Source organism: Thiothrix litoralis (assembly GCF_017901135.1).
GTDB lineage: Bacteria > Pseudomonadota > Gammaproteobacteria > Thiotrichales > Thiotrichaceae > Thiothrix > Thiothrix litoralis.
In genome coordinates this window covers 3962891-4192713 of sequence record NZ_CP072801.1, presented here as the reverse complement: position 1 = coordinate 4192713, position 229823 = coordinate 3962891, and the positions used below count along the sequence as shown (strand labels likewise).

The following is a 229823-nucleotide window of genomic DNA, read 5'->3' as shown; positions in this document are numbered from 1 at the left end:
GAATGAGGCGGTGAGCCATGATGCTTTGATGGCATCCCACTTTGAAGCGACAGAGTGCCGAATCCGTCAACAAGACTCGAAGATTATCCTGTGCATTCAAGACACCACCGAATTGGACTTCAATGGACAGGAAACCGAGGGCTTGGGGCGGTTATCCTACGATAAGCAACGCGGGATGTACCTGCATCCGACCTTGTGTATCACCCCGGAACGCCTGCCGTTGGGCATCACCGATACGTGGATGTGGTCACGGGGCTTGAGCAAAGCCGCCGACCAAGCGAACCCCAGCATCAAAGAAAGCCGTCGCTGGATCGAAGGGTATGAACGGGTAGCCGAACTGGCGGCACGCTGCCCCGGACACCGGCTCATCTATACGGGCGACCGTGAAAGCGACTTTTACGACTTGCTCAAACGGGCACAAGCCTTGGATTACCCGGCTGACCTGCTGATACGGGCGCAACATAACCGTGCCTTAGGAGATGACCTCAAACTGTGGGATGCCATTGAGCAACAACAGGCGTTGACCCGCATCACCTTTACCAAACCGCGCAAGCAGGGTGAAAAAGCCCGCAAAGTGGTACAGGAAATCAAGGTGTTACGTTATACCCTGCGTCCCAAGAGCAAGCACCCGATGCTATTGACCTTGGTTCAAGCCAAAGAAATCAACCCACCCGCCGGAAAATCGCCCCTCATTTGGCGTTTAGTCACCAACCGTTGTGTAGAGACCGCCGATGCCGCTTGTGAACTCATCGACTGGTATCGGGCGCGTTGGGAAATCGAAATGTTTTTTGATGTCCTGAAAGTTGGCTGTCGCGTCGAAAAACTGCAACTGGACACTAAAGAGCGCATCGAAAAAGCCCTCGCGCTCTACATCATGGTGGCCTGGCGGATTATGTTTCTGATGCGGTTGGGGCGTACCTGCCCAGAACTTCCGGCTGAGCTGGTGTTTGACCCGCTGGAATGGAAAGTATCCTTCCGGCTCGGCAAAAAAGCACTGCCCGATGGCATACCTACCCTCAATCAAGTGATCCGCAATCTGGCAGAACTGGGGGGCTTTCTGGGCAGAAAATGCGATGGCGAACCGGGAGCTAAAAGTATCTGGTTGGGCTACTCAAGGGTGCTGGACTGTATTTATGGGATTCAGATGGCTAGTGAATTGGGGGAAGGACTGATTTGTGTATAAAGAGATGGGTTTATTCCTATTCAAACGACGTTGGGGGTATCAAGCATTTGCAAGCTACTCTTCATAGGGGTATCCTCGCTAGGGTTGCTCGATTTTCATCGCAATACTACATGTTGTGGCTTTCACAGGAATTCCCAAAGAGCCAACATTATGCTGCAATTGCCTTTATCAAGGAGTAGTCATTATCGAATTATTAGCTGAATATCCGTATTTTTTAGCACTGTTAATCTTTTTTGCCAGAGTTGCTGATGTCTCGCTTGCAACATTTCGAACAATTCTAATATTTCGTAGTCGAAAATTTCTAGCTTCGTTTATTGGTTTTTTTGAAATTACTATTTGGTTGCTTGCAGCAGCTCAGGTTTTTGCAAATCTTGATCAATGGTATCTTGCATTAGCCTACGCCTGCGGTTTTTCCGTGGGTAATTATGTTGGTATCATAATTGAAAGCCACTTTGCCATTGGTGATGAACTTGTCCGCTGCATATCATTCAATAATGATGTTTTGGCAGAAAATTTACGTGAAAAAGGATACAAGGTGATTTCATTCGATGGCGACATGGGAAAGCCCTATCCAATTGAACTACTGTTTATTACTGAAAAAAGGCGCAAAGTACCTTCGCTTATTCAGTCAATTAAAGCATTTGACCAAACAGCAATTTATTCCATATCAGATGTGAAAAGTGTTTATGATGGCACTGACATTTTACCTAGACGTAATTTATTACATAGTACATTAATGCTGTTGAGAAAGCGTTGACCATGATGAACTTCTAGTTTAGACCCACGTGATCATTAGTTCTATACGTTTGGTAAAATGGTTTAAACTGTAACAGTTGCGGATACTTCTGGAAAAAATGACAAATCATCAGGTGATTTCATTGAACCAAATAAACCCTAAAAAATTACCAAAATTCGCGTAATGCCCCTGCCTTTAGGCATGGGGATATAAGCGTCTTATGCTAAAAACAAAATACGTGCCGCACTAGATAGCTTAAGCCTGTATAATATTGCACATGGAAACAAATGGTAACATCGCTTTCGACTGTAAGTACCACGTTGTATGGTGTACTAAGTATCGCCGCAGGGTACTGTCATCAGAAATTGAGGTGGCTCTCAAGCAAATAGTGAGTGACGTTTGTGAAGAACGCAACGCCACCATCCTTGAGATGGAAGGGGGCGGCGATCACTTCCATCTCTTGGTTGCGGTTGACCCTCAATACGGGATTCACCGATTGGTGAAACAGATCAAGGGCAGAAGCTCTTTCGTTCTACGGGGTAATTTTCCAGAACTGAAAACACGTCTACCGACGTTATGGACAAACAGCTACTTTGTAGCCACTGTTGGTGGCGCACCGTTAGCTACTATCAAACAATACATTGAACAACAGAAGGGAAAATAGTTGGAAGCCGAAGCCACCATCCTGAAAACACTCAAAGTCCGCGTCAAGGACAAGCACGCTGCTGTCCTAAAGCAGTGGGCATTCGAGTGTAACCAAGTTTGGAATGAAGCTAATGCAACCACCGCAGACTACAGCTATGTTCCTGTTCCGGGTGTTGGTTGGATTCGTAACCACTTCACGGCATTCGATCTGCAAAAGGTCATGAAGGGTTTCAATGGCGAACGGGGCTTCACATTGCACTCGCAAACCATTCAAGAAGTCATTGCCACCCACGCTAAAGCCCGCAAGCAATTCAAGACGGACAAGCTACGCTGGCGTGTGTCTGGCGGTAGCCGTCGTTCACTGGGCTGGATTCCTTTCAAATCAGGTGCTGCTGTGTGGAAGGACGGACAAGTCCGTTACAACAAACATTTTTTCAAAGTGTGGGACAGTTACGGCTTGTCACAATACGCTTTCAGGTCTGGCTCTTTCACCGAGGATTCCCGTGGACGCTGGTACTTCAATGTCGTGGTGCAAGTTCCCGTTGTTGAAGTCGCAGGGCGCGGTGAAGTCGGGATTGATCTTGGTCTGAAAGACACTGCCACTTGTAGCAACGGTTTAAAACTGGAATCAAAGCCGTTCTACCGCAACGCTGAAAAGCAACTGGCAGTAGCTCAACGCGCTAACAAAAAGAAGCGCGTCAAGGCTATTCACGCTAAGGTTAAAAACCGCAGGGCTGACCACCTGCACAAGTTCACCACCAAGCTGGTGCGTGAAAATTCATTAATCGTTGTCGGCAACGTCAGCAGCAAGGCACTCGTCAAAACCAATATGGCTAAGTCTGTATTGGATGCCGGGTGGTCAATGCTGAAAACACAACTTGATGCAAAATCGAAAGCGATGCAAGGCGTGTTTCTCGAAGTCAACGAAGCGTACAGTACCCAAGCCTGTTCGTGTTGCGGAAGCATTTCCGTCAACAGTCCGAAAGGTAGAGCAGGACTTGGAATAAGAGAATGGACATGCCCCGACTGTGGGGAGCTGCACGACAGAGATGTCAATGCAGCCCGGAACATTCTCACGGCAGGACATTGCCGTCTCGCAGGAGGAATCCCCCGGCTTTAGCCGTGGGGAGGATGTCAATTAATAGCAAATGGACTGCGGTTACCCCCCTTAACAGAGAAAAGCATTTTCTGATCACAGAACTTGATTTCGACGAAGACGAAGAGGTGATTCACTGCCTAATAGAGGCGATCATCTCTAAACGCTCAGAGCCAATCGAATGGCAAGAACTAAAAAATGACGAGAAATGGCTTCAAGGTTGGAAGTGAGTGTTAGATGCAGCAAAACCAGCCGTTGCACCTATCGCCCCTTACTCTCTCTGGGGAGCACCCTCATGCGCCATGCTCCCCATTATCAGATAACACAGGCTACTCTGCCTATTCGCTCTTGGAGGCAATCGTCGCCAACAACTTATGCCAAGACTCCACAAAGGCTGCCGCCCCATCCTGTTGCAGCTTGTCGGCTAACGCGTGGTAGTCGACCCCAGCCTGTGCAAACGCCGCGAGGATGCTGTTTGCATCGCCCCCATCCGGGGATAACGGCATTCCACCTGCCCCATGCTCGCGGTAAGCCAGCAAGGTTTTCTCCGGTATGGTGTTAATGGTGTCAGGGGCAATCAGGCTATCAATATAGAAAGAAGCAGGCAGCACCGGGTCTTTGGTTCCAGTACTCGCCCACAACAGGCGCTGGGGTTGGACACCCGCTTGCTGGACGGCGGTAAAACGTTTGCTGCCCAGAAATTCCCGGTAAACCTGATAAGTACGCTTACCAATCGCCACCCCCAGTTGGTTGTTCAAGGTGTCAGGCACTTTACCCGCAACGGCCTTGTCCCAACGGCTGATAAAAACAGACGCCACCGAGCGCACATCCGGGTTCAAACCAGCCGCCATACGCCGCTCAACCCCGCGTAACCACGCCTCCGCCGCCGCCAGATACTGTTCCATCGAAAACAGCAGGGTCACATTGACCGGAACCCCGGCAAACGTAGCTTCTTCAATCGCGGGTAAACCTTCCTTGGTTCCCGGAATCTTGATGAACAGGTTGGCACGATCGGCCTCTGCATACAGGCGTTGTGCTTCTGCCAAAGTGCTGGCAGTGTCGTAAGCCAGCAGCGGTGAAACCTCTAGTGATACCCAACCATCCAGCCCTTTGCTACGTTCATGCTCCGGCTTGAACAGATCAGCCGCTCGACGCAAATCTTCCATCGCCAATTCAAAAAACAACGCCTCGCCAGATTTGCCAGCCGCCAGCTTGTGCTGAATGGCTGCATCGTAAGCGCCGCTGTCAATCGCTTGGTCAAAAATGCTGGGGTTGGACGTCAGGCCAGTGACGTTGTACTCATCAATGTAACCTTGCAGCGTGCCGTCATCCAACAAAGTGCGGGTGATATTGTCCAGCCACAGGCTGACGCCTGCCTGCTGCAAGCGGGAAGTCGGTGTATTGGGTGGTGTATTCATGGGGGGTTCTCCAGTTGTTTACCTGTCATCTTACAGGCAAGTCTATTGGTCTTAATACCCTGCCGTTGCAATTTCAAGCTAAAATATTGATAAAAGCAAGGATTACATCAATAACAACTTTTTTTCCAAGGGAAGAACACTAAACTCAAAGTAAGGATTTTTAGTGTATTAAATAACACTTACCTACCAAGGAGTAACTATATGAAAAAGTTGATTGTTTCCGTCGTATTTTCCACCCTGTGTTTCGCGTCATGGAATGCTAGCGCAGAAGATAAACCGATTGACCCAGCCGCCGGGAAAACCCTGTATGAAACCTATTGCTTTATGTGCCACGACCGGGGGCTTGGTCATGCTCCTCGCCCCGGTGAAAAGGGTGATTGGGCAAAGTTGTTACCGCTGGGTGAAGATACGCTCTACACATCCATCATTGATGGCCCCAATCACATGTATTCAAAAGGCATTAGCCCCATCTGGTCAGAGTGGCAACTCAAAAGCATGATCCGTTACCTGACCAGTACAGTGACCGATGCATCAACCCAAGCGCAGATTGGCTCTGCCAGTGAGGCGGATAAAGCACAGCATCTGCGCTTGATGCATGGGCGCAAGCTGTATGAACAGGCTTGTTTCAAGTGCCACGATTATGGCGACTTGGGCGCTCCCCAACTGGGCAACGCTGAAGCGTGGGCAACACGCAAAGACAAGGGCATCGACGCCTTGGTGAAAACCGTGATTGATGGCAAAGGCCACATGTATGCGCACGGCGGCAGCAACAGCCTTTCCACGGAAGAATTCAAAATGATGACCGAGTACATGTTGAGTACGTTGGAAGAAGGTTGGGTTTCACCGCAACAAAACGGTAAATGATAGGCTAGTGGGTTGACGATAACCAAACACCAGCCCACCCTGCGGGCGATTGGATAAGGTAATATTCCCCCCCAGCCGTTTGGCTATTTCCTGACTGATCGCCAGCCCCAGCCCATTCCCCGGCTCGGTGCTGACACCCACCCGGTAGAATGGCTCGAAAACCTGTTGCAGCTCGGCTTCGGGGATGCCACAGCCGCTATCTTCCACTAGCAACACTGCCTGCCCGTTTTCCACAAACAGGCTAACATCCACCTGACCGCCTGCGGGGGTGTAGCGGATCGCGTTTTCCAGCGCATTACGCACCAAGATACTGAGATTGCTTGCCACATCCAACAACGTGGCTGGCTCGTTGCGCAGCATTCCCAGATCAAGGGATTTGGCTTCCGCCAGCGGGTATGACTCGCCGATAGCTGCCTGCACGATTTGCTGAAAATCGACGGGTTGTAACGCAGCCTGATTTTCCCCCTGTACACGGGCGAGGTCGAGCAAATGCGTGACCAGAGTACGCATCCGTTCCAGCCCTTCCTGCACCGGGGCAAGCCGCTCGCGAGACTCTGCCAGCGTGGTCGCATTGGCAAGGTTTTCGGTCAGCAGGGAAATGGCTGTTACCGGAGTACGTAACTCATGCGCGGCATCGGCGACAAAACGCTGTTGCTGGGCAATCGCTTGGCGCAGCCGTGCCAGCAGGCGATTGAGGGAATTGATAAAAGGCTGCAATTCCTGCGGAACGCGCTTGTCCGGCAAGGCATCCAACCGGTTTTCGTCGCGCCGGTCAACCACGCTAGCGAGAGCACGCACCGGCATGAAACTGCGATTAACCGCAAAACTAACCACCGCCATCAGGATGGGAGCCAATAGCAAGATGGGCAGAAAAGTGCGTAAACTGCTATCCCAAGCTACTTCGTCGCGCACTTCCGTTTGCTGGCTGACCGCAAAATGTCCGCCGTAAACCAACACTCGCCAGCCTGTTCCCTGCACCTCCAGGGTGTGCAAACCATCCCCCAGATCGGTGGCAAGGGGCAAGCTGTTTACAGACTTTTCCCCCAAACGTTGCAATACGAGGGTATCTTCCGGGTCAAAATCAGCGGGTAAATTCCTATCACCAGACTGGGTAGCAACCAGCGCCCCCACTTGTTGCAATAAGGAATCCTGCCATTCGCGGGCTTCATTAAAAGCTATCCAACCGGATATGCCCCCCGCCAGCAGGGAAAATACCAGCACCGCCGACAATATCCAGCGGTTCAGATTTTGCTGGAGCGAACGGTTCAGTTTCCTTTGACGACCATCCATCCCACACCCCGTACATTCTTGATGGCATCACTGCCCAGCTTTTTACGCAGGGAGTGGATGATGAATTCGACCGCATTGCTTTCCACTTCCTCATTCCAGCCGTAGATACGGTCTTCCAGTTCAGCGCGGGAAAGGATCGTGCCGGGGCGTACCAGTAACGCTTGCAACAAAGCGAATTCGCGGGCGGACAGCGTGGTGCTGGTTTCCCCCCGCGTGACCGTATGGGTTAGCGGATCGAGTTCGAGGATACCATTGCCGAGAAGCGGATGACCCGAGCCTTGATGACGCCGGGAGACGGCACGAATACGCGCCAGCAATTCATTGATGGCAAAAGGCTTAACGAGGTAATCATCCGCCCCCAAATCCAGCCCTTGTACCCGGTCTTCCAACGAATCGCGGGCGGTAATGATAATGACGGGCAAGATTTGCTGGCTTTGCCGCAAGTGCTGGAGGACTGCCACGCCATCCTTACGCGGCAAGCCGAGATCAAGCAGCAACAAATCGTAGCTGTGTGTTCTGATGGCACTCAGCGCGGATTCACCATCCAGCACCCAATCGAGCGCGTAAGCCGCATCTTTCAGGGCTTGCTGAATGGCTGTGCCGATCAGCCGGTCATCTTCCGCCAGCAACAGTCGCATGGTTCCTGTCCTATATCAATCCAGTTCGGAGATGGCTTTGCCAGACTTTTCCACCCACGTTTCGCGGTAAATCGCCGCAATCAGGATGACGGCAAAAAACAGCGATGCCCCCACTGTACCCAGATCAAGGCCGCCTTTCTCATGCGTTTTAGTCAACCAGTCGCCAAAAGTTGCCCCAAACGGACGGGTCAATACAAACGCCAGCCAGAACAGCAAAGTCCCGGAGACTTTGGTATAGAAGTGCAGCAAAGCAATCGCCACCAGCACACCCGTAATCAACGCAGCGCTGGTAGCAAAACCCAACGCCATATTATCGGCCAAGAAATCACCTGCCGCTGTCCCCAGCGTATTGGCAATCAAGAACGCCAGCCAGTAAAACACTTCCGATGGTGTGCTGGTAATAACTTCCACATTGATGGATTTTTCCCGCACGTACCACGCCAACAACACGATCAGTAACAGCGTGACCAGCAAAGCAGAACCTGCTGCATAACCCAGTCCCAAGGTGCGGTCGATGTAATCGGAAATCGCCGTCCCGGCAATGGCAGTTGCGGTAAAGGTCAGCCAGTACGTCACTGGCTCATAGCGTTTGATCGCCAGTTTGATGCCCAGAAAAACCAGAAACAGCCCCATGAACATCAGGATGGTGGTTCCATACCCGAAGTTGTAGGTCATGGAAACCATGTCTGCCCCGGTTTCACCCAGCGTAGTCGAAGCAATCTTGATCACCCAGTACAGCAGGATAATGTGCGGTACACGGTTAACCAGCGCCCCCATTGCGCTGGACTTAACACCAGTATCTATCGTCGTTGTATTCGTATTCATCCTTACACAGCTCCTTCAACAGCTTTCGGCGCATCCACACGGCTCAGGGTCAGGTAAGAAACCAACCCCACGATAGCCACCAGAAACACCGCGCTGGTTCCCATTGTTCCCAAACCCAGACCACCGTTGCCCACATTCTGCGACAGCAAGTCACCGATCGAAGCCCCCAACGGGCGGGTAATGATATAAGCCAGCCAGAAAGCCAGAATCCCATTGAGTTTAAAGGCATAAAAGCCGATGGTAATCACCGCAATCACCGCACCAAACGCCAACGCAGAAATGGCGTAACCCAGCCCCACGGATTCCGCCAGCAAGTCGCCCGCCGCCGTACCCAATGCGAAAGTAAACAGGATTGCTGCCCAGTAAAACAACTCACGTTTAGCGGTGTAGATACTGTGGATGGAAAGCGAACCTTCACTTTTATGCCACAGCCAGAATGTCACCGCCAGCACCGCACTGAAAGCAGCGGTAGAAACCGTTAACGGCACACCAAGGTTATCCGTCAGGTTATCGGTAATCAGTGTACCCACAATGCTCACCATGACCACCGTCAGCCAGTACAGCCACGGCGTATAGGTTTTGGTTTTCACCTGCGCAAACAGAAACCCCACCAGCACCACGCTCATCAGCGCAGAGGTAAGGGGCAGCCCCCAGTTCAGGTTAAAAATCAGGAAATCCGCGCCGGTTTCACCGACGGTGGTGGCGAGAATTTTGATGACCCAGAAATACAGGGTGATAATAATCGGCACTTTGATCAGCGCCGAATTGGCCGTTATAGCGTTCATTGGCAGGCTCCTTTTATTGGTTTAACTATCCGGTAATGGATAGACAAGGAGCTTAACCGTCGAAACTTAGCCCTGACTTAGGAGGCGAATGGATTACACGTCACCGGACAAAAAATGTTGGTGACAGCCGCATTCCGCCGGTAAGGTTTCAATCTGGATGGTCGGGTGATGGATGCCAAACTTCTGCCGCAGCGTAGTAGCCAAATCCACCAAAAACGCATCCCCCGGACACCCGGCGGGAATCAACAAATGTGCCGTCAATGCCACTTCTGAAGTCCCCAACGCCCAGATATGCAAGTCATGCACCTGTTCCACCCCCGGCAATGCCGCCAAGTAGGCGTGAACATCCGGCAAACTGACCGTGTGCGGCACGCCATCAAACAACAAGTGCAGTGACTGGCGGAACAAGCCCCATGTTCCCACCACAATCACGACAGCAATCACCAAACTGACCACCGGATCCAACCACCCCCAACCAAACCACAACGCCAATGCGCCCGACACCACCACACCGGCTGAAATCAGCGCATCGGCCGCCATGTGCAGGAAAGCACCCCGGATATTCAGGTCATGCGACTGCCCACGCATGAACAGCAAGGCCGTCAAGGTATTCACCATAACCCCCACGCCCGCTACCCACATAACGGTATAACCATCCGGGACAGCCTGACTGCCTAGCCGCCCAAAGGCTTCCCACATCAACGCCCCCATCGCCATCAGCAAAAACAGCGCATTGGCAAACGCCGCCAGAATGGAAGCCCGTTTCCAGCCATAGGTGTGGCGTGCATTAGCTGACAAGCCGCCCGCCAACAACCCGCCCCACGCCACAATCAGCCCAGCGACGTCACTCAGGTTATGGCCTGCATCAGCCAACAAGGCCAGTGAATTGATTTGCCAGCCAAAAAATGCCTCAATGGCGACGAAGCCCGCATTCAGGGCAATCCCCAGAATAAACATCCGGTTGAATGATGCCGGGGCATGATGGTCGTGATGATGATGTTCCATTCCAGCTTACTCTCCTGCCAATACCAAACGCCCGCTACAAGCATGGCCTTCCACCACCTCCAGCATCGCGCCCACTTCTTGCGCATGGGGCAACGCCAACAACAGCGGCGAACCCACACACGCAACCTTTTCACCCGGCATCCACAACAAACTTAATTGCCCAAACGGGTGATGCAAACCTTCAAACGCCAGCGTTCCCAGCCACAGGGTCGCAGGCGGCTGGCCTGTCTCAGCGACTGTTTGCGGGTAAAGGCGCAATACATAGCGGCCTTCCACGCTTGCCAACGTCCCCGGCTTGACCCACGTATACGCCTGCATTCTTCCCTCATTCAGCTTTGGCAATACGGGCAATTGTTCCGCCGTACTATCGGGGAAAGCGAAACGGTTCAAGGTCTGCACCGTCCAGTCCGGCGCGGCAACCCAGCCTGGTAATGCCTGTTGCAAGGCTTGCGGGCTACCCCGCCATTGCAGCAGGAAAGGCTCCTCATGTTCGCCCACCACATCTGTCCGGTAAGCAGGCAATGTCGCCCAGCCCCCCACTTCCCAAGGCTGCGGCAATAACAAGGGCGGCGGGGTACGCCGGGCATATTGCACCGTGGCATTCCCCCAGCCCTGATCGAGATGCAAACCACCGACCAATACCAGCGCCATCCCGCTAACGACAAGCATCCGCACCGCCAAACGCCTTTCCACCCGATCCTGCCGGAAAAACTGTGCAAACGCAGCCAGCACCCCGATGCCGAACAACCAGCCCGCCATGACATCGGAAGGCCAATGCGCCCCCAGATAAAGCCGCGAAAAGGCCACCAATACCGCCAGCACTGCCAACAGCGGTAAGAGCAATGCACGCATCCACGCCCCGCCACCTCGGTAGACAAACCAGCCCAACAACCCCGACAGGGTAAAACTCACCGTGGCATGACCACTGGGGAAAGAAAACGCCGCCACCCCGGTATACAAATCAGCCACCGGGCGGGTAGTCTGCACCAGCCATTTCATCCCATCCACAAACACAATCGACGCCGTAAAGGTCAAGGCAACCCCCGCCAATAACCACCAGCGCCGTTCCCACGCCAGCACCAGCAGCATGGCCAGCAACACCGCCACCACCACGGCAGCATCCCCCAGCATAGTAACTGCCAGCATCAACGGGTCTGTCCATTGGGTGCGCAAGGCTTGCACCGACTGGCTGAAGGCATGATCAAGCTGGAACATCATCCCCTGACTGGAAAGGGTTTCCAGCAACCAAGCTATCCCCACCACGCCCATGACTACCAGCAAGTTCAACAGCACCAGCAAACGGAAATCGGCATGATGCGGCAGCACCATGCGCTGCACGGCTCCCTTACCCCACCCTTCATACGTTTCGCCCCAGCGTGAAAAAGCCATCTGCCAACGCGGCAAACAGCGCAGCCCGGCGACAAGACCGTATTGCCCTACCCAGATTAATACTACCGTTAGCACCAGCAGCACGCCGAACATGAGCGCCAAGCGCTGGCTTATCGCCCCGAGACGCGCCATGACCCAACCGGCGGACATACCCGGCAACAAATGCGTCGCCGCCCAGGCAAAGGCTGACAATACATTCAACGTGGTAAAACGTACCGGGTTCATCCCCATCATCCCGGCAATGCCCGGCACAACCGCCTTCACGCCGGGAATAAAACGCCCGATCACCACGCTTTTGCCGCCATGCACCGTGAAGTATTCCTGCCCGGAAGCCAGCAAGCTGGTATAGCGGGAAAACGGCCACATTGCGTACAGGCGTTCGCGATAGGTATGCCCGATCCAGTAAGAAATCGCATCGCCCAGCGCCGCCCCCAGCGCGACCACCCAAAAAATCGGCCAGAACGGCAGCTTCCCCAGCCCGATCAAGCCACCGATCCCCACCAATACGGTGGTGCTCGGCACAAACAGGCCAATCACCAGCACCGCTTCCGCCACTGACACGGCAAAGGCCAACCACACCGCCAACACCGGGTTCTGGGCGACAATATCCAGCAAATGTTGGAAAAAGGCTTGCATGAAGATTCCTTTTAGCGACCCAGCGCCAGCACCACGACACCCGCCGCAACCATCCCGATACCCAGCCATTCATGCAATGACGGGCGTTCCCCAAGGAACGCAAACGCAAACACCGCCACCAGCACCAGACTGAACTTGTCGACCGGGGCAACCTTGGAGGCATCACCGATTTGCAGCGCCCGGAAATAACACACCCAAGATGCGCCCGTCGCCAAGCCAGACAAACCGAGGAACAGCCACGTTTTCGGGGACAAGGTAAAAGGATCACTCCACTTACCCGTGAACCACACAAAGGCCGCCAGTATGCAGCCAATGATGGCGGTACGGATCAGCGTCGCCAGATCAGAATTCACACCCTGAATGCCAATCTTGGCGAAAATAGCGGTCAGCGCCGCAAACACCGCTGATAGCGCCGCCCAGAAAAACCAGTTACCCGAAGTGTTCATTACTTGTCAGCTTTTTCAGGTGGAACCTCTTGCGGCGACACATCTTCACTCTCGACCACATCAGCATCCACCGGATCGTCCGCCAAACGGGTCACTTTGCCCGTAGCCGCATCCACTTCAAGATCCACTACCGCTTTACCGGAGATGATTTCAATAAACCAGCGCGCTTCCGCCCCTTCGCCGTCACTGTTTTCAAACTCGGCAACAGCAGGCACACCGGGGACTTCTTTCAAGGCAGCATTGATCGCATCCACCATGGAAACACTGACGTTGGTAACGGCCTGCAAATCATCCAGCGCAGCCTGATCATCTACTTCAGCCGCATACGCCGTACCCAACACACTGCTCGCCAACAGTACAACTGCCAGTTTTGTTGAAAATTTCATCGTCTCAATCTCCGTTAAGGTTTCAATATTCCATGCAAGTGTTCTGCACGACCCCAAGCTTACACCACGAAAACTTAGTATTGACTTAGAAATTGAAAAAATCTCTTGCTCAGCGCCTGATGCAGGCAAGCTAAAAGCAGACTATGCTCGCAGCAAGGTGGCAATAGCCTAAGCAGCAACGACCACCCGCCTCACCTTACCAAGGAATCTATCATGCCCCAAAACCAGCTTGAGGAAGTTCTTGAGCGTATCCACCGCCTGCATATCCAGTTGGAGGAGGAGTTCGATCAACTGCTGGCAGAAAAACAGCAACAGTTCCACTACACCCTCGACAAAGGCAGGGTCATTTTCGAGCAGAGTGTCCGCACATTCCAGCAAAGCCACCGTACTGGCATCTGGCGATACCTGCTGGGCGCTAAACTGGCGCATATCCTGACTGCACCCATCATTTACAGTGTCCTATTGCCCTTGATGTTGCTTGACCTTGCGGTGACGGTTTACCAACATGCCTGCTTCCGGGTATATGGCATCGACCGGGTACGACGCGCTGACTACATCATCATCGACCGCCAGCACCTCGGCTACCTCAATGCCATCGAAAAGCTCAACTGCATGTATTGTGGTTATGGCAGCGGTCTGATGGAATACACCCGTGAAATCATTGCCCGCACCGAGCAATACTGGTGCCCGATCAAACACGCCCGCCGTGCCCTGAGCCAGCATGACCGTTCCCGCCATTTCGTCGACTACGGCGATGTGGAAGCCTACCGGCAAGAACTGGCTGCCATCAACCCAAGGTAAACCATGCGCATTTTACTGGTTGAAGACAACCCCATGATTGGGGTTTGACAGCCAAAGACAAAATGGCTGAAGTTTCCGGGAAACACGATGCCATGCAACAGGCTGCTCCTGAAAAACAAGCGAAAGCAGCACCAAAAGCCAAGAGTCATGCAAAAAAGACCAAGCATGTTGCCAAACACAAAGCCGCAGCCAAGCCAGCGACAAAACCAACCGTAAAGTAAAGCTCTCCACTCCGAAAATCACCCTGCCAGCCCAACTGGCGGGAGGATTTTCAAATAATGTCAGCCAAAGATTCTTTCGCAATACATACAAATGTGTTTACCATCACAGATAAAACCTAATAGCTCCGGCATAATAACTTTCATGCGGTACACAGTACCGATTACCACCTGATTGCCAGACTGACGCATAGCGTAGGAGCCACAAAATGTTCAAGTTCATCGTAACACTCACTTTGTCACTGACTGTTTTTGCTGCTGTTGCCAGCTCTGATCAACTGACAGCGGCTCCCACCCAAGTGAAAGGTCTTCAGGTTATCGTTCAAAATGAAGCAGTTGCACCCGGCCTGTGCCGCCTGTATTTTGAAAACGATACCACTAAAGACGTTGCTTGCGACTAAGCAAGCCTGCAAATTTCACACCGGCGCCTACCCCACCATGATACCTTGGAGGGGTAGGCGCAATGCGTTTAGCCCTCTCAAAATTATCTCCAAAAAACCCTGTCAAAAGGTGTTCTCTATCACGGAATTTACCCAATAAAAAAACCATAATAATTCTCAAGCAGCCAGCACAACCAATTACGCACGGCTGCGGGGCATATCAATAGTAAAGGGGTTTTATCATGTTCAAGTTTATTCTTTCTGCCGTTTTATTGATGGCAACAGCCGCCGCCAGCGCCGATAGCGTTCCAGCAAGCGCCACAGCTAACAGCAATACCGTACCGGTCATTATCAAAAATGAACCGATTGACACTAAAATGTGCCGCCTGTATTTTGAAGATGGCACAAAAAAAGAGGTGGCCTGCGATAACACCGCCGAGAAAACCTCCTGATCCGGCTCATGACCATGTGGCGGTCACAACTCATTTTCCAACTACCCACCTAGAGACGCAAAACCTTGCGTCTCTACTCATTTGCACCTGTACCATGACGGGGCTATGCTCTTCATCGAATTGAAACAAGCAGCATAATCGACAACACCACTAGGAGCACATCATGGAAAACCCGGTCATTACGTTGGGGAACGATGAGTTTGTCATCATCAGCAAACATACCCGTAGTCTCGCCATCCACGTCGACAGGGATAGCAGCGCCTTCAAAAACCTGATTTGCAGTTTTTTGGAACACGATCAAGATCTCTACGCGGCCGTTATTGCCCCCGGCGATAACCCGGAATCGCTAGCACGTCGGGTAGTATCCTTTTTGAGTGCTTACATGCGTATCAATGACACCCCAACCATGGAACGCCAAATGCTGCTCTGTATCGAAAGCTGCCTGAGCAAAAGCCGCTACTAAGCGTCACGCCATTCCCCGCTTGCCAAGTCATCTAACGTCCACGACCCTATCCGGTAACGAATCAGCCGCAAGGTAGGGAAACCAATCGCCGCCGTCATGCGCCGTACCTGCCGGTTACGGCCTTCACTGATGGTGATTTCCAGCCAACTATCGGGAATCGCCTGACGCACCCGGATCGGGGGAATACGCGCCCACAAACCGGGGGGTTCAGCCATCAGGCGTACACCCGCAGGACGGGTCATACCATCTTTCAAACGGATGCCCTCGCGTAACGGCTGCAAATCAGCATCCGTCGGCGCACCTTCCACCTGTACCCAGTAGGTTTTGCTCATTTTGTGTTTGGGGTCAGAAATGCGGTGTTGCAAAGCGCCATCATCAGTCAGCAATAGCAAGCCCTCGCTGTCACGATCCAAGCGCCCGGCGGTGTACACACCGGGAACCGAAATGTAGTCAGCCAGCGTTACTCTGCCGTCCTGATCAGTGAACTGGCAGAGAACATCGAACGGTTTATTAAACAAAAGAATGCGGGACATGTATTGCTCTTAGCCTTTGTGATGCAGCGCCTGCACGACTTTCTTGTTGCGGATTTCAAAGCTGATGTTACCATCACCCAAGTCTTTCAGGACAGCTTCATCGCCTTCACGCTGCCACCTGACGCCTTTGGCATTAGCCTCATCCGGCTTGCCAAACAGGTTGATAATCTTTTTGCCATGCGCCTCATACAATGCCGCATAGTCACCGGAGGTTTTCAGTTGCAGCTCCAGACTGCACAACTGGTCTTCCACAAAGACGGCTTTGAAGAAGCTCAGCTTTTCGCCCCACAACTTGCCCACTTCACCCGCGACAGGAACCCCGCTGCATTCTTCCAGCAAATAGGCTTTGCGTTTGTCGCCCAGCCCGGTTTTACCTGGTGTGCATTGCATGGGTTTATCCAGCAAGGCATCCAGTTGTTTGCCCACTTCTGCACGTTTGTCGCCCAGTTTGAGCGTATCCAGCCCGTAGCGGTCGAGCGTGGTATCATCCGGTACAGATAGCATGTCTTGTTCCAGCCGATCACAACCTGCCACGGCGAACAACAGCAACGCAGAAAGACAATAATGGGTTATTTTCACAGTAGCCCTCATAAGCTGTGGTAGAAAAGTTTGTCAATGCTTGCATCACCGATCATGAACGCCTATTCATTAAAATGTTCACTGGAACTTGAATATTAAGAATATGTCATATACATTTGAGAATCATTTTCACATGCAGGTAGCCATCGTATGAGCTCAGCCAACGCACAGCCACTCTCTACATTGGCGGAAAGCCTTTCCGCTCATATTTACGCTGTCAAGACCGATAACGCCACCCGTATCCGCCTGCTGGGCATGGGGATAGGCACCGGCTCCCGCATTGAAATACTGCGCAACCGCAACGGCGATATTGTGCTGGGTAATGGCAATAACCGCATCAGCTTGGGGCGCACCATTACCGCCAATATCATGGTTCACGTGCAGGAGTAAATCATGGCAAAAGAATGCTGTCACGCCAAGGAAAAACGCTGCCCTAAAGGGGCATTACACCGTGAAATCGCCTTATTGGGCAACCCCAATGCCGGTAAGACCACCCTGTTCAACCTACTGACAGGCTCACGCCAGCGTACCGGCAACTGGCCCGGTGTCACCGTCGAGCGCAAGGAAGGCCAGTGCCGCTTGCTCAACGAAGACCTGCACGTGGTTGACTTACCCGGTACGTATTCGCTTGATTTCAGCGATACGTCTGCTGATGAACGGGTCGCCCGCGATTTCGTGCAGCAAAACCCTGACTTTCTCTACATCAATATTGTTGACGCCAGCACGCTGGAACGTGGCCTATACCTGACCTTGCAATTGCGCGAACTCAATGTCCCTATGCTCGTGTTACTGAACATGATGGACGTGGCGGAACGGCGCGGCATGAAGGTGGATGTGCAAGCCCTGAGTGAACGTCTTGGCTGCCCGGTCATCCCCATCTCCTTGCGTCAGGATAAGGACTTGCATCCGGTTCACCACGCGATTTGCCATTACATCCCCAGCACTTCCACCCTGCATTTTGACATTCCTTACCACAGCAGTGTTGAACAAGCCTTGCTGAGCGTACAAACCGACGACATCAGCCGGGCGGATGCGTTATTTGCCCTGCAAACCTGCAAGACCGAACCCACCATTGCAGCCCTGCACCAGCAAATAGAGGCAGAAACGCACGAAGAGTTCGATTTCCTGCTGGCAGATGGCCGTTTTGACCTCGCCACTCGCATTGCGCGTGAGGCCACCCATGAACGCGGCAAGATCAGCCGCACCCTTTCCGACAAACTCGACCGCTGGGTGCTGGGAAGCTGGACAGGTATCCCCATCTTTTTGGTCATGATGTATTTGCTGTTCCTGTTCAGCATTAACCTTGGTGGGGCTTTCATCGACTTCTTTGACATTGCCCTGCAAACCATTGCAGTGGATGGTGTCCGGCACGTGTTGACAGGTTTCGGTACACCGGAATGGTTGATTACGCTGCTGGCGGATGGCTTGGGCGGCGGCCTGCAAGTCGTGGCGACGTTCATTCCCATTATTGCCGCGCTGTACTTATTCCTTACCCTGCTGGAAGAATCTGGCTACATGGCGCGGGCAGCCTTTGTGATGGATCAGTTCATGCGCAGGCTGGGGGTTTCCGGCAAAGCATTCGTGCCCTTGATCGTGGGCTTCGGTTGTAATGTCCCGTCGATCATGGCGACCCGTACCCTCGATAGCCAGCGGGAACGCATTCTTACCGTACTGATGGCACCGTTTATGTCCTGCGGGGCACGGCTGGCTGTGTATGCGCTGTTCGCGGCGGCCTTCTTTCAGGGTGGCGGGCAGAATATCGTATTCCTGCTGTATCTGGTGGGAATTGCCTTCGCCATCCTCACCGGGCTAATCATGCGCAAAACCTTGTTGCAAGGCGGCGCTGACCATTTCGTGATGGAAATGCCGACGTATCAGCTTCCCGGTTTACGCAATATCCTGATCAATACGTGGAATAAATTGCGCGGCTTCATTGTAGGCGCGGGCAAATTGATCGTGGCAGTGGTGATGGTGATCAACGTCGTGAACAGCGTGGGAACCGATGGTAGCTTTGGCAACCAGAATACTGAGAAATCCGTCCTCAGCGCGACCGCAAAATGGGTGACGCCGGTATTCGCACCGATGGGTATTGAGCAGGATAACTGGCCCGCCACGGTTGGTATTGTCAGTGGTTTGCTGGCGAAAGAAGTTGTAGTCGGCACGCTGGATGCGCTGTATAGCCAAATGGGCACTACCCCAGAAGCAGCGGCAGAAGAAACAGCCAAACCCTTCAGTGTCAGGGCAGGCTTGCAGGAAGCAGTGGCCACCATCCCCGCTAATCTTGGCGATGCGCTGGGTCATGTTGGCGACCCGCTGGGTTTCGGTGCCATTGATGAGCAACAGGATGTCAGTAATGCCACCTTCAGTGCCATGAACCAGTATTTTGACGGTAAGATCGGCGCATTTGCCTACCTGTTGTTCATCCTAATGTATTTTCCGTGTGTGGCGGCAACTGGAGCCATGTACCGTGAAGTCGGGGCACGTTGGGCGACGCTTGGCGTGGCATGGAGTACCGGGCTGGGCTATGGAGCCGCGACCCTGTTCTATCAGCTTGCCACTATCGGCCAACACCCGGTGCAATCATTACTCTGGGTTGTGATCATACTCGGCTGTTTTACGGCATCTATTTATGCGTTTTATCTAGCAGGAGGCAATAAGCATGATGTTGGGGGAAATCCGCGACTACCTGCAACAGCGCGGTAGTGCTAGTCTCAACGATGTAGCGACTCATTTCGACATTACCCCGGATACGGCGCAGTTTGCGCTCAATTACTGGCAGCGCAAAGGCAAAATCCGTGAATTAGCAGCGAGTGCTTGTGGCTCTGGCGGGTGTGGCGGAAAAAGTTGTGGCGGCACCAAGGCCGCCACGAACTACGAATGGGTGAAGCGGGATGTGCCGCTTCAGTGGTTCCCACTCAAATCTTAGTCAGCAATCAAGCGAATGTGATCGTTGATTTGATTAACCATTTGGTGAGACTTAATCTGACCATTCTCTAATTTATTAGAGAAGCTAACTGCTTGACGCGCTGTAGCTTCAGCACCCGTCACAGGCGTAGAAGACCAATAAGCATAGACATACTCGCGCCCGTCAGTATCAGCGGCATCGAAAGCAGTGCTGCCCAAATCGTTATAGATATAAGGCGAAGTCGTTTTACTGCTGTCCATTAACCCTAACAATTCAGCCGATGTAGGCAAACGCCACGTGGTTTTGTTGCACAACCCTTTGCCAGCATTCATCGCATTCACCGCCTGAACATAAGCATCTGTATTACATTTGGTCAGTGTTGAACCAGATCCTGAACATGAGCTAGCCGCAATAAGAGCACCAGAACCAGCAGGTGTGCCAGCCGTAGAACCCACATTAACTCCCCAGAAATAACCATAGTCAACATCGCGGAAATCTGAATTTACAGTATCAGCCGCGTTGGTTTTCACTTCCCAATATTTGTTATCTTTGGAGTCCTTCACACAACCGATCGTTTGCACACCATCTGGAACATAAGCTGCGCCAGTCAGATTTAGCTTAGTAAAGGTTCTTGAGGAGGGCGTTGGCGTTGGCGTCGGCGTCGGCGTCGGCGTTGGCGTTGGCGTTGGCGTTGGCGTTGGCGTTGGCGTTGGCGTTGGCGTCGGCGTCGGCGTTGGCGTCGGCGTCGGCGTCGGCGTCGGCGTTGGCTCAACAGGCGTTGTAGTAGTCGGATCAACAGTCGTCGACGAACTACCACCGCCACACGCTGTCAGCAGGGAAGCTGAAAGCGCTACCGCCAAAAAAATTCTGCTTTTATTTTGACCAAATTCTAGTGTATTAAACTGAGTTGTTAACATAGCCATAATTCTGCCCTATAAGATAAATAAGTTGATGAGTTGCCATTCTGACGCAACAATAATATTTATAGCACAGTACAGAAAGAAAGAGGTTTTTTTTGATATGGACGTAGTATTTTTTATGATGAAGGGGGAGGAAGCCCTCCCCCTCAGCAAAAATTACTTACAAATCAGGCGAACATGACCCGCTAAAGTAGGGTCAACTGCTGGAGCCATGCCAAGAAGACTGATCGCATCAACACTACTACCTGCCGGGATGGAAACCCCATAAGCGACCTGACGATCATCAGTGGAATTGAAGTAGAAACCATCTGCGATCTGATCAGGGAAGAATGCTACTGGAGGAGCATAACCCGTAGTGGTTGGCGTGGTTTTCCCTGCGGTAGGGAAGAAAGTCGAGGGAAAACTAAGGAAAATCATTTCCGCATGGCTAGGCAACCTACAAGCCAATGGACCACAAGGCTTGGTAGCTGCTGCATTCACGGCTGCCGCATAGGCATCAGGCGAACAAACTGCCAATGAACCACCACAAGCACCCGCAGTACCAGCCTTGGCGTAAGTCCAGTCTTTATCACGTAAACCAGCATCATCAGTTTTTACTTCCCAGAAGTTACCCAGAAGTTTGTCCTGCACACACGACCATGAAGTAGCGGAATCATCCAACATTGTGCCAGTGCTATCAAACTTACAGAAGCGGGCATCCGCGCACTTTGCAGCAATTGGAGGCGTTGGCGTTGGCGTTGGCGTTGGCGTTGGCGTTGGCGTTGGCGTTGGCGTTGGCGTTGGCGTTGGCGTTGAACTGACTGCACTGGTAGCAGCATTGCAATCACCATCACAGTCACAGGCACTTAACAGGGAAGCACACAAAACCATGGCCAGAACCAGGCCGCTTGTTTTAATTACCGGGATTTCTTTGGGAGCGAAAATGTCTGACATAGCTATTATCCTAATATATTCTAAACAAAGAAATTTCAGCCATAATGATTGAGGCTAAAAAAGGTTATAGCACAGACCAGAAAAATCGACCGCACATTTTCACAACAATACGATGCCGCTGCAATTTTTTACAATTAAAACAGCCAGCTATAAATAGACCAAAAATCAATCTAATACTACTGATTGCCAGTTAATAGACCGTGAAATCCCACTGTATCGGCTGTTTCAAACCCTTTATCTGTTCGCCAAATAAAATAGGCATTAATGGCATGAGCATCAGCAAAGGCTTTCCCCTTTTGCTCACCCAATGCCATAAACAAGGTAGCGTAAGCATCAGCAAGCGTGGCTTCTGGCGACATCACCGAAACAGAGGCCAGATTATGCGTTACCGGCGCACCCGTTACCGGGTTAAACGTATGCGAATAGCGTTTGCCACCCTGCACAAAAAAGTTACGGTAATCGCCAGAAGTTGCCAAACCTGCATCACGCAGGTTCACCCCGTTCTGAATCACATGATCTTCCTCAACCGGCTTTTCTATGGCAATACGCCAAGCATCACCTCGCGGACTGAGACCACGGGTACGGACTTCACCCGCGATTTCCACCATGTATTCGCTAATACCCAGTGACTCCAGATACAAGCCCGCTTGATCGGCAGCAAAACCATCTGCTACCGAAGCCAGTTCTACCTGAAGATCGGCTTGTGACTTACGCACAGCCGGAGGGTCAAGTCTTACCTGAAGCTTCTGATAACCCACCTTGGCTAGAGCTATGTCAATGTCAGCCTTGGCGGGCACTACATCCTTGCCCGCATCATGCGAGGCAAAACCCCATAGCTTAACCAACGGCTCCACCGTCACATCGTAGACGCCACCGCTCTGCCTGCTAACCTGCAAGGTCAGCTCCAACAGCTTCGCCAATGGTGGTGAAATACTAAACCAATCAGTCCCTTGATAACGGTTGAAGCGAGCTACTTCCGAAGTATCATCCCAAGTCGCCAACAATTGATTGGTATCCGCGAAGGTCTTGCTTAGACCTGCCTGAAGTTCGGGGGCGCTGATAGTAGCGGGTGGGTGCGTCAGGGTAACGTGCCAGAGTGCCGTCCCCTGCATCCCTTCCAGACGCATTGCTGATGGCTGTTTTCCACAAGCGGACAACAGCCATACACCAAGACAAAACACCAACCCCAGGGTTAGCGTTTTATGCTGGAGCACTTGAAGCAGATTTGGCTTTATCACCGGAAGGATTTTTATCACCAGAAGGACTGGTAAAGCGGTCATTCAAATGCTGGACAAAGCGGTCAGTAGTGTGACGAATAGTATCCAAACGTCCACGGGTACGCCTGCCCCACCCTGCAGGTGTAGTCTGAAAAATACTGCGCCAGACTTTGGTACTCTTCAGAAAAGCCGCCGACAGATTACCGTAAGGCTCATCTGTGCCCAATGTAGCAGCAATACGTTTGGCAAGACGGTTACGAACCAGATAATGCAAACCCAACGCTAATAATGCCACAACCGTCATCACCGCCCCCGTTGTCCAGATATTACCAGCCAACGACGAGAGCCACGGCGGGTTAAACAAAAAGCCTTCCCAATATTCAAACTCAATACTCATGGTCAGCAAGACAATCGCCAACAAACCAAACGCAAAGGCATCGGTCATCAACACCTGTTTTTTCCAGCGCTGCAACGCTTGGCGCAAACGTGGTACTGCTTGCTGCTCAATCTCATTGGCCTGCGACTCCATCGCGCCCACAATGCGGTAAACCCGCTCCGTATTCACCCCCTCCACCCGTGCCATAATGCGCGTGTAATCAGCATCGCGCTTGGCGACATAACGCGCCCAGACATTTTCATTCGGCACCGGCACTGCCAGCTTGTCATTGAACAGGATGTGGAAACTACCTGCCGACAAGCCCTGCTGCACCAAGGCTTTTTGCCAGGATGACACAATGTCTTCGAGGTTGTCTTCCCGCGCCGAGGTATCAATCTGATTCAGGATAAACAAGAACTTGCTGCTGTCACTACGACGCATTGCCCCTTTCACCAGATGCTCCAGGGTATCCTGCATCGCACCCGGTTCAGGATGGCGTGCATCGAAAAACACCAGCACCAAGTCAGACAACTCAATAATGTGGTCGGTAATCCGCAAGGTTGCCTTGCGCTGCTCATCTGCGTCAAACCCCGGCGAGTCGATCAGGATTTTGCCACGTAATTTCTCACTGGGAGCAATCTTCATCTGGAGATAACTGTCGATTTTTGCCCCTTCCCCCTTGGACACCTGCTCAATGTCTTCGCTGATCTGGTAAAAAGGGAAGCGTGGGTCACCATCCAGCGCCAAACCCGGCAAAGTACGCACTTGACCATCCGGGCTAAAGGTAATCACCGTAAAACGGTCATCGACCGCTTGATTACCCGTGCGTTGCAAGTCCAGATCCAGAAACGTATTGATAAAGCTGGACTTACCCGCCGAGAATGTTCCCAAAACGGAAATCATCGGCCACCATGAAATCTGGGTAGCATAGGACTCATCACCGGCCAACAAGCCAAGCTTTTTAGCAATCGCATCCAGTTCACGGTACTGGTTAACTGCCTCAACCAGAACCGGATTCTCGCGCTTGAGATGTTCCTGCAACCGTTTGAGGCGTTGCTCCATTCGCTTGGCGGGTGTCATAGTTTTATCCTTTAGTCATCATGGCAACGAACTTGTCGCTTTCCTCTTCCACAGAACTGTGGTCATCTTTGGCTGTTGCCGCATTCGGCTGAACAGGCTGCTGTGCCGCTGCTGGTGGGGCAGGAGCAGTCTCAACGGCGGCAGGCTGTTCCGACATAACCGCCGCAACAGGCGCTGCTAGTTGTGGCTGAGCCACACCGCTTTGTGGCCAAGTATAATAATTATAGTAAGGTGTTGCCGTTGCTGCTGGAGGAGGTACGACATAAGGTGAAGTTTTATCACTTCCGAAAGGGCTAAATTTATTGAACATTTTCATCGGGCCGGAAATATTTTTATTCATACTCCACATATCACGTTGCATGTTATAGGTAGAAACCGCCATATTCTGGGTTGATGCATTCATTTGCTGCATATTGCCCGCCATATCCTGAGTGCTGCTGTTCATGCCCACAATATTATGGGTCATCTCGCTTGTCGATTGCACCAAACTGCCCATTTGTCCGGTCATGGTATCCAAGTTATTCGCCATACGCCCCATATTGGTATCGACAGTCCGGTTCATTTCAGAAATGGTCTCTGTCAACGTATGAACGTCCGTCGTCAAGGACTGAACCAGATAGAAGCCATAAGCAGAAAGAATGATGAAAGCCACCATTGCTGGATAAACAATCATCTGCAAGGTACGAGTTACATTAACCTGGCGTTCCTCAAAATCCTGTAACTCGTCTTCGACATCGTGCAAGTCGTGCTCAATGTCGTTAATCCCTGCGGATTTGTCATTCGTTTTCATACATGGCTCCTGATTTTCCAGCGTGCTGTTTATCTCCTCAAACAACCCGACTGGCTACTGTGAATGCGTGACACGCATTATCCAATGCGCTATTCATAACATGATCTCTAACATAACCTTTGGTATTCCAATTTATTCTTTTTTCTTCTGATATAGCAAGGCAGGTCAAGATTTATGAACCCTGAGCCTGCCAGCTATTCACGGCATACGCGCCGCTTTAGTTTTTCAGGGCAGCATCAATTTGCTTTGCCAGCTCAGGGCTCACCATATCCACATATAACTTCATGTTCAATGCTTCAGTGGTGCGGCCTTGTGCGGCAAGCTGCGGGGCAATCTCAGTAAACAGTGTAGCTGCTTGTTGTGAATTACCTTGCTTCCAGTAAACGTTTGCCAGTTCACCTTTGTACTCAAGGGAGTCCGGGGCTTGTTTGAGTACATCAATGTATAGCGCAATGGCGCGATCCAGTTCGTTAGCCCAATAAGCTTCACGCGCCGCACGCAATAAATCAGTCGGTGTAGTAGCTTGTGCTACTGGAGCCGCTGCTTGTTGAGCCGGAGCTTCTACTACCGGAGCCGCTGCTTCTGCCGCAGGAGCTTCTACTACCGGAGCCGCTGCTTGTTGAGCCGGAGCTTCTACTACCGGAGCCGCTGCTTCTGCCGCAGGAGCTGCTTGGGCATGTTCTCCTGCTACCACTTGGGCTGCATCATGACCGGCGGCGACTTCACCATGTTCATCACCCTGCTTGCTGCTTATACCAAAATTCAACAGTATAGCGACAATTGCGAGCAACCAAGCCAGCATAATCGGATGTTTCATTAACCAACGTAAAATATGCATCTGAATCTCCTTAAAAACCCCAGATTTATTAAAAATAATGTTTAGACCGGATACAAGGCACGTCCCAATGCATCCATTTCCAATGCCGCTTTGGAACGCGGCTCCATTTCAAATACCGCCAAGCCTTCACTGAAGGAACGCCGGTAAGTGGTGCGCATATACAGGCGCGGCTCCAACAACTTAATGCCGGGCAGCATCTGCATCGCCTCAGCGGCTTCACCCGTTTCCCTTACGGCACGATGGGTATCCGCCCGGTTGATAATCCCCAGAATCTCAACGGCACGACCACCACGAATCTCCTCAACCGTTCTCAGGAAACGTTGAGTAGACCATATATCTGCCTGACTGGGTGCAACCGGCACCACAATACGATCAGCTTTACGGATAGACGCCTCAACAGCCGCCATATCTGCCAAGCCCATGTCCACCAGAATTTCAGACGTGTTGTCTTCAGCACCCAAATCGGCAACCGAGGTTCGGGGTACAATCGCAGGCAAGAAACCTTCTTCCTGACGAATGTCAAAAGCGTCAGCCGTGGTCGCCTGCGGATCGAGGTCATACACAATCACATGCTTGTTGTGACGGGTAGCTACCCATAGCGCCAGATTAAAGGTTATGGTGCTTTTGCCGGTTCCCCCTTTGAGGTTGCCAATCAGCGTAATCATTCACGACTCACTTCGTCTGGTTATTCAAAAGCCCACCCGTGAGAAAGGGTGGGCTGTATTATTTTACTTCTGCTCAGGTACTTCTGGCTTAGGCGGCTCTGCGGGTTGCACTGGCACAGCAGGTGCTTCTGGCTGAGCAGGAGCCGCCGGAACTTCGGGTGCTGCAGGTACTTCTGGCTTAGGCGGCTCTGCGGGTTGCACTGGCACAGCAGGTGCTTCTGGCTGAGCAGGAGCCGCCGGAACCTCGGATGCTGCATCTTGGGTTGCTGCTGCGTCCGGTACTACCACCTGAAGCCCCTCGGGTGCAGTTGGAGCTTTTGGCGCTTCGGGAGCTTGTGCTTCAGGGGCTACCGGGGCTTCGGGCGCTTCAGCGGATACCGGGGCTTCGGGTGCTGCCGGAGCTTGTACTTCAGCGGATACCGGGGCTTCGGGCGCTGCCGGAGCTTGTACTTCAGCGGATACCGGGGCTTCGGGCGCTGCCGGAGCTTGTGCTTCAGCGGCTACCCGCGGGGCTTCGGGCGCTACCGGAGCTTGTGCTTCAGCGGCTACCGGGGCTTCGGGCGCTGCCGGAGCTTGTGCTTCAGCGGCTACCGGCGGGGCTTCGGGCGCTACCGGAGCTTGTGCTTCAGCGGCTACCGGGGCTTCGGGCGCTGCCGGGGCTTGTGCTTCAGCGGCTACCGGGGCTTCGGGTGCTGCCGGAGCTTGTGCTTCAGCGGCTACCGGTGCTTCTGGTGCTGCCGGGGCTTGTGCTTCAGCGGCTTCTGGTGCTGCCGGAGCTTGTGCTTCAGCGGCTACCGGGGCTTCTGGTGCTGCCGGGGCTTGTGCTTCAGCGGCTTCTGGTGCTGCCGGAGCTTGTACTTCAGCGGCTACCGGGGCTTCGGGTGCTGCCGGAGCTTGTGCTTCAGCGGCTACCGGGGCTGCCGGGGCTTGTGCTTCAGCGGCTACCGGGGCTTCTGGTGCTGCCGGAGCTTGTGCTTCAGCGGCTACCGGGGCTTCGGGTGCTGCCGGGGCTTGTGCTTCAGCGGCTTCTGGTACTACCGGGGCTTCGGGCGCTGCCGGAGCTTGTGCTTCAGCGGCTACCGGGGCTTCGGGCGCTGCCGGAGCTTGTGCTTCAGCGGCTACCGGGGCTTCGGGCGCTGCCGGAGCTTGTGCTTCAGCGGCTACCGGTGGTGCTTCGGGCGCTACCGGAGCTTGTGCTTCAGCGGCTTCTGGTGCTGCCGGGGCTTGTGCTTCAGCGGCTACCGGGGCTTCGGGTGCTGCCGGAGCTTGCGCTTCAGCGGCTACCGGGGCTTCTGGCGCTTTCGCTTCAGCGGCTACCGGGGCTTCGGGGGCTTCGGGTGTCTTCACCTCAACTGTGTCTGCTGATGCATCGGAAACCGTAGGAACCGCCGGATCTGAAGGAGCTTCAGGTGTTTTAATCTCAGCAGTCGGCGCTGCGGCAGCTTCAGATTTAGCAGGCGCTTCAGGTGCTACCGGCGCTTCGGGTGCTTGCGGTGCTGCTGGTGCAACAGGTGCATTCATCGGGGTATCTGCTGCGGCTGCGGCTGATGCTGCTGCACCTTCAACAATAAATGGCCCCGGTGGTGGTGGTGGTAAATCAGCGCCGTCAGCCCAGACGTTGGCGCTAAACAATACCACGGCAGCAGAAGTAGCTACTGTGGCAACCGCTGTCGCCAGTTGCTTTTTGTTAAATATAATCATGCTAGTCTTCCTTCCAGATTAAATGTCTGTCTTAAGTTTTATGCCCCGTCTGCCTGACGGCTTCTTCCTTTCCTGAACTTCACCAGAAACAGGATGCATATCATCTTGTGGTGTTAACGATTCTTGTTGTATCTCCTCAGTGACCTCTTCCACGGCAGGCGTCGCAGGTTTCTTTTCTGCCACCACCTTGGCAACGGAAGCCGCAGCCTGTGCCTTAGCTTGCTTACGTACAGCTTGCTGCTTTTCGACACCACGTGCCTTGCGCTTTTGCAAGTGCTTACGTCCAGCAGCAAACATGCCGATTATCCCACTGACCAAGCTGGTCAATAAGGATACAAAATAAAGTCCGGTATAGACTACTGCATCCTTGGCAACAGTACCAATACCTTTACCTGAATTCACGGACTGCGCAGCACCCGCCGTACCGGAAGGATGTCCACCTTGCCCGGCTGCGCCGCCACCATTTCCACCGGGGGAACCGCCCAGTGAATCACCCGCACTGATACAGCCCAACGGAATAATCAGCAGGGTAAGCAGGGTTGCCACCGCACCACCGAAGATCAGCGATACCGCCATCCCCTGAAAAATGGGGTCAGACAGGATAACCATCGAACCACCAAACAGCGCGAGGGCAGTAATGATGATTGGACGGGTACGCGCCTCACATGAGCGGATAACTGCTTCCAGCACCGTTTCGCCATTGACCACCGCCTCACGGGCGAAGTCTACCAACAAGATGGAGTTACGCACGATAATCCCCGCCAGCGCGATGAAACCAATCATCGACGTGGCGGTGAATTCGGCATCCATCAACCAATGCCCCGGCACAATCCCGATCAAGGTCAGTGGGATCGGTGCCATAATAATCGCTGGCAAGGTAAAGTTTCCAAATTGTGCCACGATCAGCATGTAAATCAATACCAGTGCAGCGGCGAACGCAATCCCCATGTCGCGGAAGGTTTCCCACGTTACTGTCCACTCACCGCCCCATTCAAAGGCAGACTTGCTCTCGACATCTTGCGGTGACTTCAACCAGTAGGCTTCATCCAGTAAGCGCGTACCATCAGGTGTTATGTAACCCTTGCCATCATTGGCATCTGCCAGCAGTTTTTCCACTTGCCCCTGACCGTAAACCGGTGCTGCCAAACGCCCGACCGTTTCAGCAGTGACGTATTCGACTGCACGCAGATCCTTGCGGTAAATTGGCTTGTCCTGCTTATCGAACACAAACGTGCCGAGTTCATGCAGCGGCACAAACTGCCCTATGTGATTGGTCACGGGCAATTGTGACAGTCGGTAAATCTGGGAACGGGCACTCAACGGTACTTGCATCACAATACGGGTTGGATCAATCAAGGCATTTTTCTTGATGTCGCCCAGAATGTAGCCACCCATTGCCATTTCCAACGTGCGGTTAACATCTTCCGCCGTGATGCCGTTACGTTGCGCCTTATCAGAGTCGACGATGAAACGCAGGATTTCATGATCCTCTTCCATCAAGTTATCAACATCATCGAGGTTTTCAGCCTGCGCAAAGAATTTGGTCATATCGGCAGCAACCTGACGGCGGGTATTCGCATCAGGGCCATAGATTTCGGCCACCACGGACTGCAATACCGGCGGGCCTGGTGGCATTTCCACCACTTGCAACTTACCGCCCGAATTTTTCAGCAACGGTTGCAATAAGGCACGCGCCTCGACCGCAATCTGGTGACTGGTACGCTTACGGTCATGCTTATCCGTCAGTTGCACCTGAATATCGGCCTGCCATGCCTCTTGGCGCAAGTAGTAATGGCGCACCAAACCGTTAAAGTTAAACGGCGAGGCAGTCCCTGTGTAGGTTTGCAACGCAGTCACTTCCGGGATTTCTTTCAGCTTGGCTGCCATTGAATGCAGCATGTTAGCCGTCACGGGCAGTGCCGTGCCTTCCGGCATATTCAACACCACGTTGAATTCCGGCTTGTTATCCAGCGGCAGCATTTTTACCCGCACTGATTTGAGCGGATAGAACAGCAGCATGAAAGCGAAGAACACGATAATGATCCCAAACAGGAAGGCGTAGCCTTTTTTCTTGTTCGTCACCAAGGGCACAATCAGGCCACGGAACAGTTTTTCCATCCGCGCTGCTTGCTTGTGTTCCTTTTCTGCTGCCTCATGCAGGCTTTTCAGGGAAGGCTTGAAACGGTTGGTCAACCACGGCGTAAACGCAAACGCGGCAAACAAGGAGATCACCATTGCCACCGACCCCAACACCGGGATAGGTAACATATACGGCCCCATCATGCCGCTGACGAAACCCATTGGCAACAAGGCCGCAATAACTGTACCCGTTGCCAGAATGGTCGGGTTACCCACTTCACGTACCGCATCCACTGCCGTTTCAACGTCGGTGTCTTCGGTCAACAACCAGCGTCGGTAAATATTTTCCACCACCACGATGGCATCATCCACCAGAATACCAATGGAGAAAATCAGGGCGAACAAACTCACCCGGTCAATCGTCATCCCCATCAGCCACGCCGAAAACACCGTCGTGGTAATAACCGCTGGAATAACGATCAATACCACCCCTGCCGCACGCAAGCCGAGGAAGAACCAGACCAGTATCGTCACAATGCCGGTTGCCACGAACAGTTTGAAAATCAACTCATCAACTTTGGCTTTGGCTGTTGCACCGTAGTTACGGGTCACCGCGACGTGGACATTATCGGGAATAATCCGGCCTTTGAGGGTATCCAGTTTCCTCAGCACTTCGCTGGCAACATCCACCCCATTCGTGCCGTGTTTTTTGGCAATCGCTAAGGTAACAGCCGGGGCATTATCAGCTTTCTCTTCCCCTTCAGTGCCCGCAGACCCAGAGTAATAACCCACTGAACGCCCAGCATCACTGGGCTCTTCCGTCACGGTTGCCACATCACGCACGTAAACCGGACGCCCGTCAATCACCGCCACCATCAAGCGTTTGACATCTTCACCAGAACTCAGGAAAGCACCACTGTAGACCCGGAACACCCGCGCATCAGGCTCCACTGACCCGGTATTGCGCTCGGAATTGGCCATGCGGATGGCATTCGCCACCTGCTCCAGCGACACGCCAAACGTCGCCAAACGTTCGGGCAGGATTTCCACCTTCAACTGGTCATGACGACCGTCGACGATAAAACTCTGGCTGGTATTGTTTACTTCACGCAGGCTCTGCAAGACATCCAGCCCCACCAGCCGCAAATTGGCATCATCGACCTGATTTGACCACAGGGTCAGGGTCACCAAGGGAACGTCATCCGCTCCTTTCGGCTTGACCAGCGGCTCTTGCACCCCGATAGGCATACGGTCTTTATTGGAAGCCAGCTTGTCATACAGCTTGACCAGCGATTGTTCCAACTGCTGACCAACAATGAACTGTACTGTCACCATCGACTGTTCGCGGGCGGAATAGGAGTAAACGTGGTCTACCCCGGTCATTTCCGACATGATGCTTTCCAGCGGACGGGAAATGAGGTTTTCCACCTCCTGTGCGGAGGCACCGGGGTAACGCACAAAAATATCCACCATCGGCACGGAAATCTGCGGATCTTCCTGACGAGGCGTTACCCACATCCCCAAAATACCGACCGCAAAAAACGCTAGCAGCAACAGCAATGACAGCGGGGAAGTAATGAAGGCTTTGGCCATGGAACCCGCCATGCCCAAATGATGCTGGTGGGGGCTGGGTGCGTTGTGCGGAGAGTCATTCATCATTACTTACGTTCCTTGCGGGGGAAATCATATTCACATATTTATTCTGCATGAGGCATCCAACCAGAAGAAGCAGTGCTGGGCGGATTATCAATAACACGCTCATCATCACTCAAACCGGAAACCACTTCTACTTTACCATCCTCTTGCTCTGCGCCGAGCCTCACCAAGCGCAATTCCGAGGTATTATTATTAGTCACAACCAGTACGCTAGGCAGGCTACGCCCCCTGAGCAATGCCGTTTCCGGGATGACGACCACCTTGGCATCACCCTGCCTAGATTCGGGCAGATAGACTTCGGCATACATTCCCGGTGCTGCGACTGCATCCACCGGCAGATCAAATTTCACCGTAACCGTATGGCGGCTGGGATCAGCCACCGGGTAAATCTGGGTGATTTTCACCATCGTGGTAGCATCACTGTCAATCTTGGCAGGGACAATCATGCCAACGCTCAAATTACTCACTAACCCTGACGGCACATCGGCCTGCAAGCGCTTGTACTTGACGTAACCGTATTTGATCAAAGGCTGACCGGGCTGGACAGTATCGCCCACCTCCACCATTTTTTCCAGCACGATACCCTCAAAAGGAGCCACCGACTTGGCATCACGCAAAGCCGCATCAATTTCCTGCAATTGCGACATCGCCTGCTGCAAATTGCTCTGCGCCTGCGACACCCCTGTCGCGCTGCTCATCAAGTCGCCATAACGCCCCATATCAGAGTCATAATTGCCCATCATGGAATTCGCGAACGGCTGCACCATGTTCATGTCAAACATCGCGGGCAAGCCAAAACCGGGCATTGCACCAATATCCTTACTACGGGGGGACACCAACTCGCGGGTATATTGCGCCTGAGAATTCCGCACGGAAGCCTGGGCAATGGAAATCTGCGCCAGAATAGCATTACGCTTGGCCATCAACTGCGATTCATCTATCTGAATAATCACATCACCCTGACGAAAACCGGAACCCGCTTCGCCCGCAACAAACTTGACCGCCCCCGGAATCTGGGCGGATAACGTAACTTCCTTATACGGAATAACCGTGCTTCCCAGCACAGAACGTGACAGTGACTGAACAGTTTCCACCCTGACAATCTCAGCGCAATGCACAGCAGGCAGCCAGCCAATACTCCACAGCATTAGCAGCGCCCTCAGTGTATTTTTTCTTATACTCATCGGTGTTCAGTTTTCCTCGAAGCGGCGTGACGCCGAAAGGCGTGGCAGAACTATATCGTTTAAATCCATCAAATTCCAGTCGCTCGCCGTAGAGCATTAGCAAGTCCTTATAAATATACTGTGAAAACTCGCCGGATGTCCCCAAAGCGTTTATGCTTCAGGGAAAGCTCCACCGCCACCAACATTGACCGATCCTTGGGCAAGTCATCCTTGAAGTCCCCACCCCGCGTCGCCATAAACCGAAAACGTGGCTCTCCTTCCACACCCTCCAGCAATACCAGTGAAACTGGCTCCTCTGCCTCCACATGATCCACCAGATTCCACGTCTGGCGTAACAGTTTGCCATTTTCCAGCACGTAACGCACCCGTTGCAAGCCGCTGCGCATCAGCCCGGAAGAACGCAACTGCCACGCCACATCCGGGTTGCCGCCACGGGTAAACGCCAGTAATACCCCGATCTCATCAGGCTGGGTAATACTGTTATTCTCACGCTGCTCGACACCAGTACTCACCGCGCTATTCAGCGTGCTATTCGTCGGGCGTAACCAGGCAAGCTGGTGCATATCCCGTTCCACAAATACCAGCGCCCGTTGCAATTGCTGGAATTCAACCTGCGGCTGTTCCACCTGCCTGCTCGTATCCATCAGCACACCCACTGACTGGTACGCCAAGCTAATCATCAAGGAAAAAATCGCCAAGGAAATCATCAGCTCAACCAGTGTGAAACCGTGTGAGCGTTGCAGCGCATACCTCATAACCCGTTCCTCTGCTTAGGCTGCGGATTCGCCACATAAGCCAACTCAACCGCCAAGATTTGCTTTTCCTGCCCTTCACGGAACACGCTGACTTTCACCTTGCGCAAGTCGACATCAGGCGTCGCCAGGATTTCCTGCCGCCACTGCCAAGGCACATCACCCATCTCCAGCTTGCCTTCCGTCTTGCCAATCGCAGGAAAGCCCTTACTGGTCTGCACCACCGCAAGCTGGTTAAACGCTACCCAACGCGCCAAGGTAGTGTCTTTCATGCGATTATAGCTGGCAATATCACCACTACTGGTTTCCACGCTCACCGTGATCACCAAGCCCAGCAATAGCAAGGCAAACATAATTTCGATCAGGTTGAAGCCTTGCTGCTGCCGCATCATCAACCAGACTCCGCTGCCATATCGACCAAACGGCCTACGTTGTCGAACTTGAGCACACTGTCGCGCTCATCCTTATCTCGCAAATGCCACTCAAACGGCATCATCTCCCCCGTAGGTAAAATGAATACTTGCGGCTGAATATCCTTGTTTTTGGGCAAACTCACCGCCTGCCCTTGCAGGTAAAGCACCGGCTCATACTGCCCGACCCACTCATAGGTCTTCAACAAGCCATCTTTCTCGACAGGTTCCCACTGAAGCCGATCATTCTGGGTAAAAAAGGCATAGCCGGTTTCCCCAAAGCCCAAGGCCAGCGCTTGGGAACGCACGATGCTTTCATCCTGCGCCATCGCCACGCGCTCACGCAAACGCGCCACTTCCTCATTCAGCGGATCGGAAACCGACAGGTTCAACATCGAACCTGCCAGCGAGTACAAGATGCCGATCACCATGATCACGATCATCATTTCCAGCAGGGAAAAACCCCGCAGCGTACCCGGTTTACTGTTCGAGTTGCCAGCTACCGACGTCATCTTCTGTGCCTTCACGTTTATCCGGCCCAATGCTGTAAATGTCGATTTCGCCACCGCGCGTACCCGGATTCAGGTAACGGTAGTCGTTGCCCCACGGGTCTTTCGGCAACGCCTTCATGTATTGACGCCAGCGCGGTGCATTGCCAGGGTTCGTGATCAACGCACTCAACGCCCCGGAAGCCGGGAACGTGCCATTATCAGCGCGGTACATTTCCAGCTTGATTTTCAGGTCGCCCACTTCTTTTTTGGCTTTGAGGTTTTGTGCATCCCCCATCACATTCAGGTTACTGAATACCAACCCCAACAAGATGCCGATAATCACAATCACGATCATCAATTCCGTCAAGGAAAACCCCGCCTGCCCCGGCTGATGCCGTGCCGCTTTACTCATACTCATGCACTTTATCCTCTAAACAAGATTTCATCCCAACGATTCTGGCATACTGTCAGCCATGTTGCACACCAGAGAATCCACTACTTTGCCCGGCAAATATCTTAACACCTGCTTCATCGCCATTATGGGTACGGCATTGCTGCCATTATTACAGTTTTTTCATGATCAATTGTATTATCAACGCCACCTGATCGAAGCCAGTGAAATCTGGCGTCTTTGGACGGGCAGCTTGGTACACACCAACCATTGGCATCTGGCACTTAACCTCGCCGGAACCTGGCTGCTGGTCTTCATCGCCCCCTCAACCGACAGCAAACCCATGCAATTATTGCAGATCGTTTGGCTGGCCACCTGCGTTGGCCTTGGGTTGTGGCTCCTGAGTCCGGGCGTCATCTGGTATGTAGGCTTTTCCAGCATCCTCTACGGCTTATTCATGCTTGCGGGCATCCGTCTATTATTCCAGAAAGACTGGCTGATGGCTGCCCTCATCCTGTTGGGTATTGGGGGCAAAACCCTGTGGGACTGGCAGCAAGGTGGCATTTCCCCGTCTGCCGAACTGATCGACGCCCCGGTTATCTATGCTGCCCACCTGTACGGCATGAGTGGCGGCATTCTGTTGGGCATTGCCTCCCTCTTCCAAAAGCAGCTCAAACCATGAAAGCCGCCGCCGTTTGGCAAGCCTTGCAGCAAACCCTCACGCCCAACTGCGCCTTTTGTGGCTTGCCACGCATCGTGGGCTACCCGCTATGCACCCATTGCCACGAAGATTTGCCGTGGTTGCCGCCAGAACAAAACTTACCCCTACCCGGCGGTTGCCCCGCCAGCGTAAGCGCATTTGCTTACCAGCCCCCGATCAGCAGCTTGTTACTCAGTATCAAGTTTGGTAAAAACCTGCGCGAACTCGCCACCTTGGGTGAATTAACCGCGACAGGTATCCTGCCGCAACTAGCGAAAGTACCCGATGCCATCCTGCCCGTACCCTTGCACAATGCCCGCTTACACAAACGCGGTTTCAATCAGGCACTGGAACTGGCTCGCCCGCTGGCAAAACAACTGGGTATCCCACTGCTGACCCGCACCATTACCCGCAGCAAAGCCACCCTGCCACAAACCGAACTCGATTCCAGCCAACGTCAACACAACTTGCAACAGGCGTTTCAGTTCCACACCGCTGCCCCCTATCGGCACATCGCCATTTTCGATGATGTCATCACCACCGGGGCAACGGCTCGCGAACTGGCTGCCTTATTGCTTGCCAACGGCATCGAACAGGTCGAAATCTGGTCATGCGCCCGTACCATTTTGCGCAGCAAAGCGGAGGCTGACACTACGCCTTCTTTTGCGCATACCGGGTAAGGAAACGGTCAAGCTGGTTAGCAAACGCCTGCCGATCACTCTGATTCAGTGCCGGAGGCCCCCCCGTCACCATGCCGCTGCTACGCATTTCTTCCATCGCATTACGGATGCGCAACCGTTCGCGAATATTTTCCGGGGTGTAAAACTGCCCACGCGGATTCAGCGCATGGCCTTGCTTTTCGATCACCTCGGCTGCCAGCGGAATATCCGCAGTGATCACCAAATCGCCTGCCTCCAGATCCTGCACAATGCGGTTATCCGCCACATCGAATCCGGCAGGTACTTGAATCGTTTTGATGTACAACGATGGTGGAATGCGTAACGGCTGGTTTGCCACCAAAGTAGTACGAATTTGTAGCCGTTCGGCAGCGCGAAACAGGATTTCCTTGATCACATTGGGGCAAGCATCGGCATCAACCCAGATTTGCATAGCAGTTCCTTGGAAAGCAGTATTTCCCATAGTATTGACATCAGTATAACCAACGTCAATACTATCAGCAGAATTTGCCCCTTTTAGCAGGTGTCACCATGTCCACCAGTATCAAAACTGCCATTTCCATCCAGCAAGATTTATTCGACACCATCAATCAACTGGCGCAAGAACTGCACATTTCCCGCAGCAAGTTGTTCGTGATGGCAATGGAAGATTTCATCGAAAAAAACAAAAATCGTAAGTTGTTAGCACAAATCAACGCCGCTCATGGCAATGACACTCCCGATGCTGAAGAGGCACAAGTCCAGCAACAGATGAAGCAAAAACAGCTCAAGAATCTTGAGACTGAAGCATGGTAATCAAACAAGGGGAGATTTACTGGGTCGACCTAGGGGAACCGAGCGGATCAGAACCAGGCTATCGACACCCCCATATTGTGCTGCAAAATGATGTATTTAATGCCAGCATGATCAACACCGTTGTCGTTTGTTCCCTGACATCCAACCTGAAACGCGCACAATCACCCGGCAATGTATTGCTGAATAAGGGCGAAGCCAATCTGTCGAAAGCCAGTGTGGTGAATGTTTCCCAAATCTACACCCTCAACAAACATGACCTGACTGAAAAGATTGGTAAAGTATCAGTCGAGCGGATGCAGGAAGTCATTGCAGGCGTCCAACTCCTGATCGAAAGGAAAATACTGTAAATAATGGATATATCACCGCTGCTCAACCCCCTAAACACCCAGCAACGCGAAGCCGTTTCTGCGCCCCCCGTCCCCATTCTGGTACTGGCGGGTGCGGGCAGTGGCAAGACCCGCGTGCTGGTACACCGCATCGCTTGGCTGATTGAAGTCGAAAATGTTTCACCGCTCAGCATCCTCGCCGTGACCTTCACCAATAAAGCCGCCAACGAAATGCGCGGGCGCATCCAAGACTTGCTGCAAGTACCCAGCGGCGGCATGTGGGTCGGCACGTTCCACGGTCTGTCGCACCGTCTGCTGCGCCTGCACTGGCAGCAAGCAAAACTCCCCCAAACCTTCCAGATACTCGATTCCGAAGACCAGTTGCGCATGGTCAAACGCATCCTCAAGGCGCTGGAACTGGATGAAACCCGCTTCCCGCCGCGTCAGGTTGCCAGCTTCATCAATGCTCGCAAGGATGAAGGTTCACGCCCGCACCATATCGAAGACAAAGGCGATTTCAATCAGCGCCAACTGGTACGCATTTACACGGTCTACGAAGAAAACTGCCAGCGCAATGGCGTGGTCGATTTCGCCGAATTGCTGCTACGCTCGCTGGAACTGCTGCGTGACAACCCGGAATTGCAACTGCATTACCGCAAGCGTTTCCGCCACATTCTGGTCGACGAATTTCAGGATACCAATGCCCTGCAATACGCTTGGCTGCGCCTGTTGGCAGGCGATGAAAACCCGGTATTCGCCGTCGGCGATGACGACCAGTCGATTTACGGCTGGCGTGGTGCGAAGATCGAAAATATCCGCAATTTCACCAAACATTTCCCACGCTGCGAAACCATCCGCCTCGAACAGAATTACCGTTCCACCGCCAATATCCTCAAAGCCGCCAACGCCCTGATCGACAATAACCGTGGGCGCTTGGGCAAAAAACTCTGGACGGACGGCAAGGATGGCGAACGCCTGCACCTGTACGCCGCCTTCAACGAAATCGACGAAGCGCGTTTCATCGCCGGGCGCATCCAAAAATGGCAGGAACAGGGCGGAATGCGTCGCGATATAGCCATTCTGTACCGCTCCAATGCCCAGTCGCGCGTGTTTGAAAGCACCTTCAACGAAAACCGCATTCCCTACCGGGTGTACGGCGGCTTACGCTTCTTCGAGCGGGCTGAAATCAAGGATGCGCTGGCCTATTTACGCCTCACCGCCAACCATCAGGATGACGCGTCGTTTGAACGCATCGTCAACCACCCGCCACGCGGCATCGGCGAACGCACCATCGACATCCTGCGCAGCCACGCCCGTGCCATGAATGTTTCCCTGTGGGAAGCCGCCCAGCAAGTCGCTGATATTGGTGAATTTACCCCGCGTGCCGCCAATAGCGTGTCAGGTTTCGTCCAACTCATCCAGCGCATGGCAAGCGACATCAACAGCCTGCCCCTCAGGGAACAAGTTGAAATCGTCATCGACCTTGCCACGCTAAAACCGCATTTCCTCGCCAAGGAAAAAGGCGAAGCAGGCCAAACACGGGTCGACAACCTCAGCGAACTGATCACCGCCGCGCAAGGCTTCGATTTGAACACCCTCAACCGCCCCCTGAGCGAAGGTCAAGAAGACCCACCAGAAATGGACGAGCTTTCCGCCTTCCTGTCACACGCAGCATTAGAAGCCGGTGAAGGCCAAGGCGAAGCGGGCGAAGATTGCGTGCAAATGATGACCCTGCATTCCGCCAAAGGCTTGGAATTCCCGCTGGTTTTCCTGACTGGACTGGAAGAAGGCTTGTTCCCGCACCTGATGTCCGCCGATGACCCGGCACGGCTGGAAGAAGAGCGCCGCCTCTGCTACGTCGGTATTACCCGCGCCGAAAAAGAACTGGTGATGACTTACGCCGAGCAGCGCCAGTTGCACGGGCGCACGCAATTCAACCCGCCGTCCCGCTTCCTGCGCGAACTGCCGGAGGAACTGGTGGAAGAAGTGCGTCCCAAGGTCAAAACCTACAGCACCGGCTTTAGCGGTGGTGGTCATTACCGCCCCTCAGCGCCCGCCCCCAAACCGGTAACCCGCACCACCCATTTCAACGAAACGGGTTATCGTGTCGGGCAGCGAGTGCGTCACGCCAAGTTTGGGGATGGCGTCATTACCGATTCAGAGGGTGCAGGTGTCCATTCGCGGGTACAGGTAAACTTCAAAAGTGCCGGGGTGAAATGGCTGGTGCTGGGGTATGCCAATCTGGAAAAATGGTAACGCTCACAGGGGATCATTGACATCCTCCCCTCCCTGAAGGAAGGGGATTCCTACTGCATTCCGCTAGATAGCTGACTGACTTCGGCGGGTTCCTGCTTCACAGAGCGGCTTAAGGCCGCATCTCCACAGGCTAACAAGCGGTATCCCCGCTCTTTGATATTGATCGCGCCGACATGATCGGCATGATTTTCATAGTGGCATTTCACGCACACAAACTTGGCTTGCGTCTGGCGGTTATCTGCCGACACATGATGGCATTCTGGGCATTCTTGACTGGTATAATGCGGCGGCACGGCAAACAACATCCCGCCTTTCCATGCCATCTTGTAGTCGAGTTGCCGTCGAAATTCTCCCCAACCTTGATCGAGAATGGCTTTGTTTAAGCCAGACTTCTGGGCAACGTTCTTGCCGGGGTTTTCTGCTGTGCCTGCCGCTGACTTCGACATATTACCGACCTGCAAATCTTCGATGAACACGAGCGCGTGGTTTTGGCTGAGCGTGGTCGTCGCCTTGTGCAGGAAATCGCGGCGGGCATTGGCGATTTGCATGTGAATTTTTTGAACGTTGGCTTGTGCTTTTTTCCAGTTGTTGCTGAACTTTTGTTTGTGCGCCATGCGCCGTTGGTATTTGGCGAGTTTGGCGGCTTTGGTTTTGAAGCTGTTGCGCGGTTCGAGGTACGTACCGTCGGAGAACGTGGCAAAACGGGCTATACCCAGGTCGATGCCGATGGCTGTCGTGGCTTGAGATGCAATTTTTTCCACTTCCCGCTGAGTTTGGATGCTGACAAACCATTGGCTGCCCTTGCTGGAAACCGTGACATTGCGCAGTTCTCCCAGCACATCGCGGCTGTTGCGGTAGCGTATCCAGCCGAGTTTTGGCAGAAAAATTCGGCTATTGCCTGGGTCGAGCTTGATTTGTTTGGGGTCAGGATAACGGAAGCTGTCACCGCTGCCTTTACGCTTGAAGCGGGGGAAATCAGCACGTTTCGCAAAGAAGTTTTGGTAGGCTTTATCGAGGTCTTTGAGGGCGTGTTGCAGGGGGTGAACCGGGGCATCTTTCAGCCACGGCGTTTCTTCCCCATTGCGCCATGCCGTCAGGTGTTTTGCCATTGCCACGTAACCGATGAATTTTTCGCCCGCTCCATGGTTGGCTTGCTGCAACGCTAATGCCTTGTTGTAAACGAAGCGGCATGACCCAGCAAAACGGCGTAGTTGACGCTGTGTTTCACTATTGGGCATGAGTTCGTATTTGAAGGCTTGGAGTCGTTGCATCCTCATATTGTAGTTTACGCCGTGTAGTTTGGTCTATGAGTTAATGACAACGACGCTTTATGGTCGCCCAGTTATTTTGCGGGTAGCTGTGGCGGTGCACCTATTTCTCTCATTCGCCAATACATTGGGCAGCAGCAGACACCACACTAAACACTCCGAACATAGGGCGGCTTCGCCACCCGCGCTATCCTCCCCGACCTGAAGGACGGGGTTTGCCGCGCAACCTGATCAAGGGTGGCGATTTCTGCTGCTGCATTGTCAACAGGCTATTCAGTGCTGCTGCGGCCAATACCCCGCCGCCGCGCGTGCCTTCGACCACGATGCATTCCACCCCCAAATCTTCGTGCTGTTTCCAGAGCATTTGTTTGGCAGCCTCGGCATTCACAAAGCCACGGGCGGAGGCAATCACCAAGGCGGGGGGTGGTGCGCCGTCCTTGAGGATTTCCAGCAAGCGGAACAAGGCCGTGCCCGATTGCCCAATCAGCACGATCCCCCCCGCCATGTAGCGTTTCCAGCAATCAACCCCCGTCATCGCACGGGTCTGTTTACTGCTTTTCGCTTGGGAGATCACCGATGCCTTGCCCAGAAAGCCGAACGGTTCCTGATAAAGCAAGCGTTTGCTCAACGCCTGATTGACCAGTTCCACGTCATACAGCAGGTTATTACGCAGCTTAATCGCCTTGTGAGCCACCGCTAACGCCCGCTCACTGAAGCGGATGGATTCCACCAACGACGGGTCGCCATAAGCCAGTACCATCTGGATAACGACCTGTTGCTGTTCCTCTGTAAAAGCATCCAGCACCAACAGTTCTCGCAGCAACGCATCATTTTGCTGGTGAATGCGCTCCGGGTCACGCAGGTATTCAATCATCAGCCAAGCTCATTTCGCCACCGTTGCCAAGGGGCTGGTGTCAGGAATCAGACCCTGAATATCCCCGTAAGCCACGGTGAAATCAGTCGGCCCCATCGCGTAAGGGGCCACTTCATAAGGGTTGAAATTAAACACTAGGCCATTTCCCAACACGCCGAAGTTGGTGTTTACCTTGAAAATATTATTGGCAAACCAGAAGCCAGCCCCATCCAAACTGGTGGAGGCAGACAAGCCACGCGCCTTACGGAAAGCCTGTTCACCCACTTTATTCAGCTCTGTTTCATAACCTGCCGCTAGCAATTCATTCAGGGTCAGTTGCTTACCACTGTCCAGATCGAGGACAAAATAACGTTGCCCGCTAAAGGGGTGCGCCCCGCCGGTATAGCCGGATTCACTGAAATTCAGGGTAGCCAAGTGGTCGGATGCAAAACTGACCTCAACCTTGCGCTCCATTTCCCACAAGCCCATTGCATCCGGCACTTCGTTGTAAGCACTGGCAAACATGCTGGCAAACTCCTCCGGCGTGGCGGGGGGTTTGCCTTCGGCATCACTGTATTCCAGCACTTGCTCCTGAATAAACTGGTTAATTTTTGCCGCAGCCTGAGGATTCCCCGCCGCCAACACCTTGGGATAGGTCAACTGCAAATTGGCACAACGGATATTTTCCGGGGTTGTCTCCGGCGCACCGGGGCATTGCGGCCCACCGGCACGCTGAAATTCTACCGTTTCCAGTTTCAATGGCCCGCTGATACTGTTTCCACCCAGAATCGGCAGTTCCAGTTTACAGCCTGATACCAGCAGCACACTCGCCGCCAACAGAGTCGCTCTTGCTAACATGAACCTTCCTCACCACAACCAGCGGGAAACCCGCGTTTTGTACTCAAGATACGCGTCACCAAAGGTTTGTTCCAGAATTTTTTCCTCGGGCATGATTTGTTGCAGGGTCAGCACCCACACGAACAGCGGTACTAGCAAAAACGGGCTGAGACTGCCCAGCCAGATACCCCAGCCGAGCAGGATAATCAACATACCCACGTACATCGGGTTACGGGTATAACGGTACGGGCCTTGCGTGACAAGGGCTTGGGTACGTTCGGGGTGGATCGGGTTAAACGTGGTATGCGCCCGAAAAAACAAACCCAACGACCAGAAATCCATCAGCACCGCAGCAGCGATCAGCACCAAGCCCAGCCGGTTCCACGGCGAAGCAATCAGCTCAAGCAGCGGCAACCATTGATCGGCTGCCCACATCATGCCCACAAAGGCCAGCAGGTAAACCGGTGGTGGAATCTTCAATTGCAACGCATTCATGGTGCTAACCTCTCAATATCCCAGCCTTCCCCATTGCGGCGGTATTCAAAACGGTCATGCAAGCGGCTGGAGCGGCCTTGCCAGAACTCGATGCTATCCGGCACGATGCGGTAGCCCCCCCAGAAATCGGGTAAGGGAATTTCACCGGCACTGAATTTACGCTTCATTTCATCCAGCTTGATTTCCAGCAACTTGCGGGAGGTAATGATGGAACTCTGCGCAGAAACCCACGCTCCCAACTGGCTGCCACGCGGACGGCTGGTGAAGTAGCGCAAGGATTCCAGTGTCGGGATTTTTTCCGCACGCCCGGTAATCTCCACCTGACGCTCCAGTTCCTTCCAGAACAGCAACAGGGCAACCTGAGGGTTTTCAGCCATTTGCTGCGCTTTCTGGCTATGGTAATTGGTGAAAAATACAAAGCCGTTGGCATCAAAGGATTTCAGTAATACGGTGCGTAAAGTGGGTTTGCCTGCCGCTGATACGGTGGCAATTTGCATGGCGGTTGGTTCCAGTACTTGACCGTCTATCGCCTGCTTCAGCCACAGACTGAACTGTTGGTAAGGGTCAGGGTCTAGTGTATGACGGCTCAGGCCAGCTTGTGTGTAATCGTTACGTAGTGATGCAATATCCATGTCTCTAACTTCCAATGATTGCCAGTGGTGTGAGTGGATTTTACCTGAAAATAAAAAAGCCAGACCCAAAATAGCGGGTCTGGCCAAAAAGACACAAAGGAAGGGCTAAGACCTTTGCGTCAAAGTGGAGTCCGCGTTGGACTCCAGGGGCTAACAAATAGGGCTTATCTTATACCACATTATTGCAATGAGTAATATTGAGATATAAATTTTTCTTCTTGCGAAGATACGGCGTGTGACACATTAATCATCGAGGCAGACACCGTATCCAGCGGGTTATTCAAAGTCGGGCTATAAGGCATAACAGCACTCATAAACGGGCTTCGGGCAGCGGGTGGAGCTGGCATACCGTAAGCGCTATAAGCACGTTCTTGCCACATACTGTATAAAGCATTGCTCTGGACACTTGCGCAACCGGGTAATATTGTCACTGCCAGTAGCGCCAATAACACACTCATTCTTTTAATTTTCATCGCGTTACTTGGGGATTTGTGTTTTCGATGTGGCTATCATGCCCAAAACATTTTAACTTTCATAGAAACTACAGATGTGCGGATAAAAAATAAAGATAAAGCGTGGGGACTAGCTGCTAGCGCCTTGTTTGTGCTGATCAACGGCCCACTGAATATGCTCTTGCACTAACACACTTACAATTTCTGCCTGCTTTTTCTGTAGCAATGCAAGGGTCTCATCACTGGCAGGCGCATTCCCCAGCGCTACCGCAATATTACGCAACCAGCGTTCGTAACCAATACGGCGGATTGGCGAGCCTTCCAGTTTGCGCATGAAATCGCTTTCACGCCATTGGAACAACTCGCCGAGGCGGGCGCTATCCAGACCGTTACGCACCGCAAAATCAGCTTCCGGTGACGTTTGCGCGAAACGATTCCACGGGCAAATAAGCTGACAATCGTCACACCCATAGATGCGGTTTCCCAACAGCGGGCGCAATTCCAGCGGAATACTGCCCTGATGCTCAATAGTAAGGTAAGAAATGCAGCGCCGCGCATCCAGCGTGTAAGGGGCAAGAATGGCTTGTGTAGGGCATACGTCGATACAGGCACGGCATTGCCCACAGTGATCAGAAACACTGCTGGTTTCTTCTAACGGCAAATCCGTATAAATCTCACCCAGGAAAAACCACGAACCCGCTTCACGGCTGAGAATATTGGTGTGTTTACCCATCCAGCCCAGCCCGGCTTTGACTGCCAGTGGCTTTTCCAGCACTGGCGCACTGTCGGTGAAGACCCGATAACCGAAACTACCGATCTCGGCCTGCAATTGCTGGGCAAATTTTTCCAAGCGCTGGCGTAGCACCTTATGGTAATCACGCCCCAGCGCATAACGGGAGATGTAAGCACGTTCGGGGTGATTCAGCAGCATTTCAGCATCCACGCTATCGGGCGGGAAATAATCCATGCGCACACTGATAACGCTCAACGTACCGGGAACCAACTCGGCGGGGCGGCTGCGTTTGCTGCCGTGATGCGCCATCCACGCCATATCGCCGTGATAGCCTTGCGCCAACCAATCCAGCAAACGTTGCTCAGCAACCGACAGGTCGATATTGCTGATACCGACAGCGTTAAATCCCAACGCCTTGCCTAGCGCCTGAAGTTTGTCAACGATCATACTCCCCAGAACCTCCTGTTTTGCGGTAGCATACCGCAACTCAACCAAGGATGTGACTATGCTACTGATCCCCGCCATTGATTTGAAAGACGGCCAATGTGTGCGCCTGCGCCAAGGCCGCATGGAAGACACCACGGTATTCGCCAGCAACCCCGTCGAGGTGGCGCAACGCTGGGTAGACGCGGGCGCCCGCCGCCTGCATCTGGTCGATTTGAACGGTGCGTTTGAAGGCAAACCTGTAAATGGCGACGTGGTTCGCGCTGTCGCGGCACGTTTCCCGAATGTCCCGGTGCAAATTGGTGGCGGCATCCGCGATGCGGCAACCGTCGCGGCGTATCTGGATGCGGGCGTGCAATATTGCATTATCGGCACGAAAGCGGTGCAAGAGCCACAATTCGTCATCGACCTGTGTAAGCAATTCCCCGGCCACATTATCGTCGGTATTGACGCGAAAAACGGCATGGTAGCCACCGATGGCTGGGCAGCAGTATCAGCCGTGTCAGCCATAGAACTGGCCAAGCAATTCGAGCAAGCAGGCGTAAGCGCGATCGTTTACACCGATATTGCCCGCGATGGCATGATGAAAGGTGTGAATGTGGAAGAAACCGCCAAGCTCGCCGCCAGCATCAAAATTCCGGTGGTCGCTTCGGGTGGTGTTACCAATATGGATGACATCACAGCACTGTGTGCCGTAGAAGATCAGGGTATCATGGGTGCAATTCTGGGACGCTCGATTTACGAGGGTACGATTGATCTGGCGGCAGCCCAAGCCTACGTCGATCAGCAGACTTAAAGACAAAAAATCATTCTAATCAGGAGTTTTGCATGGCGGGTGGAAGCCTTTTAGCCTTACTCGACGACATCACCACCGTACTGGACGATGTTACCCTCATGACCAAGGTAGCGGCGAAAAAAACCGCTGGCGTGCTGGGCGATGACCTCGCCTTAAATGCCGAACAAGTGTCCGGGGTACGCGCCGAGCGCGAATTGCCAGTCGTATGGGCCGTTGCGAAAGGCTCGTTTCTCAACAAGCTGATTCTGGTGCCTGCTGCGCTACTGATCAGTGCGGTGGCTCCGTGGCTGATTACCCCGTTACTGATGATCGGCGGCGCGTATTTGTGTTACGAAGGTTTCGAGAAAATCTTCCACGCGCTCATGCACAGCGGCGCGGCAAAACACGCTGAAGATGCCGAACTTCTCGCCGCTGCCCGCAACCCTGACATCGACATGGTGGCGTTTGAACGGGACAAAATCAAAGGCGCTATCCGCACCGATTTCATACTCTCGGCTGAAATCATCGTGATTGCACTGGGCACGGTGGAAAACGCCCCACTCATCACCCAAGCCCTGACCATTTCCGTCATTGCCATCGTCATCACCGCTGGTGTTTACGGGTTGGTGGCGGGCATCGTCAAGTTGGATGACCTCGGCTATCATTTAATCAAGGAGCGCGTAGCCAGTGGCGTGAACGACTTCCGTCAATCCTTGGGGCGCGGTATTTTGTGGTTCGCCCCGTGGCTAATGAAAACCTTGTCCGTGGTGGGAACAGCCGCCATGTTTCTGGTCGGTGGCGGCATCTTGCTGCACGGTATCCCGCATTCACACGAATTCACCCACGGCGCGGAACTGTTTGTGCAACAAGTTGGCTGGGCAGGCAATGCCTTAAAAGCCATCACCCCCACTTTGCTGAGCGGTGTCTTTGGCATACTCGCCGGGGCAATCTTGCTCACCATCATCGCACCGACCACTGCATTGATCGGCAAGTTCAAACAAACTACCTGATCTTCCCCAACAACGTTTTCAGCCGCCGGGTAGCCACACGCCCGTCGGCGGGCGGCGCATAACAAATCCCCTCATACACCTGCGTAAACTCGCGGATCACCTCTGCCAAAGCAGGCAAATGTTCCGCTGCTTGATGGGCAAACGCCCCCGGTGCATCGCCCGGTTCACGCCTTGCCCCACGCTTTGCCAATGCCTCGCAAAAATGCCGGTAAAGCCGATGTTCGGGCGCTTCCGGTTGCCTACGCTGCGCCATGCCCAAGGCCAGCAACCAGAACAAGCCAATCGCCGCAAACAGGCCACCCGCAAACAAAGCCACCTTTCCCACCGACAAATCCCCCAGCACAGACTTCAACAACGCTGCCTGTTCCTCACGGTCATAGCCCAGCACCCAACGCCGCCAGCCGTATTGCACCGTATCAAGCTGCTGACGTATCCCGTTCAACCACGGAATCTTGCGGGCAGACAATACCGAATCCGCCAGAAAACTGCCTTCCGCCTGTACCGCCACTTCCAACCCCTGTTCGACACGACTAGGTGCAACCGCCGTGGTCGGGTCAACCCGCACCCAGCCGCGCCCCGCCAACCACACTTCCGTCCACGCATGAGCATCGTACTGGTGTACCGCCAGATATTGCCCAGCAGCATTCCATTCCCCACCCTGATAACCCACCACGACCCGCGCTGGAATCCCCGCCGCTCGCATCAGGAAGACAAAGCTCCCGGCATAATGCGCACAAAAGCCACGCTTTGAATCGAACAGGAAAGCATCAACCGTGTCCCGCCCCCCCAACATCGGCGGGTTCAAAGTGTACTCAAATGCCTGATCATGGAAACGTGCCAGCACCTTGTCGATATAAGCCTGTTCACCACCTGCCTCACCCCGCAAACGTTGCGCCAGTTCGCGGCTACGCTTGTCACCTGTTGACGGCAAGCCCAAGGCCAGAGTACGCAAATACTCCGGCAATGCAACATCGCGCTGTGTCGCCGGGTAACTCACCGCTTTCAACAGAAAGGGCGCTTGCAACGCCTCTTGCGCCATCACCCGATAATCCGCGCCACGCAACACATCACCTTCCACCTCCACTGCGGGCGAGAGGGTAAACAGCCACGGCTGCCCTGAGGTTTCATATACCGCTTCATACGCTACCGGATTGCCCTGCACCTGCATACGTTCAGGCTGCCAGCGATAATGACTCATCAAAGCGGTTTTCAATTGGTACACATCGTAATCGCGATCAAACTGCCGCCACTCATGCCCATCGAAATGGTTCAGTACCAAACCCTGCCAATACAACTCATGCTGTGCCGGGCGCTTGCCCTTGAACGTTACCCGAAAAGCCAGCTCATCCGACTTACCCAGCTTCTCAATATCGCCAGGAGCCATGCGATCCGTCATACCAGTCTGCGTCTGCCCACTAGCCAAAGGAATACTCCATAACGGCGCTATACGTGGTGCAAACACAAAAATCACCATCATCAACGGCAAGCATTGCAACAGCATAAAAACCGCCAACCGCAGATTGAAACGCACACTTTGCCCCGTCGAAAACTCAGTTATCGCCTGCTGCACGCCGACCAATGCACCGGTCAGCACCACCATCGACACCATCCCGTACAAGGCCGCCATCAACGATTGCGTATACAAAAAATGCAACGCCACCAGAAAATAGCCAATGAAAATCACCACAATCGCATCGCGGCGCTGCACCACTTCCAGCGACTTGAACGCAAATCCCAGCAGCAACAAGGTCGCCATTGCATCCAACGACGGGAAGCGTAAACCGCTCAATAATAAGCCACCCACGCCCAACCCGATCAGCAGCAACTTCACCACATTTCCCGGTTGCGAGGCAGCGCCAGCTAACACCCGCAAACGCCACCATGCCACCAGCAGCAACACGGGTAATAACCACAGCGGCAGGTCGAACAAAAATGGCAACATCACCACCAATTGCGCTGCCAACAACCAAATCATACCGGTATAGGTAATCTGTTTATTCACTCGCCACCCCAAACAAGGCCAGCGCCTGCAAACAGCGGGCTTTGTGTGCCTCGCCCTTGCCCGGTGCAATCACTTTACCCGGCAGTTTCAAACCGTATTGGCGCTGCTCCTGGTGGAAATCCAGCACCTTGCGGCATAAGTGCGACAAACGCACCTCGATCCCCGGCATGGGCAATTCATCCCAATCCAACCACAAGTCATGGCTGGCGTAATCGACAAAAGTTTTGGTGTACAGCTTGCCGGTCTGGGCAAATTTAGCCCAATGGATACGTTTCGGACCATCGCCGTGCTGATAGTCACGAACCCCACTGAAATCACTGGTTCCACCGGCAATTTCCAGCCCGTCATCAGTGGTTACGCCGTGGGATTGACCTATCGGTTGAAAAGCCTTCTCCACTGGCGCGGGGTAGACCAGCCCTTGCACATCCAGATACACATACGACCACGCCACCGCCAGACCCGTCGGGTAACGGGTGGAAACCTGCAAGCGGGGCGGTTTGAAATAGCCGCGTCCCTCGGTGCTGTGCGACAGTTTCACCCGCAAGGTTTGCGCGGAAATCAGATCGACCTGTACCTGATCTTCCCCTTTCCACGCCAGTTCCAGCGCATATTTCGTCTGCTTAACGGGGCGGCTCAGCTCCACTTCGAGCACGGCTTTTTCCCCGGCGAAACAGGGTTCCACCCCCATCGCGGTCAGCGTCAGACCGGCGAGATTACGCCACGTGTAAAAAATATTGAGCAACAGCAAGGCCAGCAGCCAAAAGCTGATGATGTACACCAGTGAATTCTGGAAATTGATGCCCAGCAAGAACAGCAGGGCAATCACCCCCACCAACCCTAACGCGGTATTGCTGGGAACAATGAATATTTTACGCTGGTTGAGCGTGGTTTCGCGGGCGCTGGGCAAACGCTGCCGTAACCAACCATCGAGTTGCGCCCGCAAGGCATTAGCCACGTCCGCCCCCGACAACATCGACTTTGCCGAGGATTTGCCGCGCCAGTTGTTCGCCCTGTGCCTCCTGCCGCCCGATAATGCGATGCCCAGCAACCGCAACGAAAACCGCCTGCACGTCTTCTGGCAACACATGCCCACGTGCCTGTAATAGTGCCCAGGCTTGCGCACTTTTAACCAGCGCCAGCGCCCCGCGTGGTGACAATCCCAGATGGCACACCTCGGTTTGGCGGGTATAAGCAATCAGGCGTTGCACGTAATCCAGCAGGTTATCAGTCATTTTCACCTGTGGAACCAGTGATTGCAGGGCTTTCAAGCGGCTTTCATTTAATACCTGCTGCATACTCGCCAGCAACATCCGGCCATTGCGGCCTCTCAGCAAGGCACGTTCAGCCTCTGGGTTGGGATAGCCAAGGGAAAGGCGTATCAGGAAACGGTCAAGCTGCGATTCGGGCAAAGGAAAGGTTCCCGACTGGCTTTGCGGGTTCTGGGTGGCGATCACGAAAAAGGGCGCAGGCAACGGGTGCGTCGTGCCATCGACACTCACCTGACGCTCTTCCATCGCCTCCAGCAAGGCGCTTTGCGCTTTGGGTGTAGCGCGGTTGAGTTCATCGGCAAGAAACACCTGACTGAAAACCGGGCCGGGGTGAAAGCGGAAACGGCCTGCTTGCTGCTCAAACACCGAAGCACCAATCAGGTCGGCGGGCAACAAATCGCTGGTGAATTGCACACGTTTATATTCCAACCCACAGACATGGGCAAGCGCGTGTGCCAGCGTGGTTTTACCCATGCCGGGCAAATCTTCGAGCAACAAATGACCATTCGCCAACAAGCAGGTCAGCGCCAGTTGCACTTGCTGCTCCTTACCGTGGATCACCTTGTTTAATTGCGCAAGCGTAGCCTGGATAAGCTGGGGGGCTGCGGTTGTCATCGTTTATCCGTTATTGTTATTGATGGGTTTGGGAGAAACTGTACAGGATGGCGCAAACCTTGCCTATGCCGGGGCGACGGGCTGCAACATGCTCAAACCCGGATAAAATGCTCACGGTAATACTTCAGCTCATCAATCGAGTCATGCACATCGGCCAGCGCCAGATGCTGTGATTCTTTCTTAAAACCTGCCGCCAGCCCCGGCTTCCAGCGGTTTGCCAATTCTTTCAAGGTACTCACATCCAGATTGCGGTAGTGGAAAAACCTCTCCAGTTCTGGCATCTGACGGGCGAGGAAGCGCCGATCCTGACAAATGCTGTTGCCGCACATCGGCGATGCCCCCACTGGCACGTATTGCTTGAGGAAAGCCAGCGTCGCTTGTTCCGCATCCGCTTCTGACAAAGTGCTCGCTTGTACCCGTTTGATCAGGCCGGAACCACCGTGTTGTTTCTGGTTCCAGTCATCCATTTTGGCCAGCGTCGCCTCCGGCTGGTGAATCGCGATCACCGGGCCTTCCGCCAACACGTTCAAGTCTTTGTCGGTGACGACGGTGGCAATTTCGATAATGACATCGTTGAACGTATCCAGCCCGGTCATTTCCAGATCGATCCAGATCAAATTTTCCTGATTCATGCTCATTCGGTTACACTGTAATTACTTTAGGGAATCTGGAATATAACAGACATTATGCAAACCTTTACCTACATTTTCCTCGCCTTCCTGCTGGCTTCGACGCTGGTACAAATTTACCTGTCGTTGCGCCAGAAGCAGCATGTCAGCACCCACCGCAGTGCCGTTCCTGCCCCGTTTGCCGACAAAATCACGCTGGATGAACACCAGAAAGCCGCCGATTACACCCTCGCCAAAGGCGGCGTGGGGCGCATCGACCTGCTGATCGGTCTGGTTGTTTTACTGGCGTGGACACTGGGTGGCGGGCTGGAATGGCTGGATCAGCAATGGCGCAGCTTCGGCTGGGGCGACCTGTATACCGGCACGGCGGTCATCATTAGCCTAATACTCATCGGCAGCCTACTGGACATGCCGCTGTCGCTGTACCGCACCTTTGTGCTGGAAGAACGCTTTGGCTTCAACAAAATGACGCCCGCCACCTTCCTGATGGATTTGCTGAAAGGTGCGGCACTGTCACTGCTGATCGGCATTCCAGTGGTGATGCTGATCCTGTGGCTGATGGAATCGGCGGGCAGCCTGTGGTGGCTGTATGCGTGGGCAGCGCTGACCGCGTTTTCGCTGCTGATGACGTGGGCATACCCCAAATTCATTGCGCCGCTGTTCAACAAATTCAGCCCGTTGGAAGAAGGCGAAGTCGCCGACCGTCTCAATGCGCTGCTAACACGTACCGGCTTCAACAGCAAAGGCGTGTTCATTATGGATGGTTCGCGCCGTTCCGCCCACGGCAATGCTTATTTCACCGGGTTTGGTAAAAACAAGCGCATCGTGTTTTTCGATACCCTACTCAAGCATTTGACCCCGGCACAAGTGGAAGCGGTATTAGCGCATGAGCTGGGGCATTTCAAACGTAAGCACATTGTCAAAGGCATGGCACTGTCCATGATCATGACGTTAACCGGTTTTGCCGTACTGGCATGGTTAATGGGGCAAACATGGTTCTATACTTCCCTGAGCATCAGCCAACCTTCCACCTACATGGCGTTGTTATTGTTTGTGCTGGTCAGCCCTGCCTTCACCTTCTTCATTGGCCCGATCATGGCGTGGTGGTCACGCAAACATGAGTTTGAAGCCGATGAGTTTGCCGCACAACAATCCAGTGGGACGGAACTGATTGCCGCGTTAGTGGGTCTTTATAAGGAGAATGCCAGTACTTTGACACCCGATCCTTGGTACTCAGCGTTCTATGACTCGCATCCGCCAGCCGCGATACGGATTGCGCATTTACAACAACAAACTGATTAAAGAGTAGTGAAATGAAAGCTATGTTGATTCTCTGTACTGGCCTATTGCTGATGCAGACAGCAGTGGCCGAGCCTGACCCGGTAAACGGACAAAAACTGTTTGCCGCTTCGCAGTGCCTGAACTGTCACGGCACCGATGCCTTCACCAAAGCCGACCGCAAGGTCAACGACCTCGCCGCACTGGAAAGCCAAGTGCGTCGTTGTGATGCCAACCTCGACACCAACTGGTTTGACGACGAAATCAAGGATGTCGTCGCTTACCTCAATCAGGCGTATTACAAATTTCAGTAATACGTGGGCAACGTCGTTGTTTTCCGTCACAATAGGACGTTATGACGGAAAACACATCTCAACCACTTTCTTCAGGCGCTGGGCAGGTTATTACCCGCTTTGGTGCTGACTTTCTCATCGAAACTGACCAAGGGGATCTGTTACGCTGCACCGCGCGGCGCAAACTCGATAACCTTGCTTGCGGCGACCGCATCCAGTGGGAGGGTCAAGCCCAAGGCAATGCCGCCGTCACTGCCATGCTCCCCCGCCGCAACGTGCTGGAACGCCCCGATTTCCGGGGAAAATTACGCCCGGTTGCCGCCAATATTGACTTGCTGATCGTCGTCACCAGTTGGCAACCTACCCCGCTGTGGGAAATGCTCGACCGTTACCTGATTGCCGCCAACCGTCTGCGGGCGGATGTATTGCTGGTCATGAACAAGTCTGACCTGCGCAGCACTCATGCCAGCGCCGCAGCAGAAGCCTGTCTGGAAGAATACGCCAGCATTGGTTGTCCGATCCTGCACGTTTCGGCTGATCAGCAACAGGGAGTTGCCGCGATTCTTACCGCGATTCAAGGGCGCACTGCTATTGTGGTTGGGCAATCTGGGGTGGGTAAATCATCCATCGCCGCGCAATTGCTGCCTGACACCGATATTCGTGTCGGTACGATTTCTGATAACGGCGAAGGCCGCCACACCACCACCTCCGCTACCCTGTACCGCTTACCCTTGGGTGGCTCGCTGATTGATTCCCCCGGTGTGCGTGATTTTGGCCTGACCGGCATGGACTTTGCCACGCTGGAAACGGGCTTCCCGGAATTCCGCCCGTTTCTGGGTGAATGCCGCTTCCACAACTGCACCCATAACCACGAGCCGGGTTGTGCGATTAAAACCGCCGTCAAAGCTGGGCAACTTCCCCCCCGCCGCTTTGCGCGTTACCTCAATCTGTTGGCAGATTTGTAACGCCACTAACAGCCCCACACCACCTTACATACCGTAGATCGTAGCGCCTGTCAGGGTTCATCTGTTGTTTAGGCGCAACGGAACTATAATTGCCTTACATTAATCAAAAATAAGGCACACACAGAAACTGGCTGATTACCCACAGACATTGAGATTAAGGTGAGCATCATCACGTTAATTCCTGACGCTTTTTAGTACAGTCAAGCAGGTAATCAAACAGTTTTATTAGGAATCACCCTAAGCCAATTGGAGGCAACACCATGAATGTCCATCAACTACATCTTCCTGACAGCTTTTACAGCGACTTACAGGAATGCACGCCGTGCGAAGCATCCCCTCACCCTGAAGCCATCCGCTACTGGCCCAAAGTCAGGATGCACCGCCGCCGGATGCAGGGAATGCCAGATGAGCGCTTAAGCATCGAAATTTCTAACCCCTGGCCCGATCTTATTCTACGCCACGTCAACATCGCCTTCATCTCGACCGGCTCCCACAGCTATCCCGCCAACGGTATCCCTGCTGTCAAATTTGCACCCACCCACGGTATTGAATTCGGTGACATTGCCTACAGCAACCCGATCGGCGCACAACGTGGTGGGGTAGTCCGTGACATCATCATGCTGGAAACCCAGCCCAGCCGTGACGGTCGTGAAATTTTCGCAGGTGTCTGTTTCACCGCGTGTGACAAAACCGGCAAAGCCAAACACTATGGGTACTTATTGTTCCGCAGCAACTTGCTGATTCCCAAAGAATCTGCGGCTTGAATGCAGCATTCATTTGAACCCTTTACCGTATATATGAGACTCTTGGCGCATTATTGGTAGCATGACCCGTTTTAATGAGCCGACTTTTACTGACACTTATTTATTGCGCGTTATCCTGCATCCCGCCCGTCCTAGCGGAGTTGCCGGAAAACCAGCGCGAACTATTCCAGCAAACGTATAGCAAACTGCAAGCCGGTAACACTGACGGATTTGCCACCCTGCCTGCCAGGATGACGCAATACCCACTCTACCCTTGGCTGGAATACAGCTACCTCAAACAAAACGTTGACACGCTCTCCGATGCACAGATGCTGGATTTTGCCTTGCGCAACCCCAACTCCCTGATGGCAGATGCGCTTTACACCCAACTCAGCAAACGGCTGGCAGACAAGCAAGACTGGCAAAAACTGCTGAACACCATCCCACCCGACCTCGACGACACCAACACCCAATGCTACCGCACCCAAGCACTCATGGCTGTCGGGCAAAAACAAGCTGCACTCGACACCGGTAAGCAAACCTGGATGGGCATCACCAAAGGTATTTCTAATGCCTGCCTGCCCGTCACCGATTTGCTGCGCCGCTATGTAAAACTCTCCACCAGCGATTACTGGGAACGCATCCGCGCCGCACTCGACAAAAACCAGACCACGCTGGCGTCGCAATTGGCGGCTGACTTACCCCCCGAAGCCCGTAGCGCTGTCGATACTTGGATGCAAATACGCAAAAGCCCCGCTGATGCCTTGCCCAACGCCATCCAGCAAACCGATACACCTTATTTGCGGGACGCCATTACTTACGGGCTGGAACGCCTTGCCAAAAAAGAGCCGCAGCAAGCCGAAACCTTGTGGGCAACAGCACGCCAAACACTCAAATTTACCCCGGAAGAAACCGCCAAAGTCGAAAGCGCCTTGGGCATGTACCAAGCCTTACGCCGCGACCCCGCTGCCCTGCCCCGGTTGGCTGCCATTCCCTCTGCACAACGCACGCAGGACGGCAACCTGTGGATGGCACGCGCTGCTGCCCGCACCAGTGACTGGGAAAAACTGCTGGATGCCACCCGCCAGCTCAAATTCGACAATGCTCGCGATGCCGCAGGCTGGCAATACTGGCAAGCACGGGCGCTGGAACAAACCGGCAAAAAACGTGAAGCCACCTCGCTTTACACCCAGATTGCCCCACAAGCGACGTTTTACGGCTTCCTTTCCGCCGACCATTTAGGGCAAAGCTACGACAGTTTGCGACTGAAACCGATCGACCGCAGCCAGCGGGTGGCGGGTTTGCAAAAAATAGCTGCCGTCCAGCGGGCATTTGAATGGTTTGCACTGGGCAACCGCGAACAGGGGCGCAAGGAATGGTTCCGCGTCCTCAAGCAAATGGACAAAGACGGCATCCTGGCGATGGCTGATTTGGCCACCCGTGCCAATGACCCGAACCTCGCGATCTGGACAGTCGCACGTGCCAAGGAATGGGATGAAATCAACCTGCGTTTCCCCTTGGTGCACATCGAACTAGCAATGGAACAGGGGCGCACCCAAGGCATTCAACCTGCGTGGATCATGGGCGTGATGCGCCGCGAGAGTGCCTTTGACGCCGGTGTGGAATCCAGCGCGAAAGCCCTCGGCCTGATGCAACTGATTCCACCCACCGCCCGTGCCGTCGGCAATAAACTGGGGCTGAGCATCAAGGGCCGGGATGATATTTTGCACCCCGCCACCAATGTGCAACTGGGCAGCGCTTACTTACGTGACATGCTGGGGAAATTTTCCGGTAACTACGCCCAAGCCACCGCTGCTTACAATGCGGGGCCGGGGCGTCCGCCGCAATGGGCACCGGACAAACTGATCAACGCTGACCAGTGGGTAGAAAGCATTCCGTTTGATGAAACCCGTGATTACGTACAAGCGGTCATGGCCTATACCACGATTTACGATGACAAACTGAATCCGGGGAAAGGGCGACGCCTGTCCGAACGTTTACAACCGATTGCACCTAATGCGCCTAAAGCAACCACCACACCCTAAGCTCCCCCGCCAGCAGCGCGGCATTGCCATCCTTTCCGTACTGGTCATTGCCGTGTTGATCGTGACGCTGGCCGCAGTCGTTTTTGCCCGCCAAAGCCGTGCCGTGCGCCAGACCGACAATTTCCAGTCACTGGAACGTGCTTGGCAATACGTGTTCATGATGGAACAGTACGCCGGGCTACAACTGCAACTCGACGCCAAGGACAATAAATACGACGCCCTCAGCGACCGCTGGGCTTACACCCTACCCACCCAGACACTCACGGAAGAAAGCGGTGCGATCGTCAAATTCACCGGCAAGCTGGAAGACTTGCAAGGGCGCTTCAACCTCAACAATTTGGTCAGTCAGGACGGCGAACTGCGCGGCAAACTGGATGGCGCTGCCCTCAACCAGTTAAAGCCCTTCGTCACCGATGCCGGGCTGCCCTCCGGTTTTACCGACGCCATTGCCGACTGGCTGGACAGCAATACCCAACCGCAAGGCGTCGACGGTGCGGAGCGTGATTACTACCTGTCAGGCACAATCCCCTACCTTGCCGCCGACATGCCGTTTGCTGACCCCAGCGAAGTCCGCCTGTTACGGCTGGAAATGCAAGACCCCAACCTCAAGGACAAAGCCCTGAGCCAGTTCCTGTCCACCATCACCACACTGCCTTTCCAAAAAACCACCATCAACCCCAATACCGCCAGCAAGGAAGTGCTGAAAGCCCTGCGCCTCAGCGACAACCAAATCGCACTGATTCTGGATAAACGCAAACTCAAACAAGCCTATCGAAGCAAAGCCGAATTCATTCAAGAAATGGCTTTCACCCCCGGTAAAGATGACGTGCTGATGAACAGCTTTGACGTAACCACCCAATATTTCCGCCTGACGGGCGAAGTACAGATCAACCGGGCGCGGGTTTTCGTCAACAGTCTGTTATTGCGTGACCCAAAGGGGGCTGTTCGTGTCATAATGCGCCAATTCGATCGGGTTAATGAACAACCAATAACGACTAACGATGCTAGTAATACGCCTACAAACACCGAATGACCCTGACCCAGCCTGGGCAGTGCTGACCAACAAGCCTGCTGACTGGCAACACGGTTCCTGGGAAAAACTGCTGCCCGCCGCTCGTGGGCAAGATGTGGTATTGCTGATTCCTGGCCGTGAAGTCCTGCTCACCCAAACCAGCGTCAACACGCGCAATCAAAAGCAATTGCAACAAGCCGTGCCGTTTGCGCTGGAAGACAGCATCGCCGACGACCTCGACAATCAACACATCGTCTGGCAAACCCAAGCCAATTCCGCGCTGGTGGATGTTGCCATTATCAGCCGCGCACGCCTGCGCGAATGGGTCAATGCCCTGCAAATTCACCAGTTACGCACTACCAGCATTTTGCCCGACCTGTTCGCCCTGCCGTGGGAAACCGACACCACCCTGTGGCAACAAGGCGAACACATCTGGGTCAGGACAGGTGAACTGTCCGGCTATACCAGTAGCGATGCGGCCTTACCCTTACTGCTCGACAGTCTGGCAGCCGGGAAAACCGACCCCATACCCCTGCGACTGTACAGCGACCAGACAGACAAATGGACAACTGATACCCGTTTCGTGATCACCCCCGAAACTCAGGCGGAACAACTGTTGCCTGCCAGCTTGCAACCCGCCCTCAAGCTCAACCTGCTGAATGGCCTGCAAGACGAAAATCGCGCTCAACTGCACCAGCAATGGCAACGCTGGCGACTCGCCGCCGGATTAGCCGCCGCTTCAGCCTTGCTGACTGTCGGTATTTACGGGGTGGAAAGCTACCACCTGCAACAGCAACTCGACGCGGTGGATGCACAAAACCTGCAACTGTTTGCCGAACTGTTCCCCGGCGTCAGCGACGTTGACCCGCGCGGCCTGAAAAGCCGTCTCGCATCAGAACTCGCACGGGTACGCGGCAAAGGCAGCACGGCGGGCGCAAGCACCAGCCCCTTGCCGCAACTGTCCGCCTTTGCCGCCGCCATGGGGAAAGCAGGCGAGTTGACGGTGGAAGACATCCGCGCCCAAAGCGGCACACTCACCCTCAATCTGCAAGCCAAAAACCAGCAAGCCATCGAAACCTTGCGCGACACGCTGGAAAAAGCCCTCGGCAACCCGGTGGAACTGCAATCCTCACGCACCGCCGACAGTGTCAAAGCAACCCTGACACTGGGAGGCAAATCATGAAAGCATGGTGGCAAAGCCTCGCAGCCTCTGAGCGTCGACTCGTCACTTGGGGCGCAATCCTCATCAGCCTGACCATGCTCTGGCTGTTCATCTGGAAACCCCTGAACAGCCACCACCAGTTATTGCAACAAGACCTGCAAGACGCGCAAGCCGCCCATGAGGAAATGCAACAACGCCGCACCGAGATACTCGCCCTCCGAGGCGCATCCGCAGGCTCACCCAGCGCCGCAAGTGGCAGTTTGCACACCACGGTGATTGCCGCCCTCAAACAATTCCAACTGGATGGCGCTGGCACAACGTCCGAAGAAAAAGACAAAAAAACCGTCACCCTCAAACTGGAAGCCAAGCCCTTCGACACTCTGGCGCAATTTCTGGCGACGATGGAAACCCAACACGCCGCCAATACCACCGCCATGACCCTGAAACCCGCAGGCAAACCCGGCACGGTTGACGCACAAATTACGCTGGAACGTTGACTTCCTCCCCTCCCTAAAGGAAGGGGATTCCTAATTCATCGAGAACAGGACAACGACACCGAAATGCCATCACCGCTAACATTCTCTCCAAAGGCTAACACCGCCAGCCCGGCGGCTAAAATGTTACGTGCTGCATTCACGTCACGGTCGTGGGTTGCGCCACATTCCGGGCATTCCCAAGACCGCACGGCCAGCGGCATGTTTTCTTTCACGAAACCGCAGCCGTTACAGCGTTTGCTGGAAGGAAAGAAACGGTCGATTTCGACATACGTCCTGCCTGCCCAGTGGGCTTTGTATTCAAGCTGGCGGGTGAATTCCCCCCAACTCGCATCGGCAATGTGCTTGGCTAATGTTGGGTGTTTAATCATGTTTTTCACAGCGAGGTTTTCAGCGCAAACGACTTGGTTCTCGTTAATCAGTTTGCGGGACAGCTTGTGCAAGTTGTCCGACCGGCAATCGGAGATCTTCGCGTGAACACGGGCAACGTTGCGTTTAGCTTTCAGCCGATTCTTGCTGCCGAATTTCTTCTTGGCAAGACGGCGTTGATACTTCGCCAGTTTAACCGCGTGTTGGGCGGTATGGCGGGGATTGCCGGACTTGAAGCCGTCGCTAGTGACGAACAAATCCTTGATGCCCACGTCAATGCCAGCCTTTTTGTTGGTGACGGGCAACAGCGTGGATTCAAATTCACACAAGCAGGACACGAAGTAGCGTCCGGCCTGATCTTTGGACACGGTGACAGTGGTCGGGGCAGCAGGAAGTGGCTGGCTCCATCGAATGTTCAGCGGCGCATCGCACTTCGCCAGCTTCAATTCACCGTTGCGGTATGTAAAAGCACGGTAAGTAAATTCTGCCGACTGTCGGTGCTTTTTGGATTTGAAGACAGGGTATTTTGCCCTGCCCTCAAAAAAGTTCTTGAACGCGGTTTGTTGGTTCCGCAAGCATTGTTGCAGCGGAACACTGGAAACGTCGTTCAGAAAAAGCCGTTCAGGCAGCTTCTTGATGGCGGTCAACCGCGCATTAGCACCCAGGTAACTGACCTTTTCCTGAGCCTGATCGTAAGCATCCGTGCGGTAACGCAAAATGCTGTTGTACACGTAACGCACACAACCAAACGTCTGCGCCAGCAACTTTTCTTGTTGCGGGTCTGGGTAAAACCGGAATTGGTAGGCGCGTTTCGTTGGCATGACTCACAGTGTAGTCCATGCCGTGTTCGTTGTGCCTGTTTAACCAAAATAGCGTAAACGAAAAGAGGAGCGAGAACAGGGTCGGCTCCGCCGACGCGCTATCCCTCCCCGACCTGAAGGACGGGGTATCTCGCGCAAGATGGATGAAAACACGCACCCTGATTATTGCAGGCATCAGCAGCTTCCTGCTCGCCTCCCTCACCCAACTGCCTGCCAGTCTGGTATTGTCAAAACTGCCAGCCGATATTCCCGTGCAACTGCAAGGCATCAACGGAACCCTGTGGCAAGGGGGTGCAGCGACCCTCAGCAGCCAAGGCGTGCAAATTCAAAACCTGCAATGGGAGCTGCACCTGAGTGCCTTACTCAAAGGGCAACTCGCCGCAGACTTGCGCGGCACACTGGCACAAGGCGGGCAATTCGATGGCATTTGCAGCATCAACCTCGCTGAAACACTCCACTGCGCCCCGCTGAACCTCAGCAACCTGCCTGCGCAAGCCCTTGCACCCTACTTGCAAAGCCTGATGATTCCGCCGCTAAGTGGCAACTTCCAAGCCAACCTAAGCAGTCTGGAATGGGATCAGCAAACCTTCCCGCAACTCAGCGGACACGGAGAATGGCAGGAAGCAGGCGTGCAAATGCTGCCGCAACGCTACGGCAATTACACCGCCATTATTAACAGTGCTGCCAATGATGCCCAGCAAATCAGCCTTGCATCCGCCCCTGACGCTGCTTTTTCCCTAAATGGCACGATTACCCTGCAAGCTAATGGCCAGTACAAAAGCGAATTAAACCTGAGACCGGGCAGCAGCATCGACGAAGGCACCAAACAATTCCTCGCCAGCTTCATTGTCCCGCCACAGCCGGATGGCACTTTCCAGATACGCGAGCAAGGGAAACTGCCCTAATAAACCCACCCATAAAAAAGGCGGGAGTGTTAGTCCCGCCAGCAATCTACTCAAAAATGTTAATGACTAGCTCATGCTTACAAGGTATAAGCACGCTCGCCGTGAGAAGCTGTATCCAAACCTTGACGTTCGTCTTCTTCCGATACACGCAAACCCATTGTCATATCAATCAGTTTGAACAACACAAAGCTGACCACACCTGACCAGACAACGGTTAAGAGCACACCCTTAGCCTGTGTGAATACCTGACCCATCATCGTGTAGTCATCCACACCAACACCGCCCAACGCGGGGGATACAAAGATACCCGTACCGATAGCGCCAATAATGCCGCCCAAACCGTGGATACCGAACACATCCAAACTATCGTCATAACCGAACATCTTCTTCAGGCCAGTCACGCCCCACAAGCACGCAGCACCGGCAATAGCACCCAAGGCGATAGCGCCCATTGGGCCCACTAGACCAGCCGCCGGTGTGACGGCAACCAAGCCAGCAACCACACCAGACGCCACACCCAACATGGAAGGCTTACCGCGCAACAGTGATTCAGTCAACATCCACGCCATACCACCAGCAGCAGTCGCCAGGATAGTATTAATGAACGCCAGACCAGCACCGCCGTTCGCTTCCAGATTGGAACCTGCGTTGAAGCCGAACCAGCCTACCCACAGCAAGGAAGCGCCAATCATGGTCATCGGCAAGTTGTGTGGCGGCATGGGGTCACGACCGTAACCAACCCGTTTGCCCAACACAATCGCACCAACCAGTGCCGCAATACCCGCGTTGATGTGTACAACCGTACCACCTGCAAAATCCAGATCGCCTGATTCAAACAAATAACCGCCCGTTGCCCACACCATGTGGGTAATCGGCAGGTAAGAGAACGTAAACCAGAGTGCGCCAAACACCATCAGTGCCGAGAACTTTACCCGTTCTGCCAGACCGCCCACGATCAGCGCAACCGTAATGGCAGCAAAGGTCAACTGGAATGATACAAACACCAGTTCCGGGATAACCACGCCATCCGTGAAGGTTGCAGCGGTGCTATCCGCCGTAATCCCCGCGAGGAACAGCTTAGAAAAATCGCCGATCATCCAATTCAGGCTACCGCCATCCCCAAACGCCAAGGAGTAGCCATAAATCGCCCACAACAAAGCAATCATGCAGAAAATCGCCATGACCTGTGTCAGCACCGACAACATGTTTTTGGCGCGAACCAATCCGCCGTAAAACAGTGCCACACCCGGCACAATCATCAAGATAACCAACAAAGTAGACAGCATCATCCATGCTGTATCCCCCTTATCAGGTACCGGAACTGCCGCGACGGCATCATCCGCCATCGCGATACCGGAAAACCCCAATAGAGCCACCAGCATCAATAAACCTAAACGAATATTCATGTAAAACCCCCTTACGTTTACAGTGCATCTACGCCGCTTTCGCCCGTGCGAATGCGGATAACTTGTTCAACTGTCGTGACGAAAATCTTGCCGTCACCAATTTTGCCCGTATTCGCAGATTTGCTGATGGCTTCAATCACCTGATCCACCTGTGACTCTGCCACCGCAGCTTCGAGCTTGATTTTTGGCAGGAAATCCACCACGTATTCTGCACCACGGTACAATTCGGTATGGCCTTTCTGACGCCCAAAACCTTTAACTTCGGTCACTGTAATGCCTTTGATGCCGATCTCTCCGAGAGCATCGCGTACATCATCCAACTTGAATGGCTTGATAATTGCCGTCACCATTTTCATAAAACAAACTCCTTGCTCGTAAGGGACGCCCCCACCCTGACAGCGGGGACTAACAGGACAAATTTAAAAATCGAAAGATTTAGCCCAGGATACAGATACCAAAGGATCAGTCTCTGGCAAACTGGAATCATCCACCGCCAGGGTCACATCCCCAGCTTTACCGAAACCTTTGCTTAAGGAAAGCTGCGCATGGTTGTAATCGGTCAAATCAGCGGCTTCAAAATCAAACCGCCCAACCTTTGCACCATAACCAATGCCATTACTGAATTCACCGCTGTAACCGAGGGCGTAGTACAGATTGCCTTGATCCGTATCCGTACCTTCGGTATCAACACCATAGGAAACTTCTGCTTCAAGCCCTTTCAAACCGGCTTTCGCATACACTTCGGTAACATCCAAAGCCATGTCTTCGCTGGGGTACATATAACGGATAGCGCCAACGTCAAAGTTCAGCTCGCCTTTTAGGTCTTTTTTATAACCGGCGTATACATCTACTTCCGCACCTTTATAAACATCCGGGAAATCCACGTTGGATGCCCAAGTACCCACATACAAGCCATTATCAGCTTCATAATCCAAGCCAGCCTGCACGGCAGGGCCTTCATCGGTCTGTGTTACACCGCGCCAGATATAATCGCTAGTCACACCAATGTTTGCGCTTGCACCCGCTTGAGCTTGTGCACCAGCAAACAATGAACTTAGGATAGCTACGGTCAACAAAGTCTTGTTCATCACATAATCTCCTCGAAAATACATTTCTTGCTTAACGACCAACACCTTGCAAGTGACGTGCCAACCCTATAAAAGCCCACTGAGATCAGATAAATACACACACTGTTGTAAAAAAGCAGCAATTTATCGCGTTTATTCCACGTCATTCCCGCGCAAAAGCACCATAAAAGTGCATTAGCCAACCCTGATGCACCGAATCGAAGACAAACACCCTGCCTTTACAGAATTTGCTACAATCCGGGGCATTCACTCACTTTAAGGAATTCCCTATGCAAAACTTTGGCAACCTCGACGATCTGGCAAAGAAACTATCAGCCCTGCTGCCCGAACCGGTACGGCACATGCAGGAAGATGTGGAAAAGAACATGCGCGGCCTGCTCGAAGGCGGCCTGCAAAAGATGAATCTGGTAACGCGGGAAGAATTCGATATTCAATCGGCGGTACTGTTGCGTACCCGTGAAAAGCTGGAAGCACTGGAAAAGCGGCTTGCTGAACTCGAAGCCCAGCAAACCCAGATGCAAGCTGGCGCGTAAGGCTTACGCTCGCAACATACCCTTGTGGACGATAAAGTCGATAATCGTCTGCAAGCCCAGCTTTTCGCGCAGGTTGGTAAACACAAACGGGCGTTCGCCACGCATCCGCTTGCTATCGCTTTCCATCACCTCCAGTGACGCGCCCACATAAGGTGCAAGGTCGATCTTGTTGATCACCAGCAAGTCAGAACGGGTAATGCCGGGGCCACCTTTGCGGGGAATCTTCTCGCCTTCCGCCACGTCAATTACGTAAATCGTCAAGTCAGCGAGTTCTGGGCTGAAGGTGGCTGACAGATTATCGCCACCGCTTTCGATGAAGATCAGGTCAAGCTTCGGGAAGCGAATTTGCAAATCCTCCACCGCCGCCAGATTCATCGAAGCATCTTCGCGAATCGCGGTATGCGGACAACCACCGGTTTCCACGCCGACAATGCGCTCGACCGGCAAGGCTTCGCTACGCATCAGAAATTGCGCATCTTCCTGCGTGTAAATATCGTTGGTGACGACAGCGATGTCGTAAGTGTCGCGCATGGCTTTGCACAAGGCATCCAGCAGCGCGGTCTTGCCGGAACCGACCGGGCCGCCGACACCGACACGTAAGGGGTTGGACATGGTGTTTCCTTTTTTCACGATCTAAACAAACGGGTGTATTGGGTTTCGTGGCGGCTACTGGCAATCGCCAAGGCAGGCGAGGCCGCGCCAATGTCGTCATCCGCCACTTGCAAGCCTTGCACCACGGCAGCGGGAATCAGTGGCGTCATCTGGTGCAGAATTTTCTGCCCCTGCGTTTGCCCCAACGGAATGATTTTCACCGCTGACAACACTAGATTTTCCAGCCAGCTCCACACGTAGCCGCCTGCCGCATCCTGCAAGGGAATGTGCCAATGCACCGCCGCGAGGGCAAAAGCGGCGGACTGGCTTTGTGCCAACAAGGGTTTCCACGCGGCAGCGTGCGGTATCTCCAGCGCAATCAGCAAATCGGTGAGGGCGCGTCCCCGGTTTTTTTCTTCCAGCAATAATTCGCTGGTTTCACGGCTGGCGTTGAGGATGTCGATCCAGTGCGCCAGCCTTGCGGTATCACGCTGTTCCACCGCCTGATACAGCCGTTGCAACACAGGTATATCGAGTTGAGTGATACTGCCGTGCAACTGGCTTTCCAGCCATTCGCGCAAATCAGCGGGGGATGTCACCCAGCCACATTCCACCGCCCATTCAATCCCCTGCGAATAGGTAAACGAACCTATCGGCAAAGTCGGGCTAACCAGATGCAGCAGCCGCAGCAGCGCCAGATCAGTGCTCATGCCCACCGCCATATGCACCGGCTTCCGGCTCGAATGGCGCTTGTTCCACCACTACATGCAAGCCCAAACCGTGCAACATATCATCCAGCACATGATCGTGCTGGTAGCGGATCATGCCCTGCATGATTTGCACCGGCACATGGCGATTGCCGAGATGGTAGCAAGCGCGTGCCAATAGCCACGGGTCATCGCAATACAGGGTGGAAACCGTTTCAGGCGCGGCTTGAATGCGGATCAGCTCGCCACTTTCGCCTTGCAGGTAATCGCCGTGTTGCAGGCTGGAACCACGCGGCAGGAACAAGCCTGCATCGCTACCATCGTCCAGCGTCACGCGCTGGCGGCTGATGATGCGGCGTTCGTGCGGCAAGGTCAGTGACAGGTAAGGCTGGCGCAGTGGTACGTTGCTTTTATCTAGAATACGTTCAATTTTAAGCATTACTCGACCTAATAGAGGAAATATAACGTTTGCAGATTCACAGAGCAGTTTTCATGCCAACACATAACCCCCCGCCCTTGCATCCAGTCTAGCCTTTATCAGGTAGAAGCGTTCGCTGTGGTTATGCTCGGCAAGATGACACAACTCATGCAAGATCACATAATCAATGCACTCTCTGGGTGCTTTGACCAGATGCGGGTTCAGCGTCAGCCTACCTTGGGGTGAACAACTGCCCCACTGGGTTTGCATGGTAAGGATGCGCAACGGCAGGCGTTCCACGACCCAAAGTGTCTGTTCTAGCATTGCTTCCAGACGCTTGGCAAACACCTCCTTGGCACGCACCTTGTACCAGTCGTTCACGAGTTGTTGCACCTTTACCGCGCTTTTCTGACGTAGCGTAACTTCCAGCTTGCCCCGCAACAGTTTGACCTGTGGCATGACATTAGGGTCTTCCAGCACTTTCAGCAGATATTGTTTGCCTAGGTATACCAGTGGTAAATGAGAATTCGGTAAAGTTACACTATCCTCAGATACTCTAACGCTCAAGGATGCTGCCGATGTTGGATTACACACTTTCTGTTGCAGAATTGGCAACGCTTCGTGATGCCCACCGCAAAGAAAAGAAAAGGCGCCTGGCCGACCGCCTCAAAGCGGTTTACTTGTTAGGGAGTGGTTGGACAGCTCAAAAAGTTTCGGAAGCCCTGTTAGCGGATGAAGATACGATCCGTAACGGGTTTCACCTTTATCAAGCGGGTGGACAAAAGCAACTCCTGTACTGGCAAGTGGGCGGCAGCAAGCCGTACCTGAGCGTAGGCCAACAAGTGACCCTCAAACAGCATGTGACGGAAACACTGCATAGCACTTGCAAAGCGGTCGGTCAGTACATCCAGCAACAGTTTCAAGTGACCCATGCACCCCGCAGTGTATCAGCCTTGCTAGGACGGTTGGGGTTTTCCCACAAGAAACCCAAAGTCGTGCCGGGTAAAGCGGATGCCGCCGCCCAAACGCAATTCATCGCGCATTGGGAAACGCTGAAAGCTAACCTTGGTGAGCAGGATGATGTGTATTTCATGGTGCACCCCCAGCACAACACCCAGGCGGGCTATGGCTGAATACGCAAAGGTCAAGATTTCAACCTGCGCTCCAACACCGGACGGGAATGCCTCAACATCAATGGTGCGTTTTCTTTCAAGACGTTACGTCTTCTCATTCATACCGAAAAAACGATTAATGCCCAAGCTGCCATCCGCTTACTGGAAGACCTCGAAGCCGCACAACCAGCGGGGAAAATCCACATCATTGCGGATAATGCACGCTACTACCAATTCCAAATTGGTGCAAGCCTATCTGGCAACCGAGGGATGCCGTATTCAGATACATTTTTTGCCGCCTTACTCCCCGAACCTCAACCTGATCGAACGCTTGTGGGGATTTTTCAAACGCGAAGTGATCTATGGTACTTACTACGATACCTTCGTGAAATTTAAAAATGCCACCTTGGGTTTCTTTCGGGATATTGGCAAGCATCACCAACAATTAAGCACATTGATGACCGATAATTTTAGGGTCGTCAAAATATGAAAACCGAATTCTCAATTGCCGATGGTATACTTCCTGATCTTGTCAGGGAGGCGCTATTCCTTTATCCTCTCGTACACATAAGTATTTGAGAGGCGCATAGGTATGTTTAGCTGGGATTTTGGTATTCCGATGTTGTTGGTGGTTGGGTTGATTGCTTTCGCTTGGTTTAGCTTCCTGTCGGTCGCTTTTTTCGGTTAAGCATCAAACACCATCCATAAAAAGGCCGCGTAAGCGGCCTTTTTTATGGGGCTTCCACCTTAGGCTGTTTCTGCAACAGCTAGCCGCAGTTTGTTGATGGCAGCATTTTCCAACTGGCGAATACGCTCAGCAGATACGCTGTATTTGTCTGCCAACTCATGCAAGGTGGCTTTCTCTTCCGCCAACCAACGACTGGCAAGAATGTCACGGCTACGTGCATCCAGCCCTTCCATTGCATCCTGAAAACGTTCACGGGTATACGTATCCCACTCTTCCGCTTCTAACCTTTCGGATGGGTCAGCCGACTCAGCCGCCAGATACTGGCTGGGTGAGAAACTGCTAGCATCGTCGTCATCCTGATCCACACCCAGATCAAACGCGACATCGTGGGCGCTCATGCGCTTTTCCATTTCCAGCACTTCAGCCGTGCTAACCCCCAAGTCGCTAGCCATCGACTCGGCTTCTTCGTGATTCAACCAGCCCAGCCGCTTTTTGCTGCTACGCAGGTTGAAGAATAATTTACGTTGCGCCTTGGTGGTCGCCACTTTGACGATCTTCCAGTTGCGCAGGATGAACTCGTGGATTTCCGCACGAATCCAGTGTACAGCGAAAGAAATCAGCCGCACATTCATTTCAGGGTCAAAACGTTTGACAGCTTTCATCAAACCGACGTTACCCTCTTGCACCAGATCACCCAGCGGCAGCCCATAGCCACTGTAACCACGAGCCACCTTCACCACGAAGCGCAGGTTGTGCAGGATCAATTGACGCGCTGCTTCCAGATCACTTGCGTATTTAAGACGGTCAGCCAAGCCACGCTCTTCTTCCGTGTCCAGCACAGGAATGGCATGGATAGCATGGATGTAACTTTCCAGATTCCCGACAGGAACCGGAAGTGTCTGCCCTCTAAGCATCAATGCGTTGGTCATGCGTAGTCTCCTAATATACTTCTATTGCTAATCTTAGCACTCTCAAACTTAGAGTGCTAATACCCCGTATGGTTTTCGCCCTATCCTGACATTACCATTGATTCATGCCACGTTATTTTTAGCACATTATCATCCACAACAGCGAACAAATGGACAAGCTGAACAAATGGACAAGCTGAACAAAATAGCCATGAACAGAGAAGAACAAACACTTATCGCAAAGCAAAGACAAACTTATTGAAACACTGAAACAATCGCTACTGGAACATGACCAGCACATGGAACGTAAAGAACACCTATTGCAACAAAACCAGAACAATACACTGGAACGCGATAACCAGATTGCCCAACGTGACACTGCTCTCCAGCAAAAAGAAGCCGTCATTCAGGAACGTGACCAGATTATCCGCGAACTGGGAAACCGTTCCCGCGAAATCGAACAACTCGCCAACCAGAAAGAAAAGTACATTCTGGAACGTGAAGACCAAATCCACATCCGCAACCGCCGTCTGGAAGAAAAAGACCAACACATCGGCAAACGTGACCGCGAAATCGACAACCGCGACAAGCAACTCGGCAAACGCGACGAAAGCATTCAGGAACTCAGCCAACAGCTAGACGAACTCAACCGCTGGATACGCGACCATCAACAGCGCATCTACACCCAGGAACAAGTCATCAGTGAGCGCAACCGGCAGCTTTCCGACCGTGACCGCCACCTGAAAGAACGCGACCAACACATCCAGAACCGCGATATGCGCCAGCGCGACTTTGACCGCTTATTACAACGCCGTGACGACCTGATCCTCCAGAAAGATCAGCAAATCCACCAGCGTGACAGCCTGGTGCGCCGCAAAGTTGAACAGATCAGCCTGCGCAATGAGCAACTGGCCGAACAAACCCGGCTCCTACACGAAAAAGACAGCCTTGCACAAGAACGCGAACAACTCTTCATCCAGCAAGGCAACCAGACACTCGCCAAAGACCAGCACCTTGCCGTGCGCGATCAAACCATCAACGAACGCGAACGCAACCTGCAACGCCGCGATGAACAAATCACCGCGCAATTCCTGCAACTCCAGGAACGCGACAAAGAAATCCAAAGCCGTGACCAGTCGATCAGCGAGCTGCAAGCCCATATCAATGCCCTTGACCAACGCCTGCAAGCACAACAACAACACATCGACACCCATCACCTACGTGTCACCGAACTGGAAAACCTGTTACTCGACAAGGAAAAGCACCTCAGCGAATACGCCACCCTCATCAGCAACAAAGACACCTTGCTGCTCGAAAAAGACCAACTTATCCAGCAGCAAGAGCAACAACAGCAGGAAATCGCCCAACAACTCGGCGAACGCGACAAAACCCTGCAAGCCAAAGACCAGCATGTTCTGGGGCAAGGTCGCCTACTCAGTGAACGCGAACAACAGCTAGTCGAGCGTGAAACCGACCTGCACGCCCGCGAAACCCAACTGACCGAACGCGAACAGCAACACACCAGCCGCGAAGCCTTGCTTTTGCAACACCTCGCCGCCCTCAGCGAACTTACCGAGAAGCAACAATTACAGGAAGCCGAACGCGAAACCTTCCAACAGACCCTGCAACAGCGCGAAGCACAGTTGGCAGAACGCGAACAGCACTTGGTAGCCAAAGAACGTCAATTCGCCGAACGTGAAACTGCCTTACTGCAACAACACCAGATACTCAGCGCCCTGAATGCCGAACACCAGCAACAGGAAGCCGACCGCATCAAAGCCTTGCAAAAAATGCAGCAACGTGAAACCCATCTGGAAGCACTGGAGCATGAATACGCCACCCGTGAAGCCAGCCTGTTACAGCACCTCGACAACCTCGCGGCGATCACCAGCCAACATCAGCAACGCGAGGCCGAACGCCACGGCTTTGAGCAAAAACTGGAACAACGCGACAAGGTACTTAACCTGAAAGACACCATCATTGCGCAGCTCAACCAACAACTGCTGCACAAGGAAAAAGCCATGCAGCAACGCGATGCACTGCTACAAAAGTTGGGACAGCAGTTACGCATCTACAACGCAACCGCTTAAGCGGGCTAAAAGGCACTTAATCGGCGTGGGCGACCTGCACCGCCTGCATTTCACCCAATACGGCACGGAAATCTTTTTCCCATGCGCTTAACTGTTGCTGCAAGTCCTTATCGGCATCCAGCAACGGCACCAGCTCGGTGGGGTTCAGGATCGAAAACAAGGTATCCTTGCCTTCGGCGTAAACCGCCAGTTTGAACGGGAACAACGGTACTAATTCCGGGTGCGTCTTGCTCAACGCCCGCACCTCGTCGAGACGCCCAAAGAACACAATCCGGTAACTGTCGGTGCTGTAGCCCATATCATGCAAACCACCGTCACATTTCTGGATATGCGCTACCGCAAAGTGATGCTTTTCCAACACTTCCTGCACTTGCTCCAACGCAGCGTCAAAGGCTTGCGAGGAACGAACTGTCAGCAACTTTTCATCGGCATGAACCGGGGCAAGCAGCAACCACGTTGCCAATACCCCCCAGAATCCGGCTGTTATAAACTTCATAGTGTCACCTCATCAATAATCGCCTGATACTTGTCTTCCATATCCTGAAAAGCGGCGGTCAGTTTGGGGTTATCAAACAGAGTCAACATGGCCTGCACGTTACCCGTCAACAGTTGCACTTGGCCATCCTCCCCTTCGATCACGGTAATCGTGCAGGGCAAAACCACCCCCACTTGTGGCTCAATTTGCAGCGCTTCATACAAATCACTGAAATTACAGAAGCGCACGCTGACCTGACGGGTATTGACTGAAAACTCGTCCGTCAGCCCCTCTTCCAGATAACGGTCGGGGAATACCCGGAAGTTATGGGCGTGGATGGTATTACGCAGCGACTCCAGTGTTTCCTCAAACCCATAGGGTGAGTCATAGACCAAGGTCAATTTAGGGTGAGCAGGGTTGTCAGCAGCCCCGGCGGAAGCGGCTGTCATTACCACCCACCAGACCATGCCTAACATTGAGTTTTTTAGCCATTTCATCACAAAAGCCCGTAGTCGATAAATATTAGATTTGACTAATATAGTGATAAGCCTAATGAACTGCAAGTAAAAGTACATTTTTAATCACAACGTTATTGCTTGACATCCTCCCCTCCCTAAAGGAAGGGGATTCCTACTGCATTCAGCTAGATAGTGTCTGACCGGAAACCCTAAAACCCTTTTCCGATCAAGATGCTACGCCCGTTTTCCTTGCCCTAAGATTTCCCGGAAGCAGGCCAGAAAGCTGCAAAAGCGCCCAAAATAGGGCAAAATAGGGCATCCATCCGCCAAACTTCGCAGGAGACACACGATGCGTGAAGTGATCGCCCGCCAACTTCGCCTGGGTCACGCTGACATCGGCAGGCTGACCTTCAACCCACGTTCGCGGGACGACATCCCGCAGGTGTTGCAAGGGCTGCAATACATTTATGTGACAGACGAACTGCGTGAGGCGGTGTTTGCGGTGCTGGAAAAGCGGGTTCCGGCGGAGGTGGACGCCAGCCGTGGACGCCCCGGCATGGATCTGTGGAATGCGCTGGTGCTGGCGACATTGCGGGTGAACCTGAACTGGGACTATGACCGGCTGCTGGAGATGGCGAACCAGCACCGCAGCATCCGTCAGATGCTGGGGCATGGTTTCTGGGATGATGACGATGAGTACAAGCTGCAAACGGTCAAGGACAACGCCGCTCTGGTGGACGAAGCCAGCCTGCAACGCATCAACCAGTTGGTGGTGGAGGCCGGTCACAAGCTGCTAAAAAAAAAGCCGCGCCGCTGAGCGCCCGTTGTGACTCCTTCGTGGTGGAAAGCAACATCCACTACCCGACCGACATCAACCTGTTGTACGACGCGGTGCGTTGTTCGGTGCGCACGGTGGCCGATTGGTGTGAAGGGCACGGCGACAGCCGCTGGCGGCAATGGCAGTACAATCTCCGCCAGGTGAAGAAAGCCTGCCGTCATGCGCAGAAGCTCAAGCACTCCAGCTCCCAAGACCCGGACAAGCAGGCCACCCGGCAACAGGCCATCCGTGACGCCCACCACACCTACCTGGGCCTGTGCGCCGCGCTGTTGTCGAAAGTGGAGGAAACGGTGGCTGACCTGCCCCTCAGCCTGCTGGACAGCCGGTCGGGCAACGACCTCCAGCGCTGGCTGGGGTACGGGTGGCATCAGGTTGACCTGGTGCGGCGGCGGGTGCTGGACGGGGAAACCATCCCCCACGGCGACAAGATCTTCTCCCTCTTCGAGGATTACAGCGAATGGCTCAGCAAGGGCAAAGCCGGTGTGCCGGTGGAGCTGGGCCTGAACGTGTGCGTGATGGAATCGGCTGACGGCTTCATCCTCCACCACCAAGTGATGCAACACTGCCCCGACAGTGAGATTGCCGTGACCATGGTTAAGCAAGCCAAAGCGCTGTTCCCCTCCCTGAGCGCGTGCAGCTTTGACAAGGGGTTCCACTCACCGGCCAACCAGCGCGAACTGGCCGAACTGCTCGACCGGGTGGTGTTGCCGAAAAGGCCGCTGGAGCCAGGCGGACACTGCCCGTGAAACCGACCCGGCGTTTGTCCAGGCCAGACGCCAGCACTCAGCGGTGGAATCCGGCATCAACGCACTGGAAGTCCATGGGCTGGACTATTGCCCCGACCGGGGGCTGGAACGCTTCAAGCGCTATGTGGCACTGGCGGTGGTGGGCAGGAACCTGCAAAAGGTCGGGGCCATTTTACAGGCCAGGGCGTTGGAGGCCTTGCAGAAGGATGAACGCCGACGACAGCGCCAAGCCGCCTGAACCACCCCACAACGCCGACCGATGAGGGAAAATGCCGGGAAGGCAGGGCAGCCCCTGCACCGAAGGCAAGCCTGCGCTGCCAGCCATGCCTTGAAACCCAGCGTTTTACCCTCGTGCTTGCCAGAAGGTGGCGGGGAAAACGGCTGCATGGACTAAAATTGGGCACTCGTGGCGGCAGGAAGGCTTTTTCGGTCAGACACTAGATAGCTGACTGACTTCGGTGGGTTCCTGCTTCACAGAGCGGCTTAAGGCCGCATCTCCACAGGCTAACAAGCGGTATCCCCGCTCTAAAACATTGATCGCGCCGACATGATCGGCGTTATTTTCGTAATGGCATTGCACACACACAAACCGCGCTTGCGTCTGACGATTGTCCGCCGCTACATGGTGACATTCGGGGCATTCCTGACTGGTGTAATGCGGTGGCACAGTGAACAACATGCCGCCTTTCCATGCCATCTTGTAGTCGAGTTGCCGTCGAAATTCACCCCAGCCTTGGTCGAGAATGGCTTTGTTTAAGCCAGATTTCTGGGCAACGTTCTTGCCGGGGTTTTCTGCCGTGCCTGCCACTGACTTCGACATATTACCGACCTGCAAATCTTCGATGAACACGAGCGCGTGGTTTTGGCTGAGCGTGGTCGTCGCCTTGTGCAGGAAATCGCGGCGGGCGTTGGCGATTTGCGTGTGAATTTTTTGGACGTTGGCTTTCGCTTTTTTCCAGTTGTTGCTGAACTTTTGTTTGTGCGCCATGCGCCGTTGGTATTTGGCGAGTTTGGCTTGTTTGCTCTTGAAGCTGTTACGCGATTCAATCCATGTGCCATCGGAGAGCGTCGCAAAACGCGCTATCCCAAGGTCAATACCGATAGCAGTGGTCGCGGGTGTGGCTGGCAATTCCACTTCGCGCTGGGTTTGGATGCTGACAAACCATTGGCCGCCTTTGCTGGAAACCGTGACATTGCGTAGTTCTCCCAACACATCGCGGCTGTTGCGGTAGCGTATCCAGCCGAGTTTTGGCAGAAAAATCCGGCTATTGCCTGAGTCGAGCTTGATTTGTTTGGGGTCGGGGTAACGAAAACTGTCACCGCTGCCTTTGCGCTTGAAGCGGGGGAAATCGGCACGTTTGGCGAAAAAGTTTTGGTAGGCTTTGTCGAGGTCTTTGAGGGCGTGTTGTAGGGGATGAACGGGGGCATCTTTCAGCCACGGGGTTTCCACACCGTTGCGCCATGCGGTCAGGTGCTTGGCCATTGCGACGTAACCGATGAATTTTTCACCCGCTTCATGATTGGCTTGCTGCAACGCTAATGCCTTGTTGTAAACGAAGCGGCATGACCCAGCAAAACGGCGTAGTTGACGCTGCGTCTCACCATTGGGCATGAGTTCGTATTTGAAGGCTTGGTGTCGTTGCATCTTCGGAGTGTAGCTAAAAAAGAGCGGCTTGAGTGGGTATTCTGCGTTAAACTGCGCGGATTATCCGACAAAACTACCGAACATAGGGCGGCTTCGCCACCCGCGCTATCCTCCCCGACTTGAAGGATGGGGTTTGCCGCGCAACCTGATCAAAAATCGTGCACTCATTATTATTACTGCGTACTTCTTGATACAAGTCCGTATATTAGCTATAACTAATGCTTTATTGATAAAGGTCAATTACTAGCGGATTCACCACTGGATAATGGGAGGTTTACACCTCAACACAAAGGCAGGCTCCATGAAAGAACAACAACTCACCCGGCTGATGTACGGGCTAATCATCGTGGGTCTGAGCATTGCTGCTACCGGGGTTGGCTTGGTCATCTTCACCGACATAGTGACCGGGCATGGCGTCAAAGGCATTGCGCTGGTGGCGGGGTTGATTGCAGGTGGTCTGTTCCTGTCGATTCCGGCTAAAATTTACCTGACCCTGCAACTGATGAAGCGCAATGACCAGAAAGTCAAAGCCATGCGCGAACGCGGCGAAATCCGCTAAGGCTTGCCAACGACTTTCCCAGAAACAAAAAAGGCTACCATTTGGCAGCCTTTTTCAGAGCAGAGCAAAAGCTAACTTTTACAGCTTGTTGATACCCGGCTCATCTGTCGCATCAACCTCGAATGGATCGTGATGGGCAGTGTTGCTATCAATACGCGTCATGAAATTGCGGTAGATGTACCAGTCCAGACTGAACCAGCGACCCGCGCCCATAAAGAACAATGCCAACAGCAGGATAAAATACGCCAGATACACTTCAGTGACGTTATTGGTCATGTTGGTGTAACCGTGGCTCATCATCAGTTGCTGCATGGTGTCGGCAAAACCAGCATCGCCCATCGCTATCAAACCCAGTGCCACCACTACAAACATCAGTGCTAATACTACCCAGCGAACCCCCAAGCCCAAAACTAACAGGATAGCCGCAATAACCTCGATAGTACCCAACAAGATCACCAGCGTTTCAGCACCCATACCCGAAAACACTGTATTGTTCAGCGCTGCAACACTTTGCTGGAACGCTTCGGTATTCAACCACGTCAACGGGTTATAAAAGGCGAAATCAGAACTGGAAAACAGCCCTAAGTGCTTAACACCAGAGACCCAGAACATCGGGGCAAGAAACAAGCGAATGACTAACGGTGCAATGAAATCAAAAACACGCATCCATTCGAGGCTGAAAAAGCCAACAAGAAATTTCATGAACCACTCCTCAGGAATTAGGGGAATACAGACGGAACCAACTTTTTCATAGGATTATAGTCGATTCCTGACACATCATTTTGTCACGTATTGTGGCACAGGATACAACGTTACGCCAATCCGAATGCGCCCACCATACCCCGCATTGACCCGTTGCACGATACCTTGTGCATCCAACCCACAAGCAGCAAGCTGATCCTCACGTTGCGCATGGTCAATGTAACTGTCCGGCAAACCCAGATTCATGACTTCCACCGCCAGACCCGCTTCGTGCAGGTATTCATTCACCGCACTGCCTGCCCCGCCCATGACCGCATTGTCTTCCAGCGTTACCAGCAAATCGTGTGACTGTGCCAACTCCCGGATCATCAGTTTATCCAGCGGCTTGACGAAACGCATATTCACCAACGTTGCGTCCAGTTCCTCAGCGGCGGCTTGTGCCTCAGCCAGTAGCGAGCCAAACAACAGAATAGCTACCGACTGCCCAGCACGCAGTTTCAGCGCCTTACCCAGCGGTATCGCCTGCATCTCTGCTTGTGGCTCTACCCCAATACCCTTGCCACGCGGGTAACGCACCGCTGTCGGGCAATCCATCTGGAAGGCCGTGTACAACATCTGGCGGCACTCATTTTCTTCGGTCGGTGCCATCACCACCATGTTCGGCACACAGCGCAGGAATGACAAATCGTAATTACCGGAATGCGTCGGCCCATCCGCGCCCACCAACCCGGCGCGGTCAATCGCAAACACCACGGGCAGGTTTTGGATCGCTACATCGTGCAGCAATTGATCATAAGCGCGTTGCAGAAACGTGGAATAAATAGCCACCACCGGCTTAACGCCATCACAAGCCAAACCGGCAGCCAGTGTCACTGCGTGCTGTTCAGCAATGCCCACATCAAAATAGCGGCTAGGAAAACGCTCAGAAAAGGCCACCAGCCCCGAACCTTCGCGCATGGCGGGTGTAATACCAACCAAGCGCTCATCCTGTTCTGCCATGTCACACAGCCACTGCCCAAACACTTGCGTATACGTTGGTGTGGATTTCTTGGCACTCGCCACCAGCCCGGTTTTCAGGTTGAACGGCGTTACGCCATGATACGCACAAGGGTCTTCTTCCGCAGGCTCGTAGCCCTTGCCTTTCTGGGTCAGCACGTGCAACAAGCGCGGCCCTTTGATGTTTTTTAGGTTGTGCAGGACATGCACCAACTCTTCCACATCATGCCCGTCGATCGGCCCGTAATATTTGAAGCCCATTTCCTCGAACAGCGTGCCAGGCAATACCATGCCTTTCATGTGTTCTTCGGTGAGCTTCACCAGTTTGGAGAGGGATTTGCTGTGCGATAGCGCCTTCTTGCCGCTTTCACGCATGGTCGAATACATCCGCCCCGACAGCAAGCGCGTCAGGTATTTGCGTAATGCCCCCACATTCGGCGAAATCGACATTTCATTGTCATTGAGGATGACGATCAGGTTGGCATCCAAATCACCTGCGTGATTCAATGCCTCATACGCCATCCCCGCCGTCATCGCACCATCCCCGATAATCGCGATGGACTCGTAATCTTCGCCCTTATGCTGTGCTGCCAACGCCATACCCAGCGCCGCACTGATTGAAGTGCTGGAATGCCCCACCCCAAACGTGTCGTACTCACTTTCAGAGCGCTTGGGGAAACCTGCCAGGCCATCTTTCTGGCGAATACTATCCATCTGCTCACGCCGCCCGGTGAGGATCTTGTGGGGGTAAGCCTGATGCCCCACATCCCACACCAACTTGTCACGCGGTGTCTCGAAGGCATAATGCAGCGCCACCGTCAGCTCGACCGTTCCTAGATTTGATGAAAAGTGGCCTCCCCCGGTAGATACCGAATTCAGTAAAAATTCACGCAACTCAGCGCATAACGCAGGTAGCGCCTCAAGTTCCAGACGACGTAAATCGGCAGGAGAGTGGATGGTATCAAGCACGTAATTAACCCCTAATCATCAACCGTAAAGGTGGCACTGTGGCGGGCATATTTCTTCCTATTTCCTGTTTTTATTTATCGTATGCGCTTGACCGTAAACTCGGCACAACACCGCAACGAGTCAGCAGAATCCCCCAAGGATACCAAAGCATTCAAAGCTTCGTCATACAAATCCTGTAGTTTCATCTTGGAAGCGGACAGGCCAATGATGGAAGAGTACGTGGGTTTTCCCGCTGCGGCATCTGCTCCACGGGTTTTACCCAGCGTTTGGGTATCACTTTCCACGTCCAAAATATCGTCCTGCACCTGAAACGCCAAACCAATGCATTTGGCAAAGTGATCCAGTTGCTGCAAACGCTCCACATCAATAGCATCTACACTATACGCCGCTAACAGCACACTGGCACGGATCAATGCCCCGGTTTTGTGGATGTGCATGTTTTCCAGCTCAATTTCTGTCAACTGCTGTCCGACTGCCGCCAGATCAAGCGCCTGACCACCCACCATGCCACGCGAACCCGCCGCCTGCCCCAATTGTTCAATCATGCGCAAGCGTTGTGCTGGTGAAGCCGTCATGCGGGGGTGTGCCGCCAAAATTTGGAACGCCAACGCCTGTAACGCATCCCCCACTAAAATCGCAGTTGGCTCATCGAAAGCCTTGTGACAGGTCGGCTTGCCCCGACGCAGATCATCATCATCCATCGCAGGCAAATCATCATGCACCAAGGAATACACATGGATCAGCTCAACCGCTGCGGCCTGCACATCCAGATGCTCGGGCGCAATGCCTAACGCTTCCCCGGTCGCATACACCAGCAGCGGACGCATCCGCTTGCCGCCATCCAGCACCGAATAGCGCAAGGCTTCATGCAGCTTAGCGGGGTGGGTTGATGCCGGTGGAAGGATCTCATCCAGCACTGACTCGATGCGCTCTTGCCAAGCTTGTAAACGGTTACGCACATTCAGCATCAGGCATCTCCTTGCGGCGCAAAATCACTCTCCTGACCGTCAGCGCTCAGTAATTTAACCCGCTGTTCCGCCACTTTGAGGGCTTCCTGACACAAGCGGGTTAGCTTTACCCCGCGCTCAAACTCCTTGAGCGAATCTTCCAGCGATAACTCGCCGCCTTCCATGCGCTGCACCAGCCCTTCTAGCTCTGCCATCGCCGTCTCGAAATCCGGTTGTGTCGCCGCATTGGTTTCAGTCTGTTTTTTCGGCATATTGAATCCTGCCTGATTGTGCAAATAAGATAGTAAAGCCTAAGTTGCCATCAGGGGCAAGCCTACACACAGCATTCTTGGAGAACATTCAGAAAATACAGTAAACTATCACTTATGAATATCATAATATTCTAATTATCTAATTCTACAGAGAACCACAAACATGTTGAACATGAACTTGAAAACGACCGCATTGCTGCTGATGATGGGGCTAGCTTCGTACAGCGTGTGGGCAGAAGACAGCTTACCCGTTGTAGCTCCAGCACCAACGCTGACACCACAGGTCGCACGTGCGGCCTTCACCACCGGGATCACTGACCGTGAACCGGATAGCCAATTGGCAAGGATCAGCGCTGGGCAAACCGTGTATTACTTTACGGAACTGGTCGGCCTACAAGGGCACGTCATTACCCATCGCTGGGAAAAAGACGGTGCATTCCAACTTGGGCTGCAATTCCCGGTCGGCGGGCAACGTTGGCGGGTACATTCCAGCAAGACCATTACCCCAGACCTGCCCGGTACCTGGACAGTAACCGTGCAAAATGATGATGGCACTGTCTTACGGCAAGATACCCTGGTGGTTGACCCGATCATGCCCGCCAACACCACCGCAGCTCCAGTTCCGGCACCAGCAGCAATCACACCACCAGCAACTACGGAACCTGTTACGCCAACAACGCCGGTTATCACAGCACCTGCTGCACCGACACCTGCGCCGGAAACAAGCAAGCAGGCTATCTGGGACACCCTACCACGCTAAACCCAAACGCTAAAAACGACAAACGGGCTTAAAAGCCCGCTTGTCGGTAATACCATCAAGCCCTTAGTGGCTGAATAGGCTTAGAAAGAACACAGCACCAGTGTGAAATTCACATCTTTCTGGTTCTGCTTACCGCGCTCAGCCAGCATGTCCGCGTTCACAAAACGCAGGGTAAAGCGCTGTTTGCCCGCACTGATCTCCGGGTAATAATCCACGTTATCCGGCAATTCCACCCGCATCATCTGGTAAGGCTTACGCACTTCCATCATGGATTGGTAAAACCCTTCCTTGGCGACTTCTTCCTGACGTTCCCCAAAATCACGCACAATGTTCAACAGTTCGCGAGCGGCTGCATTGGCTATCACGTAAGGTTCGATCCATTCCCGCAAGTCTTCGACCCGCACATGCATCGCCTGCTCCTGCCAATAATGGAACAGCGGAATGTCAAAACCGTTAAGGCCACCCGGCAAGGTGGAACGCTGCCGCAAGCTATTAAAGAATACATGATTTTTCAGGTGTTGCCCCAGTTGCCCACGCTGTTGGTACAGCAGGTCACTGTGGTAGTTGAGTTTTTCCAACACCGCATCCAGACGCGTCGCATCGACATCTTCCCGGCGCATTAACAGGCGGGCAGACTGCCCCATGCGGTCAATTTCTTTGAGGATTTCACTCTTGACATCAAGGCGGGCAGAAAGATTATACAAATCCAACAGCAAATGCAGTGCTGCAACCGTGTCTTCAGGTTGTGGATTTTTCGAGATATGATACAGGAACCGCCCCGTCAGCAGCTCTAGCCGCATAAACAGACGAATCTTTTCATTTAGCGGTTGTTCGTAACCAATCATGTGTGGCTCAGAAATTCGGCGGATGTCTTCATTCAGCGGTTGTGCATAAATCATCATAAAACACTTTGCAAGCCCTATTGAATTGTCTTTATACCAAAAAGCTAATAGAACAAGCAACTAAGCATCTGAAAATTTTGCGTATTCAAAATTTAGATTATCAATTTTTTCATAAAAATCAGTAATTGACGAGGTATTGCTGAGAACGTCATCAGCTTGCTGCAAACGCGCTTCACGCCCTATTTGCGACTGCATGATAGATTCGATTACCGCATCTTCACTGCCATCACGTATCTGTACACGGGTACGCTGCTGAACTGGCAAACAGTCAATCACTAAAATACGTTGGAAGAGCTGAGTATAGTCCTTTTCAAACAACAAAGGTACGTCAACGATAACGTAGGCACTGTGCGTGCAAGCGGCAATTCTGTTGAGAATTTCGGTGCGGATACGGGGGTGCAGGATAGCTTCGAGTTGTTGCAGGCGTGAAGGGTCGCTAAAAACCGTTTGGCGTAACCAAGTACGATTAAGCGCACCGTCATCCTGAAGTGCGTGCGACCCAAACAGGGCAACGATTTCATCTAAAGCAGGCTGCCCGATGGCAACCACTTCACGCGCTATCAGGTCAGCCTCAATGACAGGAACACCCAGTTCCCGAAAACGACGTACTGCCGTGGACTTGCCACAACCGATGCCGCCTGTCAGACCAACCTTCAGCATAAGCACCACACAAACACGAAAGGCCGGTTGCGTAAAACCGGCCTCGAAAAACGTATCAAACCAATCCGTTGGATCAGGCTTGCAACGCTTTAATGTGAGCGTTCAGACGGCTTTTATGGCGTGCTGCTTTGTTCTTGTGAATGATGCCTTTGTCAGCAATTGAATCAATTACCGGCACAGCCGCTTGATAAGCAGACAGGGCAGCTTCACGGTCACCAGCAGCAATAGCGTGCAGGACATTTTTAATTTGTGTACGTAAACGTGTACGCATATGACGATTGTGCATACGGCTTACTTCGCTCTGGCGAACACGTTTTTTAGCTGAAGCTATGTTAGGCAAGGGTATTCTCCCGAAAAACCAATCCGAAAAACAAGGCGCGTATTATGCAGCGATTCTTCCCTCGCAGCAACACCTTGAGCATAAAATTTACTGAATATGACCAAGAATACCGTCAAGCTCATCCAAACTATTGTATTCAATGACCAATTTACCCTTGCCGGTACGGTTATAACGGATGGCTACTTTAGCACCGAGGGTGTCCGCAAGGGTTTGTTCTAGCTTCACCACATCAGGGGGTGGCTTGAATTCGGTAGCAGGCTTCTGCCCTGCTTCCTGTATGTTTTTGACCCAGCGCTCGGTTTCGCGCACGGACATCTGCCGTTGGGCAACTTTTTCGGCAATATCGACCTGTTGCCGCCCCTGCAAGGCCAGTAAGGCTCGCGCATGGCCCATTTCAAGTTGCCCAGCATCCACCAGCGCTTTGGTTTCAGCCTGCAAGTCCAGCAAGCGTAACAGATTGGTGACCGCTGCACGGGAACGCCCTACTGCTTCAGCCGTTTGTTGGTGGGTCAGGCCAAACTCATCAATCAGGCGACGCAAAGCACCCGCTTCTTCCAATGCATTGAGGTCTTCGCGCTGGATATTTTCGATCAGGGACATCGCCGCAGCAGCCTGATCAGGAATTTCACGCACCACGGCGGGAATTTCATGCAAACCAGCCAACTGTGAAGCACGCCAGCGGCGTTCACCCGCAATCAGCTCGTATTCACCACCACCGAGTTTGCGCACCACTACAGGCTGCACCAAGCCTTGTGCCTTGATGGAATCGGCGAGTTCCTGCAAGGCATCGGGATCCATACGGGTACGCGGCTGGTACTGACCGGGGCGGATACGTTCCACCGGCAATGTTTTCAATACGGTATCATCGGCCTGCTCGCCCTCACCCCGCACCGAACTCAATAACATGTCGAGGCCACGACCCAAGGCCGGTTTCTTCACCATGCTTCCGCTCCATCCGAGGCAATGATGGCTCCATCCTTACGTAGCATTTCAGCAGCCAAAGCCAAGTATGCCAGTGCACCACGCGAACCCTTATCGTATTCAAGCGCAGACAAACCATGACTGGGTGCTTCTGCCAAACGAATATTGCGGGGAATAGCCGTATTGTAAACCTTGTTCCTGAAGAATGCCTGGATCTGTTCGGAAACATCCCGCGCCAAATTGCTGCGTGGGTCGTACATGGTGCGCACCAAGCCCATGACCTTCAATGGCGGATTCGCGGTTTGCGTAATGCGTTCAATCGTGCCCACTAATGCACTCAAACCTTCTAGCGCATAGTACTCACATTGCATCGGGATGATCACACCATCGGCTGCCACCAAGGCGTTCACCGTCAGCATGTTGAGCGAGGGTGGGCAGTCGATCAAAATGTAGTCATAGTCATCAAGTAACGGCGCTAGCGCATCGCGCAAATGGTATTCGCGACGCTCGCAACTCATCAGCTTCACCTCTGCGATGGTGACATCCGGCGAACCTGGTAGCACGTGGAGCAAGCTATTAGGCAATTCTTCCAAAATATCAGCGGCCTGTGCATCTCCCAACAGAACATCCGTCAGTGTCACCGCTTGACCATGCTTCTCTAAACCAACACCCGTAGTGGCATTACCTTGAGGATCCATATCCACCAGCAAAACCCGACGCTTCATCGCGGCGAGAGAAGCTGCCAAATTAACCGTGGTCGTGGTTTTACCAACGCCTCCTTTTTGGTTGGCGATGGCGATAACTTGCGTCATGGGTTTAGTCTCGTTGTAATTCCAAGAGATGCCGTTCTGCATCCAGGCCGGGTACATGCAAGGGGTACTGCGCCGTGACTCGCCAACCGGCAGGGAGTTCTGCCAGTTCGCTGGCGGGGTAGCGCCCCTTCATCGCATAGAGGATACCATTTTCACCGGCATGTTTTCCGGTAAAGGTCACAAAATCCCGGAGCGAGGCAAAGGCACGGCTAATAATCGCGTCAAAATGCCCAGCAGGCTGCCAGCTTTCCACCCGTGTCTGAATCACCGTAACGTTCTTCAAACCCAACTCCAGCACCGCTTGCTGTATAAATCGGGTCTTTTTGCCATTGGTATCCAGCAGGGTGAAATGACGTTCAGGCTGGAGAATAGCCAGTGGAATCCCCGGCAAGCCAGCACCACTGCCCACGTCAAGACAGGTTTCCCCACGCAAATAGGGCGCAACACTGATGCTGTCAGCAATGTGCAAAGATTGCATTTCAGCCGGATCACGCACAGCGGTCAGGTTGTAGACCTTGTTCCAGCGTTGCAGCAGTTGCAGGTAACGGTTAAGTAACTGTGTTTCATGCGCATCCATACCTTAACCAGCCTTTTTCAAGTGAACCAATAACAATGAAATGGCGGCTGGTGTAATTCCCGGCGTGCGGGCAGCCTGACCAATAGTAACTGGGCGTTGGCTCTGCAATTTCTGGCGGACTTCGTTGGATAAACCGCGTACCTGTGCGTAATCCAGCCAATCCGGCAAGCGGGTTTCCTCATGGCGGCGCTGTTTGTCGATTTCACCTTGCTGACGCTCGATGTAACCGGCGTATTTGCACTGGATTTCGACCTGCTCTGCCACTTTTTCATCCGTCACCGGACTCCCCACGGCAGGCAAGCCTGTTAAATCTGCGTAAGTGACATTCGGACGACGTAACAAGTCATGCAGCTTGTAATCCCGCGATAAAACATCACCAAACACACGCTGGCTGTCTTCCGCACTAACAGCGTTCGGTTGTAATACTGTGGAGCGCAAACGTTGCTGTTCCAGCTCGATAGCTTCGCGTTTTTCGCAGAAGGCCGCCCAGCGGGTGTCATCCACCAAGCCCAGCGCCCTACCCTGTTCAGTCAAACGCAGATCGGCATTGTCTTCACGCAACAATAAACGGTGCTCGGCGCGACTGGTGAACATGCGATACGGTTCTTTCGTGCCCAAGGTAATCAAATCGTCCACCAATACACCGAGGTAAGCCTGATCACGACGCGGCGACCAACCGTCTTTTTCCTGCGCGTACAACCCGGCATTCAAACCCGCTAGCAAGCCTTGCGCAGCGGCTTCTTCGTAGCCAGTCGTACCATTGATTTGCCCGGCAAAAAACAGGCCGTGCATCGCTTTGGTTTCCAGCGTCGGCTTCAGGTCACGCGGGTCGAAGAAGTCGTATTCGATAGCATAACCGGGGCGGGTAATATGCGCATTTTCCAAACCAGCCATTGAGCGAACCAATGCATACTGCACGTCAAACGGCAAACTGGTGGAAATACCGTTAGGGTACACTTCGTGAGTATCCAGCCCTTCCGGCTCGATGAAAATCTGGTGACGATCCTTATCGGCAAAACGCACTACTTTGTCTTCAATCGACGGACAGTAACGCGGGCCTATGCCTTCAATCACGCCGGTGTACATCGGCGAACGATCCAGTCCGCTGCGGATGATGTCGTGCGTCTGGGGATTGGTATAGGTGATGTGGCAAGAAACTTGCGGCGGGTGCTCAGCCACGTTGCCCAAAAAGGAAAATACTGGGGTCGGCGTATCACCTGGCTGCTCTTCGAGCTTGCTGAAGTCGATGCTACGGGCATCAATACGCGGCGGTGTGCCTGTTTTCAGACGATCCACACGAAACGGCAGTTCACGCAAGCGTTCCGCCAGCGCCATCGAAGGCGGATCACCTGCCCGACCTCCCGCATGGTTGCTCAAGCCAATGTGAATTTTACCCGCAAGAAACGTCCCCGATGTCAGCACTACCGCACGCGCTGTAAAGCTCAAGCCCATTTGGGTTCGCACCCCGACGACGGTATCGCCTTCCACCAGCAAATCATCGACCGCTTGCTGGAACATGTGCAGATTAGGCTGGTTCTCAACGATGGTACGAATCGCCGCCTTGTAACGTACCCGGTCGGCCTGTGCACGGGTTGCACGCACCGCCGCACCTTTGCTGGAATTGAGGGTGCGGAACTGGATACCACCCCGGTCGGCGGCGTGCGCCATTGCGCCGCCCAGCGCGTCGACTTCCTTGACCAAATGGCCTTTGCCAATGCCGCCGATAGCGGGATTGCAGCTCATCGCGCCAATGGTTTCGATATTGTGGGTCAACAACAGGGTACGCTGCCCCATCCGTGCCGCCGCCAAAGCCGCCTCGGTTCCGGCGTGTCCGCCGCCGATAACGATGACATCATAGGGTTGTGGGTAATGCATGATGCCCTACTCCTTACAGGTGGGTGCTGCCAGCTTTTCCGGCTTCAGCCACAATTCCCAATCGGGTGAACAGTTGCTGGTCGTGACTTTCAGCGGGATTTTCAGTTGTTAGCAGTTTTTCGCCATAAAAAATAGAATTGGCGCCTGCAAAGAAACACCATGCCTGCATTTCGTCGGTCATATCATTACGACCTGCCGAGAGGCGCACGTAAGATTTAGGCATCATAATCCGCGCTGCGGCTACGGTGCGGATAAACTCAAACGGGTCAAGCTTGTCTACGCCCGCCAATGGCGTTCCCTTAATCTTGACCAGATCATTGATCGGCACGGATTCAGGATGGAATTTCATATTCGCCAATTGCTGCAATAAACGGGCACGGTCTAAACGCGTTTCACCCATACCTAGAATGCCACCCGAACAAACGTTGATACCTGCATTACGCACGTGCTCTAGCGTATCCAAACGATCCTGAAAAGTACGGGTGGATATCACGCTACCGTAGAACTCAGGTGAGGTATCAAGATTATGGTTGTAATAATCTAACCCTGCATCCTTAAGGCGACCTGCCTGCCTATCCGTAAGCATTCCCAAAGTAACACAGGTTTCCAGCCCCATGCCTTTGACAGCCTGAACCATGTCAATCACACGCTCAAGGTTCTTGTCAGTTGGGTTACGCCATGCAGCCCCCATACAGAAGCGGGTAGCACCATTTGCTTGCGCAGTTTTGGCTGAATCGATGACTTCCTGTAAGGGCAACAGGCGCTCTCGTTCAAGCGATGTGTCATTGGTGGCACTTTGAGAACAATACCCACAATCTTCTGGGCAAGCGCCTGTTTTAATACTCAACAGGGTACTAACTTGCACTTGATTACTTGGAAAATTTTCCCGATGAACCTCGTGCGCTTTGAACATCAAATCACTGAACGGCGTTGCCAGTAAGGCATTGATTTCTTCGATGCGCCAATCATGACGTAATTCAGACATTGTCCACTCCTCAGTGAGACTTAACAGTATCGTGCCATGTTTCACGGTTAATTCGCAGCAACTCGCGAATAGACAGCGGAACGAGTATCACGACGCAAACAATCCATAACGCCCACCACCAGTTCGCAAAAAAGTCACCAGGAGCAAACGTCAATATAGGAACTAGACCACCGGCCAAACCGTAATAATGGTAAGTGGCTATCTGAGTATAATAGCCTACCCGTGGGTTTGGGTGGTGGCGAAGCATGGCATACACGAGTATTCCTGCGCCAAACCACAGAATAAAGATTGGAAAAGGAATCAGTACAGAGAGAAGATTACCGTAATAAAAGAACTTTGCAGTTTTACGCGCACTGTCAGCAGTGACGACTTGTGGGTTGTTTTCCATACTATCCCCTGAATAAAAGAAACGCAAAAAGGCCGAACGAAGTCGGCCTTTCAGGAAGCATGAAGCGTTTGCTTACTCTGCTGCAGCTTGTGCAGCATCTGCCTCATCAACCAGTGCAACATAAGCCATCGGCGCATTGTCACCAGCACGGAAACCGCACTTAATGATACGCAGATAACCACCTTGGCGTTCTTTAAAACGTGGCCCAAGGTCGTTGAACAGTTTGCCAACCACTTCTTTGTCACGCAAACGTGAGAAAGCGATACGGCGGTTGTGTACAGAATCTTCTTTAGCACGAGTGATCAGTGGCTCTGCTACACGGCGCAATTCTTTCGCCTTTGGTAGAGTTGTTTTGATCGTCTCGTGACGAAGCAGTGAGTTTGTCAAAGCTTGCAGCAGGGCTTTACGGGCGCTGCTATCGCGGCTTAATTGACGACCAGTATTACGGTGACGCATCTTCTATATCCTTCAAAACCCGTGGTTAAGCCACTTTGCTGTCACGGTGATCAAGACCCGCTGGTGGCCAGTTATCCAACTTAGCACCCAGTGTCAGACCATGCTGTGCCAGCACATCTTTAATTTCAGTTAAGGACTTCTTGCCCAGATTTGGTGTCTTCAGCAATTCAGTCTCAGTACGTTGCACAAGATCACCGATGTAGAACAGGTTCTCTGCTTTCAAGCAGTTGGCTGAACGTACAGTCAGTTCCAGATCATCAACCGGACGCAACAGAATCGGGTCAATTTCTGGTTGAGATTCTTCACGGCGGACAGGCTCTTCAATACGCAGATCAAAGAACACAGCCAATTGCTGTTGCAGAATCTGTGCTGCCATACCAATAGATTCTTCCGCATTAACGGAACCATTAGTCTGAATTTCCAGCACCAGCTTGTCCATATCGGTACGCTGCTCAACACGGGCGCTGTCTACGTTGTAAGCAACGCGCGTGATTGGGCTATAACTGGCATCTAACACCAGAGTGCCTAATGGCAGTTCCGGTGAATCAGGGCCACGGCGTACAGAAGCTGGTTGATAGCCACGACCACGAGTGATCGTCAGGCTCATTTCCAGCTCAGTGTCGTCCTTGGTGATGTGCGCAATAACATGATCCGGGTTAATGATCTCAACATCATGATCACGTTCAATGTCCGCCGCTGTTACAACGCCTTTACCTTTTTTCTTAAGGGTCAGGGTCGCTTCATCACGGGCATTGAGACGAATCGCCAGATTTTTGAGATTCAAGAGAATCTCAACTACGTCTTCTTGCACACCTTCGATACTGGTGTATTCATGTACCACACCAGTGATCTGCACTTCTGTCACTGCACTGCCCGGAATAGAGGACAGTAAAATGCGACGCAGAGCATTACCCAGTGTGTGCCCAAAACCACGCTCTAAAGGTTCCAGTGTGATGCGATAGGTGTTTAAACCTGTCTCTTGCACATGAACATTACGCGGTTTCAGTAATTCTGTTGTTTTCGAGGTCATACTTTTCCTCTCGAACCTGATCAATGATTACTTGGAGTACAATTCCACGATCAATGATTCATTAATTTCGGCTGGCAGATCGCTACGATCCGGTACTGATTTAAAAGTACCTGACAGTCCCTTTACATCAACTTCCACCCATGACGGGAGGCCAAGTTGGTCAGCAACAGCAACAGAATCCTGTATACGTGTTTGCTTTTTAGACTTTTCACGAACGGCTACGACGTCACCAGATTTAACCTGATAAGACGGGATATTTACCGACTGCCCATTAACTGTAATAGCTTTGTGGCTAACCAGCTGGCGGGATTCAGCACGGGTAGAACCATAACCCATACGATAAACGACGTTATCCAGACGACATTCCAGAAGTTTCAACAGGTTTTCGCCTGTAGAACCTTTACGACGTGCCGCTTCCTTAAAATAATTACTGAATTGACGTTCCAGCACACCATAGATACGGCGAACTTTCTGCTTTTCACGCAACTGAACACCGTAATCAGATAAGCGAGCTTTGTTTTCGCCATGCTGACCGGGAACTTTATCCAGTTTACATTTCTTTTCGAGGGATACACTGCGACTTTTCAGAAAAAGGTCAGTACCTTCGCGTCTGCTTAGTTTGCAGGTAGGGCCAATATAACGTGCCATGACTATCTCCTACACACGACGTTTCTTAGGTGGACGGCAACCGTTGTGGGGAATCGGCGTTACATCCACAATGCTATTAATCCTGAAGCCAACGCTGTTCAGGGCACGTACAGCGGACTCACGACCAGGACCAGGACCTTTAACTTCAACGTCAAGGTTTTTTAGGCCATAATCTTTCGCTGCATTACCAGCACGCTCAGCAGCAACCTGTGCAGCGAACGGGGTACTTTTACGTGAACCACGGAAACCAGAACCACCAGAGGTAGCCCAAGCCAGCGCATTGCCTTGGCGGTCAGTGATAGTCACAATTGTGTTGTTGAATGATGCATGGACGTGTGCAACACCGTCAGTGACAGTTTTCTTGACCTTCTTACGAAGGTTAACAGTTGCACCTTTTCTAGGCTGTCTTGCCATTACTTACTCTACCTGCAATCTATATATTATTTGCGAATAGGACGACGCGGACCCTTACGGGTGCGTGCATTGGTCTTGGTACGCTGACCGCGCATAGGCAGGCCGCGTCTATGGCGAATGCCACGATAGCACCCCATATCCATCAAACGTTTGATGGCCATGGAGACTTCACGACGCAAATCGCCCTCAACCATGAGTTTGCCTACTTCAAGACGAAGGCGTTCAACTTGTTCTTCACTCAGATCACGGATTTTAGTGCTTGGCACAACATCCGCATCCTTACAAATGTCAGCAGCACGTGGACGACCAACGCCATAAATGGCGGTAAGACCGATCACTACGTGCTTATTGACAGGAAGATTGATACCCGCAATACGAGCCATTAAAATCTCTCCAGACTACCGGGAAAACGGGCGATTGTGCCAGAACCCCTTTTAATTATCAACCTAAATCGGCTCTCAACCTTGACGCTGCTTGTGGCGCGGGTCAGAAGAACAGATAACACGAACCACACCGTTTCTGCGGACGACCCGGCAGTTACGGCACAATTTTTTAACTGAAGCTCGAACCTTCATGATAAAAACCTCTCGAAAGTAATCAGATCAGCGCACAGTGCCGGGGCGTGTCTGCGCTTTGAAATTGGCCTTTTTCATCAGACCTTCGTATTGGTGTGACATCATATGTGCCTGCAATTGTGACAGGAAGTCCATGACAACAACCACGATGATCAGCAGCGAAGTACCCCCAAAGTAGAAGGGCACTTTCCAGACCAGAATCAAAAATTCAGGCAGCAGACAGACCAATGTAATGTAGATGGCACCAACCGCTGTCAAACGGGTCATGACACCATCAATATATTTAGATGTTTGCTCACCGGGTCTAATACCAGGAACAAAAGCACCTGCTTTCTTCAAGTTATCTGCTGTCTCACGCGAGTTAAAAACCAACGCAGTATAGAAGAAACAAAAGAATACAATTGCAGTGGCGTAGAGTAACACATAAACAGGCTCACCGGGCTTCAACATATCGAAGAAACCTTTCAACCAACCCATACCAGAGGTGTTTCCCAACCACTGCCCCAGCGTTGCCGGGAACAAAATAATACTGGAAGCAAAAATAGGTGGGATAACCCCTGCCATATTCAACTTCAATGGCAAATGACTGGACTGTCCCATCATCATCTTGCGGCCTTGCTGACGGTTGGCATAATTAACCGTAATTCGGCGCTGACCACGTTCAACAAAAATGACCAATGCGGTAACAGCCAATACCAATAACAACAAACCAATAACAAACAGGGAGTGCAACTCGCCGGTATTTACCAATTCCAATGTTCCGCCGATAGCAGCAGGCAAGCCCGCCACAATACCCGCGAAGATGATCAGGGAAATACCATTACCAATACCACGCTCGGTAATCTGCTCCCCCAACCACATCAGAAAAAGTGTACCTGTCACCAAGGTAACAACCGTAGTAATAGTGAAGCCTAGCCCCGGATTCAGCGCAATTGTCTGACCATTGCCAACATCAGTACCACCCAAAGCAATTGCTACACCAAAACTTTGGAACAGAGCCAATACAACAGTACCGTAACGTGTGTACTGCGTAATCTTACGACGCCCTGACTCACCTTCTTTCTTGATCTGCTCCAATGCCGGAACAACCGTTGCCATCAACTGCATAATGATGGAAGCCGAGATATACGGCATAATCCCTAATGCAAATACGCTCAAACGCTGCAATGCACCGCCTGAAAACATATTAAAAACACCGAGGATAGTACCGTTATTCTGATCAAAAAATTGCGCCATGGCCGCAGGGTTTACACCAGGAACAGGAATATAGGTACCGATACGGTAAACGATCAACGCCAGCAGGACAAAGACCAACCGCTGGCGAATTTCGACCATGTTTCCAAAGCCCCCTAGGGAACCTGTAGGGTTCTTGCGCATATTTTTTATCCGTTATTCTTCGATTTTGCCGCCTGCGGCTTCGATTGCTGCACGTGCGCCTTTGGTAACCCCAACACCCTTCACAGTGACAGCTTTCGCTACTTCACCAGAGAGAATAATTTTGGCTTGCAAAGTACGAGCATCAACCACATTAGCCGCTATCAGCCCTGCCAGATCAATCACATCACCTTCAACCAGAGCCAGCTCGTTCAAACGAACTTCAGCGGTGCGCTGACCAATACGTGAAGTAAAGCCAAACTTAGGCAGACGACGATGCATAGGCATCTGACCACCCTCAAAGCCTTTACGGTGATGGAAACCACCTTTACGGGACTTTTGACCTTTATGACCACGACCAGCGGTTTTACCCAAACCAGAACCGATACCACGGCCTACACGGGTGCGCTCAGGGCGGCTACCTAATTCAGGTTGTAGCGTATTTAATTTCATTTTAAGCTTCCTCAACCTTGAGCATGTAGGAAATCTTGTTGATCATGCCACGGTTTTCAGGGGTATCAATCACAGTAACAGAATTGTGAATCTTACGAATACCAAGACCACGCGCACACTGCTGATGCGCTTTCAAGCGACCATTCAGACTGCGGTATAACGTCACTTTGAGTTGTTTCGCGGTAGTCATTGTATTACCCCTTAATGTCCGTAATAGCTTTGCCACGTTTCGCAGCAATCATCTCAGGTGATTGCATTGAACCCAGTGCAGCGATAGTGGTACGCACCACATTACCAGCATTACGTGTTCCTTGGCATTTGGAAAGTACATTACGCACTCCCGCAACCTCCAAAACCGCACGCATCGCACCACCAGCGATAACGCCTGTACCTTCGGAAGCGGGCTGCATGTAGATACGTGCTGCACCTTGTTCATATTTGATAGGATACTGTAACGTACCATCTACCAAAGAAACTGTCACCATGTTGCGACGAGCCTGATCCATTGCCTTCTGGATAGCAGCAGGCACTTCACGTGCTTTACCGTAACCAAAACCAACTCGACCATTACCATCACCCACTACGGTCAACGCAGTGAAACTCATGATACGACCACCCTTAACTGTCTTCGCAACGCGGTTAACTTTAACCAACTTTTCTTGCAAACCGTCGGAGGGTGTTGATGTATGTTCTGCCTTCGCCATGATAAATCCTTAGAATTTCAGACCGGCTTCACGAGCGCTATCTGCCAGCGCCTTGATGCGACCATGATATTTAAAACCAGAGCGATCAAAAGCAACCGCGTCAATACCTTTTGCCAATGCACGCTCGGCAACCAACTTACCTACGGCGATAGCAGCAGCTACGTTGCCGGTGTAATCAAGACCTGCTTTCAGGTCTTTATCCAGCGTGGAAGCTGAAGCCAGTACTTGAGAACCATCAGAAGTCACCACTTGTGCATAGATATGCAGAGAAGTACGGTGAATACTCAGACGGTTAACACGCAACTCACGCATTTTCATGCGGCTACGCTTACCACGACGGATGCGGGATGTTTTCTTGTCCATCTTTAGTTCACCTTACTTCTTCTTCTTGGTCTCTTTGCGCAGAATAACTTCGTCTGAATACTTCACACCCTTACCTTTATAAGGCTCTGGTGGACGGTATGCACGAACTTCTGCTGCAACTTGACCAACTTTCTGCTTATCGCTACCACGGATCAGAATTTCTGTCTGACTAGGGGTTTCGACCGTAACGCCTTCAGGCATATCGTGTACAACAGGGTGGGAAAAACCCAAGCTGAGATTCAATTTATTGCCTTGGGCTTGGGCACGATAACCAACCCCAACCAATTGCAATTTTTTCTCAAAGCCTTGGCTAACGCCAATAACCATGTTGTTTGCCAATGCACGTGTAGTACCTGCCAATGCCCAACCAGCAGTATCGCCGTCACGCTTGGATTTGAACTTCAGTACATTGTCTTCTTGTGAAACTTCTACAGCATCATGCACTGCGAAATCAAAAGAGCCCTTGCTTCCTTTGACTTTCAGGCTTTGGCCGCTAATGCTGACTTCTACGCCTTTTGGCACAGTCAGCGCTTTCTTTGCAATTCTAGACATTTCAAGGCCCGCCTTTATTCAACTGTGCAAATGACTTCGCCGCCCTGACCAGAAGCCTTGGCTACGCGACCACTCATGACGCCTTTGGATGTGGAAACGATAGAAATACCGTAACCACCCATGACAGTTGGCAGCTCATCTGCACCACGGAAAATACGCAAACCGGGACGGCTAATACGTTTCACCTTGGTGATAACTGGCTTGCCTTGAAAATATTTCAGCTTAACGGTTGTAACAGGCTTGCCTTCGACTGCGTCGGTTGCAAACTCAGCGACATAACCTTCGCTCTGTAATACTTCAAGAATCGCCGTTTTCTGTTTAGAAGACGGAAATTTAACGCTCGCCTTTGTTGCCATTTGACCGTTACGAATGCGGGTCAGCATATCGGCGATAGGATCACTCATACTCATTTTGCTTCTCCCTTACCAACTTGCTTTGGTCAAACCAGGAACATCGCCACGCATGGCTGCTTCGCGCAATTTGTTACGGCATAAGCCGAACTTGCGGTAAACAGCGTGTGGGCGGCCTGTCAGACGGCAACGGGTCATTTGGCGAACCGGACTGCTGTCACGTGGTAACTTTTGCAGCTTTTCATTGGCTTCCATGACAGCTTCAAAAGAACTGTCAGGACTGCTAATAATAGCTTTCAATTCATCACGCTTAGCTGCGAATTTGGCAACAGCAGCAGTACGACGTGTTTCACGGGCGATCATGGATTTCTTTGCCATGTGATCTTATCCTCTTACTGCTGTCTAAAAGGGAATTTGAATGCTTCGAGCAATGCTTTCCCTTCATCGTTATTTTTGGCGGTAGTGGCAATCGTAATATTCATACCACGCAGTGCATCAATCTTATCGTATTCGATTTCAGGAAAGATGATCTGTTCCTTGATGCCCATGTTGTAGTTACCACGACCATCAAATGAGCGTGTATTAAGACCACGGAAGTCACGGATACGAGGGATGGAAATATTCACCAAACGGTCAATAAACTCATACATTTTTTCGCCACGAAGCGTCACCATACAACCGATTGGCCAACCGTCACGAATTTTGAAACCTGCGACCGACTTACGGCTCAACGTAACCACAGGCTTTTGACCTGCGACTTTCGCCATATCACCCGTTGCATGTTCAATAATCTTCTTGTCACCGACAGCCTCACCTAAACCCATGTTCAGGCTGACTTTCACCAGCTTTGGCACTTCCATCACATTACTGTACCCGAACTTGTCCATCAATTCCTTGATGACAGTATCGCGGTAATACTGTTGCAGTCTCGACATTTTACACCTTAAGCGTCTACGCGCTCACCATTGGACTTAAAGACACGGATTTTCTTACCATCGTCCAGGAGCTTGAATCCAACACGGTCACCCTTGCCTGTAGCAGGATTGACCAGCATTACATTGGAGTTATCCAGCGGCATTTCTTTTTCAATAATGCCACCTTGAACACCAGCATTGGGGTTAGGCTTAACGTGTTTTTTGACACGATTAATACCTTGAACCAAAACTTTACCTTCTTCTACCAACACCTGCATGACTTTGCCGCGACGGCCTTTATCCTTGCCGGTGATGACAACCACTTCGTCATTACTGCGAATTTTACGCATTTTGTCACCTACTTCTGTCGTTGCAGTCTTACAGCACTTCAGGTGCTAGAGAAATAATCTTCATGAACTTCTCACCACGCAATTCGCGAGTGACAGGCCCAAAAATACGTGTACCGATCGGATCTAACTTACTATTCAGCAGAACAGCAGCGTTATTGTCGAAACGGATCTTGGAACCATCGTTACGACGTACGCCGTGAGCAGTACGGACGATTACAGCATTGTAAACGTCACCTTTTTTAACTTTGCCGCGCGGGATCGCATCTTTGATGCTGACCTTGATGATATCACCAATGCCTGCATAACGACGATGAGAACCGCCCAGAACTTTGATGCACATAACTCGTTTGGCACCACTATTATCTGCAACTAGCAGAATGGATTGCATCTGGATCATTTATGTTCTCCGTCCCTTATGCTTGGCCTGGGGCGCGTTCAACAACTTTGATCAAGGTCCAGTGCTTTGTCTTGGACAAAGGACGGCATTCCTTGAACGTTACGGTATCACCTTCACGACACTCATTGTTTTCATCGTGAACATGGTATTTTTTAGAACGCTTGATAAACTTACCATACATCGGATGCTTAACCTGACGTTCCATCAGCACCACGATTGACTTATCCATTTTATCACTGACTACACGCCCCATTAGGCTGCGTTCAACTTTTGTTTCTTCGCTCATGCTCATCGTTATTCACCTGCCACTTGCTTTTGTGCAAGCACTGTCTTGATACGGGCAATCTGACGACGCACACGCTTCACTTCGGAAGGACGTGATAACTGGCCAGCGGCTTTTTGCATACGCAGCTTGAACTGCTCTTTCAGGTTTTCCATCAGCTCGGATTTAAGCTCGGTAGCTGATTTTTGCTTAAGTTCTGCTGCGTTCATCACATCACCTGACGAGAAACAAATGTAGTCTTAACTGGCAGTTTTGCAGATGCAAGACGGAATGCCTCACGTGCAATCTCTTCTGCCACACCTTCAATTTCATAGAGAACCTTGCCAGGCTGAACCAGTGCCACCCAGTATTCAACGTTCCCTTTACCTTTACCTTGACGAACTTCCAACGGCTTTTTGCTGATTGGCTTGTCCGGGAACACGCGAATCCAGATTTTACCGCCACGGCGCACATAACGGTTGATTGCACGACGTGCAGATTCAATCTGACGTGCAGTCAAACGACCACGCTCTACCGTTTTCAGCCCGAAGTCACCGAAGCTGACTTTGCTGCCCGCCAATGCCAGACCACGGTTGCGGCCTTTCATTTGTTTGCGGAATTTGGTTCTCTTGGGTTGTAACATCTCAAACCTCTATCACTTCTTCTTTCTGCCTTGGCCTTGGTTCTGGCTTTGGCTAGACTGCTGTTTCTGTTCCAGGTCGAAGACTTCGCCCTTGTAGATCCAAACCTTCACACCGATGATACCATAGGTGGTCAGGGCTTCCGCAGTTGCATAGTCAATATCAGCACGCAGCGTATGGAGTGGTACGCGACCTTCACGGAAGAATTCCGTCCGCGCAATTTCCGCACCATTCAAACGACCTGCTACGCAGACCTTAATACCCAATGCACCTAAGCGCATCGCGTTCGCAACTGCCCGTTTGGCAGCACGACGGAACATGATGCGGCGCTCAAGCTGACTAGCAATACTTTCAGCAACCAACTGGGAATCCAATTCAGGCTTACGAATTTCTTCGATATTCAGCTTCACGTTATTCACATGCAAACCCAGCTTTTGAGCTGTTTCTGCACGCAGCTTCTCAATATCCTCGCCTTTCTTACCAATCACCACACCTGGACGGGCAGTATGAATGGTGATAAAAGCGGACTTTGCAGGACGCTCAATCTGAATGCGACTAACAGAGGCTTCTTTCAGCTTCTTTTTCAAGAATGCACGAACTTCCAAATCCTTGAACAGGAAATCGGCATAGTCCTTGCCTTCAGCGTACCACTTGGAACGCCAATCAGTAGCGATACCAAGACGGATACCGGTTGGATGTACTTTCTGACCCATACTAAACCTTACTTCTCGCCTACAGCGACGGTAATGTGACTGGTGCGCTTCAGGATTCGGTTAGCCCGACCTTTAGCACGCGGCATGATACGCTTCATGGTTGGACCCTGATCAACGAATACGCGCTTAATGCACAACTCGTCAACATCCGCGCCATCATTGTGTTCAGCGTTAGCAATCGCGGACTCCAGAACTTTCTTCAGCATCCCAGCACCTTTTTTCGGGCTAAATGCCAGAATATTCAGTGCCTTGTCTACCGGCAGTCCACGAATCTGATCAGCGACCAATCGGCATTTCTGAGGAGAAATACGCGCAAAACGCAAATGTGCTGCAACTTCCATTTCTACCTCTTACTTCGACTTCTTGTCGGCAACGTGACCACGGTAAGAACGGGTCAGTGCAAACTCACCCAACTTATGGCCTACCATATTTTCATTAACCAGCACCGGAACATGCTGCTTGCCGTTATGCACCGCCACTGTCAGACCGATAAACTCGGGCAGGATCATGGAGCGGCGCGACCATGTTTTGATTGGACGACGATCATTAGCTGCTTTAGCAGTTTCGATCTTTTTCATCAGATGGTGGTCAACGAAAGGACCTTTTTTGAGTGAACGTGGCACTGTTTAATCCTCTTACTTTTTGTTCCGGCGACGGACAATCATATTGTCAGTGCGTTTGTTGCTACGAGTCTTGTAACCCTTGGTTGGAACACCCCAAGGAGTAACAGGGTGACGACCACCAGAAGTACGACCTTCACCACCACCGTGTGGATGGTCTACCGGGTTCATGACTACACCACGGACAGTAGGACGAACACCACGCCAGCGCTTGGCACCCGCTTTACCCAACTTGATCAGGCCATGCTCGGAATTGCCGACCTCACCAATCGTTGCACGGCAATCGACCGGCACTTTACGCATCTCGCCTGAACGCAGACGGATCGTAGCATAAGCACCTTCACGCGCCACCAACTGAGCAGAAGCACCAGCACTACGCACTAACTGTGCGCCCTTGCCTACTTTCATTTCAATACAGTGAATCACACTACCAACTGGGATATTACGCATTGGCAAGCAGTTGCCAGCGGCAATCGGTGCATGAACACCAGAAATAACACTTGCACCAGCACTCAAGCCTTTTGGCGCAATGATATAACGACGCTCACCATCGGCATACAACAGCAGTGCAATGTTAGCACTACGGTTCGGATCGTATTCCAGACGTTCAACACGAGCAGGGATATCATCCTTGCGACGTTTGAAGTCGATGATACGATAGTGTTGGCGATGACCACCACCCACATGACGAACAGTAATACGACCAGTGTTATTACGACCACCGCTCTTACGCTTGTTTTCCAACAAGCTCTTACAAGGTTCGCCCTTGTGTAATTCTTTGTTAACAACCTTGACCTGGAAGCGACGCCCTGGGGAGGTTGGTTTTGCCTTAACGACTGCCATGATTCACCCTTGCCTTATTCCGCTGCCGCATCCAGAGAGAAACCTTCGGACAGGCTAATGTAAGCCTTTTTCCAGTCGTTGCGTTGACCGCCACGACGCCCAAAGTTCTTCTGCTTGCCTTTCATGTTGATGGTACGAACCTTATCAACCTTGACTTCAAATAAAGTCTCGACAGCATCCTTGATTTCTTGTTTGGTTGCCGTTTTGGCAACCTTAAACACGTACTGGTTTGCTTTTTCAGAAGCACGGACAGTTTTCTCTGTCACACGCGGCGCAACCAAAACATGATAGAGACGTTCCATACTCATGCCAGCCACTCCTGAATCTTGCTTACTGCACCAGTGGTTACAATAACCTTCTGATGACCAACCAGGCTAACTGGATTCAAACCAGCCACCGTGGCAACTTCACAGTAAGGGATGTTGCGGGCTGCCAGCAGCACATTCACATCATCCACATCAGACACCAACAATACGTCGTTTGAGCCGTACTCTTTCAACTTTGCCAGCATCAATTTGGTTTTAGGCTCTTCAATATTGAAAGAGTCAACCACCACGAAACGCTCTTGACGCACCAGCTCAGAGAAAATCGCTCGCATTGCTGCGCGGTACATTTTCTTGTTTAGTTTTTGCGTAAAGTCACGAGGACGCGCCGCAAAAGACTTACCACCTGTACGCCACAATGGGCTACGGATACTACCCGCACGGGCACGGCCTGTACCTTTTTGTTTAAAAGGCTTTGCACCACCACCGCTGACATCAGCACGGGTCTTTTGCGCTTTAGTACCGGCACGACCTGCTGCCATATAAGCAACAACTGCCTGATGTACCAGACCTTCATTAAATTCGCGTGCAAAAACGTCATCGCTTACCGCGACTGAACCACCATTTGCAATCTGTAATTCCATTGCTGCCACCTTTATGCCTTGACCGACAGCTTGACAACCACGTCGCCGTTAGTAGCGCCTGGAACAGCACCCTTAACCAGCAACAGATTGCGCTCAGCGTCTACACGTACCACTTCCAGATTCTGGGCAGTACGCTGTACAGCACCCATATGACCAGCCATTTTTTTGCCTGGAAATACCCGGCCTGGCGTTTGGTTCTGACCAATGGAACCCGGAACCCGGTGCGACAAAGAGTTACCATGCGTGCGGTCTTGACCAGCAAAATGGTGACGCTTCAGAACACCAGCAAAGCCTTTACCTTTGCTCATCCCACTCACATCGACCATTTGACCTGCTTCAAACATGCTTACTGCAAGTTCAGCACCCAGATCATAACCCGACGCATCTTCAATGCGCGACTCACGAACACAAGTACCAGCAGGCACGCCAGCCTTGGCAAAATGACCAGCTTCCGACTTGGAAACGCGGGAAGATTTTTTCTCACCTGTAGACAACTGAATGGCATTATAGCCATCCGTTTCTACCGTCTTGACTTGTGATACACGGTTCGCCGCAATCTCAAGCACAGTGACAGGGGTCGAGCCTCCATCTTCACCGTATATCCGGGTCATACCAACTTTGCGACCCAGCAGACCGATAGCCATTTGCACACCTCTTCGAATTACTCACACCGAGCAACTTTCATTCTATACTTCTAGAAAAACTCGGCTCGACCTAAGTCGAGCCGTGGAAAGCCGCGCATTATAGCAGAAAATCTTCTGCCGTCCATGAACTTTTTTACAAATCAGTTAAGCTTGATTTGTACATCAACGCCAGCAGCCAGATCCAGCTTCATCAGGGCGTCTACAGTCTTGTCTGTCGGATCAATAATATCCATCAAACGCTTGTAAGTACGGATCTCATACTGGTCACGCGCGTCTTTATCAACGTGCGGGGAAACCAGAATAGTGTAACGCTCTATGCGTGTAGGCAAAGGGATAGGCCCTTTAACGCGCGCACCCGTCCGCTTGGCTGTCTCGACAATTTCAGTCGCAGAACGGTCAATCAGACGATGATCGAATGCTTTCAGGCGAATACGGATTCTTTGATCAGACATAACTATTACTCAATAATTTTAGCAACAACACCGGCGCCGACAGTACGGCCACCCTCACGGATCGCAAAACGCAGACCGTCTTCCATCGCAATTGGGTTAATCAGGGTAACAACCAACTTAACGTTGTCGCCCGGCATAACCATCTCAACGCCCTCTGGCAGCTCACAAGCACCAGTTACGTCAGTCGTACGGAAATAAAACTGTGGGCGATAGCCCTTGAAGAATGGCGTATGACGACCACCTTCATCCTTGGACAGAACATAAACTTCCGCCTCGAAGGTCGTATGCGGCTTGATGGAGCCTGGCTTACACAGTACCTGACCACGCTCTACGTCGTCACGCTTGGTGCCACGCAGCAACAAACCCACGTTATCACCTGCCATACCCTGGTCAAGCAACTTACGGAACATTTCAACACCCGTAACCGTAGTCGTTTGAGTCGCACGGATACCAACGATTTCGATGGTTTCACCCACCTTAACCACGCCACGCTCGATACGACCAGTTACAACAGTACCACGACCGGAGATGGAGAATACGTCTTCCACAGGCATCAGGAAAGTGCCATCAACTGCACGAACCGGGTCTGGAATGAAGGTATCAATCGCTTCGATCAGACGAGCAATAGATGGCACGCCGATGTCAGACTCATCACCTTCCAGCGCCATACGGGCAGAACCCTTGACGATGGGCGTATCATCACCAGGGAAGTCATAGCTGGACAGCAATTCACGCAGTTCCATTTCAACCAGTTCCAACAACTCTTCGTCATCAACCAGGTCGCACTTGTTCATGTAAACCACAACATAAGGAACGCCAACCTGACGGGACAACAGGATATGTTCACGTGTCTGTGGCATTGGGCCGTCAGCAGCGGAACAAACCAAAATTGCACCATCCATCTGTGCCGCACCCGTGATCATGTTTTTAACATAGTCAGCATGGCCTGGACAGTCAACGTGTGCGTAGTGGCGCGTCTCAGATTCGTATTCTACGTGTGCAGTGGAAATGGTGATACCACGCGCTTTTTCTTCAGGCGCCGCATCGATCTGATCATAGGCTTTGGATTCGCCGCCAAACTTCTTGGCTTGCACGACTGTCAACGCCGCTGTCAGCGTAGTTTTACCGTGGTCAACGTGGCCAATTGTGCCTACGTTTACGTGCGTTTTATTACGCTCAAATTTACTTTTTGCCATCGTTACTCACCCTTCACTTTTTTTATAACCGCCTGCGTTACAAGTGCTGGCGCTTCCGAATATCGTATAAATTCCATACTATAAGCAGCACGTCCTTGGGTTGCAGAACGCAAATCAGTTGCGTAACCAAACATTTCACCCAAAGGCACTTCCGCTCGCACTACCAGGCTACCGCTTTCCTCATCCATTCCCTGAATGACGCCACGACGCCTGTTTAGATCACCAATAACATCACCCATATGCTCTTCAGGGGTAGTTACTTCAACTTTCATTACCGGCTCCAACAAAGCCGGTTTGGCTTCCATAACGCCCTGCCTGAGCGCCATAGAGCCAGCAATCTTAAATGCCATTTCGCTGGAGTCGACATCATGATAAGAACCATCAAATAAAGTTACTTTCATATCAACCAGCGGGAAACCGACCAATACGCCGTTACCCATTTGTTCCTGCACACCTTTGTCAACGGCTGGCACGAATTCTTTCGGCACAACACCACCCACAAGGGCATTCTCGAATTTGTAGCCTTCGGCTTCACCCAGTGGCTCAAGCCGCAGCCAAACGTGTCCGTATTGCCCGCGCCCCCCGGACTGGCGGATAAACTTACCCTCAACTTCGACCGATTGACGGATAGTTTCACGGTAAGCCACCTGCGGTGCACCTACATTACAGTTGACTTTGAACTCGCGCAGCATCCGATCAACAATAATCTCAAGGTGCAATTCACCCATGCCCGCGATAATAGTCTGCCCAGTCTCTTCGTCAGTTCGCACCCGAAAAGAAGGGTCTTCCTGCGCGAGCTTGCTCAGCGCGACACCCATACGCTCTTGGTCAGCCTGAGATTTCGGCTCAACAGCAACGGCGATCACTGGTTCAGGAAAATCCATTTTTTCCAGCGTAATGACATGCTTCATGTCACACAGTGTCTCGCCAGTCGTCACATCTTTTAGCCCGACGGCGGCTGCAATATCACCCGCGCGAACTTCATCAATATCTTCGCGTGCATTAGAGTGCATCTGCACCAAACGTCCAATACGTTCACGCTTACCCTTTACCGGGTTATACACTGCGCTTTGCGACGTCAATACGCCGGAATACACCCGAAAGAACGTCAACGTTCCTACAAAAGGATCAGTTGCAATCTTGAAAGCTAATGCTGCAAACGGCTCATCATCACTCGCATGACGCTCTGCTTGGGTTTCATCTTTATCATCCAGATGTCCTTTAATAGCAGGCACATCTAGAGGAGAAGGCATCAACTCCACAATTTTATCCAACGCAGCCTGAACACCTTTATTCTTAAAGGCAGAACCACAGGTCATCGGCACAATTTCAAGGTTAATGGTGCGCTTACGCAAGCCAGCAACAATCTCTTCGGTCGACAAATCACCTTCTTCAAGGTATTTATTCATCAACACATCATCGGCTTCAGCGGCAGCTTCCACCATTTTCTCGCGCCATTCCTGACAAGACGCCAGCATATCAGCCGGAATCTCAACGGCCTCATAGGTTACGCCCTTGTCAGCCTCATTCCACATAATCGCTTTCATGCGAATCAGGTCGACAACGCCAGCAAAATGCTCTTCCGCGCCAATCGGCAATTGCAGTGGCACAGGATTGGCATTTAGCTTAGCCTTCAACTGCTCGTAAACGCGCAAAAAGTTTGCACCAGAACGATCCATTTTATTGACGAAGGCCATGCGTGGCACATGATACTTATTGGCTTGTCGCCAAACTGTTTCGGACTGTGGCTGCACACCACCAACGGCACACAGCACAAACATGGCACCATCCAACACTCGCAAAGAACGCTCCACTTCAATCGTGAAGTCTACGTGTCCAGGCGTGTCGATAATATTGATGCGATGTAGCGGGAATTGATTGTCCATCCCCGACCAGAAGCATGTAGTAGCAGCGGAGGTAATAGTAATACCACGCTCACGCTCTTGCTCCATCCAATCCATGGTGGCAGCGCCATCATGCACTTCCCCGATCTTGTGAGACACACCCGTATAAAACAGGATGCGCTCAGTTGCAGTTGTTTTACCCGCATCAATATGTGCCATGATGCCGATATTACGGTACTGCTCAATAGGAGTGCTACGTGCCACTGATAATCACTCTTATCATTACCAGCGGAAGTGAGCGAATGCTTTGTTAGCTTCTGCCATGCGATGCACGTCTTCACGTTTTTTCACAGCAGTACCACGCTTTTCAGAAGCATCCATCAATTCGCCAGCCAGCTTACGTGCCATGGATTTCTCACCACGTTTACGAGCCGCATCAATCAACCAACGCATAGCCAGCGCATTTTGACGCGAAGGACGCACTTCAACCGGCACTTGGTAAGTTGCGCCACCGACACGACGGGATTTAACTTCCACCGCAGGACGAACGTTATCCAGTGCATATTCCAGCACTTCGATACCGTCACCGCCCTTCTTGCCAGAGATTTCAGACAGCGCACCGTAAATGATCTTTTCGGCAGCAGACTTTTTACCATCTTGCATAATGGCATTCATGAATTTAGTCAACAACTGACTTCCGAACTTTGGATCCGGCAGCACAAGGCGTTTGGGGACTTCTCTTCTTCTAGGCATGACTCAATACTCGCAATCAATTATTTCTTGGGACGCTTAGTGCCGTATTTAGAACGGGCCTGCTTACGGTTTTTAACACCCTGCGTATCCAGACTACCGCGAACCGTATGGTAACGGACACCCGGAAGGTCTTTTACACGACCGCCGCGAATCAGTACAACCGAGTGTTCCTGGAGGTTATGGCCTTCACCACCGATATAACTGGTGACTTCAAAGCCATTGGTCAGACGCACACGAGCAACCTTACGCATAGCGGAGTTCGGCTTCTTTGGCGTGGTTGTATAAACACGGGTACAAACACCGCGACGTTGTGGACAAGCCTCCAACGCTGGCACCTTACTCTTTTCTACTTTGCTTTGGCGCGGCTTACGCACCAACTGGTTTACTGTTGCCATATCCTGAAATTATCTCCTGGAATCACTAAGGAACCTGCCTGGCTTGCCTTGTCCCCATAAAAACAATAGACCGAAAATCGGTCTGTTTAAGGACGCCAGATTTTAGGGATCGGGAAGACTCCTGTCAAGGAAGTTTTCCCGATCAGTCAGTTAAATCGGAAACCTGATTGAGCAATCAATCAGAATCCATGTCCATCGGCTCACCAAAACTGATCGTTTCGGTTGGCGCAGGACGCTCATACGTAAATTCATTACGCTGGCTACGACGGTCATCGTGGTAGGCCAGACCCGTACCTGCCGGAATCAGGCGCCCAACAATGACGTTTTCTTTCAAACCACGCAACTCGTCACGAGCACCACGCACCGCAGCCTCTGTCAGGACGCGTGTAGTCTCCTGGAAGGACGCCGCAGACACAAAGGAGTCCGTCACCAAGGATGCTTTGGTAATCCCCATCAGCAGGCGCTCATAGACGATTCTGAGCTTGCCTTCTGCTTCCAGCTCTTTGTTTGTATTTACCACACGCCAGTAGTCGGCTTGCTCACCACGCAGGAATTTGCTATCACCCGGATCAATGACCTCAACCTTGCGCATCATCTGACGCACAATGACTTCGATGTGTTTGTCATTGATCTTTACGCCTTGCAGACGGTAAACATCCTGAATCTCCTTGGCTTGGTATTCTGCCAGCGCGGTAGCACCCAGCAAACGCAGGATGTCATGCGGGTTAGGCTCACCATCAGCGATAACCTCACCACGGTTGAGTTTTTCACCCTCAAACACATCCAGATTACGCCACTTGGGAATCAGCTCTTCGTAATGCTCACCGTCTTCACCGGTGATGATCACGCGCTGCTTACCCTTGGTTTCCTTGCCGAAGGAAATCGTACCGGTTTTTTCTGCCAGAATCGCCCCGTCTTTCGGCTTACGTGCCTCAAACAAGTCAGCAACCCGTGGCAAACCACCCGTGATGTCACGGGTCTTGGAAGACGCTTGCGGCAAACGCGCCACAACCTCACCAACCTGTACCGTTGCACCATTCGTGGAGCTAACGATCGCACCGGCTGGCAATGGGTATTGCACCGGAATTTTGGTACCTTCAAAGAACACGCTGTCGCCACGCTCATCCAGCAAACGTACTGTTGGACGCAATTCACGACCCGCCGCAGGACGGTTTTTCGGATCCATAACCTCAATGGAAGACAAACCTGTCATTTCATCCACTTTGGTTTGAACGGTCACGTTATCAATGAAGTCACTGAAACTGACCTGACCCGCCACCTCAGAAATGATCGGATGGGTATGTGGATCCCACGTCGCCACTTCTTGGCCTGCTTGCACTTCGCCGTAATGCTCAACCGAGAGGATCGCACCGTAAGTCAGCTTATAACGTTCTTTGTCACGCCCGCTGGTATCGACCACGCCCAGTTCACCGGAACGGGAAACCACGACCAGCTTGCCATCTTTGTTACGGACAGTTTTGACGTTCAGCAGGTGAACCTGACCACCGGATTTAACCGCAATGCTGTTTTCTGCCGCTGACCGGCTCGCCGCACCACCGATATGGAAGGTACGCATGGTCAACTGGGTTCCCGGCTCACCGATGGATTGCGCCGCAATAACCCCGACAGCCTCACCCTTGCCAACCAAATGCCCACGCGCCAGATCACGCCCGTAGCAATGCTTGCAAACACCATAGCGAGTTTCGCAGGTAATCGCGGAACGCACCACGATTTCATCAATCGCCAGTGCATCAATCTGCTTGACCCACGCCTCATCAAGGAACGTACCCGCTGGCAGCAACACTTCGTCGCCACGGGTAACGTCTTGCGCCACCACACGACCGAGAACGCGCTCAGCCAATGCTTCCACCACGTCACCACCTTCGATGATCGGACGCATCTTGATGCCTTTGACCGTGCCACAATCATCAATGGTAACAACCATGTCTTGTGCCACATCGACCAGACGCCGTGTCAAGTAACCAGAGTTCGCGGTTTTGAGTGCAGTATCCGCCAAGCCTTTCCGCGCACCATGCGTCGAGATAAAGTACTGGAGGACGTTCAAGCCTTCACGGAAGTTTGAGGTAATCGGCGTCTCGATGATGGAACCATCCGGTTTTGCCATCAAGCCACGCATACCCGCCAACTGACGAATCTGCGCAGCGGAACCCCGCGCCCCGGAATCCGCCATCATGTAAATGGAGTTGAAAGATTCTTGGTAAACCAAGTTACCTTCCGCATCAATGACTTCCTGCTTACCAATTTTTTCCATCATCGCTTTCGCGACTTTTTCATTGGTGCTCGCCCAGATGTCAACGACCTTGTTGTAACGTTCGCCTTGTGTCACCAAACCGCTGGAAAACTGCTTTTGAATTTCCAGCACAGCTTCTTCCGCTTCTGCCAGCAACTCAACTTTCTTTTCCGGGATCATCATGTCATCCGCACAGAACGAAACGCCCGCACGGGTTGCATAACGGTAGCCGGTATACATCAACTGGTCAGCGAACACGACAGCAGCTTTCAAGCCCACGCGACGGTAGGATTCATTGATCAGCTTGGAAATCGCCTTTTTCTTCAATACAGTATTGAAAAGTTCAAACGGCAGACCTTCCGGCATGATGCTAGTCAACAAGGCACGGCCAACAGTGGTATCCAGTACACGGGTACGCTTGATGAACTCGCCGTCTTCATCCTTGATGCTGTCGGTAATGCGCACTTTCACTTTGGCGTGCAGCGAAACATTGCCGGTATCATAGGCACGTTGCACTTCCAGCGGATCGGCAAAGATCATGCCCTCGCCTTTCGCATTGATGGCATCGCGGGTCATGTAATACAGACCCAGAACGATATCCTGAGAAGGCACAATGATCGGCTCGCCGTTCGCCGGTGACAGGACGTTGTTAGTCGCCATCATCAGGGTACGCGCTTCCAACTGTGCTTCCAGTGACAACGGTACGTGTACCGCCATCTGGTCACCGTCGAAGTCCGCGTTGAATGCGGAACATACCAGCGGGTGCAACTGGATCGCCTTACCTTCGATCAGGGTTGGCTCAAATGCCTGAATCCCCAAACGGTGCAAAGTAGGTGCGCGGTTGAGCATGACCGGATGCTCACGAATAACCTCAGCGAGGATATCCCAAACTTCTGCGGTTTCGCGCTCAACCAACTTCTTGGCTGCCTTGATGGTAGTCGCCAGACCACGGCGTTGCAGCTTGCCGAAAATGAACGGCTTGAACAGTTCCAACGCCATTTTCTTGGGCAGGCCGCACTGATGCAAACGCAACGCAGGGCCAACCACGATAACCGAACGACCAGAATAGTCGACCCGTTTACCCAACAAGTTCTGACGGAAACGGCCTTGCTTACCCTTGATCATGTCAGACAAGGATTTCAGCGGACGCTTGTTAGAACCCGTAATCGCACGACCACGACGACCGTTATCGAGCAGCGCATCCACAGACTCTTGCAACATACGCTTTTCGTTGCGCACGATGATGTCCGGGGCATTCAGCTCCAACAAACGCTTCAAACGGTTATTACGGTTGATAACGCGGCGATACAAATCGTTCAAGTCGGAAGTCGCGAAACGACCACCATCCAACGGAACCAATGGACGCAAATCAGGCGGCAGTACTGGCAGCACCGTCATGATCATCCATTCTGGCTTATTGCCAGAGTTGATGAATGACTCCATCAGTTTCAAACGCTTGCCCAAGCGCTTCAGCTTGGTTTCGGAACCTGTCTCAGCGATTTCTTCACGCATCCGCGCGACTTCTTCCTTGAGATCGGTAGAACGCAGCAGTTCTAATACGGCTTCTGCGCCCATTGCCGCTTCAAATTCGTCGCCGAACTCTTCAATCGCTTCCAAATAGGCTTCATCGCTCAGCAACTGACCACGCTCCAGCGTTGTCATACCCGGCTCAGTGACCACGAAGGTCTCGAAATAGAGGATGCGCTCAATGTCACGCAGCGTCATATCCAACAGCAAACCAATACGGGATGGCAGAGACTTCAGGAACCAGATGTGCGCAACCGGGCTAGCGAGGTCAATATGCCCCATACGGTCACGACGCACCTTGGTCTGGGTCACTTCAACGCCGCATTTTTCGCAGACAACACCACGGTGCTTCAGGCGTTTGTATTTACCACACAAGCACTCATAGTCTTTGACCGGGCCAAAGATTTTGGCGCAGAACAAGCCATCACGTTCAGGCTTGAAAGTACGGTAGTTGATCGTTTCCGGCTTTTTGACTTCGCCAAAAGACCACGAACGGATAACTTCAGGGGAAGCCAAGCCAACTTTGATTGCATCAAACTCTTGGGTTTCCTGCTCTTTTTTGTGGAAATTCAATAAATCTTTCATCGCCAATCAATCCTGTGTTAGTCCCGTTCCAGTTCAATATTCAAACCAAGTGAGCGGATTTCCTTCATCAATACGTTGAAGGACTCAGGCATACTGGCTTCCATGAAGTGGTCGCCGTCCACGATGTTTTTGTACATCTTGTTACGACCGTTGACGTCATCCGACTTGACCGTGAGCATTTCTTGCAAGGTGTAAGCCGCGCCGTAAGCTTCCAGCGCCCAAACTTCCATCTCCCCGAAACGCTGACCACCAAACTGTGCTTTACCACCCAACGGCTGCTGGGTAACAAGGCTGTAAGGGCCAGTCGAGCGGGCGTGCATTTTGTCATCAACCAAGTGGTTGAGTTTGAGCATGTGCATGTAACCAACCGTTACCTTACGCTCAAACATATCGCCGGTACGCCCATCACACAATTGGGTTTGACCGCTTTCTGGCAAGTCAGCCAAGCGCAACATGGCTTTGATTTCCGCTTCGTCAGCACCGTCAAATACCTGCGTAGCCATTGGCACGCCTTTACGCAGGTTATTAGCCAACGTTACTACTTCAACATCGGTGAGATCCGCAATCATGTGATCCTGATTGGGATTACCGCCGGTAGCGTAAATCTCGCTGATAAACTGACGCAGCTCATCAACTTTCGCCTTGGTGTCGATCATGCGGGCAATTTTCTCACCCAAACCTTTCGCAGCCCAACCTAAATGGGTTTCCAGTACCTGACCAACGTTCATCCGTGAAGGAACGCCCAACGGGTTCAACACGATGTCGACCGTCTGGCCATTGGCAAGGTATGGCATGTCTTCTACCGGCACAATGCGTGAAACCACACCCTTGTTACCGTGACGACCTGCCATCTTGTCACCCGGCTGCATCCGGCGCTTAACCGCGATGTACACCTTGACCATTTTCAGCACACCCGGCGCGAGGTCATCACCTGCCATGAGCTTGTCACGTTGCTTATGCAAACGGGTTTCGTAGTGCTTTTTCTTTTCGTCAATCTGGTTGGCAAGCGACTCCAGTTGCAGATTGACATCCTCATCCTGCATACGGATGGCAAACCAGTCTTTTTTCTCCAGATTATCCAGATAAGACTCGGTGACGACCGTACCGGAGGTCAGGCGATTAGGACCACCCAGCGCTTCTTTACCAGTGACCAGTTTCGCAAAACGGTCGAAAATATCCGATTCGTAAATACGCAATTCATCACGCAAGTCTTTACGGACTTTCTTCAGATCTTCTTCCTGAATCGCCAAGGCACGGGCATCACGCTCGACGCCATCACGTGTAAACACGCGCACGTCAATAACCGTACCCGTCATGCCGGTAGACACACGCAAAGAAGTGTCTTTCACGTCTGAGGCTTTTTCACCAAAGATGGCACGCAACAGCTTCTCTTCCGGGGTCAATTGGCTTTCGCCTTTTGGCGTAACCTTACCGACCAGAATATCGCCAGGCTTTACTTCCGCACCAACGTGGATAATCCCGCACTCGTCCAGCTTAGCCAGCAGGCTTTCACTGACGTTGGGAATATCCGCCGTAATTTCTTCCGGCCCCAGCTTGGTATCACGTGCCAAGCAAGACATTTCCTCAATGTGGATTGAGGTGTAACGGTCTTCATCTACCACGCGCTCAGACAGCAAAATCGAGTCTTCGTAGTTATAACCGTTCCACGGCATGAAGGCGATGAACATATTCTGCCCCAACGCCAATTCACCGAGGTCGGTAGAAGAACCATCGGCCAACACGTCGCCACGCGCTACGATGTCACCTACTTTCACAATCGGACGTTGGTTGATGCAGGTATTCTGATTGGAACGGGTGTATTTGATCAGGCCATAAATATCAACACCACCGCGCTGTTCATCCGCCTCATCATCATTGACACGCACCACGATACGCCCGGCATCCACGGAATCAATGATCCCACCACGACGGGCTGATACGGCGGAACCGGAATCCTGTGCAACTGCACGCTCCATTCCCGTACCAGACAAGGGCTTGTCAGCACGCAAGCAAGGTACTGCCTGACGTTGCATGTTGGAACCCATCAACGCGCGGTTCGCGTCATCGTGCTCCAAGAATGGGATCAGGGAAGCAGCTACCGACACGATCTGCTTGGGCGACACGTCCATATACTGAACTTCAGTCGCCTGCTTCAAAGTAAATTCATTACGGTGACGGCAAGAGACGAATTCATCAGACAACGCGCCATGCTCATCCAGCTCCGCACTCGCCTGCGCGATGACGTAGTTGGATTCCTCAATCGCTGATAGATAATCAATCTGCATCGTAGGCTTGCTATCAATAACCTTACGGTATGGTGTTTCCAAGAAACCGTAGTCATTGGTACGCGCATACACAGCCAGAGAGTTGATCAGACCGATGTTCGGGCCTTCCGGCGTTTCAATCGGGCACACACGACCGTAGTGGGTTGGATGTACGTCACGTACCTCGAAGCCTGCACGTTCACGAGTCAAACCGCCTGGTCCCAACGCAGAAATACGGCGTTTGTGGGTTACTTCTGACAGCGGGTTGTTTTGGTCCATGAACTGGGATAACTGGCTGGAACCAAAGAATTCCTTGATCGCAGCAGAAACCGGCTTGGAGTTAACCAGCTCTTGAGGCATCAGCCCTTCGCTTTCCGCCATCGTCAAACGTTCTTTGACGGCACGCTCAACACGCACCAAGCCAACACGGAAAGCGTTTTCAGCCATCTCACCGACGCTACGTACCCGGCGGTTGCCGAGGTGGTCAATGTCATCCACGTCGTCACGACCGTCACGGATATCGATCAATTTCTTGAGGACTTCCAGAATGTCATCTTGATTCAGCACACCTGAACCCGTAGCTTCTTCACGCCCTAAACGACGGTTGAACTTCATCCGTCCAACACCCGAGAGATCATAACGATCATCAACGAAGAACAAGTTGTTAAACAGATTTTCTGCCGCTTCTTTTGTTGGCGGCTCACCAGGGCGCATCATGCGATAGATTTCGATTTGCGCTTCGAGCTGGCTGGTGCTGGGGTCAATTTTTAGCGTATTGGAGACGAATGGGCCGCGATCCAGCTCATTGGTGTAAAGAATGCTAAATTCAGTCACACTGTTATCACGCAACTTTTCCAGCACTGCGTCAGTAATTTCATCATTGGCAGATGCCAGCAACTCGCCCGTGGATGAGTCGATAATATTGTGCGCCAGAATCTTGCCGTGCATGTACTCATTAGGTACAACCAGCTTGTCCAAACCGGATTTTTCCAGTTGACGGATATGCTTGGCGGTAATACGACGCCCGGTTTCCACCAGCACCTCGCCATCCAGCATGATGTCAAATGAAGCCAGTTCACCACGCAAACGTTCTGGAACCAGCGCCATTTCAACACTGTCATCGCTCAAATGAACAGCCGTTTTATCGAAGAACACATCCAGAATGCCTTCGTTCTGCATACCCAAGGCACGCAACAGAATAGTCGAGGGAAGTTTACGACGACGGTCGATACGCACAAAAATGGAATCTTTAGGGTCAAACTCGAAGTCCAACCAAGAACCACGGTAAGGAATAACCCGCGCACTGTGCAGCAATTTACCAGCAGAGTTGGACTTACCCTTGTCATGCTCGAAGAACACACCCGGTGAACGGTGCAACTGAGACACGATAACCCGCTCAGTCCCGTTGATAATAAAAGTGCCACGATCTGTCATCAGCGGCAATTCGCCGAGATAAACATCCTGCTCTTTAATAGCCTTGACCACTTTGGCATCGGCAGGCGCATCCTTGTCATAAATGACCAGACGCAATTTTACGCGCAGGGAAGTGGCAAACGTCAACCCACGCAACTGGCATTCCTGTACATCAAAGACAGGTTCCGCCAGACGATAATCGGCGTATTCCAGCGCAACATAATTGTTGTAGCTAACAATAGGAAATACGGATGAAAAGGCCGCATGTAACCCAACTTCGCGGCGTTCCGCAACTGGCTTCTCCAGTTGCAGGAAATGTCGATAGGAGTCTAACTGAATGGTGAGCAAATTAGGCACATCCAGTATATGCGGTCGCTTACCAAAATCTTTGCGGATCCGTTTCTTTTCGGTATAACTCAGTCCCATCGTCTTTCCTCTTCTGGAATCAGAACCCCGGCTCTCGACACCGCCGGATTTTTTTCACTCGCCATTAACAAGCGAGAAAAGGCCGACAGCACAAAATGCACTGTCAGCCTGCAAGGTATGTAAGAACTAATTGCAGCTCAACAAACTCGTCCCAATCTTACTTGAGTTCGACAGTTGCGCCTGCGTCTTCCAGTTCTTTCTTCAACTTCTCTGCTTCGTCCTTGCTAGCAGCTTCCTTCACAACGGAAGGAACGCCTTCAACCATGTCTTTCGCTTCTTTCAAGCCCAGACCCGTTGCGCCACGGACAACCTTGATAACGTTGATTTTGTTAGCACCGAAGCTGGTCATGACAACGTTGAATTCAGTTTGCTCTTCAACCGCAGCAGCAGCTTCACCAGCAGCAGCAGGGCCAGCAACAGCAACAGCAGCTGTTACACCAAACTTTTCTTCGATTGCTGAAATCAAGTCAACGATTTCAGTTACTGTCATGTTGGCAAACGTTTCCAACATATCTTCTTTAGTACAAGCCATTTTGATTCTCCAAAACCTAAATCAGTAATTAATCCAAGCTAACGCCAGCGGCTTCAGCTTTTTGGTCACGCAATGCAGCAAGAGTGCGAGCGAATTTATCCAACGGTGCACGCAGGACAGCAGCCAAGGTGGCCAGTGCCTGATCACGGGTTGGCAATTTCGCCAGACGATCCAATTCAGAAGCTGGCAGCATTTTTCCGTCAATAGCGACGAATTTCACTTCCATCTTGTCATGGGCTTTGTCTTTCTTGAAGTCTTTAATCAGGCGTGCCGCTGAACCTGGGTCTTCCTGAGAAAACGCCAATACCAACGGACCAACTAAACCGTCTTGAATACACTCGAAAGCAGTATCTTTAACAGCGATTTTTGCCAGATTATTCTTCACGACGCGCAGGTACACCCCATTCTTACGTGCGTTTTGACGCAACGTAGTGAGTTGAGCTACGGTCAATCCACGGTACTCAGCAGCTACCGCAGAATAAGCACTTGCAGCAACTGCGGCCACTTCAGAGACGATCTCTTTTTTCTCTTGCAGTGTTAATGCCACGTTATCTACTCCTGGTTCGGCGGATATTCCACCATTTATCGATCACTTACTGGAAACGTCCAGTTTGCGAAGGAAACAGCGTCCCAAACCATCTTACTGACTCGGGGAACGCCATCTGCGCAGGTTCTCTACATTAGATGCAGAACCATTAAGCTTCGGGTGAAGCGCCTACGGTCTCTGACGACATACGTCCTGTATATCTTTTTGCCTCATGGCAGTTCTCTTCCTTGAGAACGGGAGAATGGGGCATAATCTGCCCCAATCCATTAGTAAGACAGCGATGCGTTATCGACTGTCAAACCTGTACCCATGGTGGTGGATACGGAAACTTTCTTCAGGTAAACGCCCTTGGAAACGGATGGCTTCATTTTCACCAAATCCGCAACCAATGCATTGATATTGCCAACCAGCTTGTCAGTATCAAAATCAACATTGCCAATGGAGCAATGGATGATACCGGCTTTGTCTGTACGGTAACGTACCTGACCAGCCTTGGCATTGCGTACAGCGCCAGCAACGTCAGGCGTTACAGTGCCGACTTTAGGGTTTGGCATCAAACCACGTGGACCAAGGATTTGACCCAACTGACCCACCACACGCATAGCATCTGGACTGGCAATAACCACGTCAAAATCCATCTTGCCGCCTTTGATTTCAGCCGCGAGGTCGTCAAAACCAACGATGTCTGCACCAGCCGCAGTCGCTGCTTCAGCGTTTGCACCTTGTGCAAATACTGCAACACGTACTGTTTTACCATTGCCATTTGGCAATACAGTAGAACCACGCACTACCTGATCAGATTTACGTGGATCAACACCGAGGTTGAAGCTCACATCAACACTTTCCAGAAACTTTGCACGTGGCAGAGATTTCAAGGTATCGAGTGCCTCTGCAACAGCATAAGCCTTGGTGCGGTCGATTTTTTCCGCGATTGCCTTTTGGCGTTTAGTCAGCTTTGCCATCTTACATCCCCTCCACTTCAAGACCCATACTACGGGCAGTACCGGCGATAGTACGGATAGCGGCTTCCATGCTGGCGGCAGTCAAATCCGGGGTTTTCGCTTTGGCGATTTCTTCCAGTTGGGCAACAGTCACTTTACCAACTTTATTGCTGTTTGGTTTAGCGCTGCCTGACTTGATGCCAACAGCTTTTTTCAGCAATACGGAAGCTGGAGTGGTCTTCATGACGAACGTAAAGCTCTTGTCGCTGTACGCTGTAATCACCACAGGTGTAGGCAGACCAACTTCAAGGTTCTGCGTCGCAGCATTGAACGCCTTGCAGAACTCCATAATATTCAGACCACGTTGACCCAGTGCTGGACCAATTGGCGGGCTTGGATTTGCTTTACCAGCCGGAACTTGCAGCTTGATAAAAGCGATGACTTTCTTTGCCATAATATTTTCCTGTAAATGGGTAATAACGCCTTAAGGCTTCCCGTGACTATCAAGTCAGGCTTTTTCGACCTGATAGAATTCAAGCTCAACGGGCGTTGAGCGACCAAAAATCTGTACTGCAACCAACAAGCGACTTTTTTCGTAATTGACTTCTTCGACTACACCATTGAAGTCTTTAAACGGCCCATCAGTGACTCGCACCACTTCACCCGCATCAAAGAGGACTTTCGGACGTGGCTTTTCGGCCCCCTCTTCGACACGGCGCATGATGTTATCAACTTCTTTCTGTGTGATTGGGGCTGGCTTGTCTGCTTTACCACCAATGAAACCCAGCACTTTAGGCGTTTCTTTAACCATGTGCCATGTTTCATCATTCATTTCCATTTCGACTAATACATAGCCCGGAAAGAATTTCCGCTCACTTTTACGCTTCTGACCATCACGTATTTCGATGACTTCTTCAGTAGGCACCAAAACACGACCAAAAGAATCTTGTAAATCAAAACGCACAAGGCGCTCTTCAAGCGAGCGCTTTACTTGATTTTCAAAACCGGAATAAGCCTGCACAACGTACCAGCGCATTGCCATTAAACATGTCCTCCACCAAGCAGACTTCTGATTCCCCAACCAAGCAGGGAGTCAACACCCCAAAGGAAAATAGAAAGGATTATGACAATGACCATTACCATCAGGGTGGTCTGGAGTGTTTCAGCACGAGTCGGCCACACCATTTTGCGGACTTCAAGACGAGAGTCTTTCATAAAGCCCAGAAAGCGCTTACCAGCAAGGCTTGACGCAGCAACCGCAATCGCAACACCCGCCACAACCAGCAAACCCAGCACACGCAGCAAGGTAGAAACCGCCTGTCCTTGCCATTCCGCGAAATAATAGAAGCCTGCTATTCCCGCAAACAGAAGCGCGAGAGCCACGACGAGCTTTATCGTATCAAGTGATGAGCCCTGTTCTTCGGTATGTACTGACATTTATTTTTTACCAAATCTGATAGTCGAATGACTTTGGATAACACACTGTAAAATAGTTTACATCTAAACAATCACAATTTACTGTCCAAAGCCATCTAAAAAGATGGCAGGCCAAGAGGGAATCGAACCCCCAACCTGCGGTTTTGGAGACCGCCGCTCTGCCAATTGAGCTATTGGCCTGTAAAGGCAAGAAAGAGCGGAGAGGATACTCTCTGCTCTTTCAAAATACAAGAGGTTATTTACTCGAAGATTTTGGCAACAACGCCAGCACCAACAGTACGACCGCCTTCACGGATAGCAAAACGCAAACCGTCTTCCATCGCAATTGGGTTAATCAGGGTAACAACCAACTTAACGTTGTCGCCCGGCATAACCATCTCAACGCCTTCTGGCAGCTCGCAAGCGCCTGTTACGTCAGTTGTACGGAAGTAAAACTGTGGGCGATAGCCTTTGAAGAATGGCGTATGACGACCACCTTCATCCTTGGACAGAACATAAACTTCCGCTTCAAATTTAGTATGTGGCTTGATAGAACCTGGCTTACACAACACCTGACCACGCTCTACGTCGTCACGCTTGGTGCCACGCAGCAACAAACCCACGTTGTCACCCGCCATACCTTGGTCGAGCAACTTACGGAACATTTCAACGCCCGTAACAGTCGTGGTTTGAGTCGCACGAATACCAACGATCTCGATGGTTTCGCCCACTTTGACTACACCACGTTCGATACGACCAGTTACAACAGTACCACGACCGGAGATGGAGAATACGTCTTCCACAGGCATCAGGAAAGTGCCATCAACTGCACGCACCGGGTCTGGAATGAAGGTATCAATCGCTTCGATCAGACGAGCAATGGATGGCACGCCGATGTCAGACTCATCACCTTCCAGCGCCATACGGGCAGAGCCCTTGACGATGGGCGTATCATCACCAGGGAAGTCATAGCTGGACAGCAATTCACGCAGTTCCATTTCAACCAGTTCCAACAACTCTTCGTCATCAACCAGGTCGCACTTGTTCATGTAAACTACGACATAAGGAACGCCGACCTGACGGGACAGCAGGATGTGCTCACGCGTCTGTGGCATTGGGCCGTCAGCAGCGGAACAAACTAGGATTGCGCCGTCCATCTGTGCCGCACCCGTGATCATATTTTTAACATAGTCAGCATGGCCTGGGCAGTCAACGTGTGCGTAGTGGCGCGTCTCAGATTCATACTCAACGTGAGCAGTGGAAATGGTGATACCACGCGCTTTTTCTTCAGGAGCCGCATCAATCTGGTCATAAGCTTTTGATTCGCCGCCAAACTTTTTAGACTGAACAACGGTCAACGCCGCTGTCAATGTAGTTTTACCGTGGTCAACGTGACCAATGGTACCTACGTTTACGTGCGTTTTATTACGCTCAAATTTACTCTTTGCCATGATCGATAACTTCCCGTTGAATTCCTGAATAATTGGTGCTCTCAGGCAGAGTCGAACTGCCGACCTCATCCTTACCAAGGATGCGCTCTACCACCTGAGCTATGAGAGCAAAACCATTTTAACGACTCAGCCAGAAATTGGAGCGGGTGATGGGAATCGAACCCACGCAATCAGCTTGGAAGGCTGAAGTTCTACCATTGAACTACACCCGCCTGAAGTCGTGTGCCCGCATCGTACCGCATGACACAAATCAAGCTGAACGTGCAAACTAAAATATGGTGGAGGGGGAAGGATTCGAACCTTCGAAGGCAGAGCCAACAGATTTACAGTCTGTCCCCTTTGACCGCTCGGGAACCCCTCCGACTGGAAAGGACGGCATTGTGAGTGAATCACTCCCCAATGTCAACCTTGAAAAAGCAGAATCTTGTCATTAATTTTCGGCGGCCAAACTGGTAAGCTCGTCGGTTTAATTGTTACAAAAATTAGCGAGTACGATCATAATTCGTATCCCATATAAAAATCCAGTTATTTATTCAGGAACCAATCAATGAAGGTTACAATTTACGGTTCGGGCTATGTCGGCCTAGTAACGGGCGCATGTCTGGCACAAGTGGGCAACGATGTCCTGTGCGTCGATGTTGATGAACGTAAAATCAACATGTTACTCAACGGCGAAATCCCCATCCATGAACCTGGCCTAGACAAAATGGTGCAAGCCAACATCACCGCCGGACGCCTGAAATTCACCCTTTCCGCCGCCGAAGGCGTCGCCCACGGTCTATTCCAGTTCATTGCGGTTGGTACGCCGCCGGATGAAGATGGCTCCGCTGACCTACGTTATGTCCTGACCGTTGCCCGCTCCATCGCCCAGCACATGGACAGTTACCGCATCGTCGTCGACAAATCCACCGTGCCCGTTGGCACGGCTGACAGGGTACGTGCTGCCATGCAGGAAGTGCTGGAACAACGCGCCTTCAATGCCGAATTCGATGTGGTTTCCAACCCCGAATTCCTCAAGGAAGGTGCTGCGCTGGACGACTTCATGAAGCCCGACCGCATTGTCATCGGCACGGATAATCCCCGTACCACCGAACTGATGCGCGAACTGTACGCCCCTTTCAACCGCAGCCATGACCGTCTGGTGGAAATGGACATCCGCTCCGCCGAACTCACCAAGTACGCTGCCAATGCCATGCTAGCCACCAAAATCAGTTTCATGAATGAGCTGGCGAATATGGCAGAACTGCTGGGTGCGGACATCGAAAAAGTGCGCATTGGCATCGGTTCCGACCCGCGCATTGGCTACCATTTCATCTACCCCGGCTGTGGCTACGGCGGCTCGTGTTTCCCCAAAGATGTGCAAGCACTCGAACGTACCGCCCGCGAAATCGGCTACCATGCCGAACTGTTATCTGCCGTAGAATCGGTCAACTATCGCCAAAAAAACAAACCCTTCGAGAAGCTGCAAAAGCATTACGGCGCAAATCTGGAAGGCAAAACCGTGGCATTGTGGGGCTTGGCATTCAAACCCAACACCGACGACATGCGTGAAGCCTCCAGCCGCAACCTGATGGAAGCCCTGTGGCAACAAGGCGTCAAGGTACAAGCCTTCGACCCGGTAGCCATGGAAGAATGCACCCGCATCTACGGCCAGCGCGACGATTTGACCCTGTGCAACACCGCCGAAGACGCGCTGCAAGGTGCCGACTGTCTGGTAATCGTGACCGAATGGCAGCAATTCCGCAGCCCCGACTTCGAGGCCATCAAGTCCAAACTCAAAGACCCCGTGATCATCGATGGGCGCAACCTGTACTCACCAGAACAGATGGCGAAAAAGGGCATCACCTACTACGCCATCGGGCGCGGCTGCTAATGCCCTAATTCTCCCTTAATGGCCCCACATCGGTGTCGATCTTGTAAATCAGATCGACACCTTGCTGCACACCTGCTTGCGCTTCCACCTGCAAATGTTTGTTAATCTGGTAAGTAATCGCCACTCGCTGCAAAGAATCAAACAAACTCACGATGTAACGCACATAGAGTCGTGCCCCCAAACGCTTACCCAGCGCCAGCTCACTCTCGTCGAAATTACCATTTTTGGCTTTCAAGCCCACCTCATCCAAGCCTAGGCTACCGCCAAGCTGCTGTGCGAGACTTTCCCCACCTGCAACACCAAGTCCGGTAATCGCATCCATCAACAAGGCTGACTGGCTTCCACTCACACTCGACATCGCACGTCCCGTCAACAAATAACTCAAGGTATCGCTTTGCGTTTGTGTCGGCGTGGAAAATAGTGTCGATTCAGGCTGTTGCACCGTCCCTGCCAGTGAAATACCCACCTTGATTTCACCATCTTCGACTTCACGCACTGCCCGCACATCCAGCCCTGGATTATTCAACGGCCCATTGAAAATCAAACGCCCGCGCTCGATTTTCAGATTCTGGCCGTAAGCCTTGTAGACACCATCCACCACACTCAACACGCCTTCCGCGATAATGTCCTGACGGGTACGCAACACCCGCAGCTTACCTGCCAAGCGTGCATCCAACCCAAAACCATTGAACTTCACCTTGTCGCCCAGCTCAATCGTCACATTCGGCTTAATGTTTAAGGGCGCATCCTTCACCAAGACTTCAACTTGCCCAGACTGCCCCACAGTACCGGCGGAACGTCCCACAATAATCACATCATCCGAGCGGGCGCTAGCGGTCTGGGGAATTTCCCGCAAACTCACCGTCGCCTCAGGAATCAGCACCGTGCCAGAAATCGACACATCACTGGGACTCGCCTGAATCCTCAAATCCGGGGAAACCAGCGCCTGTACTTCATGCGTATCCATCAGCTTCAGGTTATTGCCCTGCAACGCCACATCTGCCTGCCAATTCGGCAAATTAGCCAATGACAACACACCATTGGCACTCATCATGCCTGACCCTGCCCGCAACGAACCATTGATGGTAGCCCGCTCGGTACCCGTGGCTTTCATGCTAAGGTTAATCGCATCGAGCGTCACGTCAGCTTCTGGCAAATGCACTTGCCCACCCGTCAAGCGCACATCCCCCGTAACGGCTGGCTGTTTCAACAGACCGGTTATCGTCACATCACCGTTAACGCTGCCTTGCAAGCGGGAAATCTGCGGTGAAAACCGCTCCAACCACGCAATATCCGGCATATTGGCACTCATACGCGCATTAATACGGTAATTGCCATCCGCCGGAGACAGATCAATACGCCCATCAGCGCGTAATTGCCCGTACCTGACCAAATCCAATTGCGCCGTCACATCCATTCGCCGATCGTTGAGACTCACATCAGCGCGGGTATTGGTGTATTGCAAGGTTTCGGTTTTGCCCTTGCTCCCCCGCATACTCACCGAACTGTCCGGCAAACGTAAGGCTACCTCCGCCACGGGCTTGCCGCCACGTTGCTCAAAACGGTAATCTGCATTGGCACTCCCCGCCACACTCAGGTTTTCTGGCAACCACGGGCGCAACATCACCAGCGGAATCTGCTGCAAGTCACCCGCAATACTGAAACCCGCCTGTGGTGTCCACGCCGGTTTGCCACACGCACGTGAAGCATCCCGCCGGGTCAAGCAAATCCTCGAACTGCTGAATGCTTTGGCTGAAGCCTGAAGACTGATCGGTGCTGCCATCGACCAATCACCCGCTGGCGTATCACGCAAGGAAAGGCTCGGAATCGTCCCCGTCCACTGCTCATTTTTCCAACCACCGTTAGCAGACACATCCATCTTGCCCACCTCGTGTACGATTTGCGCGGTCACGCGGTGATTGGTCACAGTTCCCTGCCCGTCCACCTTGGCAGATTCGATCAGCGTGTCACCGCTCTTGAAATCACGCAACGTACCCTTGATGTCGTAACGCTCGTCCACTTGCTGCGCTTTTAAATCCAACGCCCCCAGCCGATAATCCTGATAGCGTAATTTGCTGCCTTTCAAATCGGCCTGAATCTCTGGCTTATCCAGCTTGCCTTTGAGGATACCTTCGCCCTGCAAACTGCCTTCCAAGCCCTTCCAAGCTTTGGCAAGGTTTTTAGCATCCACTTTCCAACGCAAATCAAACGGCTCCATCGCCTGCCCGGAGACTTCCAGCCGGTTACCACCCGACTGAATAATGACATCTTGCGCCGCTAGCTTTTGCTTGCCCCAATCGAGTTTGCCCTTGGCATTCAGGTCGTAACCTTCCACCTTGCCAGACAAATCAGCGACATCCAGTTGCAATTGCGAACCATCCGACAAGCCACGCAAGACCCCCTTACCTTTGGCATTGCCCTTGATTTTCGGGTAAAGCTGGGTAAGGGCGGGCGCATCCAGTTGCCATTCCACCGCCAGTTTATCGCCCGCATTACCCTTGGCTTGCAGACGATTATCCCCGACTTTGGCATCCAGTGAATGCAAGGCCAGCAACTTGCCGTTCCAGTCGCCCCGCCCTTTGGCATCCACCGGGTAATCGCGCAACTTGCCTTGCAACTGCGTAATATCCAGCGCAATGTCGGTTTTGCCGCCGCTCAACGCGCCCTTGGACGTCAACGCCACATCCAGCTTGGCTGGCCATTCTTTGAGGAACGCCGCCGGATTAATTTGCTTGCCGGTCAGAGCTGCATCCCAATCAAAGCCATTCTGCCAACCGATGCTGCCCTTGGCCGTCAGGCCACCCGCTTCACCATCAAGTTGCAACTGACTGATTGCGAGGTCGTTAAACGTCCCCTTGCCCTGCAATTTTCCCTGATAACGTGGGTAAGTGTCATATTTCCAATCCGCATCCAGACCCAGATCGTAGTGCTGTAACTCGCCACCCAACTGGATTGCGGCCTTGCCTACGCCCCAGATTTTGCTGTCGGAAACCACGTTCAGACGGGTATCCAAGGCGTGCGGCTTATCCAGCCCCATGCTGCCATCCAGCGCAAGGTCGGCTTTACCCTGAGCGTCGTAAATCTGCGTTTTCAGGCTATCCACTTGCAAGCGCCCATCGCGAGTATGCCCGGTCAAGGCCACATCGCGGAAGCGCAATACCTCCGCCCCCGTGTGGATTTCCAGCTCACCAATCTCAACTTGCTGAGCATCCACATTCAAGGGCAGCAAAATACTGGGCAGTTCAAATGGCTCATTCTTCCCTGCATCCGCAGGCGTATCCTGAAGCGTTACCACCAGTTTATCGGCGTGCAAGCTTTCCACATGCAGCGTAGGCGGCGTGCCCATATCGAGGGAATTTTTCAGCACCACATTGCTGGCCTCCACGCGGGTAGTCGCGTCTTCCCAACGCAAACTGCCCAGCGACACCCCGTCTATGAGTGCGCCCCCCACGCCTTGCAGCGCCAACTCCGGCACGAAACGCTGGGCAGTGCCCAACAACAAACGGGTTCCGGCTTGCGAAACGGCCAAAAAGACCCCGAATGCCAACGCCAGCACTACGCCAAGCAGCAGCACCGCCAGCGGATGCACCAATAAGTATTTTAGCCACGTTTTCACAAATCAGGCCCCAAGCTGAAGTAGAAATGCACATCACCCGGATCATCCGTCGGGGACGCAATATCGGCGCGGATAGGCCCCAGCGGTGATTTGTAACGTGCCCCGAAACCAGCACCGACCTTCATGCTCAAATCCGCAGCATCATCAAAAGCATTTCCCGCATCGACAAAAGCGGCTGCGCTCCACTTATCTTGCACAGGGTGTTCATATTCCACACTGCTGGTCAGCAGGTGCTTGCCACCGATAACATCACCAGCCGTATTGGTTTCGCCCAGTGACTCAAAATCGTAACCGCGCACTGAGCTTTGCCCACCCGCAAAAAAACGCAGGGATTTGGGCATTTCATCCAGATCACTGGTCACGGTCGTGCCTGCCGAACCTTGTAGGATCAGCTTGTCACCACGCTCCAAGGTATGCAGGTATTTAGCATTCACTTTACCCTGTAACAGGCTTTGATCACTCAGCACACCTTTTACTGCCCCCTGTACCTCTGCCGCCAACTGCCAGCCCTGAGTGGGGAATAATAAATCGTCCGTTTTGGTCTTTTTGAGACGCCCCCCTACCAGTGCCAGTTGGGAGCGGGTTTCATCCTCACTGACCACCTTCGTCGTCTCGTCAAGGTAATTAATGAAAACCGTTTGTTGCCAGTCATCCGCGCTACGACGGTTGTAATCCACCCCCAGCTTGAGCGCTGTACTCTCGATGTCATCACTATCGGTATGCTGCCAACCGCCTGACAAGCTGGTGTATTCGTGTTCAGGATGCCAGAGTGGAACTTTGTAAGTCCCCTCCACTGACTGTTCATTTTGTGCGAGCACGCCCTTGGTACTGAGCTTGTGGCCTTTATCATTCACCCAATGAGCCTCCATGCCCGCTTCAACACGAAAGCCCGTGTCTGTACCGTAACCTGTCTGTCCTGTATAAGTGTAACGCTTACGCCGCTGAGCAGTAATGCTGACTGGAACAGCGCCATTCTCAGCCTTCTGGTAAGCGCCATTCACCTGCACATCACTGTAATAACCGCTCCCATCCAGAATACGCTGCTGTTTCAACAGTGTTTCGGCGTTGTACGTGTCGCCTTCGCGCACCCGCAGGTAACGGTTCAGGTATTTTTCGGCCAACACATCCTGCTCTACCTTGACCTTGCCAACCTGATAGCGCTTGCCCGTATCAAAATGTAAACGCACTTGTGCCTGACGGGTATCGGGGTCGACCTGTATTTCACGCACGATATATTCTGCATCGAAAAAGCCCAGATTATTGGCTGTTCGATTAAGGTTGGCTTTGAAATCTTCGTACTGCTGGTGTACGAATACATCGCCCTTTTGATAAGGCGGAACGGCGCTAATAGCACGAAACTCTGGCAAATCCTTGCCCACTCCCGTCACCTGCACCTCGACTTGGGTCACCTTAACAGGCTCGCCGGGCTGAACAGCAACGTGTAAAGCCAGACAATTACCCTGCTGCGCTGACGTGACCTGAAAGCGGGCACTGTAATAGCCCATCGCTTCCGCACCTTCGTGCAGTTTTTCCTCCGCAGACTCGATGAAGCGCCCGACCCGATCACTAGAACTATCGCATTTGAGGTTACGCAAGGAGGGCATAAACGCCTTCAAATTATCCGCCAGCGCGGTATCCGCCCCTTGAATGCTGACCTTAACCGGCGATTCGGCTTTGGCGGCAGCATCCTCTTCGGTTTGCTGGAAAAAAGCGGCAAACCCAGGCGAACTTACCCCCAACAAGCACAAACCCCAAACGAATTGTTTCATAGGCAAGATCGCATCCTTTTAAGCGTTACTGACAATGATTGTAACCTACCTATTCTGAACACTAACACACATGACAAAAAATTGGCGTCAGATCAGCAGGTCATACTCATAACCCGCTGATTTGACGCCTTACAATGAGAGTCAAGTGATTATCTGCTCAACTACAGGGTCTTCAAAAACTCAATAAGCTCCCAGCGCTCATCTTCCGATAATTTACGGCCAATAACACCTTTAGTGCTGCCCTTCACGTCATCAAAGACATGCCCCGCATTACTGTTAGCAGGCTGGTTCACATCAAACTCGTAAATAGCCTTACGGAAGCTCAAACGGGCAGACAAGTTACGCTTATCACACACCGCTTTGCCATCAACAATACCTGTTTCGTAACCTACTTTTACAGGGTCAAATTCGAGGTTGCCAACACAAAATTTATCAGGTCGTTCAGCTTGTGGAGACAATAGCGACCACAAGTTGGGGATGGAACCATTATGTAAAAACGGAGCCGTCGCCCAAACACCATCGAGTGGTCGTGTACGGTAATACAATTGCGCCTCCTTGCCCTCTGCCTTGTCCAACAGCGCCTGAACCAGATTAGGGTTAGGGCAGTTCTTGCGCTTACCCCACAACATTAACTGCTCAGCTTCGCTCATGCCTTCTTGCTGCATCAACTTATCAACTGTTTTCTTCGTCGCCTCCATTAACGCCAAGCCAAACAAAACCTTGGTTTGCACGCCGGGTTTAATGCCGAGCTTGTCAATCGCAGCCGCAGGGTAGCCACAGCCTTCCAGCAATTTGTAAGGGTCAAGCTGCAAATATTCCGGCACATTTACCGTTCTATTGAGCAGGACGCTTGCTTGGGCAGGGTCTGTACCCAATTCACTGAGGGGAATTTCCGGTGCGTTCAGGTATTTCTCGCCCTCCAGATCCACCCAGTGCTTGGAATTCCAGAAAGCAGGGTCAGACACGGGTTCCAAATGGCATCCCATACAGAGTTCGCTATACAGCTTTCGACCCTTATCAGCCTTGGTCTGATCAATTTGCCAAACTTCCTGCTGCGGAAAAATCGCGCTAGGCCATTTGGGTGCTTGCAAGCCCTTAAATCCGCGCGTTTCACCAACGAAGGGGCTTGACCCTTGCAACAACTCCTCCATATCAACCAGATTGCCAAGGTCAACGGAAGAACCGTACAGAGGTGCTGCCGGATTATTCGGTTGTTGCAAGTTGAGTAATGCCCTTACCCCCAAGGCTTCACCCGCATTGCGGATCAGCGGGTGCTCGATTGAACCATCATATTGCGCCCACAAAAACCAAGGCGTTGACCAGATATACGGGAAGCTGACCGGCGCATTATTGGCGGCAAGATTTTCCTTGATCGCCTTATCCGGCTTGTTGGCGTCAATAATGTCGGAATAAAACACCTGATTGCCAATCCGGTTAAGCGCATCCAAACGACCAAAACCCGGATCTAAGTTCTCGCAGTTATCCGATTCTGTACAACGTTGCGTGACAATCGTCTTTTCCAAACCTGCAACTGTTTTACCCTGCTTGATAGCAGCCTTAAGCGCCCCTCTCAACTGCTTCTGGAATGCATCAAACGCCTGCTTATCATCCAACGGTATATTTTTGCGTTTAGCCATCCGCTCAGCAAAACGGTCAAAACGCCCTGGCATCTTATCGGTCAAAGCCAATGCCACACCCATAGCACTGCGAAACTTATCAAGATGCGTCATCGCAGGTGCACCATCCATGCGAATATCAGTACCCTGATAAGTAAAATGCCCCGTGTGGCAGGCAGCGCAAGTTAACCCAATGCTATCGCCATTCATCGGTTTGCCATCAGCAGGGCTGCGTGCCTCACCCACGCTAGCCACTTTGAATTTTTCAGCTTTGAGCTTAACGAAGCCGACGGGCAAACCATCCTGATTTTCATCAAAATCCTTCCAGTCATAGACCTCTTTCTTTTCACCCTGCCCAACATTTTGCCCGGCATAATCAGGATTACCCGCCGTTGCCTCGTTATAACGGCGGTATCCATGCCCATCCCGCTCCCAACCTGAAGGGCTGCTGATGAAACCCAGACGTGCCAGATAAGCCGAATCATGCAGCATTGGTGGGTTGGAAAGCAGTGAAATTTCAGGTGCTTCCAGCGACATAAACCAGTCATAAGGTATAGGGATAGTGGCCGTGCCTTGTGGCGCATGATGGAACCAAAAACGATCACGATCAGACCAGTTTTGGTCAAGCCAGACGGCACGTTTAATCTCATCCCGCTCCGGCAGACCCGGCGCGATAACAAACTTCAGAGAAGCGCTCCCGAAATAATAAAACGCCCCGGCAACACACAACAATAGCAACACCATGACACCGAGGGTTTTGGCAACCCAAGGAATAATTCTAAGTTTCATACAATACTCTCACCATCTAAACGGTTGCGGCTTATTTCACGCGATCGAAACACGCATCTAAATCATTGACACACTCAACAACCTCAGCCGTTTCGGTCATGGTACGACGGGTTGCGGAAGGAAGAGCGGTATCCACACTCGACTCACCAAACCAACCGAAATTGCGGAGATTCCATTGACGATCAGGAAGTACATTGCTTGCGAGCCCTTTAAATGACTCTACGCCCAGAAGCTCCATTTCCCGGCGGGTTTCGGTATGACAACTAATACAATCGGTATTGAAGAAGTGCGCTTGTGCCGGGTTAGCAATAACATCGACCACGGGTCGAACACGTTCAGACGCTTTTTTTGCCTCCACTTGTAACTTTTCTTGGATAACTTGCAACCTTTTCTCTTCTGCTTGAAACTCCAATAATTGATCGCTCATGATTTTTTTATCTTCCTGATCCTCAGATGTCTCTAGGCTTGCTTTGAGACGCTCTATCTCTGCCTCAGCCTTCATAACTTCCATATCAGTCCTGCTAACCTGCATCGCTGCTTCAAACAGCTCAGCGGTTGACACGCCTTTGCGCTCTCCTTCAGGCACAGACAAAGATTGGCAAGTAATAGGGTTCAGATTATTCGTTGCAGATTTGGGGGTAACTGTCACAACATCATGGGATGATTGCGAAACATTCAGATTTATCATTTGAGTGAATTGTGGCGTTTGTGCTGATTGCAGCAAGGCAGGCGAAGGTACGGGGATAACCTTTCCAGTACCAGGGTCTACCACCATTGAGGCAAAGAACCATTTGTCAGGCCCTGCGACACCAACGCCCATCGCCGCAATCGCCCTGAACTGGCCTTGTGGCAAATGTTTGTTGAGAAATGATTTGATACGCTCATGAGTTGCTTGGCGAGTTTGAGCATTACTCAAGGCTGGGTATACACCTAAATCACCCTCAGTATTGATTTTGACACCCCCTAGTTTACCTTCCGTTAAATCCATTTTTAGCTGGGTAAGGTCGGCGAGGATGGATTTGAATTTTTCCCGATCAGGCTTGGGACGTGGAAAACAACCATTAGGCACAGACGTATCCGCACCACTCGTGTAGTTGTAGATTAGGTGCAAAGCAAAATCATGTACGACGGGTTTTCCTGTCTCAGCATCCTGCGTGACGGGAACCATAATCAAACGAATTTGCGGTATTGTGCCAAACTGTTTTCTAATGTCATCGGAAACCCCCGGAGCACTGGGATCAACCCTAATGGCAGATACATACCAAGCCGTTTTTTTACCTCTGATGAAACCTTTAAACTCATCGTTGGGAATATCAATACCTAGGTCTTCCACCTGAAGGGCTGGGCTATGTATTGCCTCTTCCATATTCGCAAAAACGTTATCCGGCATCGCATTGCCGAGGTCAGCCAAGGAAATCTGAAGCGCCATATCCTCTTTGGTTTTCGGAGGCGGAAACAGAATGGAAACATCGTTGGCAGATAACTTCATAGCCTGCCCTTTATCGGGTTCAGCTACCTGTTTATTGTCTGAATCCTGAGAATGACTACATCCCACTGTTAATAGGCTTGCACACATCAGTACAGTAAATAAATTTGATGACGACATTTTCTTACACTCCCTTATTTTACTCGGTTATAGCACGCATCTAGATGATTAATGCACTCGACGGCCTCGGCTGTTTCCGTTTGTGTGCGCCGCGTTACGCTAGGAGCCGACAGAAACCAGCCAAAATTACGAACATTGTATGGGCTAGCAGGCAGCACTTTTTTGGAAATTCCGGGGAAAGCATCCTTATCTAGCAGCTCCATTTCCCGGCGAGTTTCAGTGTGACAACTCACGCAGTCAGTATTGAAGAAGTGGCTTCTTGACACATCAGCGATAGCATCAACCACTGGCTTCACCTTTGCTTTGGCTGCCTTATCCGTTTTTTCATCACCGACCAGGGTAATATCGAACAGTTCTGCCGTGGCTACACCTTTACGCTCATCTTTAGGTACAGCGAGCGACTGACAGGTTATGGGATTCAAATTATTGTTGATAGGCTCAGGGAAAACATGCACATCCCCCGTCACAAAACTCAACATTTGGGAGAATTGCAGATGTTCCTTTGACTGCATCAGAGTAGGCGATGGTACAGGTATGTACTTCCCTGTAGCCGGATCAAGCGCCATCGACAAGAAAATCCACGGCTCAACACCATTTCCGCCCAAGCCCATGACGGCCATCGCCACCAAACGGCCTTGTGGCAGATGTTGGTCGAGGATGGATTTAAGGCGGTCACGCACGGCTTTACGGGTTTTCGGATTAGCCAACCCGGGATGCACATTCAATACGCCATCCGTGTTTATCTTGACACCACCGAGCTTGCCTGCGCCCAGATCACGTTTCAATGAGGCCAGATCATCAACAATCGCCTTGAATGTTGCCCGATCAGGCTTTGCACGCGCTCGACAACCCGTACCCGGTTGGGCTGGGTCAAAGCCATCAATGAAGCTGTAGACCAGATGCAGCGCAAAATCATGATCCTTTGCACTTGTTTTAGTGACATCCGTAACAGGGCTTAGGATCAGTCGAATCTGTGGAGATGTGCCAAATTGTTTTCTGATATTGTCTGAAACGCCCGGTGCGCTTGGATCAACCCTGATGCCAGTTACATGCCAAGCCGCTTTTTTGCCTTTGACGTTATCCGGGAACGTAATCTGGAGATTACTTGGATCAACGCTTACATCGTTTTCTTCAGGTACTGTTCCATTTGAAGCCTTAGCGAGCATATCCTTCATTTTGTTATTAACATCATCTGGATTGATCTGTCCCGCCGCACCCGTTGCCAGCTCTTCCATATTATTGAAAGCGGCATCTGGTAATGCTGACTTGAGGTCAGCTAAGGAAATTTGGGCTTCCATGTCTTTTTTATTTTGTGGGGGTTGGAACAAAATGGAAACATCATTAGCCGAGAGAGGTAACGGCTTTGGTTTAGCTTCGGGTTTGGCTTCGGGTTTGGCTTCGGGTTTGGCTTCGGGTTTGGCTTCGGGTTTGGCTTCGGGTTTGGCTTCGGGTTTGGCTTCGGGTTTGGCTTCGGGTTTGGCTTTTATCTCAGGCTCTTTAATAGACCTCTGAAAATCACCACAACTGGTCATCAACAAACCTGCTAATGCAAAAACCAAAACACTCCTGAGCAAAGGAAATGTTAGAAAATGACATTCACAGAAACTAAATTTTGTTTTCAAGAACGTAAACAAAAATGAATAACGCATTCCACAGGACTCCTTTAATCTAAACACTCACCAGCATAAACATTCACACTAAAAAAAAGCCGCAGGCGAATGTTTGACATCACCATCCATATAAGCCAATAATATTAACTTATAACAATCGCATGTGATTAATTTCTATATGCAAATATTAACCATTCATATGGCGTCCCGCAACTCAACTAAAGATACATGAAATACGACTAAAGTTGTAAAACTACAACTTTAGTCGTACATTGATATAGAATGAATTTTGCACAAACTGAAAAAAATGCTATCACAGCACCATACAGTGTTTCCAACAAGCGTGAGCTTAGCGACCTAATGCGTCTTTTTCGCGCTTGAGCACGTCAATTTCTTTTTCGATCAGACTCTTTTCCCGATAAAGCATATCCACATCCTGTGCCGTGGATTGAACTTTGCCGCTCTTGATGTCACTCAATTTTTGCTCAATTTTGTTGCGTTCATCTTCTTTGCCGCTAACGGCCTTTTGCTTTTTGTTTAACTCCTTACCTTTTGCCAGACCTCGATTGAAATCTTCTGCCAGCCCTGGTTTGTTACACAGACCGGAGACAGACTTACCTTTTTCGCCGACTTCCACACCTTTGTCGTAAGTACAAAATGCCTTAGCACCATTGTTGTAACCGCCCATATAGGCTGTCTGGTCAGGTGTCACGCCTGCCTTGGCGCAATCTTTGCTGTAATCGCTGAGCATAACACTGCTGCCGCTCATAGCATCCGAGTAACCAAGTTTCACCCAATCAGCCGTTTTGCACTCTTCCGGTTCTAATGTCGCGCATGATGTCAGCAAAACACTGACCCCCATCACTAACCACGCAGATTTCATCGTCTGTATCTCCCTCTTAAATAAACATCATTTACGTCAAAAATTAAAAGCTTAAAAATTTATACCCATCTTCACCCTCTTTGGGGAACTCAATACGGTAGTGGTACGTTTCCCGCCACTCGGCTTTTTCCCAGTGTCGGTTGAATCTTGTTTTGTAGTTAAAGTGCAACGTTGATTCAGCCGTGCCAAACTTGACAATTTTTGCGATGGCTGCATCATCGGGATGCTGAAAATGATTCCCGTTGGTTGAAATCAAGTAATGTTTACAATCCAACAGTTCAAGCAACGTTTTGGACAAATTGTTTTGGCTACCGTGATGCGGAATTTTGAATAAATCGACACGGAGCGGCTTAGCTTTTGATGCCCCCAAACGTTTCAGTTCAGCTTCCAATACATCAACATGGGCATCGCCCGATAACAAAAATTTCTTACCCTGATATTCAAGCATAAACGCAATACTGCAACCATTGGCTTTGGAATGATCGCCTTTGGTTTTTTCTGCTGCCAACGCATCAACGTTGATCTGCATTTTTTCGGCCTCACTCAAACTCACTCTGGCCATAGGCGTTGGAATAATCGGGACGCCGGGAATCATGCCCGCCTCAGCGCATTCCTTTCCCCAAACCGGGATCATTTCCTCCAGCTTTTTCCGGCTGGGTGACAGTAACGTCAGTTGTACCTCACCGAAGTTTATGACGTTGTTCGGCACAGCCGATAGCTCGACTGCCCCACCACCAAATTGCTGATTCCACGCCCAGCCTTTTTGCTGAATCAACGGGCTGAGTTCCTCCCCCATAACTGCCCCGAACACGGGTGCGGGTTCATCAGGATCAAGTGCTGTCACCGGCTCTACGGGTGCAGGTGGGGCGGGTGTCGTACCAATCAAATGATACCAACCGTTAAACCAGATGTTATTGACCTTTAACTGCTGGGAATCGTCCTTCATGAGGGACAGCACACCCTCAATATGGTCACGGTCAACATGCGTCACCACCAAGAGTTCCAATTCCTGAATGCCATGCTCAGCAAGACACGGCTTAATAGCCTTTTGATAGGTCGAGGCAAGCCCACCATCAATCATTTTTGTCGTCGTCTGCACCGTAAGTGATCAGCAGGCAATCACCTTCGTTGGCAGGTAACATCGTCATTGTCAGCGATTTATTCATCATCATGACCTTTCTTGAAAAAAGTCCGCCTGCTTTCACAGGCGGTAATGTTGAGGGTCTTACTACTTTATTTCACGTCATCGCATACCCGAGGCATTACCACAACGCAGGGTTACTGCGTAATAATGGAACACTGGATGTACTACTGGTGGCTGCGCGTTGGGCAGGTGCAAATAGCACTGGCAAGGTATCGTCACTCGTATTAACAGCGGCATATGATTGCTGTTCACTTAAAAAGAACAACATATCCTCAAGGGTATACTCACCCAAACGTGACAATGCTACCCATGTGTATGTGTTATTTTCGTCGAAGGTACCATCAGTCGCCGCATCATAAGTTTTTGATACTAAGCGGTTGCCATCATAACCGTAGCGATAACTGTCACTATTACGAGAGACAACCGTTGCACCATCCCCTGCAAGCTTGGTTGTATCGACTTTCACTGCGTCAAGATAACCAGCCGTGTTCCATGTATAGCGGAAATCTTCCGATTGAGCATTCGTCGTGCCCCGTTTATAAATACGCAACAAGCGAGCAAGGTTATTACTAGTGGCCAGGGTAATATCACTGAGGTCAAGACTGCCGTAGGTCAGAATATCCTGCACACTGCCAACGACACTCCCATTCATGCTATAAGTACGTGTCGCTCCACCCAGAACGGCATTCGCTTCGTTATTGAAACGGAACTCCCCGGTATTGGACTCAGTTTCTACACCCGCCGCATTCAACTTACTGTAGGTGCGCTTGGTCAGATTGCCCATGGCATCGTAAGTATAACCGTAACGTAACGTCGCCAAAGTCGCACCAGTAGCATTACTTTCAACAACTTCCTTCTGCGTCCGGTTGCCGGAACTGTCATGGCTGATGGTCGTCGTCTTGAGTGTGGTAACGCCTGCTGCCGTCACCGCTTCCAAAATCTTTTCTACTTCACCGTAGGTGTTGTAGCTGAAATCGACCACCCTATTACTCGACCCAATATTTACCCCGCTCAGGGTTTCATCCGTCTCCGTTCGCTTAATGATCTGCCCTTGAGCATCCACATTATCAGTTGAACTAAAGCGTGTGCTCAAAGCACCATCAACATACCCATTATATTGATAGGAAAGGATATAATTGGCGGCATTATAACCCCATGCTTGTTCGATGTCTTTCAGGCCAGTGGTTGCCTCCACCCCAAGTTTGCCCACCAATCTTTCGGCGCTATCGTATTGAAACGTATAATTCACCTGTGGCTTCGTAGCACTGTGTGGGGTTTCGGACGAGCTAATCAGCTTGCCTGCGGCATCGTAACGCAAACTAGTACTGAAACCACTGCCATCAACCTTGCTGGAGAAGATATCCTGTGCCGCATAACCGGGGAATGCCTTACCAGTGGTTTTTTCCAACAGTTTCACCAAATAAGCTTGCTGCATTTCCACTGCACAATTGCAGCCCAGCAATGGCTGTGGGCGCTGCGTATACAAACCCGCTCGCATAGCCTGCCCGACAAGTTGTTCTAGGCGTGGCACAAAAACGGCGTAATCCAAATTAAAATTCAGCGCCCCGGACTGCATATGCGACAAATTCGCCAAGCCTGATGGCAAACTAACACCATTACTGATGTTCTGGTCGCTATCCATCCTGATTAGAAAAGCCAAACGGTTAAGCAATTTATCATAAGCATTCGGTGTCGGATTGGTTGCCGCTTGTTGCATAAGTGGAATCAGTGTATCGGCACTTATACCGCTAACAGTATCCAGCAAATCTTTATCAGTAGCGGTACATGGTAATGTCCCCAATATGACACTACCGACTTTCAAGGTGACCGTTTCTCCACTTTGACAACTGAAGCCCCCTTCTGCTGTTGTCACGCCTGAAGTCGTGGCCGTACTAAAACTAACACCCTGTACAATAGGAGCAACCAAACGCCCACTCGCTGTAGCACTAGTATTGTTACTGCCACCGCCGCAAGCTGTTAATAATAGCGCTGCCGCTACCTGTGTCACTAATATTGTCCGTTTTAAATGTTTTATCGTATACATATCTATTTTCCTGTTTACAAAAGCCCTTAACCAATACGCCGACAGTGGCACTGCCACCCTCAATTATTAACATTAGAAACTGTACCCCAGCCCTAAAGATAATACGCCCGTACTGCTTTTAACTGTTTCAATGCTATTATCAGTATTATCAAACAGGTCTTCCCGCTGACCTAACTCATGGTAATAATCAAATCCCGTATTCACAGCCAAGTGATTCGACAAACGATAACTCACTCCCAAACCTACAGTCGGTGTAAACCCGGTATCGGATACTTTGAGTTCAGCAGGTAACAACACATCATCATAAGTGGCTTTAGATTGATAATAGGCAACCCCTGCTTTAGCATAAGCATTCACCTGATGACCTAACGCCGCAGAACCAACCACACCTAATGTCAAGGCTCTGGTTTTTTGTTCACCCATGCCATATAGGCCATCTGGATATTCTACAGCGTCAAAAGTTCTCCCCAAATCCACATACCCGGCTTCAATCGCCACCTTATCCGTTACCCTGTAACCGGCGCGAACCCCGACTGCCTGATCAGCACGTTCTGCCAAATAATCCCCAGAGCCAGCATCGTAATAATACAGATCGGTATTATCGCTGTTTTCAGTGGTACCAACATCCACTGCCAGATAACGTTCCCCAATACCACCAGCGTATGCCGTTTCAGCACCCATCAATACGGAAACCACTACAAAAGCACTAACGCTTTTTTTCCCAAAAAAAAATTTCATACCAAGCCTCATATTACCAATAATAATTTCTTAAAATCATGCCCATCAATACAAGCTCACTACATTACTTGGCAATTTCATCCAGCATTTCCAGCATCTGCGTCTCAGCTAACACACTGATTTTTTCCATTTCTGGGCTGGGAGCCAAGATATTCATATAACGTGGGTTCAATACAGAAATTTCTGTTTCCCCCTCTTTTCGATAAACGCCGATATTACCGCATGGTGCCATAGCGCTCAGATACAACCCTTGCTGCCAAAGCTGCTTGCCAACTTCAGTAATACAAAACTTCACTAGCGTGATTTCGCCTTTTTTCACCTTGCTAGCGCCCAGATAATTCCAATCCTTTTTCTTTGCATAGTCCTCTACGGACTGAACAAAAACCTCTGGCATCTTATCTATCTGACGAACAATAAACAGGCCATCTTTTGCCATGGACTGTACTGGAATAGCCAACACCATAATGGCGGCGACGAAAATGCTTAAAAATTTAACTTGCATATACACCCTTATAATTACTTAAAAAATACACACTACCCTCAGGGAATGCTGAGCGTATTCACCCCACCTAATTCAATATTGCCCGAAAAATCCATAGCAGCCATTATAGAAATATAAGCTCTCTAAGGCAGTTCATCAATAGACAACACCTTTTATAAAAGGCGGCCACCTGTTAACAGGCGGCCACAAGGAGGGTCAGTGAGAGAAAAAAATCTTATGCTTACCTAGAGAGTCAATTCATACCTAGGTGATTATCCTTTAAAAGATAATCGCCAAGAACAGTAAAATTACAAGTCCTGCAATTCTTTATCACGCTGAATAGTCATTTCAACAATGCAACGCATAGCCGTTTGCGCAACACCGCCGCCACCAGCAGAGTTCATACTTTGAAAATCACATTGAGCGTCCCGCATTTTAATCCAGCCAAGCTGCATTTGTTTCAAAGCCGCCATTTTTTCCTTGACATCTTTATGCCGGGCTTGCAATTCTTTAAACGTACCATTCAACTCACTATCAACCTGTGTATAGCAAGCCTCCAGTCTATTAATATCAGCCAATACATTGTCATCTGAACAATTCAAACCTGTACCAGCAGTAGCGATACTGGAAAATGCCAATAAAGCTGAAGCAAAAAACATCTTTTTCATAAAAAACTCCTGAGTAACACACTATTAAAAAACCAGCCTTACAATTTTTTCAAACTGGTCAGACTTACTTCATGTTGTAAACTGATGTAGACAACAGCCTCATACCGTGAGCCATTGGTCATTTGTACTGTCACACGGTAATTATTGCCCGCAACAACCTGCTTGTAGGCTTCGAGAACCTTATCAATACCTATAGAGTGATCGCCTTCTTGCTCACCAATTTCGTAACTCAAGAATTTGGTTGCTTCAAACAAACCTTGGTCTGAATAACGGTTCTGATCAGGGTCAGCAATTTTGTTATAGCCACCTGCGACCGGGCGAGGCACTGAATGCTTGCCAGCCGTCGGGGAGGAAGGACGCAACTTTTTCAAACGGGTCAACTGCATTTCATCATCCAAGCCAACATACACCACCGCCTCATACTGTGAGCCATCGGTCATCTGTAGCTTTACTTGGTAGTTATAGCCAGCCACAACCTGCCTGTAGGCTTCGAGAACCTTATCCAGCCTCATAGAAGGGTTGCCTTCTTGCAAACCAATCTTAGACCCGAGGAATTGAGTCACCTGAAACAACCCCTGATCAGCATCGGGGTTGGCGATTTTGGAATATCCACCAACCATTGTCGCTGGTGGAGTCGTAGGTGAAGGTTTGACACTCTCGTCCGTACAGGCCGACAAGGCAAGCACACCCAATAACAACGTAAGCCCGTATCGAGTCATCTCCGCTCTCCAAACAGTTGCAGGTGATTAATTTCTACATGTAAAGATTAACCATTCATATGCGCTTCAGCAATTCAACCAAAGACACATGAAATACATCTAAAGTTGTAAAAATACAACTTTAGACACACATGAGTGCAGAGTAAATTTTGCACATAAACAAGAAACTCACGTATTGGAATCTCACCTCATCGGAAAACAAAATACTTAACTCACAGCATCCACATGATATGATTAACAATACTCACCCCAAGATCACCAGTTTCGAGGCTGTTTTATGAAAGTGTTACTGGCAGATGACCACGCCATGTTTCGGGAAGGCTTGATGCTGCTGATGAGGAATCAATTTCCTCACATTGAATGGTATCAAGCCAATAGCTGGTATGAAGTCCACCGTGTCTTGGCAAGAAATACCATCGCATTAGCGCTGGTCGATCTCAATATGCCCGGTCAAATGCCTTGGCCTGATGAAATTCGACAAGTATCGCAACAATTCCCGGCATTGCCCTTGTGCATCCTGTCGGCCACCACCGCACCAGAAGTGATCCAGTCAGCCTTCCAGCTCGGTATCAAAGGCTACATTCCCAAACTGGTAGATACCGAAGAACTGCAATATGCCATCGCCCTGATCCTGTCGGGGAAAACCTACTTGCCTAACCAGATCTGGGAAACACCCACCGCAAACGACTACGATAAAGCAGTACTGACCCAACGCCAGTGCGCCATCATTCGGCTGCTGGCGCAAGGCCACAGCAATAAACAAATTGCTGCCATGCTTGAGCTGACTGAAGGCACGGTAAAACGCCATGTCTACAATATTTTTCAGATATTGGCCGTCAGCAACCGGGTCGAAGCCATTAAACACGCCCGTCAACGCGGGCTAATCGCCTAAAAAGTCATGCATAATACCCACCCACCCCTCATGCCCTTAAGCAACAAACTAAGCCAGCAGCAACTAACCCTCTTCCTGCGCAAAGCACTACCAGAATTGAGTAAGGACTACGCCATGCTGGAAGCACACCTGCAACACCAGCAATGGGCAGAAGCCTCCCAACAAGCACACAAACTATTATCCATGATCAAATTACTGGGGCTGGACGCGCTGCTTCCCCTGCTACTGCAAATACAAGCAGACACCCCAAGCTCCAGAACTGAGCCTTTCAGGCAAACCCTGCACCACACGTATCAAGAACAGTTGGCGGCACTCTCCGCCTTAAGCACTGCGCCCGGCTGACAGCACCTGTTGAATCACCTCCACCAAACCGGCATATTCAAACGGTTTGGGCAAGAAAGCATCCATCCCCGCCGCTTCCCCCTCCTGTTGCACCTGTGACAGCGCATGAGCACTCAAAGCAATGATCGGCATTTGCGGGTTATGCCCATGATGACGTACCCAACGTGTTACCTCAAAGCCATCCATCCCCGGCATACTGATGTCCAGCAGCACCACATCAAAATCCTGTTGCTGGAGTTGCAAGATGGCAGACTCCCCATCCGGGGTCAGCACCACGTCATTCACCCCCATGTTGTGCAACATTTCCGCCCCCACAAAACGGTTAAGTTCCGCATCATCTACCAACAAAACCCGTAAGCCCGGCGGCAAGGTATGCTGCGTCACCGCTGTGTCATCCACAGCCAGTAATGCCGCTGCCTCCAATGCCAGGCCAAAAGCAAACGTGCTGCCTTCACCAAGCTGGCTTTTCACACTCAGCTCGCCCCCCATTGCCGCCACCAGACGTTTACTGATGGCTAGCCCCAAGCCCACCCCGCCTTGTTGCAGGGAAGCCTGCCCAGCCATTTGTGAAAACGGCTCAAACAGATACGCCAGCTTATCAGCCGGGATACCGATACCCGTATCAGTAACCGCGAAACCTATCTGGAAGCTACCATTGGCTGATTGTTGGACAGTGACCCCAAAGGTAATGTAGCCGTAGCGGGTGTACTTGATGGCATTGCCCAACAAATTCATCAACACCTGCGTCAAACGCAGCCTGTCACCCACCACCGTCACATCCTCAATCACCCCGTTTACCTGCACCAACAACTCCAGCCCTTTTTGTCTGGCGAGCGGTATTACCAGCCCCGTCACCGCATGGATCGCAATAGCCAAGCGGAACGGCTGCTTATCCAGTTGCACGGTATGACTGGCAGCTTTCGCCATGTCGAGGATATTGCCCACCAAATGCAACTGGTGCTGGGCGGCGGTATGCAAGCGCTCAAGGTACTCGCTTTGCTTATCGGCTTGCGAATCCATCCGCAACAACCCCGTCAAGCCCACAATCGCGTGTAAGGGGGTACGCAATTCATGGCTCATCACCGCCAGAAACTCGTCTTTGGCTTTATGTTCTGCTTCCGTTTTCTGGATTTGCTCGCGCTGGACACGCACGCGCATCGCCTGAAGCCACGTCACGGGGAAAATCAACTGCACACTGATCAGCCCCATGTAAAGGTCTTGGGAAGGCTCCCAAGACTGGGCATTCAGCGCCAAATGCCACCAGTTCAAGGATTGCGTCATCAGTGCAATGATGTGCAATCCGCCGAAATAGAGCGCAATCTTGTTGCCCCGCGAAGCCAGCAGCAAACTCACTGGAATTTCCAGCAAGTACAAACCCAAGCCTAACCAACTGGGTATGACCGTCCCATCCGGCATCCCACCTGCGATCACAATTAGGGCTAAAGTCATCCCCGCCGCCCACAGGTAAAGGCGGCTCAATCTGGGATAATGTTGGGGTAAATCCAGAATCTGGCGACTAAACAACAAAAAGGCGGCAATGGCAACAAACACGGGCGCGGTGAAAAAATACGACCCGGTGTCACTCAAAAACGCTAAAGCGGGAAATAATGGGTTGGTACGGTGCAGGGTGGCAAACATCGCCACAATATGAATGGACAAAAACAGGTAGCTGGATTCCCGTAAACTGACAAACATTAGCATCTGATAGGTCGCCAGCAACAACATGGCCACATACAAACTGCTCAGTAACCAATACTGCTCATTGCTACGTTCCAGCATCGCATTGGCAGACAAGAACGCCACCGGCAAGCGCAAAATGGAAGCACCATTGGTAACGCGCATGTACACCTGAAACGTTTGAGCAGGTGGCAAATGTACCTGCCACGCCCGGCGCGGGAAATCGTGCAACGGCTCGGCATATTGTGCCCCACTTGCCGCTGTAAGCTGCTGGATGTCAGCACCATCAGGAAACAGGTACAAAGTAAACTCATCCCCCAACAAGGTATCCAGTAATAAATACCAAGGCTCACCGGAAGGATTCGTCACCGTAAAGTGCAACCACCAAGCAGAACGGGTACGCCCAAGATTCGGCACAGACCCTCCCTCAACTATACGAAAAGCATCAGCGGCTGCCATCACCGCAGCCAAATCAAGCTGGTGGGTAGCATCCTCAAGCAAGGCCACCTGAGGCGTAACGGCTATTTGTCCCGCGTCAAGAGGTAATATCAACGGCGACTGGCCTGCTTGCACCGGGGCGCTCAACACCCATAGACCCACCAGCAGTAAATACCACAACTTCAACACAACCGCCTTCCATTAGACATACAGGCACAGGATAATACGAACATGACAGAGCTTACCCATATTCCATCCAGGCCAACAACCGACTTTCTTGATGAAAAGATACGGGCTGCCATTAGCAATTACTTCAATTCTGCGCTTGCCGTGCTGATTACCTCGTTACTACTGGCAATAGCACTCATCTCACTGGACGCGAAGCTTACCACCAAGGTATTGGTCTGGTTAGGCTTTCAAGCGTTCTGGAGCAGCATTCTGCTGTTCCTCTATTGGCGTTACCGCCACAATCACCAATCTATCCGCCACATGTGGGAATATGGTCTGGAACTACCCTTGAGCCTTTTAACAGGGGCAACGTGGGGCATTGGCTGGGCAGTGCTCATTGAGCCTGAAAATATCACCAGTGCTTTTTTCCTGAGCATCACCATTTGCGCAGTCGTACTAGGCTATGTAGTCTCCACGCCTTTACACAAAGCAGTCACCATAACCGGGGTTCTCGCGTGCCTCATCCCCGTCATTCTCATGGCCTTGTGGTTAGGTGGCCTCTTGTTTTACTGGATTGCAGCGGCTGCTACCATTTTTGCCATAGTCGGCTGTGTCTACGGCCTCAAGTTGAACCAAATTTACATGGAGGTACTGTATCAACGCGAGGAGAACCAGCGTCTGCTGGATGCGCTATCCAAGGAAAAACAACAAGTAGAAACCATCAGCCGAGAAAAAACCCGTATTCTCGCTGCCGCCAGCCATGACTTACGCCAACCCATGCAAGCGATGCGTTTATTTGAAGGTCTACTTGCCGAACGACTCACTGACAGCAAACAGCAAACCCTGCTTAACAAGCTCAGCCAATCTTCCAAAAACCTTGCCAGTTTATTGGAAGCCCTGCTGGATGTCGCCAAACTGGACGCAGGAGCTATCCAAACCCAACCGCAACCCGTTGCACTTAACCAACTGTTTCGGCAGCTCTATCAACGCTATGCCGACATCGCCGACACCCAAGACATTGAGTTACATTATGTAGAAACCCGTCAGTACCTCTTCACCGACCCTGAACAACTGAACCGCATTCTGAGTAACTTGTTGGACAATGCCATCAAACACATGGGGCGACCCGGTAAAATTCTCTTGGGTATCCGCCGCCACGGCAACGACTTACGGCTGGAAATCTGGGATAACGGCAAAGGTATCCCTCAACACGAGCAACAGCGTATTTTTGAAGCCTTTTATCAACTGGATAACCCTGAACGAAATCGCACTAAAGGTGTTGGGCTGGGTTTATCCATCGTCAAACGCCTGACCGATTTACTTGGCTGCGAACTACGTCTGGTCTCTACGCCGAACCTCGGTTGCCGTTTTATGCTGGATATTCCTGCACGCATCCGATTGACAGAAGGCTCGCCCACAGCACTGACCCCACACACTCACGATACACAACTCGCGCAGTCACCACCGCAAAACTTGCATACCTTACTGTTATCACAAATCGCGTAATACCCCTGCCTTTAGGCATGGGGATATAAGCGTCTTTGGCTAACTTCTCTTTCTTGGTAAAGAGCAAGCAGCTTGTCAATCAACTGTGTGAATGGAATGCCTTCATCTATCGCGGCTTTTTTCAAGTCACGATAGGTTTCAACTTTCACCCTGACTGATGCGTATTTTGTGCTTTCCATGTTGTTCTCCTAGTTAACTGAGTGTAGAATATACCACATGAATACAGAAGCCACCATCCTGAAAACACTCAAAGTCCGCGTCAAGGACAAGCACGCTGCTGTCCTAAAGCAGTGGGCGTTCGAGTGTAACCAAATTTGGAATGAAGCCAATGCGACTACCGCAGACTACAGCTATGTTCCTGTTCCGGGTGTTGGCTGGATTCGTAACACCTTCACAGCATTTGACCTAGCCAAAAGCCAAGCCATTTTCAAGAAGGCACGCGGTTTCACCATTCACTCGCAGACGGTGCAGGAAGTAACGGAGGCACACGCTAAAGCTCGCAAACAGTTCAAAAAAGATAAGCTACGCTGGCGTGTGTCTGGCGGTAGCCGTCGTTCACTGGGCTGGATTCCCTTCAAATCAGGTGCAGCCGTGTGGAAGGACGGACAAGTTCGCTACAACAAGCACTTTTTCAAAGTGTGGGATAGCTACGGCTTGTCGCAGTACGACTTCCGTTCCGGCTCTTTCACCGAGGATTCCCGTGGACGTTGGTATTTCAATGTCGTGGTGCAAGTGCCCGTTGTTGAAGTCGCAGGGCGCGGTGAAGTCGGGATTGATCTTGGTCTGAAAGATACCGCCACTTGTAGCAACGGTTTAAAACTGGAATCAAAGCAGTTCTACCGCAATGCTGAACAGCAACTGGCGGTAGCCCAACGCGCCAACAAAAAGAAGCGCGTCAAGGCTATCCACGCCAAGGTTAAAAACCGCAGGGCTGACCACCTGCACAAGTTCACCACCAAGCTGGTGCGTGAAAATTCATTAATCGTTGTCGGCAACGTCAGCAGTAAGGCACTCGTCAAAACCAATATGGCTAAGTCCGTATTGGATGCCGGGTGGTCAATGCTGAAAACACAACTTGATGCAAAATCGAAAGCGATGCAAGGCGTGTTTCTCGAAGTCAACGAAGCGTACAGTACCCAAGCCTGTTCGTGTTGCGGAAGTATTTCTGTCAACAGTCCGAAAGGTAGAGCAGGACTTGGAATAAGAGAATGGACTTGCCCCGACTGTGGGGCACTACTTGACAGAGATGTCAATGCAGCCCGGAACATTCTCGCGGTAGGACATTACCGTCTCGCAGGAGGAATCCCCCGGCTTTAGCCGTGGGGAGGATGTCAATAGAAGATGACCGTGAAGTTGCCGAAGCCTTATCGGCGGCACTCAGCGCATGGGGATTAGACGTCAGAACTGCCAGCAATACCCAGAAGGCATTACAGCACTTACACGATTGGCTCCCGAATATGCTGATTTCAGACTACCAACTAGAAGGGGGCGACATTGCCACCACAGCGATTAGCGCCATTAGCGCACACATGCCGCACCCCGTACCCACGCTCATCTTAACCGGCAACACCAACCCAGTAATTATCCGTGAGTTGCAACAGCGCCAATTACCGACCTTGTATAAACCGATCCACATTGAAACCTTGAAACACGCGATTCATACGCATTTCACGCTCCAAGGTTAAGCAGCAAATTGCGTTCACGGGCAATATTCACCGCTTCCACGCGATTATTGGCATCAAGAATTCTGAAAATATTATGCAAATGACGTTTTACCGTACCCTCGGTCAGCGTCAATAATGCTGCCATTTGCTTATTACTGTTACCTTTTGCCAACAGCGTCAGTAACTCGCGTTGCCGCCAGGTCAGTACAGATGACGTTGACGCACCAGGATCCGTGGTTTGAAGCCAGACATTATCCGGCAAATAAATACCGCCAGCCATTAAGCACTGTAAGGCCGATACCATATCCGCCATCGCCATGGTTTTAGGGATGTACCCCTTAACCCCCATGCCAAAGGCTGTTTTAATGTGTTCTTGTGAGCTACTACCAGACACGATACACGCGACACCCGTAACAACACTCATCACATCGGTTAACTCTTCCTCCCATGCCTGCTGCCCCGGCATCGACAAATCCAACAGAGCCAGACTAAGCGTATATTGGTGTATGACCTGATGAACCTCTACCCAACTATTGGCGTGAATGATCGTCGCTTGTGGAAAGAGCTGATTCAGCAACAAAGCCATACCCTCACGAAACAAGGCATGATCATCAGCCAGTAGAATATTCATCACTTCAGTCCCTCAACTGTTACACCACTCAGCGGGTGCTATTGCTCGAATGCCCACGTCAAAATAGCATCTTGCAACCGACGTCCGCTCCCTTGCGCTTCCCGACCATTATGCTGCAACACAATCACCAGACGCTTACCACTGCGGGTAATCATATACCCGGCAATCGCGGTGGCATCGTTGAGCGTGCCGGTTTTCATGTGACTGCGCCCGCGCAAATCAGCATTTTTGAAGCGTGTCGCCAACGTACCATCCTCACCCAGCAACGGCATTGAGGCCATAAACTCCGGCATATACGGGTCACGCCACGCCACTTCCAGCAACTGCCCCAACTGACGGGCGCTCAGACGGGCAACACGTGACAAACCAGAACCGTTTTCCACCACCATTCCGGTGTATTCAATGCCTGACTTTTGCAACAGTTCGGCGGTTGCCATGCGGCTCTTGTCCAACGTCGCGGGCGCTCCCAGCATCTCAGCGCCGAGGGTGAGGAAAATATTCCGCGCCATCACGTTATTACTCCACTTGTTAACGAAGCGGATTTGTTCGCCCAAGGTACGCGACTCATGCGTATGCAACAAGACATCGCTAGCTTGCACCTGCCCGGTTTGCAATTTACCGTTAAAGACGCCGCCCTGAGAATGCCAGACATCCTGAAAAGCATTAAAGACATGCTGTTCTGGCGTGGACATGACCCGCAGGATAAAGTTTTTACCGCAATCTGCCGAATAAGCGCCTGACACTTTGAGACCCGTGCTTTCCTGCTCAAAGTCTGGGCGGTAATGCTGTTTGCTGCACCCACCTTTGCTTAGGGTCATGCTGTTTTCCAACTGCAAACCGGGAATCAGTGGGAACGGCGTAATCCCCACCTTGCCATTGCTTTTATCAGCCTCAAACAGAAAACGATTCGCCTGAAAGTTAAACATCAACGCCGACGGCTGGGCATTGTAGACACGGGTTGGCTCGTTATCGAAGGCTGCCGGATCGTAATCGGGAAGACTGAAATAGCTATTATCGACAATCAAATTGCCGCGAATTTCCTTCAAGCCCTTGAGTTGCAAATCGTGCAGCAATTGCCAAAAAGCCTCATCGGTGAGAAACGGGTCGCCGAAACCCTTGAGAATTAAATCACCGTTGAGGACACCATCCTTGAATTCGCCGCGTGTCCACGCTTCGGTTTTCCAAGTATAACTGGGGCCAAGCAACTTGAGTGCCGTCCAAGTCGTCAGCAGCTTCATCACCGACGCAGGGTTGCGCGGCACCTTGTCGTGATGTACCACCATCGGCACATCCGCGTTAAGGTCGCGGATGTAAACACTCAAGTTATCCGCCGGAATTTTGTATTGCTGCATCAGCGTCTTGATTTCATCGGGCAAATCAGCCGTCTGCGCGTGGCGAATCAGAGTAAGCTCGGCAGGCTGGGGAGCGGAGCGGGCAGACTGCGTTGCATCTTTCGCAACAGCGCTTCCGAGAGTGACGCATAGCCCAAATGCGATAATAAATTTCTTCAACATAATAGCTTCGTTGTGGTTTTTAAGTGTGTTGCTCAACGTCAGTCAATTCCAGCACTTCAATGCCCGTGGCGGTGTAATGCCAGCGCAGATCGAAATCGTACAGGCGCATGGCGTATACCCTTCCTGCCTGCTGCCCTTGTTGGTAGGAAGGACGTGGATCCTGACTCAAAATCTGTTCGACCAGCAAACGCACATGGGTGTTCCATTGCAGTTGTTTCTGTTCGCACTGGCGACTGGCGGCGGCAGAAAAAATCACCCTTTGCTGTGCATCAGGCGCTGTCGGGGCAAACCCCGCTGTCGCCTGCGCCAGCGCATCAGCATACGGAAGATACGGCTTTATATCCAGCACCGGCGTGCCATCCAGCAAATCTGCGCCCGCGAGTTCGAGGCTGATGTTATTCCCCTGTATCTGAATACCGCGCAACTCGGCTACGGTGAGGCCAATGGGGTTGGGGCGGAAGGTCGAGCGGGTGGCGAAGACGCCCATACGAGTGTTACCGCCAAGACGCGGTGGGCGCACGGTGGGTTTCCAGCCTTGGTCTTGCGTGCCGTGGAAGATGAAAATGAGCCAAACGTGGGAAAAACCTTCGAGGCCGCGCACGGTTTCCGGCAGATTGTAGGGCGCTAGCAGCGTGAGGGTGGAACGCGCTTCCGTGACCAGACCGGGTTGACGGGGGATGCCGAATTTTTCTTTGTAGGGGGAAGCGATTGTGCCGATGGGTTTAAAAACATGACTCATGACAATAACCCACGCAGTTTCGCCCAAAGAATCCCCATGTATTCATACGCCGCCCGTTGCGCCACGGTAAAAGCATTGCTATCAGGAAATGCATCTGCGGGGCGGAATCCTGCATTACGCTGCACCAAATAATGTGCCGGAGCGGGCAACAACACCACACCCGCCTTGCGGAACAGACCCACCGAACGGCTCATGTGCGAAGCCGACGTCACCAATAATACCGGTTCATTGCCCACCAACTGCTGGACAATCACGGCCTGTGTTTCGGTATCCTGCGACACAGCATCGGTCACAATATCAGCCGGATTCACACCCAATTGCACCGCCAATTCTCGCATGGCTACCGCATCCGCACCAGAACCAAACACCTCACCACCTGACAGCACCAACTTCGCCCCCAACACTTGCCTATATAGGCGCACACCTTCCACCAATCGCGCCAGTGAATCTTGGCTCAGGCGCGAATGCAGCGGAATGGCCTCATCCGAATACGTACCACCACCCAATACCACAATCCAACGATACTTCACCGCCGTTGGCACGACGGTTAGCGGCGGATATTCCCGCTCCAGCGACTGAAGTGCTGGCTTAAACCCCCAGCCGTAAGACTGCGCCAACAGCAACGTAACTCCTGCCGTCACCAGCACCTTACCGAGCTTCTGCCTGCGCGTGAACCATAAGAACAATAGCCCGAACAGTAACACCAGCAGCGTCAGCGATAACGGCATCAGCATTATTGACAATAACTTCTTGAGAAAAAACATCCCCTATCCTTTTTCCAATTGATCTGCACCAATGTGCTGCACCTCCCGCAGCCCCTCCCCCACCAGCACAAACGCTTGCCCAAAACCCATCACAAACCGCCCCGATTGCGGTTGCAAGCGAAACATCACAAAGTCGCCCAAGCCACGCAACACGCCAACTACATTACCAAACCGCTCTTCCATCTTATCCAACATCAGCGGATACACCGCTGCTTCCCGCTCTACCACCGCTGCCACACAACGATAGGTTGCACGGGTACGCGCAAAAATCTGGCGGGCGTCTTGCTCATCCGCGATTAACAGCACCGCCACTTGCGGATGGTGCAAGATTTCCTGCGTATGGCTCGCCAGTCCGCTCACGAAAATGTAGAAATTTCCCGCCTCATCCTGCACGAACGGCGCGTAACTGATCGACGGTTCGCCCCCAGCATCTAGGGTTGCCAGTTGTAGGGTCTGTGCCTGTTCCAGTAGTTGCCCTAGCGTTTCTTCAGGGTTTTTGCTCATAACATTTTTCCTCAAATAACGTGATCATACAGTTTGTCTGCTCAGTTTGCGGATAGCGCCACAAAAGTGCATGATTAGGCGAATAAGTTCGCAACTTTTTGCCATTTCTGTAATCTATAGAAAATAACAACAAACCATAGGGAGTTACACAATGCTCAAAGCATTCTTTTCCTCATTTTCGGGACAAATTATTGGGGTATTGGCATTCCTCGCCATCGTTTCTGCCTGTAGCTTTGATACCCGGACAACAACGCCGCCGCCAATGACGCTGGCCGAGACTCAATGGAACCTGAAAACACTGAGTGGTCAAGCAGTCACCGCTGAAAGATTACCCACCATCCAGTTCGACACCAGCCGCATGAACGGTTTCTCAGGCTGTAACCAGTTTTTTGGCAATTACACCGCCAGCAACGACGGTGTTTTCACCAGCAGTGGCGTAGGTGCTACCAAAATGGCCTGCATTGGCGATAAAGGCCAACTGGAACAGCAGTTTTTCGCACAACTGAAACAGGCCAGTCAATACGCCGTTACCCGTGAGCAACTGCATTTGCTGGATAACAAGCGCAATATCCTGATGATTTTTGCGGCGGCAAAACCAGCAGGCAAACCTGCTGCCAACAAAACGAAGTAAGTATTTCACGCAGCTTATCTTGACATCCTCCCCTCCCCGAAGGAAGGGGATTCCTACTGCATTCAGCTAGATAGCTGACTTGCTTCGGCGAGTTCCTGCTTCATCGAGAGGCGTAATGCCCCATCTCCACAGGCTAACAAGCGGTGTCCCCGCTCTTTGACATTGATCGCGCCGACCACATCGGCGTTATTTTCGTAGCCACATTCCACACACGCAAATACCGCTTGGCTCTGGCGGTTATCCGCCGACACATGCCCGCAACCGGGGCAGGTTTGGCTGGTGTACTGCGGCGGCACCGCAAACAGCATTCCGCCCTTCCATGCCGTCTTGTAGTCCAACTGCCGACGGAATTCCCCCCAACCTTGGTCAAGGATGGCTTTGTTTAAGCCCGACTTTGCCGCCACGTTCTTGCCGGGGTTTTCTGCCGTGCCTGCCGCTGATTTTGACATATTGCCTACCTGCAAGTCTTCGACGAACACTACCGCGTGGTTTTGGCTGATTGTATTCGTGGCTTTGTGCAGGAAATCGCAGCGGGTATAGGCGATTTTCGCGTGAAGTTTTTGGACGCGGGCTTTCGCCTTTTTCCAATTATTGCTGAACTTTTGTTTATGCGCCATGCGCCGTTGGTATTTGGCAAGCTTGGCTTGTGTTGTCTTGAAGCTGTTGAGCGGGGCAATGTAGCTGCCATCCGAGAACGTGGCAAAACGGGCGATGCCCAAGTCGATGCCGATGCTCGTGGTGGCGGTGGGGGTTGGCTGCTCCACTTCCCGTTGGGTTTGGATGCTGACAAACCATTTACCGCCCTTGCCGGACACGGTGACATTGCGTAATTCACCCAACACCTCGCGACTGTTACGGTAGCGTATCCAGCCCAGTTTGGGCAGGAAAAGGCGATTGTTACGCTGATCGAGTTTGATTTGTTTAGGGTCGGGATAGCGGAAATTGTTGCCGCTGCCTTTGCGCTTGAAGCGAGGAAAATCGGCACGTTTGGCGAAGAAGTTTTGGTAGGCCTTGTCCAAGTCCTTCAGGGCGTGCTGCAACGCCTGTGAGGGGGAATCCTTTAGCCACGTCTGCCCCGCTTCGCGTTTCCAAACGGGCAGGTTGGCTGCCATGGCCACGTAACCGATGAACTTTTCACCCGCAGCATGGTTGGCTTGCTGCAACGCTAACGCTTTGTTGTAAACAAAGCGGCACGATCCCGCGTAACGGCGTAGGTTGCACTGTTGCTCGCCGGTGGGCTTCAGTTCGTATTTAAAGGCTTGGCGTCGTTGCATGAGATGAAGGATAGGTTAAAATCTCTGCCTTGTGCGCCTGAATCCACCGTAAATGCGGGTTTCAGCCGACAAACGGAAGAGGCGCAGCGATGCTGCCCTCGCTCTGCATCCTCGCCCTGAAAGACGAGGTTTTACGCGAAAGACGGATAAAAATAAAACGGTTTCAGTCATGAAAAATTCGCCGACCTTGCTTCCCGTGTTGCGCCACCTGCCACCGACCGGAAAAAGCCTTCAGTGATCAAGCCTGTCGCCGAAGGCTTGGCCAAGGGCAATACAGCGACACCACGCTAGATACTTGCACCGAATTGCAGTTTTTGACGCGCAGCAGCCACAGCATGAGCGGGGCATTCAAGGTTCCGGGCTTGCGCAACGTGGCGCAAACCGCCCCCTATTTTCATGATGGGCGCATAGCAACGCTGGAGGCAGTGATTGATTACTGCGCAAAAACTTCGCAGCAGCCCAAAAAAGACAATGACTTACCCGCCATCCAACTGACGGATACGGAACAACAGGACTTGATCGCTTTTTTGAAAATGTTGTAACACCACCCACAAAAATGCCCGCTATCGCGGGCATTTCATGGTGTATCCAGTAAGCCGTTGGCTTCGGTTTAACCTTCTTTCATCAGCTCTTCGTACTTCAGTTGCAGTTGAGCCTTGGATTCAACGTGCTCAGGGTCGCTTGGAATGCAGTCGACCGGGCACACGGATACACATTGCGGTTCATCGTAATGCCCAACGCACTCAGTGCAACGCTTGGGGTCAATTACATAAATTTCGTCGCCTGCGGTAATTGCATTGTTAGGGCACTCTGGCTCGCAAACATCGCAGTTAATGCATTCGTCGGTAATCATCAATGCCATACAAAAAGTCCTCTTGAATGTTTGTTTTCGGTAATTTTAGCAATCTACCTGAAAAGATAACATTAACTTCTATCAAAATAACAATACTAAGACTTTTTCTAGTTCAACAAACCGCGCTCGGCACGTATCTGCACAATTTTATGCTTCATGGCTTCCAGCACATGCGGGGCAACAAAGCGTGAAACATCGCCATTGAGGATGGCTACTTCCTTCACCAAGGTCGAGGAGATGAAGGAGAAACTTTCACCTGGCATCAAAAACACCGACTCTACATCGGGCGCAAGGCTGCGGTTCATACTGGCTAGCTGGAATTCAAACTCGAAATCCGAAACGGCCCGCATCCCCCGGATCAGTACCTTGGCATTCTGTTCACGGGCAAAATCGACCAATAAACCCTCAAAGCCTTTCACGGTCACTTGGGATGTCAGATTCTGTTCTGCTACTTCGCGCTGGATCATAGCCACTCGCTCTTCCAGCGAGAACAAGGGTTTCTTTTTGGGGTTGGAAGCGACACCGACCACCACATGAGCACACAAATAGCTAGCACGTTTGATAAGGTCAAGATGACCTTTCGTAATTGGGTCAAAAGTCCCCGGATAGACAGCAGTAATTTCCATGAATACAGGCCACAATGGTTAATGACAAAATGCTTAAAAACACCCACAATCATTATGTTGTAACACCTTATGGTGCGACGCACAATCTCTTTTTGCCGACTTGCACCCTTTAAGGGCTACGCTGTGGGACGAGCTGCACCAACAGGAACAATGCACTGGCAGCCACCACAATACTGGGGCCGGTGGGGGTATCCAGTTGCAAAGAAAGCCCCATTCCTGCCAATAATGCCAGCCCCCCCACCACTACGGCAAAAACTGCCATTTGCTCAGGTGTCTTGGCAAAACGCCGCGCCGTCGCAGCAGGAATAATCAGCAACGCCGTCAGCAGCAACACCCCGACCACCTTCATCGCCACTGCCACCATCAACGCCACCAACAGCATGTAAATGGCACTGATGCGCCACACCTTGATGCCCTCGACTTGTGCCAGTTCAGCGTGTACGCTCAAAGACAGCAAGGGTCGCCAAATCCACACCATGATCACCGCAACAATGACCGCCATGCCCCACGTCAGGGCAATATCGAAGCGTGTTACCGCCAAAATATCACCGAACAGGTAAGCCATCAGATCAACCCTGACATTGGGTAGGAAGGTCAACGCCACCGTCCCCAAGGCCAAGGCGCTGTGCCCGATAATGCTCAACAAGGTATCACTGCCCAACGCCGGATTGTGTTGCACATACAGCATCAGCAAAGCCACGGTAACACACACACCCATGACCCAAAGGTTCATGCTCGTACCCGTCATTAAGCCCAGCGCCACGCCCAGCAAAGCCGAATGTGACAAGGTATCACCAAAATAAGCCATGCGCCGCCACAACAGGAATACGCCCAGCAAACCACTCATCAGCACCACCGCTAAACCTGCCAGCAAGGCACGCAGGATAAAATCATCCATGCTGATGCTCCTCATCGGCCAATGGCACGATACAACCGTGCATATCATGCTGATGATCATGGTGATGGGTGTAAACCGCCAGCCCGGCGGCACGCACGTCACCAAACAGGCGCAAATACTCAGGGTGGCGCGATACCGCTTCCGGCTGCCCGGAACAACAGATATGCTGATTCAAGCACAACACTTGATCCGTCGCTTCCATGACCAGATGCAAGTCATGCGACACCATTACCACTCCATAGCCATGCGCCTGCTTCAAGCGGTTGATCAGTTGATACAATTCACTCAAGCCAGTGACATCGACCCCCTGCCCCGGTTCATCCAGCACCAATACTTGCGGATGGTTGAGTAAGGCTCGCGCCAGCAACACCCGTTGCAACTCGCCACCCGACAAGGATTGCACCGCCTGTGGCAGCAAATCCAGCACGCCCACTTCCTCGGCACTCTGGCGTACCGCCACCGCATCATGCCGCCGCAGGTTCAAGCCCATGAAACGCTCCACCGTCAACGGCAATAAGCGGTCGAGATGGAATTTTTGCGGCACATAACCCACCCGTAAAGCAGGCATACGCCATACACTACCGCTGTCCGGTTTTTGTAAACCCAGCAAGATTTTCAGTACAGTCGATTTGCCTGCACCGTTTGGCCCAATCAAAGTCAGAATGCTTTGCGGGTACACTTCGAGGCTAACATCGTGCAAAATCACGCGCTGCCCAAAGTTCAGGCCAATATGTTCCAGTTTTGCCAATAATGTGGTGGACATCCTTGCCAACGTATAAAGAGTGAAAAAATGTTCCGTATTCTAACGATTTTCCTGCTGTTGTGCGTAGGCGTTTTAACCGCTTGCCAGCAAGATGCCCCCACCAAGCCTTTGGTAGTCAGCACCATCAAGCCAGTTCAAGCGCTGGTGTATGCCGTTGCCGGGGGCAAAGATAGCCCGCTGGAGGTAAAGCAACTGCTGCCGGATGGCGCGTCCCCCCACCATTACGCCCTCAAACCGTCGGATATGCGGCTGCTTGAGAATGCCAAAGTCGTGTTCCGCATCGGTAGCGGGCTGGAAACGTTTCTGGATAAACCACTCTCAAACCTGTCAGCCCAGCAGCGGGTGATGACCCTTGCCGAGGCCACTGGTATTCAGCACCTGCACGCACGGGCGGCACAAAACCATGCTGATGCCCACAGCGAAGACTTGCACCTTTGGCTGAACCCGGAGAATGCCATTGTGATGAGCCGGGCGATTGCCACTGCGCTAGGCGAGGCTGACCCTACACACAAGGCCGACTACCTTGCCAACGCTGAACAGCTTATCCAGAACATCAGCGCCACCGACGCACAGATCCGCCAGCAGTTAGCACCACTCAGTGGCAAGCCTTACCTGAGCTTTCACGATGCCTGGCAACATTTTGATACGCATTACGGTTTGAATTTTGCGGGAGCGGTAACACTGGATGTGTCACGCCTGCCGGGAGCCCGCCATGTGAAGGACATCCGCCATATTATTGAGGAAAAGCAGGCAACCTGCCTGTTTCGGGAGCCACAGTTCTCACCTGCGATGGTCAAAACGCTGGTAGAAGGCAGTAATATCCATCTCGGCGAGCTTGACCCATTGGGGATGTCCTTGCCGTTGGACAAGAATACTTACACGACACTATTGCAAAACGCTGCCGACAGTTTCCAGCACTGCCTTCAATAAATACCCAAGTCCATCAAGGGGACTTGCTCGCGACGGCTTTCGCGCAAGGCTCCACCAATGTATTCGTAGCGCTGCCCCTTGCCTTGCACCTCGGCTTGTGGGCGGTAAAGGTTGACCCGAAACATACAACCACCCCGTAACATCACGATATTGTGGTCATGCATTTTCAGTTGCGCATTCGCGCCGCGCACCGTGTGCACCATATCGTCGGCATACAGGATGTCGCCGCGCTTGAGAATCCGCATCTCGCCCGTCAAGGCACTTTTTGCCGTCACCTTGCCACGCTTGGAAAGCACGGCTCCGGCTTCCTGACGTTCGATTGTGGTACTGGGTACTGGCATAAACTACTCCATCCGATGGGTGATTGACTCGACTCGCGTTGACTCAACGGCTTGCATGTCTAAGGATAGACTAGCCTAACGACCAAATACCTATTTCATACAACAAAAAGGCTAAAGTGCAAAAAAAATCCGCCAAACGGTCAAGGCAGATGTTTTATTTATCACTTAATGGGTAAAATATTTTCACCACGCAGTAAGTCATCCAGCGTTTCCCGCTGACGCACCACATGCACCGCATCGCCATCGACCATCACTTCTACCGCACGCGGGCGGGTGTTGTAATTGGATGACATGGTAAAGCCATAAGCACCCGACGAACGCACCGCCAGAAAATCACCCGGCTGGATATTGAGGTCGCGTTCTTTACCTAAAAAATCACCGGTTTCGCACACTGGCCCCACCACATCGTAAGTCACGGTTTCACCCGTCGAGCGCGGCACCACCGGAATGATTTCTTGCCAAGCGCTGTACAAGGCGGGGCGGATCAGGTCATTCATCGCCGCATCCACGATCGCGAAATTTTTGTATTCCGACGGTTTCAGGAATTCGACTTCCGTCACCAGAATCCCGGCATTCGCGGCAATTGCCCTGCCCGGCTCGACAAAGATTTCATACTGACGTAAACGTTCATCGGTGAACAATTGCGCCATGTAGTCTGCGGGGGATGGCGCGGCCTGCCCTTCCTGATAACGCACACCCAAACCACCGCCAACATCGAGGTGGTGAATCTGCACACCCTGTGCCGCCAAGCGTTCCGCCAAGGCCAGCAAGCGTTGCAAGGCATCCATGAACGGCGTCAGCGTCAGCAATTGCGAACCGATGTGGCAGTCGATCCCCACCACTTTCAGGTGTGGCATGGCAGCGGCTTTCAGGTACACGGCTTCAGCGCGACCAATCTCGATGCCGAACTTGTTTTCTTTCAAGCCGGTGGAAATGTAGGGGTGGGTTTGCGCATCCACATCCGGGTTGACGCGCAAGGAAATCGACGCCACTTTGCCCATTTCACCCGCCACCGCGTTGATGCGGTCGAGTTCGGATTCGGATTCGATATTGAAGCAACGGATACCTACTTCCAGCGCACGGCGGATTTCAGGTACTTTTTTGCCAAGGCCGGAAAACACCACTTTGCTAGGGTCGCCACCGGCGCGTAACACACGCTCCAGCTCGCCACCCGATACGATATCGAACCCCGACCCTAAGCGTGCAAACAAATTAAGCAGGGCAAGGTTGGAATTAGCCTTTACCGCATAACACACCAAATGCGCCTGCGAACCAAAAGCATCGTTGAAAGCGTGCCAATGCCGTTCCAGCGTAGCACGGGAATAAATGTAGCATGGTGTGCCATGAGCACGGGCAATATCGGCAACAGCGACGTTTTCGGCGTACAACTGCCCGTTACGGTATTCAAAATGATCCATGAGTTACTTCGCCTGTTCCTGTTTTGGTTTATGCTGCGCATCATCTGGCATATAGAGCGCTCCCTTGTTACCGCAGCCTGCCAGCAAGGCCAGTACGATAGCGAATCCTAGGTATTTTTTCATGCATTAAACCTCATCGACAAATCCACCGCCCGCACATGCTTGGTAATCCCGCCAATCGACACGAAATCCACCCCCGTTTCAGCAATCGCCACCAAGGTTTCCGGGCTAACCCCACCCGAGGCTTCCAACGGAATACTCCCTGCCGTCACTCGCACTGCCTCGCGCATATCGGCGAGGCTGTATTCATCCAGCATGATAATGTCTGCCTGCGCGGCACTGGCTTCTGCCAACTCCTGCAAATTTTCGGTTTCCACTTCGACCAGAATGCCGGGGTGCAACTGCCGTGCTTGCTGAATCGCTGCCGTAATCGACCCGGCGGCCATGATGTGATTTTCCTTAATCAACACCCGGTCATACAAACCGATACGGTGATTGGTTCCGCCACCGCACAATACCGCGTATTTCTGCGCAGTACGTAAACCGGGCAGGGTCTTGCGCGTATCCAGAATTCGGCATTGGGTATGCGCAACCAACTCCACATAACGGCGTGTAGCCGTCGCCGTTGCTGATAAGGTTTGCAGGAAATTCAGCGCGGCACGCTCGCCACTCAGGATAGAACGCGCACTGCCCCGCAAGCTACACAGCAGGGCATTGGCTTCCACCCGGTCGCCATCCTGGTACTGCCAGTCAATCTGCACGGCTGGGTCAAGTTGGCGAAACACTTCGTTAAACCACGCCACGCCGCATAACGTCGCGTCTTCGCGAGAAATGACCGTTGCGCTGGCTTGCTTATCGGCTGGAATCAGCCCAGCAGTGACATCGCCTGTGCCAATGTCTTCGGCCAAAGCACGTGCAACAGTTGTTTGAATATCGTTAGGTAATTGCATCGGAACCTCAAATAAAAATGGGAGGCGCAATGCCTCCCATCAAGTGCCCCTGACTCCTCGTCAGATTCTCGTTAGATGCGGGTAATACCCATCATCTTCAGGATAGACTTTTCGTAGAACGGTTCGGAACTGCCTTTCTTCATCTTACGGATGAAGTATTTCTCGAACGCGATCTTCGCCATGTGTACCCATTTACCTTTTTTGAACCAAGCCACGTTACGTGGTGGAATCTGTGGCAGTGCTACAAAGGCTGCACCGGTATCACCCATATCAGCCAAACAGATAGCATTCCAAGTACCCGTGGTATGCGGTTCTTTACCAGCCAGTTCATCTGCAATGTTATGTACCAGAGAAGTGACCATGGATTCAATCATATAACCGGTCTTCGGTGCACCTGTGGGGACAGGCGTAGCTTCTACCGGCGGAATGGCGATACAAACACCTGCCGCATAGATGTTTTTGTATTTCGGGTTACGGTGCAATTCGTCAACAACCACGAAACCACGCGGGTTACACAGACCTTCCACAGCGGCAACTGCATCAACGCCCTTGAAGGCTGGCAGCATCATCGCCATATCGAACGTCAGTTCGTGTTCTTTCTCGACTTCACCTTTGGCAGTCAACTCAGTGACGAACATTTTGCCTGCTTCAACCTTAGTGGTTTTAGCATTGGTGATCCACTGCATGTGGTGGTTACGCAGTTCGGATTCCAGCATCCCCTTAGAGTCGCCCACGCCGCCCAAACCTAAGTGACCGATGTATGGCTCGGAAGACACATAAGTCATCTTGAATTTGTTACGCACACCACGTTTACGCAAGTCAGCGTCGACGATGAAGGCAAATTCATAAGCTGGACCAAAGCAGCTTGCAAACGGCATCGCACCCACGATAATGTGACCGGAACCTTTTTCCAGCAGCTTCTGATAATCAGCATACGCACCTTCCGCGTGGGTAACATCGCAAACAGAGTGCGTGTGACCACCGTGAGGGCCTGCGCCGTCGACTTCCTGGAAGAACAGTTTCGGGCCAGTAGCAATCACGAGATAATCGTATTTAATGGTTTCGCCATTTTCCAAATGCAGAGAACTACCTTCGGCATCAATCTTGTCGCAACGGCTGCAAATGAATTTAATGTCTTTCTTGGCGAGGTATTTTTCAATCGGGAAAGTGATGTCAGAACGGGTACGCCAGCCCACAGCAACCCACGGGTTGGAGGGTACAAATTGGAAATAATCACGTTCATTGATGACCGTGACCTCGTGCCCTTTACCGAGCATTTCTTTCATTTCATAGGCTGCGGGCATTCCGCCTGTACCAGCACCGAGAATTACAATATGAGCCATTAGCGCGAACTCCTAACTATTAATGTGGGTATTGCTTTAATTATAAGATAAACACTGTTACAGAATTTTTCCCTAGCAACAAGGATAACATCACAAATCACGTTCTAGGTCAATGTTGGCCTTATTTATCAATAGATTAGTGTTCTCTAATATAGTAGAAAAAAGATATACTTCCCCCTAAACAGGCAGCCATAATCCCCCTATGAACGAAATAAAAACTTACTTGGTCGGCGGCGCTGTCCGTGACCCCTTACTGGGGCTGTCTCTCAAGGATCGCGATTGGGTCGTAACAGGCGCAACACCCGCTGATTTGCTGCAACAGGGTTTTAAACCCGTGGGCAATGATTTCCCGGTATTTTTGCACCCCAAGACGGGTGAGGAATACGCTTTGGCACGCACCGAGCGCAAAACAGCCAAAGGCTACCACGGCTTCCAGTTTCATGCGGCGACCGATGTCACCCTGGAACAAGACCTTGCCCGCCGCGACCTCACCATCAATGCGATGGCGCAAGATGAGCAAGGCACTCTCATCGACCCTTACGGTGGGCAAAGCGATTTGCAGCAACGCTTGCTGCGGCATGTATCAGCAGCCTTTGCCGAAGACCCGGTACGCATCCTGCGGGTAGCCCGTTTTGCCGCACGTTTCGCACCACTGGGTTTTCAGGTGGCAGAAGAAACCCGGCAACTGATGCAAAACATGGTCGCAGCGGGCGAAGTCGACGCACTGGTTCCCGAACGGGTCTGGCAGGAAACCGTGCGGGCACTCTCAGAGCCTGCGCCGGAACGTTTCTTTGAGGTATTGCGTGACTGCGGTGCCTTGCGCGTGCTGTTCCCGGAAGTCGACCGGCTATTCGGTGTGCCGCAACCTGCCCACTATCACCCGGAAATTGATTGCGGCATCCACACCCTGTTAGTGCTGCAACAGGCGGTGAAGCTGAGCGCAGCGCCCGAAGTGCGTTTCGCCGCGCTTACCCACGACCTCGGCAAAGGGCTGACCCCGGCAGACATCCTGCCCAGCCATCACGGGCATGAACTTGTTAGCCGCCAATTGACGACACAACTGTGTGAACGCCTGAAAATTCCCACCCGCTTTCGTGAATTGGCGGAACATGTGGCGGAACAACACGGTCGAATTCATAAAGCGCTGGAATTACGCCCCAAAACGTTCCTGAAGGTGCTGGAAACCACCGACGCCTTCCGCAAGCCGGAACGCTTTGAACAATTGCTGCTGGCGTGCGAAGCCGACGCGAAAGGCCGCACCGGGTTTGAAGAACGCCCTTACCCGCAAGCGGAACGCTTTCGTGAGGTGTTGGCAACCTGTCAGCAAGTCGATGTGCAAGCCGTTATCCAGGCAGGTTTTCAGGGCGTACAGATCAAGGAAGAAGTACATCGGCGACGGGTCGAGGCTACCCGTGAAATATTAGGACATCTTGATATTGAGGGCGAGTAGCCGCATATTAGGGATAGAGCATTACTATGAAAAGCATAGAGGAATTATCACAATGGAAGAGAAAACCGCTTCTTTCGGCCTTGGTCAGGTCATTCACCACCGCCTGTTCAACTACCGTGGCGTCATTTTTGACGTTGACCCCGACTTCAAGGGCACGGAAGAATGGTTCGAGAAAAACGTGGAAGCCGGTAGCCCCACCAAGGAAGAGCCGTGGTATCACGTGCTGATTGATCAGGATGGGCGAGTAGCTTACGTTGCCGAGCGCAATCTGGAAGCCGTGGAAACCGTCGAACCGGTCGAACACCCCTTGCTGGAAAACTTTTTCAGCGGCTTTGTTGGCGACCATTATCAGGTACGGCAGACCCTTAACTGATGGAGTGGAGTTGGCTGAGCCATTCCAATTACCTAGCGGCTTTTCTGGTCGGGTTATTGGGGGGAGTACATTGCCTTGGCATGTGTGGCGGTATTGTCAGCGCCCTGACGTTCAGCCTGCCCGCTGCACAGCGTAATAACCCTGCCAACCTGTTTCCCATACTGCTGGCTTATAATAGCGGACGCATCGGCGGCTATACTTTAGCTGGGGCATTGGCAGGCGGTTTGGGCGCAGCCTTTTTGTCATTGGGCGAACTGGAAAGCGTGCGGCACGGTTTGCAAATTTTCGCGGCGCTGTTCATGGTGGCACTTGGCTTGTATCTGGCGGGCATCTGGGCAGGTGTTGCCAACGTTGAAAATGCCGGGCGCGTGCTGTGGCGGCGCATAGAACCACTGGGACGGCGTTTTATGCCGGTCGATTCCCCCGCGAAAGCCTTACCGCTGGGGTTTATATGGGGCTGGTTGCCTTGCGGGCTGGTATACAGCGTGCTGATCTGGACGTTATCAGCGGGCAGTGTCGCCAACGGCGCGTTGCTGATGCTGGCATTCGGGCTGGGAACTTTGCCGAACCTGTTGCTGATGGGCGCAGCAGCGGCGAAACTTGCCAAATTCACCCGTAACCAAACCGTCAAGCAGGTGGCGGGATTGCTGGTGGTCGCACTGGGCTTACTGCTACTATGGCGGGCGCTAGGCTAAAGCTACACCAACCACCCCGCCAACCACAAGCGCAGACGCAAACCCCACCCCGTTGTCACCCCGGACTCGCGAAACTGGATTGTGCCTTCGCCATCCAGTATGTAATCGGTCGGCACGGCATGAATACCGTACTTCCCGGTCAGTGAACCATCTTCATCGACAATCGTGACCCAATCGGTAATGCCTTTGCGCTCCATGTAACGCTGCACTTCTTCTTTACCGCCAGACTGAAAAGCAACCGTAATCACCTTCCAGTCCTTGCCAAGCCCGGTGATAGTGCCTTGCCCCAGCTCGCATATCGGACACCAACTTGCCCAGAAGTGCAGGAGCACGGGTTTGCCACGGTAATTATCTAAGTGGATCACCTCGCCATTGAGGGCGGTGCGTTCAAAGTCCGGGGCTTCGCCTTCCAGCATCCCGCGATGTTGCCAGGCGCGAACGCCACCAATCAAAGCAACGATAACGACAATCTCAACCAACCAGCGCAGCCAACGCCGCTTGCTGGGCTGTTTAGCATTCCCCAAAGTACGAGTCTCCATGCAATCTATGTGCGTGTCATTCAATGCGGGGATTGTAGCACAGCACATACCCCGCACTACGATACTGACCCAGATTCGAGCCGTTTTTCATGGGGCGTACTTTCCCAGCTTCCAGTCATCCACGGTTTTGCTCTCACTGCTGAAGTGGATGCCCAGCAAGCGTTTCGGGCGTTCATCCTCATAATACTTGTCGGCATAGCCACGGTTTTTGATCAGGTTGCGTGGCAAACCCCGTCCTTCAGGTCGGGGAGGATAGCACGGGTGGCGTTGCATGGTGGATGCTCGTGAATGACTTTAGGGTAAGCATAGCATAAGCACTGGGCATCCTAACTTGGAACCGGATATAGACAAAATACGGCCTGTTCCACCAATCAGCCTATTTGGTTTAAGTGCCACCGACATCAGCTCACGCGGGATCACTTCTTGACCAAGCGCTGGATTTCTTCCCAATCCAGCCGCCACATGGGGGCAATGCAGTAGTGGTCTTTAGGGTGGACGCGACAGTGGTATTGAAATAGCGTTACCTCGCCCCGCTAGTCTGTTTTCTATTGCCACCCATATAAATCTTATGGAATATGAACAAGTAATAATGCCCAGCCACCCAACCACATGGCTCATGCACAATGCTTGGCAATAATAAATTAATAACAAATACACCATAACTGGGGGACTTACTGATGAAGGATTCGCACAATCGGCGGAATATAACACACCAAAAATCCGCCTTAACCACATTAATCCTATCGGCTACACTAGTTTTGGCGGCATCACCCGTCTTTGCTGCGGGAAGCTGTGAGGGTGCTGGCGGCTCAGGAGGCCGACAGTTCTGGCTGGGCGTGCTGGGCAACTATAGCAATGCAGGCACAATCCACCTTAACCTGGTTGGCAAAGAGGGCACAACTGGCACACTCAGCAGCAAAGATGGCAGTTGGTCGTTGAACTACACCGTCCCTGCTTCTGGCTTTTTTGAAACAGACTTACCCAATATTTTTCAGGTCAGTGGCGATGGGGTCATACTCAACAACGGCTTGAAAATTACCGGCAGCAATGATGTTTCAGCCTATATTATCAACGAACAAACCTATACGACAGACGGTTTTCTAGGCTACCCAACAACTGCCTTAGGCAAGGAATACTACGTTATTGGTTATAACGGCCTCAATGCCACAGCACCTTCACGCGGCATGGTTGTTGCTTCACAAGACAATACCAGTTTGACAGTGACAAAACCGGGTGGCTCCCCAGTCAACATCACCCTGAATGAAGGGCAAGTCTATTCTTTTGAAAATGGTGTCAACGACATTACTGGGTCACATGTCACTGCCGATAAACCTGTGTCGGTCTTCGGCGGCGCAGCTTGCGCGAATGTCCCTGTTGGCGTGACATCCTGTGACACATTAGTAGAGCAAATGTTGTCGGTGAAAGACTGGGGTGTGGAGTATGTCGTTCCCCCTATTCCCTACGGGCAAATGTTGCGGGTAGTGGCGGCTGAAGCAGGTACTGAAGTCTATAAAGACGGCACTCTCGTTGCAACATTAGGTGCAGGTGGCATTTGGACAGGCAATGCAACCAATAATGACACGGTGCACCGCTTCACCACTAACGGTAAAAAGATTCAAGTTGCCCAATATGCAGTGGGCGCACAATTCAGTGGTACAACCGATGTTGACCCAGCGATGGGAATTGTGCCTTCTCGCGAAATCTGGCTAACCCGCCATGTATTTAAAGCACAACCCAACTTCGCCAATACCTTGTTGATTGTCTCACCAACGGCCAATACGGGTAATTTAAAAATCAATGGCGCAGCACCCGCTACGGCTCCTACTTGGATAACCGTACCCGGCACTGATTTATCATGGACAAAAATTGTGGTGGCAGCGGGCGCTATGTACACCATCACCAATGATGTCGAGATTGGAATTACCGTATTCGGCGGTAAAGAGTATGAATCCTACATGTTACCAGGCAATATGGGCTTGGGTGACTTCGACCTTGATAACATCCGCGACCCACAGGACTGTGACGCAGACGGTGACGGCATCCTCAACTCCGTGGAAAAAACCAATGCTTTACCGGGCACGAATGGCGACTCAGATGGCGATGGTCTCGTGGATGAACTGGACTTGGACAGCGACAATGACGGCATCCCCGACAACATCGAAGCCCAATCCACCAGTGCTTACATTCCCCCATCTGGCAACATATCCCCATCAGGTTTAGATAGCGCCTATGGTACAGGCTTAACCCCAGTGGATACTGACGGCGATGGCATTCCCGATTACCTTGATCAGGATTCTGATGGGGCAGGAACCAGTGACACCATTGAAGCTAGCATTACATTGGCAAACAATGATGCGGATAATGACGGGCTGGATGATGCCGTAGACACGGATGACAATAACTATGGCCCTCCCAATGCAGGTATTACCGATGTCCTGAATGCTTACCCAAAAAATGGCTCAGAGGTTAACTGGCGGATACTCGGCAACCATGCACCGATCATTTCCACAGGCAGCGGCAGCGACACATACAGCATCAATTATCCTGAAGGCAAAACCGGTACAGCGGTGGATTATGACGCTACAGATACGGATGGTGAAACCGAAGGCTCTGGCCTAACCTGGTTAATCAGCGGCACGGATGCTGCTTTATTTGATATTGACTCGAATACAGGGAAAATCGCATTCAAAGCTGCGCCAGGCTGGGGTACACCCAAAGACGCAGGCGCAAACAACGTCTATGACGTTATCATCACCGTTACCGATGCTACCGGCGAAATCGACCAACAAACGTTGGGCATAACAGTGACCGAAATCGACACCGACGGTGATGGTATTGGTAATTCAAAAGACAACGACATTGACGGTGATGGCATCCCCAATAGCGTGGAAGGCACGGCTGATACCGATGGTGACAACATCCAGAACCAGTATGACCTCGACTCCGACGGTGACGGCATCCCTGACAATATCGAAGCGCAAACCACCACAGGCTATCAAGCACCTTCTGGCACGGTCGCTGCCAATGGGGTTGATACCGCCTATGGCGCTGGCCTGACGCCTGTCAATACCGACGGCACCGATACACCGGACTATCTGGATACCGATTCCGACAACAGCGGCTCAAACGACACCGCAGAAGCGGGCATTACCCTGTCTGGCAACGATGCAGACAAAGACGGTCTGGATGATGCTATCGACAGTGATGATGCAGGTTTTGGCTCTGCCAACGCGGGCATTACCGATGTACTGGCGACCTACCCCGGCAACGGCAGCAACGTTTACTGGCGTTTAGTGAATGCTGCTCCGGTCATCCCCAACCCTGCTGCTATCGACTACGTGGAAAAAACCACGGCTCCAGCGGTTGACCTTGCTGCCACCGATGACACTAACAGTGAAGGCAAAGGGATGGTTTACAGCATGACAGGTGGGGATGATATGGCACTGTTTGCCATTGACCCGGCAACAGGTGAACTGACCTTCAAGACCACCCCAAACTTTGCAGTCCCTGCTGATAAAGACGGCAACAACACCTACTTGGTGGAAGTAGCCGCTGCTGATGCGGAAGGCGCGATCACCAAAAAACTGTTGACCATTACCGTGCTGAAAGATACCGACCATGATGGCATTGGTGACAAAAACGACCTCGACGTAGACGGTGACGGCATCCCCAACAGCGTGGAAGGCACAGGCGATATAGACGGCGACAGCATCCAGAACCAGTGGGATCTGGACTCCGACGGTGACGGTATCCCCGACAATATCGAAGCGCAAACCACCGCAGGCTTTAAAGCCCCATCCGGTGTGGATGCGGACAAGAACGGTATTGATGATGCTTACGGCGCTGGCCTGACCCCGGTAGATACCGAAGGCGACGGCAAGCAAGACTACCTCGACCTTGATTCCGAAAATACCGGCGGCGATGACAATACCGAATCCGACGTACCGGTACTTTCCGGCCTAGATGCTGACCACGATGGTCTGGATGACACCATTGATACTGACCCCACCAGTTTCGGCCCGGCCAATGCAGGCATCACCGATGTGCTGGCGGCTTACCCGAAAACTGGCGCGGAAGTGAACTGGCGGATTCCGAATACCCCGCCGGTATTCACCTCACCAACGGCTGCAACGCTTGATGAAAACAGCACCGCTGTGGCACTGAACGTGGAAGTCACCGACGATAAAAACAAGGAGTCAGATTTCACCATCGGTTACAGCATTGTGGGTTCGGATGACGATGCGCGTTTCACCATTGACCCGAAAACCGGCGACATCAAGTTCAAACTGGTGCCAGACTATGAGAAACCGATCGACAAGGACAAGAGCAACTCCTACATCCTCACAGTGAAAGCCTGTGACATGGAGGGCGGCTGTTCCAACCAGACTATCACCATCAACGTGATCGACGTGGATGAGGACAATGACAACGACGGCCTGATGGATTCCAAGGAAAAGCTCCTGGGTACTGACCCGTGGAACCCCGATTCCGATGGCGATGGCCTGAAAGACGGTGAGGAAGTGAATACTCTCAAGACCGACCCGCTCAAGGCTGACAGCGATGGCGACGGTTTGTCCGACGGCGATGAGGTGCTGAAATCCAAAACCGACCCGCTGAAAAAAGACACCGACGATGACGGTGTAAACGACAAGGCCGAAGTCGGCGCTGACCCGACTAAGCCGGTGGATACCGATGGCGACGGTACGGCGGATGCGTTCGATACTGATGATGACAATGATGGTGTCCTGACCAAGGATGAAGCACCGGATGCCAACGGCGACCTGAGCCCCGACGATGCGCTGGATACCGACAAGGATGGTATTCCCAACTACCTCGACAAGGAGGACGATGGTGACGGCGTGCTGACCCAGTACGAAGACCCGGCTGGCAAACGTGATACTGACAAGGATGGCATCCTCGACTATCTGGATGAAGACGATGACGGTGACGGCCTGCTGACCGAATACGAGCAAGCAGACCCGAATGGCGACGGCAACCCGGCGGATACCCGTGACACCGACAAGGATGGCTTGCCCGACTATCTGGACAACGACGATGACGGCGATGGCGTGCTGACGAAGTACGAAATGGCTGACAAGGACGGCAACGGCAACCCGACGGATGCCACCGATACCGACGGCGATGGCAAGTTCAACTGGCTGGATGTGGACGACGACAATGACGGTATCCTCACCAAATACGAGAACCCTGACCCGAACAAGGACGGCAATCCGGCGGATGCACAGGATTCCGACAAAGATGGCAAACCAGACTTCCTCGATAATGATGACGACAACGACGGTAAGCTGACGGTTGACGAAAAGGCCGACAAGAACAAGGATGGCAATCCGCTGGATGCCTATGACATGGATGCGGATGGTATTCCGAGCTACCTCGACCCGGATGAAATCCCTACCGTGGTGCTGCATGTGCGGGGCTTCCTGCAAGGCGCTTACAACACGGCGGATGGCCTGATGCGCGATGACTTGCGCAAGCTGGGGCTTATCCCAAGCGTACAGCCATACACTGATGCAGTAACCTCGCTGGGTTACGTGGGAACTGAAACCGCTGCACCGGCAGTGCTGGCAACAGCAGACAATAATGCACCTGTCGACTGGGTGGTGGTGGAAATCCGCGACAAGACGACACCAAAAACGGTGGTGACACGCGTTGCCGCTCTGCTCCAGCGCGACGGAGATGTTGCCAACCCGCAGACCAATGAGGTCAAGCTGTTGATCCCGAACGTGGTGGAAGGCCAGTACTACGTGACCCTGCGTCACCGCAACCATCTGGGGGTGATGACCAAAGACGCAGTATTGCTGTCACCAACACTGGCAGCCATTGACTTCGGCTTGCCGAGCCAAACAGTCAGCGGCACTAACGCCCGTCTGCAAGGCACGGATGTCAGCCTGATGTGGGCGGGTGAAGCCAACAACAGTGACAGTATCATTGCCAACGGCCCCGGTAACGACACCAACGTGGTGCTGGGTACGGTGCTGATGCACCCGACCAACCTATTGACCAACAGTAACTTCCGTTTGAAAGGCTACTATGTCACTGATCTGAGTCTGGATGGCACAACCATCTACTCAGGGCCAAGCAATGACATTAACCTGCTGTTGGGCAATGTGTTGCTGCATCCGGCTAACAGTTTGTTCGCGGCGAACTACATCATGGCGGGGTCGCTTCCAAAGTAACAATACGTTGACCTTGAGGACAGTACAAACGGCTCGGATCGCAAGGTTCGAGCCGTTTTCATAAAAAAATAATGAAACAGGTTAATCACTATGGCATTGACATCCTCCCCTCCCTGAAGGAAGGGGATTCCTACTGCATTCAGCTAGATAGCTGACTGACTTCGGCGGGTTCCTGCTTCACAGAGCGGCTTAAGGCCGCATCTCCACAAGCTAACAAGCGGTATCTCCGCTCTTTGACATTGATCGCGCCGACATGATCGGCATGATTTTCATAGTGGCATTTCACGCACACAAACCGTGCTTGCGTCTGACGATTATCCGCCGCTACATGATGACATTCTGGGCACTCTTGACTGGTATAATGCGGTGGCACAGTGAACAACATGCCGCCTTTCCATGCCATCTTGTAGTCGAGTTGCCGTCGAAATTCACCCCAGCCTTGGTCGAGAATGGCTTTGTTTAAGCCGGACTTTTGGGCAACGTTCTTGCCGGGGTTTTCTGCTGTGCCTGCTGCTGACTTGGACATATTCCGTACCTGCAAATCTTCGATGAACACGAGCGCGTGGTTTTGGCTGAGCGTGGTCGTCGCCTTGTGCAGGAAATCGCGGCGGGCGTTGGCAATTTGCGTGTGAATTTTTTGGACGTTGGCTTTCGCTTTTTTCCAGTTGTTGCTGAATTTTTGTTTGTGCGCCATGCGCCGTTGATATTTGGCGAGTGTGGCTTGTTTGCTCTTGAAGCTGTTACGCGATTCCATCCATGTGCCGTCGGAGAGCGTCGCAAAACGCGCTATCCCAAGGTCAATACCGATAGCAGTGGTTGCGAGTGTGGCTGGCAATTCCACTTCGCGCTGGGTTTGGATGCTGACAAACCATTTCCCGCCTTTGCTGGAAACCGTGACATTGCGCAGTTCACCCAACACATCGCGGCTGTTGCGGTAGCGTATCCAGCCCAGTTTCGGCAAGAAAAGTCGGCTATTGCCTGGGTCGAGCTTGATTTGTTTGGGGTCAGGATAACGGAAGCTGTCACCGCTGCCCTTGCGCTTGAAGCGGGGGAAGTCGGCACGTTTGGCGAAGAAGTTTTGGTAAGCCTTGTCGAGATCTTTGAGGGCGTGTTGCAGGGGATGAACCGGGGCATCTTTCAGCCACGGCGTTTCTTCCCCATTGCGCCATGCCGTCAGGTGTTTTGCCATTGCCACGTAACCGATGAATTTTTCACCCGCTTCATGGTTGGCTTGCTGCAACGCTAACGCCCTGTTGTAAACGAAGCGGCATGACCCCACAAAACGGCGCAGTTGACGCTGTATTTCACCGTTGGGTATGAGTTCGTATTTGAAGGCTTGGAGTCGTTGCATCCTCAGAGCATAGCCAAAAATGGAGAAAGTCGCAGGGGCATTATGCTGTTAACGGGGCTGATTATCCGACCAAGCTACCGAACAGAGGGAGGCGTTGCCTCCCGCGCTATCCTCCCCGACCTGAAGGACGGGGTTTGCCGCGCAACCTGTTGACATCCCGCCCTAAAGGGCGAGGATTCCTCCTGCGAGACGGCTATGCCCAGCCGCGAGAATGTTGCGGGCTGCATTGACATCTCTGTCGTGCAGCGTGCCACAGTCGGCACACATCCATTCCCTTATTCCAAGCCCTGTCCTACCTTTCGGACTGTTGGCGGAAAGGCTCCCGCAACACGAACACGTCTGGGTACTGTACGCTTCGTTGACTTCTGCAAACACCACTGACCGCGCTATCGCTTTGTATTTCAGTTGTGTTTTCAACATGAACCAGCCTGCATCCAAGACGCTTTTAGCCATCGTGGTTTTTGCGAGGCCAGCACTGCTGACGTTGCCAACGAATATGACACCGTGCTATTGCACCAGTGCGGTGGTGAATTTGTGAGTGTCGTCTTGGCGTTGGTGTTTGATTTTGGCATGAATAGCCTTGACGCGCTGCTTTTGATGGGCGCGTTGGGCTTTGCCGAGCTTCACTTCAAGGTTGCGGTAACGCTGCTGGCGTTCCAGCACCGTGCCATCGCTACAGACTGTCCCACACTTTGAAAAAATGCTTGTTATAGCGAACTTGTCCGTCCTTCCAAACCGCCGCACCCGACTTGAAGGGAATCCAGCCCAGCGAACGTTGGGAACCACCAGAAATCCGCCAGCGCAATTTGTCTTTTTTGAACTGTTTTCGGGCTTTCGCGTGTGCCTCAGTGACTTCTTGCACGGTTTGCGAATGCAGGGTGAAGCCGCGCTCTTTTTTGTACGCTGCCTGCTGTTTGGCGAGGTCGAAGGCGGTGATGTTGCTGCGCACCCAACCTACACCGGGAATGGGCATGGTGCTGTATTCTGCTGTGTAAGCATTGGCGAAATTCCACACCTGATTGCACTCAAACGCCCACTGACGCAACACCGGCGCGTGTTTGTCGCGGATGCGAACTTTGAGCGTTTTCAAGGTGGTGGTGATAGGGTTCATGGGGTAGAGTGTAGCGGTATTATGGCAAAAAACCACTGGGTGGACGATACTTCATCAGAGAAAGCCGAAGACGCTTATATCCTCGCCCTGAAGGACGAGGTTTTACGCGATTACTGATAAAGTGGTGAGCATAGTCCCCAGCAATGATGCCAACCCGCTCTTGGGCACGATCATGGCTAGCCCCAGCAATACCACGGCAAGCAATAACTTCCGCTTGCCCGGTTACTACGCCGCAGACCTGAATATGGATGGCCTAAGCGTTTACAGTGGCCCCGGCAATGACACCAATCTGTTATTGGGTAATATCGCGCAGTATCCTGCCAATACGGCGGGCGCGGCTAACTACATCATTAACGGATCAATGCCAAATTAATACCAACAATATAGAACCCACCCACTTATCAGTAAAATATTTTCTTTTATCAAAAAACATTTATCATCATGGCAACCATAACACTGGGCTAACCCAAACAGGAGACAATCAATGAAAACAAATAAGTCCTTCCGTCAACTTATCGCCTTGACTGGCGCTGTTGCCTTGGCTATTGCAGCAGGCAACGTTGCAGCTAAAGACAAAGCCACCAGCACGGCAAACGCTGACGCTGAAATCGCCTCTGCACAAGTCCTTGCCTACAAAATCGCGTTGGCAGAAGACGGAAAAACCTACCAAGTCGTCATGAAACCTTCCGCGACCCCCAAGCCAGACATCAGTCTGACCGGGCAAGTTACCTTGAAAACACCACATGACAGCGCCTTCAAGGTAATAGACCTGAGCAGCGCCATTGATGGCTCCAACTGGGTAGAAGCCTCCCGTGTCGATGCGCCCACGGAAGATGCCAAGCACGATTACATTTCCTTCTCGTTTGTTGGCCTGCAAGGTGCCAGCGCCCGTAACTACAACTGGGAGGCAGGCAAGGAACAAGTGATTTTCAGCTTCCAGAACGAAGGCGGCTGCGTGGATGGTGTCACGTTGATGGCTAACGATGATGCTTTCAATATCAACGCCAACTCTGCCAACACCAATCCTGGCAACCAGTTCACCAACCTTGGTTGGGGTTCGGTCAACGAGAACCATTACGCAGGCAATTACGGTGATGCCATCGCCTGCAAAAAGTAATACCGGCAAGAACCCTTGCCCCGCTTTAGGTTCCCAGCATCATCAATTATAAAAATTAGCGATTAGCGAGAGAGTCCGACCATGCATTCCACAAAACTTAGCAAATACCTTGGCTTGAGCGCCTCGGTGCTATTGCTGGCAGGCAATAGTGCCTGGGCAGCCCAAACACTCGAATTCAGCATCCGTTGGGATACCAAGGATGACCGTTACCACGTCTTCATGAAACCTAATGCGACACCAACGCCTAAAGACATGAGCATGACGGGGCAGTTCACCATCCGCGCACCCCATGCAACGGGAGCTGATGCCTTTACCGTTGACACGTTTGCCATTCCCGTCACCAATACCATTTGGTCGAATGACTCACGCGTCGATGCACCGACTGAAAACCCCAGCGTGGACTACCTGTCATTCAGCCTAAGCATGATCAAGTCTGATGCCTTTCAATGGAAAGCGGGTGTAGAACAAGAAGTTTATAACTTCGCTAACAGCGGAGCCTGTCTTGGTCCGGTTTCCCTGATCGACAACCAAACTGACCCCTTCAATCAACCACTGTTGAGTGGCGGCAACAACTCCGCAGGCACTAACCCAGGCAACCAGTTCACCAACCTGGGTTGGGGTGGTGCTGATGAAAACAACTACCTGCAAAACTACGGTACGACCGCCGATTGTAGCGACAGCCTCGACACCGACAAGGATGGGCTCAAAAACGGTCTGGAAAAACTCATCGGTACCGATCCGCTCAACCCTGACAGCGACTTCGATGGTATTCCCGACGGTGTAGAAGCCCCCGGCGGGGTCACCACTGACACCGATGGCGATACTAAAATCAACGCGCTGGATCCTGACGACGATAACGATGGCGTCCTGACCAAGTTTGAAAACTACAACGGCGGCTTGCCAACTGACGACGACACCGACGGCGACAAAATCCCCGACTACCTCGACACCGACGATGACGGCGATGGCATCCTGTCCGCTGCGGAAAACAATGACCCGAACAAAGACGGCTCTCCTGCGGATGCCAAAGACACCGACGGTGACAAAATTCCTGACTATCTGGATAAAACTGACGACCGCCCTGACACCGACAAAGACGGTATCAAAGACGCCGACGACATCGACGATGACAACGACGGCATTCTGGACACTGACGAAGGCAATGGCGTTACCGACACCGATGGTGACAAAATCCCTGACAGCTTAGACAGCGACAGCGATGGTGATGGCGTTGCAGACAGCATCGAAGGCAACGATGCCAACGGTGACGGCAAAGCCGACGTAGCACCACTGGGCAAAGATACCGACAAAGACGGCTTGGACGACGCTTTCGACCCGGATAACGGTGGCAAGCCTGTCGTCAAACAAGACTTGGACAAAGACAACAAGCCTGACTTCCAAGACGCTGACGATGACGGTGACGGCATCCTCACCAAAAACGAAGACATTAATGCTGACGGCAAACCCGGCAACGACGATACCGATAGTGACGGCAAACCTAACTATCTGGACAGCGATGACGATGGCGACAGCAAGCCTTCCGCTTCTGAAGGCAATGACCCCAACAAAGACGGCTCACCGGCTGATGCAATCGACACTGATGGTGACAAAATCCCTGATTACCTCGACGCCAACGACAATGACGGCTCTAAAGGTGATCTGGATGGTGACGGCCTGAGCAATGAAGACGAAGCCAAAGCCGGTACTGACCCGAAAAACCCCGACTCCGACGGTGACGGCATCAATGACAAAATTGAAGTCGGCGCTGACCCCAGCAAGCCTATCAATACCGATGGTGACAGCAAGCCCAATGCGCTGGATACCGACGATGACAATGACGGCGTTCTGACCAAGAACGAAAACTACAACGGCGGCACACCGCTGGATGACGACACCGACGGCGACAAAGTCCCTGACTATCTGGATACCGACGATGACGGTGACGGCAAACTGTCAGCGGCTGAAAACAACGACCCGAATAAAGACGGCTCACCGGCTGATGCAGTGGATACCGATGGCGACAAAATCCCTGACTATCTGGACAAGGATGACACCGATGGCCCGAAAGGCGACCCGGATGGTGATGGCCTGACCAACGCAGAAGAAGCCACCAAAGGTACTGACCCGAAAAACCCCGACTCTGACGGTGATGGTATTACAGACGGCGATGAAGTCAAAGCCGGTACCGACCCGAAAAACCCCGACTCTGACGGCGATGGCATTAAAGACGGCGATGAAGTCAAAGCCGGTACTGACCCGAAAAACCCGGATTCGGACGGCGATGGTTTATCGGACGGCGTGGAAAAAACGCTGGGCACTAACCCACTGAACAAAGACAGTGACGGTGATGGCATTGATGACAAAACCGAAGTCGGCTCTGACCCCACCAAACCCCTCAACACCGATGGCGACGGTATGATCAATGCCATGGATCCTGATGATGACGGTGATGGCATCCTGACCAAGAACGAAAACTACAACGGTGGTACGCCTGCTGATGACGATTCCGACAAAGACGGCACCCCGGACTACCTGGACGCTGACGATGACGGTGACGGCATTCCAACCAAGAATGAAACACCTGACACCAATGCAGACGGCAGCCCGACGGATGCAACTGACAGTGACATGGATGGCATTCCAGACTACTTGGATACCACCGTCAACGCGGTCAAGGTGCAAGTTAAGGCGATGCTGCAAGGCGCTTACAACAGCACCAGCAAGTTGATGCAAGATGACTTGCGCTCGAAAAGTTTGCTCCCGCTGACGCAGCCCTACAACCTTGGCAGTATCAAGTACGCAGGTAAGGAACTGGCAGTAGCAACCCAGTTTGCCAAAACAGGTAACGATGCCCCGGTTGACTGGATGCTGGTTGATCTCCGTGATGCCACTACCCCCAGCATTATCAAGGCACAGGTTGCCGGGTTGGTGCAACGGGATGGCGACATTGTGGATGCCAACACTGGCAGCACATCCCTGATGCTGACTGGCCTGTTACCGGGTAACTACTATGTGTCGGTACGTCACCGTAACCACTTGGGTGTGATGACGGCTGCGCCTGTGACCATTTCAGCGTCATCCGTGCCGACAGTGGACTTCACCAAACCCAGTACCACGGTCTATGGGAAAGATGCACGGATTACGGCAAATAGCGGCACGGTTGCCTTGCTGTGGGCAGGTAATGCCAATACGGATATCCGGGCGATTGCCAACGGCCCTTCCAACGACACGGGCGTGATCCTCGGTGATGTCCTGTTGGCGAAAGATAACCTGTCGGTCAGTACCAACTTCCGTATGAACGGTTATCAGCCTACGGACATCAATATGGACGGCATTACCATCTTTGCAGGCCCATCTAACGATGTGAACACGCTGCTGGGTAACGTCCTGTTGCATCCGGGTAACAGCACCTTCAGTGCCAACTACATCATCAACCAGCAATTGCCTTGATATTGCCTTGATGACAACCAGTCTGGGGGCAGGTTTCCTGCCCCTCGGCTATCTACCTAAAACTTACAACAAAGACACCCTAATGCTCGTAACCATTCGCCAAACAGCGCTACGCACCCTGACTTTCCTGTTGCTTATGCAGGCAAGTGCCACGGTATTGGCTGCCGAAGGTGGGGTGGCTTACCGGGTAGCTTGGGATGCTGATGCCGCACGTTACCGCGTTTACCTGCGCCCTAGCAGCACACCCAGCCCAGATTTAAGCCTGACAGCCCAAGTGACGCTGCGCGTTCCTCATGCTACAGGTACGAACCAGTTTCGTATTACGGATATTCAATCAAAACCCGGCACTGCGTGGTCATTGGGGTCTCATGTGATGGCTCCATCCGAAAATCCAGCTATAGATTACCTTTCTTTCGTTTTCATCCCAGTGGATGTTAAAGCCTTCGCGTTCAAGGCAGGTGAAGAGCAAGAAGCCTTCAGTTTCAAAAACGCAGGCTCTTGCCTTGGCAACGTCGAATTGATGGATAACGCCACCGACCCGTTTAACCAGCCACCGGCAAACCCTAAGAATTCAACCCATACGAACCCTAACAACCAGTTTGCCAATACAGGCTGGGGTTCGACTGATGATAATGATTACCTTGGCAACTACGGTGGCGCGGCCAGTTGTGCGCTGGATTGCACGGCATCTCCTCCAGCACCCGTCGCCAATAGCGTGTACTACCGGGTAGGCTGGAGTAATGTTGATCAGCGTTACCATGTTTACCTGTATCCCGGCAGCGTGCCCTCACCCAATATGAGCCTGACCAGTCAGGTAACACTCAAAATGCCGCACGTCACAGGCAGTGATAGCTTTAAGGTGACGGGGCTTACCTCGGCCATTAGTGGCATTATTTGGACAGAAAGCTCACGGGTCGACGCCCCGAGCGAAGATACCAGTGCCGATTACCTGTCATTCACCATGATTCCCAGCAACCCACAAGGCTTTAAGTGGCAACTGGGTAATGAGTTGGAGGTTTTCAGCTTCGCCAATGCAGGTGCCTGTGCTGGAGCCATTTCACTGCTGGATAATGCACATGACCCGTTCAATAACCAACCCAACTCTATGGATACCAACCCCGGTAACCAGTTTTCCAACTTAGGTTGGGGTTCATCCAGTGACAATAATTATGCCAGCAATTATGGCTGCCCAGCGGTCTGCGTCGATGTCAATAAAGACACCGATAACGACGGCCTGACGGATGCACAGGAAGCCGAACTCGGCACTGACCCCAATAAACCGGATACGGATAATGACACCTTGCAAGACGGTGAAGAAGTCATTCGAGGTGGTAATCCCTTAAAAGCCGACGTCATCCGTCTGCAAGCACGGCTACTGTTGCAAGGGGCGTATGACAGCAACAGCCAACGAATGCGCGATACCTTGCGTACCAAAAAGCTGATCCCCACAACAGCGCCCTACCCAACCACTACCCTGCCAAATACGGGTAGCCAGCGTGCAGCCAGCACATTGCTGGACACCAGCGGCGCTGATGCGCCCGTCGACTGGGTAAGGCTAGAACTGCATGACGCCAGCAACCCTGCTATACGCAAAGCCAGTGTGACAGGTTTGATTCAGCGTGATGGTGACATAATGGATGCGCAGACAGGTGGCACGACGTTCCTGTTGGTGGGTGTGGAACCGGGTCATTATTACCTGTCCGCCCATCACCGTAACCATTTAGGGGCAATGAGTGCAGCAGCCATCGCGTTGGGCGCAACACCGATCATGGTGGATTTCAGCGAGGAAACCACCAGCACTTACGGCGACCATGCCCGCTTCTTGTCCGGCAAGAAAGTCATGCTGTGGGCGGGGAATACCAATGCAGATGAGTACCTGATTGCACAAGGCCCGTCAAACGATGCAGGGTCAATACTCAGCAATGTATTGTTGGCGAAAGAAAATAGCGCATACACCACCAATTACAAGCTGAGTGGTTATCAGGCAACTGATACCAATATGGATGGTCTGAGCATTTTCGCAGGGCCCGCTAATGACGTTGACTTGCTGCTGGGCAATGTCCTGCTGCACCCGGTTAACAGCACGTTTAGTGCAAATTACATCGTCAGGCAGCAGTTGCCCTGATACCAACAGACTTTAATCAAAAACAAAATAGAGAGTCGGTAACAATGAAAAAATCGATCAGACAAGCCGTTTCTAAGGGGGTAGCATTGCTGGTATTACTACCGGCTGCCCACACGGCATTCGCAGGGGTTGAGGGCAATGTGGAATACCGGGTAGCGTGGGATCAAACCGATAGCCGTTACCATGTTTACATGCGTCCAACCACCGCACCAGTACCGGATTTGAGCATGACTGGGCAAGTTACCTTGCGCGTCCCTCATGCAACAGGTACAAGCAAGTTTACGGTGACAGACATCAAGCCAAAAACCAGTACAAGCTGGTCACTGAGCTCTGAGGTGTTTGCCCCTGTTGAAGACAAAGCCGTTGATTACCTCTCGTTTAGTTTCACCCCGATTGATGTACGCGCCTTTAAATTCAAGGCTGGTGAGGAACTGGAAGCCTTCAGTTTCCAAAATACTGGCCCTTGTATGGGCAGTGTGACGTTGATGAACAACAACACCGACCCGTTCAACCAACCACCGGATGCGCCGGACAATTCCGCCGGAACCAACCCCGGCAACCAGTTCGCCAATGCAGGCTGGGGTGCAACCGATGACAATGATTATTCCGGCAACTACGGCACTGCCGCAGAGTGTGGCATAACCACAACGCCCACCAATACCGCCCCTGTCGCGGCTAATGACACCGCAACCACCACCGCCAACACAGCGGTTACGGTCAGCGTGCTGGCAAATGACAGCGATGCCGAGGATGATGTACTGAGCATTGCCAGCTTCACACAGGGCAGCAAAGGCACTGTTACCCAGAGTGGCGATACCCTGATTTACACGCCCAATACAGGCACTAGCGGCAGTGACACGTTCACTTATGCCGTCGCTGACCCGACAGGTGCCCAAACGACGGGTACAGTGACTGTTGCTATCACCACTGCCACCCCGCCACCGGCTGTCATAGTCGCGACGACGGATGCCTTCATCGTGGATGCCACCAACCCGAGCAGTTCGCTGGATGTGCTGGCAAACGACATCATTCCGGCGGGTGAAACCGTCACGGTCGAAGTGATTGAAAACCCGCAGCACGGTACTGCTACCATCCAAGACAACAAAATCCTGTATACACCGACAGTAGGCTACAGCGGCGCTGATACCTTGAAATACCGCATTACGGATGGGAAAGGCAATACCACCGAGGCCAGTATTACCTTGACAGTCAAAGCGGCTGCCCCGGTTGACACCTGCTCCATGCCACCTGCCAACCCGGCAGCCAACAAGGCATACTACCGGATCGGTTGGAACGACACCGACCAGCGTTACCATGTTTACATGTACGCTAGCAGCATCCCATCACCTAACAGCCTGACCAGTGCGCAAGTCACCATCAAGGCTCCGCTGGGTGCTGATGCAGAAGCCTTCACACCGAGCGAGGTGCAATCAGCCTTTACCGGCCTCACTTGGAGCAACAACTCCAGCGTGAATGGCCCTGAGGAAGACACCAGCGCTTCTTACCTGTCATTCACCCCCGCCATCAGCAGTGCCAAAGCAATACAGTGGCAGGAAGGCAAAGAAGTCGAAGTATTCAGCTTTGCCAATAAAGGGGCTTGTTTGGGCGCTGTCAGCCTGATTGAAAACAGCAGTGATGCTTTCAACCAGCCACCAGCAGCACCCAGCAATTCCGTGGGAACCAACCCTGGCAACAGCATCGTCAACCTCGGCTGGGGTTCAATGGACACCGATAATTACGCCGGTAACTACGGTTGCCCCGCAACCTGTACGACCACCGCCCCCCCCCCTCCCGTCGACACCACCAAAGATACCGATGGGGATGGCCTGACGGATGCCGAAGAAGCCACACTAGGCACTGACCCCAGCAACCCTGATACTGACGGTGACGGCGTAAATGACAAGGATGAAATCGGTGCCCACCTCAGCCAGCCACTTGATACGGATGGGGATGGTATAATTAACGCGCTGGACACGGATGATGACGGTGATGGCTTGCTAACCCGTAAGGAAAATTACGCGGGTACACCACAAACCACCGATACCGACAAGGACGGCGTACCTGACTATCTCGACAAGGACGACGACAACGATGGCATCCCGACGGCTGCGGAGAAACCTGACAGCAACGCGGATGGCGCCCCGGATGATGCTGCGGATGCCAACAACAACGGCATCCCTGACTACTTGGAAGTTGCAAAAGCAACAACTGTGAAAAATGTGGCAGTACCCACTCTGACACAATGGGCACAGATACTGCTTAGCCTGTTATTGGGTATTGTCGCCTTACGCAAATATACGTGCTTGAACAAATAATTAATTGAATTAATTACAGGTGACTATTAGCATTCCCCTAGCCAATTTGATTTATATCAAGCTGACTAGGGGGAGTTTGTCGTACAAATACAACTTGCACTGAAAAACACATAAGAATAGCCTTATGAACTTGTTTCTAGCAAACGGTAAATAAATTGATAGGGGAATATGTCATGCATTTTTTGCAGATGCCTCCTACAATAAGGGTTAACCCCTATGCCGCGCAATAATGGCATTAGTCAACAGCGGTTTATCGAGTGTGTGTGATAAGTATTAAAAGTTGAGGGTTCAACATGAAACTGATCAAGCGGGCATTTGCCCTTGCTGTATTATTTATGGTGTCTGTCACAGCAGTAGCTGCTGAAAGGCCAACACCTGTCGAAAATTTCAAATTTAAAGACATGGATGGTAACAGCCACCAGTTTTCCGAATACCGAGGAAAATGGGTCATCGTCAATTACTGGGCCACTTATTGCGGGCCATGCATAGCGGAACTACCCGCCCTGAATAGCGTAGCCAAGCGCTTCAAGGACAAGGTTGTGGTACTGGGGATGGAAGCAGGTGAAACGCCCGCCGCAGAACTGAAGCAATTTGTTGCACAGAAAAAAATCACCTACCCTGTCATTCCAACCCAAGACAGCACCATGTTTGCACTGGGTTTGCTGTACGGCGTTCCTACAACATTCGTTGTCAACCCACAAGGTGAGATTGAAGGTACCCACATGGGAGCCATTACCTCCGTCATGTTACAGAACTACCTGCGAAACGACAAAAGCGCCACTGCATCCAAAGAAACAGACGCAAACTGCATCACTGGTGTTTGCTGATTAGCTAGCTGCGCTACTGTTATCAGCAACAACAAGTCCGCTAAGTGAAACGGACTTGTTGTTGGGCGACATAGAAAAACCATGCCACTGACTTAAGCTCTAAGCTTATTTGAGCCTCAAGCTCTGACCAGGGTTAATCGGATAATTAGGCGCTTGCAAGTTATTCAAGCGGATAATATCCTTCCAATAAACACCGGTATTACGCATGACCTGAAATACAGTGTCACCTTTCTGCACGGTATAGGAACCACTTGTCCCCGTTGTTACTGATGGAGTAGACGTAGGGTAAGTATTGACCGGAGCCGCTACTTTCGGCTGGACGTAGTCGTAATAGCTACCGCTGCTAGTGCCGGTATTGTAAGTGGTGGCAGGTGGCGTTGTAAAAGTGTTGCTGCTACTGCTCGCCGCGCTGTAATCGTAATACGGCGTCGCAGCCGGGGCAGTATAACCATAAGTATTAGCCGCCGGTTGCTGGGGTTGCGTATTATAATTGTAAGCAGAAGTATTGGTGTTGGTATTCGTAGCCGCACCACCCGCACCTGCTACACAACCATCACCGTGTTGGTGAGCCAAACCTTCCGCAGGTAATGGATGGCTGTGAGTACGACCACAGTGGGTATGTGTTACACCACCTGAATTATTACCAGCGTTGCGGTTAACCGTGGTATTGACACCCCGAGTGCCGTAATTATTGTAACCCGTATTGCCGTAATACGGATTAGGAGCGCAAGCTGCCGTCGTCAATGCCAGCAAAGAAGTAGCAGCCGCCACTTTGATTTTTCTATCCATGATTGTTACACCTTCTATTATTTGGGATTAAAGGATGTGAAGACACTCACATGATTCGTGAATAACTTTGGAATATATACCAAATTTAAGAAAAAATTTCTCAATATTCCCCTAACGTTCGCCTTCATTGACTACTTTTCATTAATCATGGGCACAAACTGTACAGCCTCATGCGCGACGGTTGTATAACTTTCTGCGCTCTCGCGGGTGATGACGTGCAACCTTTGCATTGCGCCCTGTTTGCCGACTGGAATAATTAATTTCCCACCCACGGCAAGCTGTTCCAATAAAGCGGGCGGAGTTTCTTCAGGGGCAGCAGTGGCAATAATCGCATCGAAAGGTGCTTCCTTTGCCAACCCCCAACTTCCATCACTGAGGTACGTCTGGATATTGCAATACCCAAGCGCGTGGAGTAATTCACTGGTCGCGCGGTACAGCGATTCGATACGTTCCACTGTGAATACCTTATCGACCAAGGGCGACAGAATGGCGGCCTGATAGCCGGAACCTGTACCCACTTCCAATACCTTGCGGGGTAGATTTTCGCCAGACAGCAACCATTCAGTCATGCGGGCAACGATGTAAGGCTGGGAAATGGTCTGACCGTACCCAATCGGCAAGGCGGTATCTTCATACGCACGGCTGGCCAAGGCTTCATCCACAAACAGGTGGCGCGGCGTTTTGCTCATCACCTGCAATACCGCCTCGTTATTGATACCCTTTTCACGCAAGCGCTCAATCAAGCGGTTACGGGTACGCTGCGAAGTCATGCCAATCCCCTGAATATCGAGCTTACGTGCGGACATGGCAAGCCTCCAACCAGCGAGCTGTGTCTGCCAACGCCCGATGCCGGGTCAGGTCGGCATGAATCGGCGTAATCGACACGAAACCCGCCTGCACCGCGTGAAAATCCGTGCCTTCGCCCGCATCCGCCGCCGCACCCGGTGGCCCTATCCAGAAAATTTCCCGACCACGCGGGTCGGCGGTGCGCACAACCGGCTCGGAACGGTGGCGATTGCCCAAACGGGTCACGCAAAAACCTTGCACCTGTTCCCACGGCACATCCGGCACATTGATATTGAGGATCATGTTACTCGTATCCGGGTAAGCCTTGATATGCGGCAACAACTGCAACACCACTTGTGCCGCCGTGTCGAAATGCACCAGTGAGCCATTTCCAAGCGAAGCCAGCGAGACCGCCAGTGCCGGATAGCCCAGAAAACGCCCTTCCATCGCCGCTGCTACTGTGCCCGAATACAGCACATCATCCCCCATATTAGCCCCGGCATTGATACCGGAAATCACCATATCGGGGTCATTCGCGTATAATCCCAGACCAAGATGCACGCAATCGGTCGGCGTACCATTAACGCTGTAAACCTGTTCCGCGTGCCGGGTCATCCGCAAAGGGTTACGCAGGGTGAGTGAATTACTCGCACCACTGCAATCCTGATCGGGGGCAACTGTGATAACATTGGCGACTGTTATCAAAGCTTCGCGCAGACGGTTAATACCGGGAGCGTTGACGCCATCATCGTTACTGAGCAGTATGTCCATGAGTGCTGAAGAGTTTTCCTTATTCCGTGAATCCATGTCCGATGTGAAGCCACTGCGGCACAAACATCATGTTGTACATCATAGCGCAAAACCGCCAGCCATACCCATCAAGACCCTCGAAGACGAGCGTCAGGTGCTGCGTGATATGCTCTCGGATGCTTACGACCCGGTGGAGTTGCAACCCGGTGATATGCTGAGCTTCTACCTACCCGGCTTGCAGACCCGTATTGTGCGTAAATTACGTTCCGGGCATTACCGTATTGCCAGCGAACTCGACCTGCACGGCCTGAATGCGCGGGATGCCAAGCTGCAATTACTGCAATTCCTACACGATGCCCACCCCGGTCAAGGGGAATGCGTGCGAATTATCCACGGCAAGGGCAACCGCTCCAACCATAAAGGTCCAGTCATCAAAACCAAAATCAATAATTGGTTACGCCAACACGAACGGATTCTAGCCTTCCACTCAGCACGCCCGGTCGATGGTGGAACCGGGGCAATTTATGTGCTGTTACGTCGCTAAAGTGAACCTAATGGTTTATGATTGCGCCTAAATTACGGGCATATAAATTACGGAAATAGTTTTCAATGAAAATTTTATGGGCAATACCACCACTGTTGTTTATCGGCAGTACACATGCTAGCGACAGCCTGTGGCAAGACATCCAGGCACGGAGCGCGGATGCTGCCAATGTCCCTCACCTGCAACACTACCGTTTGCTGGGTCTGGATGAGGCGCAACTGCAAACACAATTGGCGGAAGCAACCCTGAGCCTGCCCCTGCCAGATGGAGGTTTTGCCAGCGTTACTGTAACACCCAGCGAAACCCTCGCCCCGGAAATTGCTGCAGAACACCCCGACATCCACACCTGGAAAGTGTCCGGCACTGACGGCAAAGTGATTAGCGGCGTTATCGACCTCACTCCGCAAGGCTTTCATGCCATGCTGGATATGGCAAATGGCGATACCCTGTTCATTGACCCGCACACCAGCGGCACGTCACGCCACTACCTCAGTTTCCGCAAAAGCGCCAACTGGGAAGCCTTCCACCAAAGTAATTGGTCATGCGCCAACTCACAGGGCAATAGCGCCCCCAGCTTCGCCTCAACCCTGAGTGCCACTACGGCTGCCCGCAGTATTGCTGCCAGAGCAGGGGAAACCTTGCATACTTACCGCATTGCGATGGCTGCTACGGGCGAATACACCACCTATTACGGTGGTCAAAGCGCTGCCTACGACTCTATTGTCACCACCATCAACCGTATCAACCAGATTTACGAGCGTGATCTATCAACACGACTGGTACTGGTTAGCGACACCAATGTGGTTTACACCAATGCCAGAACCGACCCTTACACCAACAGTTCCCCCTCACTCATGCTGTCGGAGAATACCAAAACCCTCAATAGCGTGATCGGTAATGCCAATTACGACATCGGGCATGTACTGGCCACAGATGGCGGCGGGCTTGCCAGTGTTGCCACTGCGTGTGGTTCATTCAAAGCAGAAGGCTCTACTGGCCTGACAGACCCCAAAGGCGATTCCTTCATCATCGACTACGTAGCGCATGAAATAGGCCACCAGTTGGGGGCAACCCACACCTTCAACAGCGTAACGAGTGCGTGTTCCGGCAATAACCGGGAAGGGGATACCGCGTATGAACCGGGTAGCGGCAGCACCATCATGGCGTATACCGGCTTGTGCAACACGGATAATCTGCAAGCGGATAGCGATGCCATGATGCATTCCGCCTCCATCCAACAAATTCAGGACTACCTGCATAACGGTGCGGGAGCCAGTTGTGCCACCGCAATCAGCCTCAACAATACCAACCCGACCGCCAATGCGGGAGCCAATTACACCATTCCGGCTGGAACGCCCTTCATCCTCACTGGCGCAGGGCTGGATACCGATGGCAACACCCTGAGTTACTCGTGGGAACAGGTCGATGTTGGCAGTGCTTCCAACGTGAATGTCGATCTGGGTGACAATGCCCTGATTCGCACCCACTTACCAACGACTACGCCGGTGCGCACCATTCCCCAGCTCTCTGATCTGACGGGAGGGGTGCAATCAGCAGGCGAATTCCTGCCCGTCACTACCCGTTCCCTCAATTTTCGCTTGCTGGTACGCGATGGGCATGGCGGCATTGGCATTGATGAGATGCTAATCAATGTACACAACACTGGCAGCACCTTCACCATTACAGAACCCAGCAGCACCCTATTGCTTCCCGGCAGCGTGCAAAACGTAGGGTGGAATGTCGCAGAAACGACCCAAGCCCCAATCAATTGCAGCACGGTGGATATTGCCTACAGCAGCGATAATGGCAACACCTTCACCACTCTGTTAAGCAATACCCCGAACGATGGCAGCGCCACTATCACCTTGCCCAGCACTATTGGTAGCAAAACCTACGTGCGAGTGAAATGCAGCAACAATATTTTCTTTGCCCTGTCAGCCACCAACCCAGCAGTAGCACGCAACAGCAACAACAGCAGCGCGTTCAACGCTGCACCCAGCAGCAGTACCAGCGGCGGCGGTGGTTCTGCCCCGCTGGAATGGGTATTACTGGCAGGCATCTATGCCCTGTTACGCTTACGCAAAGGAAGATCAACATGAAACACACCTTATTAGCACTACTCTGCGCCACTGGCCTGATAGCCTGTCACGAAACGGTTGCCACGGATACCGGCAGCAGCAATAACAGCGGCGGTATTCACATCCCCTCCGCTGCGGAAATCAGCGCCAAAAAAGAGCGGCACTACGCCGAGCAATTACCCATCCTGCAAGCCCGCAACCCGGAAGCCGAGGCAAAAGCCTCCATCAGCCAAGGCAAGCGTTATTTCCTGTGTAATGCCGGGCGTGGCAGCAGCGTTCCCGGCGTTGATCCAACGGTCTTCGCCAGCCTAACAGGCAATTGCCCGACCGAATGTCTGGATGGGGTAACGGATGCGCTGTACGGCGAAAACCACCGCCGCTACCTGACCGTAGCGCTGGACTATTCCGCGAAGTGGAACAAGGTCATGCTGGACGCTTGCCGCTAACCCCGGTCAAGCACTTCAGGCAGATAGTGCACCACCATTGCACTCAAGGCACGCGAAGCGGTTTGCGGCACAACTCCCGGCATATTTGCCACGCAATAATGCAAGCGCCCTTCCACCGCAAACACCGGGTCAGCGTGGGTGGTGGGGCGTGAAGTCTCGAAACACCCACCCTCGTCGATGGCCACATCGACCAGCACCCTGCCCGGCCGCAGCAAATCCAGATCAGCACGCGAAATGACTTTGGGTGCAGCCTTGCCGGGAATCAACACCGCACCCACCACCAGATCAGCATCCGGCAAATGACGCCGGATCACCTCTGCCGAGGCCAACGCGGTTTCCACCCGAAACCCCAGCAAAGACTGAATGCGCTGCAACGCCGCCCGGTTACGGTCAAGCACCACCACGCGTGCGCCCATCCCAACCGCCATGAGTGCCGCTTGCGACCCCACATTGCCTGCGCCGATGATCAGCACCTTGCCCGGTTCTACGCCCGGAATGCCGCCGAGCAAGATACCTGCGCCGCCTTGCGCCCGTTCCAGCCAATGCGCCCCCGCCTGTATTGCCAGTCGCCCAGCAATTTCAGACATAGGCGCCAGCAAGGGCAAACCGCCCAGCGCATCACGCACCTGTTCAAACGGGATGTAGCGCGTACCTTGGGTATTGAGGAAATCTTCCAGCGCCGGATTCGCCGCCAGATGCAGGAAACAAAACAGGGTATGGTCAGCGCGGATCAGCGCATATTCTTCCGGCTGCGGCTCTTTCACCTTGATAACCAGTTCAGCAAACTGGTAAACCGACTGCGCATCCGGTAAGCCTTGCGCCCCCGCCTGCGTATAGTCGCTGTCGCTGAAACCCGCACCCTCCCCCGCGCCACATTGCACAGCAAGCGTGTGACCTTGCCGCACCAGTTCTGCCACCGCATCCGGTGTCAACGCAACCCGGTACTCGTTATTTTTGATTTCCTTGGGAATGCCGATACGCATGGTGAGCCTCCTTTCTGAGTTTCCCCCATACTAGCAAGCCAGCAAAGCTCAACACCAGCACCCCCACATACACCATGCCAAAGCGAAAGAAATACGCCAGCGGAAACAACTGGATCAGCGGGCTATCATCCGGGAAGACCCACGTCCCCTCCGGGAACAACAGCGTATGCAAGAAAATAAACAGCGGCACAAACCCACCCAACAGCATCACTACCCCCGGCAATAAGATAGCCGCCAACCCCAAATACCCCGTGCGCACTAACACCCGGCCTTGAGCAAACCGCCGCTGCAACCCCAGCAATAACACGCTGACAGCCAACACCCCATAAAACAGGTAACTAATCTGGGTAAACAATTGGCGCACATCCAACAGGTGATAGCGCTCAACAAAATTGAGGTAGGTGACTTCCAGCACGCCATCGGTCACACCGCCCAGCAAATACGCCACGATTTCCTGCCGCTGTGGCACAGCCTCCGGCAACCAGCGGTACAACGTCAACAGTGCCTCCCAAACACCCAAAAAAATGGCAAACATCAAAACGATGCTTGCCATCCATGTCAACGCATTGGTGACAACGCCTGCTTTAGACAAGCGTGCGCACACCGTTCGGACCACCCAGAATCAGCACATCCGCAGGGCGGATCGCAAACAGGCCGTTAGTCACAACACCCGGAATCTGGTTAATACGGTTTTCCAGCGCCACCGGATCGGTGATTTCCAGCCCGTGAATGTCGAGGATAATATTGCCGTTATCCGTGGTGAAACCGGCACGCAACACCGGCTTGCCGCCCAGCTTGATCATTTCACGCGCCACCAGCGCTTCTGCCATCGGAATGACTTCGATCGGCAGCGGGAACTTGCCCATCACCTTCACCAACTTGGTGTCATCGGCGATGCACACAAACTTCGCACTCGCACCCGCGACGATCTTTTCGCGGGTCAAAGCACCGCCACCGCCCTTGATCAGGTTGAGGTTTTCGTCGGACTCATCCGCGCCATCCACGTACAGCGACAGCTCCCCGGCTTCGTTTAAATCCAGCACGCGGATACCGTGGCTTTCCAGACGCTGGGCGCTGGCGATGGAGCTGGCTACCGTGGCTTCCACCTTATGCTTGATCCCCGCCAGCAGGTCGATGAAATGGTTGGCGGTCGAACCTGTACCAATCCCGACGATCATGCCCGGCTGGACATAGGCTAATGCGGCTTCTGCTGCCGCTTTTTTCATAGCATCCTGACTCATAAACTTTCCTGTGATGTTGCAAAAATCTTTCTCAAGCCCGAGTTTGCAATATACTAGCGCACACGTAAAGGCACAGCCGCAAAAGTTGGAACCATGAACAAATCGCTGATCAAACGCATCCTCACCGCCCGCGTCTACGACGTGGCTATCGAAACCCCACTGGATCGGGCGCGTAGCCTGAGTTCACGGCTGGGCAATGAAATCTTCCTGAAGCGCGAAGACTTGCAGCCAGTGTTCTCCTTCAAGCTGCGCGGCGCATTCAACAAAATGTTCCTGCTAACCCCGGAAGAACGCGCTCACGGCGTAGTCGCTGCCTCCGCAGGCAACCATGCACAAGGCGTAGCGCTGTCCGGTTCCAAGCTCGGCATCAAGACCACCATCGTCATGCCCAAGACCACCCCGGAAATCAAAGTCAACGCGGTCAAAGCCTTTGGTGGCAATGCGGTATTGCACGGCAACTCCTACGACGAAGCCTACGCCCACGCCCGCGAACTCGAACGCGCACAGCACATGACCTTCGTGCACCCCTTCGACGATCTCGACGTGATCGCCGGGCAAGGCACGATTGGCATGGAAATCTTGCGCCAACATTCCGACCCGATTGACGCGGTATTCCTGTGCGTCGGTGGCGGCGGCCTGATTGCAGGCGTCGGCAGTTACCTCAAATACCTTTACCCCGACATCAAAATCATCGGTGTAGAACATGAAGAAGCGCCCACCCTATACACCTCCTTGGCAGCAGGCGAACGGGTACAACTCGCACAAGTGGGTACGTTTGCCGATGGCGCGGCGGTAAAGTTGGTTGGCGAAAACACCTTTGAAATTGCCCGACACGTTGTCGACGAAGTAATCTTGGTCAGCACCGACGAAACCTGCGCCGCCATCAAGGACGTGTTTGAAGACACCCGTACCCTGCTAGAACCCGCTGGCGCATTAGCCGTGGCAGGCATCAAAAAATACGTCGCCCGCGAGCAAGTGCAAGGTAAACACCTGATCGGCATTGCCAGCGGCGCGAACATCAACTTCGACCGCCTGCGCCACGTCGCCGAACGTGCCGAGTTGGGCGAAGGCCGCGAAATGTTGCTGGCAGTGACCATCCCCGAACGCCCCGGCAGTTTCCGCGAATTTTGCCACGCCATCAGCAACCGCACCATCAGCGAATTCAACTACCGCTATTCGGATGCGCACGACGCTCAAGTCTTTGCCGGAGTGAAGATTTCCGGCGGCAAGCCAGAACGCGAAACCCTGTTGCAGGACTTACACACACGCGGCTACTCCTTCACTGACCTGACCGATAACGAAGTCGCCAAACTACACTTGCGCTACATGGTCGGCGGGCATTCCAGCGGCGCGAAAAACGAAGTACTGTACCGCTTCATGTTCCCGGAACGCCCCGGCGCGTTACTGCACTTCCTCACCAGCATGAGCGCGGGCTGGAACATCAGCCTGTTCCATTACCGCAATCATGGCTCGGATTTTGGGCGCGTGTTGGTCGGCATTCAAGTCCCGCCACAGGAACGCGACGAGTTCTGCGAGTTCCTCAACAAGCTGGGGTATGAGTATTGGGATGAGACCGAAAATCCCGCTTACCAGCGCTTCCTCGGATAATCTGATCTGTATTTGTCTGAACCGGGATTCATCGGATTAGCATGATTAGTGTGATTCAGCGTGTGCTCGCATCATAGTTAATCATCTTAATCCGACGAATCCAGGTTCAGAACCTTCCATTCTCCCGGTGCTAGCGCCGCATCCAGCACCCATTCACCAATCCGCTCGCGATGCAGCGACCCCACCCGATTTCCCACTGCCGCAAACATACGCTTCACCTGATGGTATTTGCCTTCGGAAATCGTGATCCGCGCCTGCTGGTCGGGCAGGATTTCCACCTCCGCAGGCTTGGTCAGCCCCTTTTCGCCATGCAATTGCACCCCGGCGCGTAACTGTTCCGCGCCCTCTTCCGTCAGCGCCCATGCCAGCGTTGCCAGATAGGTTTTCGGCACATGGCTTTTCGGGGCAGTAATGCGGTGCAACCAGTCGCCATCATTGGTCAACAGCAACAAACCTGTCGTATCCTTATCCAAACGCCCCACTATCCGCAGCGTCTTGCGGTGCGGATGATCAATCAAATCCAACACGGTCTGATGCTCAGGGTCTTCCGTGGCACTCACCACACCTGCCGGTTTATGTAACATCAAATAAATATCACCCGGCAAGGTAATCAACGCATCATCCAACGTCACTGCCGCTGTTGGGTCAATGTGCGTAGAGGTTTTGGTGATGGTTTTACCCTCAACATCCACCCAACCACAACGAATGGCTTGTTGAGCATCCACCCGCGTAATGGCGGCGGCTTGACTGACGAACTGATCTAAACGCATAGGATTTTACTGCTATAATGGCGGAAAAAATCCATAACAATAAAGGAAAGTACTCATGAAACTCAAAGACTATCTGCGTATCCTCGCCCATTACGACGGTTCCGACCTGTACCTCACCGCCGATCTCGAACCCAAAGCCAAATTCCAAGGCAAACTCAAAGCCCTCGATAAAGTCGTCATGACCCCGGAAATGCTCAAGGACATGGCTTACGAGCTAATGAACAAAGAACAGCAGCAGCAGTTTGAACACAAACCCGAAATGAACCTCGCCATCAGCGAAGAAGGCGTTGGCCGTTTCCGCGTCAATATTTTCAAGCAGCGCCACAAAATCGCGATGGTCATCCGCAATATCAAAACCGACATTCCCAACGCCGACAAACTCGGCCTGCCGCAAGTGCTCAAAGACGTGATCATGGAAAAACGCGGGCTGATCCTGTTCGTCGGCGGCACAGGTTCGGGCAAATCGACTTCACTCGCCGCACTGATCGACCACCGCAATGCTTCGGCTGACGGGCATATCATCACCATCGAAGACCCGGTGGAATACGTGCATCCGCACAAAAAATGTATCATCAACCAGCGCGAAGTCGGCGTCGACACCGACAGCTACGAAGATGCGCTGAAAAATACCCTGCGCCAAGCGCCCGATGTGATCCTGATCGGTGAAATCCGCGCCCAAGAAACCATGGAACACGCCCTAGCCTTCGCCGAAACAGGCCACCTGTGCCTGTCCACCCTGCACGCTAACAACGCCAACCAAGCGCTCGACCGCATCATCAACTTCTTCCCCGAAGAACGCCGCCACCAATTGCTGATGGATTTATCCCTCAACCTCAAAGCCTTCGTCTCGCAACGCCTGATCCCCACCATTGACGGCAAGCGCGTTGCCGCCATCGAAATCCTGCTCGGCACACCGATGATTCGCGACCTGATCATGAAAGGCGACGTGCACGCCATCAAAGAAATCATGGAAAAGTCCGAAGAACAGGGAATGCAAACCTTCGACAGTCACCTCTACAAGCTGTATCTGGCAGGGCAAATCTCACTGGCAGAAACCTTGCGCAACGCCGATTCCCCCAGCAACCTCAAGCTCAAGATCAACCTGTCGGGGAATCTGGCGAAACCACGTCCGACAGCAGCGGCAGCAGCACCTGAAGCCAAATCCACGGCCGCAAGTGCTGATTTCATGGCAAATTTGTCGCTGGAACCAAAACCAGAGGTGGAACTGACGTAAGTTACATCCGCTCCATCACCCCAATCCCCAGCAAACCCAAGCCGGTTTGCAGGGTTTGCGCGGTCAGGTTTGCCAGTTGCAAACGGCTATTACGCACCTCTTCCACCACGCCATCCTTGAGGATCGGGCAGGCTTCGTAGAAGCTCATGAAATTGCCCGCCAGCTCGTACAAATAAGTACACAGGTGGTTCGGCAAGCCTTCTTTCGCCACGCTATCCGTCGCTTCGGTGAATTGCAGCAGCTTCATCGCCAAGGTACGTTCAGCCACTTCATGCAGCGAAATCTTCGCCTCCTCCCCTGATAAGGGGAGGCCGGGAGGGGTTTCTTCTGCCTTTCTGAAAATGCTTTTGATGCGAGCGTAGGCGTACTGCAAATACGGCGCGGTATTGCCCTCGAAACTGAGCATGGATTCCCAGTTGAAGATGTAATCCGAGTTGCGGTTTTTGGAGAGGTCGGCGTATTTAACTGCGCCGATACCGACAGTGCGGGCAATGTCATGGCGTTCGATTTCGTCGAGTTCCGGGTTTTTATCGGTGACGAGGGTGAAGGCGCGTTCTTCAGCTTCTGCCAGCAAATCTACCAACTTGACCGTACCGCCAGTGCGGGTTTTGAAAGGCTTGCCGTCTTCGCCGAGCATATTGCCGAATGGCATGTGTTCGAGGGAAATGGTGTCACTCGCGAACCCGGCTTTACGTGCCAACAGGAACACTTGCTGGAAATGCAGCGCTTGACGGGCATCGGTGAAATACAGCGCACGATCGGCCTTCAACGTGCCGCTACGGTAACGCACTGCCGCAAGGTCGCTGGTGGCGTACAGGTAGCCGCCGCCGGTTTTCTGCACGATGATCGGGGTAATGCTGCCATCCTTGTTCTTGAATTCGTCGAGGAACGCGCACTGTGCGCCCTGATCTTCCACCAACAAGCCCTTGGCCTGCAAGTCGCTGACCACGTTGGCAAGGTCGGCATTGTAGGCACTTTCCGGCATCACATCCGCACGGGTCAGGCTCACACCCAGACGCGCGTAAATGGCCTCACAATGGTGTAGGGAAATGTCGATGAATTGCTGCCACAGTTGCAGGCATTCCGCATCACCCGATTGCAGTTTCACCACGTAATCACGCGCAGCATTGGCGAAATCAGGCTCAGCGTCGAAGCGCTGCTTGGCTTCGCGGTAAAAGGTTTCGAGGTCGGATAATTGCATGGAAAGCTCGCCGCCCTGCGTTTGCAGGCTGACCATGTGCGCAATCAGCATCCCGAATTGCGTGCCCCAATCACCGACGTGGTTTTGGCGAATGACTTTGTGGCCTTGGAATTCCAGTACCCGTACCACAGCGTCGCCGATGATGGTGGAACGTAGGTGGCCGACGTGCATTTCTTTGGCAAGGTTGGGTGCGGAATAATCCACGACGATGGTTTGGTCTGTAGGGGCGTATTGCATACGCCCTCCCCCCAACGCCCCACTCAACCACTCGTTTTTCAGGTGGATATTGATAAAGCCCGGCCCCGCGACTTCGAGCTTGTCGGCGAGGTCAGACAAATCCAGCGTTTCCAGCAAGCGGGTGGCAAGTTCACGCGGGTTGGCTTTCAACTGCTTGGCGGCCGCCATCACGCCGTTGGCCTGATAATCGCCGAATTCGGGGCGGGCGGAAGGTTTCACAATGGCAGTTACGGTAGCCGGTGCGCCGAGGGTGTGCAGCGCGGCGGTCATGCGGTCATCAAGCAGTTGGCGAATATTCATCAGGCTCTTTTCAGGTTTGGGCAAAAGGGGGATTTTAGGCGGCTTGCCTTGTAGAATCCAATATTCTGAACCTTGATTTGCAGGATTATGGGATTCGCATGATGAAAGCACTGACCTTGCCGGACGGACGCACCCTGAATTACACGGTACGGCAATCGGCGCGGGCGAAGTATTTACGGATGCAATTGCACCCCAACAAGGGTCTGGTGGTGACGCAACCAGCAGGCATCGGGTCGCGCCAAGTACACGATTGGGTCAACAGCCAACTGGCGTGGGTGGCGACTACCCTGAGCAAAATCGAGCGCGAAACGCCCCCCGCGACTACCGATTCCCCCTTGCCCGAACGGCTAGAATTGCTGGCAAGCGGGGAAAGTCTGCGGGTTATTTATACGCCGACTGCCCGCAAGAATATTGGGCTGGATTACGTGGCACACCACACCCTGACCCTTTCCGGGGCGATCAGTGACCCGGAACATTGCCAATTTGCGTTGCGCCATTGGTTACGCGGCTATGCGCAGCTCCATCTGGGCAAGCAGTTACAGCAACTCGCGGAAGAAACCGGGCTGCGTTACACCCGTTGCAGCGTCAAGGGGCAGCAAACCCGCTGGGGAAGCTGTTCCTCCAGCGGCAATATCAACCTGAATTACAAGCTGATGCTGCTGCCGCCAGAATGGGTGCGCTATACGCTGATCCACGAGCTGTGCCATACGGTGGAGATGAACCATTCCAAGCGGTTCTGGGCACTGGTAACGCAGTTTTCGCCGGGTTACGAAGCGATTCATGCCGCGATGAAAGGGGCGATGGGGCGCTTGCCGGGGTGGGTGAATGGGGCGTGATGCCTACGCTAGCGGACGTTTGTGGCCATTTTCGTCGATGGCGACGTAGGTGAAATCGGCTTCGGTCACTTGCCAGCGCAGTTCGGTATCGCTGCCGTGCCACAGCGGTTTGACCCACACTTGCAGGTGCAGGGTGATGGAGGTTGTGCCGATTTTCAGCACGTCACCGTAGCAGCACACTACGTCGCCCACGTTGACGGGGCGGATGAATTTCATGCTATTGACCGCCACCGTTACCACCCGGCCTTTAGCGACTTCTTTGGAAAGGATGCCGCCTGCGATGTCCATTTGCGCCATGATCCAGCCGCCGAAGATGTCGCCGTTGGGGTTGGTGTCCTTGGGCATCGCGAGGGTGCGCAGGATCAGGGTTCCGCGTGGGTGGGTGTTGTCGGTGGTCATGGGGTGGCTCCGGTAGCAAGGTGTTGTTGGAGTTCGGCGAGTTCAGGGTCGCGGCGGTGGTAGCCGGTGGCGGTAATCAGACGTTCGGCTGTGGCGATGTGTTCGTGAAGAGCAAGAGGGCGTATACAATACTCCCCTACGTCCGTCCCCTGTAGGGGCGTATTGCATACGCCCTCTTCCTGCTCCGCCAGCATCAACCGCGCCATCTCCAAATGATAATCCGTCAAAAACAGCCGCATCCCGCTGGGTTCGGCGATCTCGAAGACTTCCTGCAAGTCCTGCCGGGCGCGGGCAACGTCGTGCGCGTAGCGGAAAAAGGCAGCGCGGGCGAGCAGACCGCGTGGTAAATGATGTTGCGCTCCCGCTGCCCTCAAACCCGCCACCGCCTGCTCCAGCCACCCTTTGGCTTCGCTCAGGGAGCGGGCAGCGTGCTCTTGCTCCTCCCCTGATAAGGGGAGGCTGGGAGGGGTTTCTTCGACGGCTTGCTGCAAATGCGCCCGTCCGAGTGAGAGTTGATCCAGTGCAATACCCAGCAACCAGCCATTTCGCTTCGCAACTTCAAGAGCAGACTCCGACCGCTCCAATACCGCAGCCGTTTCCCCCTGCACCAGCAGCAGATCGCAGTAGCGGAAACCTCCCAGCGAATACAAACGTGGATAGCCAGACTGGCGTTCCTGCTGCAAGGCTTCGGCCACCTGAAATAGTTCACGAGCTTGCGCTACCTGCCCGACCTGATGCAGGACATCTGCGTGGGTGGTGCATTTTGACATACGATGGAATAGTTCCCCGGATTTATCAGCATACGCCACACTCTGCGCAGCACTGCTGAGTGCCTCAGTGAGATCGCCGAGGGTGAGTTGCAGTTCGCTGAGGTTACTGGCTCCTTTGGCTGCTTCTTTCCAGTTCTCCTGCTGAACCGACATTTCCACGTTTGCCTGCATCGACTCCATCCCCTCACGCAGCCGCCCTAGTGCACGTAACACCGCTCCCACAAAATTTAGCATTAAAGCTTTGTCAGCATCAGCCAAGCCCGCAGCGGGTGTCTGCCACGGTGTGGTGAAGAAATGCGCCACGGTAGCAAGGTCATCGCTGAATGCCCCGAGTTTTTTGACATTATAAAACTCATCCTCGCGCTGGATACGAGGCCAGTAAACCTCATCAAATGCCTGCTGATGCAACCCCGCCGCACACCCATGCGCCACCGCACTGAACAGCGGCTGCATTTCTTCCAGCGTATCGGGCAGTTCCTTCTCCGGCAGGGCTTTGTAGTAGTCGTACAGCCGTGCATGTGCCTGTTGCCATACGTCGGGGTGCTGGGTTTGCAGTTGTTTGCCGAAGTATTCGCGGATCAGTGGATGGCAATCGAGGTCGCCGCCGCCGTCATGCTGTGACAACAGGTGATGTTCTTCGCGCAACCCGGCAATGGCTTCCAGCCAGTCGTCTTCATCAATGCCTGCGGTCAGGTGCGGAATCTGTGCATCCCACAGGACTTGCAGCACGGCCTGTTCAATGGAGTGGTCGAACAAGCCCAGTAAATGCAGCAAAGCCAGTTCCGGTTGATCAGCAAACCAGTCTTCGTAGGCTTGCATGACCTTGAAGGCGTGGCGGCTTTCCTTACTGCCCGTGGATTTGACCAATGCTTTGAGAGTGTCGCGCTTTTGCACATCGCCCTGATAGCGCAGCCGCAACACATTACCCAGCAGGGTGAGGGCGAGGGCATGACAGCCATATTCGCGCACGGTTTTGCTCAGTTCGGTTGGCTTGCCCTGCACACCGAGCGATTGCAGCAGTTTTACCCCATCCACAGGGGCGAGATTTTGCAGATCATGGGAAACCACGGCGGCACGGTCAGCCAGCTCATACACCGCAATCCGCGTGGTGATAATGCACAGGCCGTTACTGTGCCCCGCCAGATTTTTCAGCAGTTGGCGGATGGCGCGGTCTTTGAGTTCGCCGCGCATCCCGTTCCCGGCATGTTGCAGCGGCTCCAAACCATCCAGCACCAACACACAACGCTGGCGGCGCAGCAGGTCGGCGAGGTGTTCGCCCTTGTCTTCCTCCGTTACGAACCGCTCGCGGGTTGAGCCGAGTTTTTCAAAGGCATGGCTGAAAAACGGAGTGGCGGAGGTTTGTTTGTCTTCGCTTGCACCTTGCGAATAGAACGACCACGCGATCAGCGCGTCAATACCGTCAGTGTGGTCGAGCCAGTGGCGCAACAGTTTGGTTTTACCCGTACCGCCAGGAGCGATGAACTGGATGATGCGTGTTTCTTTAGCCCCTCTACCTCTGGGAGAGGGGTTGGGGTGAGGGTTCTCTTCGCCATACCAAGCGTCATTCAGCATTTGCAACTCAGCTTCACGTCCGAAGAAACCGCCTTTGACGGTGGGGAGGCGGTCGGAGTGGATGTGTGGAGCCGCAGAACTTGCATTGACAGGCGGCAGATGCTGTGTCTGCCCCGACATTGGTTTGATTGCCAAGGGTTGCCCGCTCAGGAGGCGCAACAGTTTTTCGTAAGTCTCCGCACGACCCAGGTCGTAATGTGAACCTGCCCGCAAGGGTTTAGGAATAAATTCGAGGTTGGTACTGGTGAAAACTATCGGAATGAATTTCTTGTTCAAACTGTCGTTATCGTAGATGTCTTGATAAGTCAGCAATGATTCCCACTTCACACCCTTGCCAACCCCCGGTTTTTCCTTGCGTTGTACCCGGTTCCAATAGGTTTCGGTGCAGATGACAAGCACATAAGACGCTTCGTTTAGCATCTGTTCCATCCACAGCGGCCAACCTTCTTCCGGTGAACCATTCAGATATTGGTCAATATCGCAATCAACACCGTTTTTATTCAAACGATCGGAAAACGCCAATACGTCCGCGCTGTGTTCCGACGAATCGTGGCTGTAACTGATGAAAACCTTGGTCTTTGGAAGTTCCGACATGTGAGCAAGCCCTGTTCACGTTGATGCAGGCTTGATCATAGCGTTTATCGGGGGGATTTTCTTCCACCAAATTGACCACCCCATTATTTGTTGCTATACATGACAACATGAGCGCAACACAACTGTACAAAGACCGATTTGATTACAATGACGGTTTGACTACTCCCCACGGCTAAAGCCGGGGGATTCCTAATTCACCGAGAACAGGACGACGACACCGAAATGCCATCGCCACTAACATTCTCTCCAAAGGCTAACACCGCCAGCCCGGCGGCTAAAATGTTACGTGCTGCATTCACGTCACGGTCGTGGGTTGTGCCGCATTCGGGGCACTCCCACGATCGCACGTCCAGCGGCATGTTTTCTTTCACGAACCCACAGCAGGAACAGCGTTTAGTGGACGGGAAGAATCTCCCTATCTCAACGTATGTCCTCCCGTACCAGCCAGCTTTGTACGCAAGCTGGCGAGTGAACTCACCCCAACTTGCATCCGCAATGTGCTTGGCTAACGTTGGGTTCTTAATCATGTTCTTCACGGCGAGGTTTTCAGCACAAACCACTTGGTTCTCGTTAATCAGTTTGCGGGACAACTTGTGCAAGTTGTCCGAACGGTCATCGGAAATTTTCGCGTGAACACGGGCGACCTTGCGTTTAGCTTTCAACCGGTTCTTGCTGCCGAGTGTCTTCTTGGCAAGACGGCGTTGGTACTTCGCGAGTTTAGCCGCGTGTTGTGCGGTGTGGCGGGGATTACCGGATTTAAAACCGTCAGAGGTAACGAACAAATCCTTGATGCCCACGTCAATGCCTGCCTTTTTATCGGTGACGGGCAACAGCGTGGGTTCAAATTCACACAAGCAAGACACAAAATAGCGTCCGGCCTGATCTTTGGAAACAGTAACCGTGGTGGGGTCAGCCGGAAGTGCCTGACTCCACTTGATATTCAGCGGTTTATCGCACTTCGCCAGTTTCAATTCACCGTCACGGTAGCTGAACGCGCGGTACGTGAATTCAGCCGATTGGCGGTGCTTTTTAGATTTGAAGACAGGGTATTTTGCCCGACCTTCAAAGAAGTTTTTGAACGCCGTTTGCTGATTCCTCAAGCATTGTTGCAGCGGAACACTGGAAACGTCGTTCAGGAAAGTAGCTTCAGGCAGTTTTTTGATGGCAGTCAGTTGGGAACTCGCTTTCGTGTACCCAACTTTTTCCTGAGCCTGATAGTAGGCATCCGTGCGGTAACGCAAGATGCTGTTGTAAACGTAGCGCACACAACCGAACGTCTGAGCCAGCAACGTTTCTTGTTGTGGGTCTGGGTAGAATCGGAATTGGTAGGCGCGTTTAGTTTTCATTATTCACAAAATATCGTATATTTCGTGAAGAGTCAACAACCGAAGATAGCAAACCAAACGGAGGAGCGAGAAGAGGGTCGGCTGTCGCCGACGCGCTATCCCTCCCCATGCCTAAAGGCAGGGGTATCTCGCGCACGACTGATGATTATCGAAGTGGTGGTATGGTAAGTCCCCCAACCCGTATTGGGCAGTCAGCATCATTACAAATATCGGCTCTTTTACGGTAATGCGGAACATAAACGCGTAATAGGCTACGACAACGAACGTCCCAAAGGCGACCATCGGCATTATGGCGAGCATGAAGAAGCCTACGTTTTCACAACGGTGGAACAACTGATGGCTGATTTTTTCGCGGACGTACAACGTATCAGGAGACAAGCATGAAAACACTGACTATCCGCATTCTGGATGAAGCTGCTGCCATACAGGATATGCAGCAGCGTTTTATCAATACTTGGGAGAGTGGCGAATATGCAGGCGAATTCCTGACATTTGAATCACCTGCCGCGCTGTTCCGCGCCATCACGCCTAAACGCTGGGAACTGATCAGCAAGCTGCAAGGGTTGGGGAAAGTCAGCCTGCGGGAATTGGCGCGACAAACCCAGCGGGATGTTCACCGCATTTACGATGACGTTAATTCCTTGAAAGCACTGGGTATAGTGGAGCAGGATGATAAGGGCATCAGTATCCCCTACCAGAAAATTCATACTGATTTCACCTTGAGCAGTGTAGCGGCTTAAGCCAAATACGCTGTAAACCATGACCTTCACCACCTGGCTTTCCCTCCTCGCCCTCTGCCTGATGGGCGCAATGTCCCTTGGCGCAAGCCTCGCAGTGGTGTTGCGCAATTAGACACTCCAACAGATTAATTTTCACTATTGCTCAATAACCTATTTTTTATGGTATTGTCAGGGCAGACGGCTAAGCAGCAGGGAACCATATGCCGACCGAAATCCGCTTTGGCGCATTTGTGCGCGAAATTACGCTCCAGCAAGAACGCATTTCCTACAATAACCTCACCCCCAAGGTGTGGCATGATGCCGACGGCGCTGAAATCCCCTATCACGCCCCCAAAATTCGCTTGCGTTGGGTGGATGCTTACCGCTTGATCCAGCCCTATATCAGCGCCCGCTTGCTGGAACAGGTGAAAGCGGTTGTGCCACTTGCCGCGTACCTGATGCTGTTTCAGGTCTTCATCCTCCAGCAAGCCGTTGCCGACGCGGGCATTATCACCGGCGGGTTGGTTGCGGTCATTATCGGCCTGATGTTTTTCATGGAAGGGCTGAAAGTCGGCCTGATGCCTTTCGGCGAAACCATCGGCAATACCCTGCCCGCCAAAGCCACCCTGCCGGTGGTGCTAATCATTGCCTTCATGCTGGGTATAGGTGTCACCTTTGCCGAACCGGCCATCGGCGCATTGGAAGCCGCCGGGCAAACCGTACAGGTCGAATCCGCCCCCTACCTTTACGCCCTGCTGAATGACTGGGCGGACATGCTGGTGCTGGGTATTGGCATCGGTGTCGGCGCTGCCGCCGTGCTGGGAACCTTGCGCTTGCTCAACGGCTGGAGCCTGAAACCGCTGATCTACCTGTCCCTGCTTCCCATCCTCAGTCTGACCCTGTACATGCAGCTTGACCCCGAACTCAGCAAAACCCTCGGGCTGGCGTGGGATAGCGGCGCTGTTACCACCGGCCCTGTCACCGTACCGCTGGTGCTGGCGCTGGGCATTGGCATTGCCGCCGCCGCCGGTAAAGGGCAATCGTCGCTATCGGGTTTCGGCATTGTCACCCTTGCGTCGCTGTTTCCGATCCTCAGTGTGCAACTGCTGGCGCTCTACCTCGATTTCACCACCACGCCTGCTGACATTATCGCTGCCGCCCACCATGCCCAGCGCATCGCCCCTGACCCCGCCTGGTACGCGCAAACACCTTGGCTGGAAATCATCAGTGGGGTGCGTGCCATTGTGCCACTGGTGCTGTTTCTGCTACTGGTCATGTGGGTCGTGCTGAAAGAACCCCTTCAGGAACGGGCGAAAATCACCTACGGTATTACCCTCGCCGTCATTGGCATGGTCATGTTCAATCTGGGTTTGAGCTATGGGTTGGCGAAACTCGGCGGGCAGTCCGGCGGGCTGATTCCGGCGGCCTTCATGGGCATAGAGGCGGTGACACACAGCCCGCTCTACGCAGCGGCTCTGGGGCTGTCACTGGCGCTGGCGTTCGCGTGGCTGCTGGGCTTTGGTGCAACGCTGGCAGAACCTGCCCTCAATGCACTGGGGCAAACGGTAGAAACCCTTACCAACGGGGCTTTCCGCAAAGCCGTGCTGATGTATGCGGTCTCCTTTGGGGTAGCGTTTGGCATTGCCCTCGGTGTCACCAAAATCGTGTTCGGCTTCAGCATCGTGTGGCTGCTGGTTCCCGGCTACTGGCTGGCGATTATCCTGACGTATTTTTCCAGCGAAGAATTTGTGAATATCGCGTGGGACAGCGCAGGCGTCACCACCGGCCCCGTCACGGTTCCGCTGGTTTTGGCAATGGGTTTGGGCTTCGGTAAAGCGGTGGAAGCAATTGAAGGTTTCGGCATCCTCGCGATGGCGTCGATCTGCCCTATCCTCTCGGTGATGACCACCGGTTTGTGGATACGCTGGAAAGTCAGCCGCAAGCAACGCTACTATAGCAAACCCCCCACCGCAGCCAAGGTAAACCCTGCATGAGCAAACGTGAAATCGTCGTCCTCACCGATGTCGCCCTGATCACCGCCATCGTCCAGCGCGGCACGGCGGACGAAATCGTCAAAGCCGCGCAGGAAGCCGGGGCGCAAGGTGCCAGCATCCATTACGCCCGTGGGCGCGGGGTACGCGAACGCTTGGGTATCATGGGTCTAGCGATTGAAGCCGAAAAGGAAACCATCAATATCGTGGTTTCCACCGACCAGCTTGACCGGGTATTTGAAAAAATGTATTTGGCAGGCAATATGGATACCCCCGGCATGGGCTTCATGTGGGTCACACCACTAGAAAAGGCTGCCACTTTCATTCCCCCGGAAATCGTCGAGCGCTTGACCCAACGCAAAACGCAGGACTAGGAGCCGCTTCCCCATGCCATCCATCATACCGCCACTGGAACCCCACAAAGTCATTACCTGCATCCTGCCCAAAGGCCGGGCAATGCACCTGATGCAAGCCCTGACCAAAGAACGCGGCCTAACGGCAGTCGATGTGCATTACGCACGCGGCAACGGACGCCTGACCCCGCTACGCTATCGCGGCATCGGCGAAACCTCGGAAAAAGAAGTGCTGACCGTCGCCGTGCCTGCCACGCAAGCCGACGAGCTGTTTGAATACATCTATGAGTTCGCTGAAATCAACCAACCGCATGGCGGGCTGATGTACATGCACGCGTTACTGCAAGCCACCCGCCACGTCTTGCCTGATTTACCCGAAGAGCAGGATTAAGGCCGGGGTCAGGCGAAAATGCCTTCTACTTCCACCATCAAATCAGCGCGGCACACATCGCCTTGCAAGTAGAGCACTTCCACCGGACGTTGGCTGAGCGTAGTCGAAGCCAAATAATCCGTCAGTACCGCCTGAACCGGCGGCAAAATCGCCGGATCATGCAGGTAAACCTTCAATTGTGTCAACTCGCGCACCGCACCGACCGGCAAACCCAAGGTGGTATCGCCATGCCCCAGCAGCGCTTCCAGATTGCGTAAGGTTTCTTCCAGTTGCGCCACCGGGTTGCCGATGTGCAAGGTTTCATGCCCGACGATACTGGTCGTGCCGGAAATATACAGGTGCTTACCCTGCCCCCAATCTTTCACCGTCGCTCGCGAAAAAGCCGGGCTGACGGGGCCATACTGACGCGGATACAGGAATGCGCTGGTCTGGCGCGGATTTTCCAACTGCATCCCCGCACTTTTTGCAGCGATGAAATACAGTTGCAAGCCTGACTGTTGTGTACCAATCGCCGTCGCAGCGGGCGGGGCGTAATCGAAATTGCCCCACACATCCAGCGCATCCTGCCGACCCAAGCAAAACGTCTGGTAGCGGTTGAATTCGCCCTGTTGCGAGACGATGGCGGGGAAATAATTCCACATGCGCAACAAACACGGGTAGCCCGCGTGCTGCAACAATTCAAACACATGCTGGTAAGCCGTCTGGCTGGCAATGCGGAAATCGGGGAAATCCGCTTCTTCCAGCAACAAATGCCCAAACAGCACTGTGCCGTTTTCGCTGTAAGTAATACTGGCGTGCTTGCCGTAGCGGACAGGTGTAGAGCTAAGCCAGCGTTCCGTGCGGGAAGTACCTGCCAGCAAGGGCAAACCGACGCTAAAGATGGGGCGTTGCGCATCCAGAATCGCCGCTTTCTCAGCGAAACCGATAGCTGCCAGCACGTTCTGCCCCTGACCTGCTGCGATGACATCAGCGTCCGGCAACATCGTGACAGTAAAAGGTGGCAAGTTGTGGTGTGGTGTTGCGTCGTTCAAATTAAATGATTAACAATCAATAGGGTTTTAAATTTCAATGACTTACACTGATAGGCATGAAGCAAGTGAAAACCTCGGAAAGCACGGGATTACTGGGGTTGGCATTATACACGCCGTCTCATGTTGCGCAATGTTGCCCTACCCTAGCCCAGCAATTCTCATTTTACCACCCACTGCTCAATCTCATCCGCTTGATGCCGCCGCTCTAAGCCGACGAGCATAAAATCCAGCAGAGCCGTCCAACTTTTGAAGCACAAAAAGGTCGTGAGCGTATTGATGTCATCGAACAAGCGTTCGCGTGACCCCATTTTCTGAAGTAAAGTTCGGAAACGCTCATCCATCAAGTCAATCACGGTATGGACGAGATAAGCCAATAACACTAATGCGGCCAACAAGTTGGCGAGGTGTTGCTGCCCATGCCCGAAGTTGTGTTCAAAGTGGTAGCCTTTGGTTTTCAGGGTGTTGTTGTTTTCGTTCTCAATCTTCCAGCGACACCTCCCAGCCTTCACAAGATCGACGACCTTGCCGGTGGTGATAGGGTGAGAGGTGGCGAAATCTTTATGGTATAAGCACTTACCATCATCACGCACACTCGTGAGACTGAACCAGTTGACACGCAGGGCATCGTCCCCATCACGTAAGGGCATCTGCGTCGCAAAACGGTAGGTATCCGTGACAGAATGCTTTCCCATCCGCCGCTGTACAAGATGGGTGCGTATCGCGCCGATTTTCTCTAGCCCTTCCAACTCTTCATATAAGGTCGTGTGGGACGTGGGTTTGCAGTTGAAAATGAACTGTGCGCCAGCGTCCAGGACTGCTTGGCAAAAGGGCTGGTGACAATACAAATCATCCCCCAGAAACGTGATGCCCAGCGGGATGTAATCCGCGCCCCACTGAGCCAGCCAGCGTTTAGCGGCGTTGATTTCACAATCTTGCTTGGTTTGCCCATCTTGGCGGCTGATGAACTCTGGCGGTAACGGGATCACCTGCGGTTTATCGGGTGCTGTTAAAATCGGGGTCAGCACTTGGTGTGAGTAGGTGACTGTCCCGTTGTGATGCGTCTTCGTCAAACACTGCTCACAATGGATGTGGGATGACGAAAAATGCTGTGTCCCATCCAGTGCCAACAAATAACCGTAGTCATGCACCCGCCACTTATCCAAATAACCATTCTGTTGCAACCCATTGAAAAGATAACGGTAAGCAGGCGCAACGGCTGACGGCGGCACGCTATCCAGCAAATGGCGAATTTGATTGTCGCAGGGAATGGCATGAACACCGAACAACGTCTGTGCATTACTCCGCTCTTGGTTCTCCACCATGCGCCGCTGGTATTCCAGAAAGGACGCACACTGCATGAAAAACACCGAAAAAGCACTCAAACCCGTATCCTCCAAGGTATAGCGGGTATTATTGCCGGGTTTGCGGCAGTCGGGGAAGGCGCGGAATGTATCGCGCAATTGCTCCACGATACCCGCAAAAGTGAGCGGTGCGGTTAGCGCAGCAGCAGTAACGGTTGGGTAGCTCATCGACTTCACCTCCCGGAACAGATCTCAATGGGATAGGTTTAGTTTACGCCATTTTATTGGGTGAGGGGCAAAATGAGAATTGCTGACCCTAGCCAGGACGTTAGAACGGTTTGACATCCGCTTGCCTGCCAGCACTAAAAACATGCTGGCAAAAGCCGCAGAAATCAACGGTAGTACGCTAACAGCCTTGGTGCTAGGTGCTGCGCTGGATGAACCAGCCTGCATCCAAGACGCTTTTAGCCATCGTGGTTTTTGCGAGGCCAGCACTGCTGACGTTGCCAACGAATATGACACCGTGCTGTTGCACCAGTGCGGTGGTGAATTTGTGGGTGTCGTTCTTGCGTTGATGTTTGATCTTGGCATGAATAGCCTTGACGCGCCGTTTTTGATGGGCGCGTTGGGCTTTGCCGAGTTTCACCTCAAGGTTGCGGTAACGCTGCTGGCGTTCCAGCACCGTGCCATCGCTACAGGTGGCCGTGGTTTTTAAGCCAAGGTCAATACCAATCGCGGTTTGGCTTTCATGGGTGGCGACCTCAACTTGCACCACCACATTGAAATACCAACGACCCCGCGCATCTTCGGAAAAAGAACCGGAACGGAAGGCGTATTGTGACAAACCGTGACTGTCCCACACCTTGAAAAAATGCTTGTTATAGCGAACTTGTCCTTCCTTCCAAACCGCCGCACCCGACTTGAAGGGAATCCAGCCCAGCGAACGTTGGGAGCCACCGGAAATCCGCCAGCGCAATTTGTCTTTTTTGAACTGTTTTCGGGCTTTCGCGTGGGCTTCAGTGACTTCTTGCACGGTTTGCGAATGCAGGGTGAAGCCGCGCTCTTTTTTGTACGCTGCCTGCTGTTTGGCTAAGTCGAAGGCGGTGATGTTACTGCGCACCCAACCTACCCCGGGAATGGGAATGTTGCTGTATTCTGCCGTGTAAGCATTGGCGAAATTCCACACCTGATTGCACTCAAACGCCCACTGACGCAACACCGGCGCGTGTTTGTCACGGATGCGGACTTGGAGCGTTTTCAAGGTGGTTGTGGCTGGATTCATGGGGTAGAGTGTAGCGGTATTATGTCAAAAAACTACTGGATGAACGATACTTCATCAGAGAAAGCCGAAGACGCTTATATCCTCGCCCTGAAGGACGAGGTTTTACGCGATTACTGATAAGCAGATGCAGGAAGCGGAACGGCTGGATACAGTGATCCGCAAGAATCTGGCGGTGTTGGGCTATGGGGAATAATCGCCTGCTTTTGTGCTATGTTTGAGGCTAACACAACCACACGGGGAACCGGAAAAATGAGTGCAGCAGAACAGTTACAGGAACGCTACACCTACGCCGATTACGCAAAATGGCCAGAAGGTGAACATTGGGAGCTAATTGACGGCGTGGCGTATGCAATGGCTGCACCGTCACGGCAACATCAGGATGTGGTATTGGAATTAGGTTCGCAAATTTTGCAACATTTACGCGGTAAACCTTGTCGCCCTTATGTTGCCCCGTTTGATGTCCGTCTGCCACGCCAACAGGAAGCCGACGACAAAGTGGATACCACCGTCCAACCTGATATTGCGGTCATCTGTGACCGTAGCAAACTGGATGATAAAGGCTGTCGCGGTGCGCCGGACTGGATCATTGAAGTCGTTTCGCCCTCCTCCGCCATTATGGACATGGAAAAAAAGCGCAAGCTTTACGAACGGCATGGGGTCAAAGCATACTGGATTGTTCACCCAACTGACCGCTGGCTGATGGTGTATACCTTGGGCGAAGACGGCAAATACGGGCAATTCCAACTGTTTGGGCTGGATGAACCGGCGACCGTTGGCTTATTCCCAGAACTGAGTATTGACTGGGCGTTTTTGAATGATGACCAAGGTTAATATCGCAAGGGAGCAAGAAAGACATCAAGGCCGAACTAAAAGTCGATCTGATTATGCTGCTAGCGGAATACGGCTATCCATCCGTTGACCGGGATGAAATTTACAAGGAAATTTTTTCGCAGGCGGAGAACATCAAGAAGTACAGGGGTTAGAGAAAGTTGGACTCCCTGATGGACTCCACAACGGCAAAAAGTAGCGAAAACAAAAAAGGGCTGCACCTGAATGGATGCAACCCCTTAAATGTATTGGCTCCCCGAGACGGACTCGAACCGCCGACCCAATGATTAACAGTCATTTGCTCTACCGACTGAGCTATCGGGGAACTGTTGAAGGCGCGTATTCTGCTAAATTCCATTGGCGAGGTCAAGCTATTTTTTCAAGTGATTCACGTAATAATGCAATTCCAGCATTTTTCTTATGCGCATTCTCGCTAATCAGCCGTCGGAAGGCGCGGGCGCCGGGCATTCCCTGAAACAAACCGAGGATATGGCGGCTCATATGGTTCAGCGCCACCCCCGCCGTCTGCTGCGCTTGCACATAATCCAGAAATGCCTCAAATGCCGCTTTACGTTCCAGAAACGGCGCATCCACCCCATAAATCAGCGGGTCAACCTGCGCCAGTAACCACGGGTTATGGTAAGCCTCGCGCCCCACCATCACCCCGTCGACGTGTTGCAAATGCTGCTGGCATTGTTCCAGCGTGGTAATGCCGCCGTTGATAATGATTTCAAGCTGCGGGAATTCCTGCTTGATCTGATAAACCAGGTCATAGCGCAACGGCGGAAGGTCGCGGTTCTCTTTCGGGCTAAGCCCTTTCAACCACGCTTTGCGGGCATGGATGATGAAGGTCTCACAACCCGCCTGCGATACCGTGCTGATGAATGCGAGCAAACCAGCGTAGTCATCCTGATCATCAATGCCGATACGGTTTTTTACGGTGACAGGAATGTTCACGGCGGCCTGCATCGCGGCAACACAGTCAGCGATGAGTTGCGGCTCTGCCATCAGGCACGCACCAAACGCGCCTTTTTGCACCCGTTCGCTGGGACAACCGACATTGATGTTCACTTCGTCGTAACCGTAACGTTCCGCCAAACGGGCGCATTCCGCCATTTCCGGCGGCTCACTACCGCCCAACTGTAAAGCGACGGGGTGTTCTTCCTGATTGAAACGCAGATGGCGTTCAGGGTCGCCGTGCAATAATGCGCCTGTTGTCACCATTTCGGTGTACAAAACTGCTTCTTTTGTCAGCAACCTGTGAAAATAACGGCAATGACGGTCAGTCCAATCCAACATCGGCGCTACGGTAAATTTCCTGTTCAGCTTAGTCATATAATATTCTTATCTTGAAGTAATCCACATTATTTCGCTTAAAAAACAATCTCAAAAAATAAACAGCACATCAGTAGGGGGCTTTTATGTTGGATACAGAAATCGTTATGTACTTTATGGCTGGGCTAGCCATTATCGGGATTCCATCCTTCCTTTTCTACCGCATCGGTCTGGATATTGGGGTAAATAAAGGCATCCGCCGTCAATTGGTGCGCGAACTGATGGCAAATGGCATTCTCGAAGAAGCCGATATGAGCATTCGGGGGACGCGACGCAACTGACTCAGCGGCAAGCCGCAAGGCGATGCTTCGGCTGCACTCAGCAACCAAGAGAGCAGCACTTCGACTATGCTCAGTGACCGGGATGAATTAATGCTGGCAGAGGGGGCAGAACCAAGTGGAACGCTGCCCTTGAGTGATCTGGACAATCGGATTTTGGCAGACCGCGCACGCCTGCCCAGTTCGATCGTAAACCTTCAGCTCAAGCTGGAAATACCCCGGCGTCCCATCTTCCCGTACAAAATCGCGCAAGGTTGTTCCCCCGCATTCAATGGCATAGGCCAAAATCTGGCGGATAGCTTGCACCAGTTGAAGGTAACGTTCGCGGGATACGCTCCCCGCCGCACAGCGTGGGTCTATCCCGGCTAGAAACAGCGCTTCGTTGGCGTAGATATTACCTACGCCAACGACAATATGCGCATTCATAATGAATACCTTCACACTGACCGTGCGGTTGCGGGATTGCGCAAACAGGTAATCACCATCAAAACCATCACTCAGCGGTTCCGGCCCCAAATCACATAGCAAGGGATGCTGCAACGGATCACCTTGCACCCACAGGAACGCCCCAAACCGTCGCGGGTCGTGGTAACGCACCGCCTTACCGCTTGCCAGCACCAAATCGAAATGGTCATGTTTACGCGGCTCTAAATCTACCTCCACAATCCGCAAACTGCCAGACATTCCCAAATGGATCAGCCCGACACCGGCATCGGTATGCAGCAGAATGTATTTGCCGCGCCGGGTCAACTCATGCACCACCTGCCCTTCCAGCGCGGTAATCGTGTCCGGCACAGGCCAGCGCAATTTAGGCTGGCGAATATTGACCTTGGCAACAGTGTGCCCCTTCAACCACGGCTCGATTCCCCGGCGGGTGGTTTCCACTTCTGGCAATTCAGGCATCGTGCATCCTTTCTATAGTCAAGCTCATGGGGGCTATGTTATACCTTCTGCCTCTAACACGGAGGATCACCTTGACTTCCTCCCCTCCCTAAAGGAAGGGGATTCCTAATTCATCGAGAACAGGACAACGACACCGAAATGCCATCACCACTAACATTCTCTCCAAAGGCTAGCACCGCCAGTCCGGCGGCTAAAATGTTACGTGCTGCATTCACGTCACGGTCGTGGGTTGCGCCACATTCCAGGCATTCCCAAGACCGCACGTCCAGCGGCATGTTTGCTTTCACGAACCCGCAGCCGTTACAGCGTTTGCTGGAAGGAAAGAAACGGTCGATCTCGACATACGTCCTGCCTGCCCAGTGGGCTTTGTACGCCAGTTGGCGGGTAAATTCCCCCCAACTTGCATCCGCAATGTGCTTGGCCAGTGTCGGGTTCTTAATCATGTTCTTCACGGCGAGGTTTTCAGCGCAAACGACTTGGTTCTCGTTAATCAGTTTGCGGGACAGCTTGTGCAAGTTGTCCGACCGGCAATCGGAAATCTTCGCGTGAACACGGGCAACGTTGCGTTTAGCTTTCAGCCGATTCTTGCTGCCGAATTTCTTCTTGGCAAGACGGCGTTGGTACTTCGCCAGTTTAGCCGCGTGTTGGGCGGTATGGCGGGGATTGCCGGACTTAAAACCGTCAGAGGTGACGAACAAATCCTTGATGCCCACGTCAATGCCAGCCTTTTTGTCGGTGACGGGCAACAGCGTGGGTTCAAATTCACACAAGCAAGACACGAAATAGCGTCCGGCCTGATCTTTGGACACGGTGACAGTGGTCGGGGCAGCAGGAAGTGGCTGGCTCCATCGAATGTCCAGCGGCGCAGCGCACTTCGCCAGCTTCAACTCACCGTTGCGGAATGTAAAAGCACGGTAAGTAAATTCTGCCGACTGTCGGTGCTTTTTGGATTTGAAGACAGGGTATTTTGCCCGGCCCTCAAAAAAGTTCTTGAACGCGGTTTGTTGGTTCCGCAAGCATTGTTGCAGCGGAACACTGGAAACGTCGTTCAGAAAAAGCCGTTCGGGCTGCTTCTTGATGGCTGTCAACCGCGCATTAGCACCCAGATAACTGACCTTTTCCTGAGCCTGATCGTAAGCATCCGTGCGGTAACGCAAGATGCTGTTGTACACGTAACGCACACAACCAAACGTCTGCGCCAGCAATTTTTCTTGTTGCGGGTCTGGGTAAAACCGGAATTGGTAGGCGCGTTTTGCCAGCATAACTTACAGTATAGTTCATACCGTGTGATTTCTATGTGTTTAATCAAGATAGCTTAACCAAAAAGAGGAGCGAGAAGAGGGTCGGCTAACGCCGACGCGCTATCCCTCCCCGCCCTGAAGGACGGGGTATCTCGCGCAAGATGGATGAAAAAAGAAACCCTATCTCTTCACGCTGGCTACACGACCGACCCGACCACCAAATCGGTTGTCGTGCCTATCTATCAGACCGTGGCCTACGAATTTGATGATGCCCAGCACGGTGCTGATTTGTTCAATCTGGCCGTGCCCGGCAATATCTACACGCGCCTGATGAACCCCACCAATGACGTACTGGAACAGCGCGTGGCAGCACTCGAAGGCGGTATCGCAGGGCTGGTGGTTAGCTCCGGCATGTCCGCTATCCATTACGCCATTATCAATATTGCGGAAGTGGGCGATAACATCATCGCCACCCCGCAATTGTACGGCGGCACTTACACCCTGTTTGCGCACATGCTCCCCAAATTGGGCATTGAAGTGCGCTTTGCTGAAAATGACAGTGCGGAAGCCATCGAAAAGCTGATCGACGCCAAAACCAAGGCTGTTTTCTGCGAAACCATCGGCAACCCGGCGGGCAATATCGTCGACATTGAAGCGATTGCCACTGCCGCCCACAAACATGGCGTCGCGGTCATCGTGGACAACACCGTTGCTACCCCCATCCTGTGTACCCCGATTGATTACGGTGCGGACATTGTGGTGCACGCCCTGACCAAATACATCGGCGGGCACGGCAATTCACTGGGCGGCATCATTGTGGATTCTGGCAAATTCCCGTGGACGGAAAACAAAGAGCGCTACGCAGCCATCAACAGCCCAGAACCTTCCTATCACGGTGTGGTGTATACCGAAGCCTTTGGAGCGGCGGCCTACATCGGGCGGGCGCGTACCGTGCCTTTGCGCAACACGGGTTCGGCACTATCACCGTTCAATGCATTCCTGATCCTGCAAGGGCTGGAAACGCTGGCCTTGCGCATGGAACGCCATTGCGACAACGCCATTGCGGTTGCCCATTACCTGAAAGATCATCCCAAAGTTGAGTGGGTGAATTTTGCGGCGCTGGCAGATGACCCGTATCATGCTTTAGCGTTGAAATATTTCGACGGCAAACCTGCCTCGCTGATGACCTTCGGCATCAAAGGCGGCTTTGATGCTGGCGTGAAGTTCTACGACCAATTGCAGATCATCAAGCGCTTGGTGAACATCGGCGATGCGAAATCGCTGGCGTGCCACCCGGCTTCCACCACCCACCGCCAGTTGACCGAAGCCGAGCAATTGCGAGCGGGCGTCAGGCCGGAAAGCATCCGCCTGAGCGTTGGTATTGAACACATTGACGACATCATTGCTGACCTCGAACAGGCATTCGCAGTGGTTTGATGCCTGACTAACGAAAACTAACGATTTACCTTACCAACCAAGGAGATTTACATGGCAACGATTACCCTGCAAGGCAACCCGATTGAAACCGTCGGCGAACTGCCAGCCGTTGGCAGCAATGCCCCAGCCTTCACCCTGACCAAAACCGACCTGTCTGAAGTTAGCCTGCAAGACTTCGCGGGTAAAACCGTTATCCTCAACATTTACCCCAGTGTTGACACCGGCATCTGTGCGGCTTCCACCCGCAAGTTCAACGAAGTCGCCAGCAGCAACGCCAACGTTGTCGTACTGTGCATTTCTGCCGACCTGCCGTTTGCGCACAGCCGTTTCTGTGGCGCTGAAGGTCTGGAAAATGTGGTTTCCCTTTCCACCTTCCGCAACGCTGATTTTGGTGGTAACTACGGCGTTACTATCACTACTGGCCCCTTGGCTGGCCTGATGTCCCGCGCGGTCGTCATCGTCAAGGATGGCAAAGTAACTTACACAGAACAAGTGCCTGAAATTGCCCAAGAACCTGATTACGACGCGGCATTGGCAGCAGCGTAACAGCCGTTGTCGGACTAAAGTCCGACCTACACAATGATCTGTAGGTTGGGCTTCCGCTCAATGCTTAAGCATAAAAATCAATCATATACCAGCAAACCCATTCCCCCTTGACTACACTCAGTCTGATGCACTATCAGGAACTGATCATGAAAATCATACCCCACCTGTTGCTCACTCTCATGATGGGCGTGGGTAGCACAGCGGCTTTTGCTGCTGAATGTACCTCCTCGTTTTATTGCTACGGCAACACAGCTAACACTGTTGTTCGGGTAGCCACACGCCCACCACCGATTCCACCGCCTAACCAGCGGGTCGTCCAACAACGGCGGCAAGCACAGATTGCCATGCGCAATAGCACCCCCATCACCCCCCGCATTGCCAGACCAGCCGCTACACCTGCGCCACAAAGGGCTACTACACCCGCACCACCGCGAGTTACTCCACCACAGCGAGTGGTGGTTGCTGCGCCAGTGCCACAGCGGGCTACACCAGTGCCAGCACGTGCCGCACCCGTAGTCGCCAGACCTGCACCACGCGCCACTGTCCGGGTGGCTCCCCTTGCACAACCCAACCGGGTTGTTGGCAATTGCCAAACTTTCTTCAGTCAGGCGAGTGCACTAGAAAGTCAGGCGGTGGTCGCCTCCAAACAGAATAATCGGCAGCGCTCCGTCAGCTTGTTCAAGGAAGCCGCCAAACTTCGCAATAAGGCAGCAGGGATGAATTGCCGTTGAATCCGACATGAATCCTGTAACCCGTTCAAACACGCCAAAATTGCTGGTACACTCCACCTAAAGGAAACAACAGTTATTATCAACGCGCACTAGGAGAGGAACCATGCCACAACTTTTTTCGGCTGACTGGATGAACGAACTCAAGGATCTCTGGAACGGCGATCCTGAAGTCAAAGACAAACTGGCCGCTATCAACTTTAATTCCATCATCGCCTGTGGCCTGAAAGGTGAAGACAAGCCAATAGGTGTATTTGTGGTCGAAAACGGCGAATGTGTCCGTGCTGGCGATTACGCAGGCGAAACCCCGGATTGGGATATGCGAGCCGCCCGCAAAGACTGGCTGAAATGGACCAAAGAACCCATGGGTATGGTCGGTCTGGGAACCGCTTACACCTTCGGTAAACTGAAATTCCTGTCAGGTGATTACGGCGCAATGCTGAAGAACCCGGCGATGGCTGGCCCCTTCGTCAAATCTTTCGCCCTGATGGCTAAGATCGACACGCAATAACACCCTATATTTATGGAATAATTTGCGAAGAAAAGCCATCACTAGATGGCTTTTCTTTTATACCCGCTGAGGAGACATCACATGAACTTTATCCGTAATATCTTGGCCCTGATCGGCTTGGTCGCCATTGTTGGCGGCGCATTCGCTTACACTAAATTTGCCCCCATGATGAGCCAAATGGGTGACATGGACATCGGCGCTGAAAAAGCAGCACTCGACAGCTTCGACCCCAAAGCCAAAGAGGTTTACATGGATATGTGGAAAAAGCTGAAAGAAACCGGCAACTCGGCTGATGCTACCGTCGTTACCTACCCGGTAAAAGAGGGTGTCACCACCGAGCAAGTCGAAGCGGCCATGAAATTCAAAGCCAACGAACTGAATATCAAAGGTGTGGGCGAGTTGCCACTGTCTGAGCAGGTCAAATTGGAAACGGGCAAAGACCAACGCTTCCTCAAGATTTACCAGTTCTGCAACCCGCAAACAGCCATGCGTATGGTCGACTATAGCGATGCATTCTCCGCTTACCTGCCTTGCCGGATTTCCCTGATCCAAGACAAACAGGGCAAATTGAACCTGTACTCGCTCAATATGGACATGATGATCTACGGCGGTAAAACCCTGCCACCTGAATTGCTGGAAGAAGCCAAAGGCGTTCAGACCATTATTACATCCATCATGGAACAAGGTTCAACCGGGGAAGAATTCTAACTTCCAGACTGTTTTCAGGTTCGCCGGTTCTGATCCCGGCGAACCTGACCCTTACTCATCAGGCTGTTCGGGCTGACCAGAACCGAAAATCACCCCCAAGGTTATCAGCACCATACTCGCATACCATAACCAGAAGCCCGCCCCCAGACCGACAATATGCATCTTGATCTCATGCCCCGGAATATCGGTAAACCAGAAAGCATGACCGGCAACAATCACCCCCATCACCGCCAACAGCATCGCCCGGTTCGGGTAACGCGCCATCAGCAAGACACCGAGTAATTCCAGCAAATTCGCATACCACGCAAACTGGAACATCGCAAACCCTAGCCAACCGGTCGCACCGACCCAATAGCCCATCACGGCGCCTTGATCAGTATAAAAAGCAACTTGAGTGAGGGAAACCACCCACAACAACCCCCCGAAAAACAAGCTGAGGGCAGGCGCTGACAGCCAATCCAGTTTGATCATGTGTGACACTGTATGCATTCTGTGTTCCTAAAAGTATCTATGCCTGACAATCATATACTCAAATACACCGGTGGCGAAACGCTTGGTCAAAGGCTATACGCACCTCACCTTTACCACCTTCAATAACAGTGCATCGAAAGCACTTTTTTGGTGCTTAAGGATAAAATTGCACGCTCATAGTGACTTTTTCCCCAAAAAAACAGCTTCAAATCAAAAAACTACTTAACTATCCCCAATTTTGTGCATTCTACTCTAGTCATTGATTAACAAGTGGTTATGATTGTGCATCTTTTATTGGCTCAAGTCGTCGAGGTTACTTGGTATGGAGCAACTTGTTTCCGCGTTGGATACCCTGTTCGTATTAATGGGTGCTGTCATGGTGCTCGCCATGCACGCCGGTTTCGCCTTTCTGGAGGTCGGCACTGTCCGCCACAAAAATCAGGTCAATGCACTGGTTAAAATCATTGTGGACTTTGCAGTTTCCACCATCGCTTACTTCTTTATCGGTTACTACGTTGCCTATCAGGCTGGTTTCTTTGAAAGCGCCAGCATTCTGGCTGAAAAAAATGGTTATGAACTGGTCAAGTTCTTCTTCCTGCTGACCTTTGCTGCGGCGATTCCAGCGATTATTTCGGGTGGTATTGCGGAACGGGCAAAATTCTACCCACAACTGATTGCCACGTTCCTGATTGTCGCACTGATCTACCCCTTTTACGAAGGCATGATCTGGAACAACCTGTATGGCGTACAGGACTGGATCAAAGGCATGTTTGGCTACGCTTTCCACGACTTTGCCGGTTCTGTGGTGGTTCACGCGATGGGTGGCTGGTTAGCTTTAGGCGCAGTCATTCTGCTGGGGCATCGGCACGGACGTTACACCAAAGATGGCAAGCCGATGTCGGCACATCCGCCTTCCAGCATCCCCTTCCTCGCGATTGGTGCGTGGATTCTGGCTGTTGGCTGGTTTGGCTTTAACGTCATGTCAGCGCAAAAAATCGGTGGCATCAGCGGGCTGGTCGCCATCAACTCCTTGATGGCGATGGTTGGCGGTATTCTGGCTGCCCTGATTGCAGGCAAGAATGACCCCGGTTTCGTTCACAATGGCCCCTTGGCTGGCTTGGTGGCGGTATGCGCGGGTTCTGACTTGATGCATCCACTGGGCGCGTTATTTGTCGGCGGCGTAGCCGGTGCCTTGTTCGTCTGGGCATTTACTCTGGCGCAAAACAAGCTGAAAGTGGATGACGTGCTGGGTGTCTGGCCTTTGCATGGCATCTGTGGCGCATGGGGCGGTATCGCAGCGGGCATCTTTGGGCTGGAAGCCTTGGGTGGTATCGGCGGCGTTAGTTTCTGGGCACAAGTGACCGGCACGCTGATCGGGATTAGCATCGCCACCGTGGGTGGTTTTGTGGTTTACGGCATTCTCAAGGTGACGTTGGGCATCCGCCTCTCGCAGGAAGAGGAATATAACGGCGCTGACCTGAGTATTCACAGAATCAAAGCCAACCCGGATACCTAAAGATTATGCACATAAGGTGCAGGAACTGACTTACAATCAACCCCATTGTTCATCACTTTGGGGTTTTTTGTTGGAAAATATCCTGATCGGGTTAGGCATATTCTCTGCCGTGACCTTTGTCTTATCCCTGCTGCTGCTACCGTGGTTTATTGCACGGATTCCAACAGATTATTTCACCCGTCCGCGTGATTCAGACCCGTGGCAGGTGCTGTTGCAACCACGTGCCTTGCTACGTAATCTACTCGGGTTGCCCGTGCTGTTGGCGGGCATTGCCATGTTGGTACTACCGGGGCAAGGCATCCTGACCATCATGATCGCGCTGGGCATCATGAGTTTCCCCGGCAAATTTGCATTGGAAAAATGGCTCATCTCGCGTAAAGGTGTACTCCAAGCGGTGAACTGGATTCGTCAAAAATCACATCATTCACCGCTTGAAGTACCGTGATTTACAGCAGTACTTTCTCGATCCCGCCCTGCACGGCTTTGCCCACAAAGCCTTGCTGCCAATCCTTACCCAGCAAGTAGTGAGCCATTTCCACCACGATATAATCGGTTTCCATCCCGGTATCATCGGCGTAGCGTGACAAACCTTGCTGGCAGGCTGGGCAGGAAGTGAGGATTTTCACATTGCCATTTTGTGCCATGTCACTACCGGTCAATTCCTTAATACCCTCTTTGAGGCTTTCAGCCTTGCGGAAGCGTAACTGGCTGGCAATATCCGGGCGGCTGATGGCAAATGTCCCCGCTTCTCCGCAACAACGGTCGCTCAATACCACGTTGGAACCTGTCAGGGCTTGCGTCACTTTCAGCGGGTTAAGCTGCTTCATTGGCGTGTGGCACGGGTCGTGGTAAACGTATTGGATACCACTGACACCTTCCATTTTCACACCCTTTTCCAGCAGGTATTCGTGGATGTCGAGCAGGCGGCAACCGGGGAAAATTTTGTCGAATTCATACTTCAACAACTGATCCATACACGTCCCGCAGGAAACCAGCACCGTCTTGATGTCAAGGTAACTCAAGGCATTCGCCACCCGGTGGAACAACACGCGGTTTTCGGTGGAAATCTGCGTGCCTTTCTTCAAATCACCACCGGCATTTTGCGGATAACCACAGCACAAATAACCCGGTGGTAATACCGTGGTAGCACCGGTTTCATACAGCATCGCCAGCGTTGCCAAACCCACCTGACTGAACAAGCGCTCCGAACCGCAACCGGGAAAATAGAACACCGCATCGCCACGCTTGTCCGCCGTTTTCAGCGGATCACGCAAAATCGGGATCACGCTATCATCTTCCAGCCCCAACATCGCGCGGGTGGTTTTCGCCGGAAGCCCCTTCGGCAGCGGCTTTTTGATGAACTGAATCACCTGTTCCTTGATAGCAGGCTTGCCCAAGGTCGCGGCGGGCGGCTTGTCCCCACCCAGCAACCCCGTATTTTTCGCCAAGGTGTAAGCAAAACGCTGCGCCTTGTAACCAAACTTGATCATCCCGGTACGCATCAGGCTAATCTGTGTCGGGTCTTTCATGTTCAGAAATTGCATGGACGCCCACGTCACCGGGCTGGTCTTTTTCTTGCCAAGATCACGCAAAATACTGCGCATCCGCACGCTGACTTCACCAAAGTCGATATTTACCGGGCAAGGGTTGAGGCACTTGTGACACACCGTACAATGGTCAGCCACATCATTCATTTCATCGAAATGGCGAATCGAAACCCCGCGCCGGGTTTGTTCCTCATACAGGAACGCCTCAATCATCAGCCCCGTCGCCAGAATCTTGTTACGCGGCGAATACAGCAAGTTGGCGCGTGGAATATGCGTATTGCACACCGGCTTGCACTTGCCGCAGCGCAAGCAATCCTTGATGTCATTGTTCAGCGCACCCAGCTCATTGTGCTCCAGCAGCAAGGCTTCACGTTCCACCAAACGTAACGATGGCGTGTAGGCATTCTGCAAACCAGAACCCTGCAATAACTTGCCCTTGTTGAAGTGTCCGTGCGGGTCGATGTCCTGCTTATACTCGGCAAATTCGCGGATTTCGCGCTCTTCCAGATACTGGAACTTGGTAATGCCGATGCCGTGTTCGCCGGAAATCACCCCATCCAGCTCACGCGCCAACACCATGATGGCATCCACCATGCGCTCGGCTTCGTGCAACATGCCATAATCGTTGGAGTTCACTGGAATATTGGTGTGTACATTGCCATCGCCCGCGTGCATGTGCAGCGCCACGAACAAGCGGCTGGTGCGAATCTTGCGGTGGATTTTTTCCATCGCTTGCATCAACGGCTCCAGCTCACGCCCGGCAAACATTTCCTGCAAGGGGCGAATAATTTCCTTGCGGTAAGAAATCCGCAATTCACGCCGCAACAGCAAATCAATCACCCGGTCTTGCGGGCGCTGTGCTGCAAGTGCCGTGCTATCCAGCAACGCCTGATGATTCGCCGCAGGCTCATCGAAACTCGCCAGAATCTTTTCCCAACGGGTTTTACGCTGCTGAAGGTAATCCACGGCATGAGTGAGTTTGTTCGCCCAGATCGACGTGCGTTCGGCGCTAGCCTCGTAGTCCGCCACGGTGCGCAATTCTGGCAAATCACCGGCAAGGTGTTCCAGCAAACCGTCAATCATGCGCAGCTTGTTTTGCATCGACTGGCGGATATTGATGGTTTCGATGCCTTCGGTATAACGCGCCAGGTTGCGCAGCGGAATCACCACGTCTTCGTTGATCTTAAAGGCGTTGGTGTGTGCCGCAATCGCCGCCGTGCGTGAACGATCAGCCCAAAACTGGCGACGCGCTTCCGGGCTGACTGCTGTGAAACCTTCTGCATTCCGCGCATTCGCCAACCGCACCACTTCGGCAGCCGATTCAGCCACGGCTTTTTCATCGTCGCCTACAATGTCCGCAATCAGCACCATTTTCGGCAACATGCCGCGTGCGCCTTTCGGGGTGTATTTCACCGCTTTGACGTAGCGTTCATCGAGGTGTTCGAGGCCGGAAAGCAGCACATCGTTACGCCCGTCGAGGTAATCTTTCACTTCCACAATCGCGGGGACGGCTTCGTGCAAATCCGTGCCGTAGAATTCCAGACAAACGGTACGAATTTGATCTGGCATCCGGTGCAGAATGAACTCGCCGGAGGTGATCAGGCCATCGCAGCCTTCCTTCTGGATACCGGGCAAGCCGCCGAGGAACTTGTTGGTGACATCTTTGCCCAGCCCTTCCTTACGGAAATAGCGCCCTTCAAACGTGAGAATCTGCGGCTCACCCTTGAGGGTTTTGCCGTCCGGCTGGAAACGTTGTACGGAAAACTGCACCGTCTGCTGATCGTGGATTTTGCCAAGATTGTGGTTCAAGCGTGTCACTTCCAACCAGTCCGCATCCGGCGTGACCATGCGCCAAGACAGCAGGTTGTCGAGTGCGGTTCCCCACAGCACGGCTTTCTTACCACCGGCATTCATGGCGATATTGCCGCCAATGGTGGAAGCATCCTGCGAGGTTGGGTCAACGGCAAAAACCAAGCCGTGCTTGCCTGCCAAATCAGACAAACGGCGGGTAATCACCCCTGCCCCGGCACGTACTATGGCCACGCTTTTATCCACACCCGGTAAATTAGTGCGGTGTTGGACTTCACTGAGGAATTCGAGCTTTTCGGTATTGATCACCGCGCTGCGTGCATCCAACGGTACAGCGCCGCCAGTGTAACCTGTGCCGCCCCCACGCGGAATGACGGTCAGCCCCAGCGCAATGCATTCACCTACCAAACCAGCCATTTCTTCTTCAGTATCCGGGGTCAACACCACGAAGGGCAGTTCTACGCGCCAGTCGGTTGCATCGGTGACGTGGGAGACGCGGGCGAGGCCATCGAACTGGATATTGTCCTTACGGGTCAGTTTTTGCAGACGCTTGCGGGCTTTTTCACGCAAGTCATATTCGTCACGGAAGGTTTCAGCAAACTGCGTCAGCGCGGTGCGGGCAATCTGCATCAACTCCAGCGTCAGGACATTGCCATTGGCGCGTTCCTCGATCTTTTCGACCCGCCCGTTGAGGGTATCCATCAAGGATTGGCGACGTTCACGGGTTTCCAGCAAATCGTCGTGGATGTAAGGGTTACGCTGCACTACCCACATATCACCAAGGATTTCCAACAACATGTGCGAGGAAAGCCCCGTCTCGCGCTTTTCGCGCAAAGCTTGCAGAATTTCCCAAGCGCGGTCGCCCAACAAACGTTGCACGATTTCCTTGTCGGAGAATGAAGTGTAGTTGTAAGGAATTTCCCGGATAGGATGGCTAGCTGTCATGACGTTTACGCGTGCTCTTGTACAAAGATGCCTAGTGTAACGCGCTGCACCATTGAAAAAAACCCGTTATAACAAAGGAGATTATTTAACGCCACAAACGCTGGCCTTGGGCAATTTTAGCAGCAACCTCCTGCTGGAAGTCAGGCGGGCCATACGCAACGGCTTGTTGATCTTTCTGGAACGTGCCATCGACAACTTCCTGCTCCAGATAGACCAAGGGTCGACCGTGTTGTTCGGCGAATTGTTTCAACCAGTTCAAGGCGCGGGGTGGAATACGTTTGCCGACAGGAAGCGCCACATCGACCGGCAATCCACGCCACTGGAATTTGTTGAACAGCACCATGACTTTGGCTTCGCCGGGCTTCATCCAGTCAGGCAACGGGCTATTGGGAATGATCCAGCCACAGTTGAAGTTGTCGCAAGGATCGAGCGGGCGATTGGCGTAATCGTTACAACCTTTACCCGTACTGTGCGGGCAAGGGCAACCGGGGTAGACAGCCGTACCCTTGATGTTCATTTGTACCCAACCGTCACAACAGGCGGTACAGGGCTGGCATTCGCGGTTTGATAACTTTTTCATGCGCTAATCTTAACGAGAAAAGGCTCCCGAAGGAGCCTTTTCTTTAACTGCCAGCTAAAGTCCAGAAGGATCTTAGAATTCAGTAACCAAGCCGATTTGAGTAGCAGTGATCTTGGCAGTACCATCAACAGCATGAGCTTCGTTTTCACGCTCATTCCACAGCAGGTAAGTAGAGGTCTTTTTACCCAGAGCATAATCAACACCAACAGTGGTATTGGTCTCTTCACCACCAGTGTCACGATCGCTTGAACCGTAGCCAGCTTTCAAGGTTGCAGCACCAGTTTTGAAACCACCAGCAACATAAATGTTGGTATCAGTAGAAACGCCACCTGGGAAGCCAGCAACTGCTGGAGCGCCTACACCGTCGCCTTCAACTTGCTCATAAACAACGTTAGCAAAGTGACCAGCTTCGTGCTTATAGCCAAGGCCAACGTTGACATCAGTACCAACGTTATCAACAGCAGTGTAGCCTAAACCAGCATAAATAGGGCCATTGCTGTAGTTAACCATAGCGGTGTTAGCAGGGTTGTTTGCTGCTGCACCCGCGTTATCTGTGTCTTCACCCAGAACGTCAGTGCTGTGAGCTACAGCAAAACCAACAGGGCCAAACTTGTTGATATAAGCAACAGCGTTGTTTACACGATGGCTGTCAGCCGCAATGATACGAAACATTTCAGCTTGATTGTTGTCAGCAAATGCATCCAAACCAGCGGTAGCCAGTTTAGCTGGGGTGTCATGCTTACCAACGCGAACTTCACCGAAGCCGCCTTTCAAGCCAACGAATTGGTTACGTGAGCTCAAGTTGCTTGCAGCATCACCGTCAATGTCCACGCCCATTTCTAAGCCATAAGTAGCAGCCAAGCCGTTATCCAGCTCAGTTGAACCTTTGATACCGAAACGTGAAGTGTTGCTTTCAACAACAACGTCGGCGTCGGTATCAGCACCAGTATCCAATGTACCAACAGTAGCGTGCAGTTTGCCATACAGGGTGGTATCAGCCATTGCAACAGCAGGGGCGATCAGTGCAGTAGCAACTGCGATTACGAGTAATTTTTTCATGAGTCGACTCCTATTAGAAGGTTTGTCCTGTCAATTAAGATTTAATTTCGATTTGTTCAATCTGACGGGAGTATTTATACATCCCTTGCCAGCGTCTTGCAACAGCTTTTTTGCAAATACGCTACAAAGTTTAGAGTAAATGTTGCAAAAATGCCACAGGTTTTGCAAGCTAAAACGGCAGGATACTGACAAGCGGTAGTATTTGTAATTTCAAGACCTTAGATGCAATAAAGCCACAGCGTATTATTAGCTGTGGCTTTATTGATATGTACCCAATTGCTTCCCGGATAACCGGAAAATGCGTTGAGATTAACGCTTGGAGAACTGGGTAGCGCGACGTGCTTTGTGTAAACCGACTTTCTTCCGTTCAACCTTACGAGCGTCACGCGTCAGGAAGCCTTCAGACTTCAGCTCGGCACGCAGGGTTTCATCATATTGCAACAGTGCGCGGGCAATACCGAGGCGGATAGCGCCGGATTGACCTGTAATACCACCACCCGCAACCGTGACTTTGATGTCAAATTTTTCAGCCATTTTAACAGTATGCAACGGCTGGCGAACAACCATGCTTGCTGTTTCGCGACCGAAGAAATCACCCAGTGCTTTGCCGTTAACAGTGATCGTACCGCTACCTGCGCGCATGAATACGCGGGCAGATGAAGATTTGCGACGACCGGTTCCGTAATATTGTGTTTCAGCCATTTCTAATTCCTACCCGATCAAAAGTCCAGCGCTTGCGGCTGCTGTGCTTGGTGGTTATGTTCTGTGCCAGCGTAAACTTTCATTTTACGGTACATGGCGCGACCCAATGGATTTTTTGGCAACATGCCTTTGACAGCGAGTTCAATCACTCGGCCTGGCGCACGTTGTTGCATTTTTTCAAAGGTAAAAGCACGCATGTTACCGATATAGCCGGTATGGTGATAATAGGTCTTGTCTTTGAATTTGTTACCCGTGATACCAACCTTGTCAGCATTGATGATGACGATGTAATCGCCAGTATCAACGTGCGGGGTGTACTCTGGCTTGTGCTTGCCACGCAAACGCCGGGCAACTTCGGAGGCCAAACGGCCTAGCGCCTTACCTTCGGCATCAACGACGAACCAATCGCGTTTTACCTCAGCCGGCTTTGCACTGAATGTTTTCATCTTGCTCAATCCACTTCTTAAATCTGTTTTGCCGATCCGCCCCAAACCTTGAGAAGGTGGGGGAACGAAGAAACGCGGCATTTTAGGGGAATCGCGGCTACTTCTCAAGTGTTAACGCACTGCCACCGACAAAAAAATGCCTCACGCACAACGGGAGGCAAGTATCAAAGAGACAAACACATGAAAAAACGAGCGACTCGCAGGGCATCCACCTCAAAGAAAAAAGCAATAAAAAAACGCGGCTCAGATGAGCCGCGCAATTACCACCAAAGGAGGATGGAGGAGTGTTAAATCGGTAATAAACAATATACGAATATACTAATATTCCAATCTTTCTTTGTCAACATCCTGTAACAAATTTGTCGCATATTTTTCATATTGGTGGTGCATGGGCGCACCCAAAGAGGGCGTATGCAATACGCCCCTACCAATGACCGGGCGTAGGGGCGTATTGCATACACCCTCTTTGCATCCAAAATCTTCCAACCAATACGCTTGCTGCACACTAATCACCCGGCAAACGGCCAAGGGCAACTTCTGATAACGCTTACCCAGCCGGAAACCAATCAGCTTTACCAGGGTTTGCAAAGCAGCCAATGGCAACAGCCAAGCCTTACGCTCATACAAATAACGGATCAGTGAGCGCACGTAGACCCATGCTTCCCGATCTGGCGCACCGACCGCCTTCATCAAAGGCTCTTCAGAGGCATGAAACACCCCAACATCAAAGTAACGCCTGAACATCTGTAATAAAGTGTAACGGTGCGAATGCTCCACGGTACTTTCCGCTGAATACACCGTCTTCCAGCCTGCCAACAGCAACCGCGCCGCCACGTAACTGTCTTCACTGACAATGATATGCTGCGGGAACCCGCCGATACTGCGCAAGGCACTGGCGCGATACACCGCGTACACATCCGATGCAAACGCCGCTCGGTAGCCCATGGTTTTGAAACTTTCACGATCACGCACGGAAGACGTTGCCGGATACGTAAAACCCCGCGCATGACATTCCAGCAAATCAGCCCCGGCACGCGGCAAATGCCGCCCGTACACCATCCCCACATGGCTATCTGCATCGCTATGCTGTAACAGGGTTTCCAGCGAATCAGCCTGTTTGAGGATGGCATCCTGCGTCAGGTACACCAGGAATTCAGCATCAGGGCACAACTCTGTCGCCAGTTGGCGCGTCCCGCCGTGGCTGAAATCACGCGGGTGGATGCGCTGCACCTCCAGCCCCGCCGCGACTGCCAGTTCCGCCGTATGGTCTTCTGAAAGCGAATCAATCACCAGATAGCGCCCCGCCTGCACGGTCTGCTGCCGAAGTGCCTTGATCCATTCCGGCCACAAACGCCCGGCATTGCGGGTCAAAACAATAACGGCCACATCAGGGCGCTGGATTATAGTTGTCATGGTTATACCCCTGTTTACGCAAAAAGCAGCAACGCCAAATTAGTCAGGACGCCCTGCTTGAATAGCCGATGGTGTAAAATATGTTGCCGCCGCCGCCAGCCTTGCAAATAACGCAACCCGGCTAACGCCTCCACCAGCTTATAATCCTGTACTTCCAAACGCTCACCGAAGCGGTGCAGAAAAACTTCCGCTTGCTGGCTCCACGCCTCTACCCGCGCACTCAAGCCATGCAGTTGCGCAGGGGCTGCCCCAATCAGATTATTGTCGTGTTGGCGATACAACAGCAGCGGGTGCGGCAAGGATAAAATCTGCCCAAACCACGCACACACCAACGCCAGCCAACGGTCATGCTCCATCGCATACAGCGGCAGCGGAAACGCCAGCGTCGCAGCCGTGCGATTGAAAGCCGTGGCGCACCCCGTCACCACATTGTTCAACAAATACGCCTGCTTGCGCTGCTCCACATCAAAGTTACGGTAGTCCCAAAACGACACCGCCAGCAATGCCCTAGCCTCATCCACCACCGCCAAGTCGGAATGCACCAGTAACGGCACATCCTCACCGTATTGCGCCTCCATCCGGCGTAACGCGGTGTATTGCAACGCCACTTTTTCCGGGAACCACACATCATCCTGATCACAAAACATCAGGCACGGCGCAGTACTCGCTTCCACCAACCGACTGAAGCTCAACTTACTCCCCAAATGCTTGCCATCCAGCAGCAATCCCGCCAGTTTTTCGGGGTGTTCCGCCTGCCATTTCAGCAAGAGCCGCAAAGTCTGATCGGTGGAACCATCATCCCGGATCAGCAACTGCCAATCCTGAAACGTCTGCTGTTCCAACGATGCCAATAACTCAGGCAACCAGCGCTCGCCGTTCCAAGTGGACAACAGGATTTGTACCCGCGAGGTATCCATCATCCCGCTTCAAACCACCCGCGCCACCATTTTGCTGCCGAACGATCCAGCAACAACAAACGCAAGCGAGCGCCATACCAGACTAGCATCGCCTTGATACCGGGGCTAAAACAACGCCCGCGTCCCGACGAAAACCGGAACGCCAGCGCGTACACGAACAGTCTTATTGGGCTCAAAACCATACCCGCCTCCTGTTATTATTTTTTAATCAGGGGTCTGACCCCCATTACTCAACCATAGGCTGAGTGATTGTAGCCGCGCCCACTGTCCGGCGACTGAATATGGGCATCAACAGACCCTATTGACCATACTCAAATGGATGTACCCAAAGATATTCCTCACGCTACAGGAGTAGCCCGTCATGCCAAGCCCTAATACCTAACCCGCCCTGACAACTATCACACATCACTGTCACTTTCTGACACACTTCTGACACGTCACCGCTCCGCTTACACCAAAAACCACCGCCTATCCCCCAAAATCAACCGTCCACATTCAGTTCGCAGTTGGCACGCCTCCTGCATCATCTACTGGCGTCTCAAGACATTAAATATCCTAACTAATCCTAACAATAAGGAATGATAAAAATGAGTATGAAAACAATGAAATCTAAGGCACAAGCGGGTTTCACCCTGATCGAATTAATGATCGTGGTTGCCATCATCGGTATCTTGGCTGCGATTGCACTGCCACAATACCAAAACTTCATGGCACGTTCACAGGCTTCTGAATCCGTGGTTTTGTTGGATGGCGCACGTACATCTATCGAAGATGAAGCGGTTTCCAAAGGTATCTTTATCGACACCGATGGCCTTACTGCGGCTGGTTCTAACTTAGCAGGTAAATACGGCGACATTACCAGTGCTGGAAACGCCACTGCTAGTAATGGCGATGTTGTTTACACATTCAAGTCTGAGGGCATCAATGACAAACTGAAAGATGCGACCGTTACTTATACTCGTGCTGCTGACGGCACATGGTCTTGCGCTACTAGTTTGACAACACAATATGCTCCAAAAGGTTGCACAGCAGGAAGCTAATGCTTGCTTAATTTGAGCAACCGGAAGGGCTCACAGGAGCCCTTCTCGCATGGAGAACCCACATGATAAAAATACAACAAGGCTTCACTCTGATAGAACTGATGATCGTTGTAGCTATCATCGGGATTCTTGCCGCCATTGCCTTACCGACCTATCAAACATTCATTGCACGCGCACAAATAACAGAAGCTATCGTTCTGTTAGATGCAGCTCGACTCAACACAGAAGACAATATTGAAATTACTGGGTCATTTCCTTCTGATAAGACTGGACTTACTAACCTCAACACTCAAACGAATGGAAGTTATGGAAACATAACGGGAACTGCAAATACTGTTGAGGATAATGCGATTGGTGACATTGTATATTTGTTCAAAAATTCTGGAGCCAATGAGGATATTAAGAATAAGTCTATTTGGTACAGTCGCAACATAGATGGAGACTGGTCGTGCAAAACCAACTTGGCAACTGGTTTTTCACCGAAAGCCTGTATTGCTGACCAAAACCCAGCCCCAACTGGCTCGTAGCTAAAAAATAATAATTATGAAAATCAATAGCATAGACATTGATAATAATAAAAAATCCATAGCCTTGTTTTTCTTGTTATTGATAACCAGTCTAGCACCATTTTCAATGGCGACATCATTTCATGACTCACAAAGGCTTATTGCAACATTAGTTATCACTATCATCTTAATTATTCGTCTAGTTGCGGATACAATCTTCTCAAAAGAAACACTGCGATTTATTTTCACCATCTTGGCATGGGGAGCATATGTCAGCACCCAATCACTTGCTTATGAATGGTCACTTGTCGAAGTTTCTTTATTTTTCAGTGTCTCTTTGACAATTCTAGTGATTTTTAAAACCCCCAGTCTTTGGCTACTAACAAAGCTAGCATTAATATTTACAGCCATACAGCTTGTCTACATAGTAGCAGATTACATCAACTACGCATTGACCCTAGCAATCAGTGAAAAACTTAATGTATGGGAGATCATTGATGGATTCTCGAACATTCGATTCTATGCACAATTCCTAAGCTGGACGCTGCCTTTTCTTATTGGCTTTGTGTCCACTCAAGAAAAACCAAATTTCCAAAAATTCATCACAGCTATTATAATATTAAGCTGGACACTTGCCTTGGTGAGCGGCACCAGAGCTTTTATCTTAGGAATGACGTTTAGTCTATTATCTGTTTTCATTATAACGCCAAATCTATGGAGGCGTTATGCAACATGGACATTGTTGACAGGGCTAGCAGGTATCATAGGATACATAATGCTCGTACTTATATTACCTAACGTCTTTGGATTAGATAATAACGCCGCGCTTAACAGTACCATTGATCGAGATTTTACTAACTCAAGTGGCAGAATAAGAATCTGGATTGATACACTCAATGTTGCAATGAGCCATCCCTATACGGGAATAGGCCCAATGATGACAGCCATGGAAGGTATTTTAGGTAAAGTCGCCCATCCACATAATTTTTTGCTGCAATTGATGGCTGAATGGGGTATTCCATTTACTGTTGGCTTCATGGCCTTGACCATTTATTTATCACTTAAATGGCGAAAACTGATTTCTGAAAATCCTGCTGAAAGAGAGATTTTGGCATTACCCGTTACCGCAGCTATCAGCTCCGCCATTGCTGCCGGACTAGTTGACGGGGTAATGGTTATGCCAGTCAGCTTACTTTATATGACAATCATATTCGGTTTTGGAGCAGCCCTTTGGCGAGCATGGACTCCCCAA

243 protein-coding genes, 5 tRNA genes and 2 pseudogenes (2 of these 250 running past the window's edge) are annotated in these 229823 nt (G+C 52.3%); 81 read left to right on the top strand and 169 right to left on the bottom strand.

The genetic code is table 11. From position 1 onward, the window contains the following. The 5 genes from J9253_RS20415 to J9253_RS21420 form a co-directional block, all read left to right on the top strand. Positions 1-1183, top strand: partial view of an IS4 family transposase gene (locus J9253_RS20415; RefSeq protein ID WP_210221796.1) — the 3' portion only. Its footprint begins 164 nt before the window's first position; 1183 of the gene's 1347 nt are visible here — the last part of the coding sequence; the start codon falls outside the window, past its left edge; the stop codon is at positions 1181-1183. A 115-nt stretch (positions 1184-1298) separates the two neighbouring features. Beyond that, positions 1299-1940, top strand: a complete 642-nt coding sequence (locus tag J9253_RS20410; protein WP_210222641.1) for a DUF2179 domain-containing protein — start codon at positions 1299-1301, stop codon at positions 1938-1940. 244 nt (positions 1941-2184) lie between these two features. Continuing rightward, on the top strand, positions 2185-2583 hold the full coding sequence (tnpA, locus tag J9253_RS20405) for an IS200/IS605 family transposase (protein WP_407701802.1): 399 nt from the start codon (positions 2185-2187) through the stop codon (positions 2581-2583). Then, positions 2584-3684: an RNA-guided endonuclease InsQ/TnpB family protein gene (locus J9253_RS20400; protein ID WP_210222639.1), complete on the top strand. Its 1101-nt coding sequence runs from the start codon at positions 2584-2586 to the stop codon at positions 3682-3684. Next, a complete protein-coding gene (locus J9253_RS21420; protein WP_407701783.1) occupies positions 3576-3890 on the top strand; it encodes a TIGR02450 family Trp-rich protein in 315 nt (104 codons plus the stop codon). Before J9253_RS20400 ends, J9253_RS21420 begins: the two co-directional genes overlap by 109 nt. 108 nt (positions 3891-3998) lie before the next feature. Here the strand turns inward: J9253_RS21420 and tal are convergent, their stop codons facing one another. Then, the gene (gene tal / locus J9253_RS20390; RefSeq protein ID WP_210222637.1) at positions 3999-5078 is read right to left on the bottom strand and encodes a transaldolase; all 1080 of its coding nucleotides are present in this window, start codon (positions 5076-5078) and stop codon (positions 3999-4001) included. Positions 5079-5279: 201 nt separating this feature from the next. Between tal and J9253_RS20385 the strand changes: the two genes are divergently transcribed. Next, positions 5280-5942: a c-type cytochrome gene (locus J9253_RS20385; protein WP_210222636.1), complete on the top strand. Its 663-nt coding sequence runs from the start codon at positions 5280-5282 to the stop codon at positions 5940-5942. On the opposite strand, the gene J9253_RS20380 is transcribed toward J9253_RS20385, so the two are convergent. The 8 genes from J9253_RS20380 to J9253_RS20345 all read right to left on the bottom strand — a co-directional run bounded on the left by J9253_RS20380 (position 5919) and on the right by J9253_RS20345 (position 13342). Beyond that, a complete protein-coding gene (locus J9253_RS20380) occupies positions 5919-7232 on the bottom strand; it encodes a sensor histidine kinase (protein WP_210222635.1) in 1314 nt (437 codons plus the stop codon). The two genes, J9253_RS20385 and J9253_RS20380, sit on opposite strands and share 24 nt — an antisense overlap. After that, positions 7208-7870 (bottom strand): response regulator, encoded by a 663-nt coding sequence (locus J9253_RS20375; protein WP_210222634.1) that lies wholly within the window; start codon positions 7868-7870, stop codon positions 7208-7210. The genes J9253_RS20380 and J9253_RS20375 overlap by 25 nt, the downstream gene beginning before the upstream one ends. Before the next feature lie 15 nt (positions 7871-7885). Then, the gene (locus J9253_RS20370) at positions 7886-8695 is read right to left on the bottom strand and encodes a COG4705 family protein (protein ID WP_228291447.1); all 810 of its coding nucleotides are present in this window, start codon (positions 8693-8695) and stop codon (positions 7886-7888) included. A gap of 2 nt (positions 8696-8697) precedes the next feature. Next, positions 8698-9480 (bottom strand): COG4705 family protein, encoded by a 783-nt coding sequence (locus J9253_RS20365; protein WP_210222633.1) that lies wholly within the window; start codon positions 9478-9480, stop codon positions 8698-8700. 93 nt (positions 9481-9573) lie between these two features. Next, positions 9574-10485: a cation diffusion facilitator family transporter gene (locus J9253_RS20360; protein WP_210222632.1), complete on the bottom strand. Its 912-nt coding sequence runs from the start codon at positions 10483-10485 to the stop codon at positions 9574-9576. Positions 10486-10491: 6 nt separating this feature from the next. Then, entirely contained in the window at positions 10492-12510 is a 2019-nt protein-coding gene (locus tag J9253_RS20355; RefSeq protein WP_210222631.1) for a bifunctional DedA family/phosphatase PAP2 family protein, read from the bottom strand. Positions 12511-12521: 11 nt separating this feature from the next. Beyond that, positions 12522-12956, bottom strand: a complete 435-nt coding sequence (locus tag J9253_RS20350) for an EamA family transporter (protein WP_210222630.1) — start codon at positions 12954-12956, stop codon at positions 12522-12524. After that, entirely contained in the window at positions 12956-13342 is a 387-nt protein-coding gene (locus tag J9253_RS20345; protein ID WP_210222629.1) for a PepSY domain-containing protein, read from the bottom strand. Before J9253_RS20345 ends, J9253_RS20350 begins: the two co-directional genes overlap by 1 nt. Before the next feature lie 213 nt (positions 13343-13555). On the opposite strand from J9253_RS20345, the gene J9253_RS20340 reads away from it, so the two are divergent. From J9253_RS20340 to J9253_RS20320, 5 genes are all read left to right on the top strand, one after another. Then, positions 13556-14143 carry a hypothetical protein gene (locus J9253_RS20340; RefSeq protein WP_210222628.1) on the top strand — a complete coding sequence of 196 codons (588 nt, stop codon included), beginning with the start codon at positions 13556-13558 and terminating at the stop codon, positions 14141-14143. Between the two features lie 44 nt (positions 14144-14187). Further along, positions 14188-14364 carry a hypothetical protein gene (locus J9253_RS20335; RefSeq protein ID WP_210222627.1) on the top strand — a complete coding sequence of 59 codons (177 nt, stop codon included), beginning with the start codon at positions 14188-14190 and terminating at the stop codon, positions 14362-14364. Between the two features lie 206 nt (positions 14365-14570). Beyond that, positions 14571-14762: a hypothetical protein gene (locus J9253_RS20330; RefSeq protein WP_210222626.1), complete on the top strand. Its 192-nt coding sequence runs from the start codon at positions 14571-14573 to the stop codon at positions 14760-14762. 221 nt (positions 14763-14983) lie between these two features. Next, complete coding sequence (locus tag J9253_RS20325; RefSeq protein ID WP_210222625.1) at positions 14984-15193, top strand: hypothetical protein; 210 nt, start codon at positions 14984-14986, stop codon at positions 15191-15193. Between the two features lie 163 nt (positions 15194-15356). Next, positions 15357-15656 carry a hypothetical protein gene (locus J9253_RS20320; RefSeq protein ID WP_210222624.1) on the top strand — a complete coding sequence of 100 codons (300 nt, stop codon included), beginning with the start codon at positions 15357-15359 and terminating at the stop codon, positions 15654-15656. Here the strand turns inward: J9253_RS20320 and J9253_RS20315 are convergent. Then, entirely contained in the window at positions 15653-16189 is a 537-nt protein-coding gene (locus tag J9253_RS20315) for a pseudouridine synthase (RefSeq protein ID WP_210222623.1), read from the bottom strand. The genes J9253_RS20320 and J9253_RS20315 overlap by 4 nt on opposite strands. A gap of 9 nt (positions 16190-16198) precedes the next feature. Then, the gene (locus J9253_RS20310) at positions 16199-16768 is read right to left on the bottom strand and encodes a hypothetical protein (RefSeq protein ID WP_210222622.1); all 570 of its coding nucleotides are present in this window, start codon (positions 16766-16768) and stop codon (positions 16199-16201) included. Between the two features lie 150 nt (positions 16769-16918). Between J9253_RS20310 and J9253_RS20305 the strand changes: the two genes are divergently transcribed. Genes J9253_RS20305 through J9253_RS20295 form a run of 3 tightly spaced genes read left to right on the top strand, consistent with a single transcriptional unit; the run spans position 16919 to position 19694 of the window. Continuing rightward, positions 16919-17158 carry a FeoA family protein gene (locus tag J9253_RS20305; protein ID WP_210222621.1) on the top strand — a complete coding sequence of 80 codons (240 nt, stop codon included), beginning with the start codon at positions 16919-16921 and terminating at the stop codon, positions 17156-17158. Between the two features lie 3 nt (positions 17159-17161). Continuing rightward, positions 17162-19471, top strand: a complete 2310-nt coding sequence (gene feoB, locus J9253_RS20300; protein ID WP_210222620.1) for a Fe(2+) transporter permease subunit FeoB — start codon at positions 17162-17164, stop codon at positions 19469-19471. Continuing rightward, positions 19428-19694: a FeoC-like transcriptional regulator gene (locus J9253_RS20295; RefSeq protein WP_210222619.1), complete on the top strand. Its 267-nt coding sequence runs from the start codon at positions 19428-19430 to the stop codon at positions 19692-19694. Before feoB ends, J9253_RS20295 begins: the two co-directional genes overlap by 44 nt. Here the strand turns inward: J9253_RS20295 and J9253_RS20290 are convergent. The 14 genes from J9253_RS20290 to gspG form a co-directional block, all read right to left on the bottom strand. Beyond that, positions 19691-20596 carry an Lcl domain-containing protein gene (locus tag J9253_RS20290; RefSeq protein WP_210222618.1) on the bottom strand — a complete coding sequence of 302 codons (906 nt, stop codon included), beginning with the start codon at positions 20594-20596 and terminating at the stop codon, positions 19691-19693. The two genes, J9253_RS20295 and J9253_RS20290, sit on opposite strands and share 4 nt — an antisense overlap. A gap of 153 nt (positions 20597-20749) precedes the next feature. Further along, a complete protein-coding gene (locus J9253_RS20285; RefSeq protein ID WP_210222617.1) occupies positions 20750-21256 on the bottom strand; it encodes a hypothetical protein in 507 nt (168 codons plus the stop codon). Positions 21257-21702: 446 nt separating this feature from the next. Continuing rightward, positions 21703-22653: an FAD:protein FMN transferase gene (locus tag J9253_RS20280; protein ID WP_228291446.1), complete on the bottom strand. Its 951-nt coding sequence runs from the start codon at positions 22651-22653 to the stop codon at positions 21703-21705. A 73-nt stretch (positions 22654-22726) separates the two neighbouring features. Then, positions 22727-24199, bottom strand: coding sequence for a dynamin family protein (locus tag J9253_RS20275; protein WP_210222615.1), 1473 nt, complete (start codon positions 24197-24199; stop codon positions 22727-22729). 4 nt (positions 24200-24203) lie between these two features. Continuing rightward, positions 24204-24989, bottom strand: a complete 786-nt coding sequence (locus J9253_RS20270; protein ID WP_210222614.1) for a methyl-accepting chemotaxis protein — start codon at positions 24987-24989, stop codon at positions 24204-24206. Positions 24990-25206: 217 nt separating this feature from the next. Then, positions 25207-25827, bottom strand: a complete 621-nt coding sequence (locus J9253_RS20265) for a tetratricopeptide repeat protein (RefSeq protein ID WP_210222613.1) — start codon at positions 25825-25827, stop codon at positions 25207-25209. Positions 25828-25868: 41 nt separating this feature from the next. Further along, on the bottom strand, positions 25869-26492 hold the full coding sequence (locus J9253_RS20260; RefSeq protein WP_210222612.1) for a nucleotide-binding protein: 624 nt from the start codon (positions 26490-26492) through the stop codon (positions 25869-25871). Between the two features lie 63 nt (positions 26493-26555). Beyond that, positions 26556-28193 (bottom strand): hypothetical protein, encoded by a 1638-nt coding sequence (locus J9253_RS20255; RefSeq protein WP_210222611.1) that lies wholly within the window; start codon positions 28191-28193, stop codon positions 26556-26558. A gap of 18 nt (positions 28194-28211) precedes the next feature. After that, entirely contained in the window at positions 28212-31928 is a 3717-nt protein-coding gene (locus J9253_RS20250) for an efflux RND transporter permease subunit (RefSeq protein WP_210224687.1), read from the bottom strand. Between the two features lie 41 nt (positions 31929-31969). Then, positions 31970-33112 (bottom strand): efflux RND transporter periplasmic adaptor subunit, encoded by a 1143-nt coding sequence (locus tag J9253_RS20245; RefSeq protein ID WP_228291444.1) that lies wholly within the window; start codon positions 33110-33112, stop codon positions 31970-31972. A 107-nt stretch (positions 33113-33219) separates the two neighbouring features. Then, entirely contained in the window at positions 33220-33867 is a 648-nt protein-coding gene (gspJ, locus tag J9253_RS20240) for a type II secretion system minor pseudopilin GspJ (RefSeq protein ID WP_210222610.1), read from the bottom strand. Further along, positions 33864-34256 (bottom strand): type II secretion system minor pseudopilin GspI, encoded by a 393-nt coding sequence (gspI, locus tag J9253_RS20235; RefSeq protein WP_210222609.1) that lies wholly within the window; start codon positions 34254-34256, stop codon positions 33864-33866. Before gspI ends, gspJ begins: the two co-directional genes overlap by 4 nt. Further along, the gene (locus J9253_RS20230) at positions 34256-34786 is read right to left on the bottom strand and encodes a prepilin-type N-terminal cleavage/methylation domain-containing protein (protein WP_210222608.1); all 531 of its coding nucleotides are present in this window, start codon (positions 34784-34786) and stop codon (positions 34256-34258) included. The genes gspI and J9253_RS20230 overlap by 1 nt, the downstream gene beginning before the upstream one ends. Then, complete coding sequence (gene gspG / locus J9253_RS20225) at positions 34755-35183, bottom strand: type II secretion system major pseudopilin GspG (protein WP_210222607.1); 429 nt, start codon at positions 35181-35183, stop codon at positions 34755-34757. Before gspG ends, J9253_RS20230 begins: the two co-directional genes overlap by 32 nt. A 55-nt stretch (positions 35184-35238) precedes the next feature. On the opposite strand from gspG, the gene rrtA reads away from it, so the two are divergent. Next, positions 35239-35838, top strand: a complete 600-nt coding sequence (gene rrtA, locus J9253_RS20220; RefSeq protein ID WP_210222606.1) for a rhombosortase — start codon at positions 35239-35241, stop codon at positions 35836-35838. Then, positions 35835-36536 (top strand): ComF family protein, encoded by a 702-nt coding sequence (locus tag J9253_RS20215; RefSeq protein ID WP_210222605.1) that lies wholly within the window; start codon positions 35835-35837, stop codon positions 36534-36536. Before rrtA ends, J9253_RS20215 begins: the two co-directional genes overlap by 4 nt. Here J9253_RS20215 and J9253_RS20210 read toward each other — a convergent pair. Beyond that, positions 36508-36966, bottom strand: a complete 459-nt coding sequence (locus tag J9253_RS20210) for a YaiI/YqxD family protein (protein ID WP_210222604.1) — start codon at positions 36964-36966, stop codon at positions 36508-36510. The genes J9253_RS20215 and J9253_RS20210 overlap by 29 nt on opposite strands. Positions 36967-37064: 98 nt before the next feature. On the opposite strand from J9253_RS20210, the gene J9253_RS20205 reads away from it, so the two are divergent. From J9253_RS20205 to uvrD, 3 genes are read left to right on the top strand one after another with little or no spacing between them, the layout of a single operon-like run. Next, on the top strand, positions 37065-37328 hold the full coding sequence (locus tag J9253_RS20205; RefSeq protein ID WP_210222603.1) for a hypothetical protein: 264 nt from the start codon (positions 37065-37067) through the stop codon (positions 37326-37328). Further along, positions 37322-37675: a type II toxin-antitoxin system PemK/MazF family toxin gene (locus tag J9253_RS20200; RefSeq protein ID WP_210222602.1), complete on the top strand. Its 354-nt coding sequence runs from the start codon at positions 37322-37324 to the stop codon at positions 37673-37675. Before J9253_RS20205 ends, J9253_RS20200 begins: the two co-directional genes overlap by 7 nt. Before the next feature lie 3 nt (positions 37676-37678). Further along, entirely contained in the window at positions 37679-39910 is a 2232-nt protein-coding gene (uvrD, locus tag J9253_RS20195) for a DNA helicase II (protein WP_210222601.1), read from the top strand. A gap of 50 nt (positions 39911-39960) precedes the next feature. Here the strand turns inward: uvrD and J9253_RS20190 are convergent, their stop codons facing one another. Beyond that, on the bottom strand, positions 39961-41181 hold the full coding sequence (locus J9253_RS20190) for an RNA-guided endonuclease InsQ/TnpB family protein (RefSeq protein WP_228291443.1): 1221 nt from the start codon (positions 41179-41181) through the stop codon (positions 39961-39963). A 57-nt stretch (positions 41182-41238) separates the two neighbouring features. On the opposite strand from J9253_RS20190, the pseudogene J9253_RS20185 reads away from it, so the two are divergent. After that, positions 41239-41331 (top strand): annotated as a pseudogene (locus tag J9253_RS20185) (transposase); the annotation flags it as partial. 34 nt (positions 41332-41365) lie between these two features. Here the strand turns inward: J9253_RS20185 and J9253_RS20180 are convergent. From J9253_RS20180 to queG, 6 genes are all read right to left on the bottom strand, one after another. Beyond that, positions 41366-42052 (bottom strand): precorrin-8X methylmutase, encoded by a 687-nt coding sequence (locus J9253_RS20180; RefSeq protein ID WP_210222599.1) that lies wholly within the window; start codon positions 42050-42052, stop codon positions 41366-41368. A 9-nt stretch (positions 42053-42061) separates the two neighbouring features. Continuing rightward, positions 42062-42889, bottom strand: a complete 828-nt coding sequence (locus J9253_RS20175) for a DUF3298 and DUF4163 domain-containing protein (RefSeq protein ID WP_210222598.1) — start codon at positions 42887-42889, stop codon at positions 42062-42064. Positions 42890-42898: 9 nt separating this feature from the next. Beyond that, positions 42899-43363 (bottom strand): methyltransferase family protein, encoded by a 465-nt coding sequence (locus tag J9253_RS20170; protein ID WP_210222597.1) that lies wholly within the window; start codon positions 43361-43363, stop codon positions 42899-42901. Continuing rightward, a complete protein-coding gene (pdxH, locus tag J9253_RS20165; protein ID WP_210222596.1) occupies positions 43360-43995 on the bottom strand; it encodes a pyridoxamine 5'-phosphate oxidase in 636 nt (211 codons plus the stop codon). Before pdxH ends, J9253_RS20170 begins: the two co-directional genes overlap by 4 nt. A gap of 179 nt (positions 43996-44174) precedes the next feature. Continuing rightward, positions 44175-44468, bottom strand: coding sequence for a hypothetical protein (locus J9253_RS20160; RefSeq protein WP_210222595.1), 294 nt, complete (start codon positions 44466-44468; stop codon positions 44175-44177). A gap of 109 nt (positions 44469-44577) precedes the next feature. Next, entirely contained in the window at positions 44578-45627 is a 1050-nt protein-coding gene (queG, locus tag J9253_RS20155) for a tRNA epoxyqueuosine(34) reductase QueG (protein WP_210222594.1), read from the bottom strand. A gap of 58 nt (positions 45628-45685) precedes the next feature. On the opposite strand from queG, the gene hisA reads away from it, so the two are divergent. Both hisA and J9253_RS20145 read left to right on the top strand, forming a co-directional pair. Then, entirely contained in the window at positions 45686-46420 is a 735-nt protein-coding gene (gene hisA, locus J9253_RS20150; protein WP_210222593.1) for a 1-(5-phosphoribosyl)-5-[(5-phosphoribosylamino)methylideneamino]imidazole-4-carboxamide isomerase, read from the top strand. 32 nt (positions 46421-46452) lie between these two features. Next, positions 46453-47409, top strand: a complete 957-nt coding sequence (locus J9253_RS20145; RefSeq protein ID WP_210222592.1) for a DUF808 domain-containing protein — start codon at positions 46453-46455, stop codon at positions 47407-47409. Here J9253_RS20145 and J9253_RS20140 read toward each other — a convergent pair. The 4 genes from J9253_RS20140 to orn all read right to left on the bottom strand — a co-directional run bounded on the left by J9253_RS20140 (position 47402) and on the right by orn (position 51932). After that, positions 47402-49411: a transglutaminase TgpA family protein gene (locus J9253_RS20140; RefSeq protein ID WP_228291442.1), complete on the bottom strand. Its 2010-nt coding sequence runs from the start codon at positions 49409-49411 to the stop codon at positions 47402-47404. The genes J9253_RS20145 and J9253_RS20140 overlap by 8 nt on opposite strands. Beyond that, on the bottom strand, positions 49404-50366 hold the full coding sequence (locus tag J9253_RS20135; protein ID WP_228291441.1) for a DUF58 domain-containing protein: 963 nt from the start codon (positions 50364-50366) through the stop codon (positions 49404-49406). Before J9253_RS20135 ends, J9253_RS20140 begins: the two co-directional genes overlap by 8 nt. Beyond that, positions 50359-51294, bottom strand: coding sequence for an AAA family ATPase (locus J9253_RS20130; RefSeq protein ID WP_210222590.1), 936 nt, complete (start codon positions 51292-51294; stop codon positions 50359-50361). Before J9253_RS20130 ends, J9253_RS20135 begins: the two co-directional genes overlap by 8 nt. A 92-nt stretch (positions 51295-51386) precedes the next feature. Next, entirely contained in the window at positions 51387-51932 is a 546-nt protein-coding gene (orn, locus tag J9253_RS20125) for an oligoribonuclease (protein WP_210222589.1), read from the bottom strand. Between the two features lie 48 nt (positions 51933-51980). On the opposite strand from orn, the gene J9253_RS20120 reads away from it, so the two are divergent. The 8 genes from J9253_RS20120 (at position 51981) to gspM (ending at position 59918) form a co-directional block, all read left to right on the top strand. Further along, complete coding sequence (locus tag J9253_RS20120) at positions 51981-53225, top strand: M48 family metallopeptidase (RefSeq protein WP_210222588.1); 1245 nt, start codon at positions 51981-51983, stop codon at positions 53223-53225. A gap of 11 nt (positions 53226-53236) precedes the next feature. Next, positions 53237-53515: a c-type cytochrome gene (locus tag J9253_RS20115; protein ID WP_228291440.1), complete on the top strand. Its 279-nt coding sequence runs from the start codon at positions 53237-53239 to the stop codon at positions 53513-53515. A gap of 41 nt (positions 53516-53556) precedes the next feature. Then, on the top strand, positions 53557-54459 hold the full coding sequence (rsgA, locus tag J9253_RS20110; RefSeq protein WP_210222587.1) for a ribosome small subunit-dependent GTPase A: 903 nt from the start codon (positions 53557-53559) through the stop codon (positions 54457-54459). Between the two features lie 260 nt (positions 54460-54719). Continuing rightward, the gene (locus tag J9253_RS20105; protein ID WP_210222586.1) at positions 54720-55223 is read left to right on the top strand and encodes a hypothetical protein; all 504 of its coding nucleotides are present in this window, start codon (positions 54720-54722) and stop codon (positions 55221-55223) included. 74 nt (positions 55224-55297) lie between these two features. Beyond that, the gene (locus J9253_RS20100) at positions 55298-57247 is read left to right on the top strand and encodes a transglycosylase SLT domain-containing protein (protein ID WP_210222585.1); all 1950 of its coding nucleotides are present in this window, start codon (positions 55298-55300) and stop codon (positions 57245-57247) included. Next, positions 57219-58280 carry a type II secretion system minor pseudopilin GspK gene (gene gspK / locus J9253_RS20095; RefSeq protein ID WP_210222584.1) on the top strand — a complete coding sequence of 354 codons (1062 nt, stop codon included), beginning with the start codon at positions 57219-57221 and terminating at the stop codon, positions 58278-58280. The genes J9253_RS20100 and gspK overlap by 29 nt, the downstream gene beginning before the upstream one ends. Further along, positions 58249-59442 carry a type II secretion system protein GspL gene (gene gspL, locus J9253_RS20090; protein ID WP_210222583.1) on the top strand — a complete coding sequence of 398 codons (1194 nt, stop codon included), beginning with the start codon at positions 58249-58251 and terminating at the stop codon, positions 59440-59442. The genes gspK and gspL overlap by 32 nt, the downstream gene beginning before the upstream one ends. Further along, the gene (gene gspM / locus J9253_RS20085; protein WP_210222582.1) at positions 59439-59918 is read left to right on the top strand and encodes a type II secretion system protein GspM; all 480 of its coding nucleotides are present in this window, start codon (positions 59439-59441) and stop codon (positions 59916-59918) included. Before gspL ends, gspM begins: the two co-directional genes overlap by 4 nt. A gap of 35 nt (positions 59919-59953) precedes the next feature. Here gspM and J9253_RS20080 read toward each other — a convergent pair whose 3' ends face one another. Next, the gene (locus J9253_RS20080) at positions 59954-61105 is read right to left on the bottom strand and encodes an RNA-guided endonuclease InsQ/TnpB family protein (protein WP_210222581.1); all 1152 of its coding nucleotides are present in this window, start codon (positions 61103-61105) and stop codon (positions 59954-59956) included. Positions 61106-61248: 143 nt separating this feature from the next. Between J9253_RS20080 and J9253_RS20075 the strand changes: the two genes are divergently transcribed. After that, entirely contained in the window at positions 61249-62010 is a 762-nt protein-coding gene (locus J9253_RS20075; protein WP_210222580.1) for a type II secretion system protein N, read from the top strand. 77 nt (positions 62011-62087) lie between these two features. Here J9253_RS20075 and J9253_RS20070 read toward each other — a convergent pair whose 3' ends face one another. The 3 genes from J9253_RS20070 to J9253_RS20060 form a co-directional block, all read right to left on the bottom strand. After that, the gene (locus J9253_RS20070) at positions 62088-63416 is read right to left on the bottom strand and encodes an ammonium transporter (RefSeq protein WP_210222579.1); all 1329 of its coding nucleotides are present in this window, start codon (positions 63414-63416) and stop codon (positions 62088-62090) included. A gap of 17 nt (positions 63417-63433) precedes the next feature. Next, on the bottom strand, positions 63434-63772 hold the full coding sequence (locus J9253_RS20065) for a P-II family nitrogen regulator (RefSeq protein ID WP_210222578.1): 339 nt from the start codon (positions 63770-63772) through the stop codon (positions 63434-63436). Between the two features lie 63 nt (positions 63773-63835). Further along, positions 63836-64504: a TorF family putative porin gene (locus tag J9253_RS20060; protein ID WP_210222577.1), complete on the bottom strand. Its 669-nt coding sequence runs from the start codon at positions 64502-64504 to the stop codon at positions 63836-63838. A gap of 269 nt (positions 64505-64773) precedes the next feature. Between J9253_RS20060 and ubiK the strand changes: the two genes are divergently transcribed. After that, complete coding sequence (gene ubiK / locus J9253_RS20055) at positions 64774-65037, top strand: ubiquinone biosynthesis accessory factor UbiK (RefSeq protein ID WP_210222576.1); 264 nt, start codon at positions 64774-64776, stop codon at positions 65035-65037. Positions 65038-65040: 3 nt separating this feature from the next. On the opposite strand, the gene ureG is transcribed toward ubiK, so the two are convergent. The 4 genes from ureG to J9253_RS20035 are packed head-to-tail and all read right to left on the bottom strand — an operon-like array spanning position 65041 to position 67347. Next, a complete protein-coding gene (ureG, locus tag J9253_RS20050) occupies positions 65041-65649 on the bottom strand; it encodes an urease accessory protein UreG (protein WP_028488601.1) in 609 nt (202 codons plus the stop codon). Between the two features lie 14 nt (positions 65650-65663). Beyond that, positions 65664-66338 (bottom strand): urease accessory protein UreF, encoded by a 675-nt coding sequence (locus tag J9253_RS20045; RefSeq protein ID WP_210222575.1) that lies wholly within the window; start codon positions 66336-66338, stop codon positions 65664-65666. Further along, positions 66328-66774, bottom strand: coding sequence for an urease accessory protein UreE (ureE, locus tag J9253_RS20040; RefSeq protein ID WP_210222574.1), 447 nt, complete (start codon positions 66772-66774; stop codon positions 66328-66330). The genes J9253_RS20045 and ureE overlap by 11 nt, the downstream gene beginning before the upstream one ends. A gap of 51 nt (positions 66775-66825) precedes the next feature. Beyond that, the gene (locus J9253_RS20035) at positions 66826-67347 is read right to left on the bottom strand and encodes a M48 family metallopeptidase (protein ID WP_228291439.1); all 522 of its coding nucleotides are present in this window, start codon (positions 67345-67347) and stop codon (positions 66826-66828) included. Between J9253_RS20035 and J9253_RS20030 the strand changes: the two genes are divergently transcribed. Continuing rightward, positions 67332-67886 carry a helix-turn-helix domain-containing protein gene (locus tag J9253_RS20030; RefSeq protein ID WP_210222573.1) on the top strand — a complete coding sequence of 185 codons (555 nt, stop codon included), beginning with the start codon at positions 67332-67334 and terminating at the stop codon, positions 67884-67886. The genes J9253_RS20035 and J9253_RS20030 overlap by 16 nt on opposite strands. Beyond that, entirely contained in the window at positions 67879-68355 is a 477-nt protein-coding gene (locus tag J9253_RS20025) for a transposase (protein WP_210222572.1), read from the top strand. Before J9253_RS20030 ends, J9253_RS20025 begins: the two co-directional genes overlap by 8 nt. A gap of 257 nt (positions 68356-68612) precedes the next feature. On the opposite strand, the gene rpoH is transcribed toward J9253_RS20025, so the two are convergent. Then, positions 68613-69482 (bottom strand): RNA polymerase sigma factor RpoH, encoded by an 870-nt coding sequence (gene rpoH, locus J9253_RS20020; protein WP_210222571.1) that lies wholly within the window; start codon positions 69480-69482, stop codon positions 68613-68615. Between the two features lie 278 nt (positions 69483-69760). Between rpoH and J9253_RS20015 the strand changes: the two genes are divergently transcribed. After that, a complete protein-coding gene (locus tag J9253_RS20015) occupies positions 69761-71551 on the top strand; it encodes a coiled-coil domain-containing protein (RefSeq protein ID WP_210222570.1) in 1791 nt (596 codons plus the stop codon). 16 nt (positions 71552-71567) lie between these two features. Here the strand turns inward: J9253_RS20015 and J9253_RS20010 are convergent, their stop codons facing one another. Beyond that, positions 71568-72047: a hypothetical protein gene (locus tag J9253_RS20010; protein ID WP_210222569.1), complete on the bottom strand. Its 480-nt coding sequence runs from the start codon at positions 72045-72047 to the stop codon at positions 71568-71570. Beyond that, complete coding sequence (locus J9253_RS20005; RefSeq protein WP_210222568.1) at positions 72044-72523, bottom strand: DUF302 domain-containing protein; 480 nt, start codon at positions 72521-72523, stop codon at positions 72044-72046. Before J9253_RS20005 ends, J9253_RS20010 begins: the two co-directional genes overlap by 4 nt. 310 nt (positions 72524-72833) lie before the next feature. Between J9253_RS20005 and J9253_RS20000 the strand changes: the two are divergent. After that, positions 72834-74306 (top strand): annotated as a pseudogene (locus J9253_RS20000) (ISNCY family transposase). Positions 74307-74498: 192 nt separating this feature from the next. Here J9253_RS20000 and J9253_RS19995 read toward each other — a convergent pair. Then, positions 74499-75713 (bottom strand): RNA-guided endonuclease InsQ/TnpB family protein, encoded by a 1215-nt coding sequence (locus J9253_RS19995; protein ID WP_210222567.1) that lies wholly within the window; start codon positions 75711-75713, stop codon positions 74499-74501. Positions 75714-76014: 301 nt separating this feature from the next. Between J9253_RS19995 and J9253_RS19990 the strand changes: the two genes are divergently transcribed. After that, a complete protein-coding gene (locus tag J9253_RS19990; protein WP_210222566.1) occupies positions 76015-76272 on the top strand; it encodes a hypothetical protein in 258 nt (85 codons plus the stop codon). A 78-nt stretch (positions 76273-76350) separates the two neighbouring features. Here J9253_RS19990 and J9253_RS19985 read toward each other — a convergent pair whose 3' ends face one another. The 4 genes from J9253_RS19985 to J9253_RS19970 all read right to left on the bottom strand — a co-directional run bounded on the left by J9253_RS19985 (position 76351) and on the right by J9253_RS19970 (position 80158). Then, positions 76351-76974 carry a DoxX family protein gene (locus tag J9253_RS19985; protein ID WP_210222565.1) on the bottom strand — a complete coding sequence of 208 codons (624 nt, stop codon included), beginning with the start codon at positions 76972-76974 and terminating at the stop codon, positions 76351-76353. 75 nt (positions 76975-77049) lie between these two features. Further along, complete coding sequence (gene dxs / locus J9253_RS19980) at positions 77050-78939, bottom strand: 1-deoxy-D-xylulose-5-phosphate synthase (RefSeq protein WP_210222564.1); 1890 nt, start codon at positions 78937-78939, stop codon at positions 77050-77052. 74 nt (positions 78940-79013) lie between these two features. Continuing rightward, positions 79014-79907, bottom strand: coding sequence for a (2E,6E)-farnesyl diphosphate synthase (ispA, locus tag J9253_RS19975; protein ID WP_210222563.1), 894 nt, complete (start codon positions 79905-79907; stop codon positions 79014-79016). After that, the gene (locus tag J9253_RS19970) at positions 79907-80158 is read right to left on the bottom strand and encodes an exodeoxyribonuclease VII small subunit (protein WP_210222562.1); all 252 of its coding nucleotides are present in this window, start codon (positions 80156-80158) and stop codon (positions 79907-79909) included. The genes ispA and J9253_RS19970 overlap by 1 nt, the downstream gene beginning before the upstream one ends. 163 nt (positions 80159-80321) lie before the next feature. Here J9253_RS19970 and J9253_RS19965 point away from each other — a divergent pair, with 163 nt between their 5' ends. Then, positions 80322-80918 (top strand): DUF2914 domain-containing protein, encoded by a 597-nt coding sequence (locus J9253_RS19965; RefSeq protein ID WP_210222561.1) that lies wholly within the window; start codon positions 80322-80324, stop codon positions 80916-80918. A gap of 80 nt (positions 80919-80998) precedes the next feature. On the opposite strand, the gene zapD is transcribed toward J9253_RS19965, so the two are convergent. The 54 genes from zapD to J9253_RS19695 all read right to left on the bottom strand — a co-directional run bounded on the left by zapD (position 80999) and on the right by J9253_RS19695 (position 119942). After that, on the bottom strand, positions 80999-81820 hold the full coding sequence (gene zapD / locus J9253_RS19960) for a cell division protein ZapD (RefSeq protein WP_210222560.1): 822 nt from the start codon (positions 81818-81820) through the stop codon (positions 80999-81001). Positions 81821-81880: 60 nt separating this feature from the next. Beyond that, positions 81881-82480, bottom strand: a complete 600-nt coding sequence (gene coaE, locus J9253_RS19955; RefSeq protein ID WP_210222559.1) for a dephospho-CoA kinase — start codon at positions 82478-82480, stop codon at positions 81881-81883. A 73-nt stretch (positions 82481-82553) separates the two neighbouring features. Further along, the gene (gene rpsT, locus J9253_RS19950; protein ID WP_210222558.1) at positions 82554-82820 is read right to left on the bottom strand and encodes a 30S ribosomal protein S20; all 267 of its coding nucleotides are present in this window, start codon (positions 82818-82820) and stop codon (positions 82554-82556) included. Positions 82821-82907: 87 nt separating this feature from the next. Then, the gene (locus tag J9253_RS19945; protein ID WP_210222557.1) at positions 82908-83762 is read right to left on the bottom strand and encodes a ParB/RepB/Spo0J family partition protein; all 855 of its coding nucleotides are present in this window, start codon (positions 83760-83762) and stop codon (positions 82908-82910) included. Then, positions 83756-84553: a ParA family protein gene (locus tag J9253_RS19940; RefSeq protein ID WP_210222556.1), complete on the bottom strand. Its 798-nt coding sequence runs from the start codon at positions 84551-84553 to the stop codon at positions 83756-83758. Before J9253_RS19940 ends, J9253_RS19945 begins: the two co-directional genes overlap by 7 nt. Before the next feature lie 4 nt (positions 84554-84557). Further along, positions 84558-85130: a 16S rRNA (guanine(527)-N(7))-methyltransferase RsmG gene (gene rsmG, locus J9253_RS19935; protein ID WP_210222555.1), complete on the bottom strand. Its 573-nt coding sequence runs from the start codon at positions 85128-85130 to the stop codon at positions 84558-84560. A gap of 3 nt (positions 85131-85133) precedes the next feature. Continuing rightward, positions 85134-87005, bottom strand: a complete 1872-nt coding sequence (gene mnmG, locus J9253_RS19930) for a tRNA uridine-5-carboxymethylaminomethyl(34) synthesis enzyme MnmG (protein ID WP_210222554.1) — start codon at positions 87003-87005, stop codon at positions 85134-85136. A gap of 13 nt (positions 87006-87018) precedes the next feature. Next, positions 87019-87990, bottom strand: a complete 972-nt coding sequence (gene bioB, locus J9253_RS19925) for a biotin synthase BioB (RefSeq protein ID WP_210222553.1) — start codon at positions 87988-87990, stop codon at positions 87019-87021. A 10-nt stretch (positions 87991-88000) separates the two neighbouring features. After that, positions 88001-88378: a hypothetical protein gene (locus J9253_RS19920; protein ID WP_028489221.1), complete on the bottom strand. Its 378-nt coding sequence runs from the start codon at positions 88376-88378 to the stop codon at positions 88001-88003. A 72-nt stretch (positions 88379-88450) separates the two neighbouring features. Further along, complete coding sequence (gene rplQ / locus J9253_RS19915; protein WP_093064501.1) at positions 88451-88834, bottom strand: 50S ribosomal protein L17; 384 nt, start codon at positions 88832-88834, stop codon at positions 88451-88453. 25 nt (positions 88835-88859) lie between these two features. Then, positions 88860-89864: a DNA-directed RNA polymerase subunit alpha gene (locus J9253_RS19910; protein ID WP_210222552.1), complete on the bottom strand. Its 1005-nt coding sequence runs from the start codon at positions 89862-89864 to the stop codon at positions 88860-88862. A 27-nt stretch (positions 89865-89891) separates the two neighbouring features. Then, entirely contained in the window at positions 89892-90512 is a 621-nt protein-coding gene (gene rpsD / locus J9253_RS19905; protein ID WP_028489218.1) for a 30S ribosomal protein S4, read from the bottom strand. Between the two features lie 9 nt (positions 90513-90521). Further along, on the bottom strand, positions 90522-90926 hold the full coding sequence (gene rpsK, locus J9253_RS19900) for a 30S ribosomal protein S11 (RefSeq protein ID WP_028489217.1): 405 nt from the start codon (positions 90924-90926) through the stop codon (positions 90522-90524). Between the two features lie 26 nt (positions 90927-90952). Beyond that, entirely contained in the window at positions 90953-91309 is a 357-nt protein-coding gene (rpsM, locus tag J9253_RS19895) for a 30S ribosomal protein S13 (protein WP_028489216.1), read from the bottom strand. Positions 91310-91384: 75 nt separating this feature from the next. Continuing rightward, complete coding sequence (gene rpmJ, locus J9253_RS19890; RefSeq protein WP_084260420.1) at positions 91385-91501, bottom strand: 50S ribosomal protein L36; 117 nt, start codon at positions 91499-91501, stop codon at positions 91385-91387. A gap of 27 nt (positions 91502-91528) precedes the next feature. After that, complete coding sequence (secY, locus tag J9253_RS19885; RefSeq protein ID WP_210222551.1) at positions 91529-92878, bottom strand: preprotein translocase subunit SecY; 1350 nt, start codon at positions 92876-92878, stop codon at positions 91529-91531. Positions 92879-92890: 12 nt separating this feature from the next. Further along, on the bottom strand, positions 92891-93328 hold the full coding sequence (gene rplO / locus J9253_RS19880; RefSeq protein ID WP_210222550.1) for a 50S ribosomal protein L15: 438 nt from the start codon (positions 93326-93328) through the stop codon (positions 92891-92893). Position 93329: 1 nt separating this feature from the next. Next, the gene (rpmD, locus tag J9253_RS19875) at positions 93330-93518 is read right to left on the bottom strand and encodes a 50S ribosomal protein L30 (protein WP_210222549.1); all 189 of its coding nucleotides are present in this window, start codon (positions 93516-93518) and stop codon (positions 93330-93332) included. A 4-nt stretch (positions 93519-93522) separates the two neighbouring features. After that, positions 93523-94032, bottom strand: a complete 510-nt coding sequence (rpsE, locus tag J9253_RS19870) for a 30S ribosomal protein S5 (RefSeq protein ID WP_210222548.1) — start codon at positions 94030-94032, stop codon at positions 93523-93525. Between the two features lie 9 nt (positions 94033-94041). Then, entirely contained in the window at positions 94042-94395 is a 354-nt protein-coding gene (gene rplR / locus J9253_RS19865) for a 50S ribosomal protein L18 (protein WP_028489211.1), read from the bottom strand. Between the two features lie 12 nt (positions 94396-94407). Continuing rightward, positions 94408-94947, bottom strand: a complete 540-nt coding sequence (gene rplF / locus J9253_RS19860) for a 50S ribosomal protein L6 (RefSeq protein WP_210222547.1) — start codon at positions 94945-94947, stop codon at positions 94408-94410. A 14-nt stretch (positions 94948-94961) separates the two neighbouring features. After that, positions 94962-95357 (bottom strand): 30S ribosomal protein S8, encoded by a 396-nt coding sequence (gene rpsH, locus J9253_RS19855; protein ID WP_210222546.1) that lies wholly within the window; start codon positions 95355-95357, stop codon positions 94962-94964. A 12-nt stretch (positions 95358-95369) separates the two neighbouring features. Further along, the gene (gene rpsN / locus J9253_RS19850) at positions 95370-95675 is read right to left on the bottom strand and encodes a 30S ribosomal protein S14 (RefSeq protein ID WP_028489208.1); all 306 of its coding nucleotides are present in this window, start codon (positions 95673-95675) and stop codon (positions 95370-95372) included. A gap of 14 nt (positions 95676-95689) precedes the next feature. Next, on the bottom strand, positions 95690-96232 hold the full coding sequence (rplE, locus tag J9253_RS19845) for a 50S ribosomal protein L5 (protein ID WP_210222545.1): 543 nt from the start codon (positions 96230-96232) through the stop codon (positions 95690-95692). An 8-nt stretch (positions 96233-96240) separates the two neighbouring features. After that, positions 96241-96561 (bottom strand): 50S ribosomal protein L24, encoded by a 321-nt coding sequence (gene rplX, locus J9253_RS19840; RefSeq protein WP_210222544.1) that lies wholly within the window; start codon positions 96559-96561, stop codon positions 96241-96243. Between the two features lie 28 nt (positions 96562-96589). Continuing rightward, positions 96590-96958, bottom strand: coding sequence for a 50S ribosomal protein L14 (rplN, locus tag J9253_RS19835; RefSeq protein ID WP_210222543.1), 369 nt, complete (start codon positions 96956-96958; stop codon positions 96590-96592). Between the two features lie 16 nt (positions 96959-96974). Beyond that, a complete protein-coding gene (rpsQ, locus tag J9253_RS19830) occupies positions 96975-97244 on the bottom strand; it encodes a 30S ribosomal protein S17 (RefSeq protein WP_210222542.1) in 270 nt (89 codons plus the stop codon). 8 nt (positions 97245-97252) lie between these two features. Then, the gene (gene rpmC / locus J9253_RS19825) at positions 97253-97450 is read right to left on the bottom strand and encodes a 50S ribosomal protein L29 (protein WP_028489203.1); all 198 of its coding nucleotides are present in this window, start codon (positions 97448-97450) and stop codon (positions 97253-97255) included. Then, positions 97450-97863 carry a 50S ribosomal protein L16 gene (rplP, locus tag J9253_RS19820; protein ID WP_028489202.1) on the bottom strand — a complete coding sequence of 138 codons (414 nt, stop codon included), beginning with the start codon at positions 97861-97863 and terminating at the stop codon, positions 97450-97452. The genes rpmC and rplP overlap by 1 nt, the downstream gene beginning before the upstream one ends. A gap of 12 nt (positions 97864-97875) precedes the next feature. Next, complete coding sequence (gene rpsC / locus J9253_RS19815; RefSeq protein ID WP_210222541.1) at positions 97876-98574, bottom strand: 30S ribosomal protein S3; 699 nt, start codon at positions 98572-98574, stop codon at positions 97876-97878. Positions 98575-98582: 8 nt separating this feature from the next. Beyond that, positions 98583-98915, bottom strand: coding sequence for a 50S ribosomal protein L22 (rplV, locus tag J9253_RS19810; protein WP_028489200.1), 333 nt, complete (start codon positions 98913-98915; stop codon positions 98583-98585). Positions 98916-98924: 9 nt separating this feature from the next. Next, positions 98925-99197 carry a 30S ribosomal protein S19 gene (rpsS, locus tag J9253_RS19805; RefSeq protein WP_028489199.1) on the bottom strand — a complete coding sequence of 91 codons (273 nt, stop codon included), beginning with the start codon at positions 99195-99197 and terminating at the stop codon, positions 98925-98927. 12 nt (positions 99198-99209) lie between these two features. Then, complete coding sequence (gene rplB, locus J9253_RS19800; RefSeq protein WP_210222540.1) at positions 99210-100037, bottom strand: 50S ribosomal protein L2; 828 nt, start codon at positions 100035-100037, stop codon at positions 99210-99212. 14 nt (positions 100038-100051) lie between these two features. After that, positions 100052-100345, bottom strand: coding sequence for a 50S ribosomal protein L23 (gene rplW, locus J9253_RS19795; protein ID WP_028489197.1), 294 nt, complete (start codon positions 100343-100345; stop codon positions 100052-100054). Next, on the bottom strand, positions 100342-100944 hold the full coding sequence (gene rplD / locus J9253_RS19790) for a 50S ribosomal protein L4 (RefSeq protein WP_028489196.1): 603 nt from the start codon (positions 100942-100944) through the stop codon (positions 100342-100344). The genes rplW and rplD overlap by 4 nt, the downstream gene beginning before the upstream one ends. Positions 100945-100955: 11 nt before the next feature. After that, positions 100956-101588, bottom strand: a complete 633-nt coding sequence (rplC, locus tag J9253_RS19785) for a 50S ribosomal protein L3 (protein WP_028489195.1) — start codon at positions 101586-101588, stop codon at positions 100956-100958. Positions 101589-101728: 140 nt separating this feature from the next. Beyond that, complete coding sequence (rpsJ, locus tag J9253_RS19780) at positions 101729-102040, bottom strand: 30S ribosomal protein S10 (protein WP_028489194.1); 312 nt, start codon at positions 102038-102040, stop codon at positions 101729-101731. Positions 102041-102045: 5 nt separating this feature from the next. Beyond that, complete coding sequence (gene tuf, locus J9253_RS19775; RefSeq protein WP_210222539.1) at positions 102046-103236, bottom strand: elongation factor Tu; 1191 nt, start codon at positions 103234-103236, stop codon at positions 102046-102048. Positions 103237-103238: 2 nt separating this feature from the next. Continuing rightward, positions 103239-105344: an elongation factor G gene (gene fusA, locus J9253_RS19770; protein WP_210222538.1), complete on the bottom strand. Its 2106-nt coding sequence runs from the start codon at positions 105342-105344 to the stop codon at positions 103239-103241. Positions 105345-105362: 18 nt separating this feature from the next. Further along, positions 105363-105833 carry a 30S ribosomal protein S7 gene (gene rpsG, locus J9253_RS19765; RefSeq protein ID WP_028489191.1) on the bottom strand — a complete coding sequence of 157 codons (471 nt, stop codon included), beginning with the start codon at positions 105831-105833 and terminating at the stop codon, positions 105363-105365. Between the two features lie 20 nt (positions 105834-105853). Further along, a complete protein-coding gene (rpsL, locus tag J9253_RS19760; RefSeq protein ID WP_028489190.1) occupies positions 105854-106228 on the bottom strand; it encodes a 30S ribosomal protein S12 in 375 nt (124 codons plus the stop codon). Between the two features lie 175 nt (positions 106229-106403). Beyond that, positions 106404-110591, bottom strand: a complete 4188-nt coding sequence (gene rpoC, locus J9253_RS19755) for a DNA-directed RNA polymerase subunit beta' (RefSeq protein WP_028489189.1) — start codon at positions 110589-110591, stop codon at positions 106404-106406. Between the two features lie 17 nt (positions 110592-110608). Continuing rightward, the gene (gene rpoB, locus J9253_RS19750; protein ID WP_210222537.1) at positions 110609-114694 is read right to left on the bottom strand and encodes a DNA-directed RNA polymerase subunit beta; all 4086 of its coding nucleotides are present in this window, start codon (positions 114692-114694) and stop codon (positions 110609-110611) included. A 157-nt stretch (positions 114695-114851) separates the two neighbouring features. Then, positions 114852-115226, bottom strand: a complete 375-nt coding sequence (rplL, locus tag J9253_RS19745) for a 50S ribosomal protein L7/L12 (protein ID WP_210222536.1) — start codon at positions 115224-115226, stop codon at positions 114852-114854. Between the two features lie 28 nt (positions 115227-115254). Further along, complete coding sequence (rplJ, locus tag J9253_RS19740; protein ID WP_028489186.1) at positions 115255-115773, bottom strand: 50S ribosomal protein L10; 519 nt, start codon at positions 115771-115773, stop codon at positions 115255-115257. A gap of 266 nt (positions 115774-116039) precedes the next feature. Next, positions 116040-116735 (bottom strand): 50S ribosomal protein L1, encoded by a 696-nt coding sequence (gene rplA, locus J9253_RS19735; RefSeq protein ID WP_210222535.1) that lies wholly within the window; start codon positions 116733-116735, stop codon positions 116040-116042. A 1-nt stretch (position 116736) separates the two neighbouring features. Beyond that, positions 116737-117168 carry a 50S ribosomal protein L11 gene (gene rplK, locus J9253_RS19730; protein WP_028489184.1) on the bottom strand — a complete coding sequence of 144 codons (432 nt, stop codon included), beginning with the start codon at positions 117166-117168 and terminating at the stop codon, positions 116737-116739. A 54-nt stretch (positions 117169-117222) separates the two neighbouring features. Next, positions 117223-117756, bottom strand: coding sequence for a transcription termination/antitermination protein NusG (gene nusG / locus J9253_RS19725; RefSeq protein ID WP_210222534.1), 534 nt, complete (start codon positions 117754-117756; stop codon positions 117223-117225). Beyond that, positions 117756-118151, bottom strand: coding sequence for a preprotein translocase subunit SecE (gene secE / locus J9253_RS19720; RefSeq protein WP_210222533.1), 396 nt, complete (start codon positions 118149-118151; stop codon positions 117756-117758). The genes nusG and secE overlap by 1 nt, the downstream gene beginning before the upstream one ends. A gap of 104 nt (positions 118152-118255) precedes the next feature. After that, positions 118256-118331, bottom strand: a tRNA-Trp gene (locus J9253_RS19715). A gap of 59 nt (positions 118332-118390) precedes the next feature. Further along, positions 118391-119581, bottom strand: a complete 1191-nt coding sequence (tuf, locus tag J9253_RS19710) for an elongation factor Tu (protein WP_210222532.1) — start codon at positions 119579-119581, stop codon at positions 118391-118393. A gap of 33 nt (positions 119582-119614) precedes the next feature. Then, positions 119615-119690, bottom strand: a tRNA-Thr gene (locus J9253_RS19705). A 29-nt stretch (positions 119691-119719) separates the two neighbouring features. Then, positions 119720-119793 (bottom strand) — tRNA-Gly (locus J9253_RS19700). A gap of 64 nt (positions 119794-119857) precedes the next feature. Beyond that, positions 119858-119942 (bottom strand) — tRNA-Tyr (locus tag J9253_RS19695). A 186-nt stretch (positions 119943-120128) separates the two neighbouring features. Here J9253_RS19695 and J9253_RS19690 point away from each other — a divergent pair. Next, the gene (locus J9253_RS19690) at positions 120129-121454 is read left to right on the top strand and encodes a UDP-glucose dehydrogenase family protein (RefSeq protein ID WP_210222531.1); all 1326 of its coding nucleotides are present in this window, start codon (positions 120129-120131) and stop codon (positions 121452-121454) included. A 4-nt stretch (positions 121455-121458) separates the two neighbouring features. Here the strand turns inward: J9253_RS19690 and J9253_RS19685 are convergent, their stop codons facing one another. The 12 genes from J9253_RS19685 to J9253_RS19630 all read right to left on the bottom strand — a co-directional run bounded on the left by J9253_RS19685 (position 121459) and on the right by J9253_RS19630 (position 139137). Continuing rightward, a complete protein-coding gene (locus J9253_RS19685; RefSeq protein WP_210222530.1) occupies positions 121459-125070 on the bottom strand; it encodes a translocation/assembly module TamB domain-containing protein in 3612 nt (1203 codons plus the stop codon). Next, entirely contained in the window at positions 125067-126839 is a 1773-nt protein-coding gene (locus tag J9253_RS19680; RefSeq protein ID WP_210222529.1) for an autotransporter assembly complex protein TamA, read from the bottom strand. Before J9253_RS19680 ends, J9253_RS19685 begins: the two co-directional genes overlap by 4 nt. 161 nt (positions 126840-127000) lie before the next feature. Beyond that, positions 127001-129244, bottom strand: a complete 2244-nt coding sequence (locus J9253_RS19675; RefSeq protein WP_210222528.1) for a di-heme-cytochrome C peroxidase — start codon at positions 129242-129244, stop codon at positions 127001-127003. A gap of 31 nt (positions 129245-129275) precedes the next feature. Beyond that, the gene (locus tag J9253_RS19670; RefSeq protein WP_210222527.1) at positions 129276-130850 is read right to left on the bottom strand and encodes a hypothetical protein; all 1575 of its coding nucleotides are present in this window, start codon (positions 130848-130850) and stop codon (positions 129276-129278) included. A gap of 14 nt (positions 130851-130864) precedes the next feature. After that, complete coding sequence (locus J9253_RS19665) at positions 130865-132499, bottom strand: hypothetical protein (RefSeq protein WP_210222526.1); 1635 nt, start codon at positions 132497-132499, stop codon at positions 130865-130867. Between the two features lie 310 nt (positions 132500-132809). Continuing rightward, the gene (locus J9253_RS19660; protein ID WP_210222525.1) at positions 132810-133343 is read right to left on the bottom strand and encodes a DUF2799 domain-containing protein; all 534 of its coding nucleotides are present in this window, start codon (positions 133341-133343) and stop codon (positions 132810-132812) included. A gap of 43 nt (positions 133344-133386) precedes the next feature. Continuing rightward, positions 133387-134424 (bottom strand): ComEC/Rec2 family competence protein, encoded by a 1038-nt coding sequence (locus J9253_RS19655; RefSeq protein WP_210222524.1) that lies wholly within the window; start codon positions 134422-134424, stop codon positions 133387-133389. Positions 134425-134605: 181 nt separating this feature from the next. Continuing rightward, a complete protein-coding gene (locus J9253_RS19650) occupies positions 134606-136531 on the bottom strand; it encodes a hypothetical protein (protein WP_210222523.1) in 1926 nt (641 codons plus the stop codon). A 72-nt stretch (positions 136532-136603) separates the two neighbouring features. Beyond that, a complete protein-coding gene (locus J9253_RS19645; RefSeq protein ID WP_210222522.1) occupies positions 136604-137269 on the bottom strand; it encodes an outer membrane protein in 666 nt (221 codons plus the stop codon). Positions 137270-137333: 64 nt separating this feature from the next. Then, on the bottom strand, positions 137334-137771 hold the full coding sequence (locus tag J9253_RS19640) for a hypothetical protein (RefSeq protein WP_210222521.1): 438 nt from the start codon (positions 137769-137771) through the stop codon (positions 137334-137336). 287 nt (positions 137772-138058) lie between these two features. Further along, positions 138059-138418, bottom strand: coding sequence for a lysozyme inhibitor LprI family protein (locus tag J9253_RS19635; RefSeq protein ID WP_210222520.1), 360 nt, complete (start codon positions 138416-138418; stop codon positions 138059-138061). Between the two features lie 38 nt (positions 138419-138456). After that, entirely contained in the window at positions 138457-139137 is a 681-nt protein-coding gene (locus J9253_RS19630; RefSeq protein ID WP_210222519.1) for a cystatin domain-containing protein, read from the bottom strand. A 277-nt stretch (positions 139138-139414) separates the two neighbouring features. On the opposite strand from J9253_RS19630, the gene J9253_RS19625 reads away from it, so the two are divergent. Together J9253_RS19625 and J9253_RS19620 are read left to right on the top strand one after the other, a co-directional pair. Further along, positions 139415-140029, top strand: a complete 615-nt coding sequence (locus J9253_RS19625; RefSeq protein ID WP_210222518.1) for a response regulator transcription factor — start codon at positions 139415-139417, stop codon at positions 140027-140029. A 6-nt stretch (positions 140030-140035) separates the two neighbouring features. Further along, complete coding sequence (locus J9253_RS19620) at positions 140036-140371, top strand: hypothetical protein (RefSeq protein ID WP_210222517.1); 336 nt, start codon at positions 140036-140038, stop codon at positions 140369-140371. Here the strand turns inward: J9253_RS19620 and J9253_RS19615 are convergent. Continuing rightward, positions 140351-142675 carry a hybrid sensor histidine kinase/response regulator gene (locus tag J9253_RS19615; protein WP_210222516.1) on the bottom strand — a complete coding sequence of 775 codons (2325 nt, stop codon included), beginning with the start codon at positions 142673-142675 and terminating at the stop codon, positions 140351-140353. The two genes, J9253_RS19620 and J9253_RS19615, sit on opposite strands and share 21 nt — an antisense overlap. Positions 142676-142717: 42 nt before the next feature. On the opposite strand from J9253_RS19615, the gene J9253_RS19610 reads away from it, so the two are divergent. Then, entirely contained in the window at positions 142718-144160 is a 1443-nt protein-coding gene (locus J9253_RS19610; RefSeq protein WP_210222515.1) for a sensor histidine kinase, read from the top strand. Between the two features lie 11 nt (positions 144161-144171). Here the strand turns inward: J9253_RS19610 and J9253_RS19605 are convergent, their stop codons facing one another. Further along, positions 144172-144339, bottom strand: coding sequence for a hypothetical protein (locus J9253_RS19605; RefSeq protein WP_210222514.1), 168 nt, complete (start codon positions 144337-144339; stop codon positions 144172-144174). A 37-nt stretch (positions 144340-144376) separates the two neighbouring features. On the opposite strand from J9253_RS19605, the gene J9253_RS19600 reads away from it, so the two are divergent. Both J9253_RS19600 and J9253_RS19595 read left to right on the top strand, forming a co-directional pair. Continuing rightward, the gene (locus tag J9253_RS19600; RefSeq protein WP_210222513.1) at positions 144377-145477 is read left to right on the top strand and encodes an RNA-guided endonuclease InsQ/TnpB family protein; all 1101 of its coding nucleotides are present in this window, start codon (positions 144377-144379) and stop codon (positions 145475-145477) included. 11 nt (positions 145478-145488) lie between these two features. Next, positions 145489-145845, top strand: a complete 357-nt coding sequence (locus J9253_RS19595) for a response regulator (protein ID WP_210222512.1) — start codon at positions 145489-145491, stop codon at positions 145843-145845. On the opposite strand, the gene J9253_RS19590 is transcribed toward J9253_RS19595, so the two are convergent. The 5 genes from J9253_RS19590 to J9253_RS19570 are packed head-to-tail and all read right to left on the bottom strand — an operon-like array spanning position 145829 to position 149976. Next, entirely contained in the window at positions 145829-146455 is a 627-nt protein-coding gene (locus tag J9253_RS19590; protein WP_210222511.1) for a response regulator transcription factor, read from the bottom strand. The two genes, J9253_RS19595 and J9253_RS19590, sit on opposite strands and share 17 nt — an antisense overlap. Positions 146456-146493: 38 nt before the next feature. Next, positions 146494-147969, bottom strand: coding sequence for a D-alanyl-D-alanine carboxypeptidase/D-alanyl-D-alanine endopeptidase (dacB, locus tag J9253_RS19585; protein ID WP_210222510.1), 1476 nt, complete (start codon positions 147967-147969; stop codon positions 146494-146496). Between the two features lie 19 nt (positions 147970-147988). Then, on the bottom strand, positions 147989-148708 hold the full coding sequence (gene tsaA / locus J9253_RS19580; protein WP_210222509.1) for a tRNA (N6-threonylcarbamoyladenosine(37)-N6)-methyltransferase TrmO: 720 nt from the start codon (positions 148706-148708) through the stop codon (positions 147989-147991). After that, positions 148705-149442 (bottom strand): YdcF family protein, encoded by a 738-nt coding sequence (locus J9253_RS19575; RefSeq protein WP_210222508.1) that lies wholly within the window; start codon positions 149440-149442, stop codon positions 148705-148707. The genes tsaA and J9253_RS19575 overlap by 4 nt, the downstream gene beginning before the upstream one ends. Positions 149443-149475: 33 nt before the next feature. Next, positions 149476-149976, bottom strand: a complete 501-nt coding sequence (locus J9253_RS19570; protein ID WP_210222507.1) for a HugZ family pyridoxamine 5'-phosphate oxidase — start codon at positions 149974-149976, stop codon at positions 149476-149478. 151 nt (positions 149977-150127) lie between these two features. Here J9253_RS19570 and J9253_RS19565 point away from each other — a divergent pair, with 151 nt between their 5' ends. After that, entirely contained in the window at positions 150128-150607 is a 480-nt protein-coding gene (locus J9253_RS19565; RefSeq protein ID WP_210222506.1) for an META domain-containing protein, read from the top strand. Between the two features lie 62 nt (positions 150608-150669). On the opposite strand, the gene J9253_RS19560 is transcribed toward J9253_RS19565, so the two are convergent. Further along, entirely contained in the window at positions 150670-151881 is a 1212-nt protein-coding gene (locus tag J9253_RS19560) for an RNA-guided endonuclease InsQ/TnpB family protein (protein ID WP_210222505.1), read from the bottom strand. A 176-nt stretch (positions 151882-152057) separates the two neighbouring features. On the opposite strand from J9253_RS19560, the gene J9253_RS19555 reads away from it, so the two are divergent. Beyond that, positions 152058-152423 (top strand): cytochrome c peroxidase, encoded by a 366-nt coding sequence (locus tag J9253_RS19555; protein ID WP_210224683.1) that lies wholly within the window; start codon positions 152058-152060, stop codon positions 152421-152423. A gap of 68 nt (positions 152424-152491) precedes the next feature. Here J9253_RS19555 and J9253_RS19550 read toward each other — a convergent pair whose 3' ends face one another. From J9253_RS19550 to znuC, 4 genes are all read right to left on the bottom strand, one after another. Further along, complete coding sequence (locus tag J9253_RS19550; protein ID WP_028488697.1) at positions 152492-152743, bottom strand: YfhL family 4Fe-4S dicluster ferredoxin; 252 nt, start codon at positions 152741-152743, stop codon at positions 152492-152494. A gap of 98 nt (positions 152744-152841) precedes the next feature. After that, complete coding sequence (coaD, locus tag J9253_RS19545; RefSeq protein ID WP_210222504.1) at positions 152842-153360, bottom strand: pantetheine-phosphate adenylyltransferase; 519 nt, start codon at positions 153358-153360, stop codon at positions 152842-152844. A 109-nt stretch (positions 153361-153469) separates the two neighbouring features. Next, positions 153470-154258 carry an iron chelate uptake ABC transporter family permease subunit gene (locus tag J9253_RS19540; RefSeq protein WP_210222503.1) on the bottom strand — a complete coding sequence of 263 codons (789 nt, stop codon included), beginning with the start codon at positions 154256-154258 and terminating at the stop codon, positions 153470-153472. Further along, positions 154251-155021, bottom strand: a complete 771-nt coding sequence (gene znuC / locus J9253_RS19535; protein WP_028488694.1) for a zinc ABC transporter ATP-binding protein ZnuC — start codon at positions 155019-155021, stop codon at positions 154251-154253. Before znuC ends, J9253_RS19540 begins: the two co-directional genes overlap by 8 nt. Positions 155022-155048: 27 nt before the next feature. On the opposite strand from znuC, the gene J9253_RS19530 reads away from it, so the two are divergent. Next, the gene (locus J9253_RS19530) at positions 155049-155951 is read left to right on the top strand and encodes a zinc ABC transporter substrate-binding protein (RefSeq protein ID WP_210222502.1); all 903 of its coding nucleotides are present in this window, start codon (positions 155049-155051) and stop codon (positions 155949-155951) included. Here J9253_RS19530 and J9253_RS19525 read toward each other — a convergent pair. The 5 genes from J9253_RS19525 to J9253_RS19505 all read right to left on the bottom strand — a co-directional run bounded on the left by J9253_RS19525 (position 155945) and on the right by J9253_RS19505 (position 160003). After that, positions 155945-156292, bottom strand: coding sequence for a hypothetical protein (locus J9253_RS19525; RefSeq protein WP_210222501.1), 348 nt, complete (start codon positions 156290-156292; stop codon positions 155945-155947). The two genes, J9253_RS19530 and J9253_RS19525, sit on opposite strands and share 7 nt — an antisense overlap. A 161-nt stretch (positions 156293-156453) precedes the next feature. After that, positions 156454-157710 (bottom strand): diaminopimelate decarboxylase, encoded by a 1257-nt coding sequence (gene lysA, locus J9253_RS19520; protein WP_210222500.1) that lies wholly within the window; start codon positions 157708-157710, stop codon positions 156454-156456. A 3-nt stretch (positions 157711-157713) separates the two neighbouring features. After that, positions 157714-157833 (bottom strand): LPS translocon maturation chaperone LptM, encoded by a 120-nt coding sequence (gene lptM, locus J9253_RS19515; protein ID WP_084260379.1) that lies wholly within the window; start codon positions 157831-157833, stop codon positions 157714-157716. Beyond that, complete coding sequence (nadC, locus tag J9253_RS19510; protein WP_210222499.1) at positions 157830-158660, bottom strand: carboxylating nicotinate-nucleotide diphosphorylase; 831 nt, start codon at positions 158658-158660, stop codon at positions 157830-157832. Before nadC ends, lptM begins: the two co-directional genes overlap by 4 nt. A gap of 71 nt (positions 158661-158731) precedes the next feature. Further along, positions 158732-160003, bottom strand: a complete 1272-nt coding sequence (locus tag J9253_RS19505) for an NAD(P)/FAD-dependent oxidoreductase (protein WP_210222498.1) — start codon at positions 160001-160003, stop codon at positions 158732-158734. A gap of 202 nt (positions 160004-160205) precedes the next feature. On the opposite strand from J9253_RS19505, the gene J9253_RS19500 reads away from it, so the two are divergent. Genes J9253_RS19500 through J9253_RS19490 form a run of 3 tightly spaced genes read left to right on the top strand, consistent with a single transcriptional unit; the run spans position 160206 to position 162521 of the window. Further along, on the top strand, positions 160206-161453 hold the full coding sequence (locus J9253_RS19500; RefSeq protein WP_323128856.1) for a multifunctional CCA addition/repair protein: 1248 nt from the start codon (positions 160206-160208) through the stop codon (positions 161451-161453). 52 nt (positions 161454-161505) lie between these two features. After that, positions 161506-161826 (top strand): heat shock protein HspQ, encoded by a 321-nt coding sequence (gene hspQ, locus J9253_RS19495; protein WP_210222497.1) that lies wholly within the window; start codon positions 161506-161508, stop codon positions 161824-161826. Then, the gene (locus tag J9253_RS19490) at positions 161826-162521 is read left to right on the top strand and encodes a sulfite exporter TauE/SafE family protein (protein WP_210222496.1); all 696 of its coding nucleotides are present in this window, start codon (positions 161826-161828) and stop codon (positions 162519-162521) included. The genes hspQ and J9253_RS19490 overlap by 1 nt, the downstream gene beginning before the upstream one ends. Positions 162522-162523: 2 nt before the next feature. On the opposite strand, the gene J9253_RS19485 is transcribed toward J9253_RS19490, so the two are convergent. Both J9253_RS19485 and J9253_RS19480 read right to left on the bottom strand, forming a co-directional pair. After that, entirely contained in the window at positions 162524-163060 is a 537-nt protein-coding gene (locus J9253_RS19485) for a redoxin domain-containing protein (protein ID WP_210222495.1), read from the bottom strand. An 87-nt stretch (positions 163061-163147) separates the two neighbouring features. Then, positions 163148-163288: a hypothetical protein gene (locus J9253_RS19480; RefSeq protein WP_210222494.1), complete on the bottom strand. Its 141-nt coding sequence runs from the start codon at positions 163286-163288 to the stop codon at positions 163148-163150. Positions 163289-163818: 530 nt separating this feature from the next. Here J9253_RS19480 and J9253_RS19475 point away from each other — a divergent pair. Next, the gene (locus J9253_RS19475; RefSeq protein WP_210222493.1) at positions 163819-169257 is read left to right on the top strand and encodes a cadherin domain-containing protein; all 5439 of its coding nucleotides are present in this window, start codon (positions 163819-163821) and stop codon (positions 169255-169257) included. A gap of 139 nt (positions 169258-169396) precedes the next feature. Here J9253_RS19475 and J9253_RS19470 read toward each other — a convergent pair whose 3' ends face one another. The 4 genes from J9253_RS19470 to J9253_RS21405 form a co-directional block, all read right to left on the bottom strand. Next, on the bottom strand, positions 169397-170608 hold the full coding sequence (locus J9253_RS19470; protein ID WP_210222492.1) for an RNA-guided endonuclease InsQ/TnpB family protein: 1212 nt from the start codon (positions 170606-170608) through the stop codon (positions 169397-169399). A gap of 162 nt (positions 170609-170770) precedes the next feature. Next, positions 170771-171061, bottom strand: coding sequence for an RNA-guided endonuclease InsQ/TnpB family protein (locus J9253_RS21415; RefSeq protein WP_407701782.1), 291 nt, complete (start codon positions 171059-171061; stop codon positions 170771-170773). 54 nt (positions 171062-171115) lie between these two features. Then, positions 171116-171271, bottom strand: coding sequence for a hypothetical protein (locus J9253_RS21410; RefSeq protein WP_407701781.1), 156 nt, complete (start codon positions 171269-171271; stop codon positions 171116-171118). A 10-nt stretch (positions 171272-171281) separates the two neighbouring features. Further along, complete coding sequence (locus J9253_RS21405) at positions 171282-171719, bottom strand: hypothetical protein (protein ID WP_407701780.1); 438 nt, start codon at positions 171717-171719, stop codon at positions 171282-171284. Between the two features lie 124 nt (positions 171720-171843). Here J9253_RS21405 and J9253_RS19460 point away from each other — a divergent pair, with 124 nt between their 5' ends. The 6 genes from J9253_RS19460 (at position 171844) to J9253_RS19435 (ending at position 181553) form a co-directional block, all read left to right on the top strand. Next, positions 171844-172092, top strand: coding sequence for a hypothetical protein (locus J9253_RS19460; RefSeq protein ID WP_210222491.1), 249 nt, complete (start codon positions 171844-171846; stop codon positions 172090-172092). A 111-nt stretch (positions 172093-172203) separates the two neighbouring features. Further along, positions 172204-172836, top strand: coding sequence for a cadherin (locus J9253_RS19455; RefSeq protein ID WP_210222490.1), 633 nt, complete (start codon positions 172204-172206; stop codon positions 172834-172836). 81 nt (positions 172837-172917) lie between these two features. Next, the gene (locus J9253_RS19450; protein ID WP_210222489.1) at positions 172918-176286 is read left to right on the top strand and encodes a hypothetical protein; all 3369 of its coding nucleotides are present in this window, start codon (positions 172918-172920) and stop codon (positions 176284-176286) included. A gap of 10 nt (positions 176287-176296) precedes the next feature. Beyond that, positions 176297-178411: a thrombospondin type 3 repeat-containing protein gene (locus J9253_RS19445; protein ID WP_210222488.1), complete on the top strand. Its 2115-nt coding sequence runs from the start codon at positions 176297-176299 to the stop codon at positions 178409-178411. A gap of 44 nt (positions 178412-178455) precedes the next feature. Continuing rightward, positions 178456-180726: an IPTL-CTERM sorting domain-containing protein gene (locus J9253_RS19440; protein WP_210222487.1), complete on the top strand. Its 2271-nt coding sequence runs from the start codon at positions 178456-178458 to the stop codon at positions 180724-180726. 293 nt (positions 180727-181019) lie between these two features. Next, on the top strand, positions 181020-181553 hold the full coding sequence (locus J9253_RS19435; protein ID WP_210222486.1) for a TlpA family protein disulfide reductase: 534 nt from the start codon (positions 181020-181022) through the stop codon (positions 181551-181553). Between the two features lie 105 nt (positions 181554-181658). Here the strand turns inward: J9253_RS19435 and J9253_RS19430 are convergent, their stop codons facing one another. The 3 genes from J9253_RS19430 to surE form a co-directional block, all read right to left on the bottom strand. Then, positions 181659-182342 (bottom strand): LysM peptidoglycan-binding domain-containing protein, encoded by a 684-nt coding sequence (locus J9253_RS19430; RefSeq protein WP_210222485.1) that lies wholly within the window; start codon positions 182340-182342, stop codon positions 181659-181661. Between the two features lie 131 nt (positions 182343-182473). Next, positions 182474-183148, bottom strand: a complete 675-nt coding sequence (locus J9253_RS19425) for a protein-L-isoaspartate(D-aspartate) O-methyltransferase (protein WP_210222484.1) — start codon at positions 183146-183148, stop codon at positions 182474-182476. Beyond that, complete coding sequence (surE, locus tag J9253_RS19420; protein ID WP_210222483.1) at positions 183135-183899, bottom strand: 5'/3'-nucleotidase SurE; 765 nt, start codon at positions 183897-183899, stop codon at positions 183135-183137. The genes J9253_RS19425 and surE overlap by 14 nt, the downstream gene beginning before the upstream one ends. On the opposite strand from surE, the gene J9253_RS19415 reads away from it, so the two are divergent. The 3 genes from J9253_RS19415 to J9253_RS19405 all read left to right on the top strand — a co-directional run bounded on the left by J9253_RS19415 (position 183898) and on the right by J9253_RS19405 (position 186946). Beyond that, complete coding sequence (locus tag J9253_RS19415) at positions 183898-184422, top strand: Smr/MutS family protein (protein WP_228291438.1); 525 nt, start codon at positions 183898-183900, stop codon at positions 184420-184422. The genes surE and J9253_RS19415 overlap by 2 nt on opposite strands. A gap of 65 nt (positions 184423-184487) precedes the next feature. Then, positions 184488-186521 carry a reprolysin-like metallopeptidase gene (locus J9253_RS19410; protein ID WP_210222482.1) on the top strand — a complete coding sequence of 678 codons (2034 nt, stop codon included), beginning with the start codon at positions 184488-184490 and terminating at the stop codon, positions 186519-186521. Next, positions 186518-186946, top strand: a complete 429-nt coding sequence (locus J9253_RS19405) for a hypothetical protein (protein ID WP_210222481.1) — start codon at positions 186518-186520, stop codon at positions 186944-186946. The genes J9253_RS19410 and J9253_RS19405 overlap by 4 nt, the downstream gene beginning before the upstream one ends. On the opposite strand, the gene ald is transcribed toward J9253_RS19405, so the two are convergent. From ald to rpiA, 3 genes are read right to left on the bottom strand one after another with little or no spacing between them, the layout of a single operon-like run. Beyond that, a complete protein-coding gene (gene ald / locus J9253_RS19400; protein ID WP_210222480.1) occupies positions 186943-187929 on the bottom strand; it encodes an alanine dehydrogenase in 987 nt (328 codons plus the stop codon). The genes J9253_RS19405 and ald overlap by 4 nt on opposite strands. Further along, positions 187895-188482, bottom strand: coding sequence for a lipoprotein intramolecular transacylase Lit (locus J9253_RS19395; RefSeq protein WP_210222479.1), 588 nt, complete (start codon positions 188480-188482; stop codon positions 187895-187897). Before J9253_RS19395 ends, ald begins: the two co-directional genes overlap by 35 nt. 31 nt (positions 188483-188513) lie before the next feature. After that, a complete protein-coding gene (gene rpiA, locus J9253_RS19390; protein ID WP_210222478.1) occupies positions 188514-189170 on the bottom strand; it encodes a ribose-5-phosphate isomerase RpiA in 657 nt (218 codons plus the stop codon). Between the two features lie 93 nt (positions 189171-189263). Between rpiA and ilvA the strand changes: the two genes are divergently transcribed. Next, the gene (ilvA, locus tag J9253_RS19385) at positions 189264-190778 is read left to right on the top strand and encodes a threonine ammonia-lyase, biosynthetic (protein ID WP_210222477.1); all 1515 of its coding nucleotides are present in this window, start codon (positions 189264-189266) and stop codon (positions 190776-190778) included. Positions 190779-190864: 86 nt separating this feature from the next. On the opposite strand, the gene J9253_RS19380 is transcribed toward ilvA, so the two are convergent. Next, positions 190865-191548 (bottom strand): pseudouridine synthase, encoded by a 684-nt coding sequence (locus J9253_RS19380; protein WP_210222476.1) that lies wholly within the window; start codon positions 191546-191548, stop codon positions 190865-190867. A gap of 55 nt (positions 191549-191603) precedes the next feature. Between J9253_RS19380 and J9253_RS19375 the strand changes: the two genes are divergently transcribed. Beyond that, positions 191604-192782, top strand: coding sequence for a PilT/PilU family type 4a pilus ATPase (locus J9253_RS19375; RefSeq protein WP_028488344.1), 1179 nt, complete (start codon positions 191604-191606; stop codon positions 192780-192782). A 1-nt stretch (position 192783) separates the two neighbouring features. On the opposite strand, the gene argS is transcribed toward J9253_RS19375, so the two are convergent. Next, on the bottom strand, positions 192784-194520 hold the full coding sequence (gene argS, locus J9253_RS19370; protein ID WP_210222475.1) for an arginine--tRNA ligase: 1737 nt from the start codon (positions 194518-194520) through the stop codon (positions 192784-192786). 98 nt (positions 194521-194618) lie between these two features. Between argS and J9253_RS19365 the strand changes: the two genes are divergently transcribed. Next, the gene (locus J9253_RS19365) at positions 194619-195356 is read left to right on the top strand and encodes a M48 family metallopeptidase (RefSeq protein WP_210222474.1); all 738 of its coding nucleotides are present in this window, start codon (positions 194619-194621) and stop codon (positions 195354-195356) included. 3 nt (positions 195357-195359) lie between these two features. On the opposite strand, the gene yciA is transcribed toward J9253_RS19365, so the two are convergent. From yciA to J9253_RS19350, 3 genes are all read right to left on the bottom strand, one after another. Then, positions 195360-195755 carry an acyl-CoA thioester hydrolase YciA gene (gene yciA / locus J9253_RS19360; protein ID WP_210222473.1) on the bottom strand — a complete coding sequence of 132 codons (396 nt, stop codon included), beginning with the start codon at positions 195753-195755 and terminating at the stop codon, positions 195360-195362. Next, positions 195752-198691, bottom strand: a complete 2940-nt coding sequence (locus J9253_RS19355; RefSeq protein ID WP_210222472.1) for an SEFIR domain-containing protein — start codon at positions 198689-198691, stop codon at positions 195752-195754. The genes yciA and J9253_RS19355 overlap by 4 nt, the downstream gene beginning before the upstream one ends. A gap of 194 nt (positions 198692-198885) precedes the next feature. Then, complete coding sequence (locus J9253_RS19350) at positions 198886-200037, bottom strand: RNA-guided endonuclease InsQ/TnpB family protein (RefSeq protein WP_210221241.1); 1152 nt, start codon at positions 200035-200037, stop codon at positions 198886-198888. Between the two features lie 183 nt (positions 200038-200220). Between J9253_RS19350 and J9253_RS21400 the strand changes: the two genes are divergently transcribed. From J9253_RS21400 to J9253_RS19330, 5 genes are all read left to right on the top strand, one after another. Beyond that, positions 200221-200421, top strand: a complete 201-nt coding sequence (locus J9253_RS21400) for a toxin-antitoxin system TumE family protein (protein WP_407701779.1) — start codon at positions 200221-200223, stop codon at positions 200419-200421. Next, positions 200418-200777: an HVO_A0114 family putative DNA-binding protein gene (locus tag J9253_RS19345; protein ID WP_210222471.1), complete on the top strand. Its 360-nt coding sequence runs from the start codon at positions 200418-200420 to the stop codon at positions 200775-200777. The genes J9253_RS21400 and J9253_RS19345 overlap by 4 nt, the downstream gene beginning before the upstream one ends. A gap of 200 nt (positions 200778-200977) precedes the next feature. Further along, on the top strand, positions 200978-202750 hold the full coding sequence (locus J9253_RS19340; protein WP_210222470.1) for a DUF1538 domain-containing protein: 1773 nt from the start codon (positions 200978-200980) through the stop codon (positions 202748-202750). Then, entirely contained in the window at positions 202747-203121 is a 375-nt protein-coding gene (locus J9253_RS19335; RefSeq protein ID WP_210222469.1) for a P-II family nitrogen regulator, read from the top strand. Before J9253_RS19340 ends, J9253_RS19335 begins: the two co-directional genes overlap by 4 nt. A 13-nt stretch (positions 203122-203134) precedes the next feature. Continuing rightward, positions 203135-203491 (top strand): hypothetical protein, encoded by a 357-nt coding sequence (locus tag J9253_RS19330; RefSeq protein WP_210222468.1) that lies wholly within the window; start codon positions 203135-203137, stop codon positions 203489-203491. 8 nt (positions 203492-203499) lie between these two features. On the opposite strand, the gene J9253_RS19325 is transcribed toward J9253_RS19330, so the two are convergent. The 3 genes from J9253_RS19325 to J9253_RS21065 form a co-directional block, all read right to left on the bottom strand. Then, positions 203500-204522, bottom strand: coding sequence for a chorismate transformation enzyme, FkbO/Hyg5 family (locus J9253_RS19325; RefSeq protein ID WP_210222467.1), 1023 nt, complete (start codon positions 204520-204522; stop codon positions 203500-203502). A 158-nt stretch (positions 204523-204680) separates the two neighbouring features. Continuing rightward, positions 204681-206051 carry an ISNCY family transposase gene (locus J9253_RS19320; protein WP_210222466.1) on the bottom strand — a complete coding sequence of 457 codons (1371 nt, stop codon included), beginning with the start codon at positions 206049-206051 and terminating at the stop codon, positions 204681-204683. A gap of 193 nt (positions 206052-206244) precedes the next feature. Beyond that, positions 206245-207105, bottom strand: a complete 861-nt coding sequence (locus J9253_RS21065; protein ID WP_266097358.1) for an RNA-guided endonuclease InsQ/TnpB family protein — start codon at positions 207103-207105, stop codon at positions 206245-206247. 249 nt (positions 207106-207354) lie between these two features. Between J9253_RS21065 and J9253_RS19305 the strand changes: the two genes are divergently transcribed. Next, entirely contained in the window at positions 207355-207936 is a 582-nt protein-coding gene (locus tag J9253_RS19305) for a Uma2 family endonuclease (RefSeq protein ID WP_210222464.1), read from the top strand. Further along, positions 207936-208088, top strand: a complete 153-nt coding sequence (locus J9253_RS21395) for a type I restriction enzyme endonuclease domain-containing protein (RefSeq protein WP_456121903.1) — start codon at positions 207936-207938, stop codon at positions 208086-208088. The genes J9253_RS19305 and J9253_RS21395 overlap by 1 nt, the downstream gene beginning before the upstream one ends. A gap of 94 nt (positions 208089-208182) precedes the next feature. Here the strand turns inward: J9253_RS21395 and J9253_RS19295 are convergent. Both J9253_RS19295 and dusA read right to left on the bottom strand, forming a co-directional pair. Continuing rightward, positions 208183-208258, bottom strand: a tRNA-Asn gene (locus J9253_RS19295). A 41-nt stretch (positions 208259-208299) separates the two neighbouring features. After that, positions 208300-209268 carry a tRNA dihydrouridine(20/20a) synthase DusA gene (dusA, locus tag J9253_RS19290; RefSeq protein ID WP_210222463.1) on the bottom strand — a complete coding sequence of 323 codons (969 nt, stop codon included), beginning with the start codon at positions 209266-209268 and terminating at the stop codon, positions 208300-208302. An 86-nt stretch (positions 209269-209354) separates the two neighbouring features. On the opposite strand from dusA, the gene J9253_RS19285 reads away from it, so the two are divergent. Then, positions 209355-209549: a hypothetical protein gene (locus J9253_RS19285; protein WP_210222462.1), complete on the top strand. Its 195-nt coding sequence runs from the start codon at positions 209355-209357 to the stop codon at positions 209547-209549. Between the two features lie 87 nt (positions 209550-209636). On the opposite strand, the gene mutM is transcribed toward J9253_RS19285, so the two are convergent. Together mutM and J9253_RS19275 are read right to left on the bottom strand one after the other, a co-directional pair. Next, complete coding sequence (mutM, locus tag J9253_RS19280) at positions 209637-210449, bottom strand: bifunctional DNA-formamidopyrimidine glycosylase/DNA-(apurinic or apyrimidinic site) lyase (protein WP_210222461.1); 813 nt, start codon at positions 210447-210449, stop codon at positions 209637-209639. A gap of 110 nt (positions 210450-210559) precedes the next feature. Then, positions 210560-211711 carry an RNA-guided endonuclease InsQ/TnpB family protein gene (locus tag J9253_RS19275; protein WP_210222460.1) on the bottom strand — a complete coding sequence of 384 codons (1152 nt, stop codon included), beginning with the start codon at positions 211709-211711 and terminating at the stop codon, positions 210560-210562. A 144-nt stretch (positions 211712-211855) separates the two neighbouring features. Here J9253_RS19275 and J9253_RS19270 point away from each other — a divergent pair, with 144 nt between their 5' ends. The 5 genes from J9253_RS19270 to J9253_RS19250 all read left to right on the top strand — a co-directional run bounded on the left by J9253_RS19270 (position 211856) and on the right by J9253_RS19250 (position 215620). Continuing rightward, entirely contained in the window at positions 211856-213127 is a 1272-nt protein-coding gene (locus tag J9253_RS19270; RefSeq protein ID WP_210222459.1) for an O-acetylhomoserine aminocarboxypropyltransferase/cysteine synthase family protein, read from the top strand. Positions 213128-213178: 51 nt separating this feature from the next. Next, on the top strand, positions 213179-213673 hold the full coding sequence (gene tpx, locus J9253_RS19265; RefSeq protein ID WP_210222458.1) for a thiol peroxidase: 495 nt from the start codon (positions 213179-213181) through the stop codon (positions 213671-213673). Between the two features lie 146 nt (positions 213674-213819). Next, positions 213820-214404, top strand: a complete 585-nt coding sequence (locus tag J9253_RS19260) for a hypothetical protein (RefSeq protein WP_210222457.1) — start codon at positions 213820-213822, stop codon at positions 214402-214404. A 103-nt stretch (positions 214405-214507) separates the two neighbouring features. Next, positions 214508-214912, top strand: coding sequence for an SCP2 sterol-binding domain-containing protein (locus J9253_RS19255; RefSeq protein ID WP_210222456.1), 405 nt, complete (start codon positions 214508-214510; stop codon positions 214910-214912). 81 nt (positions 214913-214993) lie between these two features. Next, on the top strand, positions 214994-215620 hold the full coding sequence (locus J9253_RS19250; protein WP_210222455.1) for a DUF302 domain-containing protein: 627 nt from the start codon (positions 214994-214996) through the stop codon (positions 215618-215620). A gap of 51 nt (positions 215621-215671) precedes the next feature. Here J9253_RS19250 and J9253_RS19245 read toward each other — a convergent pair whose 3' ends face one another. After that, positions 215672-216109: a hypothetical protein gene (locus J9253_RS19245; protein ID WP_210222454.1), complete on the bottom strand. Its 438-nt coding sequence runs from the start codon at positions 216107-216109 to the stop codon at positions 215672-215674. Positions 216110-216413: 304 nt separating this feature from the next. On the opposite strand from J9253_RS19245, the gene J9253_RS19240 reads away from it, so the two are divergent. Both J9253_RS19240 and J9253_RS19235 read left to right on the top strand, forming a co-directional pair. Next, a complete protein-coding gene (locus J9253_RS19240) occupies positions 216414-217607 on the top strand; it encodes an ammonium transporter (protein WP_210222453.1) in 1194 nt (397 codons plus the stop codon). A gap of 109 nt (positions 217608-217716) precedes the next feature. Then, on the top strand, positions 217717-218052 hold the full coding sequence (locus tag J9253_RS19235) for a PGPGW domain-containing protein (protein ID WP_228291437.1): 336 nt from the start codon (positions 217717-217719) through the stop codon (positions 218050-218052). Between the two features lies 1 nt (position 218053). Here J9253_RS19235 and J9253_RS19230 read toward each other — a convergent pair whose 3' ends face one another. The 8 genes from J9253_RS19230 to J9253_RS19195 all read right to left on the bottom strand — a co-directional run bounded on the left by J9253_RS19230 (position 218054) and on the right by J9253_RS19195 (position 227207). Next, on the bottom strand, positions 218054-221908 hold the full coding sequence (locus tag J9253_RS19230; RefSeq protein ID WP_210222452.1) for a DUF3683 domain-containing protein: 3855 nt from the start codon (positions 221906-221908) through the stop codon (positions 218054-218056). A gap of 85 nt (positions 221909-221993) precedes the next feature. Then, positions 221994-222488 carry a hypothetical protein gene (locus tag J9253_RS19225; protein ID WP_210222451.1) on the bottom strand — a complete coding sequence of 165 codons (495 nt, stop codon included), beginning with the start codon at positions 222486-222488 and terminating at the stop codon, positions 221994-221996. A gap of 72 nt (positions 222489-222560) precedes the next feature. Beyond that, positions 222561-223547: a porin gene (locus J9253_RS19220; RefSeq protein ID WP_210222450.1), complete on the bottom strand. Its 987-nt coding sequence runs from the start codon at positions 223545-223547 to the stop codon at positions 222561-222563. A 309-nt stretch (positions 223548-223856) separates the two neighbouring features. Further along, a complete protein-coding gene (gene rpsI / locus J9253_RS19215) occupies positions 223857-224249 on the bottom strand; it encodes a 30S ribosomal protein S9 (protein ID WP_210222449.1) in 393 nt (130 codons plus the stop codon). Positions 224250-224266: 17 nt separating this feature from the next. Then, complete coding sequence (gene rplM, locus J9253_RS19210) at positions 224267-224695, bottom strand: 50S ribosomal protein L13 (protein WP_028488364.1); 429 nt, start codon at positions 224693-224695, stop codon at positions 224267-224269. Between the two features lie 318 nt (positions 224696-225013). After that, positions 225014-226108 (bottom strand): glycosyltransferase family 2 protein, encoded by a 1095-nt coding sequence (locus J9253_RS19205; protein WP_210222448.1) that lies wholly within the window; start codon positions 226106-226108, stop codon positions 225014-225016. Between the two features lie 14 nt (positions 226109-226122). Continuing rightward, positions 226123-227028 (bottom strand): glycosyltransferase family 2 protein, encoded by a 906-nt coding sequence (locus J9253_RS19200; RefSeq protein WP_228291436.1) that lies wholly within the window; start codon positions 227026-227028, stop codon positions 226123-226125. Continuing rightward, complete coding sequence (locus tag J9253_RS19195) at positions 227025-227207, bottom strand: hypothetical protein (protein WP_210222447.1); 183 nt, start codon at positions 227205-227207, stop codon at positions 227025-227027. The genes J9253_RS19200 and J9253_RS19195 overlap by 4 nt, the downstream gene beginning before the upstream one ends. A gap of 405 nt (positions 227208-227612) precedes the next feature. Here J9253_RS19195 and J9253_RS19190 point away from each other — a divergent pair, with 405 nt between their 5' ends. The 3 genes from J9253_RS19190 to J9253_RS19180 all read left to right on the top strand — a co-directional run. Then, positions 227613-228065, top strand: a complete 453-nt coding sequence (locus tag J9253_RS19190; RefSeq protein WP_323128855.1) for a pilin — start codon at positions 227613-227615, stop codon at positions 228063-228065. A 62-nt stretch (positions 228066-228127) separates the two neighbouring features. Continuing rightward, positions 228128-228592, top strand: coding sequence for a pilin (locus tag J9253_RS19185; RefSeq protein WP_323128854.1), 465 nt, complete (start codon positions 228128-228130; stop codon positions 228590-228592). A gap of 16 nt (positions 228593-228608) precedes the next feature. Next, positions 228609-229823, top strand: the 5' portion of a protein-coding gene (locus J9253_RS19180) for an O-antigen ligase family protein (protein ID WP_210222446.1). It continues 222 nt past the right edge of the window; the window shows 1215 of its 1437 coding nt (coding positions 1-1215); the start codon lies at positions 228609-228611; the stop codon falls past the right edge of the window.

Coding starts and splice junctions, on each gene's coding strand:
- J9253_RS19665 (WP_210222526.1), bottom strand. CDS start 132,499: ATGCGTTATTCATTTTTGTTTACGTTCTTGAAAACAAAATTTAGTTTC.
- J9253_RS19335 (WP_210222469.1), top strand. CDS start 202,747: ATGAGCAAACGTGAAATCGTCGTCCTCACCGATGTCGCCCTGATCACC.
- J9253_RS19505 (WP_210222498.1), bottom strand. CDS start 160,003: ATGGCTCATATTGTAATTCTCGGTGCTGGTACAGGCGGAATGCCCGCA.
- argS (WP_210222475.1), bottom strand. CDS start 194,520: ATGAATATTCGCCAACTGCTTGATGACCGCATGACCGCCGCGCTGCAC.
- rplW (WP_028489197.1), bottom strand. CDS start 100,345: ATGAGTATGGAACGTCTCTATCATGTTTTGGTTGCGCCGCGTGTGACA.
- dusA (WP_210222463.1), bottom strand. CDS start 209,268: ATGACTAAGCTGAACAGGAAATTTACCGTAGCGCCGATGTTGGATTGG.
- gspI (WP_210222609.1), bottom strand. CDS start 34,256: ATGATGCGGCAGCAGCAAGGCTTCAACCTGATCGAAATTATGTTTGCC.
- J9253_RS20320 (WP_210222624.1), top strand. CDS start 15,357: ATGGAAAACCCGGTCATTACGTTGGGGAACGATGAGTTTGTCATCATC.
- J9253_RS19240 (WP_210222453.1), top strand. CDS start 216,414: ATGGAGCAACTTGTTTCCGCGTTGGATACCCTGTTCGTATTAATGGGT.
- J9253_RS20010 (WP_210222569.1), bottom strand. CDS start 72,047: ATGAAGTTTATAACAGCCGGATTCTGGGGGGTATTGGCAACGTGGTTG.
- J9253_RS19645 (WP_210222522.1), bottom strand. CDS start 137,269: ATGAAATTTTTTTTTGGGAAAAAAAGCGTTAGTGCTTTTGTAGTGGTT.
- nusG (WP_210222534.1), bottom strand. CDS start 117,756: ATGGCAATGCGCTGGTACGTTGTGCAGGCTTATTCCGGTTTTGAAAAT.
- ald (WP_210222480.1), bottom strand. CDS start 187,929: ATGCGTATCGGCATTCCCAAGGAAATCAAAAATAACGAGTACCGGGTT.
- secE (WP_210222533.1), bottom strand. CDS start 118,151: ATGTCAGTACATACCGAAGAACAGGGCTCATCACTTGATACGATAAAG.
- rplB (WP_210222540.1), bottom strand. CDS start 100,037: ATGGCAGTCGTTAAGGCAAAACCAACCTCCCCAGGGCGTCGCTTCCAG.
- rsmG (WP_210222555.1), bottom strand. CDS start 85,130: ATGGATGCGCATGAAACACAGTTACTTAACCGTTACCTGCAACTGCTG.
- J9253_RS19410 (WP_210222482.1), top strand. CDS start 184,488: ATGAAAATTTTATGGGCAATACCACCACTGTTGTTTATCGGCAGTACA.
- J9253_RS19590 (WP_210222511.1), bottom strand. CDS start 146,455: ATGAATATTCTACTGGCTGATGATCATGCCTTGTTTCGTGAGGGTATG.
- J9253_RS19355 (WP_210222472.1), bottom strand. CDS start 198,691: ATGTCGGAACTTCCAAAGACCAAGGTTTTCATCAGTTACAGCCACGAT.
- gspJ (WP_210222610.1), bottom strand. CDS start 33,867: ATGAGGTATGCGCTGCAACGCTCACACGGTTTCACACTGGTTGAGCTG.
- rplP (WP_028489202.1), bottom strand. CDS start 97,863: ATGTTACAACCCAAGAGAACCAAATTCCGCAAACAAATGAAAGGCCGC.
- yciA (WP_210222473.1), bottom strand. CDS start 195,755: ATGACCACCGACAACACCCACCCACGCGGAACCCTGATCCTGCGCACC.
- J9253_RS19690 (WP_210222531.1), top strand. CDS start 120,129: ATGAAGGTTACAATTTACGGTTCGGGCTATGTCGGCCTAGTAACGGGC.
- J9253_RS19500 (WP_323128856.1), top strand. CDS start 160,206: ATGAACGAAATAAAAACTTACTTGGTCGGCGGCGCTGTCCGTGACCCC.
- J9253_RS19350 (WP_210221241.1), bottom strand. CDS start 200,037: ATGAAAACTAAACGCGCCTACCAATTCCGATTCTACCCAGACCCACAA.
- J9253_RS21420 (WP_407701783.1), top strand. CDS start 3,576: ATGGACATGCCCCGACTGTGGGGAGCTGCACGACAGAGATGTCAATGC.
- J9253_RS19490 (WP_210222496.1), top strand. CDS start 161,826: ATGGAGTGGAGTTGGCTGAGCCATTCCAATTACCTAGCGGCTTTTCTG.
- J9253_RS20260 (WP_210222612.1), bottom strand. CDS start 26,492: ATGATTACGCTGATTGGCAACCTCAAAGGGGGAACCGGCAAAAGCACC.
- coaD (WP_210222504.1), bottom strand. CDS start 153,360: ATGGAAATTACTGCTGTCTATCCGGGGACTTTTGACCCAATTACGAAA.
- J9253_RS19610 (WP_210222515.1), top strand. CDS start 142,718: ATGACAGAGCTTACCCATATTCCATCCAGGCCAACAACCGACTTTCTT.
- mnmG (WP_210222554.1), bottom strand. CDS start 87,005: ATGCATTACCCACAACCCTATGATGTCATCGTTATCGGCGGCGGACAC.
- J9253_RS19220 (WP_210222450.1), bottom strand. CDS start 223,547: ATGAAAAAATTACTCGTAATCGCAGTTGCTACTGCACTGATCGCCCCT.
- J9253_RS20160 (WP_210222595.1), bottom strand. CDS start 44,468: ATGAAAATTAAAAGAATGAGTGTGTTATTGGCGCTACTGGCAGTGACA.
- rplR (WP_028489211.1), bottom strand. CDS start 94,395: ATGGACAAGAAAACATCCCGCATCCGTCGTGGTAAGCGTAGCCGCATG.
- J9253_RS20350 (WP_210222630.1), bottom strand. CDS start 12,956: ATGAACACTTCGGGTAACTGGTTTTTCTGGGCGGCGCTATCAGCGGTG.
- J9253_RS20355 (WP_210222631.1), bottom strand. CDS start 12,510: ATGCAAGCCTTTTTCCAACATTTGCTGGATATTGTCGCCCAGAACCCG.
- J9253_RS19940 (WP_210222556.1), bottom strand. CDS start 84,553: ATGACGCAAGTTATCGCCATCGCCAACCAAAAAGGAGGCGTTGGTAAA.
- J9253_RS19540 (WP_210222503.1), bottom strand. CDS start 154,258: ATGGATGATTTTATCCTGCGTGCCTTGCTGGCAGGTTTAGCGGTGGTG.
- J9253_RS19185 (WP_323128854.1), top strand. CDS start 228,128: ATGATAAAAATACAACAAGGCTTCACTCTGATAGAACTGATGATCGTT.
- J9253_RS19445 (WP_210222488.1), top strand. CDS start 176,297: ATGACAACCAGTCTGGGGGCAGGTTTCCTGCCCCTCGGCTATCTACCT.
- J9253_RS19965 (WP_210222561.1), top strand. CDS start 80,322: ATGTTGAACATGAACTTGAAAACGACCGCATTGCTGCTGATGATGGGG.
- rpmD (WP_210222549.1), bottom strand. CDS start 93,518: ATGACTACCGCGAAACAACTCAAAGTGACGTTATACCGCAGTCTGAAT.
- J9253_RS20375 (WP_210222634.1), bottom strand. CDS start 7,870: ATGCGACTGTTGCTGGCGGAAGATGACCGGCTGATCGGCACAGCCATT.
- J9253_RS19620 (WP_210222517.1), top strand. CDS start 140,036: ATGCATAATACCCACCCACCCCTCATGCCCTTAAGCAACAAACTAAGC.
- lptM (WP_084260379.1), bottom strand. CDS start 157,833: ATGAAAAAATACCTAGGATTCGCTATCGTACTGGCCTTGCTGGCAGGC.
- rpsN (WP_028489208.1), bottom strand. CDS start 95,675: ATGGCAAAGAAATCCATGATCGCCCGTGAAACACGTCGTACTGCTGCT.
- J9253_RS19230 (WP_210222452.1), bottom strand. CDS start 221,908: ATGACAGCTAGCCATCCTATCCGGGAAATTCCTTACAACTACACTTCA.
- J9253_RS20275 (WP_210222615.1), bottom strand. CDS start 24,199: ATGACACCCGCCAAGCGAATGGAGCAACGCCTCAAACGGTTGCAGGAA.
- J9253_RS20330 (WP_210222626.1), top strand. CDS start 14,571: ATGTTCAAGTTCATCGTAACACTCACTTTGTCACTGACTGTTTTTGCT.
- J9253_RS19375 (WP_028488344.1), top strand. CDS start 191,604: ATGAAACTCAAAGACTATCTGCGTATCCTCGCCCATTACGACGGTTCC.
- J9253_RS19430 (WP_210222485.1), bottom strand. CDS start 182,342: ATGGATAGAAAAATCAAAGTGGCGGCTGCTACTTCTTTGCTGGCATTG.
- J9253_RS19920 (WP_028489221.1), bottom strand. CDS start 88,378: ATGGAAAACAACCCACAAGTCGTCACTGCTGACAGTGCGCGTAAAACT.
- J9253_RS20130 (WP_210222590.1), bottom strand. CDS start 51,294: ATGACAACCGCAGCCCCCCAGCTTATCCAGGCTACGCTTGCGCAATTA.
- rpsL (WP_028489190.1), bottom strand. CDS start 106,228: ATGGCAACAGTAAACCAGTTGGTGCGTAAGCCGCGCCAAAGCAAAGTA.
- J9253_RS20210 (WP_210222604.1), bottom strand. CDS start 36,966: ATGCAAATCTGGGTTGATGCCGATGCTTGCCCCAATGTGATCAAGGAA.
- J9253_RS20190 (WP_228291443.1), bottom strand. CDS start 41,181: ATGCAACGACTCCAAGCCTTCAAATACGAACTCATGCCCAATAGTGAA.
- J9253_RS20290 (WP_210222618.1), bottom strand. CDS start 20,596: ATGGCTATGTTAACAACTCAGTTTAATACACTAGAATTTGGTCAAAAT.
- J9253_RS21065 (WP_266097358.1), bottom strand. CDS start 207,105: ATGAATCCAGCCACAACCACCTTGAAAACGCTCCAAGTCCGCATCCGT.
- rpsD (WP_028489218.1), bottom strand. CDS start 90,512: ATGGCACGTTATATTGGCCCTACCTGCAAACTAAGCAGACGCGAAGGT.
- orn (WP_210222589.1), bottom strand. CDS start 51,932: ATGAGCATGAATCAGGAAAATTTGATCTGGATCGATCTGGAAATGACC.
- J9253_RS20180 (WP_210222599.1), bottom strand. CDS start 42,052: ATGATTGAATACCTGCGTGACCCGGAGCGCATTCACCAGCAAAATGAT.
- J9253_RS20250 (WP_210224687.1), bottom strand. CDS start 31,928: ATGAATGACTCTCCGCACAACGCACCCAGCCCCCACCAGCATCATTTG.
- pdxH (WP_210222596.1), bottom strand. CDS start 43,995: ATGGATATTGCATCACTACGTAACGATTACACACAAGCTGGCCTGAGC.
- J9253_RS19440 (WP_210222487.1), top strand. CDS start 178,456: ATGAAAAAATCGATCAGACAAGCCGTTTCTAAGGGGGTAGCATTGCTG.
- hisA (WP_210222593.1), top strand. CDS start 45,686: ATGCTACTGATCCCCGCCATTGATTTGAAAGACGGCCAATGTGTGCGC.
- ureE (WP_210222574.1), bottom strand. CDS start 66,774: ATGCTTAAAATTGAACGTATTCTAGATAAAAGCAACGTACCACTGCGC.
- J9253_RS19195 (WP_210222447.1), bottom strand. CDS start 227,207: ATGGTTTTGAGCCCAATAAGACTGTTCGTGTACGCGCTGGCGTTCCGG.
- J9253_RS19340 (WP_210222470.1), top strand. CDS start 200,978: ATGCCGACCGAAATCCGCTTTGGCGCATTTGTGCGCGAAATTACGCTC.
- J9253_RS20045 (WP_210222575.1), bottom strand. CDS start 66,338: ATGAGCACTGATCTGGCGCTGCTGCGGCTGCTGCATCTGGTTAGCCCG.
- J9253_RS20230 (WP_210222608.1), bottom strand. CDS start 34,786: ATGACGTCGGTAGCTGGCAACTCGAACAGTAAACCGGGTACGCTGCGG.
- rpsM (WP_028489216.1), bottom strand. CDS start 91,309: ATGGCTCGTATTGCGGGTATCAATCTTCCTGTCAATAAGCACGTAGTG.
- tsaA (WP_210222509.1), bottom strand. CDS start 148,708: ATGAGTCATGTTTTTAAACCCATCGGCACAATCGCTTCCCCCTACAAA.
- J9253_RS20305 (WP_210222621.1), top strand. CDS start 16,919: ATGAGCTCAGCCAACGCACAGCCACTCTCTACATTGGCGGAAAGCCTT.
- J9253_RS19255 (WP_210222456.1), top strand. CDS start 214,508: ATGCCACAACTTTTTTCGGCTGACTGGATGAACGAACTCAAGGATCTC.
- J9253_RS19485 (WP_210222495.1), bottom strand. CDS start 163,060: ATGGAGACTCGTACTTTGGGGAATGCTAAACAGCCCAGCAAGCGGCGT.
- J9253_RS19405 (WP_210222481.1), top strand. CDS start 186,518: ATGAAACACACCTTATTAGCACTACTCTGCGCCACTGGCCTGATAGCC.
- rplL (WP_210222536.1), bottom strand. CDS start 115,226: ATGGCTTGTACTAAAGAAGATATGTTGGAAACGTTTGCCAACATGACA.
- rrtA (WP_210222606.1), top strand. CDS start 35,239: ATGTTGCACACCAGAGAATCCACTACTTTGCCCGGCAAATATCTTAAC.
- tuf (WP_210222539.1), bottom strand. CDS start 103,236: ATGGCAAAAAGTAAATTTGAGCGTAATAAAACGCACGTAAACGTAGGC.
- J9253_RS19250 (WP_210222455.1), top strand. CDS start 214,994: ATGAACTTTATCCGTAATATCTTGGCCCTGATCGGCTTGGTCGCCATT.
- rpsG (WP_028489191.1), bottom strand. CDS start 105,833: ATGCCTAGAAGAAGAGAAGTCCCCAAACGCCTTGTGCTGCCGGATCCA.
- J9253_RS19525 (WP_210222501.1), bottom strand. CDS start 156,292: ATGCCAGTACCCAGTACCACAATCGAACGTCAGGAAGCCGGAGCCGTG.
- J9253_RS20340 (WP_210222628.1), top strand. CDS start 13,556: ATGCCCCAAAACCAGCTTGAGGAAGTTCTTGAGCGTATCCACCGCCTG.
- coaE (WP_210222559.1), bottom strand. CDS start 82,480: ATGCTGAAGGTTGGTCTGACAGGCGGCATCGGTTGTGGCAAGTCCACG.
- secY (WP_210222551.1), bottom strand. CDS start 92,878: ATGCGCAAGAACCCTACAGGTTCCCTAGGGGGCTTTGGAAACATGGTC.
- J9253_RS19655 (WP_210222524.1), bottom strand. CDS start 134,424: ATGATTGATGGTGGGCTTGCCTCGACCTATCAAAAGGCTATTAAGCCG.
- J9253_RS19635 (WP_210222520.1), bottom strand. CDS start 138,418: ATGAAAAAGATGTTTTTTGCTTCAGCTTTATTGGCATTTTCCAGTATC.
- rpmJ (WP_084260420.1), bottom strand. CDS start 91,501: ATGAAGGTTCGAGCTTCAGTTAAAAAATTGTGCCGTAACTGCCGGGTC.
- surE (WP_210222483.1), bottom strand. CDS start 183,899: ATGGACATACTGCTCAGTAACGATGATGGCGTCAACGCTCCCGGTATT.
- nadC (WP_210222499.1), bottom strand. CDS start 158,660: ATGCAATTACCTAACGATATTCAAACAACTGTTGCACGTGCTTTGGCC.
- J9253_RS20205 (WP_210222603.1), top strand. CDS start 37,065: ATGTCCACCAGTATCAAAACTGCCATTTCCATCCAGCAAGATTTATTC.
- J9253_RS20285 (WP_210222617.1), bottom strand. CDS start 21,256: ATGTTGGATGATTCCGCTACTTCATGGTCGTGTGTGCAGGACAAACTT.
- J9253_RS20380 (WP_210222635.1), bottom strand. CDS start 7,232: ATGGATGGTCGTCAAAGGAAACTGAACCGTTCGCTCCAGCAAAATCTG.
- J9253_RS19205 (WP_210222448.1), bottom strand. CDS start 226,108: ATGACAACTATAATCCAGCGCCCTGATGTGGCCGTTATTGTTTTGACC.
- J9253_RS19560 (WP_210222505.1), bottom strand. CDS start 151,881: ATGCAACGACGCCAAGCCTTTAAATACGAACTGAAGCCCACCGGCGAG.
- J9253_RS19425 (WP_210222484.1), bottom strand. CDS start 183,148: ATGTCCGCACGTAAGCTCGATATTCAGGGGATTGGCATGACTTCGCAG.
- ilvA (WP_210222477.1), top strand. CDS start 189,264: ATGAACAAATCGCTGATCAAACGCATCCTCACCGCCCGCGTCTACGAC.
- bioB (WP_210222553.1), bottom strand. CDS start 87,990: ATGTCTGAATTACGTCATGATTGGCGCATCGAAGAAATCAATGCCTTA.
- J9253_RS19670 (WP_210222527.1), bottom strand. CDS start 130,850: ATGTCGTCATCAAATTTATTTACTGTACTGATGTGTGCAAGCCTATTA.
- rplC (WP_028489195.1), bottom strand. CDS start 101,588: ATGGCTATCGGTCTGCTGGGTCGCAAAGTTGGTATGACCCGGATATAC.
- J9253_RS20360 (WP_210222632.1), bottom strand. CDS start 10,485: ATGGAACATCATCATCACGACCATCATGCCCCGGCATCATTCAACCGG.
- J9253_RS20145 (WP_210222592.1), top strand. CDS start 46,453: ATGGCGGGTGGAAGCCTTTTAGCCTTACTCGACGACATCACCACCGTA.
- ispA (WP_210222563.1), bottom strand. CDS start 79,907: ATGCTGAATGTGCGTAACCGTTTACAAGCTTGGCAAGAGCGCATCGAG.
- J9253_RS19225 (WP_210222451.1), bottom strand. CDS start 222,488: ATGAAAAAGTTATCAAACCGCGAATGCCAGCCCTGTACCGCCTGTTGT.
- J9253_RS19910 (WP_210222552.1), bottom strand. CDS start 89,864: ATGACCTCGAAAACAACAGAATTACTGAAACCGCGTAATGTTCATGTG.
- J9253_RS19570 (WP_210222507.1), bottom strand. CDS start 149,976: ATGAGCAAAAACCCTGAAGAAACGCTAGGGCAACTACTGGAACAGGCA.
- rpsC (WP_210222541.1), bottom strand. CDS start 98,574: ATGGGTCAGAAAGTACATCCAACCGGTATCCGTCTTGGTATCGCTACT.
- zapD (WP_210222560.1), bottom strand. CDS start 81,820: ATGATGATTTATGCACAACCGCTGAATGAAGACATCCGCCGAATTTCT.
- gspL (WP_210222583.1), top strand. CDS start 58,249: ATGCTAGTAATACGCCTACAAACACCGAATGACCCTGACCCAGCCTGG.
- mutM (WP_210222461.1), bottom strand. CDS start 210,449: ATGCCTGAATTGCCAGAAGTGGAAACCACCCGCCGGGGAATCGAGCCG.
- J9253_RS20315 (WP_210222623.1), bottom strand. CDS start 16,189: ATGTCCCGCATTCTTTTGTTTAATAAACCGTTCGATGTTCTCTGCCAG.
- J9253_RS19270 (WP_210222459.1), top strand. CDS start 211,856: ATGAAAAAAGAAACCCTATCTCTTCACGCTGGCTACACGACCGACCCG.
- rpoC (WP_028489189.1), bottom strand. CDS start 110,591: ATGAAAGATTTATTGAATTTCCACAAAAAAGAGCAGGAAACCCAAGAG.
- J9253_RS19675 (WP_210222528.1), bottom strand. CDS start 129,244: ATGAAACTTAGAATTATTCCTTGGGTTGCCAAAACCCTCGGTGTCATG.
- uvrD (WP_210222601.1), top strand. CDS start 37,679: ATGGATATATCACCGCTGCTCAACCCCCTAAACACCCAGCAACGCGAA.
- J9253_RS20005 (WP_210222568.1), bottom strand. CDS start 72,523: ATGAAATGGCTAAAAAACTCAATGTTAGGCATGGTCTGGTGGGTGGTA.
- J9253_RS19985 (WP_210222565.1), bottom strand. CDS start 76,974: ATGAAATTTCTTGTTGGCTTTTTCAGCCTCGAATGGATGCGTGTTTTT.
- J9253_RS20255 (WP_210222611.1), bottom strand. CDS start 28,193: ATGATTATATTTAACAAAAAGCAACTGGCGACAGCGGTTGCCACAGTA.
- J9253_RS20120 (WP_210222588.1), top strand. CDS start 51,981: ATGCAAACCTTTACCTACATTTTCCTCGCCTTCCTGCTGGCTTCGACG.
- J9253_RS20100 (WP_210222585.1), top strand. CDS start 55,298: ATGAGCCGACTTTTACTGACACTTATTTATTGCGCGTTATCCTGCATC.
- ureG (WP_028488601.1), bottom strand. CDS start 65,649: ATGTCCAACCCCTTACGTGTCGGTGTCGGCGGCCCGGTCGGTTCCGGC.
- J9253_RS19260 (WP_210222457.1), top strand. CDS start 213,820: ATGAAAATCATACCCCACCTGTTGCTCACTCTCATGATGGGCGTGGGT.
- rpsK (WP_028489217.1), bottom strand. CDS start 90,926: ATGGCAAGACAGCCTAGAAAAGGTGCAACTGTTAACCTTCGTAAGAAG.
- rpsE (WP_210222548.1), bottom strand. CDS start 94,032: ATGGCGAAGGCAGAACATACATCAACACCCTCCGACGGTTTGCAAGAA.
- rplA (WP_210222535.1), bottom strand. CDS start 116,735: ATGGCAAAGCTGACTAAACGCCAAAAGGCAATCGCGGAAAAAATCGAC.
- J9253_RS20245 (WP_228291444.1), bottom strand. CDS start 33,112: ATGAGTATAAGAAAAAATACACTGAGGGCGCTGCTAATGCTGTGGAGT.
- J9253_RS20080 (WP_210222581.1), bottom strand. CDS start 61,105: ATGCCAACGAAACGCGCCTACCAATTCCGGTTTTACCCAGACCCGCAA.
- J9253_RS20030 (WP_210222573.1), top strand. CDS start 67,332: ATGTTGGATTACACACTTTCTGTTGCAGAATTGGCAACGCTTCGTGAT.
- J9253_RS19275 (WP_210222460.1), bottom strand. CDS start 211,711: ATGCTGGCAAAACGCGCCTACCAATTCCGGTTTTACCCAGACCCGCAA.
- J9253_RS19680 (WP_210222529.1), bottom strand. CDS start 126,839: ATGAAACAATTCGTTTGGGGTTTGTGCTTGTTGGGGGTAAGTTCGCCT.
- J9253_RS19660 (WP_210222525.1), bottom strand. CDS start 133,343: ATGAAATCTGCGTGGTTAGTGATGGGGGTCAGTGTTTTGCTGACATCA.
- J9253_RS19595 (WP_210222512.1), top strand. CDS start 145,489: ATGTCAATAGAAGATGACCGTGAAGTTGCCGAAGCCTTATCGGCGGCA.
- J9253_RS20370 (WP_228291447.1), bottom strand. CDS start 8,695: ATGAATACGAATACAACGACGATAGATACTGGTGTTAAGTCCAGCGCA.
- J9253_RS20280 (WP_228291446.1), bottom strand. CDS start 22,653: ATGCGTCTGGAAGGGATGCAGGGGACGGCACTCTGGCACGTTACCCTG.
- rpsH (WP_210222546.1), bottom strand. CDS start 95,357: ATGAGTATGAGTGATCCTATCGCCGATATGCTGACCCGCATTCGTAAC.
- J9253_RS20265 (WP_210222613.1), bottom strand. CDS start 25,827: ATGCATATTTTACGTTGGTTAATGAAACATCCGATTATGCTGGCTTGG.
- J9253_RS19415 (WP_228291438.1), top strand. CDS start 183,898: ATGAGTGCTGAAGAGTTTTCCTTATTCCGTGAATCCATGTCCGATGTG.
- J9253_RS19345 (WP_210222471.1), top strand. CDS start 200,418: ATGAAAACACTGACTATCCGCATTCTGGATGAAGCTGCTGCCATACAG.
- J9253_RS19305 (WP_210222464.1), top strand. CDS start 207,355: ATGAGTGCAGCAGAACAGTTACAGGAACGCTACACCTACGCCGATTAC.
- J9253_RS19190 (WP_323128855.1), top strand. CDS start 227,613: ATGAGTATGAAAACAATGAAATCTAAGGCACAAGCGGGTTTCACCCTG.
- J9253_RS20015 (WP_210222570.1), top strand. CDS start 69,761: ATGGAACGTAAAGAACACCTATTGCAACAAAACCAGAACAATACACTG.
- J9253_RS21405 (WP_407701780.1), bottom strand. CDS start 171,719: ATGAACCCTATCACCACCACCTTGAAAACGCTCAAAGTTCGCATCCGC.
- ubiK (WP_210222576.1), top strand. CDS start 64,774: ATGCAAAACTTTGGCAACCTCGACGATCTGGCAAAGAAACTATCAGCC.
- J9253_RS20365 (WP_210222633.1), bottom strand. CDS start 9,480: ATGAACGCTATAACGGCCAATTCGGCGCTGATCAAAGTGCCGATTATT.
- J9253_RS20105 (WP_210222586.1), top strand. CDS start 54,720: ATGAATGTCCATCAACTACATCTTCCTGACAGCTTTTACAGCGACTTA.
- J9253_RS20175 (WP_210222598.1), bottom strand. CDS start 42,889: ATGTTAGCAAGAGCGACTCTGTTGGCGGCGAGTGTGCTGCTGGTATCA.
- J9253_RS19455 (WP_210222490.1), top strand. CDS start 172,204: ATGAAAACAAATAAGTCCTTCCGTCAACTTATCGCCTTGACTGGCGCT.
- queG (WP_210222594.1), bottom strand. CDS start 45,627: ATGATCGTTGACAAACTTCAGGCGCTAGGCAAGGCGTTGGGATTTAAC.
- J9253_RS19605 (WP_210222514.1), bottom strand. CDS start 144,339: ATGGAAAGCACAAAATACGCATCAGTCAGGGTGAAAGTTGAAACCTAT.
- rplN (WP_210222543.1), bottom strand. CDS start 96,958: ATGATCCAGATGCAATCCATTCTGCTAGTTGCAGATAATAGTGGTGCC.
- J9253_RS20385 (WP_210222636.1), top strand. CDS start 5,280: ATGAAAAAGTTGATTGTTTCCGTCGTATTTTCCACCCTGTGTTTCGCG.
- J9253_RS19380 (WP_210222476.1), bottom strand. CDS start 191,548: ATGCGTTTAGATCAGTTCGTCAGTCAAGCCGCCGCCATTACGCGGGTG.
- rplX (WP_210222544.1), bottom strand. CDS start 96,561: ATGCGTAAAATTCGCAGTAATGACGAAGTGGTTGTCATCACCGGCAAG.
- J9253_RS19330 (WP_210222468.1), top strand. CDS start 203,135: ATGCCATCCATCATACCGCCACTGGAACCCCACAAAGTCATTACCTGC.
- tal (WP_210222637.1), bottom strand. CDS start 5,078: ATGAATACACCACCCAATACACCGACTTCCCGCTTGCAGCAGGCAGGC.
- rpsJ (WP_028489194.1), bottom strand. CDS start 102,040: ATGTCTGATCAAAGAATCCGTATTCGCCTGAAAGCATTCGATCATCGT.
- J9253_RS19395 (WP_210222479.1), bottom strand. CDS start 188,482: ATGGCAAGCATCGTTTTGATGTTTGCCATTTTTTTGGGTGTTTGGGAG.
- J9253_RS19245 (WP_210222454.1), bottom strand. CDS start 216,109: ATGCATACAGTGTCACACATGATCAAACTGGATTGGCTGTCAGCGCCT.
- J9253_RS20070 (WP_210222579.1), bottom strand. CDS start 63,416: ATGAATATTCGTTTAGGTTTATTGATGCTGGTGGCTCTATTGGGGTTT.
- J9253_RS19575 (WP_210222508.1), bottom strand. CDS start 149,442: ATGCTGATGCCGTTATCGCTGACGCTGCTGGTGTTACTGTTCGGGCTA.
- J9253_RS20295 (WP_210222619.1), top strand. CDS start 19,428: ATGATGTTGGGGGAAATCCGCGACTACCTGCAACAGCGCGGTAGTGCT.
- rplO (WP_210222550.1), bottom strand. CDS start 93,328: ATGAAATTAAATACGCTACAACCTGAATTAGGTAGCCGCCCTGAGCGC.
- J9253_RS20200 (WP_210222602.1), top strand. CDS start 37,322: ATGGTAATCAAACAAGGGGAGATTTACTGGGTCGACCTAGGGGAACCG.
- rpoH (WP_210222571.1), bottom strand. CDS start 69,482: ATGACCAACGCATTGATGCTTAGAGGGCAGACACTTCCGGTTCCTGTC.
- J9253_RS19640 (WP_210222521.1), bottom strand. CDS start 137,771: ATGCAAGTTAAATTTTTAAGCATTTTCGTCGCCGCCATTATGGTGTTG.
- gspG (WP_210222607.1), bottom strand. CDS start 35,183: ATGAGTATGAGTAAAGCGGCACGGCATCAGCCGGGGCAGGCGGGGTTT.
- J9253_RS19530 (WP_210222502.1), top strand. CDS start 155,049: ATGTTCCGTATTCTAACGATTTTCCTGCTGTTGTGCGTAGGCGTTTTA.
- J9253_RS19990 (WP_210222566.1), top strand. CDS start 76,015: ATGAAAGAACAACAACTCACCCGGCTGATGTACGGGCTAATCATCGTG.
- gspM (WP_210222582.1), top strand. CDS start 59,439: ATGAAAGCATGGTGGCAAAGCCTCGCAGCCTCTGAGCGTCGACTCGTC.
- J9253_RS19650 (WP_210222523.1), bottom strand. CDS start 136,531: ATGTATACGATAAAACATTTAAAACGGACAATATTAGTGACACAGGTA.
- rsgA (WP_210222587.1), top strand. CDS start 53,557: ATGACGGAAAACACATCTCAACCACTTTCTTCAGGCGCTGGGCAGGTT.
- J9253_RS19565 (WP_210222506.1), top strand. CDS start 150,128: ATGCTCAAAGCATTCTTTTCCTCATTTTCGGGACAAATTATTGGGGTA.
- J9253_RS19365 (WP_210222474.1), top strand. CDS start 194,619: ATGATGAAAGCACTGACCTTGCCGGACGGACGCACCCTGAATTACACG.
- tpx (WP_210222458.1), top strand. CDS start 213,179: ATGGCAACGATTACCCTGCAAGGCAACCCGATTGAAACCGTCGGCGAA.
- J9253_RS19970 (WP_210222562.1), bottom strand. CDS start 80,158: ATGCCGAAAAAACAGACTGAAACCAATGCGGCGACACAACCGGATTTC.
- rpoB (WP_210222537.1), bottom strand. CDS start 114,694: ATGGGACTGAGTTATACCGAAAAGAAACGGATCCGCAAAGATTTTGGT.
- gspK (WP_210222584.1), top strand. CDS start 57,219: ATGCGCCTAAAGCAACCACCACACCCTAAGCTCCCCCGCCAGCAGCGC.
- dacB (WP_210222510.1), bottom strand. CDS start 147,969: ATGTTGAAGAAATTTATTATCGCATTTGGGCTATGCGTCACTCTCGGA.
- tuf (WP_210222532.1), bottom strand. CDS start 119,581: ATGGCAAAGAGTAAATTTGAGCGTAATAAAACGCACGTAAACGTAGGT.
- J9253_RS19625 (WP_210222518.1), top strand. CDS start 139,415: ATGAAAGTGTTACTGGCAGATGACCACGCCATGTTTCGGGAAGGCTTG.
- J9253_RS20215 (WP_210222605.1), top strand. CDS start 35,835: ATGAAAGCCGCCGCCGTTTGGCAAGCCTTGCAGCAAACCCTCACGCCC.
- lysA (WP_210222500.1), bottom strand. CDS start 157,710: ATGGATCATTTTGAATACCGTAACGGGCAGTTGTACGCCGAAAACGTC.
- J9253_RS19945 (WP_210222557.1), bottom strand. CDS start 83,762: ATGGTGAAGAAACCGGCCTTGGGTCGTGGCCTCGACATGTTATTGAGT.
- J9253_RS20065 (WP_210222578.1), bottom strand. CDS start 63,772: ATGAAAATGGTGACGGCAATTATCAAGCCATTCAAGTTGGATGATGTA.
- rplM (WP_028488364.1), bottom strand. CDS start 224,695: ATGAAAACATTCAGTGCAAAGCCGGCTGAGGTAAAACGCGATTGGTTC.
- hspQ (WP_210222497.1), top strand. CDS start 161,506: ATGGAAGAGAAAACCGCTTCTTTCGGCCTTGGTCAGGTCATTCACCAC.
- J9253_RS20115 (WP_228291440.1), top strand. CDS start 53,237: ATGAAAGCTATGTTGATTCTCTGTACTGGCCTATTGCTGATGCAGACA.
- rplE (WP_210222545.1), bottom strand. CDS start 96,232: ATGTCGAGACTGCAACAGTATTACCGCGATACTGTCATCAAGGAATTG.
- J9253_RS19450 (WP_210222489.1), top strand. CDS start 172,918: ATGCATTCCACAAAACTTAGCAAATACCTTGGCTTGAGCGCCTCGGTG.
- J9253_RS19435 (WP_210222486.1), top strand. CDS start 181,020: ATGAAACTGATCAAGCGGGCATTTGCCCTTGCTGTATTATTTATGGTG.
- J9253_RS19285 (WP_210222462.1), top strand. CDS start 209,355: ATGTTGGATACAGAAATCGTTATGTACTTTATGGCTGGGCTAGCCATT.
- J9253_RS19630 (WP_210222519.1), bottom strand. CDS start 139,137: ATGACTCGATACGGGCTTACGTTGTTATTGGGTGTGCTTGCCTTGTCG.
- J9253_RS20075 (WP_210222580.1), top strand. CDS start 61,249: ATGAAAACACGCACCCTGATTATTGCAGGCATCAGCAGCTTCCTGCTC.
- rpiA (WP_210222478.1), bottom strand. CDS start 189,170: ATGAGTCAGGATGCTATGAAAAAAGCGGCAGCAGAAGCCGCATTAGCC.
- rpsQ (WP_210222542.1), bottom strand. CDS start 97,244: ATGAGCGAAGAAACAAAAGTTGAACGCAGCCTAATGGGGCGTGTAGTC.
- J9253_RS20025 (WP_210222572.1), top strand. CDS start 67,879: ATGGCTGAATACGCAAAGGTCAAGATTTCAACCTGCGCTCCAACACCG.
- J9253_RS19995 (WP_210222567.1), bottom strand. CDS start 75,713: ATGCAACGACACCAAGCCTTCAAATACGAACTCATGCCCAATGGTGAG.
- rplK (WP_028489184.1), bottom strand. CDS start 117,168: ATGGCAAAGAAAGTCATCGCTTTTATCAAGCTGCAAGTTCCGGCTGGT.
- J9253_RS20345 (WP_210222629.1), bottom strand. CDS start 13,342: ATGAAATTTTCAACAAAACTGGCAGTTGTACTGTTGGCGAGCAGTGTG.
- rplQ (WP_093064501.1), bottom strand. CDS start 88,834: ATGCGTCACCGTAATACTGGTCGTCAATTAAGCCGCGATAGCAGCGCC.
- J9253_RS20270 (WP_210222614.1), bottom strand. CDS start 24,989: ATGAAAACGAATGACAAATCCGCAGGGATTAACGACATTGAGCACGAC.
- J9253_RS19320 (WP_210222466.1), bottom strand. CDS start 206,051: ATGAGCTACCCAACCGTTACTGCTGCTGCGCTAACCGCACCGCTCACT.
- J9253_RS19600 (WP_210222513.1), top strand. CDS start 144,377: ATGAATACAGAAGCCACCATCCTGAAAACACTCAAAGTCCGCGTCAAG.
- rpmC (WP_028489203.1), bottom strand. CDS start 97,450: ATGAACGCAGCAGAACTTAAGCAAAAATCAGCTACCGAGCTTAAATCC.
- J9253_RS20325 (WP_210222625.1), top strand. CDS start 14,984: ATGTTCAAGTTTATTCTTTCTGCCGTTTTATTGATGGCAACAGCCGCC.
- rplF (WP_210222547.1), bottom strand. CDS start 94,947: ATGTCTAGAATTGCAAAGAAAGCGCTGACTGTGCCAAAAGGCGTAGAA.
- feoB (WP_210222620.1), top strand. CDS start 17,162: ATGGCAAAAGAATGCTGTCACGCCAAGGAAAAACGCTGCCCTAAAGGG.
- J9253_RS20170 (WP_210222597.1), bottom strand. CDS start 43,363: ATGAATGCGTTGCAATTGAAGATTCCACCACCGGTTTACCTGCTGGCC.
- J9253_RS21415 (WP_407701782.1), bottom strand. CDS start 171,061: ATGGCTAAAAGCGTCTTGGATGCAGGCTGGTTCATGTTGAAAACACAA.
- J9253_RS20060 (WP_210222577.1), bottom strand. CDS start 64,504: ATGAACAAGACTTTGTTGACCGTAGCTATCCTAAGTTCATTGTTTGCT.
- znuC (WP_028488694.1), bottom strand. CDS start 155,021: ATGTCCACCACATTATTGGCAAAACTGGAACATATTGGCCTGAACTTT.
- rplV (WP_028489200.1), bottom strand. CDS start 98,915: ATGGAAGTTGCAGCACATTTGCGTTTTGCGCGTATTTCTCCTCAGAAA.
- rpsI (WP_210222449.1), bottom strand. CDS start 224,249: ATGGCTGAAACACAATATTACGGAACCGGTCGTCGCAAATCTTCATCT.
- rplD (WP_028489196.1), bottom strand. CDS start 100,944: ATGGAATTACAGATTGCAAATGGTGGTTCAGTCGCGGTAAGCGATGAC.
- J9253_RS19550 (WP_028488697.1), bottom strand. CDS start 152,743: ATGGCATTGATGATTACCGACGAATGCATTAACTGCGATGTTTGCGAG.
- J9253_RS19470 (WP_210222492.1), bottom strand. CDS start 170,608: ATGCAACGACTCCAAGCCTTCAAATACGAACTCATACCCAACGGTGAA.
- J9253_RS19200 (WP_228291436.1), bottom strand. CDS start 227,028: ATGATGGATACCTCGCGGGTACAAATCCTGTTGTCCACTTGGAACGGC.